At 72.3% G+C, this 201955-nt stretch carries 169 protein-coding genes and 4 pseudogenes; 74 read left to right on the top strand and 99 right to left on the bottom strand.

All coding sequences use genetic code 11. The features are described 5' to 3' along the window. The 5 genes and pseudogenes from IH25_RS37480 to IH25_RS0111585 all read left to right on the top strand — a co-directional run. A pseudogene (locus tag IH25_RS37480) lies at positions 1-802 on the top strand (elongation factor 1-alpha C-terminal domain-related protein); the annotation flags it as partial. A 236-nt stretch (positions 803-1038) separates the two neighbouring features. Continuing rightward, positions 1039-2148 carry an aliphatic sulfonate ABC transporter substrate-binding protein gene (locus tag IH25_RS0111600; protein WP_030607083.1) on the top strand — a complete coding sequence of 370 codons (1110 nt, stop codon included), beginning with the start codon at positions 1039-1041 and terminating at the stop codon, positions 2146-2148. A gap of 35 nt (positions 2149-2183) precedes the next feature. Continuing rightward, positions 2184-2963: an ABC transporter ATP-binding protein gene (locus tag IH25_RS0111595; protein ID WP_030607080.1), complete on the top strand. Its 780-nt coding sequence runs from the start codon at positions 2184-2186 to the stop codon at positions 2961-2963. Then, entirely contained in the window at positions 2950-3828 is an 879-nt protein-coding gene (locus tag IH25_RS0111590) for an ABC transporter permease (RefSeq protein ID WP_030607077.1), read from the top strand. Before IH25_RS0111595 ends, IH25_RS0111590 begins: the two co-directional genes overlap by 14 nt. A 6-nt stretch (positions 3829-3834) precedes the next feature. Next, positions 3835-4575 (top strand): sirohydrochlorin chelatase, encoded by a 741-nt coding sequence (locus IH25_RS0111585; RefSeq protein ID WP_030607074.1) that lies wholly within the window; start codon positions 3835-3837, stop codon positions 4573-4575. A gap of 63 nt (positions 4576-4638) precedes the next feature. Here the strand turns inward: IH25_RS0111585 and IH25_RS0111580 are convergent, their stop codons facing one another. From IH25_RS0111580 to IH25_RS0111560, 5 genes and pseudogenes are all read right to left on the bottom strand, one after another. Then, on the bottom strand, positions 4639-4941 hold the full coding sequence (locus IH25_RS0111580; protein WP_030607071.1) for a hypothetical protein: 303 nt from the start codon (positions 4939-4941) through the stop codon (positions 4639-4641). Positions 4942-5836: 895 nt separating this feature from the next. Beyond that, positions 5837-7094, bottom strand: a pseudogene (gene mgt, locus IH25_RS0111575) (macrolide-inactivating glycosyltransferase); the annotation flags it as partial. A 30-nt stretch (positions 7095-7124) separates the two neighbouring features. Continuing rightward, the gene (locus IH25_RS0111570; protein WP_030607066.1) at positions 7125-8405 is read right to left on the bottom strand and encodes an ABC transporter substrate-binding protein; all 1281 of its coding nucleotides are present in this window, start codon (positions 8403-8405) and stop codon (positions 7125-7127) included. Beyond that, a complete protein-coding gene (locus IH25_RS0111565; RefSeq protein WP_030607063.1) occupies positions 8405-9256 on the bottom strand; it encodes a carbohydrate ABC transporter permease in 852 nt (283 codons plus the stop codon). Before IH25_RS0111565 ends, IH25_RS0111570 begins: the two co-directional genes overlap by 1 nt. Further along, a complete protein-coding gene (locus IH25_RS0111560) occupies positions 9253-10185 on the bottom strand; it encodes a carbohydrate ABC transporter permease (protein ID WP_394298425.1) in 933 nt (310 codons plus the stop codon). Before IH25_RS0111560 ends, IH25_RS0111565 begins: the two co-directional genes overlap by 4 nt. 157 nt (positions 10186-10342) lie before the next feature. Here IH25_RS0111560 and IH25_RS0111555 point away from each other — a divergent pair, with 157 nt between their 5' ends. Next, a complete protein-coding gene (locus tag IH25_RS0111555) occupies positions 10343-11206 on the top strand; it encodes a phosphotransferase enzyme family protein (protein WP_030607058.1) in 864 nt (287 codons plus the stop codon). A 58-nt stretch (positions 11207-11264) separates the two neighbouring features. Here IH25_RS0111555 and IH25_RS0111550 read toward each other — a convergent pair whose 3' ends face one another. From IH25_RS0111550 to IH25_RS0111535, 4 genes are all read right to left on the bottom strand, one after another. Then, positions 11265-11987 carry a 3'-5' exonuclease gene (locus IH25_RS0111550; RefSeq protein ID WP_030607056.1) on the bottom strand — a complete coding sequence of 241 codons (723 nt, stop codon included), beginning with the start codon at positions 11985-11987 and terminating at the stop codon, positions 11265-11267. Positions 11988-12088: 101 nt separating this feature from the next. After that, positions 12089-13327 carry an SAV2148 family HEPN domain-containing protein gene (locus IH25_RS0111545; protein ID WP_030607054.1) on the bottom strand — a complete coding sequence of 413 codons (1239 nt, stop codon included), beginning with the start codon at positions 13325-13327 and terminating at the stop codon, positions 12089-12091. Positions 13328-13440: 113 nt separating this feature from the next. Further along, positions 13441-14787 (bottom strand): copper amine oxidase, encoded by a 1347-nt coding sequence (locus IH25_RS0111540; RefSeq protein ID WP_030607050.1) that lies wholly within the window; start codon positions 14785-14787, stop codon positions 13441-13443. A gap of 76 nt (positions 14788-14863) precedes the next feature. Next, complete coding sequence (locus IH25_RS0111535) at positions 14864-15676, bottom strand: hypothetical protein (RefSeq protein ID WP_030607047.1); 813 nt, start codon at positions 15674-15676, stop codon at positions 14864-14866. Between the two features lie 198 nt (positions 15677-15874). On the opposite strand from IH25_RS0111535, the gene glgX reads away from it, so the two are divergent. Next, positions 15875-17986, top strand: coding sequence for a glycogen debranching protein GlgX (glgX, locus tag IH25_RS0111530; RefSeq protein WP_030607044.1), 2112 nt, complete (start codon positions 15875-15877; stop codon positions 17984-17986). A 51-nt stretch (positions 17987-18037) separates the two neighbouring features. Here the strand turns inward: glgX and IH25_RS0111525 are convergent, their stop codons facing one another. Beyond that, a complete protein-coding gene (locus IH25_RS0111525) occupies positions 18038-19426 on the bottom strand; it encodes an MFS transporter (protein ID WP_051753885.1) in 1389 nt (462 codons plus the stop codon). Between the two features lie 80 nt (positions 19427-19506). Between IH25_RS0111525 and treY the strand changes: the two genes are divergently transcribed. Beyond that, complete coding sequence (gene treY, locus IH25_RS0111520) at positions 19507-21876, top strand: malto-oligosyltrehalose synthase (RefSeq protein WP_209445305.1); 2370 nt, start codon at positions 19507-19509, stop codon at positions 21874-21876. Between the two features lie 307 nt (positions 21877-22183). Next, complete coding sequence (locus IH25_RS0111515) at positions 22184-23434, top strand: M14 family zinc carboxypeptidase (protein ID WP_030607034.1); 1251 nt, start codon at positions 22184-22186, stop codon at positions 23432-23434. Between the two features lie 39 nt (positions 23435-23473). On the opposite strand, the gene IH25_RS0111510 is transcribed toward IH25_RS0111515, so the two are convergent. Beyond that, positions 23474-23887: an SSI family serine proteinase inhibitor gene (locus IH25_RS0111510; RefSeq protein ID WP_030607031.1), complete on the bottom strand. Its 414-nt coding sequence runs from the start codon at positions 23885-23887 to the stop codon at positions 23474-23476. A 105-nt stretch (positions 23888-23992) separates the two neighbouring features. Continuing rightward, entirely contained in the window at positions 23993-24544 is a 552-nt protein-coding gene (locus IH25_RS0111505) for a DUF1707 and FHA domain-containing protein (RefSeq protein WP_030607028.1), read from the bottom strand. Positions 24545-24722: 178 nt separating this feature from the next. On the opposite strand from IH25_RS0111505, the gene treZ reads away from it, so the two are divergent. Further along, a complete protein-coding gene (gene treZ / locus IH25_RS0111500; protein ID WP_030607027.1) occupies positions 24723-26468 on the top strand; it encodes a malto-oligosyltrehalose trehalohydrolase in 1746 nt (581 codons plus the stop codon). A 22-nt stretch (positions 26469-26490) separates the two neighbouring features. Here treZ and IH25_RS0111495 read toward each other — a convergent pair whose 3' ends face one another. The 5 genes from IH25_RS0111495 to cyc2 all read right to left on the bottom strand — a co-directional run bounded on the left by IH25_RS0111495 (position 26491) and on the right by cyc2 (position 32072). Continuing rightward, positions 26491-27426 (bottom strand): aminoglycoside phosphotransferase family protein, encoded by a 936-nt coding sequence (locus IH25_RS0111495; RefSeq protein ID WP_030607024.1) that lies wholly within the window; start codon positions 27424-27426, stop codon positions 26491-26493. A gap of 53 nt (positions 27427-27479) precedes the next feature. Further along, on the bottom strand, positions 27480-28607 hold the full coding sequence (locus tag IH25_RS0111490) for an aminopeptidase P family protein (RefSeq protein WP_030607021.1): 1128 nt from the start codon (positions 28605-28607) through the stop codon (positions 27480-27482). A gap of 202 nt (positions 28608-28809) precedes the next feature. Continuing rightward, the gene (locus IH25_RS0111485) at positions 28810-29355 is read right to left on the bottom strand and encodes a PDZ domain-containing protein (protein WP_030607006.1); all 546 of its coding nucleotides are present in this window, start codon (positions 29353-29355) and stop codon (positions 28810-28812) included. 187 nt (positions 29356-29542) lie between these two features. Beyond that, the gene (locus tag IH25_RS43195; RefSeq protein ID WP_030607004.1) at positions 29543-29884 is read right to left on the bottom strand and encodes a multicopper oxidase domain-containing protein; all 342 of its coding nucleotides are present in this window, start codon (positions 29882-29884) and stop codon (positions 29543-29545) included. Positions 29885-29909: 25 nt separating this feature from the next. Further along, complete coding sequence (cyc2, locus tag IH25_RS0111475) at positions 29910-32072, bottom strand: germacradienol/geosmin synthase Cyc2 (protein ID WP_030607001.1); 2163 nt, start codon at positions 32070-32072, stop codon at positions 29910-29912. A 152-nt stretch (positions 32073-32224) separates the two neighbouring features. On the opposite strand from cyc2, the gene IH25_RS0111470 reads away from it, so the two are divergent. Beyond that, the gene (locus IH25_RS0111470; protein WP_030606998.1) at positions 32225-33034 is read left to right on the top strand and encodes an alpha/beta fold hydrolase; all 810 of its coding nucleotides are present in this window, start codon (positions 32225-32227) and stop codon (positions 33032-33034) included. Continuing rightward, positions 33031-34296 (top strand): cytochrome P450, encoded by a 1266-nt coding sequence (locus tag IH25_RS0111465; RefSeq protein ID WP_030606995.1) that lies wholly within the window; start codon positions 33031-33033, stop codon positions 34294-34296. Before IH25_RS0111470 ends, IH25_RS0111465 begins: the two co-directional genes overlap by 4 nt. Positions 34297-34351: 55 nt before the next feature. Here IH25_RS0111465 and IH25_RS0111460 read toward each other — a convergent pair whose 3' ends face one another. Then, positions 34352-34999: a ScbR family autoregulator-binding transcription factor gene (locus IH25_RS0111460; RefSeq protein ID WP_030606991.1), complete on the bottom strand. Its 648-nt coding sequence runs from the start codon at positions 34997-34999 to the stop codon at positions 34352-34354. Positions 35000-35456: 457 nt separating this feature from the next. Between IH25_RS0111460 and IH25_RS0111455 the strand changes: the two genes are divergently transcribed. Continuing rightward, positions 35457-36485, top strand: a complete 1029-nt coding sequence (locus IH25_RS0111455) for a sporulation protein (protein ID WP_030606988.1) — start codon at positions 35457-35459, stop codon at positions 36483-36485. 2 nt (positions 36486-36487) lie between these two features. Here the strand turns inward: IH25_RS0111455 and tatA are convergent, their stop codons facing one another. After that, a complete protein-coding gene (tatA, locus tag IH25_RS0111450) occupies positions 36488-36667 on the bottom strand; it encodes a Sec-independent protein translocase subunit TatA (RefSeq protein ID WP_030606985.1) in 180 nt (59 codons plus the stop codon). Positions 36668-36882: 215 nt separating this feature from the next. On the opposite strand from tatA, the gene IH25_RS0111445 reads away from it, so the two are divergent. Continuing rightward, entirely contained in the window at positions 36883-37338 is a 456-nt protein-coding gene (locus IH25_RS0111445) for a tellurite resistance TerB family protein (RefSeq protein WP_030606982.1), read from the top strand. A 107-nt stretch (positions 37339-37445) separates the two neighbouring features. On the opposite strand, the gene IH25_RS0111440 is transcribed toward IH25_RS0111445, so the two are convergent. The 8 genes from IH25_RS0111440 to IH25_RS0111405 form a co-directional block, all read right to left on the bottom strand. Further along, positions 37446-38399, bottom strand: a complete 954-nt coding sequence (locus IH25_RS0111440; RefSeq protein ID WP_030606979.1) for an ABC transporter substrate-binding protein — start codon at positions 38397-38399, stop codon at positions 37446-37448. 154 nt (positions 38400-38553) lie between these two features. Continuing rightward, positions 38554-39228 carry an ABC transporter permease gene (locus IH25_RS0111435; protein ID WP_030606977.1) on the bottom strand — a complete coding sequence of 225 codons (675 nt, stop codon included), beginning with the start codon at positions 39226-39228 and terminating at the stop codon, positions 38554-38556. Continuing rightward, entirely contained in the window at positions 39225-39878 is a 654-nt protein-coding gene (locus IH25_RS0111430; protein ID WP_030606974.1) for an ABC transporter permease, read from the bottom strand. Before IH25_RS0111430 ends, IH25_RS0111435 begins: the two co-directional genes overlap by 4 nt. Continuing rightward, positions 39875-41008: an ABC transporter ATP-binding protein gene (locus IH25_RS0111425; protein WP_030606971.1), complete on the bottom strand. Its 1134-nt coding sequence runs from the start codon at positions 41006-41008 to the stop codon at positions 39875-39877. The genes IH25_RS0111430 and IH25_RS0111425 overlap by 4 nt, the downstream gene beginning before the upstream one ends. Positions 41009-41150: 142 nt before the next feature. Next, the gene (gene msrB, locus IH25_RS0111420) at positions 41151-41558 is read right to left on the bottom strand and encodes a peptide-methionine (R)-S-oxide reductase MsrB (protein ID WP_030606968.1); all 408 of its coding nucleotides are present in this window, start codon (positions 41556-41558) and stop codon (positions 41151-41153) included. A 16-nt stretch (positions 41559-41574) separates the two neighbouring features. Beyond that, positions 41575-42966: a UDP-N-acetylmuramate--L-alanine ligase gene (gene murC / locus IH25_RS0111415; protein ID WP_030606965.1), complete on the bottom strand. Its 1392-nt coding sequence runs from the start codon at positions 42964-42966 to the stop codon at positions 41575-41577. Positions 42967-43101: 135 nt separating this feature from the next. Continuing rightward, complete coding sequence (locus IH25_RS0111410) at positions 43102-43575, bottom strand: hypothetical protein (protein ID WP_030606962.1); 474 nt, start codon at positions 43573-43575, stop codon at positions 43102-43104. A 129-nt stretch (positions 43576-43704) separates the two neighbouring features. After that, complete coding sequence (locus tag IH25_RS0111405; protein WP_030606959.1) at positions 43705-44523, bottom strand: pyrimidine reductase family protein; 819 nt, start codon at positions 44521-44523, stop codon at positions 43705-43707. Between the two features lie 36 nt (positions 44524-44559). Here IH25_RS0111405 and zapE point away from each other — a divergent pair, with 36 nt between their 5' ends. The 8 genes from zapE to IH25_RS0111365 all read left to right on the top strand — a co-directional run bounded on the left by zapE (position 44560) and on the right by IH25_RS0111365 (position 52291). Further along, entirely contained in the window at positions 44560-45663 is a 1104-nt protein-coding gene (zapE, locus tag IH25_RS0111400) for a cell division protein ZapE (RefSeq protein ID WP_030606956.1), read from the top strand. A gap of 200 nt (positions 45664-45863) precedes the next feature. Continuing rightward, entirely contained in the window at positions 45864-46259 is a 396-nt protein-coding gene (locus tag IH25_RS0111395; RefSeq protein ID WP_030606943.1) for a hypothetical protein, read from the top strand. A gap of 87 nt (positions 46260-46346) precedes the next feature. After that, positions 46347-46925 (top strand): carbonic anhydrase, encoded by a 579-nt coding sequence (locus tag IH25_RS0111390; protein WP_030606940.1) that lies wholly within the window; start codon positions 46347-46349, stop codon positions 46923-46925. A gap of 8 nt (positions 46926-46933) precedes the next feature. After that, positions 46934-48415 carry a SulP family inorganic anion transporter gene (locus tag IH25_RS0111385; protein WP_030606936.1) on the top strand — a complete coding sequence of 494 codons (1482 nt, stop codon included), beginning with the start codon at positions 46934-46936 and terminating at the stop codon, positions 48413-48415. Positions 48416-48520: 105 nt separating this feature from the next. Beyond that, positions 48521-49501, top strand: a complete 981-nt coding sequence (locus tag IH25_RS0111380; protein WP_078844215.1) for a slipin family protein — start codon at positions 48521-48523, stop codon at positions 49499-49501. 104 nt (positions 49502-49605) lie between these two features. After that, on the top strand, positions 49606-51129 hold the full coding sequence (locus tag IH25_RS0111375) for an FAD-dependent oxidoreductase (RefSeq protein ID WP_030606930.1): 1524 nt from the start codon (positions 49606-49608) through the stop codon (positions 51127-51129). A gap of 113 nt (positions 51130-51242) precedes the next feature. Next, a complete protein-coding gene (locus IH25_RS0111370) occupies positions 51243-52073 on the top strand; it encodes a polysaccharide deacetylase family protein (RefSeq protein ID WP_030606927.1) in 831 nt (276 codons plus the stop codon). A gap of 35 nt (positions 52074-52108) precedes the next feature. Continuing rightward, positions 52109-52291 carry a hypothetical protein gene (locus IH25_RS0111365; protein WP_030606925.1) on the top strand — a complete coding sequence of 61 codons (183 nt, stop codon included), beginning with the start codon at positions 52109-52111 and terminating at the stop codon, positions 52289-52291. Here IH25_RS0111365 and IH25_RS41165 read toward each other — a convergent pair. Both IH25_RS41165 and IH25_RS41160 read right to left on the bottom strand, forming a co-directional pair. Then, positions 52283-52954, bottom strand: a complete 672-nt coding sequence (locus tag IH25_RS41165) for a hypothetical protein (protein ID WP_030606922.1) — start codon at positions 52952-52954, stop codon at positions 52283-52285. The genes IH25_RS0111365 and IH25_RS41165 overlap by 9 nt on opposite strands. Further along, the gene (locus IH25_RS41160; protein WP_030606919.1) at positions 52951-53835 is read right to left on the bottom strand and encodes an ABC transporter ATP-binding protein; all 885 of its coding nucleotides are present in this window, start codon (positions 53833-53835) and stop codon (positions 52951-52953) included. The genes IH25_RS41165 and IH25_RS41160 overlap by 4 nt, the downstream gene beginning before the upstream one ends. A gap of 117 nt (positions 53836-53952) precedes the next feature. Here IH25_RS41160 and IH25_RS0111350 point away from each other — a divergent pair, with 117 nt between their 5' ends. The 5 genes from IH25_RS0111350 (at position 53953) to IH25_RS0111330 (ending at position 59615) form a co-directional block, all read left to right on the top strand. Next, a complete protein-coding gene (locus IH25_RS0111350; RefSeq protein ID WP_030606916.1) occupies positions 53953-54681 on the top strand; it encodes a peptidyl-tRNA hydrolase in 729 nt (242 codons plus the stop codon). A 144-nt stretch (positions 54682-54825) separates the two neighbouring features. Continuing rightward, entirely contained in the window at positions 54826-56133 is a 1308-nt protein-coding gene (locus tag IH25_RS0111345; protein WP_030606913.1) for a DUF692 domain-containing protein, read from the top strand. 94 nt (positions 56134-56227) lie between these two features. Then, a complete protein-coding gene (locus tag IH25_RS0111340; RefSeq protein WP_030606910.1) occupies positions 56228-56953 on the top strand; it encodes a DUF4142 domain-containing protein in 726 nt (241 codons plus the stop codon). A 97-nt stretch (positions 56954-57050) separates the two neighbouring features. After that, positions 57051-57845 (top strand): TIGR04222 domain-containing membrane protein, encoded by a 795-nt coding sequence (locus IH25_RS0111335; protein WP_030606907.1) that lies wholly within the window; start codon positions 57051-57053, stop codon positions 57843-57845. A gap of 174 nt (positions 57846-58019) precedes the next feature. Further along, a complete protein-coding gene (locus IH25_RS0111330) occupies positions 58020-59615 on the top strand; it encodes an alpha/beta hydrolase (protein WP_030606903.1) in 1596 nt (531 codons plus the stop codon). 107 nt (positions 59616-59722) lie between these two features. Here IH25_RS0111330 and hemQ read toward each other — a convergent pair whose 3' ends face one another. Further along, positions 59723-60454, bottom strand: coding sequence for a hydrogen peroxide-dependent heme synthase (gene hemQ / locus IH25_RS0111325; protein WP_030606901.1), 732 nt, complete (start codon positions 60452-60454; stop codon positions 59723-59725). Positions 60455-60459: 5 nt separating this feature from the next. Next, on the bottom strand, positions 60460-61911 hold the full coding sequence (hemG, locus tag IH25_RS0111320) for a protoporphyrinogen oxidase (protein WP_030606898.1): 1452 nt from the start codon (positions 61909-61911) through the stop codon (positions 60460-60462). A 157-nt stretch (positions 61912-62068) separates the two neighbouring features. Between hemG and IH25_RS0111315 the strand changes: the two genes are divergently transcribed. Further along, complete coding sequence (locus IH25_RS0111315) at positions 62069-63454, top strand: FAD-dependent oxidoreductase (protein ID WP_030606896.1); 1386 nt, start codon at positions 62069-62071, stop codon at positions 63452-63454. Between the two features lie 70 nt (positions 63455-63524). Then, the gene (locus IH25_RS0111310; RefSeq protein WP_030606893.1) at positions 63525-64349 is read left to right on the top strand and encodes a rhomboid family intramembrane serine protease; all 825 of its coding nucleotides are present in this window, start codon (positions 63525-63527) and stop codon (positions 64347-64349) included. Between the two features lies 1 nt (position 64350). On the opposite strand, the gene hemE is transcribed toward IH25_RS0111310, so the two are convergent. Further along, entirely contained in the window at positions 64351-65418 is a 1068-nt protein-coding gene (gene hemE, locus IH25_RS0111305; protein WP_030606890.1) for a uroporphyrinogen decarboxylase, read from the bottom strand. Positions 65419-65504: 86 nt separating this feature from the next. On the opposite strand from hemE, the gene IH25_RS0111300 reads away from it, so the two are divergent. The 5 genes from IH25_RS0111300 (at position 65505) to IH25_RS0111280 (ending at position 72312) form a co-directional block, all read left to right on the top strand. Beyond that, positions 65505-66176, top strand: coding sequence for a DUF3000 domain-containing protein (locus IH25_RS0111300; protein WP_078844214.1), 672 nt, complete (start codon positions 65505-65507; stop codon positions 66174-66176). 422 nt (positions 66177-66598) lie between these two features. Continuing rightward, complete coding sequence (locus IH25_RS0111295; protein ID WP_023545949.1) at positions 66599-67255, top strand: response regulator transcription factor; 657 nt, start codon at positions 66599-66601, stop codon at positions 67253-67255. A gap of 146 nt (positions 67256-67401) precedes the next feature. Continuing rightward, positions 67402-68691: a ribonuclease D gene (locus IH25_RS0111290; RefSeq protein ID WP_078844213.1), complete on the top strand. Its 1290-nt coding sequence runs from the start codon at positions 67402-67404 to the stop codon at positions 68689-68691. A gap of 277 nt (positions 68692-68968) precedes the next feature. Then, positions 68969-70186, top strand: a complete 1218-nt coding sequence (locus IH25_RS0111285) for a thiolase family protein (RefSeq protein WP_030606876.1) — start codon at positions 68969-68971, stop codon at positions 70184-70186. Then, positions 70183-72312, top strand: a complete 2130-nt coding sequence (locus IH25_RS0111280) for a 3-hydroxyacyl-CoA dehydrogenase NAD-binding domain-containing protein (RefSeq protein ID WP_030606872.1) — start codon at positions 70183-70185, stop codon at positions 72310-72312. The genes IH25_RS0111285 and IH25_RS0111280 overlap by 4 nt, the downstream gene beginning before the upstream one ends. A 52-nt stretch (positions 72313-72364) precedes the next feature. On the opposite strand, the gene IH25_RS0111275 is transcribed toward IH25_RS0111280, so the two are convergent. Continuing rightward, positions 72365-73381 carry a PLL family lectin gene (locus IH25_RS0111275; protein WP_030606868.1) on the bottom strand — a complete coding sequence of 339 codons (1017 nt, stop codon included), beginning with the start codon at positions 73379-73381 and terminating at the stop codon, positions 72365-72367. 72 nt (positions 73382-73453) lie between these two features. Here IH25_RS0111275 and IH25_RS0111270 point away from each other — a divergent pair, with 72 nt between their 5' ends. Beyond that, the gene (locus IH25_RS0111270; RefSeq protein ID WP_030606866.1) at positions 73454-73846 is read left to right on the top strand and encodes a PIN domain-containing protein; all 393 of its coding nucleotides are present in this window, start codon (positions 73454-73456) and stop codon (positions 73844-73846) included. 10 nt (positions 73847-73856) lie between these two features. On the opposite strand, the gene IH25_RS0111265 is transcribed toward IH25_RS0111270, so the two are convergent. The 10 genes from IH25_RS0111265 to ngcE all read right to left on the bottom strand — a co-directional run bounded on the left by IH25_RS0111265 (position 73857) and on the right by ngcE (position 87428). Next, positions 73857-75332 (bottom strand): ArnT family glycosyltransferase, encoded by a 1476-nt coding sequence (locus tag IH25_RS0111265; RefSeq protein WP_030606864.1) that lies wholly within the window; start codon positions 75330-75332, stop codon positions 73857-73859. 71 nt (positions 75333-75403) lie between these two features. Then, positions 75404-76915 carry an amino acid permease gene (locus tag IH25_RS0111260; protein WP_030606862.1) on the bottom strand — a complete coding sequence of 504 codons (1512 nt, stop codon included), beginning with the start codon at positions 76913-76915 and terminating at the stop codon, positions 75404-75406. 141 nt (positions 76916-77056) lie between these two features. Beyond that, complete coding sequence (gene dxs, locus IH25_RS0111255) at positions 77057-78976, bottom strand: 1-deoxy-D-xylulose-5-phosphate synthase (RefSeq protein ID WP_030606860.1); 1920 nt, start codon at positions 78974-78976, stop codon at positions 77057-77059. Positions 78977-79133: 157 nt separating this feature from the next. Next, positions 79134-80447 carry a sugar ABC transporter permease gene (locus IH25_RS0111250; protein WP_030606858.1) on the bottom strand — a complete coding sequence of 438 codons (1314 nt, stop codon included), beginning with the start codon at positions 80445-80447 and terminating at the stop codon, positions 79134-79136. Continuing rightward, complete coding sequence (locus tag IH25_RS0111245) at positions 80444-81244, bottom strand: ATP-binding cassette domain-containing protein (protein WP_030606855.1); 801 nt, start codon at positions 81242-81244, stop codon at positions 80444-80446. Before IH25_RS0111245 ends, IH25_RS0111250 begins: the two co-directional genes overlap by 4 nt. Positions 81245-81443: 199 nt before the next feature. Beyond that, positions 81444-82553 carry a substrate-binding domain-containing protein gene (locus IH25_RS0111240; RefSeq protein WP_030606852.1) on the bottom strand — a complete coding sequence of 370 codons (1110 nt, stop codon included), beginning with the start codon at positions 82551-82553 and terminating at the stop codon, positions 81444-81446. Between the two features lie 133 nt (positions 82554-82686). Next, positions 82687-83886 (bottom strand): ROK family transcriptional regulator, encoded by a 1200-nt coding sequence (locus tag IH25_RS0111235; RefSeq protein WP_030606849.1) that lies wholly within the window; start codon positions 83884-83886, stop codon positions 82687-82689. 206 nt (positions 83887-84092) lie between these two features. Continuing rightward, on the bottom strand, positions 84093-85022 hold the full coding sequence (locus tag IH25_RS0111230; RefSeq protein ID WP_030606846.1) for a carbohydrate ABC transporter permease: 930 nt from the start codon (positions 85020-85022) through the stop codon (positions 84093-84095). Positions 85023-85026: 4 nt separating this feature from the next. Beyond that, a complete protein-coding gene (locus tag IH25_RS0111225) occupies positions 85027-85953 on the bottom strand; it encodes a carbohydrate ABC transporter permease (RefSeq protein ID WP_030606843.1) in 927 nt (308 codons plus the stop codon). Between the two features lie 29 nt (positions 85954-85982). Further along, positions 85983-87428 (bottom strand): N-acetylglucosamine/diacetylchitobiose ABC transporter substrate-binding protein, encoded by a 1446-nt coding sequence (ngcE, locus tag IH25_RS0111220; protein WP_030606841.1) that lies wholly within the window; start codon positions 87426-87428, stop codon positions 85983-85985. A gap of 340 nt (positions 87429-87768) precedes the next feature. Here ngcE and IH25_RS0111215 point away from each other — a divergent pair, with 340 nt between their 5' ends. From IH25_RS0111215 to IH25_RS0111205, 3 genes are all read left to right on the top strand, one after another. Beyond that, the gene (locus IH25_RS0111215; RefSeq protein ID WP_209445304.1) at positions 87769-91572 is read left to right on the top strand and encodes a GH92 family glycosyl hydrolase; all 3804 of its coding nucleotides are present in this window, start codon (positions 87769-87771) and stop codon (positions 91570-91572) included. 233 nt (positions 91573-91805) lie between these two features. Next, positions 91806-92792 (top strand): dTDP-glucose 4,6-dehydratase, encoded by a 987-nt coding sequence (gene rfbB / locus IH25_RS0111210; RefSeq protein WP_030606835.1) that lies wholly within the window; start codon positions 91806-91808, stop codon positions 92790-92792. An 86-nt stretch (positions 92793-92878) separates the two neighbouring features. Then, positions 92879-93889: an alpha/beta fold hydrolase gene (locus IH25_RS0111205; protein ID WP_078844212.1), complete on the top strand. Its 1011-nt coding sequence runs from the start codon at positions 92879-92881 to the stop codon at positions 93887-93889. 37 nt (positions 93890-93926) lie between these two features. Here IH25_RS0111205 and IH25_RS0111200 read toward each other — a convergent pair whose 3' ends face one another. From IH25_RS0111200 to IH25_RS0111185, 4 genes are all read right to left on the bottom strand, one after another. Further along, the gene (locus IH25_RS0111200; protein WP_030606828.1) at positions 93927-94514 is read right to left on the bottom strand and encodes an NADPH-dependent FMN reductase; all 588 of its coding nucleotides are present in this window, start codon (positions 94512-94514) and stop codon (positions 93927-93929) included. 68 nt (positions 94515-94582) lie between these two features. Further along, positions 94583-95494: an NADP-dependent oxidoreductase gene (locus IH25_RS0111195; protein WP_030606826.1), complete on the bottom strand. Its 912-nt coding sequence runs from the start codon at positions 95492-95494 to the stop codon at positions 94583-94585. 472 nt (positions 95495-95966) lie between these two features. Continuing rightward, entirely contained in the window at positions 95967-98762 is a 2796-nt protein-coding gene (locus tag IH25_RS0111190) for an aconitate hydratase (protein WP_030606824.1), read from the bottom strand. Between the two features lie 249 nt (positions 98763-99011). Then, positions 99012-101342 (bottom strand): helix-turn-helix domain-containing protein, encoded by a 2331-nt coding sequence (locus tag IH25_RS0111185; RefSeq protein WP_245172763.1) that lies wholly within the window; start codon positions 101340-101342, stop codon positions 99012-99014. Positions 101343-101657: 315 nt separating this feature from the next. Here IH25_RS0111185 and IH25_RS42800 point away from each other — a divergent pair, with 315 nt between their 5' ends. Both IH25_RS42800 and IH25_RS0111175 read left to right on the top strand, forming a co-directional pair. Beyond that, positions 101658-102392: a DUF4232 domain-containing protein gene (locus IH25_RS42800; protein WP_030606818.1), complete on the top strand. Its 735-nt coding sequence runs from the start codon at positions 101658-101660 to the stop codon at positions 102390-102392. A 246-nt stretch (positions 102393-102638) separates the two neighbouring features. Then, entirely contained in the window at positions 102639-104168 is a 1530-nt protein-coding gene (locus IH25_RS0111175) for a helix-turn-helix domain-containing protein (protein ID WP_030606815.1), read from the top strand. A gap of 381 nt (positions 104169-104549) precedes the next feature. On the opposite strand, the gene IH25_RS0111170 is transcribed toward IH25_RS0111175, so the two are convergent. After that, positions 104550-105155, bottom strand: coding sequence for a lytic polysaccharide monooxygenase auxiliary activity family 9 protein (locus tag IH25_RS0111170; protein WP_030606812.1), 606 nt, complete (start codon positions 105153-105155; stop codon positions 104550-104552). A gap of 334 nt (positions 105156-105489) precedes the next feature. Here IH25_RS0111170 and IH25_RS0111165 point away from each other — a divergent pair, with 334 nt between their 5' ends. Then, positions 105490-106872: a cellulase family glycosylhydrolase gene (locus IH25_RS0111165; protein ID WP_037654747.1), complete on the top strand. Its 1383-nt coding sequence runs from the start codon at positions 105490-105492 to the stop codon at positions 106870-106872. Between the two features lie 81 nt (positions 106873-106953). On the opposite strand, the gene IH25_RS0111160 is transcribed toward IH25_RS0111165, so the two are convergent. Next, on the bottom strand, positions 106954-107985 hold the full coding sequence (locus IH25_RS0111160; RefSeq protein ID WP_030606806.1) for a LacI family DNA-binding transcriptional regulator: 1032 nt from the start codon (positions 107983-107985) through the stop codon (positions 106954-106956). After that, positions 107982-110417, bottom strand: a complete 2436-nt coding sequence (locus IH25_RS0111155; RefSeq protein ID WP_030606802.1) for a glycoside hydrolase family 2 protein — start codon at positions 110415-110417, stop codon at positions 107982-107984. Before IH25_RS0111155 ends, IH25_RS0111160 begins: the two co-directional genes overlap by 4 nt. Before the next feature lie 267 nt (positions 110418-110684). On the opposite strand from IH25_RS0111155, the gene IH25_RS0111150 reads away from it, so the two are divergent. The 3 genes from IH25_RS0111150 to IH25_RS0111140 all read left to right on the top strand — a co-directional run bounded on the left by IH25_RS0111150 (position 110685) and on the right by IH25_RS0111140 (position 113966). Next, complete coding sequence (locus tag IH25_RS0111150; RefSeq protein ID WP_030606799.1) at positions 110685-112019, top strand: ABC transporter substrate-binding protein; 1335 nt, start codon at positions 110685-110687, stop codon at positions 112017-112019. A gap of 148 nt (positions 112020-112167) precedes the next feature. Next, positions 112168-113127 carry a carbohydrate ABC transporter permease gene (locus tag IH25_RS0111145; RefSeq protein ID WP_030606796.1) on the top strand — a complete coding sequence of 320 codons (960 nt, stop codon included), beginning with the start codon at positions 112168-112170 and terminating at the stop codon, positions 113125-113127. Continuing rightward, positions 113124-113966: a carbohydrate ABC transporter permease gene (locus IH25_RS0111140; RefSeq protein ID WP_030606793.1), complete on the top strand. Its 843-nt coding sequence runs from the start codon at positions 113124-113126 to the stop codon at positions 113964-113966. Before IH25_RS0111145 ends, IH25_RS0111140 begins: the two co-directional genes overlap by 4 nt. Positions 113967-113988: 22 nt before the next feature. On the opposite strand, the gene IH25_RS37475 is transcribed toward IH25_RS0111140, so the two are convergent. From IH25_RS37475 to IH25_RS0111125, 3 genes are read right to left on the bottom strand one after another with little or no spacing between them, the layout of a single operon-like run. Beyond that, positions 113989-114387 (bottom strand): hypothetical protein, encoded by a 399-nt coding sequence (locus IH25_RS37475; RefSeq protein WP_051753884.1) that lies wholly within the window; start codon positions 114385-114387, stop codon positions 113989-113991. Between the two features lie 45 nt (positions 114388-114432). After that, complete coding sequence (locus IH25_RS0111130) at positions 114433-115122, bottom strand: hypothetical protein (RefSeq protein ID WP_245172762.1); 690 nt, start codon at positions 115120-115122, stop codon at positions 114433-114435. After that, positions 115079-115771: a YqjF family protein gene (locus IH25_RS0111125; protein WP_037654744.1), complete on the bottom strand. Its 693-nt coding sequence runs from the start codon at positions 115769-115771 to the stop codon at positions 115079-115081. Before IH25_RS0111125 ends, IH25_RS0111130 begins: the two co-directional genes overlap by 44 nt. Positions 115772-116029: 258 nt before the next feature. Between IH25_RS0111125 and IH25_RS0111120 the strand changes: the two genes are divergently transcribed. From IH25_RS0111120 to sbnA, 7 genes are all read left to right on the top strand, one after another. After that, positions 116030-117229, top strand: a complete 1200-nt coding sequence (locus IH25_RS0111120; protein ID WP_030606783.1) for a hypothetical protein — start codon at positions 116030-116032, stop codon at positions 117227-117229. A gap of 9 nt (positions 117230-117238) precedes the next feature. Next, positions 117239-117832 (top strand): hemerythrin domain-containing protein, encoded by a 594-nt coding sequence (locus IH25_RS0111115; protein WP_030606780.1) that lies wholly within the window; start codon positions 117239-117241, stop codon positions 117830-117832. Positions 117833-118106: 274 nt separating this feature from the next. Beyond that, positions 118107-120689: a Pls/PosA family non-ribosomal peptide synthetase gene (locus IH25_RS0111110; RefSeq protein WP_051753883.1), complete on the top strand. Its 2583-nt coding sequence runs from the start codon at positions 118107-118109 to the stop codon at positions 120687-120689. Between the two features lie 12 nt (positions 120690-120701). Next, positions 120702-124019, top strand: coding sequence for a non-ribosomal peptide synthetase (locus IH25_RS0111105; protein ID WP_030606774.1), 3318 nt, complete (start codon positions 120702-120704; stop codon positions 124017-124019). Positions 124020-124062: 43 nt separating this feature from the next. Next, entirely contained in the window at positions 124063-125067 is a 1005-nt protein-coding gene (locus IH25_RS0111100) for a TauD/TfdA family dioxygenase (RefSeq protein WP_030606771.1), read from the top strand. Beyond that, positions 125064-126134, top strand: coding sequence for a 2,3-diaminopropionate biosynthesis protein SbnB (sbnB, locus tag IH25_RS0111095; RefSeq protein WP_030606768.1), 1071 nt, complete (start codon positions 125064-125066; stop codon positions 126132-126134). Before IH25_RS0111100 ends, sbnB begins: the two co-directional genes overlap by 4 nt. Before the next feature lie 38 nt (positions 126135-126172). After that, a complete protein-coding gene (sbnA, locus tag IH25_RS0111090; protein WP_030606766.1) occupies positions 126173-127198 on the top strand; it encodes a 2,3-diaminopropionate biosynthesis protein SbnA in 1026 nt (341 codons plus the stop codon). Between the two features lie 15 nt (positions 127199-127213). On the opposite strand, the gene IH25_RS0111085 is transcribed toward sbnA, so the two are convergent. The 9 genes from IH25_RS0111085 to IH25_RS0111045 all read right to left on the bottom strand — a co-directional run bounded on the left by IH25_RS0111085 (position 127214) and on the right by IH25_RS0111045 (position 137251). After that, complete coding sequence (locus IH25_RS0111085; protein WP_030606763.1) at positions 127214-128389, bottom strand: MFS transporter; 1176 nt, start codon at positions 128387-128389, stop codon at positions 127214-127216. Then, entirely contained in the window at positions 128389-128910 is a 522-nt protein-coding gene (locus IH25_RS0111080; RefSeq protein WP_030606760.1) for a GNAT family N-acetyltransferase, read from the bottom strand. Before IH25_RS0111080 ends, IH25_RS0111085 begins: the two co-directional genes overlap by 1 nt. After that, positions 128907-130085, bottom strand: coding sequence for a type III PLP-dependent enzyme (locus IH25_RS0111075; RefSeq protein ID WP_030606757.1), 1179 nt, complete (start codon positions 130083-130085; stop codon positions 128907-128909). The genes IH25_RS0111080 and IH25_RS0111075 overlap by 4 nt, the downstream gene beginning before the upstream one ends. Then, complete coding sequence (locus tag IH25_RS0111070; RefSeq protein ID WP_030606754.1) at positions 130082-131374, bottom strand: DUF6271 family protein; 1293 nt, start codon at positions 131372-131374, stop codon at positions 130082-130084. Before IH25_RS0111070 ends, IH25_RS0111075 begins: the two co-directional genes overlap by 4 nt. Next, entirely contained in the window at positions 131371-132402 is a 1032-nt protein-coding gene (locus IH25_RS0111065; protein ID WP_030606750.1) for a phytanoyl-CoA dioxygenase family protein, read from the bottom strand. The genes IH25_RS0111070 and IH25_RS0111065 overlap by 4 nt, the downstream gene beginning before the upstream one ends. Positions 132403-132568: 166 nt before the next feature. Beyond that, positions 132569-134056 carry a glycoside hydrolase family 3 protein gene (locus tag IH25_RS0111060; RefSeq protein WP_030606747.1) on the bottom strand — a complete coding sequence of 496 codons (1488 nt, stop codon included), beginning with the start codon at positions 134054-134056 and terminating at the stop codon, positions 132569-132571. A gap of 7 nt (positions 134057-134063) precedes the next feature. Beyond that, positions 134064-134894 (bottom strand): carbohydrate ABC transporter permease, encoded by an 831-nt coding sequence (locus IH25_RS0111055; RefSeq protein WP_030606744.1) that lies wholly within the window; start codon positions 134892-134894, stop codon positions 134064-134066. Then, complete coding sequence (locus IH25_RS0111050; protein WP_030606741.1) at positions 134891-135889, bottom strand: carbohydrate ABC transporter permease; 999 nt, start codon at positions 135887-135889, stop codon at positions 134891-134893. Before IH25_RS0111050 ends, IH25_RS0111055 begins: the two co-directional genes overlap by 4 nt. Before the next feature lie 105 nt (positions 135890-135994). Further along, a complete protein-coding gene (locus tag IH25_RS0111045; RefSeq protein WP_030606738.1) occupies positions 135995-137251 on the bottom strand; it encodes an extracellular solute-binding protein in 1257 nt (418 codons plus the stop codon). Positions 137252-137554: 303 nt separating this feature from the next. On the opposite strand from IH25_RS0111045, the gene IH25_RS0111040 reads away from it, so the two are divergent. After that, positions 137555-138406 (top strand): GntR family transcriptional regulator, encoded by an 852-nt coding sequence (locus tag IH25_RS0111040; protein ID WP_051753882.1) that lies wholly within the window; start codon positions 137555-137557, stop codon positions 138404-138406. A 102-nt stretch (positions 138407-138508) separates the two neighbouring features. Here IH25_RS0111040 and IH25_RS0111035 read toward each other — a convergent pair whose 3' ends face one another. The 3 genes from IH25_RS0111035 to IH25_RS0111025 form a co-directional block, all read right to left on the bottom strand. Further along, a complete protein-coding gene (locus IH25_RS0111035; protein WP_030606732.1) occupies positions 138509-138958 on the bottom strand; it encodes a DUF6299 family protein in 450 nt (149 codons plus the stop codon). Positions 138959-139090: 132 nt separating this feature from the next. Then, complete coding sequence (locus tag IH25_RS0111030; RefSeq protein WP_030606729.1) at positions 139091-139489, bottom strand: RidA family protein; 399 nt, start codon at positions 139487-139489, stop codon at positions 139091-139093. Then, entirely contained in the window at positions 139486-140616 is a 1131-nt protein-coding gene (locus IH25_RS0111025; RefSeq protein WP_030606726.1) for an acyl-CoA dehydrogenase family protein, read from the bottom strand. Before IH25_RS0111025 ends, IH25_RS0111030 begins: the two co-directional genes overlap by 4 nt. Before the next feature lie 160 nt (positions 140617-140776). Between IH25_RS0111025 and IH25_RS0111020 the strand changes: the two genes are divergently transcribed. After that, positions 140777-142369 (top strand): AMP-binding protein, encoded by a 1593-nt coding sequence (locus IH25_RS0111020; protein WP_030606723.1) that lies wholly within the window; start codon positions 140777-140779, stop codon positions 142367-142369. Positions 142370-142384: 15 nt separating this feature from the next. Then, positions 142385-143197 carry a PaaX family transcriptional regulator gene (locus IH25_RS0111015; RefSeq protein WP_030606720.1) on the top strand — a complete coding sequence of 271 codons (813 nt, stop codon included), beginning with the start codon at positions 142385-142387 and terminating at the stop codon, positions 143195-143197. 17 nt (positions 143198-143214) lie between these two features. On the opposite strand, the gene IH25_RS0111010 is transcribed toward IH25_RS0111015, so the two are convergent. Continuing rightward, positions 143215-145590 (bottom strand): bifunctional salicylyl-CoA 5-hydroxylase/oxidoreductase, encoded by a 2376-nt coding sequence (locus IH25_RS0111010; protein ID WP_245172761.1) that lies wholly within the window; start codon positions 145588-145590, stop codon positions 143215-143217. A 6-nt stretch (positions 145591-145596) separates the two neighbouring features. Beyond that, a complete protein-coding gene (locus tag IH25_RS0111005) occupies positions 145597-146424 on the bottom strand; it encodes an enoyl-CoA hydratase family protein (RefSeq protein WP_030606715.1) in 828 nt (275 codons plus the stop codon). A gap of 146 nt (positions 146425-146570) precedes the next feature. Between IH25_RS0111005 and IH25_RS0111000 the strand changes: the two genes are divergently transcribed. Continuing rightward, positions 146571-147056, top strand: coding sequence for an ATP-binding protein (locus tag IH25_RS0111000; protein WP_051753881.1), 486 nt, complete (start codon positions 146571-146573; stop codon positions 147054-147056). Here the strand turns inward: IH25_RS0111000 and IH25_RS0110995 are convergent. The 6 genes from IH25_RS0110995 to IH25_RS42795 all read right to left on the bottom strand — a co-directional run bounded on the left by IH25_RS0110995 (position 147016) and on the right by IH25_RS42795 (position 155428). Then, positions 147016-148467, bottom strand: a complete 1452-nt coding sequence (locus tag IH25_RS0110995; RefSeq protein WP_030606708.1) for an amino acid permease — start codon at positions 148465-148467, stop codon at positions 147016-147018. The genes IH25_RS0111000 and IH25_RS0110995 overlap by 41 nt on opposite strands. Before the next feature lie 110 nt (positions 148468-148577). Further along, a complete protein-coding gene (argF, locus tag IH25_RS0110990; RefSeq protein WP_030606705.1) occupies positions 148578-149600 on the bottom strand; it encodes an ornithine carbamoyltransferase in 1023 nt (340 codons plus the stop codon). A gap of 61 nt (positions 149601-149661) precedes the next feature. Beyond that, positions 149662-150885 carry an arginine deiminase gene (locus tag IH25_RS0110985; protein WP_030606702.1) on the bottom strand — a complete coding sequence of 408 codons (1224 nt, stop codon included), beginning with the start codon at positions 150883-150885 and terminating at the stop codon, positions 149662-149664. Positions 150886-151045: 160 nt separating this feature from the next. Further along, positions 151046-153589, bottom strand: a complete 2544-nt coding sequence (locus IH25_RS0110980) for a polynucleotide kinase-phosphatase (protein ID WP_030606699.1) — start codon at positions 153587-153589, stop codon at positions 151046-151048. Further along, positions 153586-155049 carry a 3' terminal RNA ribose 2'-O-methyltransferase Hen1 gene (locus IH25_RS0110975; RefSeq protein ID WP_030606696.1) on the bottom strand — a complete coding sequence of 488 codons (1464 nt, stop codon included), beginning with the start codon at positions 155047-155049 and terminating at the stop codon, positions 153586-153588. The genes IH25_RS0110980 and IH25_RS0110975 overlap by 4 nt, the downstream gene beginning before the upstream one ends. Before the next feature lie 250 nt (positions 155050-155299). Beyond that, positions 155300-155428 (bottom strand): hypothetical protein, encoded by a 129-nt coding sequence (locus tag IH25_RS42795; protein WP_280842474.1) that lies wholly within the window; start codon positions 155426-155428, stop codon positions 155300-155302. Positions 155429-155743: 315 nt separating this feature from the next. Here IH25_RS42795 and IH25_RS0110960 point away from each other — a divergent pair, with 315 nt between their 5' ends. Next, positions 155744-156721, top strand: coding sequence for a D-alanyl-D-alanine carboxypeptidase family protein (locus IH25_RS0110960; protein ID WP_030606693.1), 978 nt, complete (start codon positions 155744-155746; stop codon positions 156719-156721). A gap of 125 nt (positions 156722-156846) precedes the next feature. Here the strand turns inward: IH25_RS0110960 and IH25_RS0110955 are convergent, their stop codons facing one another. Next, positions 156847-157770: an LLM class F420-dependent oxidoreductase gene (locus tag IH25_RS0110955; protein ID WP_030606691.1), complete on the bottom strand. Its 924-nt coding sequence runs from the start codon at positions 157768-157770 to the stop codon at positions 156847-156849. A 149-nt stretch (positions 157771-157919) separates the two neighbouring features. Then, positions 157920-158780 carry a hypothetical protein gene (locus IH25_RS42240; protein WP_245172760.1) on the bottom strand — a complete coding sequence of 287 codons (861 nt, stop codon included), beginning with the start codon at positions 158778-158780 and terminating at the stop codon, positions 157920-157922. Between the two features lie 451 nt (positions 158781-159231). Between IH25_RS42240 and IH25_RS0110945 the strand changes: the two genes are divergently transcribed. Continuing rightward, on the top strand, positions 159232-159687 hold the full coding sequence (locus tag IH25_RS0110945; protein WP_030606686.1) for a VOC family protein: 456 nt from the start codon (positions 159232-159234) through the stop codon (positions 159685-159687). Between the two features lie 26 nt (positions 159688-159713). Here the strand turns inward: IH25_RS0110945 and IH25_RS0110940 are convergent, their stop codons facing one another. From IH25_RS0110940 to IH25_RS0110925, 4 genes are all read right to left on the bottom strand, one after another. Then, positions 159714-160199, bottom strand: a complete 486-nt coding sequence (locus tag IH25_RS0110940) for a DUF6099 family protein (protein ID WP_030606683.1) — start codon at positions 160197-160199, stop codon at positions 159714-159716. Positions 160200-160366: 167 nt separating this feature from the next. Then, positions 160367-160765 carry a nucleotide pyrophosphohydrolase gene (locus IH25_RS0110935; protein WP_078844209.1) on the bottom strand — a complete coding sequence of 133 codons (399 nt, stop codon included), beginning with the start codon at positions 160763-160765 and terminating at the stop codon, positions 160367-160369. After that, positions 160717-161898: an AAA family ATPase gene (locus IH25_RS0110930; RefSeq protein WP_030606679.1), complete on the bottom strand. Its 1182-nt coding sequence runs from the start codon at positions 161896-161898 to the stop codon at positions 160717-160719. Before IH25_RS0110930 ends, IH25_RS0110935 begins: the two co-directional genes overlap by 49 nt. 90 nt (positions 161899-161988) lie before the next feature. Continuing rightward, on the bottom strand, positions 161989-162378 hold the full coding sequence (locus IH25_RS0110925; RefSeq protein WP_030606675.1) for a cell division protein SepF: 390 nt from the start codon (positions 162376-162378) through the stop codon (positions 161989-161991). A gap of 204 nt (positions 162379-162582) precedes the next feature. Between IH25_RS0110925 and IH25_RS0110920 the strand changes: the two genes are divergently transcribed. From IH25_RS0110920 to lpdA, 4 genes are all read left to right on the top strand, one after another. Next, positions 162583-164397: a methylmalonyl-CoA mutase family protein gene (locus IH25_RS0110920; RefSeq protein WP_030606672.1), complete on the top strand. Its 1815-nt coding sequence runs from the start codon at positions 162583-162585 to the stop codon at positions 164395-164397. After that, positions 164397-166571 (top strand): methylmalonyl-CoA mutase, encoded by a 2175-nt coding sequence (scpA, locus tag IH25_RS0110915; RefSeq protein ID WP_030606669.1) that lies wholly within the window; start codon positions 164397-164399, stop codon positions 166569-166571. The genes IH25_RS0110920 and scpA overlap by 1 nt, the downstream gene beginning before the upstream one ends. 5 nt (positions 166572-166576) lie before the next feature. After that, a complete protein-coding gene (gene meaB, locus IH25_RS0110910) occupies positions 166577-167581 on the top strand; it encodes a methylmalonyl Co-A mutase-associated GTPase MeaB (RefSeq protein ID WP_030606666.1) in 1005 nt (334 codons plus the stop codon). A 91-nt stretch (positions 167582-167672) separates the two neighbouring features. Beyond that, positions 167673-169073: a dihydrolipoyl dehydrogenase gene (gene lpdA, locus IH25_RS0110905; protein ID WP_030606663.1), complete on the top strand. Its 1401-nt coding sequence runs from the start codon at positions 167673-167675 to the stop codon at positions 169071-169073. Between the two features lie 59 nt (positions 169074-169132). On the opposite strand, the gene IH25_RS0110900 is transcribed toward lpdA, so the two are convergent. After that, positions 169133-169690, bottom strand: coding sequence for a DUF3291 domain-containing protein (locus IH25_RS0110900; protein WP_051753880.1), 558 nt, complete (start codon positions 169688-169690; stop codon positions 169133-169135). A gap of 289 nt (positions 169691-169979) precedes the next feature. On the opposite strand from IH25_RS0110900, the gene IH25_RS0110895 reads away from it, so the two are divergent. Both IH25_RS0110895 and IH25_RS0110890 read left to right on the top strand, forming a co-directional pair. Continuing rightward, complete coding sequence (locus tag IH25_RS0110895) at positions 169980-170816, top strand: LLM class flavin-dependent oxidoreductase (protein ID WP_030606656.1); 837 nt, start codon at positions 169980-169982, stop codon at positions 170814-170816. A gap of 27 nt (positions 170817-170843) precedes the next feature. Further along, positions 170844-171392, top strand: a complete 549-nt coding sequence (locus IH25_RS0110890; RefSeq protein WP_245172759.1) for a nucleoside deaminase — start codon at positions 170844-170846, stop codon at positions 171390-171392. Positions 171393-171489: 97 nt separating this feature from the next. Here IH25_RS0110890 and IH25_RS0110885 read toward each other — a convergent pair whose 3' ends face one another. From IH25_RS0110885 to IH25_RS0110850, 8 genes and pseudogenes are all read right to left on the bottom strand, one after another. Continuing rightward, positions 171490-171942, bottom strand: coding sequence for a cupin domain-containing protein (locus IH25_RS0110885; protein ID WP_030606650.1), 453 nt, complete (start codon positions 171940-171942; stop codon positions 171490-171492). A 65-nt stretch (positions 171943-172007) separates the two neighbouring features. Continuing rightward, the gene (locus IH25_RS0110880; RefSeq protein ID WP_078844208.1) at positions 172008-173273 is read right to left on the bottom strand and encodes an MFS transporter; all 1266 of its coding nucleotides are present in this window, start codon (positions 173271-173273) and stop codon (positions 172008-172010) included. A 9-nt stretch (positions 173274-173282) separates the two neighbouring features. Continuing rightward, positions 173283-174539, bottom strand: coding sequence for an ATP-grasp domain-containing protein (locus tag IH25_RS0110875; RefSeq protein ID WP_037654740.1), 1257 nt, complete (start codon positions 174537-174539; stop codon positions 173283-173285). A gap of 79 nt (positions 174540-174618) precedes the next feature. Beyond that, the gene (locus IH25_RS0110870) at positions 174619-175893 is read right to left on the bottom strand and encodes an ATP-grasp domain-containing protein (protein ID WP_051753878.1); all 1275 of its coding nucleotides are present in this window, start codon (positions 175891-175893) and stop codon (positions 174619-174621) included. Further along, positions 175890-177188 (bottom strand): cysteine synthase, encoded by a 1299-nt coding sequence (locus IH25_RS42235; RefSeq protein ID WP_394298426.1) that lies wholly within the window; start codon positions 177186-177188, stop codon positions 175890-175892. The genes IH25_RS0110870 and IH25_RS42235 overlap by 4 nt, the downstream gene beginning before the upstream one ends. A 57-nt stretch (positions 177189-177245) precedes the next feature. Then, positions 177246-178130 (bottom strand): annotated as a pseudogene (locus IH25_RS42230) (ATP-grasp domain-containing protein); the annotation flags it as partial. Positions 178131-178213: 83 nt separating this feature from the next. Continuing rightward, complete coding sequence (gene epsC / locus IH25_RS0110855) at positions 178214-178822, bottom strand: serine O-acetyltransferase EpsC (protein ID WP_037654738.1); 609 nt, start codon at positions 178820-178822, stop codon at positions 178214-178216. 61 nt (positions 178823-178883) lie between these two features. Beyond that, the gene (locus IH25_RS0110850; RefSeq protein WP_245172758.1) at positions 178884-182918 is read right to left on the bottom strand and encodes an amino acid adenylation domain-containing protein; all 4035 of its coding nucleotides are present in this window, start codon (positions 182916-182918) and stop codon (positions 178884-178886) included. Between the two features lie 699 nt (positions 182919-183617). Here IH25_RS0110850 and IH25_RS0110845 point away from each other — a divergent pair. Continuing rightward, positions 183618-183884 carry a hypothetical protein gene (locus IH25_RS0110845; RefSeq protein ID WP_030606627.1) on the top strand — a complete coding sequence of 89 codons (267 nt, stop codon included), beginning with the start codon at positions 183618-183620 and terminating at the stop codon, positions 183882-183884. 83 nt (positions 183885-183967) lie between these two features. Here IH25_RS0110845 and IH25_RS0110840 read toward each other — a convergent pair whose 3' ends face one another. Then, positions 183968-185857 carry a rhamnogalacturonan lyase gene (locus IH25_RS0110840; RefSeq protein ID WP_030606623.1) on the bottom strand — a complete coding sequence of 630 codons (1890 nt, stop codon included), beginning with the start codon at positions 185855-185857 and terminating at the stop codon, positions 183968-183970. Between the two features lie 408 nt (positions 185858-186265). Between IH25_RS0110840 and IH25_RS0110835 the strand changes: the two genes are divergently transcribed. Then, the gene (locus IH25_RS0110835; RefSeq protein ID WP_078844206.1) at positions 186266-187312 is read left to right on the top strand and encodes a dienelactone hydrolase family protein; all 1047 of its coding nucleotides are present in this window, start codon (positions 186266-186268) and stop codon (positions 187310-187312) included. Positions 187313-187487: 175 nt separating this feature from the next. Here the strand turns inward: IH25_RS0110835 and IH25_RS39280 are convergent. Together IH25_RS39280 and IH25_RS0110830 are read right to left on the bottom strand one after the other, a co-directional pair. After that, positions 187488-187943: pseudogene (locus IH25_RS39280) on the bottom strand (hypothetical protein); the annotation flags it as partial. 84 nt (positions 187944-188027) lie between these two features. Then, positions 188028-188261: a DUF397 domain-containing protein gene (locus tag IH25_RS0110830; protein ID WP_030606620.1), complete on the bottom strand. Its 234-nt coding sequence runs from the start codon at positions 188259-188261 to the stop codon at positions 188028-188030. A 438-nt stretch (positions 188262-188699) separates the two neighbouring features. Here IH25_RS0110830 and IH25_RS0110825 point away from each other — a divergent pair, with 438 nt between their 5' ends. The 4 genes from IH25_RS0110825 to IH25_RS0110810 all read left to right on the top strand — a co-directional run bounded on the left by IH25_RS0110825 (position 188700) and on the right by IH25_RS0110810 (position 191536). Further along, positions 188700-188954, top strand: coding sequence for a hypothetical protein (locus IH25_RS0110825; RefSeq protein WP_030606617.1), 255 nt, complete (start codon positions 188700-188702; stop codon positions 188952-188954). After that, positions 188926-189441, top strand: coding sequence for a DUF6879 family protein (locus IH25_RS0110820; protein WP_030606614.1), 516 nt, complete (start codon positions 188926-188928; stop codon positions 189439-189441). The genes IH25_RS0110825 and IH25_RS0110820 overlap by 29 nt, the downstream gene beginning before the upstream one ends. A gap of 14 nt (positions 189442-189455) precedes the next feature. Then, positions 189456-190304, top strand: a complete 849-nt coding sequence (locus tag IH25_RS0110815; protein ID WP_030606611.1) for a helix-turn-helix domain-containing protein — start codon at positions 189456-189458, stop codon at positions 190302-190304. Between the two features lie 191 nt (positions 190305-190495). Beyond that, on the top strand, positions 190496-191536 hold the full coding sequence (locus IH25_RS0110810) for an SGNH/GDSL hydrolase family protein (RefSeq protein ID WP_030606609.1): 1041 nt from the start codon (positions 190496-190498) through the stop codon (positions 191534-191536). A 52-nt stretch (positions 191537-191588) separates the two neighbouring features. Here IH25_RS0110810 and IH25_RS0110805 read toward each other — a convergent pair whose 3' ends face one another. Further along, a complete protein-coding gene (locus tag IH25_RS0110805; RefSeq protein ID WP_030606606.1) occupies positions 191589-191774 on the bottom strand; it encodes a DUF397 domain-containing protein in 186 nt (61 codons plus the stop codon). Further along, the gene (locus IH25_RS0110800; RefSeq protein ID WP_030606603.1) at positions 191771-192640 is read right to left on the bottom strand and encodes a helix-turn-helix domain-containing protein; all 870 of its coding nucleotides are present in this window, start codon (positions 192638-192640) and stop codon (positions 191771-191773) included. The genes IH25_RS0110805 and IH25_RS0110800 overlap by 4 nt, the downstream gene beginning before the upstream one ends. A 168-nt stretch (positions 192641-192808) precedes the next feature. Here IH25_RS0110800 and IH25_RS0110795 point away from each other — a divergent pair, with 168 nt between their 5' ends. The 3 genes from IH25_RS0110795 to IH25_RS0110785 all read left to right on the top strand — a co-directional run bounded on the left by IH25_RS0110795 (position 192809) and on the right by IH25_RS0110785 (position 194136). Then, a complete protein-coding gene (locus IH25_RS0110795) occupies positions 192809-193255 on the top strand; it encodes an ATP-binding protein (protein WP_030606600.1) in 447 nt (148 codons plus the stop codon). Between the two features lie 102 nt (positions 193256-193357). Then, positions 193358-193786: a phage holin family protein gene (locus IH25_RS0110790; RefSeq protein ID WP_245172757.1), complete on the top strand. Its 429-nt coding sequence runs from the start codon at positions 193358-193360 to the stop codon at positions 193784-193786. Next, positions 193783-194136 (top strand): DUF3618 domain-containing protein, encoded by a 354-nt coding sequence (locus IH25_RS0110785; protein ID WP_030606595.1) that lies wholly within the window; start codon positions 193783-193785, stop codon positions 194134-194136. The genes IH25_RS0110790 and IH25_RS0110785 overlap by 4 nt, the downstream gene beginning before the upstream one ends. A 58-nt stretch (positions 194137-194194) precedes the next feature. Here IH25_RS0110785 and IH25_RS0110780 read toward each other — a convergent pair whose 3' ends face one another. Then, positions 194195-194716 carry a hypothetical protein gene (locus IH25_RS0110780; RefSeq protein ID WP_030606592.1) on the bottom strand — a complete coding sequence of 174 codons (522 nt, stop codon included), beginning with the start codon at positions 194714-194716 and terminating at the stop codon, positions 194195-194197. A gap of 272 nt (positions 194717-194988) precedes the next feature. Here IH25_RS0110780 and IH25_RS0110775 point away from each other — a divergent pair, with 272 nt between their 5' ends. Beyond that, positions 194989-196029, top strand: coding sequence for a hypothetical protein (locus tag IH25_RS0110775; RefSeq protein ID WP_030606589.1), 1041 nt, complete (start codon positions 194989-194991; stop codon positions 196027-196029). Between the two features lie 88 nt (positions 196030-196117). Here the strand turns inward: IH25_RS0110775 and IH25_RS0110770 are convergent, their stop codons facing one another. Then, positions 196118-197545, bottom strand: a complete 1428-nt coding sequence (locus IH25_RS0110770; RefSeq protein WP_030606586.1) for a non-reducing end alpha-L-arabinofuranosidase family hydrolase — start codon at positions 197543-197545, stop codon at positions 196118-196120. Positions 197546-198052: 507 nt separating this feature from the next. Next, on the bottom strand, positions 198053-198511 hold the full coding sequence (locus IH25_RS0110765) for an ATP-binding protein (RefSeq protein ID WP_051753876.1): 459 nt from the start codon (positions 198509-198511) through the stop codon (positions 198053-198055). 214 nt (positions 198512-198725) lie between these two features. Between IH25_RS0110765 and IH25_RS0110760 the strand changes: the two genes are divergently transcribed. Further along, on the top strand, positions 198726-199157 hold the full coding sequence (locus IH25_RS0110760; RefSeq protein ID WP_030606579.1) for an ATP-binding protein: 432 nt from the start codon (positions 198726-198728) through the stop codon (positions 199155-199157). A 99-nt stretch (positions 199158-199256) separates the two neighbouring features. Here IH25_RS0110760 and IH25_RS0110755 read toward each other — a convergent pair whose 3' ends face one another. Genes IH25_RS0110755 through IH25_RS0110745 form a run of 3 tightly spaced genes read right to left on the bottom strand, consistent with a single transcriptional unit; the run spans position 199257 to position 201765 of the window. Beyond that, a complete protein-coding gene (locus IH25_RS0110755; protein WP_030606575.1) occupies positions 199257-199610 on the bottom strand; it encodes an STAS domain-containing protein in 354 nt (117 codons plus the stop codon). After that, positions 199607-200962 (bottom strand): PP2C family protein-serine/threonine phosphatase, encoded by a 1356-nt coding sequence (locus IH25_RS0110750; protein ID WP_030606572.1) that lies wholly within the window; start codon positions 200960-200962, stop codon positions 199607-199609. Before IH25_RS0110750 ends, IH25_RS0110755 begins: the two co-directional genes overlap by 4 nt. Continuing rightward, a complete protein-coding gene (locus tag IH25_RS0110745) occupies positions 200962-201765 on the bottom strand; it encodes an alpha/beta fold hydrolase (protein ID WP_030606569.1) in 804 nt (267 codons plus the stop codon). The genes IH25_RS0110750 and IH25_RS0110745 overlap by 1 nt, the downstream gene beginning before the upstream one ends. Between the last annotated feature and the right edge of the window lie 190 nt (positions 201766-201955).

The following is a 201955-nucleotide window of genomic DNA, read 5'->3' as shown; positions in this document are numbered from 1 at the left end:
GCAACGGCGTGGTCGAGCAGACCCGCCGGCACGCGGCCATCGCCGCCCTGCTGCGCGTCCCGCACGTCGTGCTGGCCGTGAACAAGATGGACCTCGTCGGGTACGAGGAGCGGGTCTTCGCGCAGATCGCCGAGGAGTTCACGGCGTACGCGACCGAGCTGGGCGTCCCGGAGGTCACCGCGATACCGATCTCGGCGCTGACCGGGGACAACGTGGTGGAGCCGAGCGCCACCATGCGGCCGGCACCTTCCGGGTCGGCGAGGAGGTCACGGTGCTGCCGTCCGGGCGGACCACCCGCATCGCCGGCATCGACCTGCTGGGCGAGCCGGTCGACGTGGCCTGGACGACGCAGTCGGTGACGGTGCTGCTCCAGGACGACATCGACGTCTCGCGCGGCGATCTGATCGTGCCGACGAAGGACGCCCCGGCCACCACGCAGGACGTGGAGGCGACCGTCTGCCATGTCGCCGACGCGCCCCTGACCGTGGGCCACCGGGTGCTGCTCAAGCACGGCACCCGCACGGTCAAGGCGATCGTGAAGGACATCCCGTCCCGGCTCACGCTCGACGACCTGTCCCTGCACCCGCACCCGGGCCGGCTCGTCGCCAACGACATCGGCCGGGTGAAGATCCGTACCGCCGAGCCGCTGCCGGTCGACTCCTACGCCGACTCGCGCCGCACCGGCTCGTTCATCCTGATCGACCCCGCCGACGGCACCACGCTGACCGCGGGTATGGTCGGCGAGTCGTTCGCCGCTCCGGAGCCGGTCAAGGACGAGGCCGACGACGGCTGGGACTTCTGACATGAGGACGCCCGACGTCTACTCGACGTTCGCGAAGGAGGGCGGCCGCGTCGGCAGTGGCGCCCTCGGCAGCGGGCAGGGCGGAGTGGCGCGATGTGTGCGCTGACGTACGCGCACCGCTCGCGCGCCCGCTCCCCCCACCCGGCGTCGTCCCGGAAGCGACGAAGACCCTTGCCGAACTCCCGGCCACGACACAAGAGTCCGTGACCGCCGGGCCAACGAGAGGAAAGCCTCCCGTGCCTGCCATCAGCTCATCGCTCCTGCGCCGCGGCACCGCGGCCATCGCCGCTCTCCCCCTGCTCGCGCTGGCCGCCTGCGGCTACGGCTCCGATGCCAAGGACGACGGCACCGCCAAGATCGCCGCCGGCGCCGAGAAGACCGACGGGCTCGACTCCGTCAAGATCGGCTACTTCGGCAACCTGACCCACGCCACCGCGCTGGTCGGCGTGCAGAAGGGCTTCTTCCAGAAGGAGCTGGGCGCCACCACGGTCAAGCCCGCCATCTTCAACGCCGGCCCGTCCGAGATCGAGGCCCTCAACGCCGGCTCCATCGACATCGGCTGGATCGGCCCGTCCCCCGCCATCAACGGCTACACCAAGTCCAACGGCAAGAGCCTGAAGATCATCGGCGGTTCGGCCTCCGGCGGGGTGAAGCTGGTCGTCAACCCGGCGAAGATCAAGTCCCTGAAGGACGTCGAGGGCAAGAAGATCGCCACCCCCCAGCTCGGCAACACGCAGGACGTGGCGTTCCTCAACTGGGCCGCCGACCAGGGCTGGAAGGTCGACGCCCAGAGCGGCAAGGGCGATGTCACCGTCGTCCGCACGGACAACAAGATCACCCCGGGCGCCTACAAGTCCGGCTCGATCGACGGCGCGTGGGTGCCGGAGCCGACCGCGTCGAAGCTGGTCGCCGAGGGCGCCAAGGTGCTCCTGGACGAGTCGACGCTCTGGCCGGAGAAGAAGTTCGTGATCACGAACATCATCGTGCGGCAGGGCTTTCTGAAGGACCACCCGAAGGCGGTCGAGGCCGTCCTGAAGGCGGCGGTCGAGACCAACAAGTGGATCAACGCCCACCCGGACGAGGCGAAGGCCGCCGCGAACAAGCGGCTGGAGACGGACGCCGGCAAGGCGCTCCCGGCGGAGGTCCTCGACCCGGCCTGGAAGTCCATCCAGTTCACCGACGACCCGCTGGCCGCCACCCTCGACACCGAGGCCGAGCACGCGGTCAAGGCCGGCCTGCTGGAGAAGCCGGACCTGAAGGGAATCTACGATCTGACGCTGCTCAACAAGGTCCTCAAGGCCGAGGGCCGTCCCGCGGTCGACGCCGCCGGCCTCGGCACCAGCTGACGCCCCGACCGACGCGTCCCCAGGAGGTGACGACCATGGCCACGACCCTCGCCAAGGCCGACGAGTCCGTCGAGTTCGCGGCACGTCTTGAGCACGTCTCGAAGTCCTTCGCGACCCCGGGCGGGCAGCAGCTCGTCCTGGACGACATCAGCATCGATGTGGCGCCGGGTGAGTTCGTCACCCTCCTGGGGGCCTCGGGCTGCGGCAAGTCCACGCTGCTGAACCTGGTGGCGGGTCTGGACCGGCCGAGTGCCGGCTCCATCACCACGGACGGCCGCCCCGCCCTGATGTTCCAGGAACACGCCCTGTTCCCGTGGCTGACCGCGGGCAAGAACATCGAACTCGCCCTCAAGCTGCGGGGCGTTCCCAAGCCCGAGCGGCGCGGCAAGGCCGAGGAACTGCTCGAACTGGTGCGGCTGAAGGGCGCCCACGGCAAGCGGGTGCACGAGCTGTCCGGCGGCATGCGCCAGCGGGTGGCGATGGCCCGCGCGCTGGCGCAGGAGAGCAACATGCTGCTGATGGACGAGCCGTTCGCCGCGCTCGACGCCATCACCCGGGACGTGCTGCACGACGAGCTGACCCGTATCTGGGCGGAGACCGGGCTGTCCGTCCTGTTCGTCACCCACAACGTGCGCGAGGCGGTGCGGCTCGCGCAGCGGGTGGTCCTGCTGTCCTCCCGCCCGGGCCGGATCGCGCGCGAGTGGCGCGTGGACCTGCCGCAGCCGCGCCGCATCGAGGACGCGCCCGTGGCCGAACTGTCCCTTGAGATAACCGACGTACTGCGTGGGGAGATCCGCCGCCATGGCCAGCACTGAGACGACACCGGTCCAGGACGCCGGGAGCGTCGAGGCCGGCCTGGACGCGCTGGAGACCACCACCACCGGCCGCCCCCCGCTGCGCGAGACCCTCGTCGACAAGGTCCTGCCGCCGGTCGCCGCCATCGCGGTGGTCCTGGTGGTCTGGTACATCCTGTACCCGGTCGTGGACGACCCGTCGAAGCTGCCCTCGCCGGGCGCGGTGGGCAGCGCGTTCCGGGACGCCTGGCTGCGGGGCGAGCTGCTCGGCTACATCTGGACCAGTGTCTCGCGCGGTCTGCTGGGCTTCGCGTTCGCGCTGGTCATCGGCACTCCGCTGGGTCTGCTGGTGGCCCGGGTGAAGTTCGTGCGCGCGGCCATCGGCCCGATCCTGTCCGGGCTCCAGTCGCTGCCGTCGGTGGCGTGGGTGCCGCCGGCGGTGATCTGGCTGGGCCTGAACAACTCGATGATGTACGCGGTGATCCTGCTCGGCGCCGTGCCGTCCATCGCCAACGGCCTGGTGTCCGGCGTCGACCAGGTGCCGCCGCTGTTCCTGCGCGCGGGCCGCACCATGGGCGCCACGGGTGCCAAGGGCGTCTGGTACGTCACTCTGCCGGCCTCGCTGCCCGGTTATGTGGCGGGTCTGAAGCAGGGCTGGGCGTTCTCCTGGCGTTCGCTGATGGCCGCGGAGATCATCGCCCAGTTCCCCGACCTCGGCGTGGGCCTCGGCCAGTTGCTGGAGAACGGCCGCACCGCCAGCGACATGGCGATGGTGTTCGAGGCGATCCTGCTGATCCTGTTCGTCGGCATCGCCATCGACCTGCTGATCTTCAGTCCGCTGGAGCGGTGGGTGCTGCGCAGCCGCGGCCTGCTGGTGAAGAGCTGACGTCCCATGCGCACCAGGCCGGTTCTCCTCGTCGTCGCCCACGGCAGCCGTGACCCGCGGCACGCGGCGACCGTGCACGCCCTCGTGGAGCGGGTGCGGTCGCTGCGGCCCGGGCTGCGCGTGGAGACCGGGTTCCTGGACTTCAACGTCCCGTCGGTGCACGGGGTGCTGGAGTCGCTGGCGGCTCAGGGCGTCCGGGACGTGGTCGCCCTGCCGCTGCTGCTGACCCGGGCGTTCCACGCCAAGGCCGACATCCCGGCCGTGCTGCGGGACGCCCCGGCACGGCTGCGGATCCGGCAGGCGGAGGTGCTCGGCCCGTCGCCGCTGCTGCTGTCCGCGCTGGAACGGCGGCTGTACGAGGCGGGGCTGGCGCCCGCCGACAAGTCCTCGACCGGGGTCGTGCTGGCCTCGGCGGGGTCCTCCGACCCGGAGGCGATCGCAGTGATCGCTGATATCGCGCGGGAGTGGCGGCACACCGGTTGGTGCGCCGTGCGGCCTGCGTTCGCCTCCGCATCCCTTCCCCGTACCGAGGACGCGGTGCGGGAGCTGCGCCGGCTCGGCTGCGAGCGGGTCGCCGTGGCACCGTATGTGCTGGCCCCCGGTTTCCTGCCGGACCGCATCGCGCGCGGCGCGGCGGAGGCCGACGTGTGCGCCGAGGTGCTGGGCGCGGCACCGGAGGTCGCCCGCGTCCTGCTGGAGCGCTTCGACCAGGCGCGGCGGCCGGCGCTGACGGCACTCGGGGCGTGACGCCCGGGCCGGTCGCCACGGCCTGACACCGGCCGGCCTCGTGGGTCCGCAGGCCGTGGGCGGTCAGAGGTCGAGGGCGTGCAGGAGGTGCCGGGTGTAGTCGAGGCTGGCGGTGCCGGCCGAGGCCGCGATGGCGATGGTCTCCAGTGCGGAGCGGATCCGGCCCCGGTTGGGCGGCAGGCCGTCCTCGGCGGACTGCGCCAGTTGCTCCTGGATGGTCTCGCCGCTGCTCACCAGCCCGGGGTACTCGGCGCGCAGCGCCTCGGTGAGCCGGTCGGCGGCCTCCATCAGGGTTTCCAGGTCCGGGGTGGTGCGGTCGCCGAAGCGGGCCGGTCCGTTGACGTTTCCGAAGTTGTATGTGCTCATGTCCTGTCCTCGCTCGCGGGCCGGAGGAGCCGTCGGGCGGCCGGGGCCGCAGACGTCGCCGATGTCGTGGGTGCGTGCCGCCGGCCGTAGGGCCGTGTCGGAGGAACGGCGCCGAGGCCGCCCGACGGCGTGAACGTTGGCCTGATCTCGTCGGTGCGGTGCGGCCTGGACCACGGATTCCGGCGGCGGACGCCGTCCACCTCGGATGAGGCCATGAATCCGCGAGGGCCGGAAAGCGCCACCCGTCCGGGTGAGCGGTGTCCGTTGACCCTCCCCCGGCCGTCCCCGCCCGCGCCGGTGCGGGAGGGCGCGTGCGGGTGTCCGGGCGCCGGGTCAGGGCGCCCTGGCGGTGGCGTGGCGACGCCGGTCATGGTCTGCCCCTCACCCTGATTCCGCCCCTTCCGGCCGTCCGTGGGCTTCACCCTAGGAACAGCCTGACGGGTTTGTCGCGCGCTTCGGTGAGCGGGACCAACGGGGGGTGGGTGTGTGGTATCGGCGGCCGCGGTCCGGCGTTCCCCTGTGACGTCGGACCGCGGCGGCGTCTGGTTCTGCGTCGGCCGTGGCCCTGGTGTCACTGGAAGGCGTGCGGAGGGAAGTTTTTCAGCCAACTGACCGACGGGCGGTGCGTCTTGCCGAGGGCGGGCACACGTGTACGGCCGTCGTGCCCCGTGGGGGCGGGCACGACGGCCGTGCCCGCGCGGGGGCGGGCTGCGCGAAACTCTGGCCGATCGGCGGGGCCGGATCAAGCGCTTCACGCAGCTGTGACTTGTTCAACAAGGTTCCGTTATCACAAAGCGGATCTCTGCTGGTCGGAACGGACACGGGCCGGTCGATCGGGCGACCGCCCGAGCCGGCCGGCCGCCCGTCCGCTCGTCGGGTCTACCGCTCGTCGGGTCTACCGCTCGCGGTGCCCGGGCAGTTCGGCCTCGATGAGGTCGGCCGCCCGCCGGGTGCCGCCCTCCTGGTCCATCTCCGCCTGGATCCGCTCCAGCCGGCGCGCGACCTCGGGATCGTCCACCAGGGCGAGGGCGGTCTCGCGGAGCCGGTCGGCGGTGGCCTCCTCGGTCGCCAGCTTCCGGGCGACGCCGAGCCCCTGGAGCATGTCGGCGTTGCCGAACTGGTCGACGGCCTGCGGTACGGCGATCATGGGCGTCGCGGTGGCCAGCCCCTCCTGGCTGCCGCCGGCGCCGGCGTGGGTGACGAACAGGTCGGCCTGGCGCAGGACCGCGAGCTGCGGCACCCAGTCGTGCACCTCCACGTTGTCCGGCAGCTCGCCCAGTTCGGCGCGGGTCACCTGCCGGCCGATCTGGAGGACGAGGTGCCAGCCGGGCAGGTTCCCGAAGGCGCGCACGCACTCCCGGTAGAAGGCGGGCTGCTTGGTGAAGGCCGAGCCGAGCGACACCAGCACGACCTTCTCCGCGCCGGCGGGCCGCTGCCAGCCGCCTTCCTCGGCGCGGTCTCCCTGGCAGGCGCCGACGAAGGTGTACACGCTTTCGTCCACCCGGTCGGCGTTCGGCTGGAGCGCCTTCGGGATGAGCACCAGGGAGCGCGGCGGATGCCCGGCGAACGAATCCGGGTGCTCGGTGATCCCGTTCTCCGTCAGCCATGCCTCGAACCGGGCGTAGTAGGCCTGTCCGCGCTCGGTCTGCCGGGGCTCGCGCCACATCGGCTCGGCGACCTCCTCCTCGTAGCCCTTCCAGGCGACGAGGTTCGGGGAGAGGGAGATCGCCGGGACGCCCCAGCGGCGGGCGAGGACGCGGGCCGGGTAGGAGGCGATGTCGTGCAGCACGAGATCGGGGGTGTCGCCGGCGTAGGCCTCGGCGAGCTGCGGGAGCGCCTGGATGGCGTCGTTCAGGAACGGCTCGACGTTGTCCAGCAGGGTGCTCCCCCATGCCTCCGGGTCGGCGTCGGGGCCGGGCAGGGTGGAGCGGTACGGGACGGGCCGGGCGCCGGTGGCGGCCACCTTGTCGGCGAAGACCGGCGGAATGGCGTACGTGACCCGGTGGCCGCGGGCGACGAGTTCACGGATCACCTCCAGGCTGGGGTTCACATGGCCGTGGGCGGCGATGGAGAACATGGCGATGTGGGCGGGGGCGGTAGGAGCGGTCATGACGTCGACCGTATGCGAGACGATACGTCTCGTCTAATTCTTTTTCCGTGCGCCGGGCACGCCGGGAGGCGGGTCAGCGCTGATAGCGGGCCAGTACGAGGTTGCCGTCCCGCTCCAGGCGGTGGCGCAGCTCGGCCAGGGTGCTCGCGCCGCTGTAGTACTCCTGGTAGGCGGGGGTGGCGACCTTGTCCTTCCATTCCGGGTAGCCGCGCACGGACTGGGCGGGCGCGGGGCGGAGCCGGGCCGCGAGGGCGGTGCCGGTGGCCCAGCCGTGCCGGGCGGTGCGCAGGGCCGGGTCCTTCAGGGCCTGGGTGCCGGTGGGCAGCATCCAGTCGCCGAGGGCGAGGCGCACCATGTTCCGGGGCCGCAGCAGGAAGTCGATGAAGGCGACGGCCTCCTTCTGGTGCGGGCAGTCGGCGGAGACGGACAGCGTCTGCGGGCTGACGCCCTGGGTGAGCCCGTCGGCGCCGGCCGGGGCGGGCAGCACCTGCCAGTGGAAGCCCTCGGGAGCCTGCCGCACGATCTGCTGGCGGTAGGAGAAGCCCAGCGGAACCATCGCGTACCGGCCGCCGAAGAGGCCGGGCAGGGTGTCGGCGCCGCCGCTGCCGAGCGTCGAGGCGGGGGCGCTGCGGTCGACGGCGACCTGGTCGTGGATGGTGCGCGCCACGACCTCGTCGCCGGCCTCGAACCGCACGGTGACCTTGCCGTCCGCGCCCCGGTGGAAGAGCCGGCCGCCCGCCGACAGGGACAGGTTGAGCGTGGCGGACACGGGCTCCTTCAGCGGCCAGGCCACGCCGTACCGTCCGGGCCCGCTGAGCTTCCTGGCGACCTGCCGGAACTCCGGCCAGCTCCAGGGGTGTCCGGGGGTCGGTATGCGCACCTTCGCCGCGCGCAGCCGGTCGGCGTCGGCGATCAGCACCCGGGGTTCCTGGAGGAACGGCACGCCGTAGACACCGCGCCCGAAGGTGGCCGTCTCCCAGCTGCCGCGCGGGATGTCGGAGGCGAGCCGGGCGGGCAGCAGGCCGGACAGGTCGGCGAGGTAGCCGCCGTAGGCGAAGTCGGCGAGGTCGTCGGAGGCGTCGTGGATGACGTCCGGGGCCTCGCCGCCCTCGAAGGAGGTGAGCAGCTGGTCGTGCACGCTGTCCCAACTGCCCTGGACGTACTCGACCTTGACGTCCGGGTGGGTGGCGTTCCACTCCCGCACCAGCTCCTTGGTGGCGGCGACGGAGTCCGGCTGCCAGGCCAGGGACTGGAAGCGCAGGGTGACGGGGCCGCCGTCGGCGGGGCCGCCCGGGGAGCAGCCCGCGAGGAGGAGCAGGAGCACGGCGAGCGCCAGGGTGATCCGGGTCCGCATCAGCTCTTCACCGCCCCGGTGAGCAGGCCGCTGGTGATCCGCCGCTGGACCAGGGCGAAGAAGGCCAGGGAGGGCAGGGTGGCCAGGAACGCGGCGGCGGCCAGCGGACCGAGGTCGGCCACGCCCTCCGCGCCGATGAAGTGGGTGAGCACGACCGGGAGCGTCTGCCGGCGGGGGCTCTTGAGCAGCACCAGCGCGAAGAAGAACTCGTTCCACGCGGTGACGAACGCGAACAGGGCCGTCGCCGCGATGCCGGGCGCGAGCAGCGGCGCCGTCACCGACGCCAGCGTTCTCAGCCGTCCGGCCCCGTCGACGGCCGCCGCCTCCTCCAGTTCGGCGGGGACCGCGCGGACGTGGCCGGCGAGCATCCACAGCGCGAACGGCAGCGACCACACCACGTACACCAGCACCAGTCCGGTCGGGGAGTCGATGAGCCGCAGCCGCTTCAGCACCAGGAACAGCGGGATGATCAGCAGGACGAAGGGGAACGCCTGGCTGACCACCACCCAGCCGGTGGCCGCCCGGGCCGCCCGGGTGCGGTGCCGGGCCATGACGTAGGCCAGCGGGGTGGCGATCAGCACCGTGACGACGGCGGTGGCGAGCGCCACCAGCAGGGAGTTCAGGGCGGCGTGCGCCAGCGGCTGCTCGGCGAAGGCCTGCCGGACGTTGGCCAGGGTGGGGTGGCGCGGGATCCAGGCGGGGTGCGGGCTGCCCAGCTCGCGCGGGGACTTCAGCGCGGTGGACAGCAGCCACAGCAGCGGGAAGGCCAAAAACAGCAGGTAGGCGAGCAGTGCCGTGTACTGGCCGGCGCGGGCGGCGCGGCGGGTCCTCGGGGTGCGCGCGGCCCTCACGCGTCCTCACCGCCGCGCAGCCGGCCGGCCAGGAACACGGCGAGCAGGACGGAGACCACGGCGACGAGCACACAGCCCATGGCCGCCGCGTAGCCGAACTGGCCGTAGCGGAAGGCCTCTTCGTAGGCGAAGAGCATGGGCAGCCGGGTCTTGCCGCCGGGGCCGCCGCCGGTGAGGACGTAGACCAGTCCGAAGGAGTTGAGGTTCCAGATCAGGTTCAGCGCGGTGATGGCGAGGGCCACGGGTCTGAGCGCGGGCCAGGTGACCGTGCGGAACCGGCGCCAGGCGCCCGCGCCGTCGACCGCCGCCGCCTCGTGGAGTTCGCGGGGGACGTTCTGCAGTCCGGCGAGCAGGGCGACCGTGGTCTGCGGCAGGCCCGCCCAGACGCCGACGACGATCACCGCGGGCAGCGCGGTGGCCAGGCCGCTCAGCCAGGCCCGGCCGCTTCCGAGGCCGAGGTCGCGCAGGGTTTCGTTGAGGACGCCCGCGTCCGGGTCGTAGACGAGCCGCCACATGATGCCGACGACGACCTCGGGCATCGCCCAGGGCACGATCGCGAGGGCGCGGGCCAGGCCGCGCAGCCGTAAGTCCTGGTTCAGCAGCAGGGCCAGGCCGAGCGCCAGCAGGAACTGGGGCACGGTCACGCCCGCCGCCCAGACCAGGCCGATGCGGAACGACTCCCAGAACAGGGTGTCGTGCAGCAGGTCCCGGAAGTTGAGGGCGCCGATCCAGCGGGTGGTGGCCGTCCGGCCGGACTGGGCGTCGGTGAAGGCCAGCAGGACGCCGTAGAGCAGCGGGCCGGCGCTGAGCAGCAGGATCGGGATGAGGGCGGGCAGGACCAGGAACCAGGCACCGCGGTCGGAGGTCCGCAGTCCGGTGCCGGGGCGTGTCCCCGCCGCCGGTGTCCGCGCTTCGGCCACCTCTGTCACGGAATCAGCCCCTTTGCCTGCTCCGGTTGGCGTGTTCATGGTCGTGAAGGCCCGGTACCCCGTCAAGGGCCCGCGCACCGCCGCCGACCTGTACGGATGCGAGACTGGCCGGACAGCGGACGGACACGGCACGGGAAGACGGCACGGAGGCGGGACGATGGACGAGGCACGGGCGCGGGACGTACTGGCCGCGACGGGGGTGCTCCCGGGGCCGGCCCGGGACGCCCGGCTGGTGACCCTCGGCGAGAACGCGGTGTTCGCCGCCGGCGGCCTGGTGGTCAAGGTGGGCCGGGACGCCGAGCTGCTGCCCCGGGCCGAGCGCGAACTGGCCGTCGCCGCCTGGCTGGCCGAGGCGGGCGTGCCGGCGGTGCGGTCGGCCGAGGCGAAGCCGCTGCTGGTGGACGGCCACCCGGTGACGGTGTGGCACCGGCTGCCGGATGCCGTACGGCCCGCCGAGCCGCGGGACCTGGCCGCGCTGCTGCGCATCGTGCACGCCCTCCCCGCTCCCTCGTTCGCCCTGCCGCCCCGCGATCTGCTGGGCGGTGTGGAGCGCTGGCTGCGGCTCGCGGGTGACGCGATCGACCCGGAGGACGCGGCCTATCTCCGGGCGCGCCGCGACGGCTTCGCGGCGCGGGCGGCGGCGCTGACGCCCCAGCTGCCACCGGGGCCGATCCACGGCGACGCGCTGCCCCGCAACGTGCACGTCGGGCCGGACGGGCCGGTGCTGGTCGACCTGGAGACCTTCTCCGCGGACCTGCGCGAGCACGACCTGGTGGTCATGGCCCTCTCCCGCGACCGCTACGGGCTGCCGGCCGAGGCGTACGACTCCTTCACCACGGCCTACGGCTGGGACGTGCGCGAGTGGGACGGCTGCGGGGTGCTGCGCGGCGCCCGGGAGACGGCCAGCTGCGCGTGGGTGGCCCAGCACGCCCCGTCCAACCCGAAGGCCCTGGCCGAGTTCCGGCGCCGGGTGGCGTCCCTGCGGGACGGGGACGAGACGGTGCGGTGGTATCCGTTCTGACCGTGCGTCTCGCCCTGGAGCAGCACGGGACACCACCCCGCACCGGCGGATGAGAACGCTACGCGGGCCGGCTCTCGGACAGCTCCCGGAGCGGCCACGCGCCGTCGACCACCGCGTCCGTCTCGCCCTTGCGCCGCAGGAAGGCCTGGAAGTCCGCCGCCCATTGCGCGTACCACTGGATCTGACGGCGGTGCAGTTCGGCGGGGCCGAGGGCCGCGATCTTCGGGTGGCGCTCGGCTATCGCGGAGGCGAGCCGCGCGGCGGCGAGGGCGTCGGCGGTCGCGTCGTGGGCCGCGCCCAGGACTATGCCGTACTCGGCGCAGACCGCCTCCAGGTTCCGTTTGCCGCGGCGGTAGCGGTCGGCCCAGCGGTCGATGGTGTACGGGTCGACGACCGGGGCGGGGGCGGCGCCGAGCCGGTCGGTCAGGGACGGCAGGCCGTACCGGCGCAGTTCGGCGGAGAGCAGGGTGAGGTCGAAGGCCGCGTTGTACGCGACGACCGGGACGCCCGTCTTCCAGTAGGACACCAGGACGTCCGCGATGGCGTCGGCCACCTGGTCGGCCGGGCGGCCCTCGGCCGCCGCGCGGGCGGTGCTGATGCCGTGGACCGCGACCGCGTCGGCCGGGATCTCCACGCCCGGATCGGCCAGCCACTCCCGGCGGCCCAGGGGCTCACCGGCCCGGACCTCGATCACGGCACCGGTGACGATGCGCGCCTGACGCGGATCGGTCCCGGTCGTCTCCAGGTCGAAGCCGATCAGCAGCTCTTGGTGCCAGCCCATGGGCGGCCCCCCTTCTCGGTGGTGCTTTCCCCCAGTGCCTCCACCATCGCACGCGGCACTGACAATGCACCGGCGGCCTCGTACCGCCCGGTGCCGGTGGGTCAGGACACCGGGCGCGAATCCGCCCAAGCCAGCTCGAATTCCTCGCGGTATGTCGGGAAAAGACCGGATTCTCCGGCATCGTCGGGCGTGACCAGCCGGCTGCCGTTGCGCAGCACCAGGACCGGCGACTCCATCCCGCGCGCCCCGCGCAGATAGGACTGCACCACCGCGACCCCGTCCGCCCCGTCACCGTCCACCAGGTAGGCGGTGAAGCGGGGCGTCTCGTCGTACACCTGGATCTCGAAGGCGCCCGGGTCGCGCAGCCGGGACCGCACCCGGCGCATGTGCAGGATGTTCATCTCCACCGAGCGGCTCAGTTCGCCCCGTTTCATCCCCAGTTCGCGCTCGCGGCGCTTGACCGAGCTGGAGGCCGGGTTGAGGAAGAGCAGCCGCACCCGGCAGCCGGACTCGGCGAGCCGGAGCAGGCGGCGCCCGGAGAAGTTCTGCACCAGCAGGTTGAGGCCGATGCCGATGGCGTCGAGCCGGCGGGCGCCGCCGAAGATGTCCTCGGCCGGGAACTGGCGCAGCAGCCGCACCCGGTCGGAATGGACCGCGACGACGTCCGCGTACCGGTCGCCGACCAGGTCCTCGACCGCGTCCACGGGCAGCCGGCGCGCCGAGGGCACGTCCCCGCCCGCGCCGAGCATCTCCAGCAGCCGGGCCGAGGCCCGCTCGGCCTGGCCGAGCACCGCCTCGGACAGGGCCCGGTTGCGGGAGACGACATTGCGGGTCACCTCCAGCTCGTCCAGGGCGAGTTCGAGGTCCCGGCGCTCGTCGAAGTACGGCTCGAAGCACGGCCAGTGCTGCACCACCAGCTCGCGCAGCTGCGGCAGGGTGAGGAAGCTGAGGACGTTGTCGTCGGCCGGGTCGAGCAGGTAGCCCTTGCGGCGGCTGACCTCGCGGACGGCGACCGCCCGCTGCACCCACTCCTGTCCGGCCGGGCCGGCCGCGGCCACCACCCACTCGTCGCCGTGGACGGGTTCGTAGACGGGCCGCAGCACGGCGGCCACGACCGCGCGCAGCCGCTGTTCGACGAGGTTCAGCCAGATGTAGGCCCGGCCGGCCCGCTGGGCGCGGGTGCGCACCTCGCGCCAGGCGTCGGCGTCCCAGTCCAGCTCCGGGCCGATGGACCCCGCGTCCATCGGCCGGGCCAGGGACACCGCGCCGGGCGGGACGTCTGCGGAGTTCCCCTCGTGACCCTCGTCACCAGGAGGCAGCTCCAGCCCTCCCGAGCCCACCCGTGCACCGCCTTCCGCTCCCGGGGCTTCCCATCTCAACGATCAAGGAAGCCTACTCCGGGAGCGGTCGGCGGTGCAGCCGGATGGACAGGTCGGTTTCCCGGCCGCTCGGCTCAACTACGCCATTCCCAGTGACCGTTCTGCCATGCCAGCTCCTTGGGAGTGAGCGGATTCATAGCGGTGACGTCCCGGGGTGCGAGGGAGAAGCCCTGCCAGTGCACGGGCATGGGCTGCTGGTCCTCGTCCCGGGCTATGTGGTGGAAGCCGACGTTCACCCAGACCACGGGGTGGGTGAGGGTCTGGCCGTTCACCCACTTGTCGACGGACTTCGGGTGCCCGCTCGCGCACCTGGGGTTGTCGCTGGCGAACAGCTCGCACTTGTCGTACTGGGTGACGTACAGATCGTGCTTGGTGAAGGGACGGCCCGGGTACTTGGTGGTGGGCCCGGGGACCAGTTCGTACGAACGGGCGTGCCCGTCCTTGTTCTTGCCGGTCGCGCTGACCATCCGCCACCAGCGGTAGGTCTTGTAGTCGCCCGCGAACTCCTTGGCCGGCTTGGTGCGGGTGGTCCTGGCGGTCGGTCCCTCCTGCCGCCCGGAGGGCGCGCTGACGGTGGAGTCGTACTGCTCGACCTTCGTCCCGGAGGAGCCGTCGAGGCCGAAGTCGAGCCGCCAGAAGACGTTGTGGCTGTGGCTGGTGGCGTAGTCCCTGGCGTTCTTGCCGATGGGCCAGCCGCGCCCGTCCTGGGCGTTGTAGTCCTCCCAGGAGAGGCTGCCGGTGGCACCGACGTTCATGGCGACCGTGCCGTCGTCCTGGAAGCGCCACTCGGTGATGTACTCGTACCAGCCGACCTGGTTGACCGTGTACACCAGCAGGTCCTTGCCCTGCTGCTGGTAGGTCTTGTCCGACTGGACGACGTCGTGCATCCGGTAGGCGTGACCACGCGAACGGGTGGTCGTGCACAGGCCCTTGACGTTCGGGTTCCTCGGGTCGCCGTCCGGGACCTTGACGGTCTTGATGGTGCCGCCGGGACACTCGCTCGGCGACAGCGTCATCAGTTCCTGGGCGAAGCCCTGGCCCGTCAGGTCGTAGTACTCGTGCTTTCCGTCGTCGTAGGGGACGTGGACCTGGGCGAGTCTGGCGCTGTTGAGGACCTTGATCGGCTTGGTCTCGCCCTTGGGCTGGTAGGAGACGTTCTCCAGGACGAGGCCGGCCTTGCTGTCGTAGTGCCAGCACATCCGCCAGGTCGTGCCGGTGGTGAGCTTCTGTTCGATCGTGGCGGCGGCGCCGCAGCCGGGGGCCGCGGCGGGGGCGGTGCGCGGCCGGGCCGCGGCGGGACCGACGCCGGCCGTCGCGGCGGCGGCCAGCGCGGCCAGGGACACGCCGACGGCCGCGGTCTTGCGGGCGGCGCGGCGAAGGGCGCGCGGCCGGGCGCCGCCGGGCGGGTGCTGTTCGGGCATGACGGGACGACTCCTTGCCGAGGTCATGGACGGGAGGGCGGTCAGCCGCGGTCGAGGGCGGCGGTCGTGCGGGCGCTCAGCCGCGGTCGAGGGCCGCGGTCGTGCGGGCGCTCAGGTCGATCACCAGGTCCCTGGTGTCGATCCATGGCCCGTTCCTGACCTTGGAGAACAGCCGTACGCACCGGTGCGTCCCGCAGGCGTCGAGGACGGCGGGCTGGGCGCCGGGCGCGGCCCGGTAGATGCCGCCGCTCAGTTCCAGCTGGTCCGGGGAGGTGAGGTCCTTGCCGGTGGCGTCCTTGTAGTCCGCCTTGAGGCCCGCGCCGAGCGGGCTCGCTATCAGCAGGCGGGCCGCCTCCGCGCTCTCGGCGCGGCTCGGTGGCGGCTGCACGCCGCGCTGGGTGTCCGTCCGCTCGACCTTCCCGGTGCGCAGATCGACGGTCTTGGTGACGAGCGTGTCGTTGCTGTAGTCGTAGAAGGCCACGTCGGCCCGGCGCGGTGCGTCCGGGTCGTCCGTCTCGCCGGCCTCGGGCTCGGCGAGGTCGACGCTCAGCCGCTGCGGTCCGCGTTCCCCGGCGGCGTCCTCGCCCAGGGCGGACAGCCGCCCGGCCAGCGCGGCCTTCTCCACCCGGCCGATCTCGTCGTCGGTGAGCGGATCGCGGCCCGTGCCCCGCTCCGCCTCGGCGGGCGCCCGCTCCACGACGCCGGGCGGCGCCGCGTCCGGGCCCTGCCCGGCCTGCCACCCGGCCCGCGTACCGCCGCCGGCCCCTCGGGACTCGTCGGCGCCCGCCGTGCCCGGCAGGGTGACCGCGACCAGGGCGGCGGTCCCCGCCGCCGCCAGGGCCGCACCGGTCAGTACTTTGCCCAGATGGCGGTGCACTTTCTCGCGCACATCTTCCCCCTACTCCCCCTTGACACCCGGGAGTACGTTTCTGCCCCGCTGGTTCGGCGTATGGCGGGTACCAGAACCGCCACACGCACTGGTCACCTCACAAGAGGCCGGACGGGCCACGGGAGGTTGCCTCACTTTCGGACAACACTCGGGGCGACGCGGCCCCTGGCGGACGGCACACCTGGGAGAGTCGTATCCATGCAGGTCTGGCCTGGACAGGCGTATCCGCTCGGCGCCACCTACGACGGCGCCGGAACCAACTTCGCGGTCTTCACGGAGGCCGCGGACCGAGTAGAGCTGTGTCTGTTGCACGACGACGGCTCGGAGACGGCGGTGGAACTGCGCGAGAGCGACGCGTTCGTGCGGCACGTGTACCTGCCCGGCGTGATGCCGGGGCAGCGGTACGGGTTCCGGGTGCACGGCCCGTACGACCCCGGGCGCGGGCTGCGCTGCAACTCGGCGAAGCTGCTGCTCGACCCGTACGCGAAGGCGGTCAGCGGGTCGGTCCGGTGGGGCGAGGAGGTGTACGGCTACCACTTCGGCGCGCCGGAGCGGCGCAACGACCTGGACTCGGCGCCGCACACCATGACGTCGGTGGTGATCAACCCGTACTTCGACTGGGGCGACGACCGCCCGCCGCGCACCGAGTACCACCACACGGTGATCTACGAGGCCCATGTCAAGGGCCTGACCATGCGTCACCCGGAGCTGCCCGAGGAGCTGCGCGGCACCTACGCGGGCCTCGCCCACCCGGCGGTCATCGAGCACCTGACCAAGCTCGGGGTGACGGCGCTCGAACTGATGCCCGTCCACCAGTTCGTCAACGACCACCGGCTGGTCGACATGGGCCTGAACAACTACTGGGGCTACAACACCATCGGTTTCTTCGCCCCGCACAACGCGTACGCCTCCTGGGGCGACCGCGGCCAGCAGGTGCTGGAGTTCAAGTCGGCGGTCCGGGCGCTGCACGAGGCCGGGATCGAGGTCATCCTGGATGTGGTCTACAACCACACCGCCGAGGGCAACCATCTGGGCCCGACGCTGTCCTTCAAGGGCATCGACAACCCCTCGTACTACCGGCTCACCGACGATCCGCGCTACTACATGGACACCACGGGCACCGGGAACTCGCTGCTGATGCGGTCCCCGCACGTGCTCCAGCTGATCATGGACTCGCTGCGGTACTGGGTCACCGAGATGCACGTCGACGGCTTCCGCTTCGACCTCGCCGCCACCCTCGCCCGGCAGTTCCACGAGGTGGACCGGCTGTCGTCGTTCTTCGACCTGGTGCAGCAGGACCCGGTGGTCTCCCAGGTGAAGCTGATCGCCGAGCCGTGGGACGTGGGCGAGGGCGGCTACCAGGTGGGCAACTTCCCGCCGCTGTGGACCGAGTGGAACGGCAAGTACCGGGACACCGTCCGGGACCTGTGGCGGGGCGAGCCGCGCGCGCTGGCCGAGTTCGCCTCCCGGCTGACCGGCTCCTCCGACCTCTATCAGCACGACGGCCGCCGCCCGCTGGCCTCCATCAACTTCGTCACCTGCCACGACGGTTTCACCCTGCACGACCTGGTGGCGTACAACGACAAGCACAACGAGGCCAACGGGGAGGACAACCGGGACGGCGAGAGCCACAACCGGTCCTGGAACTGCGGGGTGGAGGGAGACACCGACGACCCCGGGGTGCTGCGGCTGCGCGCCCGGCAGATGCGGAACTTCATCGCCACGCTGATGCTGTCCCAGGGCGTGCCGATGATCAGCCACGGCGACGAGTTCGCGCGCACCCAGCGCGGCAACAACAACGCCTACTGCCAGGACAACGAGCTGTCGTGGATCGACTGGCCGGCGGAGGACGGGGAACTGCTGGAGTTCACGCGCGCGATGGTGTGGCTGCGCCGGGACCACCCCGTCCTGCGGCGGCGCCGCTTCTTCCACGGCCGTCCGGTGGAGGGCACCCACGACGAGCTGTCCGACATCGCCTGGTTCACTCCCGAGGGCGGCGAGATGACCCAGCGGGACTGGGACTCGGCGCAGGCCTCCGCGCTGACGGTGTTCCTCAACGGCAACGCCATCTCCGAGCCCGGCCCGCGCGGGGAGCGCGTCACCGACGACTCCTTCCTGCTGATGTTCAACGCCTCTCCCGAGCCGCTGGACTTCGTGGTGCCGGTCGACCACGGCCGGCAGTGGCAGGTGGTGGTGGACACGGCCCGCCCGGACGGGGTGGAGCCGGGAACGGGCGAGAAGGTCGCGGCCGGCGACCGCCTCACCCTGCCGGACCGCAGCCTGACGGTGCTGCAACGGCCCGCGGAGTAGGGCGCGGCCCCTTGGCGGGGCCGCGTGTCCGCCACGCGCGCGGGGAGCGCGTCAGTCGCGGCGCCGGTCACGGGCGGCCGGCGGGGTGTCCGGCACGCGCGCGGGGAGCGCGTTCCCGGGGTCGCCCGCGTACGTGGCCGGGCGCACCGTCAGGGCGAGGACGAAGGTGAGCCCGGCCGCCGCGCTCGCCACCGCGAAGGCCGCCGCGGGGCCGTGGGTCTCCGCGAGGCGTCCGGTGACGGCGACCGCCAGGGCCTGGCCGCCGACCAGGGCGCTGGTGGCCACGCCCATCGTCTCGGCCAGCCGGGACGGCGCGACCGCGCGCTCCAGGAGGCCGAAGACGGTGATCAGGTGCGGGGCGTAGGCGACGCCCAGGACGGTGACGACGGCGTACAGGGCGGGCAGCCCCCTCGCGCCGAGCAGCGGCAGGGACAGCGCGAGCGCGGCGCCGGTCGCCAGCCGCCAGCGCGTCCGGGCGCCGACGCGCTCCGGCACGGCGGCCATCGCGAGCCCCGCCACCGCGCTCATCACCCCCATGGCCGCGTACACCAGCCCCGCCTGGTCCGCCTGCCCGAGCCGCCCGGTGAACGCCGTGATCCCCGCCTGACAGGCCCCGAACACGGCGCCCTGAAGCGCCAGCGCGGCGAACAGGCCGGGCACGCCGGGAGGCATCGGGGGGCGGGGAGGACGCGTCCGGAGCGGGCCTGTCACACCGGGGACGGATGAGGGCGAGCCGGGCGGGACGGCCTCCACGCGCGCCTGCACGGGCGGATCAGCCGGCCGGCCGGGGTGCTCGTCGGCGGGGGTCGTCGCGTGGGACGTCGGGTGGAGGGCGAAGGCGGTGCCGCAGGTGGCCACCAGGGCCGCCGCCGCGGCCATCGCGTAGGCCGGATGGGCGAGTACCGCGGCCAGGCCGACGAGCGCCGGGCCGAGGACGAACGACAGTTCGTCCAGGGTGCTCTCGAAGGACAGCGCGGCGCCGACCGTCGCCTCGGAGGCGCCCGAGCGGCGGGCGAGCGCGACCAGGCGGGCCCGGGCCAGCGGGCCCACGAGCGGCACGGTGGCGCCCGCGACGGCCCCCAGGAGGACCAGCGTGGGCGCCGGCAGCCCGGCCAGCGCGCCGGCGACCAGCACGGCCACGGCGACGGCGTTGACGAGCGAGAACGCGAGCACCACCGTGCGCTGGCCGTGCCGGTCCGCGAGCCGCCCCACCAGTGGCCCGCACACCACCTCGCCGAGCGCGAGCGCGCCCCCGGTCAGGCCGGCCGTGGTGAGCGAGCCGTGGGTGCGGGCGACGAGCAGCACGCTGCCGAACTGGATGGTGGCCGTCGGCAGCCGCCCCAGGAACGACACGCACGGCAGCAGCGGCCCCGTCAGCCCGATCACCCGCCGGTAGGCGTCCCCCGCGCGGCCCCGCCTCGGCTTTCCCGTCGTCCCCATCGCTCGAACCTGGACACGCGGGCGTGATCCGGGCACCGGCCGATGACACGAAAGACGGCGGGCGGGGTACGTAGGTTCCCATGACTCCTGCCCGTCCCGGTCCGGGGGTGCCCACGGCCACCTACCGGCTGCAGCTTCAGCCCGCCTTCCCGTTCGCCGCCGCCGAGGCGGCCGTACCGTACGTGGCGTCGCTCGGCGTCTCGCATCTGCACCTGTCCCCGGTCCTGGAGGCCGTCCCGGGCTCCGCGCACGGCTACGACGTGGTGGACCACGCGCGCGTGCGCGAGGAACTGGGCGGCGAGGAGGGCCTGCGCGCGCTGGCCCGCACCGCGCGGGAGCACGGCCTCGGCCTGGTGGTGGACATCGTGCCCAACCACATGGCGATGGTGCCCCGGTACAACCGCGCCCTGTGGGAGGTGTTGCGCGACGGGCCCGAGTCTCCGTACGCGCGCTGGTTCGACATCGACTGGACGGCGCAGGGCGGCCGGGTGCTGCTGCCGGTGCTCGGCGGACCGGTCGGCGCGGAGCTGGAGCGGCTGCGGGTGGACGGCGACGTGCTGCGCTACCACGACCACGCCTTCCCGCTCCGTCCGGGCACCGAGGCGCTGCCGCTGCCCGAGCTGCTGGACGCCCAGTGGTACCGCCCCGTGTGGTGGCGGCTGGCCCGTACCGAGCTGAACTACCGGCGGTTCTTCAGCATCTCGGAGCTGATCGGGCTGCGGGTGGAGGACCCCGAGGTCTTCGACGCCACCCACGCCACGATCCTGCGGCTGCTGCGCGAGGGTGTGTTCGACGGCCTGCGGGTGGACCACCCCGACGGCCTCGCCGACCCCGACGGTTACTTCACCCGGCTGCACGAGGCGACCGGCGGGCGCTGGACGGTGGTGGAGAAGATCCTGGCCGACGGCGAGCAGCTGCCGGCCGCCTGGCCCGTCGCGGGCACCACGGGCTACGACGCCCTGCGGCACGTCGACGGCCTGTTCACGGACCGCACCGGGGCGTACGAACTGCTCGGCCGCTACCGGGCGTTCGCGGCCCCGCAGACGGACCGGGGCGGCAACTGGGAGGCCACGGCCCGCCGGGCCGCGTACAAGGTGCTCACCCACGAGCTGGCGACGGAGGCGGACCGGCTCACCCGGGTGGCCGCCCGGCTGTGCGCCGGCTCGCCCGACCTCTCGCTGCGCGACCGCGCCCCCTGGGCGCTGCGCACGGCCGTGGAGGAGCTGCTGGTGCGGTTGCGGGTCTACCGGCCGTACGCCTCCACCGACGCCTCCGCCGTGATCACCGAGGAGGCCGCCGAGGAGGCCCGGCTGGCGTTCGTGGTGCCGGAGGAGGCCGAGGCCGTCTCCGTGGTGCGCCGGCTGCTGGTCGAGCCGCCCGGCGACCCGTCGGCCCCGGACCACGCCGACCGGGTGGAGTTCCGTACCCGGTTCGCGCAGACCGCGTCGGCACTGCGGGCCAAGTCGGTGGAGGACACCGCCTTCTACCGCTACGTGCCGCTGCTGTCGGCGACCGAGGTGGGCGGCGACCCGGGCAGCCCGGGCGTGTCCCCGGAGGAGTTCCACGCGTACTGCGCGCGCGTGCAACGCGACCGGCCGCTGACCGGCACGGTCGTCTCCACGCACGACACCAAGCGCAGCGCGGACGTGCGCGCCGCGCTGGCCGTGCTCACCGAGTGCCCGGACCGCTGGGCGGAGCTGCTCGCCGAGGTGAGCCTGGCCGAGGAGGGCGCACCGGACGGACAGCTGGCCTGGGCGGCCTGGCAGACGGTGTTCGGGCTGGGCCCGGCCGAGGAGGACCGCATCCAGCAGGCGCTGCTGAAGCACGCGCGCGAGGCGGGCATGTACACCAGCTGGACGGAGCGGGAGCCGCCCTACGAGGACGCGGTGGCGGCCTTCGTCTCCGCCGGGCCGTGCGGTCCGCCCGGTGAGCGGGTGGCCGCGTTCCGCAAGGCGCTGGAGCCGTATGTGCGGGCCAATGTCCTGGGCACCGCGCTGGTGCATCTGACGATGCCGGGGGTGCCGGACGTGTACCAGGGCACGGAGGGCGAGTACCGGGCGCTGGTGGACCCGGACAACCGGCGGCCGGTGGCGTTCCCGCCCGAGGCGCCCGGCGAGAAGGACGCGCTGACGGCGGCGGCGCTGCGGCTGCGCGCCCGGCGTCCGGACGCGTTCGGCGCGGACGCGTCGTACGAGCCGCTGGACGCCGAGGGGCCGGCGGCCGGCCACTGCCTGGCGTTCGCGCGATCCGGTGAGGTGGTCACGGCGGTGACCCGGCTGTCGCTGCGGCTCGCGGAGGCGGGCGGCTGGCGGGAGACGCTGCTGCCGCTGCCGCCCGGCCGCTGGGCCGACGTGCTCGCCCCGGGCCGGGAATTCACCGGCCACGCGCGCCTGGCGGACCTGCTGGACCGGTCCCCGGTGGCCCTGCTGGAGCGCGTCACGGAGGACTGAGGGCAGGTTGCGTCCGGCGTACCGGCGGCGCGCCACGGGACGTCTGGCGTACCGGTGGCTCACCGATCTCCCGGCGTACCGGTGGCGCGCCACGGGGCGACCGCCCCACCCGTAGTGCGCTCACGGGTCTCCTGTCGTACCGGTGGTGCGCTCGTGGCACACAGTGGTCCGGTTTCCGTCGGCTCCGCGCCTCCGCACGCCCCCGTCCGCCTCCGCACGCCCCCGTCCGCCTCCGCCGCCGACTGCTTGACAGTTCCCCCGTCGCGTGCGGGACTGGGAGGGCGAAGCCGGGCGGACAAGTACGGGGGTGAGTCCTCTGCCGGAGCTGCGCTATCCCAGCGTTCCCCAAATGTTCGCCCGCGCCCAGGCGTTGGCGGCCCGGGAACCCGGGCTGTGCGCGCTGCGCCAGGTCGGTGTCTCGCGCGCGGGAAGACCCCTGCACCTGCTGTCGGTGGGACAGGCCCGCCGCGCCGTGCTGGTCGTCGCCGGAGCCCACGCCAACGAGCCGACGGGCGGCTCCACCCTGCTGGTGCTCGCCGAACGCGTGCTGTCCGACCGGGAGTTGCGGGCCGGCACCTCCTGGCACTTCCTGCTGTGCGCGGACCCGGACGGCGCGAGCCTGCACGTGACCCCGGCGCCGCGCAGCCTGCTCGACTACCACCTCGGCTTCTACCGGCCGACGGGCGCGGAGCAGCCGGAATGGTCCCCGTCGGTGCTGCCGCCGGACCGGCTGCCGCCCGAGACCCGGACGCTGACCAGGGTCATAGACGAGTTGCGGCCGTATCTCCAAGTGACCTTGCACGGGACCGACCTGGGCGGCAGCTGGGTGCAGCTGACCAAGGACGTGCCGGGTCTCGCCGAGCCGTTCGCGAAGTCCGCGGCGGAGCTGCACATCCCGGTGGAGACGGGGGCCTCGGACGCGGCGGGCTGGCCGGCCTCCGGACCCGGGGTGCATGTGATGCCAGGCCCGGACAGCGGCGTGCCCTATCCGAGCATGCCGGACGACGCCCGGCACAGCACCTGGTACCACGCGCACCGGTACGGCGGTCTGACGGCCGTGGTGGAGGTGCCGATGTGGGCCAGCGACCTGGTGGACGACCCGGCCCCGCACCCGGAGCCCGAGGCGGCCCTGCGCGGCCTGGCCGCCCGGCTGCTGCGGGACGCCCGGGAGGTGGAGCGGGTCCTCGCCGAGGCGCTGCCCCGGCTGGAGGGGGTGGACGGACCGCTGCTGCGGGCCGCGCGGTGGGCGCTGGAGCTGATCCCGGGCCTCGCCGAGGACTGGGCGCACACCTCTCCGGCGGGCACCACGATGGCGTACGTCGGGAGTGTGGACGCCTTCGGCCGGCGGCTGCCGCTGCGGGCCGCGGCGATGCTGCTGCGGGTGCTGCGGGAGGCGGACGACCGGGCGGCGCCGCGCCTGGAACGGCTCGTGGCCGCCTGGTGCGACGCCTTCGCGCAGCGGTTCCGGGCCCGCTGGGTGCCGCTGGAGCACCAGGTGGAGCACCAGTCGCGAACGGTGCTGGTGGCGGCCCGGCAGGCCCGGGAGCGGGTGGCGTGAGCCGGTGCGGCCGGTGCGCCGCCCGGCCGGGACCCGGCGTCAGTCGTCGAAGGCGAAGACGTGCCGGGTGCGCGCCTTCATCACGCACGCGCTGGTGTACGTCTCCCGGAAGGCGACCGTCCGGCCGTTCCACCGGCCGAGTGCCCGGGCGGTCACCGGGGCGTAGATCATCGGGCAGAAGACGTTCTCGGCCGGGATGCGTCCGATGTCACCGCCCGCGGCGGCGAGTTCGGCACAGGCCTCGGTCGCGCGGGCGTGGGGGCCGGGCGGGTCGCAGCGCAGCAGCGTGCCGCGCACCGCGCCGGTCCGGGCGCTGCCCTTGGTGACCGTCAGATAGAGCCAGGTGTCCGCGCGGGCTTCCCGGGTGGCGGCCTGCGCCGGTCCGGCGGTGAGAAGGGCGGCGACGGCCAGCAGGGCACCGGCCAACGCTGTCGCTCTGGTGTGATGAGTCATGCCGGTTGCATCGGCACGGCGGCCCGACTTCCCGAGAGCCCTCACCCGTTCGGGACGGCCCGCGCGTACACCCGTTCGCCCGTTCGAAAAGGACCGGTCGGCGTCCTAGCCCACCGCGAGCCGGAACGCCATCCGGCCGAAGGCGACCTGGTCGCCCTCGCGGACCACGACCGCGCCGGTCACCCGGCGGCCGTTGACGGTGGTGCCGTTGGTGGAGCCCAGGTCCCTGAGCACCCACAGGCCGCCCTGGCGGCGGAGTTCGGCGTGCACGCGGGAGACCGTCTCGTGGTTCAGGCGCAGCCCGCTCGCGGGATCACGGCCGATGCGCAGCAGGTGGCTGTGGTCCGGGTGCGGCAGCAGCAGCTTGGGCAGCCGCTCGGCCTGCCAGGCGCGGCGCAGCCGGACGGTGAACCCGGACACGGCCTCCACGGTGCCGAGGACCGCGCGGGAGAAGCGGTTCTCCTGGGGCAGGTCGGCGACGAGGACGGCGAGTTCGTCGGAGCGGCGCGCGGCGAGCGCCAGTTCCATCCGGCGCACGAACGTGTCGTGCGAGAGCCGGCCCAGGGCGACGCCGTCGCGCAGCACCCGCAGCGCCTTGTCCCGCTCCGCGTCGGACAGGCGCGCGGGGTAGGTGGAGAACTCGAAGGACGACGTCACGCTGGTGATTGTCGGACAGTGAACACCGGGTGTCCAGAAAACACGGAACCGGCGTCGCGGTGCCGGTACTTCCGCGACACCAGCCCGCCGGGGGCGAATTGATGAGCGGATCGATCGTCCCAGGCGGCACGATGGGGGCCGCTAAACATCACGGTGAGCAGACGAAGGGGAACCGTCCGTGCAGTTCGAGGTGTGGGCACCGCAGGCAGACCGGGTGACGCTCCATTGTGAGGGCACCACGCGCGCGTTGGCGCGCGATCCCGCGCGCGAGGGGTGGTGGACGGGTGAGGCGGAGGCGGCGGACGGCGCGCGGTACGGGTTCGCGCTGGACGACGGACCGGTGCTGCCCGACCCGCGCTCGCGCCGCCAGCCGGACGGCCCGGACGGGCTGAGCGCGGTCGTGGACCACGGGCGCCACGAGTGGCGCGCGCGGTGGGAGGGGCGCGGGCTGCCGGGCGCGGTGCTGTACGAGCTGCACGTGGGCACGTACACCCGCGAGGGCACCCTGGACGCCGCCGCGGCCCGGCTGGAGCACTTGGTGGAACTGGGTGTCACGCACGTGGAGTTGATGCCGCTGTGCCCCTTCCCGGGACGGCACGGCTGGGGCTACGAGGGGGTGTCGCTGTGGGCGGTGCACGAGCCGTACGGCGGCCCCGAGGCGCTGAAGCGGTTCGTGGACCGGGCGCACGAACTCGGGCTGGGCGTCGTCCTGGACGTCGTCCACAACCACTTGGGCCCGTCGGGCAACTATCTGCCGCGGTTCGGGCCGTACTTCACGGACACGCACACCACTCCGTGGGGCTCGGCGGTGAACCTGGACGCGCCCGGCTCGGACGAGGTGCGGGCGTTCCTCGTCGGCAGCGCGCTGGCGTGGCTGCGGGACTACCGGATCGACGGGCTCCGGCTGGACGCGGTGCACGCGTTGTACGACACGCGCGCGTGCCACTTCCTGGAGGAGCTGTCGGCGGCCGTGGACGCTCTGGCCGGGGAGGTGGACAGGCCGCTGTTCCTCATCGCCGAGTCGGACCTGAACAACCCGCGGTTCATCACCCCGCGCGCGGAGAACGGGCTCGGGCTGCACGCGCAGTGGAACGACGACTTCCACCACGCCCTGCACACCGCGCTGACCGGCGAAGCCCAGGGCTACTACGCCGACTTCGCGCGGCAGCCGTTCGCCGCGCTCGCCAAGACCCTCACCGGCGGCTACTTCCACGACGGCACGTACTCGTCCTTCCGGCGCCGGCACCACGGCCGCCCGCTGGACCGCACGCGGGTGGCCGGGCACCGGCTGCTCGGCTACAGCCAGACCCACGACCAGGTCGGCAACCGCGCCCAGGGAGACCGGCTCGCCGCGCTGCTCTCCCCCGGCCTGCTGGCCTGCGCGGCCACGCTGACCCTGACCGCGCCGTTCACTCCGATGCTGTTCATGGGCGAGGAGTGGGCGGCGGGCACGCCCTGGCAGTTCTTCACCGACCACACCGATCCGCAGCTGGCCGAGGCGGTACGGCGGGGCAGGCGGCGGGAGTTCGCGGAGCACGGCTGGGCCGAGGAGGACGTACCGGACCCGCAGGACCCGGCGACCCGGGAGCGGTCCTGCCTGGACTGGTCGGAGCCGGAACGCGAGCCGCACGCGCGCGTGCTGGCCTGGTACCGGCAACTGATCGCGCTGCGCCACACCCAGCCGGACCTCACCGCCCCCGACCTCGCCGCCACGCGGGTGGCCTACGACGAGGAGGCCCGCTGGCTGGCCTTCCGGCGCGGGGACGTACGGGTGGCGGTGAACCTCGGCAAGCAGACCGCGGCGATCCCGCTGGGCACCGGCGGTGTGGAGGTCCTGGCGGCCTGGGAGCCGGTGCCGGCGCCGGGCCCGGACGGTCTGCTCCACGTGCCCGCCGAGTCCTGCGTGGTGCTGACCCAGCCTTGAGGCGCAGGGGCCCGGGCCGCCCTCAGGGCTCCGGCTCGTTCTCCGGGAAGTCGGTGACCCGCTCCAGCAGGATCGGCTCCCAGGCGCGCCGCAGCCGGGTGCGCAGCAGGGGCGGGGAGCCGGCCGTGCGGCCCTGGAGGTGGTCGGCGAACCGGATGACGGTGTCGCAGCGGGCCAGCCACAGGCCGCGCAGGCAGGGGCGGGCGCCGTAGCCGGCGAGGGTGGCGGCGCGGACGGCCGCCGGGGAGCCGACGGCGACGGCCAGCCCGGCGATGTCCTCGGCGGGGTCGCCGAGGGCCGCCCCCGTCCAGTCCAGGACGCCCCGCACCCTGCCGTCGGCGCTGACCACCACGTGCGCGCCGGTCAGCCCGTGGTGGGTGAGGACGGCGGCACCGGGTTGCGCGGTGAGCCGGGCCGCGTTCGCCGGGGCGAGCTGGTGCAGCCGGGCGGCGTCGAACTCGTCGGCCGCGGCGAGCCGTTCGGCGGCGTGCACGGCCATCCGGCGCAGCGCCTCCAGCGAGCGCGGTGCGGCGCGGGGCACGCCGAGCGCCTCGGCCGGGCGCACGGGCACCGCGCGCAGCCCGCCGAGCAGCCCGGCCAGGTCGGCCTCGCCGACGGCGGAGACGTCGTACTCGTCGGCCGTGCCGCCGGGCACCCGCGTGTCGAGGGTGTAGGCGAGACCGGGCGCCCAGTCGCCGTGCGCGACGCTGACCGGGACGGCGACCGGCAGGTGCGGGCGGACCAGGTCGCGCAGCCGCAGTTCCCGCCGGCGGCGCGTGGAGGCCTCCCGGTCGGGTGCGAGGCGCAGCACATGGCGGTCGCCGATCCACCACGTGTACCGCCGCTCCGGCGTCACGGGCCGCACGCTGGGTCCCCCGGTGCCGTCGCGGCCCTCCTTGAGCAGCGAACGGACCAGTCTGCGGACGGTGTCCGCGGTGGGTGTCGGTGCCTGGGTCATGGGTGCGCGCGTCGCCGTTCCGGTGTCGTCGGGGTGGGGTCTCGCGGGGTGTCTCAGTCCACGGTGACCATCTCGCGGGTGGTGTTGTTCAGGCGCCGGCCGCCGTCCTCGGTGACCGTGACGATGTCCTCGATGCGCACCCCGAAGCGGCCGGGCAGGTAGATGCCGGGCTCCACGGAGAAGCACATGCCGGGCACGAGCGGCTGCTCCTCGCCCTCGATCATGTACGGCGGCTCGTGCGTGGTGACGCCGATGCCGTGTCCGGTGCGGTGGACGAAGTACGGGCCGTACCCGGCGTCGGTGATCACCGCGCGGGCGGCGCGGTCGACGTCCTGGCAGGCAGCGCCGGGGCGTACGGCCTGGTAGCCGGCCTCCTGGGCGGCGCGTACGACGTCGTGCACCCGGCGCTCCTCCTCGGTGGGTTCGCCGACGTGGACCGTGCGGGTGGTGTCGGAGCCGTAGCCGTCCTTCAGGCCGCCGAAGTCGAGGACGACCATGTCGCCGGGCCGGATCTCCCGGTCGCCGACCTCGTGGTGCGGGTTGGCGCCGTTGGGGCCGGAGCCGACGATGGTGAAGTCGACCTGTTCGTGGCCGAAGCGGCGCAGCAGGCCGGCGAGGTCCCGGCCGACGTCGGACTCGCGGCGGCCGGCGAAGGGAAGCTTCCGGATCTCCTCGAACGCCTGGTCGGCGGCGGCCGCCGCGGCGGCCAGCAGGTCCAGCTCGGCCTTGTCCTTCACCGCGCGCAGCATGGGCAGGGCGTCGGTGAGGGCGGCGTAGGAGGTGCCGGGCAGGGTCCGCTGGAGGCCCAGCAGGTGCATCGCCCAGGTGTTGTCGCTGATGCCGAACCGGCCGCGGTCGTCGAGGAGGCCGGCGGTGACGGCGTAGGGGTCCGTGCCGTCGGTCCAGTCGCGCAGGGTCAGCGCGGGGGCGCCGGGTGCCTGCTCGGCGTCCGGGGCCTCCAGGGTGGGCACGACGAGGACGGGGTCGCGGCCGGGGGCGAGGACGAGCACGGTCAGCCGTTCGGTGATCGCGGTGGGGGTGTAGCCGGTGAGCCACACGAGGTCCGGGCCCGGGGCCACGAGCAGTCCGGCGAGGCCGGCGTCGGCCGCGGAGCGCACGGCGCGGTCCATGCGGGCCCGGTAGTCGGCGGCGGTGAAGGGCGCGGGCGTGGTACCGGTCATCCGGGCCTCCGGGCACTGCTCGGGAAAGGGGGCGCTGACGTCTCGGGCAGCATCCTGCCCGCCCGGCCGGACCCACGCGACCGGATCCCCGGAACGGGCGTCCCGCGGTACGCGGCGAAGCGGCTCGGCATGGGCCCATGATGACGCGTGGGACGGCTGGTGACCAGCGGTTTCACAGGGTGCCGCACCGGTTGCGGGGGCGTCAGGTGACCAGCCCCGGGGTCACCGTCAGCTGCTGGTACGCCCCGCTGTCGTGGCGCACGGTGAGGAGCACCGCCTTGCCGGGGAGGGACCGGGTGACGGCGCGGGCGAGGTCGGCGGCGGTGTCGACGCGGGCCGCGCCGAGCTGGAGCACGAGGTCGCCGCGGACCAGGCCGGCCGTGTAGCCGGGGCCGGGCACGTGGACGGCCACCACGAGCGCGCCCGCCTTCTCGCCGTCGGCCACCTCCACGCCGAGGGTCGCGCCGGGCGGGGCGGGGGCGGCCGTGGTGTGGGCCGCGGGGACGGGCGGCGGGGCCTGGCGGGGCGGCCCGGCCGGTCCGGTGATGCCGGTCACCGCGGCGGCGACGAGGCCGATGCCGATGCCCGAGAGCAGCACCGCCGTGCCGGCGCCCAGGCCGAGCAGCAGGGTCCGCGTCCGCCGTCCGCGCCGGGGCGCGGCGTGCGGGCGGCGGACGGGGCCCTGGCCGCCCGCTTCCGGCCGGTTCTGTCCGGGCATCGGCTTGGGACGCAACGCAGTCTGTTCCATGGTTCGCTCGCCTCCGGCTGGTGCTCTACCCGGAACGGCGGGCCGTGACGAGACACGAAAGGGTGAGACTGGCCGGAGGGTGGCGGAGGGTAGTCATGCCTGATCACGGCAGACGAGGCAGCATGCCCCCTCCGTCACCCGCGTTCGGCTCCCCCGGTCGGCGATCCGGCCGGGAGGCCGCCGTCGGTCAGCCGGTGTGCCCGTGGCCGTCGTGCGCGCCGTCGTGGGAGAACTTCAGGGCCTCGGGCGGCATGACGACGAAGGGCCGCATCATGCCCATGTCCTCGTGCTCCAGCAGATGGCAGTGGTACATGAACCTGCCGTACCCGCCGTCGAAGCGGCCCATGATCCGCTGTCCGTCGTAGCCCCACATCAGGGTCGGCGGCAGCTGCGGGTGGAGCCGCACCCAGGCCGGGCGCGACGCGATCTCGGTCTCACGCAGGACGTCGTCCGTGGCGGGCCGCAGGACCGGCGGTACGGTCAACGGCGCCAGGTGCGGCGTCAGTTCCCTCGCGGTGGCCGCGGGCACGCGCCCGGTGTCCGCGGCGCGACCGTCAGCCGAGCGACAGGGCGGGCACGGCGGGCGGCCGGTCCGGCAGGAAGCCGTGGGCGCGGCGGCCCAGCCACTCGGCCTTGTACCGGTCGACGCACCGGTGCCAGTTCAGGATGCCCGCCAGCCAGTTCCGCAGGTCCTGCACATAGGCCGCCATGGCGGTCCGGGACTCCTCGGACAGGGCGAAGTCGTCGTACAGAACGGGGAGTTCGTGGGCGACGACGTGCTCGAACTGGCGCATGCGCTGGTTGATCAGGTCCTGGACGACGGTCAGCGCGGAGGGGTAGTCCACGCCGAAGAAGTTCTGGACCACGAGGACGGCGTTGTGGATCTCGCCCTCGTACTCGATCTCCTTCTGGTAGGAGAACACGTCGTTGAGGAGGCAGGCGTAGTCGATGGCGGCGTTCTCCAGGGAGCGCACCGGGCCGCTGGCGTACACCTCGGCCGGGATGGCGGGCCCCTGGCCCATCCGGCACAGGCTCAGGGTGAGGTCCGAGCCGAAGGTGGCGCGCCGCATCTCCAGGTAGTCGACCGGGTCCGGGACGCGGTTCTGGAGCTGGTTGGACAGTTCCCAGACCCAGCTCTCGGTCATCGTGTCGACGGCCGACTTCAGGGTGCGCCGCTGGTCGGTGGTCATGGTGGCCGTGGTGCGCGTCCACAGGTCGATCAGCGCGCGTTCCATGGCGTTGCCGGGGACGACGGCGGCCTCGCCCTCGACCGGCATGCACTGCGAGAGCCGGGCCGTGGTCAGGCGGGCGGCGGCCAGGTCCCTGCGGTGGCCGTACACCAGCGGGTAGTAGTCGTCGCCGTAGGTTCCCCAGGCGAGCCAGTGCGCGCTCAGGTCGAGGGCCTCGGGGGTGGCATCCGGATCCAGGCCGGCGGAGCACAGCGCGAGGTCGTAGGCGGCCAGCTTGTCCTCGTCCCAGACGCCCTCCTGGAGGATGCCCATGCGGTGGCACCAGTCGGCGAGGTGGCCGCGGGCCTGGTCCAGGTGGGGGCTGAGCTGGAGTTCGAAGGGCATGTACAGGTCGGGGATGCGGGACGGGCCGACCTTCTGGAAGGGCACGTGGGAGGAGGAGCGCAGGCGGTCCTGCGCGGCCGACGCGAGCAGTGCGCCGATGTCGGCGGCCGAGGTGCCGAGGCCGCTCGGCACCTGCCACGGCGAGCCGGTGCGCGCGCCCTTGTTCATGTAGCGGCTGGAGCGCAGGTGCCATTCGTGGCCGCCGGACTGCCAGTCCTGGAGCCCCTTGGTGTAGGCGGCTACGGCGGCCACCTCGGCGGGGGTCAGACCCTGCTCCAGGGCGACGGCGGGCACCTCGGTGAGCGCGGTGTGCTCGAACTGGTGCAGCCGGGAGGTGAGGACGTCGTTGACGATGTCGGCGGCCTCCTGGGTGGTGCACCGGAAGAACGTCTCCAGCACCAGCACGCCGTTGCTGTTCTCGCCCTCCTCCTCGACCTCGCGCTGGTAGGAGAACAGGTCGTTGCGCAGGTGGACGGCGTCGGAGAACGTCTCCATGAGGACGCGCAGCGGGCGGGTGCCGGCGACGGCGGCGGGCACCTCGGCGGTCGCGTACTCCACGAGCCCGGCCGACCAGGGGGCGCCGCCCACCTTCCGGCGCATCTCGATGTACTCGACGGGGTTGGCGATCCGCCCCTCGTTGATGTTGGACAGCTCCCACATCGACTCGTTGAGCAGGTGCTCGGTGGCGACGGAGAAGCGGCGCCGCCAGTCCGCGGACATCGCCGGCACCGTGCGCGCCCACAGGTCCTTCAGGCCCGCCTCCACCGGGTTCTCCGGCTCGGGCACGGGCGCGCCGGGGTCGAGCGGCATGAACAGCGGCAGGCGGTCCAGGTGCGCCTTGCCGGCGGCGCGGTCCTGGGTGCGCTTGAACATGTCGAGGAAGTGGTCGTCGAAGAAGAACACCCACACGTACCAGTCGGTGATCAGCGAGAGGGCGGGTCCGTCGCAGTCGGGGTGGGTGTAGGCGCACAGGAGTCCGTAGTCGTGCGCCTCCAGGTCGGCCTGGTCCCAGATCCCGGAGCCCTCCAGCATGCCCATCTCGCGCGCCCACCGGGTCGAGTGGGCGCGGGCCTCGTCCAGGTGCGGGTTGAGCCGCGCGGGGTACGGCATGTAGAAGTGCGGGAGTTCGAACGGCTGCGTCATGGCCGGGGCCCTACCCGCGCCTCCGAAACCCCATCCGCACCAAGGCACATGATCACACCATCGCGTGAACCGTCGGCGAAACCGGGAACCTGGGCGGGGGTTGTGGCGTTGGCCGCCTTGCCGTGCCCGCGCGCGGGGGCCACGGTAGGCCCATGACCTCCTTCGTGCTGCCCCATGAGGTGCACGGCGACGGCGCCCACAAGGTGTTCGCCGTGCACGGCTGGTTCGCCGACCGGTCCGCGTACGCGCCCGTGCTGCCGGACCTCGACCGCACGTCCTTCTCCTACGCGCTGGTCGACCTGCGCGGCTACGGCGAGGCCCGGGACGCCACCGGCGCGTACACCACCGCCGAGGCCGCCGCGGACCTCGTGGAGCTGGCGGACCGGCTCGGCTGGGGACGGTTCTCGGTGGTCGGGCACTCGATGGGCGGCGCGGTGGCCCAGCGGCTGCTCGCGGTGGCCCCGGACCGGCTGCGCCGGATCGTGGGCGTCTCGCCCGTGCCCGCCTCGGGCCTTCCCCTGGCCGGAGAGCAGGCGGAGCTGTTCGCCGGGGCGGCACACCGCGCGGAGAACCGGCGCGCGATCATCGACTTCACCACCGGCGGCGACCGGCCCGCCGCCTGGCTGGACCGGATGGTCGCCCGCTCGCTGGAGCGGAGCGACGCCAAGGCGTTCCGGGCCTGGCTGGAGTCCTGGTCGGGCGACGACTTCAGCGCCGAGACCGTCGGCAGCGAGGTACCCGCGCTGGCCGTGGCCGGCGCGCTCGATCCGGCGCTGTCACCGGAGGTCATGCGGCGGACCTGGCTGTCCTGGTACCCGCGCGCGCGGCTGGCGGTCCTCTCCCGCGCCGGCCACTACGCCATGGACGAGACCCCGCTGGAACTGGTGCGCGTGGTCGAGGACTTCCTGCGGGCGGACGAGGCCGGGGAGACGGACGGCGCGGGCCGGGGCGGGCGGGCGTGAGCGGGCGCGCGGCCCCGCCGGTCCCGGACGTCTTCGATCCGCGCCGGTACGCCGCCGGGGTGCCCTACGACGACTACCGCCTGCTGCGCGACCATCATCCGGTGGCCTGGCAGGAGGAGCCGGAGGTGCTCGGCTGGCCGGCCGGGCCGGGATTCTGGGCGGTGACGAGGCACGCGGACGTCGTGCGCGTACTGAAGGACGCGGGAACGTACTCCTCGTACGCGGGCGCCACCCAGATCCGGGACCCCGATCCTGAGGACCTGCCGTTCATCCGGCGGATGATGCTCAACCAGGATCCGCCGGGGCACGGGCGGCTGCGCAGGCTGGTGAGCCGCGCGTTCACGCCGGGGCGCGTGGAGCGGTTCGCGGCCGTCGCCCGTGCGCGGGCGCGGGGGCTGCTCGCGGACGCCTGCGCGCGGGCGCGGGAGGGGGACGGCACGGTCGATCTGGTGGCCGCCGTCACCGACGAGTACGCCCTGCTGAACCTGACGGACCTGCTGGGCGTCCCGGGGAGCGACCGGGGGCTGCTGCTGGACTGGACCCGGCGGGTCATCGGCTATCAGGACCCGGACGAGGCCGCCCCGCCGGTGCCGGACCGGACGGGCAGGCCGGTCGATCCCCGGTCGCCGGCGATGCTGCGGGACATGTTCGACTACGCCGGACAGCTCGCGGAACACAAACGCCGGCACCCGGCCGACGACATCATGACGACGCTCGCCCACGACGGCGGACTCGCCCGCGCCGAGCTGGAGATGTTCTTCTTCCTGCTCACCGTGGCGGGCAACGACACGGTGCGCGCCGCGGCCCCGGGCGGGCTGCTGGCACTGGCGGAGCACCCGGAGGTGTACGAGATGCTGCGCGCCGAGCCGGCCCGCCTGCCGTCCGCCGTGGACGAGTTGCTGCGCTGGCATCCGCCGGTGCTGACCTTCCGCCGGACGGCCGTGCGGGACACCGAGCTGGCGGGCCGCCGGATCCGGGCGGGCGAGAAGGTCGTGGTGTTCCACGCCTCGGCCAACCGGGACGAGCGCGTGTTCGCGGACCCGGACCGGCTCGACCCGACGCGCTCCCCCAACCCGCATGTCTCGTTCGGGGACGGCCCCCATGTCTGTCTGGGCGCCCACTTCGCCCGGCTCCAACTGCGGCTGCTGCACGAGGAGCTGACGCGCGTCCTGCCGGGCCCGCCGGTGCTCGCGGGCCCGGCCGGGCGGCTGGTGTCGAACTTCATCAACGGCATCAAGTCACTGCCGCTGCGCCTTGTCTGACGGACCATGGGTGCGATGGGGGCCGTGGGGCATGTCCGTCACCGTGTCGTGGGCGTCAGGCGGCACGGACCTCCCGTTCCAGCTGGGTGGCCAGGGTGACATAACGGGGGCGCCGGTGCACCGGGACGAGACCGCGGATCACCAGGTGCCACATCTCGGCGACCCGGCGCGGCAGCCGTCCGACGGGTTCGAGCGAACGGCCCGCGACCCGGGTGCCCACGAAGAAGCACACGAGGGAGTGGGCGACCACCCCCACGTCGATGTCCCCGTGCAGGTCGGCCTCCCTGACGGCCCCGCTGAATTTACGGGTGGCGAAGTCCAGCCACTCGGTGAACGGGTGCCGCAGCGGCGGCCGTACGGCGATGTCGGCGGTGGCCAGCCGGAGCCCGGCACGCGGCACGGGGTCCTCCACGGCGAGCCGGGCGATCCCGAACGTGGTGCGCATCAGCGCCTCCAACGACGAGCAGCCGCGGCTCTCGACATCGGCCACGAGCTGCCGGGCCGCCTTGGCCTGGAGCTCCAGGATCGCCTGGGCGAGGTCCTCCTTGGCCGCGAAGTGGAAATACAGGGCGCCCTTGGTGACCTTCGCATGTGCGACGATATCGCTCAGGCTGGTGGATTCGTAGCCGTGCCGGTCGAACAGGTCGGCGGCGGCCGTGATGATGGTTGCGCGGGTCTGTTCAGCGCGTAACTGCCTCGCCATCCCCGGACCCCTCCTCGCGCCTCAAAAGAACAGGACATGCGGTTTGTTTTCAACCCCCCGCATACGATAACTCACCGCGCGGGAATGGGAGTCCAGAGGTCCACGCACGCGCTATGACGCGTATCAGCGGTACGACAGCGCCCGACGGGCTCCGGGCGACGGGAGCCGCTCGTGTGATCCGGCACGGTACGAGGCGGACGTCCGGTCTTCAACGAGCTACCGGAGCAGCGGCAAAACAGCAGGACCGGTCGGTGCGTTCACGCCCCTGAGAGCGAAACACCCCTCGTCGCACGCCGGTTGCCCCGCCTCCCCGCCCCGGCGCACGTCACCCCGTCACGCCACGGGTCCTTCGAACGGGTGACCTGGGAACTTCTCTGCCCACGCCGTGAGTTCACCGGACAGCCGGACGGACCAAGGAGCGCCGTCCGGACGAGGCGAGGCGCAAGGGAGCTACGGCGTGGTGTTCAAGAGGCTGCTGGGTGCGATCGGGGTCGGTGGCCCCTCCGTGGACACGGTGCTGGACGGGGGCGCGGCGCTGCCCGGCGGCGCCCTGACGGGCCGGGTGCTGCTGCGGGGCGGCGGATCGGCCGTGGACATCGAGCACATCGGCCTGGAGCTGATCGCCCGGGTGGAGGCGGAGCACGCGGAGGGCGAGAGCGAGGGCTCGGTCGTCTTCGAGCACTTCACCGTGGGCGGCGGCTTCCGGCTCGGCGAGGAAGAGGAGCGCGCGCTGCCGTTCAGCGTGCCGCTGCCCTGGGAGACCCCGGTGACCGAGCTGCACGGGCAGCCGCTCGGCATCGCGCTGGGCGTGCGCACGGAGGTCGCGGTGGCCGGCGCCCGGGACAAGGGCGACCTGGACCCGCTGGCCGTCCGTCCCCTGCCCGTGCAGGAGGCGGTGCTGGAGGCCTTCGGCGGCCTGGGCTTCGGCTTCCGCTCGGCCGACCTGGAGTACGGCCACATCGGCGGTACGGGCCAGCGGCTGCCGTTCTACCAGGAGATCGAGCTGACCCCGGCCCCGCAGTACGCGCACGCGATGAACGAGCTGGAGCTGACCTTCCTCGCCTCCCCCGCGGGCGTCGAGGTCGTACTGGAGGCGGACAAGCGCGGTGGGCCGTTCTCCGCGGGGCACGACGCGCTGACCCGGTTCACGGTGCGCCACGAGGACGCGCCGGCCCTGGACTGGCGGGCCGAGGTGGACGGCTGGATCCGCCGGATGACCGAGCACCACGACGCCTACGGCAGCCACGCGGCGTACGGCCACGACAGCCACGGGATGTACGGCCACGACAGTCACACGGCGTACGGCCACGACGGCGCGCCCGGGGCCGGCCACCGCTCCGGTCCGGGCCTGGGCACGGCCGTGGCGGCGGGCGCGGCGGGTCTCGCCGTGGGCGTGGTCGGCGGCATGGTGGCCGCTGAGGCCGTGGACGAGATCGGGGACTTCTTCGAGGGAGAGGAGGAGGACGAGGGCGAGGACGAGGCCTGACCTCAGCCGGCGGAGCCGCCCGCGCCGTCCCCGCCCTTCATCGCGCGCGCCTCGCTCTTGAGGATCCGCACGGACTTGCCCAGCGCCCGCGCGGTGTCGGGCAGCTTCCGGTACCCGAACAGCACGAGGAACACGATCGCGACGACCAGCAGATGCCAGGGCTCGATGGCGTTACGGAACATGACCGCCCCTTCTTCGTCTCAGCCTGCGGCCACGAATAGTTGCCGCCTTGCGCAACTGTACAACTGGGACGGAGCGGACCGGCGCCGGCCCTGCCGTGTTCGCGGACTCGGGGCGGATGCGCGGAACTTCCCCGCCGATCCGTTAGTTTCTACAGTGCTGTAGAAATTCCGTAGGGTGCCGCGAGGGCACCCGACGGCTGTCGCAAGGAGTGGACATGGCCCTGTGGGACCGCATCAAGGAGTCGGCGTCGCAGATGCAGACCCAGTTGGTGGCGAAGAAGAACGACCTGAAGAGCGGCGCGTTCCGCGATGCGAGCATGGCGATGTGCGCGCTGGTGGCCGCCGCCGACGGGACGGTGGATCCCTCGGAGCGGCAGCGGGTGGCCCAGCTCATCGCCACGAACGAGGTGTTGCAGAACTTCCCGGCGGACGACCTGCGGCGCCGTTTCGAGGACAACCTGAACAAGCTGACGGCCGACTTCGCCTTCGGCAAGGTGAGCGTGCTCCAGGAGATCGCCAAGGCGAAGAAGAAGCCCGCGGAGGCGCGGGCCGTCGTGCAGATCGGCATCGTCATCGGCGGCGCGGACGGCGACTTCGACAAGACCGAACAGGCCGTGGTGCGCGAGGCGTGCTACGCGCTGGACCTGCCGCCGCACGAGTTCGACCTCTGAGCAGGGGTCCGGCCTCTGGGCAGGCAGGGGCCGGAAACCCGCCGCGGGTGCCCCCGGTCACGGGGACACCCGCGGCGGGCGTCCGAAGGCGGTCGGTTGCCGGTGTGTCAGGCCAGCCCGGCGGTCTTCAGCCAGGCCCGGGCGACGTCCAGCGGGTCCTTCTTCTCCGCCTGCACCTGGGTGTCCAGCTCCAGCAGGGTCTTGGTGTCGAGCTTCGCCGAGACCGCGTTGAGCGCGTCGACGCCCTTCTCGGGCAGCGCGCCCTTGCGGACGAGCGGCTGGACGTTCTGGAAGCCGAAGAGATTCTTCGGGTCCTGGAGGACGACGAACTTCTCCTTGGTGATGTGCGGGTCCGTGGTGAAGATGTCCGCGACCTGGACGGCGTTCTTCTTCAGCGCCGCCAGCGTCAGCGGGCCACCGGTGTCCAGCGCCTTGAAGGACTTGAACTCCAGGCCGTAGACGGACTTCAGGCCCTCCAGCCCCTGCTGCCGGACCTGGAACTCCGGCGAACCGCCGATGACCAGATCCCCCGCGACGTCCTTCAGGTCGGCGATGGAGGACTTGTCCGTGAGGTGGTACTTCTGCGCGGTGGCCGCGTTCACCGTGACGGAGTCCTTGGACTGCGCCGGCGCCGGGTCGAGCAGGGTCAGCTGGGAGTCCAGCTTGGCGTTGATGGCGTCCTGGGTCTCCTCGAGCGTCTTCGGCGTGGCCTTCTTGTCGAGGTGGGCCAGCAGGGCACCGTTGAACTCGGGCATCATCGTGAGCGAGCCGTTCTTCATCAGCCCGTACGTGGTCTCGCGGCTGCCGATGTTCGGCTTGTACGTGACCTTGACCCCCTTCGCCTTGAGGGCCTCGCCGTAGATGTCGGCGAGCAGGGTGCTCTCGGGAAAGTTGTTGGAGCCGACGACCACGCTGTCGCCGTCCGCCTTGCCGCCGGTGAGGGGGTTGTCGGCCTTGTCGCTGGAGGAACAGCCCGCCAGCAGAGCCGTCGCCGCCAGGGCGACCACCGCCGCGCCTCTGCTCCCCCGGATGGACCTGCTGTCATGGGTCGTTGAAGTCACCCGTCGATCCAAGCCAGCCGCTTCTCGGTCAGTCAAGTGCCACCGGCCGGAAATCGACGCCGATCCGCGTGCGGTCGTGCACACCGGATGTCCTCCTGGCGACGGTTTCCCGGTGCGGGGCCGGCCGGCCGACACGTCGTCGCGGCGGCGGCCGTCAGCCGCGGCCGCCCCGGCGCACTCCCGGTGACACGGCGAACCGGGACACCGCCCAGAACACGGCCAGGGTGACGAGGGCGAGTCCGGCGACCAGGGTGGCGCCGCCGACGACCTTCTCGTAGTCCTTCTGGTAGAGGCCGTCGATGATGTAACGGCCGAGACCGCCCAGGCCGATGTAGGCGGCGATGGTGGCGGTGGAGACGATCTGGACGGCCGCGGTGCGCAGTCCGCTCAGGATCAGCGGGAGCGCGACCGGCACCTCCACCTGGAACAGCACCCGCGCCTCGGGCATCCCCATGCCCCGGGCGGCGTCCACCGGTGAGGGGTCGACGGAGCGGACCGCCTCGTAGGTGGTGACCAGGATCGGCGGGACGGCGAGCACGACCAGCGGGATCATCGCCGGCAGCAGCCCCAGGCCGATCCAGATGACCATCAGCACCAGCAGGCCGAAGCTGGGCAGGGCCCGCCCGGCGGTGGCGAGGAACGCCAGGGCGTTGCCGCCCCGGCCGGTGTGCCCGGTGAGCAGGCCGACGGGCAGTCCGATCGCGGCGGCGATCGCCAGGGCTTCGAGGCAGTACCCGATGTGCTCGGCGAACCGGGCGGGGACGCCGTCGTAGCCGTGCCAGTGGGCGCTGTCGCTGAAGAAGGCGCGCGCGAAGTCGAGGACGTTCACCGGCCGGCCCCCTTCCGCGGCATCCAGGGGGTGAGCAGATGACGCAGGAGGACCAGCGCGGCGTCGGCGAGCATCCCCAGCACCCCGATGGTCAGCACCGCGTTCACGGCCAGGGCGGGGCGGCCGTAGGTCTGGGCGGCGTAGAGCATGTTGCCGAGGGCGCCCTGGTTGCCGATGAGCATGCCGACGCTGACCAGGGAGATGCTGGACACGGTCGCCACCCGCAGACCGGCGATGATGGCGGGCACGGCGAGGGGCAACTGGACCTGGAAGTACCGGCGTACGGCGCCGAAGCCCATGGCCTCGGCGGCGGCCAGGGTCTCCGGCGGCACCGAGCGGACGCCGTCCACGATCGCCGGTACCAGTACCACCAGGCTGTACAGGGCGAGCGGGATCATCACCGTGGTCTCGCTCTGGCCGAAGTAGTCGATGAGGACGACGAAGAAGGCGAGCGAGGGAATGGCGTAGAGGACGGTGGCGATGCCGAGGACGGGCGGGTAGATCCAGCGGAAGCGCACGCACAGCTGCGCCACGGGCAGCGAGACGAGCAGCCCGGCCAGCACCGGCAGCAGGGCCTCGCGCAGGTGCAGCCCGACGAGACCGGGCCAGCTCTGCCCGAGGTCGCTCGGGAGGTCGAAGAAGCCGCTCATCGTCCGGCCGCCTCCTCGGTCCGCTCGGCCACCCGCCCGTGGGCGGCCCGGATCGCCTCCCCGATGGCCTGCTGGGACACGACACCGATGGCGCGTCCCTCGCCGTCCACCGCGACCGCCCAGCCGGTGGGCGAGAGCACGGCCCCGTCCAGGGCGGCCCGCAGCGAGTCGGTGCCGGGCACGAACGGCCGCCCGAAGTCGAGTAGTTCATCCCGGTCGACGGCTCCGGCGGTGAGCCGGCCGGGCTCGCTCCAGCCGAGCGGCCTGCCGTCGGCGTCGGTGACGAGGAGGTAGGGGGCGGCGGTGGCCCGGGCGGCGAGCGTGCCGGCGTCGGCGTCGGCCGGCACCAGGGGCGCGGTCTGCAACTCCAGCCCGGCGGAAGGGAAGAAGGAGAGGCGGCGGATGCCGCGGTCGGCGCCGAGGAAGTCCTCCACGAAGGAGTCGGCGGGCGCGCTGAGCAGTTCGGCGGGCGGGGCGTACTGGGCGAGCCGGCCGCCGGTGCGCAGTACGGCGACCCTGGTGCCGAGCTTGATCGCCTCGTCGATGTCGTGCGTGACGAAGACGATGGTCTTGCCCAGTTCCTCCTGGATGCGCAGGAGTTCGTCCTGGAGCTGCTTGCGGACGACCGGGTCGACGGCGGAGAACGGCTCGTCCATCAGCAGGACCGGCGGGTCGGCGGCGAGCGCGCGGGCCACGCCGACGCGCTGCTGCTGGCCGCCGGAGAGCTGGTACGGGTACCGCCCCGCAAGCGCCGTGTCGAGCCCGACCCGCTCCATCAGCTCGGCGGCCCGGTCCCGGGCCTGCCGCCTGCTCCGGCCGAGCAGCCGGGGCACGGTGGCGATGTTGTCGAGGATGGTGCGGTGCGGGAAGAGACCGGCGTTCTGGATGACGTAACCCATCGAACGGCGCAGGGTGTTGACCGGCTGCTGCCGGATGTCCCGGCCGTCGAGGAGGATGCTGCCCTCGGTGGGCTCCACCATCCGGTTGATCATCCGCAGGGTCGTCGTCTTGCCGCAGCCGGAGGGCCCGACGAGGACGGTGATCGCGCGATCCGGTATCTCCAGCGACAGCCGGTCGACCGCGACCGTGCCGTCCGGGTACCGCTTGGTGACTGCATCTATCCGTATCAAAACGCCGCGTACCCTTCGGTCCGACCGCATCCGGGCTGGTGCGGGGAGAGTCTAGACCGGGAGTGTCGCGACACCTCGGAGGGCAGCGGGCGGGTCGCGGCGGGGGCGGGCTCCACCGGCCCCCGCCGGGGCCGGGCCGCCCTCAGCCCTCCGCGGGCGTCAGTCGCAGCGAGATCGAGTTGATGCAGTACCGCTGGTCGGTGGGGGTGGGGTAGCCCTCGCCCGCGAAGACGTGCCCCAGGTGGGAGCCGCAGCGGGCGCACCGGACCTCGGTGCGGACCATGCCGTGGGAGCGGTCCTCGACCAGTTCCACGGCGTCGGAGTCCTTCGGGTCGTAGAAGGACGGCCAGCCGCAGTGCGACTCGAACTTGGTGTCGGAGGTGAACAGTTCCGCGCCGCAGGCCCGGCAGGAGTACACCCCCTTGGTCTTGGTGTCCGTGTACTCACCGGTGAAGGCCGGCTCGGTGGCGGACCGGCGCAGCACGGCGTACTCGGCCTCGGTCAGCTCCGCGCGCCACTGCTCGTCCGGCTTCTCGACGTCGTACGCCATCAGCTCTCAGCCCCTCTTACTGCGCGAGTCGGTCCAGGATCAGCGGGCCCAGGTCGGTCACGTCGCCCGCGCCCATGGTGAGAACGAGATCACCGGGCTTCGCCATTCCCGTGATCACGGCCGGGACGTCCGCCTTGTCGTGGACGGCGGTCACGTCGGCGCCGGCCGCGCGCGCGGACTCGATGATCAGCTCGCTGGTCACGCCCGGGATCGGGTCCTCGCGGGCCGGGTAGATGTCCAGCACCACCGAGGCGTCGGCGAGGGCCAGCGCCTGCCCCATCTCCTTGCCCAGCTCCTGGGTGCGGGAGAACAGGTGCGGCTGGAAGACGACGAGGATGCGGCCGTCACCGGCGGCGCCGCGCATGGCCTCCAGGTCGGCGGTCATCTCGGTCGGGTGGTGGGCGTAGGAGTCGATCACCTGGACGCCGGCCGCCTCGCCCTTGAGCTGGAGGCGCCGCTTGACCCCGGTGTAGGCGGCGAGGGCGGGCGCCAGCTCGGCGGCCGGGATGCCGAGGGCGGCGCCGGCGGTGAGCGCGGCGACCGCGTTGAGCGCGTAGTGGCGGCCCGGCACGGAGACGGCGAAGGTCAGCTCCTGCCCGTCCAGCACCACCGTGACCCGGCTCTTCAGACCCTGCGGGACGATCGACAGCACGCGCACGTCGGCGTCCTCGGCCTCGCCGTAGGTCACCACCCGCACCGCGCGGCCGCGTACCCGCCGGGTCAGCTCCCGGGCGCCGTCGTGGTCGGCGGAGACGACCAGGGTGCCGCCCTCGGTGATCCGGTCCACGAAGGTCTCGAAGGACTCGTGGATCTCCTCGATGGAGGCGTAGTTGGCGTGGTGGTCCAGCTCGACGTTGAGGACGATGGCGACCTCGGGCGCGTACTTGTGGAAGCTGCGGTCCGATTCGTCCGCCTCGGCGACGAAGATGTCGCCCTCGCCGTGCAGCGCGTTGGAGCCGGGCGCGTCCAGGTCGCCGCCGATGGCGTACGACGGCTTCAGGCCCAGCTCGGTCAGGGAGACCGCCAGCATCGAGGTGGTGGTGGTCTTGCCGTGGGTGCCGGCCACGGCGATCGGCCGCAGCCCCGTCATCAGCGCGGCCAGCGCGTCGGAGCGGTGCACCACCGGGATGCCCAGCTCGGCGGCGCGGACCAGTTCCGGGTTGTCCTCGCGGATCGCCGACGACACCACGACACAGCTCGCGTCGTCGGCGAGGTGCCCGGCGGCGTGTCCGATGTGCACGGTGGCGCCCAGCGCCCGCAGCGCCCCGGCGGTCGCCGACTCCTTGGCGTCGCTGCCGGCCACCCGGGCCCCGCGCTGGGCCAGAATCTTCGCGATTCCGGACATCCCGGCGCCGCCGATGCCGATGAAGTGCGGTCGGTCCATGGCGGTAGGAAGGCCGGGTGCCATGCGTTTCTCCCCAGAGACGGTACGAGCCGGAACAGGCCTAGCCTATGCGCTGGAGCGCCGGTCGCCCCGCATGGGGCGCGGGACGGCGGGCTCGGCCACCGGGTGCCCCCGGCACGCACGCGACCGCCCGCACGCCTACGCCTTGCTGTGGGAGAACAGCTTCAGCACCGGCACCCCCACCTTGTGCCGGGCCCGCGAGGCCCAGTCCCGGTGGAAGAACTCCTCCACGTAGTGCGGATCGGTCAGCACGATCACCTCGTCCGCGTCCACCTCGGCGACCAGTGCCTTCAGCGCGTCCAGCGGGTGGTCCTCGACCAGCCGCCCGTCCGCCTCGCTCCCGGCGGAGCGCAGCGCCTGGAGCGACACGTCGAGGGCCTGCCGGCCCACGCTCCGCGCCTCGCGGCCCTCCGGGGTCTCGCCCTCCCGCACCGCCTCGTCGAGTTCGCCGAGCGCGATGTCGTCGATGGCCCGCAGCAGCCGGTCCGCCTGCTCACCGCGCGGCTGGAGCAGCACGTGGAAGGAGACGGGCTCGTCTCCGTGCAAGGTGGTGACGAACTCCACGTCGGCGGACGTCAGGGCCTTCTCGATCATCAGAACGCTTGTGAACACCAGGCGCCTCTTCTCCTTAGAGGGCCCGGCAGGGCCCCTGCGGAAACCATCCTTCCCCGTGATCGCACGGGTACTGCCGCCTTAAGTCTGCCCGGCGGAAGCCGACCGGAACGGATGATTCCGTTGATTTCAAGGCCGACGGTAGCGCCCGAAGAGGAATCCGTCCTCCTCCAGCAGGGACACGAGTGCGAACCGGTGCGGAACGGCGATCGACGGCCCTCCGGCGATGCGCTGCGCGCCGCCCGCCGTCAGCGTCGGCGAGACGGTCAGGCACAGCTCGTCCAGCACCTGCGCGGCGATCAGCTGGCCGAGCAGCCGGGGGCCGCCCTCGGTGAGCAGCCGGGTGTGCCCGAGGCCGGCGAGGGCCTCGACCGCGCGGGCGGGCTCCACGCCCATGCCCTCCCCGGCGACCAGCACCCGGGCGCCGGCCTTCTCGGCGGCGGCGACCCGGTCGGGCGCGGCGGCGGCCCCGGTGAGGACCAGCGTCGGGACCAGCGGCGAGGTGAACAGGGGCAGGGTGAAGTCCAGGTCCAGGCTCGCGCTGACGATCGCGATCGCCGGGACCGGGGCCTGTCCGGCGGCCGCGCGCGCCCCGGCGAACTCGGCGCGCACCCGGGCGGGGCGGTACCCCTCCTGCCGTACCGTTTCCGCACCGACCAGCACGACGTCCGCGAGCGCCCGCAGCGTGCCGAAGATCCGCATGTCGGCGGCGCTGGAAATGGGCTTGGAGTGGCCCTCGTGCTGGGCGGCGCCGTCGAGGGAGGAGACCATGTTGGCCCGCAGCCAGGGCCGCGGGGCGCCCGGCGCGGGGTCCGGGTAGGCGTAGGCGGCGGCCAGCTCGGCGAGTCCCCACTCCCGGTCCGCGGCCGGTCCCGGGGCGGCGGGTGCTCCCCCCTCGGCGCGGGCCTGGGCTGCTGTTTCTTCGGTCACAGGGAAGAGGCGTCGCATTCGTGCAGTGTGACACGGCGCTTAGCATGGATAACCGTGTCCTCCTCCAGCACCGCCCCCGGTTCCGGCCCCGTGACCGACGCGGGCCCCCTCTCCCTGTGCGCCCGCGAGCCGCACGTGCCCGCGGACCGGCTGGTCGCCGAGATGGTGCCGCCGCCGCGCTTCGACTCGGTCCGCTTCGCCACGTACCTCCCGGACCCGAACCAGCCAAGCCAGACGGAGGCCGTCCGGGTCCTGGAGGGCTTCGCCGCCGGTCTGGGCGGGCCGCGGGCGTCCGGCGCCGGCCGGCGCGGCTTGTTCGGCTTCGGCCGGGCGAAGGCGCCCAAGACCCCGGCCGGCCCGCGCGGGGTGTACCTGGACGGCGGTTACGGCGTCGGCAAGACCCATCTGCTGGCCTCCCTGTGGCACGCCGCCCCGGCGGAGCCGTCCCGCAAGGCGTTCGGCACCTTCGTGGAGCTGACCAACCTCGTCGGCGCGCTGGGCTTCCAGCAGACGGTGCGCACGCTGTCCGGGCACAGCCTGCTGTGCATCGACGAGTTCGAGCTGGACGACCCCGGCGACACGGTCCTGGTGTCGACGCTGCTGGGCAAGCTGGTCGAGGCGGGCGTGGCGCTCGCCGCCACCTCCAACACACTGCCCGGCAAGCTGGGCGAGGGACGCTTCGCCGCCGCCGACTTCCTGCGCGAGATCCAGGGTCTGTCGGCCCACTTCCGCACCCTGCGCATCGACGGCGAGGACTACCGCCACCGCGGCCTGCCCGAGGCGCCGGCGCCCTTCTCCGACGAGGAGGTCATGAAGACGGCGTTCGCCACCGAGGGCGCCTCGCTGGACGACTTCCCGAGCCTGCTGGAGCACCTGGCCAAGGTGCACCCGAGCCGGTACGGCGCGCTGACCGACGGGGTGCGGGCGGTGTGTCTGACCGGTGTGCGGCCGGTGCCGGACCAGTCGACGGCGCTGCGGCTGGTGGTCCTCGCCGACCGGCTCTACGACCGCGAGGTGCCGGTGCTGGCCTCGGGGCTGCCGTTCGACCGGCTGTTCAGCGAGGAGATGCTGAACGGCGGCTACCGCAAGAAGTACTTCCGCGCGATATCCCGGCTCACCGCGCTGGCCCGGGACGCCAAGGGACTGCTCGGCGCGTAGTCGACACCATCCGTCAATCCGTCAACTACCGCGGGTCAAGGGCTACTTCAAGCCACTTGACCCGCGTTTTTTACGCTCTCTCAGCCCGTTAACCTCCAGTTAACCCAGCAAAGGTCTTTGCACGGCTAAGGTGTTTCTTGACCATTCGTTGACCAAGACTTGGTCTGGACTAGAAACATGAACAGGGCGGAGGGGGGCTCATGTTCCGCAGTACAGCCGTACGCGGCCTGCTCGCCGCCCTCGCCGCGGTGCTGCTCACGCTCCAGCTGCGCGCGGGCACCGAACACTTCGCATCCGCGCACACGTTCGGCCAGACCTTGCTCAAGGCGGAGACCGGAATCGTTCCCTCCGCGCTCTCGGCGCGCGCCGGAGCGGACACCGTCCGCGTCCCCGGCAGCCCGGACGCGCCCGTGGGCACCCCGCACCTTCGCGACCGGCATCGCGGCCCGGCGGCCGGATGGCCCGAAGAGAACATCCTCGACTCCGGCCGGGGGGCCGGTCAGGCCCCGTCGGGACCGCCCGACGGAACGCGCCGCTCCTCCCCGAGAGCCACCGGAGCCCCCACCCCGGCAGCGCTTCAGGTCTTCCGCTGCTGAGATCCCGGCGCCTCGCGCTCTCACCCCCCCCACGACCATCGTTCGAGTCCGACGCGCCGGGCAGGCGCGCCAGGAGGAACCCACACAATGCAGCCCCTCATCGACAACGCCCGTACCTTCGGACAACGCCCTGAGGAGTTCGCCAAGCTCGCCGAAGGCCAGTCCCCGCAGGTCCTGTTCATCACCTGCTCCGATTCCCGGGTCGTCCCCGCCCTGATCACGGGCGCCCGCCCCGGCGAGCTGTTCGAGCTGCGCACCGCGGGCAACATCGTCCCGCCCCACGCCTCCGAGCACCCCACCAGCGAGGCGGCCACCATCGAGTACGCCGTGGAGGTGCTCGGCGTCCGCGACATCGTGGTCTGCGGCCACTCGCACTGCGGCGCCGTCGGAGCGCTGGTGCGCGGCGACGACCTCACCGCCGTACCGGCCGTGCGCGACTGGCTGGCCTCCGCCACCCCGCGCCCGGCCGGCAAGGCCGAGGACCCCGAGGTCGCCGAGGGGGTGCAGAGCCACGTCCTGACCCAGCTGCTGCGGCTGCGCTCGTACCCCTGCGTCGAGCGGAAGCTGGCCGAGGCTGAACTGAACCTGCACGCCTGGTACTACGAGGTGCACACCGGCACGGTACGGACGCACCGCCAGCAGACCGACAGTTTCGAGGCCCTGTGAGTCCGCCGATGACCGACAACCGCACCCTCATATCCCGTTTCCCGCACCTGAAGGAGGACTTCGCCGCCTCGCTGGTCGTCTTCCTGGTCGCCGTCCCGCTGTGCGTGGGCGTGTCCGTCGCCTCGGGGGCGCCGGCCGAACTCGGCCTGGTGACCGGCATCGTGGGCGGCCTCGTCACCGGAGTGATGCGCGGCAGCAGCCTCCAGGTGTCGGGACCGGCCGCCGGCATGACCGTGCTCGTCTACGAGGCGGTGCAGGAGTTCGGCCTGCCGGTGCTCGGCGTGATCGTGCTCGCCTCCGGCGCCATCCAGCTGGCCATGGGCCTGCTGCGGCTGGGCCGTTACTTCCGTGCCATCTCCGTCTCCGTCGTGGAGGGCATGCTGGCCGGCATCGGCCTGGTGATCATCGCCGGGCAGCTCTACCCGGCGATGGCCGCCAAGGCCCCCGACTCCGGTCTCGGCAAGATCGCCGAACTGCCCGGCACGCTCGTGGACTCCTTCGGCGACACCGGCGCGCTGTCCTCCCTGGCGGTGGCCGCGGGCACCATCGCGGTGCTGCTGCTGTGGAAGCACGCCCCGGAGAAGGTGCGCACGGTGCCCGGACCGCTCGCCGCGGTGGGGCTCGCCACGCTGGCCGTGTTCGCGCTGGACCTGCCCGTGGCCACGGTCGAGGTGAAGGGCCTGCTCGGCGCCGTCCAGCCGCCGCCGCTGAGCGCCTTCGGCGAACTGGCCGGCATCGGGCTGCTGGGCACGGTCGTCGCGTTCACCCTGATCGCGTCCGCCGAGTCCCTGTTCAGCGCGGCGGCCGTGGACCGGCTGCACTCCGGGCCGCGCACCGAGTACAACAAGGAGCTCATCGCCCAGGGCACCGGCAACATGGTGTGCGGGGCGCTCGGCGCGCTGCCGATGACGGCGGTGATCGTGCGCAGCGCGGCCAACGTCCAGGCGGGCGCCCGTACGAAGGCCTCCCGCGTCCTGCACGGCGCGTGGCTGCTGCTGTTCGCGGCGCTGCTGCCCGACGTGCTCGCCTACATACCGATCCCGGCCCTCGCGGGCATCCTGATCCACGCGGGCGCCAAGCTGATACCCGTCCGGTCGCTGGGCACGTTGTGGCGCGAGCACCGGGGGGAGGCGGTGGTCCTCGCCGTCACCGCCGTCTCCATCGTCGCGGTCAGCATGTTCGAGGGCGTGCTCATCGGTCTGGCGCTGGCGGTGGTGAAGTCCGCCTGGGAGGCCTCGCACGTCAAGCTGGACGTCGTGGTGGACGAGGGCGCGGGCCCGATAGAGGCGCGGCTGACGGGCAACGCCACCTTCCTGCGGCTGCCGAAGATCCTGGACAGCCTGGAGTCGCTGCCGCAGGACCGTCCGGTCCGGCTCGACCTGTCCGGGCTGCACCATCTGGACCACGCCTGCCGGCTGGCCCTGGACAACTGGGCGGCACGGCACAGCACGGCCGGGACCGACCCGGTGAAGCTGGTCACAGCCGCCTGAGGTCCCTCCCGTGGGGCCGGGACGCCGGAACCTCTCGGCATCCCGGCCCCACCGGCCTATCGTGGCAACAACAGACAAAACCGACCTCTGGACGAGGAGGTCACCATGGTCGCGGACCTTCTGGTGGCCATTGCGGCGGTGGGCTCCGCCGGTGTCGTGTACCTGGCGGCGGCGGTTCGGGTGATCAAGCAGTACGAACGCGGGGTGCTGTTCCGGCTCGGCCGGGTCAGCGGGGACGTGAGGCCGCCGGGCCTGAACCTGATCATTCCCTTCGTGGACCGGCTGCAGAAGGTCAACATGCAGATCGTGACGATGCCCGTCCCGGCTCAGGAGGGCATCACCCGGGACAACGTCACGGTCCGGGTGGACGCGGTGGTCTACTTCCGGGTGGTCGACGCGGCGAGCGCCCTGGTGAAGGTCGAGGACTACAAGTTCGCGGTGTCGCAGATGGCGCAGACGTCCCTGCGGTCGATCATCGGCAAGAGCGACCTCGACGACCTGCTCTCCGACCGCGAGAAGCTCAACCAGGGACTGGAGCTGATGATCGACAGTCCGGCGGTGGGCTGGGGCATCCAGGTCGACCGGGTGGAGATCAAGGACGTGTCCCTGCCGGACACGATGAAGCGGTCGATGGCCCGCCAGGCCGAGGCGGACCGGGAGCGCCGGGCCCGGATCATCAACGCCGACGCCGAGCTCCAGGCGTCGAAGAAGCTCGCCGAGGCGGCCCAGCAGATGGCGGAGACGCCGACCGCGCTCCAGCTGCGGCTGCTGCAGACGGTGATGGCGGTGGCGGCCGAGAAGAACTCCACGCTGGTGCTGCCGATCCCGGTGGAACTGCTGCACTTCCTGGAACGCGGCGGCCGGCCGTCCCCACCGGACCGGGACCGGGACCGGGGCCAGGACCGTGACGGGGACCGGGATCGGGACCAGGAGCAGGACCGGGGCCCCTCGCCCGGGCACACCGACGGCGGGCCGCAGCTCCCGGTGACCGGCACCGGCAGCGCACCCCAGGTCCCCGTGATCGACACCGGCGGCCCACCACGGACCCCCGTGACCGGCACCGGCAGCACCCCGCGGGTCCCGTGACCGGCCTCCGGCCTGTGCGAGGGACACCGAGCGCACTCCACGCCGGGCCGCCGGCGGGCCGACGCCACTGAGGTAAGCCGGTGCGCCCTGGGTACCCGGTCGGCATGCGTGAGCAGCGGAAGGTCACCGATTCGTACTGGTTGCAGACCGCTCCCGGGCCCGACCATCCCGCCCTGGACGCGGATATCGACGTGGGCGTGGCCGTCGTCGGCGCGGGCATCGCCGGGCTGAGCACCGCCCACGCGCTGGCCCGGGCCGGACGACGGGTGGCGGTCCTGGAGGCCGGACGGGCGGCGGCCGGGGTCACCGGCTACACCACCGCCAAGCTGACCGCCCAGCACACCCTCGTCTACGACCGGCTGCGGCGCACCCGGGGCCCGGACGGCGCCCGGCTGTACGCCCGCTCGCAGTCGGAGGCGATCGAGCACGCGGCGGAGCTGGTGGAGGAGCTGGACATCGACTGCGAGTGGGAGACGCGGGACGCCTACACCTATGTCCGGGACCCCTCGCGGGTGGCCGAGCTGCACGCGGAGGCGGACGCCGCCCGGCGGGCGGGGCTGCCCGCGTCGTTCACCACGGAAACGGGACTGCCGTTCCCGGTGGCGGGCGCGGTGCGGGTGACCGGGCAGGCGCAGTTCCATCCGGTCAGGTACCTGCGGGCGCTCACCGCCGACCTGCTGCGGCTGGGCGGCCGGGTGTACGAGCACACGCGGGTGACCGGGCTGACGGAGGGCGAGCCGTGCCGGCTGACGACCGAGGCGGGCCCCGTGGTGACCGCCCGGGACGTGGTGATCGCCACCCACTACCCGGTGTTCGACCGGGCACTGCTGTTCGCCCGGCTCTCCCCGCGCCGGGAGCTGGTCGTCGCCGGACCGCTGGGCGACGGCCCGGATCCGGACGGCATGTACATCACCCCGGAGGAGAACACCCGCTCGGTGCGCACCGCCCCCTACGGCCCGGACGGGCGGAGGCTGCTCGTGGTCACCGGGGAGCACTTCACGCCGGGCACCGGCGATCCGCAGGCCGGGTTCGACCGGCTCGCCGCCTGGGCGGAGACGCACTTCCCCGGGGTGACCCTGGACCACGCCTGGGCCACCCAGGACAACGAGTCCACCGACACCGTCCCGCTGGTCGGCCCGTTCCACCCGGCCGCCCGGCACACCTATGTCGCCACCGGCTTCGGCGGCTGGGGCCTGAGCAACGGGATCATGGCCGGGCTGCTGCTCACCGCGCTGATCACCGGCCGGGACTGCCTCTGGCGGGAGCTGTACGATCCGCGCCGGCTGAAGTCGGTGGTCCGCGAGGCGCCGTCGCTGCTGAAGACGCAGGCGGAGGTGGCCCGGCACTTCGTCGGCGACCGGCTGAAACCGCCGGGTTCGGTGGCGGACCTGGCGCCCGGCGACGGCGCGCTGGTCCGCTCCGGCGGCGAGCGGCTCGCCGTGCACCGCGACGAGGAGGGCGCCCTGCACGCGGTGTCCGCCCGCTGCACCCACCTCGGCTGCCTGGTCTCCTTCAACCGCGCCGAGCGTGCCTGGGAGTGCCCCTGCCACGGCTCGCGGTTCGCGGTGGACGGCTCGGTGCTCCAGGGGCCGGCGGTCAAGCCGCTGGAGCGGCGCGAGCTGGAGTGACCGGTGGGGAACCGGCGGAACCCGGCGGGAAGCGGCCCGCCGGGCGGGTGAGGTCACCACGACACCGGACTCATATAGTCATATAAACCGATATTCAGTCTTACCTTCGTAGGGTGATCCCACTAGCACCTCGTCTCACCGCCCTCTGTCTCCTGGGCGCGGCGCTCACCGCCTGCGGCACCGCGAGACAGGATCAGCCCGCCTCCCCCGCCTCCCCTCCCCCCTCGCCCTCCCGCACGCCGGTGCTCGCGCCGGGCCCCGGCGGGCTGACCCCCGTCTTCGAGCACGGCCCGCGCACCCGGGGCAGGACGGTCGCGTTCACCTTCGACGCCGACATGACCGCCGACCAGGGGCCCCGCGCGGCCTCCGGCGAGCACTTCGACAACCCGGGACTGATCCGGGCGCTGCGCGAACTGAAGGTGCCGGCGACCGTCTTCATGACCGGCAGCTGGGCCGAGCAGTACCCGGCCGAGGCCCGCGACCTGGGCCGCGACCCGCGCTTCGAGGTGGCCAACCACTCCTGGAGCCACTACGCCTTCACCGCCGACTGCTACGGCCTGCCGACCGTGGACTCCGGCCGGATGCGGGCGGACGTCGAGCGGGCGTACGCCTCCCTGCGCGCGGCCGGCGTGCCGCACCCGATGCCGTACTTCCGCTTTCCCGGCGGCTGTTACGACCAGCGGGCGCTGCGCGCGCTCAGCGGGCTCGGGGTGACCGCCGTGCAGTGGGACGTGGTCAGCGGTGACGCGTTCGCCACGGACGCCGACGCGGTGGCCCGGCAGGTGCTCGACGGGGTGCGGCCGGGCTCGGTGGTCGTGCTGCACTGCACCCGCAGCGCCGCCCCGACCACCGAGCAGGTGGTACGTACGGTCGTACCGGAGCTGCGCAAGCGCGGCTACCGGTTCGTGAAGGTCTCCGAGCTGATCGGCGAAACCGGCCGCTGACCCGCGCCCGAGGGCCGCCGTCCTACGCTGAGGGTATGAGCGACGAGGACTACTGCACCATCGCCGAGGCGGCCCGACCCCCCAAGGCCGACGGCCCGCCGTACGCGGACTGTGTGCTGTGCCGGGAGCCGACCGAGTACCCGGAGTCGTACAAGGGCATCACGCTGTGCCCGGTGTGCGAGTGGCAGGAGGCCCAGCGCACGGCCTGCTCAGGGTGACCGGCGGCCGGTGAGCCAGGCCGCGGCGGCGCAGGCGGCGGCCGTGAGCAGGGCCGCGCCCGCCAGCGGCAGCAGCGGTACCGGCGCCCGCCCGCTGTGCGAGCCGCCGACCAGACCGCTGACGGCGGCCCGCGCCGGGGAACCGGACGCGACCACCGCGAGCAGCGCGCCGAGCAGCATCGCGGGCACCGCCCGCCCGGTGGAACGCAGCACCGGCGGGCCGGTGAGCGCGCCGACGGCCGTGCCGAGCAGGGCGCAGACCAGCGCGGCCGGCAGCCCGGCGGCCAGCGCCCGGGCCGGCGGAACGCGCACCCGGTGACCGGTGCTCGCGGGATCGCTGACCAGCGTCACCACCACGACGGCGGCCACGCCCAGCAGCACGGCCGCGAGCAGCGCCGTCAGCAGGCAGGCGAGGTGCGCGCGAGCGGGTCCGCGCGCGGCGGCGACGCAGGCCCGGGCCGCGGGCGGCTCGCCGGTGACACAGATCCGTACCAGCCAGGCGGCCACCGGCAGCAGGGCGGCGGCGGTGTACCCGAGCGAGTCCAGCACCGGCTGTCCGCTCTGCACGCCGACGGCCAGGAAGGCGGCGTAGAGGATCACCGGGGGCAGCCAGCGCTGGGAGCGCAGCAGCAGGTCGGCCTGGTAGCGCAACAGGGCGGTCATGGGCGGCTTCCGGGGTCGGGGGGCAGGGCGCCGGCGGGTTCGACGCGCACCACGTGCCAGGGCGGACGGGCCGTGAGCAGGGCGCGCAGTACGGCGTCGGAGTGGGAGGAGGGGACGGTGAGGCGGTGACCGCCGGGTGCCGTCTCCGCCACGGCGACGGCGGCCCGTACCGCCTCCGGGGGCAGCCGCCCGTCCGGCGGCCCCTGTACGACGACGATCACGACCGGGCCGTCCACCACCGGACCGGCGCCCTCGGTACGGTGCCGCAGCGCGCCGTCGGCCACGGTGTGGACCGCGTCCGCCGCCCCGGCGAGCCGGCGCGGGTCGTGGTCCACGAACACCACCGCGCCCCCGGCGGCCGTGCGCTCGGCCACCGCCCGGTCCAGCTCGGCCCGCGCCGGGCCGTCCAGCCCGGTCCACGCCTCGTCCAGCACCAGCAGTTCCGGATCGCCGAGCAGGGCCTGGGCGACGGCGACCTTCTGGCTGCCGCCCTTGGACAGCCGCGCCATCGGGGTGCCGGCGTACGGGCCCGCGCCGAACCGCTCCAGCCAGGTGTGCGCGGCACGGGCGGCGGCCTTGCGGCCGAGGCCGTGCAGGGTGCCGAGGTGGGTCAGATAGCCGACGGCCGTGAAGGGCAGGGCGGAGGGGAACCGCTCGGGCACGTACGCCGTGCGCGGCCGGCCGGTGACGCGGCCCTCGGAGGGTACGTCGAGCCGGGCGAGCAGCCGCAGCAGCGTGGACTTCCCGCTGCCGTTCGCCCCCGTGATCCGGACGAGGGTGCCGGGGGCGACGACGAGGTCCACCCCGCGCAACACCCAGGGCCCGCGCACGCCGTAGCGACGGCCCACGCCGGTCAGGCACAGCTCACGGTCCTGGTGCATGGAGGTCATTCTGACCGGCGGGCCCGGCTCCGGTCACGGCTGCTTCGGCCAGGCCCCGCCGCCCTGACGGGACCGCGCGTTGATCGGCGCGCCGGCGGGTTCGTAGGCTGGGCTCTCGTGAGCCACGATCCCGCCCCCTCCAGCGCCCGCCCGCTTCGCGCCGGGTCCGATCCCCGTGACGAGGCGCCGCAGTACGTGCTGCCGCTCGTCGTACGCATCGAGCGCGGCGCCCCGCCCGCCCGGACCGACGCGCTCGAGACGGCCGCCCGGGCCGTGCTCGTCCTGCTTGCCGACGAGCGGGCGCACGGCGACGGGGAGTGGGCCGAGGCGGTGCGGAACTGGGAGGACGCGCGGATCCGCAAGGTGGTCCGGCGGGCCCGGGGCGCCGAGTGGCGGCGCGCCGAGGCACTGCCCGGGATCACGCTGACCGGCAAGTCGGCCGAGGTCCGCGTCTTCCCGCCGATCCCGCTGGACGGCTGGCCCAAGGACCTGGCGAAGCTCCAGGTGTCGGGCACCGAGCTGGACGACCCGGAGCCGCCCGCCGCCGCCGACCCGGCGCAGCCGGTGCTGTGGCTCAACCCGGACCTGGAGATGTCGGCGGGCAAGGCGATGGCCCAGGCCGGGCACGGCGCCCAGCTGGCCTGGTGGGCCCTGTCCGACACGGAGCGCACCACGTGGCGGGAGGCGGGCTTCCCCCTCGCCGTCCGCACCGCCACCCCCACCGCCTGGCCCCGCCTGACCACCGCCGGTCTCCCCTTGGTCCGCGACGCCGGCTACACGGAGATCGCACCGGGCTCCTGCACGGTGGCGGCGGACCATCCGGCGCTGCGGCCGGCCGGCGTCTGACCGTCGGCCCCGGCCCGCCCGGACCCCGGCCACCCGAACCTCAAATGTTGCTCTGAAGCGTCAGGACGGGGATTCGCCGACGGGTGGTGGGGCCATATCCCCCTCACTCGACGCACGAGTACGGGGCGAGGAGGGGGAGGTGTCATGCGGCTGGGGAGCGGGATCGGCTGGCGGCCGGAGATCGCGGACGCCGTGGAGGCGATGGCGGGCATCGACTGGGTGGAGGTCGTGGCGGAGAACGTCTGTCCCGGGCATCTGCCCCACTCGCTGCTGCGGCTGCGCGAGCGCGGGGTGACGGTGGTCCCGCACGGTGTCTCCCTCGGGCTCGGCGGCGCGGACCGGCCCGATCCGGGGCGGCTGGCGGCGCTCGCCGAACGCGCGGAGGCGCTCGGCTCCCCGCTGGTCACCGAGCACATCGCCTTCGTCCGGGCGGGCGGCGCGCTCACCGCGTCCCCCCGGCTGGAGGCCGGTCATCTGCTGCCCGTGCCGCGCACCCGGGACGCGCTGGACGTGCTGTGCGAGAACGTCCGCATCGCCCAGGACGCGCTGCCGGTGCCGCTGGCCCTGGAGAACATCGCCGCGCTGTTCTCCTGGCCGGGCGAGGAGCTGACGGAAGGACAGTTCCTGTCCGAGCTGGTCGAACGGACCGGGGTGCGGCTGCTGATCGACGTGGCCAACCTGCACACCAACCACGTCAACCGGGGCGAGGACCCCGCCGAGGCGCTGGCCGCGCTGCCGGTGGAGGCGATCGCCTACGTCCATGTCGCGGGCGGCTTCGAGCGCGACGGCGTCTGGCACGACAGTCACGCGCACCCCGTGCCCCGCCCGGTGCTCGACATCCTGAGCGACCTCGCCGGCCGGGTCGCACCGCCGGGAGTGCTGCTGGAGCGGGACGAGAACTTCCCCGGAGCCGCGGAGCTGGAGGGAGAGTTGGCGGCCATCCGGGAGGCGGTGGCGGCCGGGCGCGCGGGCCGGCGTGCGGTGGGGAGTACGGCGATGAGGGGAGCCGTCGGCGACAACGGGGGAGGCGTCGGTGTCCTGGCGCGGCCGGTGGCCGGTGTGCGCGAGCGGCTCGGGGTGGCGCAGACCGCCGTACTGTCGGCGCTGGTGGCGGGGACGCCGGTGCCGGAGGGGTTCGACCGCGTCCGGATGGGGGTGCAGGCGCGGGCGCTCGCCGCGAAGCGGGCGGGCGTGGTGGCCAAGGTGGCGCCCGAACTCCCGGTGATCCTCGGGGCGGGATACCGGGAGGCGTTCCTGGAGTACGCCCGCCTGCGTCCGATGCCGGGCGGCTACCGCCAGGACGCGCTGGACTTCGCCGGCCATCTGCTGAAACTGGGGCGGCCGGGGGACGCCCGTGCCCGCCGCGCCCTGCGGGAGTGGTGGCTGGACCGCGCGGGCCCGGCGCCCAGGAAGCGGGGAGTCATGGCACGGGTACTGCGGCTGGGGCTCTGAAAGCGCCTCCTCCTTGGCCGAACCGCGCCCGCGCGCGACAACCGGCCGTGCCTGCCCCGGTACGATGCCACCCCCGCTCCCATCCCGAGGCACCATGCGACCCCGACCCCCCGTCACCGGCCGAGGCATCGTCAGCGGTACCGGGCTCATCGTGACCGCTCTCGCGGCGACGGCCGTCGCCCTGCTGGTCCCGCTCTGGTCGTACGCCGACCGGCCGGACCCGGCGAACGCGACGGCGCCGAGCACCCGCACGGTGACGACACCGTACGGGCCGCTGTCCGACGCGGACCGCGACTTCGTCACCAAGGTCCGGCTGGCCGGGCTGTGGGAGCTGCCGGCCGGGGAGCTGGCGCTGCGCAAGGGGACGACCCCGGCCGTCCGCGCGGCGGGGCGGCATCTCGTGGACGGTCACACCGCCCTGGACGCCCATGTCCGCACTGTCGCCGCCCAGCTCGGCACTCCCCTGCCCAACGAGCCGGACGAGCGGCAGAAGCGGTGGCTCGCCACCCTGGAGACGGCCGAGGGCCAGGACTTCGACCGGCGGTTCGCCGCCGTGCTGCGGCTCGCGCACGGCCGGGTGTACCCGCTGGCCGCCGAGGTCCGGGCCGGCACCCGGAACACCCTGGTCCGCGACCTCGCCGACGCCACGGGCGCGACCGTCCTGGACCACATCAAGGCGCTGGAGGCGACGGGATACGTCGACTTCGCCGCGCTGGCCCGGGACTTGGCGGTCTCCCCCACCCCGGTGCCGGCCCCGCCGGAGGTCGATCCGAGCGCCGCCGTGCCGGTCACGCCGACGCCGGTGCCGAGCGGGTCCTGACCGGCGAAGGAAACGGAACGTCACATACCGGCAACAGTGCGTCCGGATAGTGAACAGAGCATGGTGCTCACCCAGACCCCTGACATACAAACAGCTCATGTTCTGGGTCCTTCTCCTCTTCCTGGCCTGGGCTTTCGCCGGTACGGCCTGCGCTCGCCTCTGCCTGGCGGCCGTACGCACGGACGCGTCGGACGCGGCGGGCGTGCCGGACGTACCCGACGCGCAGGCGGTCGCCGGGCGCGATCTGACCCTGTACGAGGCGGCGTTCCTCTCCGGCGGCCCCGCGCGGGTCGCCGATGTGGCCCTCGTCTCGATGGCCCGCGAGCGCCGGCTGCTGCTCGCGCACACCGGCTGGGCCACGGTCGTGGACCCGCGGGGCCGTGACGAGATCGAACAGTCCGTCATAGGAGCCATCGGACCCGGAGGACAGTCGCGGATCGCGCCGGTGCGGAGGCGGGCGGCCGACGCGGAGGCCGTGCGCCGCCTGGCCGACGGCCTGGTGCACGCCGGACTCGCGGTACGGGAGGGCTCGGACACGGTGGCGTCCGCCGTCCGTCAGGTGCGGGCCGCCGCGCTCGCCGTGACGGTGCTCGGCAGCACGGCCCTGCTGCTGCCCGGCGACACCGGGACACCGCGCCCGCTGGTGGGCGCGTGGTTCGCGCTGCCCCTCATACTGACGCTGAGCAGCCTGGTCATCGCCCGGTTCGAGGTGCACCCCTACTCGCCCTGGGCCTCCCCGGCCGGGCAGCGGCTGCTGCGCGCGCTGACCGGGAAGCCGGCCGGGGACGAGCGGTCGTTCCTCACCTCCGTCGCCGTACGGGGCATCCGCGCGATCGGCGAGCCGGAGCTGCGCGCGGCCTTCACCCACCGCGACCAGCCGCTGCGCGAGTGACCGGGAGCGTCCCGGGCCCGGGGGCGCGGAAGGCGCCGGGGGCGCACGGGGGGCATTGACGCCGACACCGGCCGGGCGGTCCTTGCCTTCCCCCGCGGCCGTACCACTATCCCTTGTGTGCGCGCCGGGCCGTGGCAGCCGTGCCACCGCCGCCGCGCACCGGAGGGATACGCGATGAGAGCTGCCGCCCTGTACTCGGCCGCCGGGTCCATGCTGCTGACCGCCCTGGCCGCGGCCCCGGCCGCTCCCGCCCCGGCCGCCCCCGGCGCGGCCGAGCTGCGCGGCACCGCCCTGGCCGCGGCCCGCGCCCGGGCGGCCGGCATCGACTTCGGCCCGTGCCGGGCGGCCGAGGTGCCCGGGACTCCGGCCGGTGTGCGGTGCGGCACGGTGAGCGTCCCGCTGGACTACGCCCACCCCGACGGCAAGCAGATCAAGCTGACCGTCAGCCGGGCCCGGGCCACCCAGAAGGACCCGCACAACAGCAAGCGGAAGGTCCCCCGCCAGGGCGCCCTGGTCTTCAACCCGGGCGGCCCCGGCGCCACCGGCATGTACTTCCCGCTGATCGGCACGGTCGCGGGCTGGCAGCGGATCGCCGCCGGCTACGACCTGGTCGGCTACGCCCCGCGCGGGGTGGGCCGCTCGGCGCCGCTGTCCTGCGAGGATCCCAAGCGCTTCCTCAAGGCGCCCACCGAGGCGCCGGTGCACCCGTCGGAGGCGTACAAGCGGGAGCGCATCGCGCGGGCGCGGGCGTACGCGCGCGGCTGCGCCCAGCGGTCCGGGAGCCGGCTGCGCTTCTACACCTCGCTGAACAACGCCCGGGACCTGGATGTGCTGCGGGCCGCGCTGGGCGAGGACCGGCTGACCTTCATGGGCGCCTCGTACGGCACCTACTTCGGCGCGCTGTACGCGGCGATGTTCCCCTCCCACGTGCGGCGCATGGTGCTGGACGCGGCGGTGGACCCGGACCCGGAGAAGATCTGGTACCGCAGCAACCTGGAGCAGTCGGCGGCGTTCGAGGACCGCTGGGCGGACTTCCGGGAGTGGATCGCCCGGCACGACGACGTGTACCGGCTCGGCGCCACCTCCGAGCGGGTGCAGCGCAGCTACGACACCGCGCGCGAGCGGCTGGCCGGCAAGGCGGCGGGCGGGAAGGTGGGCCCGGGCCAGCTGCAGAACGCGTTCCTGTCCGCCGGGTACTACGAGGACCACTGGCCGAGCCGGGCCGCGGCCCTGTCGGCCTATCTGCACGGCGACCCGGGGCCGCTGGTCCGGCTGGCCGCGCCGCGCCCGGAGACGGCCGCCGAGGCGGAGAACGCGTCGGCCGTGTACACCGCCGTCGAGTGCAACGACGCCCCGTGGCCGACGGACTGGGAGGTGTGGGACCGCGACAACACCCGCCTCGCCCGGGTGGCGCCCTTCGAGACCTGGGACAACGCGTGGACGAACCTGCCGTGCGCCTACTGGCCGGCGCCCCGGCAGCGGCCGCTGGACGTGCGGACCGGGCCGGGCGAGCTGCCGCCGGTGCTGATCCTGGCGGCCGAGCGGGATGCCGCCGCGCCGTACCAGGGGGCGCTGTCGATGAACCGGCGGCTGGCCGGGTCGGTGCTGGTGACGGAGCGGGACGCGGGGACGCACGGGATCGCGGGCGGGCCGAACGCCTGCGTCAACGGGCACCTGCACGCGTACCTGCTGGAGGGCCGGGTGCCGGCGCGGCACACGTCGTGCGCACCGCGTCGGCCTCCGGCGGCTCGGCCGGTCAAGGGCGCCTAGTGGGGTGTCCCGTCATGCCGTCGGGCGGGTGCGGGTCCCATGAGGCTGGTCGCGCCCACGCGGCGCAGCCGCATATCGGTACGGCCCCGCGCCCCTTCGGGGGCGTTCTACGCCAGCCCCGCCACCAGGTCGCCGATGTCCTTGCGGCGGCCCGTGAAGAACGGGACTTCCTCGCGGACGTGCATGCGGGCCTCGGAGGCGCGCAGGTGGCGCATGAGGTCGACGATGCGGTACAGCTCGTCGGCCTCGAAGGCGAGGATCCACTCGTAGTCGCCGAGGGAGAACGAGGCGACCGTGTTGGCGCGCACGTCCGGGTAGCCGCGGGCCATCTTGCCGTGGTCGGCGAGCATCCGGCGGCGGTCCTCGTCGGGCAGCAGGTACCAGTCGTAGGAGCGCACGAACGGGTAGACGCTGACGTAGTTCCGGGGCGTCTCGTCGGCGAGGAACGCCGGGATGTGCGAGCGGTTGAACTCCGCCGGGCGGTGCAGCGCCATGTTCGACCAGACCGGCTCCAGCGCGCGGCCCAGCCTGGTGCGGCGGAAGAGGTTGTACGCCTCCTGGAGCTGGTCGCTGGTCTCGGCGTGCCACCAGATCATGAGGTCGGCGTCGGCGCGCAGACCGGAGACGTCGTAGGTGCCGCGGACCGTGACGTCCTTGGCGGCGAGCTGGTCGAACAGCTCCTGGACCTCGTCGGCGTATCCCGCGCGGTCCTCCGGCAGGGCGTCCTTCAGCTTGAAGACCGACCAGAGGGTGTAGCGGATGACCTCGTTGAGGTCCTTGGCCAGCTTGCCCTTGTTCGGGATCCTGCCGGACTCGGTGGTGGGGGCGTCGTCACTCATGGTCCCTATTCTCCCGCTCCGCCGTGCAGGCTCTGCACCGGGTGGGCCGTCAGCTCGCGCACGCCTCGGTCGTCGCCCTCCAGCTGGTCCACCGCGGCGTGGGCGCTCGCGACGCACGCCGGGATGCCGACGCCGTCGTACTGGGCGCCGCACACCGCGAGCCCCGGGAGCTTGGCGATGTGCTCGCGGACGCGGGCCACGCGCGCGTGGTGCCCGACCGGGTACTGGGGCAGGCCGTCGGTCCAGCGGGTGACCCTGGTCTCCAGCGGGACGGCGTCCAGGCCGGTGGCCTCCCGCAGGTCGTGCCGGGAGACCTCCACCAGGCCGGCGTCGTCCCGGCCGAGGATCTCCGTCTCGCCGTAGCGGCCCACGGAGGTGCGCAGGACCACCACGTCCGGGTCCTCCTCGGCGATCCAGCCCCACTTGTGGGAGGCGAAGGTGGACGCCTTGATGGTCCGGCCGTCGACGGGCGGCACGAGGAAGCCGCTGCCCTCGGGCAGGCGCGCGTCGGCACGCCGGTAGGCGAGGGTGACCAGGGCCATGGAGGCGTACTCGACGGCGGCCAGCTCGGCGGCGGCCCCCGGGGCCTCGGCGCGCAGCAGCCGGGCGGCGGCCGGGGCGGGTACGGCGACCACGACCGCGTCGGCGCGCAGCACCCGCTCGCCCGCGGTGATCCGCCAGCCGTCCGGCTCCCGGCGCAGCTCGCTCGCGGGCGTGCCGGTCAGGATCTCGCCGCCCCGCGCGCGCACCGAGTCGGCGACCGCGAGCGGCAGCCGTCCGACGCCGCCGGCGATGCCCATGAAGACCGGCCCGGTCCGCTGCTGCGCGGCGGCCTTCGCCTGGATCTCGCGGACGCCCTCGGTGAGGGAGGTGTGGGCGCGGGCGGCCTCGAAGAGCTGCGGGACGGCCGAGCGCATCGAGATGCGGTAGGCGTCGCCCGCGTACACCCCGCCCAGCAGCGGTTCCACGAGGCGGTCGACGACCTCGCGGCCGAGCCGGGCCGCCACGTACTCGCCGACGGCCACGTCGTCGCCGGTCTCGGTGCGGGGCAGGTCGGCGTCCCGCTCGATGCGGGCCAGGCCCTCGGCGGAGAGGACGCCGGTCAGCGCGGCGGCGGTGCCGGGCACGCCCATCACATGGCCCTTGGGCATGGGCCGCAGGGCGCCCCGGGTCCAGATCGAGGCGGTCGCGGTGGCCGGCGGCTGGAGCGACTCGCCGAGGCCCGCCTCGCGCGCGAGGGCCACCGCCTCCGGTCGGCGGGCGAGCATGGACTCGGCGCCGAGGTCGACGCGGACGCCGGCGATCTCGCCGGGCAGCAGCTTGCCGCCGACCCGGTCGGCCGCCTCCAGCACCGTCACGCGCGCGCCGCGCCCCAGCAGCCGGTGCGCGGCGGCCAGCCCGGCGATGCCGGCCCCGATGACGACGACGTGCCCCAGGCCCCTACCCGTTGTGCTCATGTCCCCCACTCTCTCAGACCCCACCGACACTCCGTCCGGGACCCGGTGTCCGGCCGACGGGGCCGACGGGGCCGACGGGGCCGACGGGGCCGACGGGGCCGACGGGGCCGACGGGGCCGACGGGGACCGAACGGGCCGTGCCCCGTAGCGTGTTCCCATGAGCATCGCTGGTGGCAGGCAACGGCTGGTCGTGATCGGGGGTGACGCCGCGGGCATGTCCGCGGCGTCGCAGGCGCGGCGGCTGCGGGGGCCCGGGGAGCTGGAAATCGTGGCGTTCGAGCGCGGCCACTTCACCTCCTTCTCGGCGTGCGGCATCCCGTACTGGGTGGGCGGTCAGGTTCCGGAGCGGGACCGGCTGATCGCGCGGACGGCACAGGAGCACCGCGCGCGGGACATCGACCTGCGGATGCGCACGGAGGTCACCGAGATCGACGTGGCCGGGCAGCGGGTACGCGCGCGTGACGTCGATTCCGGCACCGAGTACTGGACGCCGTACGACAAGCTGGTCATCGGCACCGGTGCCCGGCCGGTCCGCCCGGATCTGCCCGGCGTGGACGCGCCCGGGGTGCACGGGGTGCAGACGCTCGACGACGGCCAGGCGCTGCTGGACACCCTGACCGGCACGCGGGGCCGCAGGGCCGTGGTCGTGGGCGCCGGCTACATCGGCGTCGAGATGGCCGAGGCGCTGATCCGCCGGGGTTTCGAGGTGACGGTCGTCAACCGGGGCCCGGAGCCGATGTCGACGCTGGATCCGGACATGGGCCGGCTGGTGCACCGGGCCATGGAGGGCCTCGGCATCACCATGGTCGGCGACGCCGAGGTGACCAAGGTGCTCACCGGTGCGGACGGCCGGGTGCGGGCGGTGGCCACGCGGGACGCCGAGTTCCCGGCGGACGTGGTGATCCTGGGCATCGGCGTCCGCCCGGAGACCGCCCTCGCCCGGGCGGCCGGGCTGCCGCTCGGCGCCCACGGCGGGCTGCTCACCGATCTGGCGATGCGGGTGCGCGGGCACGAGAACATCTGGGCGGGCGGCGACTGCGTGGAGGTGCTGAACCTGGTCTCCGGGCAGGAGCAGTACGTTCCGCTCGGCACCCACGCCAACAAGCACGGCCAGGTCATCGGCACCAACGCGGGCGGCGGTTACGCCACCTTCCCCGGTGTCGTCGGCACGGCGGTGAGCAAGGTGTGCGACCTGGAGATCGCCCGCACCGGCCTGCGGGAGAAGGACGCCCGCCGGGTGGGCCTGCGCTTCGAGACGGTCACCATCGAGTCGACCAGCCGCGCCGGCTACTACCCGGGGGCCGCCCCCATGACGGTGAAGATGCTCGCCGAGGTCCGCACGGGACGGCTGCTGGGCGTGCAGATCGTCGGCCGGGAGGGGGCGGCCAAGCGGGTGGACATCGCGGCGGTGGCGCTGACCGCGCGGATGACCGTGGAGGAGATGACGGCCCTGGACCTGGGGTACGCCCCGCCGTTCTCGCCGGTGTGGGACCCGGTGCTGGTGGCGGCGCGCAAGGCCGCCTCGAAGGTCCGGTCCGGCTGACCCGCGGCGGCCGGAGCGGCCTTGGCCGGACGCGCTGATAGCCGGGCCGGATCGCGGGCACTACTTGTGTGTGGTCATCCCCGTCCATGATCTGAACCCGGTGCGCCGCACCCCCTGGGTGACGTACGCGCTCATCGCCGCCAATGTGCTGGTGTTCGTCACCATGCCCGGCATGGCCGGTTCCGTGACCGGCGGCACCAGGCTGGCGCAGCTGTGCGACCTTCAGGCGTTCCTGGACCATTACGCGGCGGTCCCCCGGGAGCTGATCCACGACCGGGTGCCACAGCTGGTGCCGACCGGGGAGGTCGGGGTGGGCCCGCACGGGCCGGGCTGCGTGGTGGCGCCGCCCGGTTACGACAAGTCGCCGCCGCTGTCGGTGTTCACGGCGATGTTCCTGCACGGCGGCTGGCCGCACCTGCTGGGGAACATGCTGTTCCTGCTGATCTTCGGCAACAACGTCGAGGACCGGATGGGCCACATCCGCTTCTTCCTCTTCTACGTGGTGTGCGGCTACGCGGCCGGATACGGCTTCGCGCTGCTCAACCACACCTCCGCGGACCCGCTGATCGGCGCCTCCGGGGCGATCGCCGGAGTGCTGGGCGCCTATCTGGTGCTGTATCCGCGGGCCAGGGTGTGGGTGCTGGTGCCGTTCCTGGTCTTCCTGCCGCTGCGGCTGCCCGCCTGGCTGGTGCTCGGGTTCTGGTTCGGGCTCCAGGCGGTGTACTCCTCCGGGCACGGGGTGTCCGGCGCGGGCACGGTGGCGTACGCGGCGCACGTGGTCGGCTTCGTGGCGGGCATGCTGCTCGCCTGGCCGCTCAAGCCCGGCACACCACCGCCGCCGGAGCCGCCCGGCCTGCTGTTCGGCAGGCGCGCGCGGCCCCGTTCCGCCTGGTGAGTCAGCGGGCGGTCGCGGTGTGGACGTACTCCACGAGCCGGGTCAGCGCGTCCGGGTCGGTGTTCGGCATGACGCCGTGGCCGAGGTTGAAGACGTGGCCCTCCAGCCCGGCGGCGGCGTCGAGCACTTCCTGGGCCTTGGCCTGGAGGACGTCCTTGTCGGTGAACAGCACGGTCGGGTCCAGGTTGCCCTGGAGCGCCTTGCCGGGGCCGACGCGGCGGGCGGCCTCGTCCAGCGGGACCCGCCAGTCGACGCCGACGACGTCCGCGCCGGCCTCGCCCAGGAGCTTCAGCAGCTCGCCCGTGCCGACGCCGAAGTGGATGCGCGGGATGCCGTACCCGGCGACCGCGTCGAAGACCTTCGCGGAGGCCGGCATGACCGAGCGCCGGTAGTCCGCCGGGGAGAGCGCGCCGGCCCAGGAGTCGAAGAGCTGGACGGCGCTGGCGCCGGCCTCGATCTGCACCTTCAGGAAGGCGGCCGTGATGTCGGCGAGCCGGTCCAGCAGGTCGGCCCACAGCCCGGGGTCGCCGTACATCATCGCCTTGGCGTTCTCGTACGTGCGCGAGGGGCCGCCCTCGACCAGGTAGCTCGCGAGGGTGAAGGGCGCGCCCGCGAAGCCGATCAGCGGGGTGGCGCCCAGCTCGCGGGTGAGCATGCCGATGGCCTCGGTGACGTAGGGCACGTCCTCGGGGCTGAGGTCGCGCAGCCGGGCCAGGTCGGCGCGGGTGCGGATGGGCTGTTCGACGACCGGGCCGACACCGGGCTTGATGTCGAGGTCGATGCCGATGGCCTTCAGCGGGACGACGATGTCGCTGTAGTAGATCGCCGCGTCCACGTCGTGCCGGCGCACCGGCTGGAGGGTGATCTCGGTGACCAGCTCGGGCCGCGCGCAGGACTCCAGCATGGGGACGCCCTCACGGACCTTGCGGTACTCGGGCAGGGAGCGGCCGGCCTGGCGCATGAACCACACGGGGGTGTGCGGCACGGGTTCGCGCCGGCACGCCTTGAGGAACGCGCTGTCGTACGTGGCTGCGGGCCCCTGGCCCGTGAAGGTGTCGTTGGCGGTCACGGGGCAAGTCTCGCATGACAGCGGGGACCGGCGGCGCGGGGTGTCTTGCCCTGCGCGAAGGCCCGCTTCCCCTTACTCTTCCCCGCATGGCTGCGGCTCAGGGACGACTGTCGGACGGCGCTGACGGAATGGACGACGCGGAGGACACCGCTCAGGCGCGGGGGGGCGGCGGGCTGCCGCCGGCGTTCCGGGCCGCGGTCGACGCGCTGCGGGCGGCGCGGCCGCGGCCGCAGGTCGAGGTGGAGCCGACGCCCGCCCCGCAGCGGCTCGCCCCGTACGCGTACGCGCTGGAGGCGGTGGTGGTCGACGGCGAGCAGGAGCTGGCCGACGGGCGCCTGGTGCTGCTGCACGACCCGGCCGGGCACGACGCGTGGCAGGGTACGTTCCGGCTGGTGACGCTGGTGCGGGCGGAGCTGGAGCCGGAGATGGCGGCCGATCCGCTGCTGCCGGAGGTGTGCTGGTCGTGGCTGACCGGGGCGCTCCAGGCCCGGGGGCTCGGCTACGGCGAGCCGAGCGGCACGATCACGCGGGCGGCCTCGCACTACTTCGGCGGGCTGGCGGAGCGGCCCGCCGCCTCGCAGATCGAGATCCGCGCCTCGTGGACGCCCCGTGAGGGCCTGGGCGGGGTGCCGGACACCGCCGCGCACCTGATCTCCTGGTGCGATCTGCTGGCGCAGGTCGCGGGCCTGCCGCCGACCGGTCCCGGGGACGCGTCGGTGGTGACGCTGCCGCAGCGCCGGGGCCCGCAGTCCCGCTGACACGAAGCCCGCATCCCGCCGAGGCAGGGCCCGCGCCCGCTGAGACAGGGCCCGCACTCCCGCGCGCCCGCGAGACAGGACCCGCATTCCCGCCGATACAGGGCCCGCGCGCCCGCCGAGGCAGAGCCCGCGGCCCCGCCGAGGCGGGGCATTGTTCCACTGAGGGGTCGTCGTGATGTGCCGTATTGACCATCTCTTTGTCGATACGGCCACTTTCCGCACTCGAATCGCACTCGCTCGAACCGACTCGATCTTCGGTTGATCGATCGTGTGTCCGAAGCGCACGGATTGTTACTCACTAGATCGTGATCACTCCCTAAAGGCGGACGAGTTTGCTGCCGAAGACGACTGTGACCTTGAAAGCACGGTTCGTCCCGGCTTCATCCCCACAAGCCGGCCCCGTCCCCCACCCAGGAGGCCTGGTGTCCGTTCTCCTTGAGCAACCCGCAAGCCTGGTCGCCTACCGCCCGAACAAGCCGACCGCCATGGTGGTCGTGGCCGACCCGCGCGTCCGCTCCACCGTCACCCGCCATCTGTGGGCGCTCGGCGTGCGCGATGTCATCGAAGCCTCGTCCATCGCGGAGGCTCGTCCCCGCATCGGCAACCCGCGCGACATCTGCGTCGCCGACGTCCACCTCCCCGACGGCTCCGGCCTCACCCTGCTGTCCGAGACCCGGGCCGCGGGCTGGCCCAACGGACTCGCCCTCTCCGCCGCCGACGACATCGGCGCCGTCCGCAACGCACTGGCCGGCGGCGTCAAGGGCTACGTCGTCACCGGCACCCGCACCAACATCGGGCTCCCCACCCGTCCCGGCGCCGCTCCCCTCGGCGCCGCCCGTATGCACCGCCGCCCCCCGGGTGCCCCGAGCCACCCGGGCGGCTACCGGGAGCTGTCCGGACGCGAGGTCGAGGTGCTGCGGCTGGTCGCGGAGGGCCAGTCGAACAAGGCGATCGGCGTGTCCATGGGCCTGTCCGCCCTCACCGTCAAGAGCCACCTGGCCCGCATCGCCCGCAAGCTGGGCACCGGCGACCGGGCCGGCATGGTGGCCGTCGCCCTGCGCACCGGGATCATCCACTGAGCCCTCCGGATGCCCCCTTCGGCGCAATCCCCGTTCACCCCGGCGCAGCGGACCCGGCCCGCCGCTGACCGGTTTACGCCCATGCCGCGCCCGTCGACGGAACGTTCCGTCGACGGGCGCGGTGCGCGCACGGATACCCTTGACAGGTGACCGACGCCCAAGACACCGCAGCAGACAGCTCCCTGCGCACCACCGGAGGCACTCCTCCGGACGACGCCGGATCTTCTGTGACGGGGGCGCCGACTCCGTTGCTCGAACCGCGCGAGGGCATTCCACCCGTGATCGCCGACGAGGCCGGCCTCGCCCGGGTGACGGCCGCCTTCGCCGCCGGCTCCGGCCCGGTCGCCGTGGACGCCGAGCGCGCCTCCGGCTACCGCTACGGCCAGCGCGCCTACCTGGTGCAGCTGCGCCGCGAGGGCGCGGGGACCGCGCTCATCGACCCCGTCGCCTGCCCCGACCTGTCCGGCCTCGGCGCGGCCCTGTCCGACGCCGAGTGGGTACTGCACGCGGCCACCCAGGACCTGCCCTGCCTGCGCGAGATAGGCATGGTCCCGGCCCGCCTGTTCGACACCGAACTGGCCGGACGGCTGGCCGGTTTCCCCCGGGTCGGCCTCGGCGCCATGGTCGAGGGCGTCCTCGGCTACGTCCTGGAGAAGGGCCACTCCGCCGTCGACTGGTCGACCCGCCCGCTGCCCGAGCCGTGGCTGCGCTACGCCGCGCTCGACGTCGAGCTGCTCGTCGACCTGCGGGACGCCCTGGAGAAGGAGCTGGACCGGCAGGGCAAGCTGGAGTGGGCCCTCCAGGAGTTCGACGCGATCGCGACGGCGCCGCCGCCCGAGCCCCGCAAGGACCCCTGGCGCCGTACGTCCGGGATGCACAAGGTGCGCCGCCGCCGGCAGCTCGCCGTGGTCCGCGAGCTGTGGCAGACCCGGGACCGGATCGCCCAGCGCCGGGACGTCTCGCCGGGCAAGGTGCTGAGCGACGCGGCCATCGTGGAGGCCGCGCTGGCCGTGCCGGGCAATGTGCACGCCCTCGCCGCGCTGAACGGCTTCGGGCACCGGATGGGCCGGCGGCAGCTAGAGCAGTGGCAGGCCGCCGTGGACCGCGCCAAGGCGCTGCCGGAGACCGCGCTGCCGCAGCCGGGGCAGCCGGTGGCGGGACCGCCGCCGCCCCGGGCCTGGGCCGACAAGGACCCGGCCGCGGCGGCCCGGCTGTCCGCCGCGCGGGCCGGGGTGTCCTCCCTCGCCGAGCGGCTCACCATGCCGCAGGAGAACGTGATCTCCCCGGACACGGTGCGCAGGATCTGCTGGGAGCCGCCGAAGGTGGTGGACACCGCCTTCGTGGCGGCCGCGCTGGCCGGGTACGGCGCCCGCCCGTGGCAGATCGAGCTGGTGACGCCGGTGCTGGTGGACGCGCTGGTGACGAAGGGCGCCTAGGCGCCCCCGGCCCGTCCCATCCGGTCGCGCCCCGCGCCGTAGAGGCCGCGGCGGCGGAAATCGCGGAGATCGGGGGCGTCGAGATCACGCCAAGATCCTGCGACCCTGCGCGGCGGTCGCCGGCGTGCGCGCGTGCGCGCCGTTCTCCCCCGAAGGTGTGACGTTCACCGCTCCCCCGTACAGGGCTGTGCAGCTACGTTACTCATAAGTAGCATGGGGCTGAGCGCGCGCTCAGCGCAACGCAGCAGTGCCATCCCGCATCTGGAGGAGAGCCATCGTGCCTCGTACCGTCAGGGACGTCGTCTTCGTCGACGGCGTCCGCACCCCGTTCGGCAAGGCGGGCCCGAAGGGCATCTACCACGAGACCCGCGCCGACGACCTCGTCGTGAAGGCGATCCGGGAGCTGCTGCGCCGCAACCCCGGCCTGGACCCGAAGAAGATCGACGAGGTCGCCATCGCGGCGACCACGCAGATCGGCGACCAGGGCCTCACCCTCGGCCGCACGGCCGGCATCCTCGCGGGCCTGCCGCAGTCCGTGCCCGGATACTCGATCGACCGCATGTGCGCCGGCGCGCTGACCGCCGTGACCACCACCGCCGGGTCGATCGCGTTCGGCGCCTACGACGCCGTCATCGCCGGTGGTGTCGAGCACATGGGCCGGCACCCGATGGGCGAGGGCGTGGACCCCAACCCGCGCTTCGTCTCCGAGAAGCTGGTCGACGAGTCCGCCCTGTTCATGGGCATGACCGCGGAGAACCTGCACGACCGGTACCCGTCGATCACCAAGCAGCGCGCCGACGAGTACGCGGTGCGCTCGCAGGAGAAGGCCGCCAAGGCGTACGCCGACGGCAAGATCCAGGCCGACCTGGTGCCGATCTCGGTGCGCCGCACCAACCCGGAGGGCGGCGAGACCGGCTGGGGCCTGGTCACCGCCGACGAGCCGATGCGCCCGGGCACCACGCTGGAGAACCTGGCGAACCTGAAGACGCCGTTCCGCGTGCACGGCCGGGTCACCGCGGGCAACGCGGCCGGTCTGAACGACGGCGCCACCGCGTCCATCATCGCGAGCGAGGACTTCGCCCGCGAGAACGGCCTGCCGGTCAAGATGCGCCTGGTGTCGTACGCCTTCGCGGGCGTCGAGCCGGAGGTCATGGGCTACGGCCCGATCCCGGCCACGGAGAAGGCCCTCGCCAAGGCGGGCCTGTCCATCTCCGACATCGGCCTGTTCGAGATCAACGAGGCCTTCGCCGTCCAGGTCCTGGCCTTCCTGGAGCACTACGGCATCGCCGACGACGACGCGCGCGTCAACCAGTACGGTGGCGCCATCGCCTTCGGCCACCCGCTGGCCTCCTCCGGCGTCCGGCTGATGACGCAGCTGGCCCGCCAGTTCGAGGAGCAGCCGCACGTCCGCTACGGCCTGACCACCATGTGCGTCGGCTTCGGCATGGGCGCGACGGTCATCTGGGAGAACCCGCACTTCGAGGGGGACAAGTGAGCACCACCGCCGAGCTTTTGAAGCAGGCCTCGGACCTGTTCCCCGACGAGGTCGTCACCAGCGCGCACGTGCGCCACTTCGACCTGCCCTTCGGCGCGGGCCGGTTCGCGCTGATCACGCTGGACAACGGCCTGGACCACACCAAGCCGACCACCTTCGGCCCGGCCTCGCTGGCGAACCTGAACACCGCCGTCGACCAGGTCGAGAAGGAGGCGGCCGAGGGCGCGATCGTCGGTGTCGGCATCACCGGCAAGCCGTTCATCTTCGCCGTCGGCGCCGACCTCAAGGGCGTCGAGCTGCTGAAGGAGCACGAGCACGCGCTCGCCATCGGCAAGGGCGGCCACGAGGTCTTCAAGCGGCTGTCGAAGCTGGCCGTGCCGACCTTCGCGTACTACAACGGCGCGGCCATGGGCGGCGGCGTCGAGGTCGGTCTGCACTGCTCCTACCGGACCGTCTCCAAGGCGATCCCGGCGTTCTCGCTGCCCGAGGTCTTCCTCGGTCTGGTCCCCGGCTGGGGCGGCTGCACCCTGCTGCCGAACCTGATCGGCGCCGACAAGGCCGTCTCGGTCATCATCGAGAACTCGCTGAACCAGAACAAGCAGCTCAAGGGCCAGCAGGTCTTCGACCTCGGGATCGCCGACGCGATCTTCGAGGGCGCCGACTTCCTGGAGCAGTCCCTGAACTGGACGGCGCGGGTCCTCACGGGCGACATCACCGTGGAGCGCCCGGTGATCGACCGCGGCGAGGCCTGGGACCAGGCCGTCGCCAAGGGCCGGTTCATCGCCGACGGCAAGGTGCACGGCGCGGCCCCGGCCGCCTACCGGGCCCTGGACATCATCGCCGCCGCCAAGGACGAGGACCTCCAGAAGGGCTTCGACGCCGAGGACCAGGCCCTCGCCGACCTGATCATGGGCGGCGAACTGCGCGCCGGCATCTACGCGTTCAACCTCGTCCAGAAGCGCGGCAAGCGTCCCGCCGGCGCCCCGGACAAGAACCTGGCCCGCCCGGTCACCAAGGTCGGTGTCGTCGGCGCCGGTCTGATGGCCTCTCAGCTCGCCCTGCTGTTCCTGCGCCGCCTGGAGGTGCCGGTCGTGCTGACCGACATCGACCAGGAGCGCGTCGACAAGGGTGTGGGCTACGTCCACGCCGAGATCGACAAGCTGCTCGGCAAGGGCCGGATCAACCAGGACAAGGCCAACCGCCTCAAGGCGCTGGTCACCGGTGTCCTGGACAAGGCCGAGGGCTTCGCGGACGCGGACTTCGTCATCGAGGCCGTGTTCGAGGAGATCGGCGTCAAGCAGCAGGTGTTCGCGGAGGTCGAGGCGGTCGCCCCGGCGCACGCGATCCTCGCCACCAACACCTCCTCGCTGTCGGTGACCGAGATGGCGTCGAAGCTGAAGCACCCCGAGCGGGTCGTCGGCTTCCACTTCTTCAACCCGGTCGCGATCCTGCCGCTGCTGGAGATCGTCCGCGGCGAGCAGACCGACGACGCCTCCCTCGCGACCGCGTTCGCCGTCGCCAAGAAGCTGAAGAAGACCGCGGTGCTGGTCAAGGACGCCCCGGCGTTCGTCGTGAACCGCATCCTGACCCGCTTCATGGGCGAGATCCAGAACGTCATCGACGAGGGCACCCCGGTCGAGGTCGCCGAGAAGGCCGTCGAGCCGCTCGGTCTGCCGATGTCCCCGCTGGTGCTGCTGGAGCTGGTCGGCCCGGCGATCGGCCTGCACGTCTCCGAGACGCTGCACGGCGCGTTCCCGGACCGCTTCAAGGTCTCCCCGAACCTCAAGGCGGTCGTGGAGGCGGGCAAGCGCGGCTTCTACGTCTACGACAGCGGCAAGCCGGAGCTGGACCCGGAGGTCGCCGCGCTGCTCAAGCAGGGCGACGCGGTGCTGACCGAGGAGCAGGTGCGGGCGCGGGTGCTGGACGCGGTGGCGCAGGAGATCGGGCTCATGCTCGACGAGGGCGTCGTCGCCGAGGCCCAGGACATCGACCTGTGCCTGATCACGGGCGCCGGCTGGCCCTTCCACCTGGGCGGCATCACGCCGTACCTGGACCGCGAGGGCGTCTCCGAGCGCGTGAACGGCAAGAAGTTCCTGGCCCCGGGCGTGGCGAGCGTCCCGGCGTAACCCCGTACGACGTGTGAAGGGCCCCCGCCGAGGCGGGGGCCCTTCCGCGTGTTCAGGATGCCCGCCACGCCTCCAGCGCCAGTCCCGGCTCGTCCTTGCGGCGGGTCAGCAGGAGCTGCCCCGTCGAGGGGGACAGCGTGGCCGCCACCACCCGGTCCGTCTCGTCCGTCGCGAGGGACACCAGCGCGTCCAGCGGCAGTTCGGGGCCCGACTCGGCCCACCAGGCCCCCGCCGGCTCCTGCTCGGTCGGATAGGCGGCGAAGGCGACCCGGCGGCTCGCCGTGCGCTGTGCCAGCAGCGTGCAGTCGTGCCCGTCCAGGTCGCAGCGGACCGCCGAGACCGGGCCGGGGCCCGCGGCGGGCAGCAGCGTGGCCGGCTTGCCGCCGGGCCGCCAGGCGCACAGGGTGTCGTCGGTGTCGGTGTAGAAGACCGTCGTGCTGTCCGGGGAGGTGGCCAGGGCGCGCAGGGTGCCCGGACGGACCGGGGTACGGAGGGTCTCCTGGAGCACGGGCACGGCACCCGGCGACTCCTGACGCCAGTACAGCAGGCCGTCGGGTACGGCCGCGTACAGCTCGACCGTGCCGGACGCGGCGGTGACCGCGGCCAGTCGGTCGTGCACCTCGCCGCCCCCGAGGTCCCGCCAGGGGCCCCAGCCGCCCTTCTCCTTCTGGCCGAGCATGCTCACGCCGCCGCCCTTGTTCCGGACGAACACATGGGCGCGGCCCTGAGCGTCGACCGTGACCGCGGGGGTGCCGGTGCGCTCGCCGGTCTTGTCCGGGTGGCCGATCGGCTGCCAGTCCAGGGCGGCCAGGTGCGGGCGGAAGTGCGTGGAGTGCACCAGTCCGGATTCGCCCTTGACGGTGGGCCGCCAGGAGACCAGATGGGCATAGCGGTCGGCGCCCTGACCGATCGCCAGGACGGGGTGCAGTTTCTGCTCGCCGCCCATCCTGCGGGGGGCGGACCAGGGGCCGCCGGGGCCGCGCTCCGCCCGGCACAGGACGGCGTCGCCCGACAGCTGGTACACACTGAGCCGGCCGTCGCGGCCGCGGAGGAGCCAGTCGCCGTTCACCGGTTCACTTTAAGCCGCCGCGTACCGGACACGGGGCACGGCCCCCGGCTCGGGCCGTGGGACCCTTGCGGTATGACCGATCCCTTCGACGCCCCGCCCTCCCCCGCCCCGCCGCTCGTCATCGTGGACGGCGCGAACGTGGTCGGATCGCGGCCCGACGGCTGGTGGAAGGACCGCAAGGGGGCGGCCGAGCGGCTGCGGGACCGGCTGGCCGGCGAGGGCCTGCCCGGGCACCCGGGCCCGGTGGAGATCGTGCTCGTGGTCGAGGGCGCGGCCCGGGGCGTGGCCTCGGTGCCGGGCGTGCGGGTGGAGTCGGCACCGGGCAGCGGGGACGACCACATCGTGGAACTGGCCGCCGCCGATCCCGGCCGCCCCCGCCTGGTGGTGACCGCCGACCGCGAGCTGCGCCGCCGGGTGACGGAACTGGGCGCGCGGGTGGCGGGACCGCGTACGGTCCTGGGCTGAGCCGGGCCCGCTACGGCGCCGCGCCGGGCGGTCCCGGTGCGCGGGCGTACAGGACCGCGCCGTCCACCCGGGCGGCCTCCGTGTAGCCGCTCGCGAGCAGGGCGCGCAGGGTGGGCAGGCGGGCGGGGGCGTACGGCTTGCCGCGGGAGTCGTCGACGATCAGGGCGGGCGCGTGCGTGGCCAGCTCGCGGCGGAAGACGGGCCAGGCGCCGGGGACGGCGTACGCCTCGCCGACCCGGGAGCCGTCCCGGCCGCCGCTGTAGTTGGTGAGCAGCCCCGCGGTGAGGTAGCGGGTGGCGGGGGTGCGGCCGGCCAGCCAGTACGTCTCGGGGTGTATCCCCCACACCAGGACCCGGTCGCCGGGTGCCGTGCGGTGGGCGACGGCCGCCGCCAGCCGTTCGGCGTGCGCGAGTTCGGGGCGCGGGGCGAGAAGGCCCCAGCCGACGAAGAGGGCGCAGGCGCAGCCGGAGGTGAGGACGGCGGTCAGGTGCCGCCGTGGCCGTCCCGGCCGGGCGTGCAGCGCGGCGGTGGCCAGCAGGGCGAGCGGCGGGAGGAGTTGCAGGTAGTAGTGGCCGAAGAAGTGGCAGCCGGCGGCCACGGCGACGGCCGAGGAGGCGAGCCACATCCACAGCCACCCCTCGGCCACCCGGGCACGGCCGTCGCGCAGGGCCCGCGCGAGGGGCGAAAGGAGCCCCGCCGAGGCCGCCGCGAGGAGCGCGGTGTTGGCCAGCGCGCGGCCGAGGATGTGGCGCGCGGAGCCGGACAGACCGGCGTAGGCGGCGGAGCCGGTCACCGTCCAGAACAGGAAGCCGGCCGGGTCCGTCAGCAGCGCCGCGCCGAGCACGGGGGCGGCGAAGGCGGCCGTGAGCCGGGGCAGGCTTGCCCGGACGGCACCGCGCCGGTGCAGCAGCCAGAGCACCGGCAGCAGGACGGCGCCGCCGGTCTGCTTGGTCAGGAAGGCGGCCGCGACGGCGGCTCCGGCCGCGCCCCAGCGCCCCCGGTCCGCGCACCACACGGCGGCGGCCGTCCAGGGCAGTATGAACACCTCGAAGCCGGCGGCCTGCGCGTCCTCCGGGTTCAGCCCCACCGACACCAGCAGATACAGCACCCCGGCGGTGCGGCCCGCCCTGTCGCCCCAGTGGCGGCGGGCCAGGGAGGCCAGTGTCACGGCGGTGAGCAGCTGGGCGAGGACGGCGAGGATCCGCAGCGGGGTCAGGGAGCCGGAACCGCACAGCGCGAACGCGGCCTCGTACAGCCAGGGCAGCAGCGGCGGTTTGCGGTCCACCACCGTGTCGTAGAGCTGCCCGCCCTGGGCGAGCAGCCGGGCCTCGACGGCGAGGTAGCCCTCGTCGGGGTTCCACAGCGGGCGGACGAAGGAGGGGAGCCGGGTGGCGCAGGCCAGCGCGGCCAGCAGGGGCAGCAGCCGGGTCCAGTACGCCGTCCGGGTGATCGCGGTCCGGGCGGGGGCGAGTGGGGCGGCGGACATGATCCGCACGCTATCCGGAGTCCTGGCGCCGGACGGCGAAGGACATACGGGACCGGGAGCGGCGACCGGGGTCAGGCGGGCGGGCGCGGGGGCTGGCCGGCCGGGGTGTGCCCGCGCGGGGCGAGCCGGCTGTGCGAGCGGCCGTAGAGGAAGTAGACGACGAAACCGATCAGCATCCAGATCGCGAACCGCAGCCAGGTCTCCGCGGGCAGGTTCAGCATCAGCCACAGGGAGGCGAGCACGGACAGCACCGGGACCAGCGGGACCAGCGGGGTGCGGAAGGCGCGGGGCAGGTCGGGGCGGGTGCGACGCAGGATGATCACGCTGAGCGCGACCACGGCGAAGGCGAAGAGGGTGCCGATGTTGACCAGTTCGGCCAGTTCGCTGAGGCTGGTGAAGCCCGCCACGACCGCGATGACGACGCCGAGCAGGATGGTGGACCGGTAGGGGGTGCGGAATTTCGGGTGGGTCTGGGAGAAGAACCGGGGCAGCAGCCCGTCGCGGCTCATCGCGAAGAACACCCGGGACTGGCCGAGCAGCAGGATCATGCACACGGTGGTCAGTCCGACCGCGGCGCCGAAGCTGATCAGGCCCGCGAACCAGGGGTGCCCGGTGGTCTTGAACGCGTCGGCGAGGGGCGCCTCCACGGACAGCGAGCTGTACTTCTGCATGCCGGTGACGACGATCGACACGGCGACGTACAGGGCGGTGCAGATGACGAGGGAGCCCAGGATGCCGCGCGGGACGTCGCGCTGCGGATTGCGGGTCTCCTCGGCGGCGGTGGCGACGACGTCGAAGCCGATGAAGGCGAAGAAGACCACGGAGGCGGCGGTGAAGATGCCCATGACCCCGAAGTGCGAGGGGGCCCACCCGAACATCAGCTGGACGAGCGGCGCCTTGAGGCTGCCGCCGGCCGTGGCGGGCTGCTCCTTGGGGATGAACGGGTCGTAGTTGGCGCCCTTGACGAAGAAGGCGCCCGCGATGATCACGATGAGGACGACGGCCACCTTGATCCCGACGACCACCGAGGTGACCCGCGCGGACACCTTCATGCCGACGACGAGGATGGCGGTGAGCAGCAGGACGAGGGCGGCGGCGAGGATGTCGAAGCCGAAGCCGGTGGCGCCGTCCCGTCCGCCGAGCGCCTCGGGCAGGTGCCAGCCCCAGTTGTCGAGCAGCGAGTGGATGTAGCCGGACCAGCCGACGGCGACCACCGCCGTGCCGAGCGCCAGCTCCAGCACCAGGTCCCAGCCGATGGTCCAGGCGGGGAGTTCGCCGAGCGAGGCGTAGGAGAAGGTGTAGGCGGAGCCGGCGACCGGGACCGTGGAGGCGAACTCGGCGTAGCAGAGGGCGGCGAGCGCGCAGACGGCGCCGGCCATGACGAAGGACAGGGAGACCGCGGGGCCGGCGGTGTTCTTGGCCGCCGTACCGGTGAGGACGAAGATGCCGGTGCCGATGATCACGCCGACGCCGAAGACCGTCAGGTCCAGGGCGGACAGTGACTTCTTGAGCGCGTGCTCGGGTTCCTCGGTGTCCTGGATGGACTGCTCGACGTTCTTCGTCCGGAACAGCGTGCTGCTCACGAACCCACCTCCCACGCTTGCCGGCCTCGACATGATCGAGAGGGCCGGTGGTACGGGTTTGACCCGCACAGGCAGGTTCACGCAAACAGGCCGGTTCCGCCACCGGGGGAAGAGGCGGGACCGGCCTGTCGGGGGCGCTCGCTAGTCGCGCGCGGGCTCCACGGCGTCGGCCGGGCGTTCGAACCGGCCGTCGAGCTTGGCGACCAGGCCGGTGACCTGGCGGGCGATGTCCGGCGCGGTCAGGCCGATCTCGGTCATGACCTCGGCGCGGGAGGCGTGGTCGAGGAAGCGCGGCGGGATCCCGAAGTCGCGCAGCGGCACGTCCACGCCCGCGTCCCGCAGGGCCTGGGCGATCGCGGAGCCGACACCGCCGACCCGGCTGTTGTCCTCGACGGTGACGACGACCCGGTGCCGTTCGGCCAGCGGGGCCATGGCCTCGTCGACGGGCTTGACCCAGCGCGGGTCGACCACGGTGGTGGAGATGCCCTGCTGGTCGAGCAGGCCGGCGATCTCCAGGCACATCGGGGCGAGGGCGCCCACGGACACCAGCAGCACGTCGGGGCGGTCGGTGCCGGGCTCGCGCAGTACGTCCATGCCGCCGACCCGGCCCACGGCGGGCACGGCGGGGCCGACGGCGCCCTTGGAGAAGCGCACCACGGTCGGCGCGTCCTCGACGGCGACGGCCTCGCGCAGCTGGGCCCGCACCTGGTCGGCGTCGCGCGGCGCGGCCAGCCGCAGCCCGGGCACCACCTGGAGGATCGACATGTCCCACATGCCGTTGTGCGAGGCGCCGTCGGTGCCGGTGATCCCGGCCCGGTCCAGTACGAAGGTCACCCCGCACTTGTGCAGGGCCACGTCCATGAGGACCTGGTCGAAGGCGCGGTTGAGGAAGGTGGCGTACACGGCGAAGACCGGGTGCAGCCCGCCGTAGGCGAGGCCCGCCGCGGAGACGGCGCCGTGCTGCTCGGCGATCCCGACGTCGTAGACCCGGTCGGGGAAGCGCTTGGCGAACTTGTCCAGGCCGACCGGCTGGAGCATGGCGGCGGTGATCGCGACGATGTCCTCGCGCTCCTCGCCGAGCCGGACCATCTCCTCGCCGAAGACCGAGGTCCAGTCGGCGCCGGAGGAGCTGATCGGCAGCCCGGTGTCCGGGTGGATCTTGCCGACGGCGTGGAAGCGGTCGGCCTCGTCCTGGAGGGCGGGCTGGTAGCCGCGGCCCTTCTCGGTCAGGCAGTGCACGATCACCGGGCCGCCGAACCGCTTGGCGCGGGCCAGCGCGGACTCCAGCGCCTCGATGTCGTGGCCGTCGATCGGGCCGACGTACTTCAGGCCCAGGTCCTCGAACATGCCCTGCGGGGCGATGAAGTCCTTCAGCCCCTTCTTGGCGCCGTGCAGGGTCTCGTACAGCGGCTTGCCGACGACCGGGGTGCGGTCGAGGATGTCCTTGGTGCGGGCGAGGAAGCGCTCGTAGCCGTCGGTGGTGCGCAGGGTCGCCAGGTGGTTGGCGAGGCCGCCGATGGTCGGGGCGTAGGAGCGCTCGTTGTCGTTGACGACGATGACGAGCGGGCGGTCCTTGGCCTCGGCGATGTTGTTCAGCGCCTCCCAGGCCATGCCGCCGGTGAGCGCGCCGTCACCGATGACGGCGACGACGTGGTCATCCCGCCGGCGCAGCTGGTTGGCCTTGGCGATGCCGTCGGCCCAGCCGAGCACGGTCGAGGCGTGGCTGTTCTCGATGACGTCGTGCTCGGACTCGGCCTGCGCCGGGTAGCCCGACAGGCCGCCCTTCATCTTCAGCCGGGAGAAGTCCTGCCGGCCGGTGAGCAGCTTGTGCACGTAGGACTGGTGGCCGGTGTCCCACAGCACCTTGTCCTCGGGTGAGTGGAAGACCCGGTGCAGGGCGATGGTCAGCTCCACCACACCGAGGTTCGGACCGAGGTGGCCGCCGGTCTTGGAGACAGCGTCGACGAGGAAGGTACGGATCTCCTCTGCCAGCTGGTCCAGCTCCTCCAGGCTGAGCCGGTCCAGATCGCGCGGTCCCCTGATGCGGGTCAGCAGCGGCACCCGTGCCTCCTTGAACTAGAGCTGATCGAGCTGTTGCCGGGCTCGCCCGAGTCTAATGCCGGGCCCGGCGGGCACCCCGAAGGGGCGCGGTAGGCCGCGCGACCGGCCACGACGGGCCGGTACGCGGTCCTTCCGCGCCCCTGGGGCAGGCGTGACCTCAGGCGCGGCCCGCGGTCTTCTGCGTCTTGCGCGTGATGGAGTCGATCACGACGGTGGTCAGCAGAACGGCGGCGGTGATCATGTACTTCACCGGCTCCGCGATGGACTGGAGCTGGAGACCGTACTGGATGGACACGATCACCAGCACGCCGAGCAGCGCGTTCCAGGTCCGGCCGCGCCCGCCGAAGAGCGAGGTGCCGCCGATGACGGCCGCGGCGATGGCGTTCATCAGCAGGTCGCCGGTGCCGGCGCTCTGGTTGGCCGAGGCGATCTTCGAGGCCAGGAACAGGCCGCCGATCGCGGCGAAGCCGCCGGAGATCGCGAAGACGGAGATCCGCACCGCCGTGACGTTGATGCCCGCGCGCCGGGAGGCCTCGACGCTGCCGCCGAGCGCGAAGATCTTGCGCCCGTAGGTGGTGCGCCGCAGCAGGAAGTCGGTGGCGACCAGGAACACCAGGAAGACCACCGTGGCCAGCGGCAGGCCCTTGTACTGGTTGTACATGTAGGCGGCGGCGAAGGCGACCACGGCCAGCAGCACCGTGCGCAGCACCGTGTCGCTCAGCGGCCGGGCCGGGATGCCGGCGGCCTCGCGGCGCCGGTTGCCGAGGAAGGAGGTGAGGAAGAACACGGCGACCACGAGCACGGCGAGCCCGTAGGCCGCGGCGATGTCGGAGAAGTAGTACGTGGTCAGCTTGGCGACCAGTCCCTCGCCGTCCAGGTTGATCGTGCCGTCCTCGCCCAGCACCTTCAGCATGAAGCCGAGCCAGAACAGCAGGCCGGCCAGCGTGACGGCGAAGGCGGGGGCGCCGAGCACCGCGAAGAAGAAGCCGTGCAGCGCGCCGATGGCGAGACCGGCGACGACGGCGAGGAGGACGGCCGCCCACTCGGGCCAGCCCTGGTTGACCGCGAGGACGGCCATCAGGGCGCTGGCCGCGCCGCTGACCGAGCCCACCGACAGGTCGATCTCGCCGAGCAGCAGCACGAAGACGATGCCGACGGAGATCATGCCCGTGCCGACCATCGTGATCGTCACGTCGTTGATGTTCTGCGCGGACAGGAAGTTGGAGTTCAGCACCTGGAAGATCACGCAGATGATCGCCAGGCCCACGATGACCGGCAGGGAGCCCAGCTCGCCGGCCTTCATCTTGCGCTTGAACTCGTTCCAGTAACCGAGCAGGCCCTCTTCCTGCACCAGCAGGCGCGGGTCGACGGCGGTGACCGCCGCGGCGGCGGCCTCGGGGTTCTCGACCGGGGTCGCGTCCTGCGCGGACGTCGTGCCGGAGTCGGTGGCGGAGGTCTTGTCGATGCTCACTGGGAAGCCTCCCCGTTCGCGCTGGACGTGCGGGCGGCACGGCGGGTGACGGCATTGTCGGTGGCGCCGGTGATGGCGGAGATGATCTCCTCCTGCGAGGTCGTCTTGACCTCGAAGACGCCGTTGTTGCGGCCGAGGCGCAGGACGGCGACCTTGTCGGCCACCGCCTTCACGTCCGCCATGTTGTGACTGATGAGGATGACGGCGTGGCCGCGCTCGCGCAGCCGCTCGACCAGGTCGAGCACCTGGGCGGTCTGCTCGACGCCGAGGGCGGCGGTGGGCTCGTCCAGGATGACCAGCTTGGGGTCGCCGAGCATGGAACGGGCGATGGCCACGGTCTGGCGCTGACCGCCGGAGAGCGAGGCGATCGGGATACGGACGCTGGGGATGCGGATCGACAGCGTGGTGAGCAGCTCGCGGGCGCGGCGCTCCATCTCGACCTCGTCCAGCACGCCCCACTTCCTCAGCTCACGGCCGAGGAAGAGGTTGCCGACGACATCGATGTTGTCGCACAGCGCGAGGTCCTGGTAGACCGTCGCGATGCCCAGCGCCTGGGCGTCGTGCGGCTTGCTGATCGACACGGGCTTGCCATCCCATTCGATGACACCCTCGTCGATGGGGTGGACGCCGGCGATCGTCTTGACCAGCGTGGACTTTCCGGCGCCGTTGTCGCCGACCAGGGCGACCACCTCACCGGCGTGGATCTCGAGCTCTACGTCGGTGAGCGCCTGAACGGCACCGAACCGCTTGGAGACCCCGCGCAACGCCAGCACGGGCGTAGCGGACACGTGAACCATCTCCTTCGCCGCCTGACCCGGCGGGAGGTTGTGCAGAAGTTTGGGGGGAAAGAGTTCCGTCCGGCGCCCCGGGCCGAGCTCGCGGGGCTGGATGAAATGCGCCGGGGCGCCGGAGGAGAGGGGGTGCGGCCGGTCGTCGTCCGCGCCGCGGGCGTTCAGGGATCGAACGCCCGGCGGCCGGGAAGGGACCGGGTGCCGCCTACTTGTTCAGGCCGAGCTTGTCGCAGGCGGCCTTGTACTTGCCGGAGCAGATCTCGTCGACGGTGTAGATGCCGTCCTTGATCACGGTGTCCTTGATGTTCTCCTGCGTCAGGGACACGACCGGGACCAGCACGGACGGGACGTCCTTGGCGCTGGCGCTGGAGACCTTGTCCTTGGCGATGGAGTCCAGGCTCTCGCCCTTGGCGAGCGCGACGGCCATCTTGGCGGCGGTCTCCGCCTCCTGCGGGTACGACTTGTACACGCTCATGTACTGGTCGCCGGTGACGATGCGCTGCACACCGGCCAGCTCGGCGTCCTGGCCGGTGACCGGCACCTTCAGACCGGCGGCCTTCAGGGCGGTGATGATGGCGCCGGCCATGCCGTCGTTGGCGGAGTAGACGCCCGCGATGTCCTTCTTGCCGACGGCGGAGATCGCCGCCTCCATCTCGGAGTTGGCGTTGTCCGGCGCCCACTCCTTGGTGTCGTACTCCTTGGCGATGGTGACCTTGCCGTCCAGGACGGAGTGCGCGCCGTCCTTGAACTGCTTGGCGTTGGGGTCGGTCACCGAGCCGTTGATCATGACGATCTTGGAGGACTTGGTGGCCTTGCCGCCCAGCGCCTTCAGCAGGGCCTCGCCCTGGGTCTTGCCGACCTGGACGTTGTCGAAGGAGGTGTAGGCGCTGATCGGGCCCTCGGCCAGGCGGTCGTAGGCGACGACCTTGATGCCCTGGTCCACGGCCTTCTTGACGGAGTTCTGGATGGCCTTGGCGTCCACCGCGTCCACGATCAGGACGTCCACCTTGTTGGTGATCATGGTGTCGACCTGCTGCGCCTGCAGGTTCGCGTCCTGGCGGGCGTTGTTGTACTCGACCTTGGCCTTGCCGTTCGTCAGCTCGCCGATCGTCTTCTCGATCAGCGGCCGGTCGAACTTCTCGTACCGCGCGGTCTTGTTCTCCGGAAGGAGCAGACCGACCGTGATGTCGTCGCCCTTCTTGGGGGCCGACGCGGAGGAAGAGTCGTCGTTGCCCTTCGACTCCTTGGCGCTGCCACAGGCGGCCAGCGAGACGGCCATCGCGCCGGCGGCGACGACAACGGCGGCACGACGCATACGTGCGTTCACTTGAGAAACCTCCCTGACGAGGCCGCGTCGTTGCGGCCGAGGTGGCTGGAAGTCAACTCGGCCACACGTGCGACGTCAAGAAGTAAATCCTTAACGAGATGGCAACGGTGCCATCCGTTCTCTAAGTGAAGGCAGGCGCCGTGACCTGCAGGGCGCCGTCCAAAAGGGTGGAATCACCCATCTCGCTGAGAGCGAGGGCGAGCGCGCCCAGCACCTCGGCCCGGCCGCCAAGTGCCCCGGGGAGAACGGACAGTTGACGGGCGGCGCTGGGGATGGCGTAGCGGCCGACGGACTCCCTGATCGGCCCCAGCACCAGCTCGCCGGCCTCGGCCAGGTCGCCGCCGAGGACCACCCGGCTCGGGTTCAGCAAGTTGCAGAGATTGGCCACTCCGCTGCCGATGTGGCGGCCGACGTCGGCGATCACCCGGCGGCAGCCCGGGTCCCCGTCCCTGGCCAGCCGGACGATGCCCTCCATGGTCAGGTCGGGGCCGTGGCTGGGCTGGAGCAGCGGGAGCACATAGCGCGCCGCCGCGAAGGTCTCCAGGCAGCCGCGGTTGCCGCAGCGGCAGACCGGGCCGGACTCGTCCAGGGTGATGTGCCCGATCTCGCCGGCCGTGCCGCCCGGGCCCCGGTAGATCTTGCCGTCGATCACCAGACCGGCGCCGACACCGCTGGCGACCTTGATGTAGGCCAGGTCGCGCACGCCCTTGCCGCTGCCCCAGACCAGCTCGCCGAGGGCGCCGAGGTTGGCGTCGTTGTCCACGTGCACGGGTACGCCGAGCCGCTCGCGCAGCTCCTCGGCGGGCTTGGTGCCGCCCCAGCCGGGCAGGATCGCGGTGGAGCCGAGGGTGCCGGACTCCACGTCGATCGGGCCGGGCACGCCGAGGCCGACGCCGGCCACCTTGGTCCGGTCCACGCCGGTCGCCGCGACGAGGCGGTTGACCAGCTGTTCGGCCCGGTCGAAGCCCTGGTCGGCGGAGGCGTCGACGTCCAGCGGCTCGGCCTCCTCGGCGAGTACCTGGTGGGCGAGGTTGCCGACCGCGACGCGCAGATGGGTGTGCCCGAAGTCGACGCCGATCACGATGCCGGCGTCCCCGCTCAGGCTGACGCTGCGGGCCCGCCGCCCGCCCGCCGACGTGGGGGTGACCTCGACGGTTCCGCCGTCCTTCAGCTCCCGCACGATGTTGGAGACGGTGGCTGCGGACAGCCCGGTCGTCCGCGCGATCTCCGCCTGGGTGAGGGACCCGGCCAGTCGTACGGCCCGGACCACCCGCTCCAGGTTGGCTCGGTGCAGTGACGACTGCGACCCTGGAGTCTCCACGACGACCTCCTGAGCGCGGGGCCGCTTCGGCGAGGCCCCGTGTATGTCCAACTAGTGAACTCTAAGCTGAGCCGTTCGGGGCGACTCACGTCAAGAGGTTGAACCGTTTCCGGGCAGCCCGGCACGGCGGCGCACACCGCCCCGAAGCCGCCGGGACGGTGTGCGCACGCGCAATCACGGGGTGTGGCCCCGCCCACCGCCGGGGGTTACTTCAGCGCCCCCGCGGTCAGCCCCTGCACCACCTGCCGCTGGAAGACGATGTACGCCGCGAGGACCGGCAGCATCGCCATGACCAGGCCCGCGAACAGACCGGACCAGTCGCCCTTGTAGCCCTGGCTGACCGCGAGCTGGACGAGTCCCTGGGTGAGCACCTTCTTGTCCGGGTCGGTGTTCAGGACCGTGGGCAGCATGTACTGGTTCCACTGGCCGAGGAAGTTGAAGATGCCCACGCTGATCAGGCCGGGCTTGGCCATCGGCAGCATGACCTGGAAGAACGTACGCGTGTGCGAAGCACCATCCACGAAGGCCGCCTCCGCCACCGAGGTGGGCAAAGTGCGGAAGAACGCCGTGAGGAAGAACACTGTGAACGGCAGCGAGTAGGCGATGTAGACCAGGATCAGGCCGTGGATGCTGTTCAGCAGGCCCATGTTGTTCACGACGTAGAACAGCGGGACCAGCGCGAGCATGACCGGAAAGCTCATGCCGCCGACGAACAGGTAGTAGATGAAGCGGTTGCCCGGGAAGTCGAACCGGGCCAGGACGTAGGCCGCCATCGAGCCGAGCACCAGGGTGCCCACGAGCGAGCCGCCGACCACCAGGACGGTGTTCAGGAAGTAGTCGCTCATGTGGGCGTCGGTCCAGGCCCTCGACCAGTTGTCGAAGTGCAGCCGGTCCGGCAGGGACCAGGGCGAGCCGAAGATGGAGCCGTCGTCCTTGAAGGACGTCATCACCGCCCACACCAGCGGCATGACCACCATGATCGCCCAGATCACGAGGACGCCGTGGGAGAAGACGTTGAGGACGGTCCCCTCCCGCTGCCGCCCGGAGGGCCGGCGCGCGGCCGGGGGCCGGTCCGTCTTGTCCACGGTGGCGCCGGACTCGGCCGGCGGCGGGGCGGGGGTCTCGGTCGTCTTCATCGGTTCAGAACTCCAGCCGCTCGCGACGGCCCAGCCGCATCACGATCGCCGCGAACGCGAGCGTGACGATCAGCAGGGCGACGCCGATGGTGGTGGCGTACGCGGCCTGACCGTCCCGGAACGCCTTCTGGTACACGTAGAGGACCATCACGGTGGTCGAGTAGTCCGGCCCGCCCGGTCCGGTCGTCATGATCTGCACGACCGCGAACGACTCCGCGCCGAGGGCGAGGATGCCCATGTACACCCAGCCGGACTGCACGGTGCCCCACAGCAGCGGCAGGGTGACGCGGAAGAACGTGGTGGCGCGGTTCGCGCCGTCCAGCAGCGCCGCCTCGTACAGCTCGGCCGGGATCGAGGCCATGCCCGCGGAGAACAGGACCACGAAGAAGCCGACCGTGGACCACACGAGCACCGCCATCACACACCACAGGGCGAGGTTCGGATCGCCCAGCCACAGCGGCTGCACGCCGTCGAGGCCGATGCCGCGCAGCAGCGAGTTGACCGCTCCGCTGTCCGGGTTGTACGCGAAGGCGAACAGCAGCGAGACGATCGCGATCGACAGCACCTGCGGGAAGAAGTAGACGATTTTGTAGAAGGCCGAGCCCCGCACCCCGGAAATGGCGGGGCCGCCCCTCCTCCGCCGGCCGCCCACATTGATCATGAAGGCGAAGAACAGCGCCAGGGCGAGTGTCACCACCGGCAGCACCAGAGCGAACAGGAGACTGTGCCGCAACGACTTCCAGAAGATGCCGTCGTCGAGCATCCTTTCGTAGTTGTCGAACCCGACCATCCTGAAATCGGGGCTGAGGCCCGTCCAGTCCGTGAACGAGTAGTAGATGGACTGGATGAACGGCCACACCACGAAGAGCGCGTACAGTCCCAGGGGCAGTGCCAGGAACCCCACGATGAACCGGTATTTGCCGTGCCGCATCGCCACTCCGGTGCTGTCAGGGTGCCGGATTACTGGTGCTTGTAGTGCTTGATGGAGGAGTCCTTGGCCGCCTCGTCGGCGAATGCCTGGATCTTCTTGATCGCCTCGGCCGGGGTGAGCCGGCCGGCCATCATCTCGCCGAGGCCGGACACCCCGATCTTCTCCTTCTGCAACTGCACGTACCAGTCCTGCAGCCGGGGGTTGACCACGTTGCTCCCGGCCTTCTCCAGCGCGGCCACACCCGACTTCAGGCCGGGGGTGAGGGTGATGCCGGAGGTGCCGCCGTTGAACGCGGTCAGCGACTTCACCTTGGCGGTGAAGTTCTTCGAGGACGCCTCGGAGAGCATGATGCGCAGCTGCTCCATGCCGCCCTCGGCGTTCTTCGCCTTGGCCGGGACGATGAAGGGCTCGCCGCCGGAGGCCCAGATGGTGCCGAACGGCAGCTTGTCGGAGGAGTCGAGGCCGGAGGGCGCGGAGACGGCGAGGCCGAAGTCGGACGGGATGACGTTGGCCGACTCGTTCTCCACCCAGGAGCCGTTCGGCAGGAACAGCGCCTTGCCCTTGGCCCACGCGGTCTGCGACTGGATGTGGTCCAGGCCCGGGGTGCCCTGGAGGATGTAGCCCTTCTTGTACAGCTCGTAGTAGGCCTCGAAGCACGCCTTGACCGCGGGGTGCTTCCAGGCGTTCGGCTCCAGGTTGTCAATGGCGTCGAGCACCTCGCGCCCGCCGACCTTGCCGATCATCGGGTACAGCGAGAAGGGGATGTAGTACGGGTACTTGCCCGCGTAGGTCCAGCCCGCGATGCCCTTCTTCTTGGCCTTGGCGCACAGCGCGAGCATGTCGTCCCAGGTCTCCGGGTAGGCCGCGTCCAGCGAGTCCAGGGCCTTCTGCGAGTACCAGACGCCGTAGACCGTGTAGGCGTAGTACAGGATCCAGACCGGGTCGCCGTCGAACTGGCCCATCTCCACGATGCCGGGGCGCAGGGTGTCGCGGACCTTCTTCTTCGGGTCGTCGTACGAGGGCGCGTCCAGCAGCGCGGTGAGGTCGGTGAGCTGGTTCTTGCCGACGAGGACGCCCATGTCCATCTGCTCGGCGCCGGAGTTGTCGATGAGATCCGGCGGGGTGCCCTGGTTGAAGCGGGGCTGGAGGGTGGACTGGATCTTCTGGGTGGCCGCGAACTTCACCTTGGCCTTGGGGAAGTCGTGTTCGTAGATCTTCACCGCGTCCTCGGCGTACTCCTTGCCGAAGCCGCCGTCGAAGAGGACGAATTCCAGCCCGGCGGTGTCGTTGACCCCGAGCGGGTTCTTGGCGGTCTTCTTGCCCTGCTCGGCCTTCTCCTGTCCGTCGCCGCCGCTGCTCGCGCAGGCGGACAGCAGGCCCATCCCCGGCGTGGCGACCAGACCGAGCGCCGCCGAGCGCTTGATCAGATCGCGGCGGCCGACACCTTCGGCACGGTGGTGCGCAGTGGATCCCATGCTCAAGTCCTCGCCTTCTCCAGGACTCAGGCGGTGAACCGGATCCTTGCCGGCACCGCAGGTCGGGTCGTGCAGGGTCGTGCGGGAAATGCCGACAGGTATAGTCCACTTGACCCCGGCGGACAAGATCGAGTGCAGGGTTCCCCCTGGGTCTTTTCCGAGTTGAGACCTGCCGGAAATATGCGCCCGCGACACGTGCCACGCAGGAAGAATTCGCGGCATTACTCCCTGAATGCCACAGCCAACACCCTTGACATCACGGGCCACTTGACCACCTACTGGTTCCTGCGCCCGTAGCTGACAACGTTGTCCGAAGGGGTGCAGGAGGGGAAATCCGTAGATGCAGCGGAGAACTCGGCACAGATGGGGTCCGGCGGCCGTCCTCACGGCCGCCTTTGTCATGGCCGTCGGCGCGCAGGGCGCGGCGGTCGCCCTGCCGGCCGGGCCTGCGGCGCCCGACCGGGAGTTCGCGTCCTCGTTCGAGGCGGGCGAGCCGGCGCCGGACTGGCTGAACACGGTGGACACCGGCCCGGACGGCGGCAAGCGGGCGTCGGGTGTGGACGGCGGTTACAGCACCGGCATCCCGGGCAATGTGACCGACCATGTCACCGAGGTCCGGGCCGGCGGCGAGAACGCGGGCGCCGGTGAGGTCAAGGAGAACCTGGCCGACGGCGAGCCCGGCACCAAGTGGCTGACCTTCGAGCCGTCCGGCTGGGCGGAGTTCGACCTGGACAAGCCGGTCGGGCTGCGGACGTACGCGCTCACCTCGGCCAACGACTACGCCGAGCGCGACCCGAGGGACTGGACCCTGAAGGGCTCGGCCGACGGCACGCACTGGACGACGCTCGACACCCGCTCGGGCGAGACCTTCTCCGAGCGGTACCTGACCAAGTCGTACGACCTGGCGGAACCGGCCGTCTACCAGCACTTCCGGCTGGAGGTGACGCGCAACAACGGCGCCCCGGACATCCTCCAGCTCGCCGATGTGCAGTTCTCCACCGGAGGCGGCGGCGGGCCGGTGCCGCAGGACATGCTGACCCTGGTGGACAAGGGGCCCAGCGGCTCCCCGACCGCCAAGGCGCGGGCCGGGTTCACCGGCAAGCGCGCCCTGCGCTACGCCGGCCGGCACACGGCGGACGGCCGCGCGTACTCGTCCAACAAGGTCTTCGACGTGAACGTGCGGGTCGGCCGGGACACCGAACTGGCCTACCGGATCTTCCCCTCGATGGCCGACGGCGACCGCGACTACGACGCCACCCACGTCTCCGTCGACCTGGCCTTCACCGACGGCACCCACCTCAGCGACCTGGGCGCCCTGGACCAGCACGGCTTCCCGCTCTCCCCGCGCGGGCAGGGCGCGGCGAAGGCGCTGTACGTCAACCAGTGGAACAACGTGGCCGCGCGGATCGGCTCGGTGGCGGCCGGGAAGACCGTCGACCGGATCCTGGTGGCCTACGACTCCCCGGACGGCCCGGCCAAGTTCCGCGGCTGGCTGGACGACGTGTCCCTGAAGCCGGTCGCGCCCGCCAAGCCGAGGGCACACCTGGCGGACTACGCGCTGACCACCCGCGGCACCCACTCCAGCGGCAGCTTCTCGCGCGGCAACACCTTCCCGGCGACCGCCGTGCCGCACGGCTTCAACTTCTGGACGCCGGTGACCAACGCGTCGTCGCTGAGCTGGCTGTACGAGTACGCGCGCGCGAACAACGCGGACAACCTGCCGACGATCCAGGCGTTCAGCGCCAGTCACGAGCCGAGCCCCTGGATGGGCGACCGGCAGACCTTCCAGGTGATGCCGTCGGCCGCGGCCGGCACCCCGGACACCGGCCGCGAGGCGCGCGAACTGGCCTTCCGGCACGAGAACGAGACCGCGCGGCCCTACTACTACGGCGTCCGGTTCGAAAACGGCCTCAAGGCCGAGATGACCCCGGCCGACCACGCGGCCGTGCTGCGCTTCACCTACCCCGGCGACGACGCGAGCGTGCTGTTCGACAACGTCACCGAGCAGGCCGGGCTGACGCTGGACGAGGAGCACGGGAGGGTCACCGGCTACTCGGACGTGAAGTCGGGCCTGTCCACGGGCGCCACCCGGCTGTTCGTGTACGGCGAGTTCGACAAGCCGGTGACGGACGGCGCGGCGAGCGGGGTGAAGGGCTACCTGCGCTTCGCCGCGGGCGCCGACCGCACCGTCACCCTGCGCCTGGCGACCTCGCTGATCGGCGTCGACCAGGCGCGGGAGAACCTGCGCCGGGAGATCCCCGCGGGCACGTCCTTCGACACCGTGAAGGCGCGCGCCCGGCACGCCTGGGACGAACTGCTCGGCAAGGTCGAGGTGGAGGGCGCGAGCGAGGACCAGCTGACCACGCTCTACTCCGGCCTGTACCGGCTGTACCTGTACCCCAACTCCGGCTTCGAGAAGGTGGACGGCAAGGACCGCTACGCTTCCCCGTTCTCCCCCATGCCGGGCCCGGACACCCCCACGCACACCGGCGCGAAGATCGTCGACGGCAAGGTGTACGTCAACAACGGTTTCTGGGACACCTATCGCACCACCTGGCCCGCCTACTCGTTCCTGACGCCCACCCGGGCCGGGGAGCTGGTCGACGGGTTCGTGCAGCAGTACAAGGACGGCGGCTGGACCTCCCGCTGGTCCTCCCCCGGCTACGCCGACCTGATGACCGGCACCTCCTCGGACGTGGCCTTCGCCGACGCCTACGTCAAGGGCGTGAAGTTCGACGCGAAGGCGGCGTACGACGCGGCCGTGAAGAACGCCACCGTCGTCCCGCCCGCACCGGGCGTGGGCCGCAAGGGCATGGCCACCGCCCCGTTCCTCGGCTACACCCCGACCGACACCCACGAGGGCCTGTCCTGGGCGATGGAGGGCTACGTCAACGACTACGGCATCGCGAAGATGGGCGAGGCGCTGTACGAGAAGACGGGCGAGAGGCGCTATCGGGAGGAGTCGCGGTACTTCCTCGACCGCGCCCGCGACTACGTGAGGCTGTTCGACACCAGGGCGGGCTTCTTCCAGGGCCGGGACGCCAAGGGCGGCTGGCGGGTGGACTCCGCGACGTACGACCCCCGGGTGTGGGGCTACGACTACACCGAGACCAACGGCTGGGGCTACGCCTTCACCGTCCCGCAGGACAGCCGGGGCCTGGCCAACCTGTACGGCGGCCGGCAGGGCCTCGCCGACAAGCTCGACGCCTACTTCGCCACCCCGGAGACCGCCTCCCCCGACTACGTGGGCTCCTACGGCGGTGTCATCCACGAGATGACCGAGGCCCGGGACGTCCGGATGGGCATGTACGGCCACTCCAACCAGGTCGCGCACCACGTGTTGTACATGTACGACGCGGCCGGCCAGCCGTGGAAGACGCAGGCGTACGTGCGCGAGGCGCTGTCCCGGCTGTACACCGGCAGCGAGATCGGGCAGGGCTACCACGGCGACGAGGACAACGGCGAGCAGTCCGCCTGGTACCTGTTCTCCGCGCTCGGCTTCTACCCGCTGGTGATGGGCGGCGGCGAGTACGCCGTCGGCTCCCCGCTGTTCAAGAAGGCGACCGTGCACCTGGAGAACGGCCGGGACCTGGTGGTGCGGGCACCCCGGAACAGCGCGAAGAACGTCTATGTGCAGGGCCTCAAGGTCAACGGCCGCCCCTGGACGTCGACTTCGCTCCCCCACTCGCTGCTGGCCAAGGGCGGGGTGCTGGACTTCGCCATGGGCCCGGAGCCGTCGGCCTGGGGCACGGGCGAGAACGCGGCGCCGGTCTCGATCACCCGGGACGACAAGGTGCCCGAGCCGCGCGCGGACGTCCTGAAGGGCGCCGGGGCGCTCTTCGACGACACCTCGGCGACGAGCGCGACGCTCACCTCCGCCGACCTGCCGGTGCAGGGCGCCGTACATCCCGTCCAGTACACGCTGACCTCGGGGGCCGACCACACCACCGCGCCGACCGGCTGGACCCTCCAGGGCTCCGCCGACGGCACGACGTGGCGGACCCTGGACCACCGCACCGGTGAGACGTTCGCCTGGGACCGCCAGACCCGCCCCTTCACCATCGCCACGCCGGGCACGTACGCCCGCTACCGCCTCGTCCTGGACCGCGAGTCCACCCTGGCGGAGGTGGAACTGCGGGCCTGAGCGCACACCGGGCACGGCGGCCGGCCCGCCGGAGGAGCCGCGGGGCTCTTCCGGCGGGCCGGTCTCGCGCGCGGGCGGGGGGGCGCGCGAGCGGGGCCGGTGCCGGGTAGGTGGCGGGGGCCGGTCGGCGGGGTGAACGGTCTCCCGCCCATACTGCCTTCGAGGACCCGACAGGCCACAGGAGCACCGATGACACCACGCACCCCCGCCCGCACCGCACGGGAGGCGACGGCATGAGACTGCTGGTCACCGGCGGAGCCGGGTTCATCGGCTCCCACTTCGTGCGCACGCTGCTCGACGGCGGCTACCCGGGCCACGAGACGTCCCGGGTGACCGTCCTGGACAAGCTCACCTACGCCGGGCACCGGGACAACCTGCCCGCGGCGCACCCCCGGCTGGAGTTCGTGCGCGGTGACATCTGCGACCCGGAGTTGCTGGACCGGATCCTGCCCGGGCACGACGCGGTGGTGCACTTCGCCGCGGAGTCGCACGTGGACCGGTCGGTCCGGTCGGCGTCGGAGTTCGTCCGCACCAACGTGGCCGGCACCCAGGCGCTGCTGGACGCCTGTCTCGCGGCCGGCACCGAGCGGTTCGTCCACGTCTCCACCGACGAGGTCTACGGCTCCATAGCCGAGGGCTCCTGGACGGAGGACCACCCGCTGCTGCCCAACTCGCCCTACGCCGCCTCCAAGGCGTCCTCGGACCTCCTCGTCCGCGCCTTCCACCGCACGCACGGCCTGAACGTGTCGATCACCCGCTGCTCGAACAACTACGGCCCCTACCAGCACCCCGAGAAGCTGATACCGCTGTTCGTGACCAACCTGCTGGAGGGCCTGCCGGTGCCGCTCTACGGCGACGGGCGCAACGTGCGCGAGTGGCTGCACGTCGACGACCACTGCCGGGCCGTCGCGCTGGTGCTCGACCGGGGCCGGCCGGGCGAAATCTACAACGTCGGCGGCGGCGACGAACGCACCAACCGCGAGGTCACCGAACGGCTGCTCGCGCTGTGCGGCGCCGACTGGTCGCGGGTACGGCACGTGCCCGACCGCAAGGGACACGATCTGCGCTATGCCTTGGACGACGGCAAGATCCGCGCGGAGCTGGGCTACGCCCCGCGGATCCCGTTCGAGCGGGGGCTCGCCGACGTCGTCGCCTGGTACCGGGACCACCCCGGCTGGTGGAAGGCCGTCCGGCACGCGGCGGAGGGCGCCGCCCGCTGAGCCGCCGGGCGTGCCCGCGTACGACCGGCCGCGCCGCACCGGCGCCCGAAGCGGCGGCGATCGCGGGGACGGCTTGGTAGAAAGGCATGTCCGCACCCTTCGTCACCGCACCGCTCGTCACCCCGCCGCCCACCACAGGAGGTACCCCGGTGCAGGCCGTATCGTCGCCAGGGCTCACCCGTCCGGACTCCCCCGCTCCCGCCCCGCCGGACCCGCCCGGCTCCCGGGAGCTGACACTCGACGGCGGCGACGGAGTACGGCTGTCGGCGCTGCTGGCCGAACCCGGGGCGGGGCAGGCGCCCAGGGCCGTGGTGATCGCCCTGCACGGCAGCGGCATGCGGGCCGGCTACTTCGACAACCGGGCGAAGCCGGGCCTGTCGCTGCTGGAGCTGGGCAGCCGGCTCGGCTACACCGTGCTGGCGGTCGACCGGCCGGGCTACGGCGCCTCGGCCGCCGCGCTGCCGGACGGGCAGGATCTGGCCGGGCAGACCGCCACGCTCGGCTCGGCCCTGGCCGACTTCGCCGGACGCCGGCCCGTCGGCGCCGGGTTCTTCCTGCTCGCCCACTCCGGCGGCGGCCGGCTCGCGTTGTCCACCGCGGCGGCCGACGCCCTGCCGGCCCCGCTGATCGGGCTGGACCTGTCCGGGCTGGGCAGCGCCTTCGCCGTGACGCCCGACCAGTTGCCCGGCGCCGGCGCGCCCGGGGCCTGGCGGCGGCACTGGGGACAGCTGCGGCTGTACCCGCCGGAGGCCTTCCGGGAGGGGCAGCGGCTGGTGGCCCCGGTGCCGGCCACGGAGGCCGGCGAGACCCTGGAGTGGCCCCGGATGTACCCGGAGCTGGCGGGGCGGGTGCGGGTGCCGGTCCGGTTCACCTTCGCCGAGCAGGAGCAGTGGTGGCGCACCGACGAGGAGGCGGAGCGCGCCCTGCTGGCGCCGCTCGCCGCGCCGCGCGCGGTGGTGGACCGGCTGCCCGACGCCGGGCACAACATCAGCCTCGGCTGGGCCGCCCGCACCTACCACCTGCGGGCCCTGGCCTTCCTGGAGGAGTGCCTGCTGGCCCACGCGGCGGCGCCGCCCACCCGTCCGCCCGCCGGCTGAGCAGCCGTCCGGCCCGCCCGGTGCGGCGGGCCCGGCATCAGCCGTCGTAGGGGCGGGCGGCGCGGCCCTCGCGCAGGGTCAGGCCCCACCAGGCGAGCTGGTCGAGCAGCACGGAGGCGGCCTTGCCGGCGCCGTCGGCGTCCCGGGGGCGGCCCTGCTCGTCGAACTGGTCCCAGGCCATGTGGAAGCCGACGGTGTCGCGCAGGGTGACGGCGTGCAGTTCGGCGAAGACCTGGCGCAGCTGCTCCACGGCCCGCTGGCCGCCGGCCATGCCGCCGTAGGAGACGAAGCCGACGGGCTTGGCCCGCCACTCGCGGTAGACGTAGTCGATGGCGAGCTTCAGCGAGGCCGGGTAGCCGTGGTTGTACTCGGGCGTGAGGACGACGTACCCGTCCATTCCGCCGATGCGCTGGGCCAGGGTGAGGGTGCCCTCCCGTGGCTCGGTGGCGTCCAGGGTGAGTTTCAGCTCCGCCACGAGCGCCGGCTCGGAGAGGTCGATGACGTGGACCTCCATGTCCTCGCGCCGGCCGATCTCGGAGAGGAACCACTGGGCGACCTTGTCGGCGAACCGTCCGGTGCGCACGCTGCCGATGATGACGCCGATCTTGAGGGGGGTCGTGGACATGGGAGATCTCCTCGCAGGAGTGGAAGGAATGAACGAAAGGAATGAAAGAGGGGTGAAGCAGGTGGCGCTCAGCCGACCAGCAGGACGATCTTTCCGCGGCCGTGGCCGGTCTCCAGCTCGCGGTGCGCGTCGGCGGCCCGGGCCAGCGGCAGGGTCTTGCGGATGTGCACGGTGAGCTCGCCGCCGGCGACCAGTGCGGCCAGTTCGGCGAGCCGCCGCGCCGAGCGCATGCTGCGAATCCAGCGCACGCCCAGCTCCTCGTAGACCTCGTGGGCGAAGATGGTGCCGACCCGGTCCTTGTCCTTGACGAGTTCGGCCGCGACCCGCAGGCCCTCGACGCTCGCCGTGTCCAGGGCGGCGTCCACGCCCTCGGGCGCCGCCGCGCGGACCCGGTCGATCAGGCCCGCGCCGTAGGCGACCGGGACGGCGCCCAGCTCGCGCAGGTAGGCGTGGTTCTCCTCGCGGCCGGTGGCGATCACCTTGGCGCCCCGGGCCACCGCGAGCTGCACGGCGATGGTGCCGACCCCGCCGGCTCCGCCGTTGATCAGCACGGTCTCGCCCTCGCCGACGCCCAGGGTCTCGATCGCGGTGTGGGCGGTCTGGCCGGAGGCGGACAGGCAGCCGGCGACCTCCCAGGACAGCGCGGCGGGCTTGGGCACGATCTGGTCCGCGGGGACGACGAGGTACTCGGCGTAGGTGAGCTGGGTGCGGAAGCCCAGGACCTCGTCACCGGCCGAGAATCCGGTGACGCCCTCGCCGAGCGCGTCCACGACGCCGGCGAAGTCGCCACCGGGGATGTGCGGCAAGGTGACGGTGAAGCCCGGCGGGACCCAGCCGGTGCGCACCGCGCAGTCGACGGGCTGGGTGCCGGCCGCCTTCACCCGCACCCGCACCTCGCCCGGCCCCGGCTCGGGCGTCGGCACCTCCATCAGCTCCAGGACCTCGGGCCCTCCGAACGCGCGGAACGCGGCAGCCTTCATTGTTCAACCCCTCTTGACAGCACGGCACTTCGGCTGATCGGCGGCCTGCGGCTCGCCGTCGCCGGCAACAGGACGAACGTAGAAGCTCAAGTCCGCTTGAGGTCAAGCGCCGGCCGAGGCCACACCGGCCCCAGGGGCAACAGCGGGGGCCACCCGTACCACAGAGGCCCGCGTGCGCTCCGGCAGGCGCGCGCCGATATCACCCGGTCGGGCTACGGAAGCGGGTTGACCGGGCCGGAGGGGGCGGCGGTAGAGTCGAGGAAAGCTCGATGACAACGATGTCGTGGGTCGGCGGTCACGTCGGCCGCGCGCCTGCGACCCCCCTCTCCGGGCAGGTACCCGCCCCCCTCGCCTGCCCGGCTCGCGGACCCGGTGCACTCGGCCACCGGGTCCGCCCGGAGCAGGACGAAGGGCCGCGCCCCCGGGTGCCGGGGACGCGGCCCTTCGCCGCCGAACCGCTGTGCCCTGCCGCTTACTTGCGGATCAGGTTGCGCAGCACGTACTGCATGATGCCGCCGTTGCGGTAGTAGTCCGCCTCACCGGGGGTGTCGATGCGGACGACCGCGTCGAACTCCACACCGGTGTCGGTGGTGACCTTCACCGTGCGCGGGGTGCGGCCCTCGTTCAGCTCCGTGACGCCGGAGATGGAGAAGGTCTCCTCGCCGGTCAGGCCGAGGGAGTCGGCGGAGGCGCCCTCCGGGAACTGGAGCGGCAGCACGCCCATGCCGATGAGGTTGGAGCGGTGGATGCGCTCGTAGGACTCGGCGATGACGGCCTTCACGCCGAGCAGCGCGGTGCCCTTGGCCGCCCAGTCGCGGGACGAGCCGGAGCCGTACTCCTTGCCGGCCAGGACGACCAGCGGGATGCCGGCGGCCTGGTAGTTCTGCGAGGCGTCGTAGATGAAGGAGACCGGCCCGCCGTCCTGCGTGAAGTCGCGGGTGTAGCCGCCCTCGGTGCCCGGCGCGATCTGGTTGCGCAGGCGGATGTTGGCGAACGTGCCGCGGATCATGACCTCGTGGTTGCCCCGGCGGGAACCGTAGGAGTTGAAGTCACGCCGCTCGACGCCGTGCTCGGTGAGGTACTTGCCGGCGGGGGTGTCGGCCTTGATGGCACCGGCCGGGGAGATGTGGTCGGTGGTGACCGAGTCGCCCAGCTTGGCCAGGACGCGGGCGCCGGCGATGTCCTCGACCGGGGCCGGGTCCATGGTCATGCCCTCGAAGTACGGGGGCTTGCGGACGTAGGTGGACTCCGCGTCCCACTCGAAGGTGTCGCCGGTCGGGATCGGCAGCGACTGCCACTGGGCGTCGCCGGCGAAGACGTCGCTGTAGGACTTGGAGAACATGTCCTCGCCGATGGCGTTGGCGACGACCTCGTTCACCTCGGCCTCGGAGGGCCAGACGTCCTTCAGGTAGACCGGGTTGCCGTCCTGGTCGGTGCCCAGGGCCTCGCGGGTGATGTCCAGCTTCATGGAGCCGGCGATGGCGTAGGCGACGACCAGCGGCGGGGACGCCAGGTAGTTCATCTTGACGTCGGGGTTGATCCGGCCCTCGAAGTTGCGGTTGCCGGACAGGACCGAGGTGACGGCGAGGTCGTGGTCGTTGACGGCCTTGGAGACCTCCTCCGGCAGCGGGCCGGAGTTGCCGATGCAGGTGGTGCAGCCGTAACCGACCAGGTTGAAGCCGAGCTTGTCCAGGTACGGCGTGAGGCCGGCCTTGTCGAAGTAGTCGGTGACGACCTTGGAGCCCGGGGCGAGGGTGGACTTCACCCACGGCTTGCGGGTCAGGCCCTTCTCGACCGCCTTCTTGGCCACCAGGGCGGCGGCGACCATGACGTACGGGTTGGAGGTGTTGGTGCAGGAGGTGATGGCCGCGACCGTCACCGCGCCGTGGTCCAGCTCGTAGCTGGTGCCGTCGGGGGCGGTCACCCGGACCGGGTTGGACGGGAGGGCACCGGTGCCCTGGCCGTGCTGCGGGGCGCCCGCGCCGTTGTCCTGGTGGCCGTAGGCCGGGGCGTCGGAGGCCGGGAAGGACTCGGCGCTGGCCTCGTCCACCGGGGAGGCGGCGGCGTCCGCGGTCTGCGCGACCGGCGCCTCGACGTAGTTGAGGACGTCCTTGGCGAACTGCTGGGCGGCCTCGGCGAGGACGATGCGGTCCTGCGGGCGCTTCGGGCCGGCGATGGAGGGGACGACCGTGGAGAGGTCCAGCTCCAGCTTCTCGGAGAAGTCCGGCTCGGCGGCCGGGTCCAGCCACAGGCCCTGCTCCTTGGCGTACGCCTCGACCAGGGCGACCTGCTGCTCGGAACGGCCGGTCAGGCGCAGGTAGTTCAGGGTCTCGCCGTCGATCGGGAAGATGGCGGCGGTGGAGCCGAACTCCGGCGACATGTTGCCGATGGTGGCGCGGTTGGCCAGCGAGGTGGCGGCCACGCCCTCGCCGTAGAACTCGACGAACTTGCCGACCACACCGTGCTTGCGGAGCATCTCGGTGATGGTGAGCACGAGGTCGGTGGCGGTGGTGCCGGGGCTCAGCTCGCCGGTGAGCTTGAAGCCGACAACGCGCGGGATCAGCATGGACACCGGCTGGCCGAGCATGGCGGCCTCGGCCTCGATGCCGCCGACGCCCCAGCCGAGGACGCCGAGGCCGTTGACCATGGTGGTGTGCGAGTCGGTGCCGACCAGGGTGTCGGGGTAGGCCTTGCCGTCGCGGACCATGACGACACGGGCCAGGTGCTCGATGTTCACCTGGTGGACGATGCCGGTGCCCGGCGGGACGACCTTGAACTCGTCGAAGGCGGTCTGGCCCCAGCGCAGGAACTGGTAGCGCTCCTTGTTGCGGCCGTACTCCAGCTCGACGTTCTGCTTGAAGGCGTCGGTGGTGCCGAACTTGTCGGCGATGACGGAGTGGTCGATGACCAGCTCGGCCGGCGCCAGCGGGTTGATCTTCGCCGGGTCGCCGCCCAGCTCCTTCACGGCCTCGCGCATCGTGGCGAGGTCCACGACGCAGGGGACACCGGTGAAGTCCTGCATGATCACGCGGGCCGGCGTGAACTGGATCTCCTGGCTGGGCTGGGCCTGGGAGTCCCAGGTGCCGAGGGCGCGGATGTGATCGGCGGTGATGTTCGCGCCGTCCTCCGTGCGGAGCAGGTTCTCCAGCAGGACCTTGAGGCTGTACGGCAGCCGGGCCGAGCCCTCCACCTTGTCCAGCCGGAAGATCTCGTACGACTCGCCGCCCACCTGCAGCGTGCTGCGGGCGTCGAAGCTGTTCGCCGACACGACAGTCTCCTTCATTGATGTGCGCGTACCACCGTCAATCGTGCCGCCACGCCGGCTTGGCCGAACCAGTAAGGTCAGGCTAAGTTAGGCATGCCTTACCAGTGTGGCGACCGCGGTGCGCCTCGGCAGATATCTCGATGTCGAGATAACACTAGTACATGGGCGCGGCTGGGTCATGTCCGCACGCGCTCTCCGGTGACGAGGGCCGGGTCTTCCGGTGCGTACGCGCCCCCGCCCGGCGGCGGGACCTCAGGTGTCCGCGGCGGTCCGGTCGAGCGCGGCGAGCGCGGCGTCGGCCTCGGCCTGGCGCGGGCTCCTCAGCGCCCCCAGGGCGGCGCGGGCGGCGACCAGCGTCTCCCTGGCCTCGGGATGTCCCACGGCGCCGAGCGCCCGGCCGAGGTCGAGCCGGGCCTGTTCGGCCCAGGCCGGCATCTGCGCCGCCTCGAAGGCGGCGAGGGCCTGCCGCAGCGGCGCCTCGGCCTCCTGCCAGCGTTCCAGGGCCGCCAGATCGTTGCCGATCTGCAGCCGGGTGAACGCGTGGTACAACCCGATCAGTTCCTTGGTCCGGCCCGGAACCCCCGCGCGGCAGATCCGTTCGCTGCGCCGGTGGATGGCCAGGGCCTCGGCCGCCCGGCCGGTCCCGCGCAGCAGGGCGCCGAGGGAGTTGAGGACCGTCAGCTCGGCCAGCCGGCCCTGCGGGGACTCCTGTGCGGCGAGGCGGCGGGCCGCACGGCGCAGGCGCTCCTCGGCCTCTTCCGTACGGCCCAGCCGGCTGAGCGCGCCCGCGCCGTAGCCGAGCGCCCAGCCCTCCTGCAGCGCGTCCCCGCAGTCGCGGGCCGCCACGAGCGCGGCGTCGGCGCTCGTCAGGGCGGCGCGGGGGTCGTGGACGCAGAGGTTGTAGGCCCAGGCGAGGTAGTTGAGGTGCACCGCCTCCTCACGTCTGCTGCCCAGGGCACGGGCGGAGCCGGCGGAACGCCGGAACACCTCCACCCACTGCTCCCAGTGCTGGTTGAGGTCGGAGAACCAGTGCATCGCCTGCGCCGCGTCCAGGACCTGCCGGTGCCGGCCGGCCGCGTGGGCCCGGCGCAGCGCGGCGAGCCACTGGGCCCGCTCGGCCTCCAGCCAGGCCCGTGCCTCGTCCCGGCCGGTGGGCGCCGTGTCCGGGTCCGGGTCCGCCGCCGACCCGGACTGTTCGTGGTCGACGTCGAAGTGCAGCGCGGCGGCGGTGGCCCGGCGCAGCATCCAGTCCGCGGTCCGGTCGAGGGCGGCGTCCTTGGCCTCGGGTCCGTCCTCGGCGTCGGCCAGTTCGGCCGCGTAGAGCCTGAGCAGGTCGTGGAAGCGGTACCGCTCGGCGTCGGGGTCGCTGCGCAGCAGACCGGCGTCGGTCAGTTCCTCGGCGCGGGCGACCGCCTCGTCGTAGGGCAGGCCGGCCAGGAGCGCGCCGGTCTCCGGGCTGAAGTCCGCCCCGGCGGCCAGCGCGGCGCGGCGCAGCAGGGTCCGCGTGTCCGCGGGGAGTTGACGGTAGGAGAGCGCGAAGGCGGCGCGTACCCGCAGGCTTCCGGCCTGGAGGCCGTCCAGCCGCCGGCCCTCGGCGGCGAGGCGGGCGACGAGCTTGGCGAGGCGTTCGTGCGGACGGCTGAGGAGCCGCTGGCCGGCGATCCGGACGGCCAGCGGGAGGTGTCCGCACAGGTCGGCGAGGTCGCGGGCGGCCTGTGCCTCCGCCCGTACCCGGTCCGGGCCGATGATGCGGGTCACCAGCTCCACCGCTTCCTCGCGCCGCAGCAGGGCCAGCTCGGTGCGGTGCACGGATTCCAGCCCCGCCAGGGCGTGACGGCTGGTGACGAGGGTCAGGGAGGGGCCGGTGCCGGGCAGCAGCGGGGCTACCTGGGCCTCGTCGGCGGCGTTGTCCAGCAGCAGGAGCAGGCGCCGTTCGCCGGCCAGGGAGCGCCACAGTCCGGCCCGGTCGTCGGTGCCGGCCGGCAGCGTGGCGTCGGGAACCCCCAGCGCGCCCAGCAGCCGGGCCAGCGCGTCCCGGGGGGTGGTCGGCTCCGGGTCCATGCCGTGCAGGTCCAGGGCGAACTGCCCGTCGGGGAAGTGCGGGGCCAGGCGGTGCGCGGCGTGCACCGCGAACGCGGTCTTGCCCAGGCCGGGCTGCCCGGCGATCACGCTGACCGCCGGCCGGCCCTCGGCGGTGTCCCGCGCCAGGTCCAGCAGCCGGGCGAGGGCCGGGCCGCGCGCGGTGAAGTCCCGGATGTCGCGCGGCAGGGCCAGCGGGCCGGGACCGGCCGGGCCGACGGCCGCCCGGGGGCGCGGACGGCCGAGGGCGGCGGACTCCTCCAGCCCCGCCGCCTCGTCGTCGTCCAGCCCCAGCGCTTCGGCCAGCGCCCGCACGGTACGGCGCTGCGGCCCCCGGGTACGCCCGCGTTCCATGTCCGCCAGCGCCCTGACACTCACCTGCGCGGCGTGCGAGAGGGCCTCCTGGCTCAGTCCGGCTCGGGCCCGCAGATGACGCAGCCGCTGCCCGAAGTCCCCGGTGGACGACGTGCCGTGGTCCTCGCTGGATGGCGTGCCGTCGCGCACCGTGAATGTCCCCGATCGTCCGGCTCGTCCGGTCGCGAGCGCCCGGCAGAAGTATGGCCGACGGTACTTCTGCCGGGGGAACCGCATGGGCGACGGAGACCGGAAGTGATCGACTGAAGGCCGACGCGGAACGGGCGGCACTTCCGGGGCGCACGCGCTCCCGGCCGGCCCGGACCACCCGCCGTCGACGGAACACAGCGAACCGGTTGGCGGAAACACAGCGAACCGGTTGGCGGAGACACCGCACACCACCGGCAGCACGACCTCGGCCGACGGCACCGCGCCGCGGCCCCGCACACTCCAGGGGGAACCTCCATGAACATTCCGCGTCACCGCTCCGCGCTGCTCGCCGTCGCGGGCACGGCTCTCGTCCTCTCCCTCACCGCCTGCCAGAGCGACGGGGACAGCGCGTCCTCGGCCACTCCCGAGGCCACCGTGGCGGCGACCGCGGTGTCCGCCCAGCCGGCCGGCGGCAAGGGCACCGGCGCGTCCGGGGCGACGGGTCCGGCCGAGGCGGCGCGCTCGACGGGATCGAAGGACTCCGCGGGCTCGACCGGCTCGACCGGTTCCAGCGGCTCTTCCGGTACCACGGGTACCACCGGCTCCACCGGTGAGCGAGCCTCCGCCTCCGCCCCGCTCTGCACCGCGGGGGACGTCACCGTCCGCGCCGCCACGCAGGACGGCCCGCCCTACACCCACCTCGTCCTCACGGCGAGGAACACCTCCCACCACGCCTGCCGGCTGACGGGCTTCCCGCACATCCAGTTCCTGGAGAGCCACAAGCAGGACGTTCCGGCCGTCGGCAAGAGCAAGCCGGCCACACCGGTCGTGCTCACGGCGGGAGCCCCGGCCTACGCCCCGGTGAAGCTGTCGGACGGCGGAATCGACGAGGACACCGAGCCCGTGTCGGCGTTCTCCGTCATGCTGGAGGGCGACCCCACGGTCATCGCCGTGACCGCGCCCGGCAGCGAAGGCATCGCCGTCGACCCGGCCAAGGCGCTCACCGGCTACTGGACCCCCGAACTGCGCAACGGCGCGGACGATTTCTGAGCCTGACACCGACGTTCGCCCTTCGCCACGAGAGCTCACGAAAGCTCACGAGAGATACGGCACACGGCCGGCCCTCGCGGCGGAGGGCGAGCGCCCACCACCCCTGCGTACGGGCTCGCGTACGGGCGCTCCCCGCTCGGCGTGGCGGCGTCCCGTACGGCCGACCGGCTGACGAATCGTCACTTCCGTCACCCGAACGGACCCCCTTGGCGAGCGCCATCTCATATCTGAGATAGCCTCAAGGTCATGTCAGACGACTACCTCGTACGCATCGGCAAGCTCATCCGTGACGCCCGGCAGCACCGGGGCTGGACGCAGACGCAGCTCGCGGAGGCGCTCGGCACCAGCCAGAGCGCGGTCAACCGCATCGAGCGCGGCAACCAGAACATCAGCCTTGAGATGATCGCCCGAATCGGTGAAGCCCTGGACAGCGAGATCGTGTCCCTGGGTTACGCGGGTCCGATGCATCTGCGCGTGGTCGGCGGTCGCCGTCTGTCCGGCGCCATCGACGTCAAGACCAGCAAGAACGCGTGTGTGGCCCTGCTGTGCGCCTCGCTGCTGAACAAGGGACGCACGGTGCTGCGCCGGGTGGCGCGCATCGAGGAGGTGTACCGCCTGCTGGAGGTACTGAACTCCATCGGCGTGCGGACCCGCTGGATCAACGACGGCGTCGACCTGGAGATCGTCCCGCCCGCCGAGCTGGAGATGGCGGCGATCGACGCGGAGGCCGCCGTGCGCACCCGCTCGATCATCATGTTCTTCGGCCCGCTGCTGCACCGCATGGACCGCTTCAAGCTGCCGTACGCCGGCGGCTGCGACCTGGGCACGCGGACCATCGAGCCGCACATGATCGCGCTGCGCCGGTTCGGTCTGGACATCGCGGCCACCGAGGGCCAGTACCACGCGCAGGTGGACCGCTCGGTCCGCCCGGACCGGCCGATCGTGCTGACCGAGCGCGGCGACACCGTGACCGAGAACGCGCTGCTGGCCGCCGCCCGGCACGACGGTGTCACGGTCATCCGCAACGCCTCCTCCAACTACATGGTCCAGGACCTGTGCTTCTTCCTGGAGGCGCTGGGCGTGAAGGTGGAGGGCATCGGCACCACCACGCTCACCGTGCACGGTGTGCCGAACATCGACGTCGACGTCGACTACTCCCCCTCCGAGGACCCGGTCGAGGCGATGAGCCTGCTGGCCGCCGCCGTGGTCACCGAGTCGGAGCTGACGGTGCGCCGGGTCCCGATCGAGTTCCTGGAGATCGAGCTGGCGGTCCTGGAGGAGATGGGGCTCGACCACGACCGCAGCCCCGAGTACTGCGCGGACAACGGCCGTACCCGCCTGGTCGACCTCACGGTCCGCCCCTCCAAGCTGGAGGCGCCGATCGACAAGATCCACCCCATGCCGTTCCCCGGCCTGAACATCGACAACGTCCCGTTCTTCGCGGCCATCGCGGCCACCGCGCAGGGCAAGACCCTCATCCACGACTGGGTCTACGACAACCGCGCCATCTACCTGACCGACCTCAACCGCCTCGGCGGCCGGCTCCAGCTGCTGGACCCGCACCGGGTCCTGGTCGAGGGCCCGACCCGCTGGCGCGCGGCCGAGATGATGTGCCCGCCGGCCCTGCGCCCGGCGGTGGTCGTCCTGCTGGCGATGATGGCGGCGGAGGGCACGTCCGTGCTCCGCAACGTCTACGTCATCAACCGCGGTTACGAGGACCTGGCCGAGCGCCTGAACTCGATCGGGGCGCAGATCGAGATCTTCCGCGACATCTGAGACACCGCTGCGGGTGGCCTGCCGCGTCGGCGTGCCAGGTGCGACTGTGGACCAGGTCCGCGCCGGGCGAGTCGGCCGCGATCCGTACGTCGCTGCGCAGGGACCGCAGCGCGGGGCTGGCGTGCCGCGGGGTGTCCGGCACCCCGTACCCCGTGGCGTGCGGCTCGGTGACCGGGTTTCCGGACGCCCGGACCCGCACCTCCGCGAAGCGGCGCGACGCGCGGGTGAGTTCCGCCGCGTGGACACCCGGTCCCCAGACGTACGTCGGTGATCACCGGCCCCGCTCCCCGCCCGGACCTCCGTCGAGAGGCCAGGCAAGGAGCGGGGTTTTCGGCGTGGTCGGTCCGGGGCTTCGCGCCCCGGACGGGAGCCGGAGGTCCGTCAGAACGTCACGTCCGAGCAGGCGTAGAACGCGTTGCCCGTGTCGGCGATGGTCCAGACGCCGAGGATGACGTGGTGGCCGCTCAGCCCGGTCGGCAGGGTGCCGCTGTGGCTGAGGGTGGCCGGCGGCTGCTTGCCGCCGTACGGGACCGTCAGGAACGGCGTCGTGTTCAGGTCGGCGCGGGTCAGGGCGTGGCCCTGGTTCCAGCCCTGCCTGGTGACGTAGTACCGGAAGTCGGTCGTCGCGTGCCGGGCCTCGAACTGCCAGCGGAAGGTGTAGCTCTGACCACCGGTGACCTTGGTGGTGGGCCACTCCGCGCCCCTGGGGGTGCGGGCGCCGTCGAGCTGGCCGAACCGGGTCTCGCCGCCGGAGCAGAGCTGCCCGTCGGCCGGTCCGCCCGCCGGGAAGCCCTTGGGGCCCTCGACGCTCTGCGGCTCCCACTGGATCTCGCCGCAGCCCCGTACCGTGCCGTCGGCGCAGAGCAGTTGCCTGCTGATGGGGAGGTCGGTGTAGCCGTGACCGCTGGCGCCGCCGGTGGACAGTACGAAGGCGCCGGCGGTGGCGAGGCCTAATACGGCCGCGTACAACTTGCCCTTGGTGCGCATGGAGCCGCTCCTCGAAGGGTGTGGGGAGTTGATCGAGCCGAACCGTGCGTTGGTCTAGACCAAGGATCAGGCTAGGGCGACCGCCGGGACATGTCCATACCAATGCCGTCGCCCGAGTCGCCGGGGGCCGCCCTCCCGCGCCCCTCCCGGAGGCTCGCCCGGCGGTACGTCAACTGAACTCCAACTAAACTTAACCGGTTTCGTTCGCATGGTTGTCTCTCTCAATTTCTGCCCCTAGCCTCGCCGCGGTACGACATTCGGCCAACGGAATTCCGGACCGGTTCGCGCACGACCTCGCGTACCGGCCGTACGCGCCACCATTTGGGGAGCAGAGATGAGAAAGAGACTGGCCACCGCGGCGGGAGCGCTGCTGGCCTTCGCCGCCTCGCTACTGGCCGCACCGTCCGCCGCGCAGGCACAGCCGCAGACGCGCGCGCAGGCACCCTCGCCGGCGCCGGCCGGGGCGCAGGCGGCCCCGGGGTTCCACGTCGCCGGGGGCCGGCTGCTGGACGCGAACGGCGAGGACTTCGTCCTGCGGGGCGTCAACCACGCGCACGCCTGGTACCCCACCAGGACGGCGCAGGCGCTGAAGGACATCAAGGCCCTCGGTGCCAACTCGGTGCGCGTGGTGCTCGCCACGGGTGACCGGTGGACGAAGAACGACACCGCGGACGTCGCCGCCGTCGTCGCGCAGTGCAAGCAGAACCGGCTCGTCTGCGTCCTGGAGGCCCACGACACCACCGGCTACGGCGAGCAGGCCGGGGCGACCACCCTCGCCCGCGCCGTCGACTACTGGATCGGCGTCAAGAGCGCGGTGCAGGGCCAGGAGAAGTACGTCATCCTCAACATCGGGAACGAGCCGTACGGCAACTCCGGCTACGCGGCGTGGACTTCCGACACCGCGAGCGCCCTCGCCCGGATGCGGGCGGCCGGGTTCCGGCACACGCTCATGGTGGACGCCCCGAACTGGGGCCAGGACTGGTCCTTCACCATGCGCGACCACGCCGCCGAGGTATTCGCCGCGGATCCCGAGCGCAACACCGTGTTCTCGATCCACATGTACGGCGTCTTCAACACCGCCGACAAGGTCAGAAGCTACCTTGACCGGTTCATCTCGCAGCGGCTTCCCATCGTCGTCGGGGAATTCGGCGGCATGCACTCGGACGGCGATCCGGACGAGGACGCCATCATGTCCAGCGCGCGGCAGCTCGGTGTGGGCTACCTCGGCTGGTCCTGGAGCGGCAACGGCGGCGGTGTCGAGTACCTGGACATGGCCACCGGCTTCGACGCCGCGCGCCTCACCGCCTGGGGGCAGCGCGTCTTCTCCGGCGCCGACGGCATCAAGCAGACGGCGAAGGAGGCCGGGATCTTCGGGGACGGCGGCACCACCCCCGCGCCCGCGGGCTGCTCGGTCGACTACCGGCTCAGCGACTGGGGCACCTCGTTCAACGCGGACGTCACGATCCGCAACACCGGCACGACGGCCGTCAAGGGCTGGCAGCTCGCCTTCGCCTTCCCCGGGAACCAGAAGCTCGGCTCGGTCTGGAACGCCAAGGCCGTCCAGCAGGGCAGCGAGGTGAAGGCCACCCACGAGACCTGGACGGAGACGATCCCGGCCGGCGGCTCCGTGAGCTTCGGCTTCAACGGCTCCTCCAGCGGCTCCAACGGCGTCCCGGCCGCCTTCAGTCTCAACGGCGCCGCCTGCGCGAAGGGCTGACCCGGCGTCCCGGCCACCCTGCGTACGGAAGGGCCGCGTCCCCAGTGGACGCGGCCCTTCCGTACGCGCGGTGGCCCCGGCCTACACCCCCGGCGCCGGTGCCGTGGAGCCGCGTGGCGTCAGCGACGGGGTCGGCACCTGGTGGCCGCCGGTGTGCACGCCGTTGAGCACGTCGAAGAGCACGCGCGCCACCTCTGCGCCGAAGTGGTGCACGTCGTGGCTCATGGCCGACAGGGTCGGATGGGTGATCCGGCACAGCTGCGAGTCGTCCCACGCCAGCAGCGACAAGTCGTCGGGGACGGTGAAGCCCATCTCCGCGGCGACGCCCGCCCCCGCGACCGCCATGATGTCGTTGTCGTAGACGATCGCGGTCGGCCGGTCGGCGGCGAGCAGCAGGGTGCGGGTGGCCCGGGCACCCTCCTTCTCGTCGAAGCCGGTGGCGATCTGCCGCGCCTCCTCCAGGCCCAGTTCCCGGACGGTGTCGGCGAAGGCACGGGTGCGGATGGCGCTGTGTCCCAGGTCGGCCGGGCCGCCGACCCGGGCGATGCGCCGGTGACCCAGGGCCGCCAGATAGCGGACGGCCTCGGCGGTCGCCGACGCGTCGTCCGTCCACACCGCCGGGAACGTGCCGGTGAGACGGGGATGGCCGACGGCGACCGCCGGCATGCCGAGCCGGTGCAGGGCCGGCACCCGGGGATCGTCCTCGCGGAAGTCCACCAGGATCGCGCCGGCGATCATCCGGCCGCGCCACCACTCCTGGTAGAGCGCGATCTCCTCGTCCAGATCCCGCACCAGCCGCAGCAGCAGGGAGCAGGACCGCTCCGCCAGGACGCTCTCGATGCCCGAGATGAAGTCCATGTAGAACGGCTCCAGGCCGAGCAGCCGGGCGGGCCGGCACAGGGCCAGCCCGACGATGTCGACCCGCTGGCTGGACAGGCTGCGCGCGGTGGCGCTGGGGGCCCAGCCCAGCTCCCGGGCCACCGCGAAGATCCGTTCCCGGGTGGCCTCGGAGACGCCGGGCTTGTGGTTGAAGGCGAGCGAGACCGCCCCCTTGGACACCCCGGCCCGCGCCGCGACGTCCTTGATGGTGACGCGTTCTCCGGTACCGCTCACCCGAGGTCCACGCAGAACAGGGCGGCCTCCACGGCGGCCACGGTGACCTGGCCGCAGCCCTCGACCCGGATCCGGGTGCGCTCACCGGGCAGCAGGGTCTGCCGGCCGCGGTCGCAGACGGCGGCCGGGTTCAGCCGGTCGGGCTGGAGCAGAAGGTCTCTGACGAGGGTCTGGGCGCTCACCACGACGTCGACTCTATCCCCCGGCCCGGGCACGGGCTCCAGCGTGACCTCGTACCGGGGGCTGGGGTAGGCGAAGTCCTTGTCGGGGACGGGGAAGTGCAGGGCGCGCAGCCCTTCGCCGCTCTCGGCCCCGTCCGCACGGGGTGCCGCGGGGGCGTCCGCGACGAGGAACTCCTTGCCGGTCCGCGCATCCGGTACGAGGTGCTCGGGGACCGGGATCCGGGCGACGGAACGGGGCTCCGCCACCGGCTCGACCACGGCTTCGGCGAGCGTGGTGCCGTCGGCCCGGACCCGGCGCAGGGTCACCGCCGGCCGCCAGGGCGTGGCGGCCTGGTTGACCGCGGCGAGCACCGGGCCGTCGGGGTCCGGGCACAGGGTGAGCAGCCGGTCGGCGTAGACGCGGCGCAGCTCGTGGTAGAGCGGCTTGGGGCGGCCGTCGCCGTCGATGGCGGCCCAGGAGGTCACCGGCCAGCAGTCGTTGAGCTGCCAGACAACCGTGCCGGCGCACACCGGCCAGTGGGAGCGCCAGTGTTCGATGCCGGCGGCGACGGCACGGGCCTGCACGAGCTGGGTCAGATAGTGCCAGCGGTCGAAGTCGCCCTCGGGCAGCGGGAAGTGGCGGGCGACGCCGCGGTTCAGCTTGCCGTTGCCGTCCTCGGCCTTCTGGTGGTGCAGCATGCCCGGGGAGTCGGGCCCGAGCGGCTCGCCGGGCAGCGCGCGGCGCAGGGTGGCCAGGGCCGGCGGTGCCTGCCAGCCGAACTCGGCGACGAAGCGGGGCACGCTCGCCCGGTACTCGGCGTAGTCCTGGCGGTTCCACACCTCCCAGGAGTGGTGGGTGCCGTGGGCGGGGTCGTTGGGGTGGTGGTCCCAGGAGCCGGACCAGGGGCTGCCCGCGGCGTAGGGGCGGGTGGGGTCGAGTTCGGCGACGATACGGGGCAGCAGGCCCAGGTAGTAGCCCTCGCCCCAGGAGTTTCCGGCGAGCGGGCCCTCCCAGTCCCAGTCGCGGAAGCCCCACAGGTTCTCGTTGTTGCCGTTCCACAGCACCAGCGAGGGGTGCGGCATCAGCCGGACAACGTTGTCGCGTGCCTCGGCCTCGATCTCCCCGCGCAGCGGCTGTTCCTCCGGGTAGGCGGCGCAGGCGAAGAGGAAGTCCTGCCAGACCATCAGGCCGAGTTCGTCGCAGGCGTCGTAGAAGGCGTGGTCCTCGTAGATGCCGCCGCCCCAGATCCGGACCAGGTCGACTCCCGCGTCCGCGGCCTGGGTGAGGCGGGTGCGGTAGCGCTCGGGAGTGATCCGGGAGGGGAAGGCGTCGTCGGGGATCCAGTTGACGCCCCGGGCGAAGACCCGTACGCCGTTGACGACCAGGGTGAAGCCGGTGCCGTGCGCGTCGGCGGAGCGGTCCAGCTCGATCGTGCGGAAGCCGATCCGGCGGTGCCAGGTGTCGAGCGGGCCGCTGTCGTCGCTCAGGGTGAGGTCCAGGTCGTACAGGGGCTGTTCGCCGTAGCCGCGCGGCCACCACAGGCGCGGGTCGGGGACCTCCAGGACGAGGACCGCCTCGTCGCCGGTCAGTTCGGCCTCGGCCCGGACGCCGGCCGCCTGGGCCGTGACGCGCAGGCGCCGCTTTCGCCCCCGCTCGGTGCGCTCGGCGCGCAGCCGTACCTCGACGCGGCCGGTGCCCTCGGCCACGGTGACCAGGGGCCGCACCTCGGCCAGGCGGGCGGTGGACCAGTGCTCCAGCCGGACCGGCCGCCAGATGCCCGCGGTCACCAGGGTGGGTCCCCAGTCCCAGCCGAAGTTGCACGCCATCTTCCGGATGTACTGGAAGGGTTCGGGATAGACGTTGGGCCGCTCCCCCGTCACCGCGCGGACGGCCGCCGCCTCGTCGTAGGCGGAGGCGAAGCGGACCTGAAGTTCGCCGGTGCGTCCGGTGACGTCGAAGCGGTAGGTGCGGTGCATGTTGCGGGTGGTGCCCAGGGGGCGGCCCGCGAGGGTGAGGGAGGCGGCCGTGTCGAGGCCGTCGAAGACCAGGTCGGTGCGCTCGTGGCCGCTGTCGTGGGTGAGCTCGCGGACATAGGTCCAGGCGCGGCGGCCCACCCAGGCGACGTCCGTCTCGTTGCGGGCGAGGAAGGGGTCCTCGATGGCCCCGGCGGCGAGGAGATCGGTGTGGACGCAACCGGGCACCCGGGCTTCCAGCAGTTCCTCCCCGTGGCGCAGGCTCCAGCCCTCGGTGAGCTGGGTGACGTCCTTCATGGTGCGGCTCCAATCGCCTGACTCAGGCCGGTGGACGGGCAACGGCGCACAACCTAACGCGCGGACCGGGCGCTGTCTATAAACCGGTCTAGCTACGGGACCGTAATGGGTCGCGACGGAAACCGCACGTCAGCGCCTCACCCCGCAATGGTCGGTAACGATTGCGCATCGCGGTGGAAATTACAGCTTTACCGGTTAACAGGGGGCTGACATAGTGCCGACATCCCACTCGCAGAGCTGAGCCGCAATCCTGGAGGAGCTGGGCACATGGGGAAGAACACGACGTTCGCGGGGCGTCGGTGGCGCGGTGGGCTGCTGGCCGCCGCGGTGCTGACCGTCGCGGGATGCAGCGGCGGGGGCACGGTCTCCGGTGAGACGGCGAAGGCACCGGCCGACCCGGCCGACGCCTCGGGCACGATCAAGGTCCTCACCCACCGCACCGACCTCGTCCAGAACGGGACGATGGACCGGTACGCCGAGGAGTTCCGCAAGGTCTACCCCAAGGTGAAGGTGAAGTTCGAGGCCCTCACCGACTACGAGGGGGAGGTCAAGATCCGGATGAACACCGACGACTACGGTGACGTCCTGATGATCCCGGCCGCCGTGGCCAAGAACGACTACCCGAAGTTCTTCGCCCCGCTGGGCACCGCCGCCGAACTGGGCGGCACCTACCGGTTCAGCGACAAGACCGAGGTCGGCGGCAAGGTCTACGGCATCGCCCAGTTCGGCACGGCCAACGGCTTCCTCTACAACAAGGCCGTCTGGAAGAAGGCCGGCATCCGCGCCTGGCCGGCCACCCCGGACGAGTTCCTGGCCGACCTGAAGGCCGTCAAGGCGAAGACGGACGCCGTGCCGTACTACACGAACTTCAAGGACGGCTGGCCGCTGACCGCCTGGAGCAACAGCATCGGCTCCGTCACCTGCGACGCCAAGGCCATGGACAAGCTCGCCGGCGCCGTCTCGCCCTGGCGCGAGGGCGGCGAGCTGCACACGATCGACTCCCTGCTCTACGACATCGTCAAGGGCGGCCTGTCGGAGAAGGATCCCAACACCACCAACTGGGAAGCCTCCAAGGGCATGATCGCCCAGGGCAGGATCGCCACCATGCAGCTGGGTTCCTGGGCCATCACCCAGATGCGCGACGCGGCGAAGAAGGCCGGCGCCGACCCCGACGACATCGGCTTCATGCCGTTCCCCGTGCGGAAGGACGGCACGTACTGCGCCGTGCTCGCCTCCGACTACCAGCAGGCCGTCAACGCCCACTCGTCGCACAAGGCGGCGGCCCGCGCCTGGATCGACTGGTTCACCCAGAAGTCCGGCTACGCGGCCACGGAAGGCGCCGTCCCGGCCCTGAAGTCCGCCGCGATGCCGGGCACGCTGAAGGACTTTGTTGACAACGATGTCACCTTCCAGGAGCGTTCCGAGGCGAAGACCGGTGAGGTCAACGCGATCGACAACGCGGCCGAGATCGGGCTGAACAAGCCCGACTACCGCCAGAAGCTGGTCGACCTCGCCCGCGGCGCGCAGCACGGCAGCCTCGACGACTACTTCGCGGACCTGGACAAGCGCTGGAACGAGGCGGCGGGGACCGCCGGGTCCTGAACGGCGCGGGCCCTGAACAGCGCGGGCCCTGAAGACACCGCGGGCCCCGAACGGCACCGGCGCCTTGGCGCGACCCGTGCCGGACGGGGCCCCCGCCGCCGTACCACCCGCGAAGACGGAAGGCCGAGATGGAAGACGGAAGGCCGAGATGACCGAGACGACCCGTACGGCACCCGCCAAGGTGCCCCGCGCCTCCGCGGCACGCGGCGGCGCGCCCACGCCGGACGGCGGCCGCCGGGGCGGCCGGATGCTGCGCCGGCTGACTCCCTGGCTGTTCCTGGCCGTTCCCCTGGCCCTGCTGGTGACGTTCACCTATGTGCCGGTCGGGAACATGATCTACTACAGCTTCACCGACTGGGACGGCGTCAGTCCCGACCGCCACTTCACCGGCGTCGACAACTACGAGCAGATCTTCACCCGGCCCGAGCTGTTCCGGGTGTTCTTCGTCAGCTTCTACTACCTCGCCGCCTCGGCCGTGCAGATCGTGATCGCCCTGTACTTCGCGACCGTGCTCAGCTTCGATCTGCGCCTGCGCAACCTGTTCAAGGGGATCCTGTTCTTCCCCTACCTGGTCAACGGCGTGGCCATCGGCTTCGTCTTCCTGTACTTCTTCCAGGACGGCGGCACGCTGGACTCGGTGCTGTCCTGGTTCGGCGCCGGCTCCGACCACGCCTGGCTCGGCGACCCCGAGTCGGCGAACACCTCCCTGGCGGGGGTGTCCGTCTGGCGGTTCACCGGGCTGAACTTCGTGCTGTTCCTGGGCGCGATCCAGTCGATCCCGGCGGAACTGTACGAGGCCGCCCAGCTCGACGGGGCCTCGCGCTGGCAGCAGTTCCGGCACATCATCGCCCCGAGCATCCGGCCGGTGGTCAGCCTGAGCGTCATCCTGGCGGTCTCCGGCTCGCTGTCGGTGTTCGAGATCCCCTACATCATGACCGGCGGCGCGACCGGCACGACGACGTTCGTCATCCAGACGGTCAAGCTCGCCTTCCAGTTCAACAAGACCGGTCTGGCCTCGGCCGCCGCCGTCGTCCTGCTCCTGATCATCCTGCTGATCACCTGGATCCAGCGCCGCCTCGTGCCCGACGAGAAGGTGGACCTCGTATGACCACGCCCCTGCCCGCCCGCCGCCGGATCGGCCCCGCGCTGACCTACCTGTCGCTGATCGTCGCCTCGTTGGTGGTGCTGGTCCCGCTCGCCGTCGTCTTCCTGACCTCCCTGAAGACCTCCGAGGAGGTCGCGGACGGCGGTGCGCTGTCGCTGCCGGGCGACTGGCTGAACTTCGGCAACTACGTGACGGCGTTCAACGACGGCAAGATGCTGTCCGCCTTCGTCAACACGGCCGTCATCCTGCTGTTCTCCATCACCGGTACGGTGCTCATCGGGTCGATGACCGCGTACGCCATCGACCGCTTCCACTTCCGGCTGAAGAAGCCGGTGATGGCGCTGTTCCTGATCGCCACCCTGGTGCCCGGGGTCACCACCCAGGTCGCGACCTTCCAAGTGGTCAACAGCTTCGGGCTGTTCAACACCATCTGGGCGCCAGTCCTGCTCTACATGGGCACGGACATCGTCTCGATCTACATCTTCCTGCAGTTCATCCGCGGCATCCCGGTGTCGCTGGACGAGGCCGCGCGCCTGGACGGGGCCAACTCCCTCACCATCTACTGGAAGATCATCCTGCCCCTGCTGAAACCGGCGATCGCCACGGTCGTCATCATCAAGGGGATCACCGTGTACAACGACTTCTACATCCCCTTCCTGTACATGCCGTCCGAGGACCTCGGCACCATCTCCACCGCCCTGTTCCGCTTCAAGGGCCCGTTCGGCGCGCACTGGGAGAACATCTCGGCCGGCACGATCCTCGTCATCGTGCCGACCCTCGTCGTCTTCCTGTTCCTCCAGCGCTACATCTACAACGGCTTCGCCCAGGGCGCGACGAAGTGACCGGGTCCCGGCCCGGGAGGGCTCACCGGCCGGGCTGTGCCGTGCGGCGGGGTTCCGTCGGCGTGCGCAGCCAGCCGGTGATCCACCCCGTCTGCATCGCGGCGTCGAGGAGGTAGGTCGGGCGGATGCGTCCCCGGGGCACGTAGACGAGGTCGACGGCCAGCAGGGTCAGCGCCGTGCCCAGGCCGATGCGGCGGGCGTGGGCCGGGCCGCCGGGGCCGGCCGCCGCCGCCAGCTGGGCGAGGCCACAGGAGGCCAGCAGGCCGCCCGTCGTCATCTGGAGCCACGCATCGGTCTTCGGCCCGAAGACCCACTCGAAGCTGTGCGGGTGCACCAGCGGCCACAGCCCGCCCACCACGTTGAAGGCGCCGTGCGCCACCGCCATACCGCGCCCGGGCTCCAGATCCGGTGTCCTGTCCATGTGAGCCTCCCTCCGCGCCGGGTGGGCGGGTACCGCGGCCTGCGCTCACCCGGCCCCCAGCCGCACCGTCGTGATGACCCGGGTGAGCGACGGCCGTCTCGGCACCGAGCCGAAACCGAAGCGGACGGGCGGATCGACCGGGGCGAGGGCGCCGAGGCCGGTGCCGTCGAAGGACGCGGTGAGGGCGCGGACCGCGCGCAGGTCCCGCGCGCCGTACCACTCGCGGCGGCCCGCCCCGGCGCTGCCCCGGGTGCGGACGCCGGGCAGCAGCAGCCGGGCCGGGCCGTCGATGAGCGCGCTCCACGCGGGGCGGCGGGCGAGCGCGGCGGGCACGGCGCGCAGCAGCAGGCCCAGCGGCCCGCGCCGGCCGGTGACGAAGCGCAGCCGCAGCGGCCCCGCGGCGACGGTCCAGGCGCCGTCCGCCACCCCGACCCGCACCGGTACGACGCGTACGGTGTCGAAGACATAGGTGCCGGCGATGAAGCCGGCCGTCTCCCGGGTGGGCGCGAGCAGCAGCCGTTCGCCGTCCGGGTGCTCCAGCATCACGTCGCTGAACGGGCCGAACGGCGACCGCTGCCAGTGGCCGAGCACGATCCGGGTGCCGGAGGTCGTGCCCAGGCCCGCGATCCAGCCCTCGAAGCGGAGCGTCCGCCGGCGCCGGGCGGCTTCCCCGGCACCGGTTCGCGCGGGCTCAGGGCGTCCGCGAGCAGGGCACCGGGACGCCCATCCGGACATGCCTGACTCCGTCCGAGAAGTGCACGACGGGCTCGCCGGCGGGGGCCGGCAGACCCGCCTCGGCGGTGAGGGTCTCCTCCAGTTCCTCGACGGCGGCGCCGGCCAGCGGCCAGGGCTCGTGTGCCACGGGCGTCTCCCACAGCAGGCCGGGACTCCGGGTGTACGCGCGCCAGCGGGAGGTCAGCCAGACGTCCCGCGCGGTGGGCCGTTCGACGCGGGCGCCGGGGCGGACGGCCAGGCGGTAGGAGGCGCGGCCCCGCCGTCTGCGGCCGGAGTAGCGGACGGTCTCCCCGCTCCGGGTGACCTCCAGGACACCGGGGTGGTACGGGGCGCCGATCGCCCGCGCCCCCAGCATGACCGGGCAGGCAACCTCCAGGGAGAAGAACCACAGCCCGTCCCGGCCGTTCGGGTGCCGGACGTAGGTCCGCAGGTTGGTCTCCGCGAAGGTGGGGAGTCCGGGCAGCGCGGACGGTACGCCGGGCGGGCGTACGTCCGTCATCACGAACGGGGTGAACCCCACCCAGGCGCTGCCGCCGTACTCCTCCACCACCAACGGCTGCGGCACCAGCGCCCGCACGGCCTCGGCCGGGTACGCCCAGTGGACGAACGTCTGCGTCATCCAGCCCGCGCACAGCGCGGGCAGCCGCACCCGATGTTCCGCTCCGTACGCCGCCACAGGGCACGGGTCCCCTCGCCGACGCGGCGGAAACGGAACGGGGCGGGCCGGACACGGCCGGGACGAACAGCCCAGTGACGCGCACGAAGGGAGGAAGCCTCCGGCCGTCCGGGCGTGGGCGGTGGCCGGGCGGGTGGCGTGACCGAAGCATGAGCGGTGTGCCCCGGCGCTCGCACGCGGTGCGGCGACAGGGGTACCTCACCGCCCCGAATCGTCACAGGAGTGGCCTCCATGACCTTCAACCCCCTGGAGCAGCGGGGCATCCCGCTGGACCGTCAGCTGCGCAACTGGCGCGAGCTCGACGTGCGGCCGATCGACCCCGACCGCTGTGACCCGTACACCCGGTGCCGCGTCATCACCATGAACGGCATCGAGGTGGAGGCGATCCTCTTCAGCCACCAGCTCGCCCGCAACACCGTCGACCCCGAGGTGAAGCGGCAGCTGGCCCGGACCCGCTACATCGAGGCCCAGCAGCAGAAGGTCGTCAACTGGCTGCTGCCCGGCGTGTCCTCGGTGCTGGAGACGACCATCGCCTACGAGCAGGTCGCGGTGGACCTGACGGCGTGGGTGGCGCGGATGGAGCCGGATCCGTATCTGAAGCAGGCGTACGAGTTCGGGGTCCTGGAGGACTTCGACCACCTGTACCGGTACGCCAACCTGTACGAGATGATCGAGCACCGCAAGGCCGAGTCGATCGTCGACAGCCTCACCGAGGTCATGCCGGGCCGGCCCACGAAGTTCCATCACCGCGACCCGTACGACAACGTCCGCGACCCCTACGACAAGGCGGCCACGAGCCCGCTGTCGAAGCTGCACGCGCTGACGGTCATGTCGGCCGAGCAGCAGACCATGAACTTCTACATGAACACCGGCCCCACCTACATGGAGCCGATCGCGCGGCAGCTGTACCAGGAGATCGGGCTGATCGAGGAGGAGCACGTCACCCACTACGAGTCCCTGGTGGACCCCGGGGAGACCTGGTGGGAGCAGCTGGTCAACCACGAGTACAACGAGTGCTACCTCTACTACTCCTTCATGGAGCAGGAGAGCGATCCCCAGGTCAAGGCGGTCTGGGAGCTGCACCTGAACATGGAGCTGGAGCACCTGCACACGGCCTGCGACCTGATGCGCCGCTACGACGGCCGGGAGCCGCAGGAGGTCCTCGCGCCCGAGCTGCCGAACGTGCTCACCTTCGAGCCGAACAAGCAGTACCTGCGGCACCTGCTCGACACCCAGATGGACCTGACCACGCTCGGCGCCGGTTATGTGCGCGAGGCGCACGAGCGTTTCGAGAAGATGCAGGAGCGGATCCACGGCGGCGAGGAGCCGCCGAGCGAGCGGGTGATGGCGGAGCACGACCGGATGTTCGGCCGCGAGTACCGCGTCGAGTCCGAGGGCGAGCACCCCGACCCCCGTATGCGCGAGAAGTGAGGAGCCGAGATGTCCGAGCTGCGCACTCCGCAGGCCGGTGACGACGGGGCGAAGGACACGGACGTGGTGGCGCTGCTGATGCGCCAGCACGGTGACATCCGGAACCTCTTCGACGAGGTCGAGGCGGCGACCGGGGACGAGCGGCGCGACGCGTTCCGGCGGCTGGTGCGGCTGCTGGCCGTGCACGAGACCGCCGAGGAGGAGGTCGTCCATCCGTTCGTGCGGCACGGGGTGCCCGGCGGCGAGGACGTCGTCCGGGACCGGCTCGCGGAGGAGCGGGCCGCCAAGGAGGCGCTGGCCGCGCTGGACGAGATGGACACCGACGACCCGGAGTTCCTGCCCCGGCTGGCGCGGCTGCGCACGGACGTCCAGGAGCACGCGCGGGCCGAGGAGCGCTACGAGTTCACGCACATCCGGCGCAGCACCGACGTCACCAACCTCGCCGCCATGGCCAAGGCCGTGAAGGCCGCCGAGGCCATGGCGCCCACGCATCCGCACCCGGGCGTGGAGTCCGGGGCGAAGAACGTGGCGCTCGGGCCGGTGGCCGCGCTGATGGACCGCACCAAGGACCTGGTGCGCCGGACCATGGGCAAGGACGGCTGACGGCCGTCCCGCCCGGGTGCGCGAGCCGGGGCCGGTCCCGTCGGGGGCCGGCCCCGGCCGTCGTTACTGCGTCCGGGGCCCGCCGATCGGGTGAATGGTGGGGCTCGGGAGGCATGGGGGGCCGGAGTGCGCGGTGCCGGACCGGCTTTTCCGGGGGCACGGCGGTCTTCGTTGAGTGGCAGGGTCCCGTCCGGCTCGCCAGACTGAAAACGGCGGTTCGTGATCGAAATGGATCCGGACGGCAAGGGCCATCCATACGTCCTCAGGAGATCGAATGGTGGAGCAGTCCTCCGAGGTCCCCATATCCGGGCCGGACGAAACCGCCGTCACCGTGAGCGACGCCGGGCCGGCCAGGGCGGAGACCGAGAGGAAACTCGCGGCGGCACTGGCGGAACTCGTGGAGGCCGACCACGTTCCGGCCGACAGCCACTTCTTCACCGATCTGGGCGCCAATTCCCTGGTGATGGCCCAGTTCTGCGCACGGCTGCGGAAAATACCGGACCTGCCCTCCCCCTCCATCCGGGACATCTACCGGCACCCGACGATCCGTGGCCTGGCCGAGGCCCTCGCGCCGGCCTCGCCGGACGGCGACGCCCCGGCGGCCCCCGCACCCGAGGCGCGGCCGGAACCGGCCGCGGTGACCCGGGTGAACCCGCTCCACCACCGGTTGTGCGGGACGTTCCAGCTGCTCGTCTTCCTCGTCTACTCCCTCGTTTACGGATACATAACCGCCGGCGGGTACGAATGGATCTCCGAGGCTTCCGACCCGGGCGGCGTCTATCTGCGCGCGCTGGTGTTCGGGAGCATCGCGTTCGTCGCGCTGTGCGCCTTTCCGGTGCTGGCGAAATGGATTCTCGTCGGCCGGTGGAAACCGGGTGAGTTTCCCGTCTGGGGACTGGCGTACGCGCGCTTGTGGTTCGTGAAGGTGCTGCTGCACGCGAATCCCATGGTGTTCCTCGTCGGCACCCCGCTGTACGTGCTGTATCTGCGGGCTCTCGGCGCGCGGATCGGAAAAGGCGTCACGATCCTCTCCCGCTCGGTCCCGGTCTGCACCGACCTGCTGACCATCGGTGCCGGGACGCTGATCCGCAAGGACTCGTACTTCCTGGGCTACCGGGCGTACGCGGGCCGGATCCAGACCGGCCGGGTCACGATCGGCCGGGACGCGTTCGTCGGCGAGAAGACCGTCCTGGACATCGACACCTCGCTCGGCGACGGCGCCCAGCTCGGCCACTCCTCCGCCCTGCACCGCGGCCAGGCGGTCCCGGACGGCGAGCGCTGGCACGGCTCCCCGGCGGAGCCCACCGACGTGGACCACATACGGGTCCCGCCGGCCCGGTGCGGCACCCTGCGCCGGGCCTGGTTCGGCACCGTGACGCTGCTGCAGCTGGTGTTCGTCTACCTCCCGGTCGCCCTCGGCGGGGTGTACATGGTGTTCACCGGGCTGCCGGCGATCGGCAAGCGGCTCGACCCGCAGACGGCCACGCTGAGCCGGCCGGAGCTGATACCCGACGCGCTGGCCGTCTCGCTCGCCCTGTTCTTCGGCTTCGTCGGGGTGGGGCTGGTCGCGCTGTACACGGTGCCGCGGCTGCTGAGGCTGATGGTCCGGCCCGACCGGGTCTACCCGCTGTACGGGATGCACTACACGCTGCACCGGGTGGCCGCCCGCATCACGAACATCAAGTTCTTCACGTGGCTGTTCGGCGACAGCTCGTACATCGTGTATTACCTCCGCAGACTCGGTTACGACCTGTCACGCGTCGAGCAGACCGGGTCCAACTTCGGTACCGAGGTGCAGCACGAGTCGCCGTTCCTGGTCACCGTGGGCACCGGGACGATGGTGGCCGACGGGCTGTCGGTGGTGAACGCCGAGTATTCGGGCACGTCCTTCCGGCTCTCCCGGGTGTCGATCGGGCCGCGCAACTTCCTGGGCAACAACATCGCCTATCCGGCCGGCGGGCGGACCGGCGAGAACTGCCTGCTCGCGACCAAGGTGCTGGTGCCGCTGGACGGCGAGGTGCGCACGAACGTCGGGCTGCTCGGCTCGCCGCCGTTCGAGATTCCCCGCTCGGTGGACCGCGACGCCCGGTTCGACCATCTGCGCACGGGCGAGGAGCTGCGCCGCCACCTCCACGCGAAGAACCGCTACAACCTGCTGTCGATGGCGCTGATGCTGTTCGCGCGCTGGCTGCACGTCTTCCTGCTGACGCTGTTCGGCCTGGTCTCGGTCGACCTGTACGGCGCGGCCGGCCATGTGGTGATCGCCCTGTACCTGGCGCTGACCCTGCTGCTGTCCACCGCGTACTACGTCCTGGTGGAGCGCTGGATGACCAGGTTCCGCGCGCTGCGGCCCCAGCTGTGCTCCATCTACGACCGGAACTTCTGGCTGCACGAGCGCCTGTGGAAGGTCCCGGTGCAGTACCTGAACATCTTCAACGGGACCCCCTACAAGAGCCTCGTGTGGCGGCTGCTGGGGGTGCGCATGGGCAAGCGGGTGTTCGACGACGGCTGCTTCATGACCGAGCGGACCCTCGCCGCCGTCGGCGACGAGTGCACCCTCAACGTCGCCAGCAAGATCCAGTGCCACTCGCAGGAGGACGGCACCTTCAAGTCCGACGGCATCACGCTCGGCGCCCGCTGCACGCTGGGCGTCTCCGCCCATGTGCACTACGGCGTAACCATGGGCGAGGGCTCGGTGCTGGCCCCCGACTCCTTCCTCATGAAGGGCGAGGAGGTTCCCCCGGGCGCCCACTGGGGCGGCAACCCGGCCGTGGACATGCCGGAGCCGTCCGGCGGGTCCCTGCCGCCGGACCTCGCCGCGAAGAAGACCGACGCCGCCGCTGCCGCCACCAGGTGAGGAAGGCCATCGATGGAAACGCGTGGGGAAGCCGACCGGGACTACTGGAGCCGGGTGCTGGGCGCCGGCGGCGCGACCGCCGTGCCGCGCTGGGCGGCGGAGCCGGTGCCGGGCGTGCCGGAGCAGGAGACGGTGGTCCCGGAGGAGGTGACGGGCGCGGTGCGCGCCCTGGTGCGGCGCTCCGGGCTCCCGCTGAGCGCGGTGCTGCTGGCGGCGCACGCCAAGGTGCTGGCCGCGCTGTCCGGCGAGCCGGAGGTGGTGACGGGGTACACCGCCGGGGTGCGTGGCGAGCCGCTGCCGTGCCGGCTGACCGTCCCACCGGGGTCCTGGCGGGCGTTGGTGACGGCCGCCGAGCGTGCCGAGGCGGAGCTGCTGGCGCACCGCGAGTTCCCGGTGGCCGGGCTGCGCCGGGAGCTGGGCCTGACCGAGCCGCCGTACGAGGTGGTGTTCGGTCCCGAAGGTTCCGAGGGTCACGACGGCAGCGAGGGCGCCGACGAGGCGGTGCTGCACGTCCGCTGGTACGACCGGGGCGGGCACCTGGTGCTGCGCCTGCGCCACCGCTCCGACGTGCTGGACGCCGGTGCCGCCGCCCGGATCGGCGGCTACCACCTGAAGGCCCTGGCCCTGCTGGCGGCCACCCCGGACGCCGACCACGGGCAGCAGAGCCTGCTGTCGGCCGAGGAGGTCCGCGAGCAGCTCCAGGGGCTGGCGGGGCCGTACCGGGAGCTGCCGGACGCCCGCGCGCACGAGCTGTTCGAGCGGCGGGCACGGGAGCACCCGGACCGGGTGGCCGCCGTGCACGGCGAGCGGACGTGGACGTACGGGGAGCTGAACGCGCGTGCCAACCGGCTGGCGCACGCGCTGCTGGAGCGCGGGCTGGGCCCGGAGGACGTGGTCGCCGTCGTCACCGAGCGCGATCTGGACTGGCTGGCGGCGACGCTGGCGGTGTTCAAGGCGGGCGGTGTCTATCTGCCCGTCGAGCCGCACTTCCCGGCCGGCCGGATCGCGGCCATGCTGACCCGGGCGGACTGCCGGCTGGTGCTCACCGAGTCCGGCAGCACCGAAAACCTCGACGAGGCGCTGGCCACCGTGCCGGGGGCACGGAAGCTGCCGGTGGAGACGGCGTACGCGGGGCCGTACCCCGACACCGACCCCGGGCTGCCGATCGAGCCGGGCCGGCTGGCGTACATCTACTTCACCTCCGGCTCCACGGGGGAGCCGAAGGGGGCGATGTGCGAGCACGCGGGCCTGCTCAACCACCTGTACGCCAAGATCGACGACCTGGGCATCGGCGAGGGGTCGGTGGTGGCGCAGACGGCGCCGCAGTGCTTCGACATCTCGCTGTGGCAGCTGCTGTCCGCGCTGCTGACGGGCGGGCGGACGCTGCTGGTCGGCCAGGACGTGATCACGGACGTGGAGCGGTTCGTGGACACGCTGGTGCGCGGCCGGGTGGCCGTGGCCCAGCTCGTGCCCTCGTACCTGGAGGTCGTGGTCTCGTACCTGGAGCGGCGTCCGCGCGCGCTGCCGGACCTGCGGTGCGTGTCGGTGACCGGGGAGGCGCTGAAGCGGGAGCTGACGCAGCGCTGGTTCGCGCTCCAGCCGGGGATCCGGCTGCTCAACGCCTACGGGCTGACCGAGACCTCGGACGACACCAACCACGAGGTGCTGGACGGCGTGCCGGACCGGGTGCTGCTGGGCCGCGCGGTGCACAACGTCCGCGTCTACGTCGTGGACGAGCACCTGTCGCTGGTGCCGCTGGGGGCCCCGGGGCTGATCGCGTTCTCCGGCGTGTGCGTGGGCCGGGGGTACGTGAACGATCCCGAGCGGACCCGGGAGGCGTACCGGACGGACCCGTACCGGCCCGGTGAGCGGCTGTACCTGGGTGGTGACCTGGGCCGCTGGCACCCGGGCGGCAAGCTGGAGTTCCTCGGCCGCCGGGACAACCAGGTCAAGATCCGCGGCTTCCGCATCGAGATCGGCGAGATCGAGAACACCCTGCTGCGGGTGGCCGGGGTGCGCGACGGCGCGGTGGTCGTCGCGGAGCGGGGCGGCGGGAACAAGCATCTGATCGCCTTCCACACCGGACGGCGCGTTCCGCCCGAGACGCTGCGCGAGGCGCTCGCGGCGGCGCTGCCCGCCTACATGGTGCCCTCGGCCTTCCACTGGCGCGAGAGCCTTCCGCTGACCGCCAACGGCAAGACCGACCGCAAGGCGCTGACCGCGCTGGCCGAGCGGACCGGGCCGGCCGAGCAGGCCGAGCAGGCCGAGGGGGCCGTGGGAGCCGTGGGGGCCGCCCCGCCGGACCGCGCCGCCGGGGACGGGCAGGGGCTCGGCCCGACCGAGCGGCGGCTGGCGGCGGTGTGGTCGGAGCTGCTGGGCGTGCCCGAGGAGCGGATCGGCCGCACGGACCACTTCTTCGACTCCGGGGGCACCTCCCTGACGGCCGTCAAGCTCAGCGTGGCCCTGGACCGGGCGGTGTCGCTGAAGGACATCACCCGTCATCCGGTTCTCGCCGACCTGGCCGCCGTGCTCGACGGGGCCGGCCGGTCCCGCCCGGAGCTGCTGCAACCCCTGTCGGAGCCGGACGGCGCCCCGGAGAGCGCGCTGGTGTGCTTCCCCTACGCGGGCGGCAACGCGGTCAACTACCGCCCGATGGCGGCGGCGCTGGCCGGCAGCGGCCTGGCGGTGTTCGCCGTCGACCTGCCCGGACACGACCCGGTCGGCCGGCGGGAGCCGTTCGCGCCGATCGCGGAGGTGGCCGAGCGGGTCGCCGCCGAGATCACCGCGCGCGGCCTGACCCGGGTCATGCTGTGGGGGCACTCCTCGGGCGCCGCCCCGGCCCTGGAGACGGCCCGCAGGCTTCAGGAACGGGGCGTACGGGTCACCCGGGTGTTCCTCGGCGCGCAGCTGCTGGGCACCGCCGCCGAGCGCGGTGCCGCCGTCGGCGAACTGACCCGCAGCAGTGACGCGGAGACCGCGGCACGGCTGGCCGCGGACGGCGGCCACACCGAACTCGCCGAACTGAACGAGCGGCACGCCGAACACATCGGCGCCGCCTACCGGCACGACTGTGTGGCCGCGCACCGCTACCTGCTGGCGGCGCTCACCGCCCCGCCGCCGGTCAAGCTGTCCGCGCCGGTGACGGTGGTCGTGGCCGCCGACGACCCGCACACGGCCGGCTACGCCGAACGCCACCGGGACTGGCGGCTGCTGGCCGACCACGTCGACCTGCACGAGCTGCCCGACGGCGGCCACTACTTCCCGCGCACGCGCCCGGACGGGGCGGCGCGGGCCGTCCTGACCGCGGCCGTGCCCCTGGCCTCCACCTGAGGGCCCGTCCCCCACCCGACGGGCGACCGGAAAGGAAACCGAGATGCCGTCCTCATCCCTGGCAGCACCGCTCGATGTGGAGCTGCGGCCGGACAGACCGGCGATGCTGCGCGTCGCTCCGCCGGACGACCCCGTCGGCTGGGCGGCCGAGCACCGCGAGGCGCTGCGCGCACAGGTCACCGAGCACGGGGCGCTGCTGGTGCGCGGACTCGGCCTGGCGGACCCGGAACAGGTCGGTGCCGTCCTCACCCGGCTGGCGGGTGAGCCGATGGCGGAGGCCGAGGCGTTCGCGCCGCGCGAGACCGCCGGCCCGGGGCTGTACGCCTCCACGCCGTGGCCGGCCAACCAGCCGATGTGCATGCACCACGAGCTGAGCTACCGGCTGCGGGTGCCCGGCCTGATGCTGTTCGCGTGCCTGACCGCGCCCGAGTCGGGCGGGGCGACCGCGGTGGCCGACGCCGAGGAGGTCCTCAAGGCGCTGCCCGCCGACCTGGCGCGACGGTTCGAGCAGGAGGGCTGGCTGCTGACCCGCAGCTACAACGACGAGATCGGGGCGTCCCTGGCGGAGTCCTTCGGCACCGCCGACCGCGCCGCGATCGAGGACTACTGCCGGGCCAACGGCATCGACTTCACCTGGCTCGCCGACGGCTCGCTGCGCACCCGGCAGCGGCGTGCCGCCGTCGTCCGGCACCCGCTGACGGGCCGCCGCTGCTGGTTCAACCAGATCGCCTTCCTCAACGAGTGGACGCTCGCCCCGGAGGTCCGCGAGTACCTGGTGGACGAGTACGGCCCGGACGGTCTGCCGTTCAACACCCGCTACGGCGACGGCGGTGCGATCGGCGCGGACGTCGTCGAGTGCCTGAACACCACGTACGAGGAGCACACCCGGCGCGAGCCCTGGCAGGACGGTGACCTGCTGCTGGTGGACAACATCCGTACCGCGCACAGCAGGGAGCCGTTCACCGGCGAGCGGCGGGTCCTGGTCGGTATGGCCGAGCCCCGGCAGGTGGCCGACGGCTCCTTCACCCCGGAGGCGAGCGGACGATGACCGACGTACTGCCCCACACCGCCCGCGCGGCCGAGTCCGGCCCGCCGTCCGTGCCGACGTTCGCCGTGATCTCCGGCGAGCAGGTGAAGAAGGCCCTGGAAGGGGCCGAGCGACAGGTGGTGGAGCTGGTCGAGACCACCTACCGGCTGCACGGCGCCGGGGATTCGGTGAACCCGCCGTCGTACTTCCTGCGCTTCCCCGACCGCCCCAGCTCGCGGATCATCGCGCTGCCGGCGTCCATCGGCGGGTCCGTCCACGTGGACGGTCTGAAGTGGATCTCCAGCTTCCCGGAGAACGTGGACGCCGGGTTGCCCCGGGCGTCGGCCGTGCTCATCCTCAACGACCACGACACCGGCTACCCGTTCGCCTGTCTGGAGAGCTCCATCATCAGCGCGACCCGGACCGCCGCGTCCGCCGCGCTGGCCGCCGACTGGCTGAGCCGGGAGCGGCCCCGGCCGGCCCGGGTCGGTTTCTGCGGCACCGGTCTGATCGCCCGGTACATCCACACCTTCCTGGCCCGCACCGGCTGGTCCTTCGAGGCGATCGGCGTGCACGACGTGTCCGCCGCCAGCACCGAGGGCTTCTGCGGCTATCTGCGGCAGAGCGGGGCCACCGAGCCGGTCACCGTCCACGACAGCGCGGAGGGCCTGATCCGCTCCAGCGACCTGGTGGTCTTTGCCACCGTCGCCGGCCGGCCGCATGTCACGACCCCGGCCTGGTTCGACCACAACCCGCTGGTGCTGCACATCTCGCTGCGCGACCTCGCCCCCGAGGTCCTGCTCGCCTCGGCCAACTTCGTGGACGACGTGGAGCACTGCCTGAAGGCGGACACCTCCCCGCACCTGGTCGAGCAGCGCACCGGCAACCGCGACTTCCTCAACGGCACCCTCAACGACGTGCTGCTGGGCCGGGCCGCGCCGCCGCGCGACCAGCCGGTGATCTTCTCCCCCTTCGGTCTCGGCGTCCTCGACCTGGCCGTGGGCAAGTTCGTGTACGACCAGGTCGCCCGGGCGGGCCGGCTCCGCCTCGTCGACGACTTCTTCCACGACCTGCGCCGGTACGGCTGAGGCCGTCTTCCCCCAGCCCTGGCAACAGGAGGCCCGCCGTGCCCGTGATCTCCGCACCCCACGCGTTCAACGAAGGGAGCCTCTTCGTCGATCTGGAGTCGATATTCGGATACCGCCTCTACCTCAAGTGCGAGGGCTTCAATTTCGCCGGCTCCATCAAGCTGAAGGCCGCGAACGAGATGGTGGAGAGCGCCGAGCGGGACGGCACCCTGAAGCCGGATTCCGTGCTCGTCGAGTCCTCGTCCGGCAATCTGGGCGTCGCGCTCAGCATGATCGCCGCGAGCAAGGGTTACCGGTTCCTGTGCGTGACGGACCCCCGGTGCAACCTGTCGACCAAGCTGCTGATGGAGGCCCTCGGCAGTCAGGTGCACGTGGTGACCGACCTGGACGAGAACGGCGGCTTCCTGGGCACCCGGCTGGAGTACCTGCGGGCGCTGTGCGCGTCGGACGACCGGTACGTGTGGCTGAGCCAGTACACCAACGCGGGCAACTGGCGGGCGCACTACCGCACCACCGCGCCCGAGATCGCCGGTCACTTCCCGCGTCTGGACGTGCTGTTCGTCGGGACGGGCACGGCCGGGACCCTGATGGGCTGCGCGCGCTGGTTCCGCGAGTGGCACCGGCCGGTGCGGATCGTCGCCGTGGACAGCGCGGGGTCGGTGGCGTTCGGCGGCCCGCCCGGCCGCCGGATGATCCCCGGCCTGGGCATGAGCATGCGCCCGCCGCTGCTGGACGAGTCCTACGTCGACGAGGTGATCCGGGTGGAGGAGGCGGACACCATCCGCACCTGCCACCGGCTGGCCCGGCGGGGCTTCCTGTTCGGCGGCTCCACGGGGACGGTGGTCAGCGCGGCGACCGAGTGGCTGGCCCGGCAGGACGCCCGGGAGCTGACCGCCGTGGCCATCGCCCCCGACCTCGGCGAGCGCTATCTGGACACCGTGTACCAGACCAACTGGCTCCAGGACCTGTACGGCGAGCAGCTGCTGGACTCGGCCGGGATGCCGGACCCGGGCTGGGACGAGGGCCCGGCACCCCGGGCACCGGGCCGTCGCCACAGACCGTAGGGACCGCCGTCGCGCTCAGGTCGTCCCGGCGAGCGCGCCGGCCCGGGCCCGCCACGGGATCCGGAAGGCGGTCGCCGTGACGATCAGGGCGCAGACCACCACCGTGGCCATGCCCAGGGTGAGGTTCGCCGCGCTCGCCACGAAGCCGATCAGGGCCGGGCCGCCCAGCAGCCCGGTGGTCCCCATCGCGGCGACCAGGGCGAGGGCGTCCGGGCCGTGTCCGGCCGCCGCCACGTACACGCACGGGGTGACGGCGGCGGCGCCGAGGCCGACGCAGGCGAAGCCGAGCAGCGTGGGGACCACTCCCCCGGCGAGCAGGGCGAGGGCCAGGCCGACGGCGGCCACCGCGCTGCCGGCGCGCACCACCGCCCCGTCGCCCCAGCGGGTGCGCCAGCGGTCCGCGCACACCCGGGCCAGCAGCATCATCACGGAGACGACCGCGATGCCGAGCGGCGCGACGCTCGCCGACGCGTGGACGACGTCCTTCATGTAGAGCGTCGACCAGTCGTTCATCGCGCCCTCGGTGATGGTGCCGAACGCCATGGCGCAGCCCATGAGCAGGGTCGTGCCGGACGGCAGCCCGCGCCGGGCCCTGGGCTTGGTCCCGCCCTCGGCGGCCGGGGCCGGCTCCTCGTGCGCGAGCAGGCCCGGCCGGGCACCGCCGAGCAGGAGCAGCAGCAGCGCGCCGGCGCCGGCGAAGTGGGCCGGGACGGACCCGGTCAGTGCGGTGGCGCCGGAGGCCAGCAGCGCGGCGGCGAGCAGCCCGGCGCTGAAGGTGGCGTGCAGCTGGGACATCGCGGTGCGGTCGTACGCCTTCTCCAGCGCGGCCCCCTGGGCGTTCATGGCCACGTTGAGACAGCCGACGGCGACCCCGTCGGCGGCCACGGCGAGCAGGGCCAGCGGGTAGTTCGGCACGGCGGACAGGGCGGCCAGTACGGCGATCAGGGCGACGGCGGACACCAGGGACAGCCGCCGGGAGCCGAGCCGCCGCATCAGCACGGCGACCAGCGGGAAGGAGACCGCGGCGCCCGCCCCGCAGGCCATCAGCAAGAGCCCCACCTCGCCGGCGCCCAGGTCCAGCCGGCTCTTCAGCGCGGGCAGGCGGGCGATCCAGGTGCCGTACTGGAAGCCGAGGAAGCAGAACAGCGCGGCGATCGACCACTTGGCGCGCGCGAAGGACCCGGCGGGCATCACACCGCCTCCCGGTACGGCCGGGCCAGGGAGGTGACCGGCGCCGACATGTAGACCGCGCCCCGGCCGTACTCCGGCGGGACCGGGGCCGACGGATGGGTGCGGTAGCCGCGGGCGCGCCAGAACGTCTCCTTGTCGCCGACGGCGACCAGCGAGACGGTGGCGAAGCCGCGCGCCCGGGCCGTCTCGGTCAGGTGGCGCACCAGCCGGGTGCCGAGCCCCCGGCGGCGCAGCGGGGCGCTGACGACGATGTCGTGCAGGTGCAGGTTGGCGGTGTCGTGGACGGCCGGTTCCGGGCTGCCCAGCGCGGGGCAGCAAAACCGGGGGTAGGGCAGGGCGAGGACGTAGCCGGCGGGCCGGCCGTCGCGTTCCAGGACGAAGCAGGTGCCGGCCGAGGCGCGGGCCCGGGAGCGCAGCGCCTCCTCGCCCTCGGCGAGGGAGAGGTCCGCGTACGCCTCGCTCTCCAGGGCCGCCAGCCGGGGCCAGTCGGCCTCGGTGACGCCCCGTATCAGGTCGTTCATGTCGGTGGGAGTCCTTCCGGGCCGCGTACGCACACGCACGGCAGCGGGCGGATGCCGTTGAAGCCCTGGGTCGTGTAACTGGGGGCGTAGGCGCCGGCGGAGAGGACCCACACCGGGTCGCCGGAGGCGAGGGTCCGGGGGACGGGCACCGGGTGCCGGCCGCCGCCGTAGGCGTCGTCGCCGTCGCAGGTGGGGCCCGCGACGACGGCGGGCACGTGCTCCTCGCCCTCCCGTCCGGGGAAGAGCAGCGGGTGGGTCACCTGGTCCATCTCGTACAGGCCGTTGAACTTGCCCGCGCTCAGGTACAGCCAGCGGACGGTCCGGCCGTCCGGCCCGGTCCGCTCGGTGAGCCGCACCACGTGCGCCCGGACCGCGCCGTGGTCGGCGACCAGGTGCCGGCCCGGCTCCAGGACGAACCGCAGCGGGGCGGCGGCCAGCCCGTTCAGGTGCTCCATGCCCTCGCGGAGCACGGTGAGGATCTTGTCCAGCGGCGGGTCGAGCGGTCTGCCGCGCCGGTCCAGGTAACCGAGCGCGGGCAGCCCGCCGCCGAGGTTGACGTGGTCGGGTACGATCCCCCGCCCGGCCAGCGCGAGCAGTGTCCCGGCGAGGGTGTCCAGGGCCTGCTGCCAGGCCTCGCCGGTCATCTGCTGGGAGCCGACGTGCACGGACAGTCCGGCCGGGACGAGGCCGGCCGCGCGGGCGGCGGCCATGATCCGTACGGCGTCGTCCGGGTCGCAGCCGAACTTGCGGTTCAGGCCCCACAGGGCGCCCTGGCCGCTGGTGGCCAGCCGGCAGAACACGCGGGCGCCGGGGGCGTGCCGGGCGATCGCGGTGACGTCTTCGAGGCTGTCGGTGGCGAAGGTGCCGACGCCCAGCCGGTGGGCTTCGGCGATGTCGTGGTCGGACTTGATGGTGTTGCCGTAGTGCACGCGGTGGGGCGGTGCCCCGGCCTTCAGTGCCTGCCGGATCTCGGCGGGGCTCGCGGTGTCGAAGCCGGCGCCGCGGTCCGCCAGGCAGCGGAGGACTTCGTCGACCGGGCAGGCCTTGAGGGCGAAGCGGATGTCCGCGCCGGGCAGCTCGCTGAGCAGGGTGTCGTATTGGCGCTCTATGCCGGTGAGGTGGTAGCGGATGTGGTCGCTTGCGTGTGGCTGGTCCCGCGGGTTCGGGGCACTCATGTGCGGGCCGCCTCAGTCAGTGACGGCCATGCCTCGGTCAGGAAAGCGAAGTCCTCCATGTCCCTTGCCGCCTGGTCGAGCAACTCCTCGCGCTCCGAGACCAGTTGATCGGCGAACCGCGCGTATCTGCCGCCCAGTTTGCGGTACGCCGTGTCGACCCGGTCCAGGCGCCAGATGTTCTCGGTGCGGTCCAGGGTGGTGCTCTCGCGCACGAGCCGTGCCACCCGGTCGGGGCGGACGCGGTGGTCGGGGCCGAGCAGTCCGGCGGCGCCCTCCGCGGCCATGCGGTCGTAGACGTGGTGGAAGTGGAGCATCGACAGCAGGAACTTCACGAACCGCCGCTGGTAGGCGGGGAAGCCGGTGTCGGTGCGGCGTTCGGGGGTGTGGAAGTTCTCGATGTGGCGGTTGTGCAGGATGCCGGGCAGACCGGCGTCGTGCACGAGGTGGAGGAGGAAGTAGTCGCTGCCGATGGTGTCGGTGGCGGGTGGCAGCGGGACCCGCTCGTACACCGCCCGGTCGAAGGCGATGTTGCACATGTCGACGCGCATGGGGTCGACCACGGTGAGGGTCGAGTGGTCGCCGGTGAAGGGGTCGGTGCCCGCTCCCGTGAAGGACTCCTCGACCAGTGCGCGGCGCCGGTCCTCGGGCCAGTCGCCGGGCGCCCAGAGGCCGACGACGTCGTGGTAGACGGCCTCGTCCAGGCGTCGTATCTCCGCGATGTCGACGGAGAGTTCGCCGATGAAGGACGCGCCGGCCAGGGCGACCGGGCGGTGGGCCAGGGCCGGGTCGAGGTCGGTGCGGGTGACCGTCGCCGTGGCGTCGGCGGCGGGGCGGCCGAGCCAGGGCAGCTCGTGGTGGACGGGGAACACCGGTTCGCCGTGGTGGACTTGATAGGTGCTGTCGGAGTCCCTGCGGTGCACGGAGTGGCAGCCCAGGGAGGCGGCCAGCAGGAAGGCGCGGTTGGTGCAGGCGCCGTAGGACACGCCGGGCGGGAGCATGAGGCCGAGCAGCCGGTCCGGGTGGGGCAGGCCGGAGCGGACGATCGTCCGGCGCAGCCAGGCGCGTTGGCGTTCCTCGTCCAGGTGGTGGAGGGTCACGCCCGGCTCGGTGGGCAGGGCGGCGACGGTGTCCGCGTGGGCGGCCCGGGTGCGGGCGTCGGCGGAGTCCAGGATCAGCAGCTGGACGTCGGCGCCGAAGTTCCGTACGGCGTAGGCGGCTTCGGCGTGCAGGGCGGTGATGGTGGCGGGGCAGGCGCGGTTGGTGGGCAGGGCGAGGCAGACGCGGTTCACCGGTCGCCGTCCCCGGCGGTCCAGGAGTCCAGGCCCAGCAGCCTGCGTCCCAGGCCGTTCAGTTCGGCGGGGCCGTAGCGGAGGGCTTCCGGGGTGCGGGCGTCGCCGAGCAGGGTGGCGTTCCAGTCCGGGGTCTCAAGGGTGCGCCAGGAGTGCACGCGGGAGTCGCGCAGGGCGGTGTGCTCCTCCAGGGCGGGCATCATCGACAGGTACTGGACGGCCCGGACAGCGTTGTCAGAGAGGTTGGGCGCCACTCCGTGGGCGAGCATCCCGTTGAAGATCAGCAGGTCGCCGGGCTGGAGGTCGGGGCGGACCACCGGGAACTCGGCGCGGTCGATCGCGGGGCGGACCGGGTCGCGGCCGGGTGGCTGGGCGAGCCGCCACTCCTCGAAGCGGCGGAAGAGTTCCGGCGCGCACTGGAAGCCGCCGAGTTCGGGCCGGGTGCCGGTGAGCGCGATGATGCCCTGGACGCGCTGCGGCAGCACGGCGCGGGTGGAGTCGACGTCCCAGTGCAGCTCGATGTCGAAGCCCTCGTCGGTGGGTTCGATCAGGGAGCGCGAACGGGTGCGGATGTTGGGCGGGTTGAGGTTGAGCCGGTCCAGGGTGACCCACAGTTCGGGGCTGTCCCAGACGTCCACGAAGGCGTCGTAGACCCGCCGGTTCTGCCGGCTGTCCCAGAGCAGCTGGTGGTGGTAGGCCTCGACGAAGCCGTAGATGTACAGGTGGCGGTCGAGTTCGGAGCGGAACTCGGGTTCCTCGTACCAGGTGTCGGGGCGGTCGGGGTCGAGTCCCTGGAACTCCCAGGCGAAGTCGAGCAGCGCCTTGGCCTCGCCGGGGGTGATGGCCTCGCGGACGACGACGTAGCCGTAGGTCTGCCAGAACGCGAAGTCGTCCTCGGACAGGACGCGCAGCGGCTCGGTCTTCTCCAGGTCGCGCAGCGGGGTCGGGGCGAGGTAGGTCTCGCCGTCGGCGCTGAAGTAGGGGCGGCCGGTCGCCGCTCGGTGGAGGTAGGGGGTGGGGTCGTGCATGTGTGCACACTCCGGGGTGATCGGGACGACAACACCTGCGGTTCGGACGTGAGACATGTGCCGGTGGCATGTGTCAGGGCGTGAAAAGGCCACCGGTTCACGGAAAGGGAGCACGGGGAGGCTGGCCGCCCGCCGGGGAGGGCGGGCGGCCGGGGGTGAAAGGAGGTCAGCCGGCGAGGACGGCCTCGGCGGCGGCCACTCCGCAGACGCGGGCGGCGCCGTAGGTGGCGACGTGCAGGGCGCCGCGCGGCGGGGCCTGCGGCAGGCCCATCTCGACCACGACGGTGTCGGGCCGGGCGGCGAGCAGGGTGTCGAGCGCGGAACGCATCCAGGGGTGCCGGTGTTCGTCGCGGACCACGGCGACGATCCGGCGTCCGCCGGCCGCGGCGAGGGCGGCGGCTCCGGCGTCGTCGCCGGTGAAGGTTCCGAAGGCGCTGCCGGGCAGCAGCCGCTCCAGCTCGGCGGCGACACCCCAGGGGGTCTCGTGGCCGACGGCGATGTTCGGGGCCGGGCTGAACCGGGCGATGTACACGGGCCCGGTGACCGGTGCGGCGGCGCCGGCGCGGGTCACGGTCAGCGCGCGGCGGGCCGCGACCAGGCCGATCTCCGGGTCGGGCGTGGTCCGCGCGGCGTCCCCGCGGTGCGCGGCGGTCCAGGCGGCCAGGTCGCGTACCCGGGCGGCGGCGTCGGCGAGCCGTTCCTCGGGCAGTTCCCCGGAGCGGACGGCCGCGACGAGCGCGTCCCGCATGCCGAGCACGGTGCCCTCGTCGCACAGTCCGCCGCCCACGCAGATGGCGTCGGCGCCGGCCGCGATCGCGAGGACGACCCCCTGGTTGAGGCCGTAGGTGGCGGAGATGGCGCGCATCTCGATGCCGTCGGTGACGATCAGGCCCTGGTAGCCGAGTTCGCCGCGCAGCAGCTCGGTGAGGATGCGCGGGGACAGGGTGCCGGGGCGGTCGGGGTCGAGGGCCGGCACCAGGATGTGGGCGCTCATGATCGCCCGGGTGCCGGCGGCGATGGCCGCGCGGAACGGGGGCAGTTCGCGCTCGTAGAGGGTGTCGGCGTCGACGTCGATGCGGGGCACGGCGTGGTGGGAGTCGACGTTGGTGTCGCCGTGGCCGGGGAAGTGCTTGGTGCAGGCGGCGACGCCGGAGGACTGCAGGCCCTCGACCCAGGCGGCGGTGTGCCGGGCGACCAGGTCGGGGCTCGCGCCGAAGGAGCGGACGCCGATGACCGGGTTGTCGGCGTTGGCGTTGACGTCGGCGGAGGGTGCCCAGTCGAAGGTGACGCCGCAGGCGGCCAGGCGGCGGCCCAGCTCGCGGGCGACGGACCGGGTCAGGCCGGGGTCGTCGACGGCGCCGAGGGCGTGGTTGCCGGGGAAGGCGGAGCCGGTGCGCACGTCGAGGCGGGTGACGTCGCCGCTCTCCTCGTCGATGGCGACGAGCAGGTCGTCCCGTCCGGCGCGCAGTTGCGCGGTGAGCGCGGTGACCTGTTCCTCGCTGACGACGTTGCGGCCGAACAGGGCGACGGAGGCCAGGCCCTCGTCGATGCGGCGGCGCACCCAGTCGGGGGCGGTGGTGCCGTCGAAGCCGGGCTGGAGCACGGCGAGGGCGTCGCGGGTGAGGGTGTCGGTGCCGGGGGCGATGGTGGTCATCGGGGCGTCATCCCTTCACGGCGCCGTCGGTCAGACCGCTGACAGCCTTGCGTTGCAGGAAGATGAAGAGGATCAGGATGGGCAGCGCGAAGAGGGACGAGGCGGCCATGGTGGCGCCCCAGTCGTCGCCGAAGGCGGTCTGGAACTGCGACAGCCACAGCGGCAGGGTCTGCTTCTCCGCGGACTTGTTGAGGATCAGGACGAGCGGGAACTCGTTCCAGGCGGTGATGAAGCCGAACAGCGAGGTCGCCATCAGGCCGGGCGCGAGCAGCGGGAAGATCACCTTCACGAAGGCCTGCGGGCGGGTGCACCCGTCGACCATCGCCGACTCCTCCAGCTCCTTGGGCACGGCGGCGATGTAGCCGCGCAGCGTCAGGATGGTCAGCGGCAGCACCATCATGGTGTAGAAGGCGGTGAGCGGGACCAGGCTGTCGAGCATGTCGTTGTCCCGGACGATCATGTACATGGCGATGATGAGGACTTCCCAGGGAGCCATCTGCGCCAGCATGAACGTCACGATGAGACCGCGCCGGCCCTTGAACCGCATCCGGGTCAGGGCGAAGGCCGCGAACAGGGCGATGACGAGCGAGAAGACGACCGACAGCACCGTGACGGTGACCGAGTTGAGGACCAGGGTCCAGAAGTGGTCGGCGTCGACGGCCGTCTTGAAGTGCTCCAGGGTGGCGTCGGTCGGGAACCACACCGGGTCGTCGGAGATGATGTCGCCGGTCGGTTTGAAGGCCGTGGCGAACATCCAGTACACGGGGAACGCGAAGCCGACGAAGAGGACGACGGCGGTCGCGTTGGGCCAGATACGGCCGAAGAGCGAGCGCTTCACAGCTCGTCCTCCTCTTGCTTGAGCACCATGCGCAGGTAGTACGAGGTGATGACGAGCAGGACCACGATGGTCAGGAAGGAGATCGCCGCGCCGAGTCCGAAGTGCTGGTTGCCGACGCCCTCCACATAGGCGTAGATCGGCAGGGTCTCGGTGAGGTGGTCCGGGCCGCCCTCGTTCATCGCGAAGATCTGCGGGAACGCCTTGAAGATCCAGATGACTTCGAGGAACGTCGTGGCGTACAGGAACGGCCGCAGGAAGGGCAGGGTCACGGAGGTGAAGTTCTTCCAGGCGCCGGCGCCGTCCAGGGAGGCGGCCTCGTACAGCTCCCGGGGGATGGTGGTGGTGGCGGCGTAGAGGTTGATCGCCACGAACGGGATGGACTGCCACACGAGCAGCAGGGTGACCACGGCGAAGGTGGAGAACTGGGTCTGCAGCCAGTTGTGGTCGGCCATGGAGTGCCAGCCGAGCTTGTCCAGCACCCAGTTGACGACGCCGAAACGCTGGGCGAACAGCCACTTGTAGACGGTGGTGGCCGCGATGATCGGCATGGCCCAGGCGAGCACGAGGCCGAACAGGAGCAGCAGCCGCATCCGCTTGCCGAGCCGGGCCAGCAGCAGCCCGATCAGGGTGCCGAGCACCATGATCAGCACGACATTGACGGCGGTGAAGATCACCGAGCGTTCGACGACGCGCCAGAACTCCCCGGCGGACAGCACCTCCTGGTAGTTGTCGACGCCGTTCCACTCGGTGAGGTGCTGGATGAGCTGGCGCGGGTTGAGGTTCTGGAACGACAGCAAGCCGTTCTTCAGCAGCGGCCAGCCGAGCAGCACCAGGGTGGCCAGCAGCGCGGGCAGCAGGAGCAGGTAGGGGGCGGCGGCGCGGCGCCGGGACGGGGCCCCGAAGGTGCGGTCGTCACCTCGCGGCGAGGCCGGCACCCGGGCCTTGCGGACAGCGGGCTCCCCGGCCGTGTCCGTGCCTTCGGTCTGCACTGACATGAGTTGCCATCTCTTCCGTGGCCGTACGAAACGCCGTGACCGCACCCGTGGCACGGCCAAGGCGTGGGCCGGGGGTGCCGTCTGGTGGCACCCCCGGCGCGGTGATCAGTTCTGCTGGGCCAGGCGCTTGTTGATCTCGTCCTCGACCTGCTTGGCGGCATCCGCCGGGGACTTACCGTTCAGCACGGAGGTCATGTAGGACTTGATCGGGTTGGGGTTGTTCTCCACCGCGCCCCACTCGGGGATCAGCGGGGTGGTGCCGCCCACCGCGGCGCCGGGGGCGATGGCCTCCGCGATCACGTTGCCCTTGAGGTTGGACTCCAGCGCCTTCTTGTTCGGGATGACGCCGTTGAGCTTGGCCAGCTGGCCCTCGTACTGGTCGGACAGCGCGATCTTCAGGAACTCCTTGGCCAGGTCCTGCTTCTTGCTGCCCGCGGCGACGGCGAGGTTGGAGCCGCCGAGGAAGACGCTCTCGGGCTTGTCCGCGGTCTCACCGGGGATGGGGAAGTAGCCGAGGTCCTTCTCGATGGCCTTGTTGGCGTTGATCGCGGTGGCGGCCTCCCAGCCCATGCCGATGAACGCGCCGGTCTTGCCCTTGGCGAACACCTCGGCCTGCTGCGGGGTGGCCTCGTCCTTGTCCCTGGGGGCCTTGGAGTAGGAGGCGTACTTCTTGTAGACCTCCATGGCCTTGGAGACCTTGGGGTCACCGAGGTTGGAGACGTACTTGTCGCCCTGCTTCTTCACCAGGTCGGCGCCCTGGCCGATGGTCAGGCCGTCGAAGAAGTACCAGTTCTGGCCGGGCAGGTAGATCGGCTCGGCGTCGGTCTTCTTGTCGATGGCCTCGAGGTCCTTGAAGAACTCGTCCCGGGTCTTGGGGACGTCCTTGATGCCGGCCTGGGCCCAGACCTTCTTGTTGTAGATGACCACGCGGCTGGTGAAGTACCAGGGCGCGGCATACTGCTTGCCGTCGTAGACGGAGGACTGCGAGACCGACGGCGTCCAGTCGGCGCCGATCTCCTTCTTCAGGTCGTCCAGTTCGGCGAGGCCGCCGGTGGCCGCGTAGGCCGGGGTCTGGGTGTTGCCGACCTCGATGACGTCCGGCGGGGTGGACTCGGAGAGGGCGGTGGTGATCTTCTGCTGGATCCCGTCCCACTTCTGGGTCTCGAACTTCACCTTGGCGCCGGTCTTCTTCTCGAAGGCGGCCGACACGTCCTTGACCCACTGGTCCGGGGTGGAGCCGTCCATCGCCCAGACGGTGAGCGTCTGGCCCGCGTCGCCCTCGTCGCCGTCGTCCCCGCCGCACGCCGACACGGAGACCATCATGCCCGCGATCACGATCGCGGCCGCAAGCTTGCGCTTCACGCCACCCTCCTCAGGGATGCCACTAACCCCCCACGCCCTCGGCGGTGACCTGCGGTACGACGCTGTTGCACGTAGGGCTCGGGACCTGGTCACTAATGGTGTAGACCAGTACGGTGGAGCTTGGCCTAGACCTTTTGGAGTGTCAAGGGTGGTTCGGGAAGCCGGTCCCGGCCGTTACGAGAAAGTCACCGGAGCGCATCCCTCCACGTTCCGTCCCTTTCGCCCGGAGCGTTCAGTTGGACTAGACCATAAGGGAGTTGGTCGCTATAACGGGAGCCCATCGACACAGCCGGGAAGGCAGGCATGACCACCGACGTCAGCAGCGCCCATCCGCACCGGGGGGCGTCCGGCCGCACCGCGCGCGTGCCGAAGTACTACCGGATCAAGCAGCAGCTCCTGACGATGGCCGAAGCGCTGCAACCCGGTTCGGCCATGCCCGCCGAACGGCTGCTCGCGGTCCGGTTCGACACCTCCCGGACCACCGTGCGCCAGGCCTTGCAGGAACTCGTCGGCGAGGGCCGGCTCGACCGGATCCAGGGCAAGGGCACCTTCGTGGCCCAGCCCAAGCTGTACCGCACGCTCCAGCTCACCTCGCACACCGAGGACATGCGGGCCCAGGGCCTCACTCCGGCCTCGCAGGTGCTGGACATCGGGGAGGTGCCGGCCGACGAGCAGCTCGCGGGCCTGCTCGGCATCGGGATCGGCGAACGGGTGCTGCGCATCGAGCGGCTGCGGCTGGCCAGCGGCGACCCGATGGCGATCGAGACGACCCACCTGTCCGTACGGCGCTTCCCCGGCCTGCGCCGCTCGCTGGCCACGTACCCGTCGCTGTACACGGCGCTCGCCGAGGTCTACGGCGTCCATCTGGCCGAGGCGGACGAGACCATCGAGACCTCGCTGTCCACCCCGCGCGAGGCGCAGTTGCTGGCCACCGACGTGGGGCTGCCGATGCTGCTGCTGTCCCGGCACTCGCGGGACGCCGAGGGCACCCCGGTGGAGTGGGTGCGCTCGGTCTACCGCGGCTCCCGCTACAAGTTCGTCGCCGCCCTGCGCCGCCCGGGCGGCGGCGCGGTGGTCCGGCGCGTGACGACCCCGCCGGCCCCGGACGGACCGGGGACCGACGGGGAACGGGCCACGGCCCTGGACCGGCGGTGAACCGGCGGGAAGCCGACGCCGGCCCGGACGGCCCGGACGGCCCGGGAACCGGCGCAAGCCCGCGACGGCCCGGACGCGCCGCCGGCCGGCAGGGCGCGGGGGTCAGCTCTGGACGAGGGTGATGTCCCGGTCCGTCTGCGCGTGGAAGACCGGCACCAGGATGATGCCCGAGCGCCGCAGCTCCACGACGGTGGCCTGCACGTGCGCCGCCCCCGGCCGCAGCGTCTGCCCGTAGGGCTTGCCGGAGTTCTGCCAGCGGTGTTCGACGCCGTCGCAGCGGGCGCCGCTGCCGCCGATGCCCTGCTGGCGGACGGTGCCCTGGCTGATCGAGGACCCGATGAACGCCGGTCCGGTGGCGCCGGTGCAGCGGTAGGTGCCGGAGAGCGTGACCGTGCCGTCGGCCGCGATCCGGCCGGTCGGGTCGACGGTGATGTACTCGCCGGGCGCGGCGGCGGCCCGAGCGCCGGGCGCGGCGGCGGCCGGCGCGGCGGTCGCGCCCAGCAGGGCCGTGGCGCCGAGGGCGGCGGCGAGGAGGGAACGGCGGACGGGCATGGGATACCTCCCGGTGTACAGGGGTTCGAGGCCTCCACTGGTACCGGGCGGCCGGGCCCGCGGGCGTGACCGTCACCCCTACGGTGGCGCGTCCGTGCTCCTGTCGGTTGTGCGGGGCGCCCCCGGCCGGGGTCAGGGCAGGACCGCGAACCCGTCCAGCTCCACCAGCGCCCGCTCGTCCCACAGCCGGACCACCTGCACGACGGCCATCGCCGGATAGTCCCGGCCCGCCGACCGGCGCCAGATCCGGCCCAGTTCGGCGGCGTGCGCGCGGTACGCGGCGAGGTCCGTGGCGTAGACGGTGACCCGGGCGAGGTCGGCGGGGGTGCCGCCGGCCGCGCGCAGGGCGCCGAGCAGGTTGCCGAGGGCCCTGCCGAACTGCTCGGGCAGCGTGTCCCCGGTGATCTCGCCGCCGGTGTCGAGGGCGGTCTGGCCGGCCAGGAACACCACGCGGGTGCCGGTCGCGACGACGGCGTGGCTGAAGCCGGTGGGCGGGGACAGCGCGGGCGGGTTGACGCGCTCGGTCGTCACCGGGCCTCCTTGGCGGCCGTGGCGTACAACTCCTTGGCGATGATGCTGCGTTGCACCTCGCTGGCGCCCTCGTAGATGCGCGGCGCGCGCACCTCGCGGTAGAGGTGCTCCAGCAGGTGGCCGCGGCGCAGGGCGCACGCGCCGTGCAGCTGGACGGCGGTGTCGACGACGTACTGCGCGGTCTCGGTGGCCAGCAGCTTGGCCATCGCGGCCCGCCGGGGCACGTCGGCGGCGCCCGCGTCGTACGCCGAGGCCGCCGCGTACACCATCAGCCGGGCCGCCTCGGTGCGCAGGGCCATCTCGGCGACCTGGTGGGACACGGCCTGGAGGTCGCGCAGGGTGCCGCCGAACGCCTCCCGCCGGCCGGTGTGGGCGAGGGTGGCGTCCAGCGCGGCCTGGGCCATGCCGACCGCGAAGGCGCCGACGCTGGGCCGGAAGAGGTTGAGGGTGCCCATGGCGACGGCGAAGCCCCGGTCGGGCGCGCCGAGCAGGTCGGCGCCGGTGACGGGCACGGCGTCGAAGTCGAGGGCGCCGATGGGATGCGGCGCGAGCATCTCCAGCGGGCGGCCGGTGAGTCCGGGCCGGTCGGCGGGAACGAGGAAGGCGGTCACCCCGCGCGCCCCGGCGCCGGGCGTGGTGCGGGCGAAGACGGTGTAGAAGTCGGCGTCGGGGGCGTTGGAGATCCAGCACTTGGCGCCGGTGAGCCGCCAGCCGTCGCCGTCGGGCTCGGCGGCGAGGGACAGCGCCGCCGCGTCCGACCCGGCGCCGGGCTCGCTGAGCGCGAACGCGGCGACCGCGCTGCCGTCGGCGATCCGGGGCAGCCAGCGCCCCCGCTGGGCCGGGGTGCCGTGGGCGTGCACCGGATGGGCGCCGAGGCCCTGGAGGGCGAGGGCGGTCTCGGCCTCGGTGCAGCCTTGGGCGAGGGACTCCCGCAGCAGGCACAGCTCCAGCGCCCCGGAGTCGAACAGCCGGGACAGCAGGCCCAGTCGGCCCAGGTCGGCGAGCAGCGGCCGGTTGACGCGGCCGGGAGCGCCCGCCTCGGCGAGCGGGCGCAGCCGCCCGGCGGCCAGCGCGCGCAGCTCGGCGCACCAGGCGGCCTGCTCCGGCGCGAGTGCGAATGCGGACACGGCCGTTCCTCCCTCCCGGGCGGGACTGCCCGCCCGTCCCCCGACGGTATCGCGGACTGTTGACTGCCGTCACCAACACGCTACGCTCGAAACGCGAGCCCACCAGGAAGCCCGTTCGGGCGGCCGGCCCGGACGTCCGTCACGGCAAGGGGGCCCCGTCATGCACCTCTCGGCCCACGTCGACACGTTCACGCGCGACCATCTGCCCCCGCCGCACGAGTGGCCCGAGCTGCGGTTCGACCTGCCGGAACTGCGCTACCCCGCCCGGCTGAACTGCGCCGTGGAGCTGCTGGACCACACCGACGCGGGCCGCCCGGCGTTCCACACCCCGGCCGGCCCCACCTGGACCTACGGCGAACTGCGCGCCCGCGTCGACCGGATCGCGCACGTGCTCACCGGCACGCTGGGCGTGGTCCCGGGCAACCGGGTGCTGCTGCGCGGCCCCACCACGCCGTGGCTGGCCGCCTGCTGGCTGGCCGTGCTGAAGGCGGGCGCTGTCGCGGTCACCGTCCTGGCCCGGCAGCGCCCGCAGGAGCTGGCCGCCATGTGCGCGATCGCCCGGATCGGGCACGCGCTGTGCGACGTCCGGGCGGTGGACGACCTGCTGCGGGCGGCCGTACCGGGGCTGCGCGTCACGACGTACGGCGGGGACGGCCCCGACGACCTGCTGCGCCGCCCGGCCCCCACCGCCCCGTACCCCGCGGTGGACACCGCCTCCGACGACGTCGCCCTGATCGCGTTCACCTCCGGCACCACGGGCCGCCCGAAGGGATGCGCGCACTTCCACCGGGATGTGCTGGCGATAGCCGACACGTTCTCCCGGCACGTGGTGCGCCCCCGTGCGGACGACGTCTTCGCCGGCAGTCCCCCGCTCGGTTTCACCTTCGGCCTCGGCGGGCTGGTGATCTTCCCGCTGCGGGCCGGGGCCAGCAGCCTGCTGCTCGAACAGGCGGGCCCCCGCCAGCTGCTGCCCGCCATCGCCGCGCACCGCGTCTCCGTGCTGTTCACCGCGCCGACCGCCTACCGGGCGATGCTCGGCGACCTGGCCGGCCACGACCTGTCGTCCCTCAGACGCTGTGTCTCGGCCGGCGAGAACCTGCCCGCGGCCACCTGGCGGGCCTGGCACGAGCGCACGGGGCTGCGCCTGATCAACGGCATCGGCGCCACCGAACTGCTGCACATCTTCGTGTCCGCCGCCGACGAGCACATCCGGCCCGGCACCACGGGCCTGCCGGTGCCGGGCTGGCAGGCGCGGGTCCAGGACGCCGACGGCCGCCCGGTGCCCGACGGCGCACCCGGACTGCTGGCCGTGCGCGGCCCGGTCGGCTGCCGCTATCTGGCCGACCCGCGGCAGCGGGAGTACGTGCGCGACGGCTGGAACATCACCGGCGACACCTATGTCCGTGAGGCCGACGGCTACTTCCGGTACGTGGCCCGCGCCGACGACATGATCGTCTCCGCCGGGTACAACATAGCCGGGCCGGAGGTGGAGGACGCGCTGCTGCGCCATCCCGACGTGGCCGAGACGGCGGTCGTCGGCCGCCCCGACGAGGCCCGCGGCCAGGTGGCCGTCGCCTACACCGTGCTGCGCCCCGGCGCCCGCCCGGACCCCGAGGCACTGCGCGCGTTCGTCACCGCGGAGCTCGCGCCCTACAAGTGCCCGCGCGAGTTCGTCTTCCTCGACGCCCTGCCCCGCACGGCCACCGGCAAGGTGCAGCGGTTCCGCTTGCGCACCGGAGGTGACCAGCAGTGATGCCGACGACCTAAAATGATCAACGTGTCCGAGCAGCACGCCCCCAGGTCCCTCATCGTCACGCTCTACGGCGCGTACGGCCGCTCACTGCCCGGCCCGGTGCCCGTCGCCGAGCTGATCCGGCTCCTGGCCGCGGTCGGCGTGGACGCGCCCTCCGTACGCTCCTCGGTGTCCCGGCTCAAGCGGCGCGGTCTGCTGCTGCCGGCCCGCACGGAGTCCGGCGCGGCCGGCTACGAACTGTCCGACGAGGCCCGTCAGTTGCTGGACGACGGCGACCGGCGCGTCTACGCGGCCGCGCCCGTGGCGGACGAGGGCTGGGTGCTCGCGGTGTTCTCGGTACCGGAGTCGGAGCGGCAGAAGCGGCACGTGCTGCGCTCCCGGCTGGCCGGTCTGGGCTTCGGCACCGCCGCGCCGGGGGTGTGGATCGCCCCGGCCCGGCTGTACGAGGAGACGGAGCACACCCTGCGCCGGCTGCGGCTGGACCCGTACGTGGACTTCTTCCGCGGCGAGCATCTGGGGTTCGCGCCCACGGCCGAGGCGGTGGCCCGCTGGTGGGACCTGGCCGCGATCGCCAAGGAGCACGAGCGCTTCCTGGACACCCACGCGCCGGTGCTGCGGGCCTGGTCGCGCCGCTCGGACACCCCGCCCGAGGAGGCGTACCGCGACTACCTCCTCGCCCTCGACTCCTGGCGCCACCTCCCCTACACCGACCCGGGCCTGCCCACCGGCCTGCTGCCGCCCGACTGGCCCGGCGTCCGCTCGGCGGAGGTCTTCCGGGGCCTGCACGAACGCCTGCGGGACGCGGGGGCCCGGTTCGTGGGGCTGTGAAGTCCCCTGAAACCCCCTCAACCTCCCAGTGACAGGCGGGGCTTGGGCGCGTCGGTGCGGCCGGTGCGGGGCGGGCGGCTGCCGGCACGGTAGGGGGCGGGCCAGGGGGCGCCGGGACCCTCGTAGCCCTGCTCGGCCGCCGCGTGCAGGGTCCAGTGCGGGTCGTACAGGTGCGGGCGGGCCAGGGCGCACAGGTCGGTACGGCCCGCCAGGATCAGCGAGTTGACGTCGTCCCAGGAGGAGATCGCGCCGACCGCGACCACCGGGACGCGGACCTCCTGCCGGATGCGGTCGGCGAACGGCGTCTGGTACGACCGCCCGAACTCCGGGCGCTCCTCGGCCACCACCTGTCCGGTGGACACGTCGATGGCGTCGGCGCCGTGCGCGGCGAAGGCGCGGGCGATCTCCACGGCGTCCTCGGCGGCCGTCCCGCCGTCGGCCCAGTCGGTGGCCGAGATCCGGACGGTCATCGGCCGCTCGGCCGGCCACACCCCGCGTACGGCGTCGAAGACCTCCAGCGGGAAGCGCAGGCGCCGCTCCAGCGGACCGCCGTAGGCGTCGGTGCGGTGGTTGGTGAGGGGGGAGAGGAAACCGGAGAGCAGATAGCCGTGGCCGCAGTGCAGTTCGAGCAGGTCGAAACCGGCCCGCGCGGCACGCCAGGCGGCCGCGGTGAACTGCTCGCGGATGTCGGTGAGCCGGGCCCGGGACAGCTCGCGCGGTATCTGGCTCCCCGGCTTGTACGGCAGCGGGGACGCGGCCACGAGCGGCCAGTTGCCGGTGCGCAGCGGCTCGTCGATGCCCTCCCACATCAGTTTCGTGGACCCCTTGCGGCCGGAGTGCCCGAGCTGGACGCCGATCGCGGTGCCCGGGGACTGCCGGTGCACGAAGTCGGTGACGCGCCGCCACGCCTCGGCCTGCCGGCCGGTGTACAGGCCGGCGCAGCCGGGGGTGATCCGGCCCTCCGGGCTGACGCACACCATCTCGGTCATCACCAGCCCGGCCCCGCCGAGCGCGCGGGCGCCCAGGTGGACGAGGTGGAAGTCGCCGGGTACGCCGTCGGCGGCCGAGTACATGTCCATCGGTGACACCACGACCCGGTTGCGCAGGGTCAGGCCGCGCAGCCGGAAGGGCGTGAACATCGGGGGTGTGCCGGGCGGGCAGCCGAACTCGCGCTCGACGGACCCGGTGAAGCGGGCGTCGCGCAGCCGGAGGTTGTCGTGGGTGACGCGGCGGGAGCGGGTGAGCAGGTTGAAGGCGAACTGGCGGGGCGGCTGGCGCAGGTAAAGCCGCACGTTCTCGAACCATTCCAGGCTGGCCCGGGCGGCCCGCTGGGTGGAGGCGACGACGGGCCTGCGCTCCTCCTCGTAGGCCGCGAGCGCGGTGGGCACGTCCGGTTGTTCCTCCAGGCAGGCGGCCAGGGCGAGGGCGTCCTCGACGGCGAGCTTGGTGCCGGAGCCGATGGAGAAGTGCGCGGTGTGCGCGGCGTCGCCGAGGAGGACGACGTTGCCGTGCGACCAGCGGTCGTTGACGACCGTACGGAAGCTGGTCCAGGTGGAGTTGCCGGAGCGCAGCGGGCGTCCGCGCAGGGCGTCGGCGAAGAGCTTGGCGCAGCGCTCGACGGATGCGCGCGGGTCGAGTCGGTCGTAGCCGGCGGCCCGCCAGACCTCCTCGCGCATCTCCACGATCACGGTGGAGGAGTCGGCCGCGTAGGGGTAGCCGTGCAGCTGGATCACGCCGTGTTCGGTCTCGGCGATCTCGAAGCGGAAGGCGTCGAAGGGGAAGTCGGCGGCGAGCCAGATGTAGCGGCAGCGGTGTTCGGTCACCTGTGGGCGGAACACCTGGGCGTAGGTGTCGCGGGTGGCGCTGTGCACACCGTCGGCGGCGATGACGAGGTCGTACTCGGCGCGCAGGGCGTCCGGGTGGGGGGCCTCGGTGCGGAAGCGGATCCGTACGCCGAGGGAGCGGCAGCGCTCGTGCAGGATCGCGAGGAGCCGGTGGCGGCCGAGCGCGGCGAAGCCGTGGCCGCCGGAGCGGTGGCGGGTCCCCCGGTGCACGATGTCGATGTCGTCCCAGCGCACGAAGTCCCGCCGTAAGGCTGCGTGGACGACCGGGTCGGCGTGTTCGATGCCGCCGAGGGTCTCGTCGGAGAGGACCACGCCGAAGCCGAAGGTCTGGTCGGGGGCGTTGCGTTCCCAGACGGTGATGTCACGGGCGGGGTCGAGGCGTTTGAGGAGGGCCGCGGCGTACAGCCCGCCGGGACCGCCGCCGATGATCGCGACGCGGAGGGGGCGGCTTGTCGTCGTCGGCGGGTGCGCGTCGTCCGTGGCCGGTCGCGCGGTTCCCCGCGCCCCTGAGGCAGGCGTGCCCGAGGTGGGTGTTCCCGTGCCCGGCATCCACGCTCACCTCCCCCGCCACTTCGGCGTGCGCTTCGCCGTGAAAGCCGCGTGGAACTCCGCGTAGTCCTCGCCGGTCATCAGCAGGGACTGGGTGGCGGCGTCCAGTTCGACCGAGGCGGCCAGGGGCATGTCCAGCTCGGCCGTGAGCAGGGCCTTGGTCTGGGCGTGGGCCAGGGCCGGGCCGTCGGCCAGGCGGCGGGCCAGCGCGGCGGCCGCCTCGTCCGCCCGGCCCTCCTCGGCCAGCTCGCTGATCAGGCCGATGCGCTCGGCCTCGGGGGCGCGCACCGGGTCGCCCAGCATCAGCAGGCGGGTGGCGTGGCCGAGGCCGACGACCCGGGGCAGCAGATAGGCCGCGCCCATGTCGCCGCCGGACAGGCCGACCCGGGTGAAGAGGAACGCGAACCGGGCCGAGGGGTCGGCGACCCGGAAGTCCGCCGCGAGGGCGAGGACCGCGCCGGCGCCGGCCGCCACGCCGTGCACCGCGGCGATCACCGGGAACGGGCACTCCCGGACGGCCCGCACCACCTGTCCGGTCATCCGGTTGAAGTCGAGCAGCCGGGCGGTGTCCATGGCGAGGGTGGCGCCGATGATCTCGTCCACATCGCCGCCGGAGCAGAAGCCGCGGCCCTCGCCGGCCAGCACCAGGGCCCGTACCGAACGCTCCCGGGACAGCTCGGCGAGCAGGTCGCGCAGATCGGCGTAGGCGCCGAAGGTGAGGGCGTTGAGTTTCTCGGGGCGGGCGAGGGTGACGGTGGCGACCTGGTCGGTGATCCGCACCCGCAAGTGCTCCCAGTCGGCCGTGCGGGCGGCCGAGCCGGTGAAGGGACTCATGACGTGCGGCCTCCTCGGGCGACGGTGCCGTACGGTGCGCTCCCCCATGAAGTTATCACCGCTTTGTGACTGTCGTCACGGTGGCGCGACACAAAACGGGGCGACCGACCGGCCCGGCGGCGGGCGCGGGCCGCCGGGCCCGTACCATGCCTGGAGTCGGACAGCAGGACAGCCTGCTCCATGAAGGACTCGCCGTGCACGAACCCTCCGCCGAATCGGCCTCCTGGCGCATCGCGCTGCCGCACACCGCCGCGGCGGTGCCCGTGGCGCGCGCCCTGGTGCGCACGGCCCTCACCGAGGTCGAGCACGTGACCGACTGCGACACGGCCGAGCTGCTGACCGCCGAGCTGGTGGCCAACGCGGTGGAGCACACCGCCGGGCGCGGCCCGATAGAGCTGGTGGTGGAGCTGCGGCCGACCGGCTGCCAGGTCGAGGTGCACGACCCGGACCCGGCGCCGCCCGGCCGGCTGACCGCGCCGGTGGTCGAGGAGCCCGATGTGTGGCAGGAGGGCGGGCGCGGGCTGCTGCTGATCCGCGCCCTGAGCTCGTCCTGCGGTCATCGCCCCACCCCGTCGGGCAAGGCGGTGTGGTTCAGACTGCCTGTGGTTCCCGCTCGGCCGCGGCCGGCGTGACCTCGCCGGCCGGGGCGGCGCCGGCCAGCGTGGAGTGCCGGCGGCCGTAGAGGCCGTAGACCGCGAGGCCCACCGCGAGGAACACGGCGAACTGGATCCAGGTGTGCCAGCCGGTCTCCCACATCAGGTACAGGCAGAAGCCGATGCCGAGCAGCGGGGCCACCGGGTACAGCGGCACCCGGAAGCTGCGGTCGAGGCCCGGTTCGCGGCGGCGCAGGGCCAGCACGGTGATGTTGACGACGGCCATGATGGCGAGGGTGCCGATGGTGCACAGGTTCATCACGGCGTCCAGCGAGGCGAAGGCCGCCGGGAGCGCGAAGACGACGGCGACGATCAGGGTGCCGGCGACCGGCGTGGAGGTCTTCGGGCTGACCTTCTCGAAGACGCGCGGGATCAGTCCGTCCCGGGACATCGACATCAGGATGCGGGTCTGGCCGTACATCACGGCGAGGACCACGGAGGCGATGGCGACGACGGCGCCGAAGGCGATGACACCGCCGCCGACGGCGGAGCCGGTGACCTCGTTGACGACGTAGGAGAGGGCGGCGGGGCGGCCGGCGACCTGGTCGCCGCCGATGGCGCCGATCGCGGCGAGCGCGACCGCGCAGTACAGCAGGGTCACGATGCCCATGCAGACGAGGATCGCGACGGGGATGTGCCGGCGCGGGTTCTTCGCCTCCTCGCCGGCCGTGGTGATCGCGTCGAAGCCGATGTACGAGAAGAAGGCCGCGGTGGTGCCCGCGCCGATGCCGCCGAGGCCGGCCGGGGAGAACGGGGTGAGGTTGCCGTCCTTGAAGGCGCTGTAGCCGATGGCGCAGAACGCGAGCAGGATCGCGAGCTTGACCGCGGCCATGGCGGCGGTCGCCCGGGCGCTCTCCCGCACCCCGCGCACCAGCAGCGCCGAGGCCATGGCGATGACGATCACGGCCGGCAGGTTGATCACGCCGCCGTCGCCGGGGCCCGCGGACAGGGCGGCCGGGAGCTGGAGGCCGGTGAGGCTGTGCAGCAGTTCGTTGACGTACTGGCTCCAGCCGACCGCGACGGCCGAGATGGAGACGCCGTACTCCAGCAGCAGGCACCAGCCGACGAGGAAGGCGGTGGACTCGCCGAGGCCGGCGTAGGCGAAGGAGTACGAGGAGCCGGAGACCGGGATCGCGCCGCCCAGCTCGGCGAAGGAGAAGGCGGTGAAGACGCAGGTGAGGGCCGCGAGGGCGAAGGAGACGACGACGGCCGGGCCGGCCTGGGCGACCGAGTCGGACAGTCCGACGAAGATGCCGGTGCCGACGATGGCGCCGACGCCGAAGCAGATGAGCTGGAAGAGGCCCATGGTGCGCTTCAGGCCGTGTCCCTCGCGGTCGGCGCCGGATTCGGCGACGAGCAGGTGCGGGGACTTGATGCGGGGAGCGGGCATGCCGGTGGTGCTCGATTCTGGTGGTGCGGGCGGCCGTGGTGGGGCCGCGGCGACGGCCACGGAAGGGGTGGTTCCGGGCCGCCGGTCAGGATAAGGCCTGGTGAGGAGGGTCAGGCAAGGGTTTCCCGGGCGAGTGTGGCCACCAGCACCGCCTTGATGGTGTGCAGCCGGTTCTCCGCCTCGTCGAAGACCACCGAGTGGGCGGACTCGAAGACCTCGTCCGTCACCTCCAGCGAGGTCAGGCCGTACGCGTCGTGGATCTGCCGCCCGACCTCGGTACCGAGGTCGTGGAAGGCCGGCAGGCAGTGCAGGAACCGCACGTCCGGGTTGCCGGTGGCGCGCAGCACGTCCATCGTGACCGCGTACGGCGCGAGGGCCGTGATCCGCTCGGCCCACACCTCCTTGGGCTCGCCCATGGACACCCAGACGTCGGTGGCGACGAAGTCGGCGCCCCGCACTCCCTCGGTGATGTCCTCGGTGAGGGTGATCCGGGCGCCGCTGGAGCCGGCGAGCGCGCGGGCGCGGTCGAGGATCTCCGGGGCGGGCCAGTAGGACTTCGGGGCGACGATGCGTACGTCCATGCCGAGCAGGGCGCCGGTGACGAGGTAGGAGTTGCCCATGTTGAAGCGGGCGTCCCCGAGGTAGGCGAAGGCGATGTCGCCGAGCGGCTTGGCGCAGTGCTCGGTCATGGTGAGCACGTCGGCGAGCATCTGGGTGGGGTGCCAGTCGTCGGTGAGGCCGTTGTAGACGGGCACGCCGGCGTACGCGGCCAGCTCCTCGACCTTGGCCTGGCTGTCGCCCCGGTACTCGATGGCGTCGTACATCCGGCCCAGCACCCGGGCGGTGTCCCGGACGGACTCCTTGTGCCCGATCTGCGACCCGGAGGGCTCCAGGTAGGTGGTGTGGGCGCCCTGGTCGGCGGCGGCGACCTCGAACGCGCAGCGGGTGCGCGTCGAGGTCTTCTCGAAGATCAGCGCGATGTTCCGCCCGCGCAGGTACGGGGTCTCGGTCCCGGCCTTCTTGGCCGCCTTCAGCTCGGCGGCCAGCTCGACCAGGCCGCGGAACTCCGCCTCGGTGAAGTCCAGCTCCTTGAGGAAGTGGCGGCCGGCGAGGGCGGTCGGGACTGTCGCCATGGGGGCGCTCCAGGTGTATGACTACAGGGGACTATGTAAGTCTATACGACACTCCACATTTCTATACGGCGTCTCGCTGCACGGGACAGCTCATGCACCGGGGGCCGCCGCGGCCCCGGCCCAGCTCGCTGCCCGGGATCTCGATCACCTCGATGCCCTGTTTGCGCAGGTAAGTGTTTGTGGTGGCGTTCCGCTCGTAGGCGACGACGACACCCGGCTCGACGGCGAGGACGTTGCAGCCGTCGTCCCACTGCTCGCGTTCGGCGGCGTGCACGTCCTGGGTCGCGGTCAGCACCCGGATCTCGCCGAGGCCGAGCGCGGCGGCGATCGCCCGGTGCATGTGCTCCGGCGGGTGGTCGGTGACCTTCAGCTCCCGTCCCCCGTCGCCCGGCTCGATGGTGTACGAGCGGAGCATGCCGAGCCCGGCGTACTGGGTGAAGGTGTCGCCGTCGACCATGGTCATCACCGTGTCCAGGTGCATGAAGGCGCGCCGCTTGGGCATGTCGAGCGCGACGATCGTACGCGCCGAGCCGGCCGCGAACAGCTTGTGCGCCAGCATCTCCACGGCCTGCGGGGTGGTGCGCTCGCTCATCCCGATCAGCACGGCGCCGTTGCCGATCACCAGCACGTCACCGCCCTCGATGGTGGACGGGTAGTCCGCCTGCCCCCGGGACCAGATGTGGAACGCCTCGTCACGGAAGAGCGGGTGGTGGCGGTAGATCGCCTCGAAGTGCACGGTCTCGCGCTGCCGGGCGGGCCAGCGCATGGCGTTGATGGAGACACCGTCGTAGATCCACGCCGAGGTGTCGCGGGTGAACAGGTGGTTGGGCAGCGGGCGCAGCAGGAAGTCGTCCAGCTCCATGACGTGGAAGCGCACGGAGACCGGTTCCTCGTGGCCGGCCAGGTACTCCCGCTTGGTCATCCCGCCGACCAGGGCCTCGGCCAGCTCGCCCGGGGGCATCCGGTCGAAGGAGGCGCGCAGGTGGGCGGTGGCGAGCGGGCCGTACTCCTTCTCGTCGAAGACCCGGTCCAAGACCAGGGCGCGGGCCTCGTCCAGCGCCAGCGTCTCGGTGAGCAGGTCCCCGAACAGGTGCACCTCGACCCCGCGGTCCCGCAGGACATCGGCGAACCCGTCGTGCTCGGCACGCGCCCGGCGCACCCACAGCACGTCGTCGAAGAGCAGGGCGTCCTTGTTGCTGGGGGTAAGCCTTTTCAGCTCGAGGTCGGGCCGGTGCAGGATGACCCGGCGCAGCCGCCCGGCCTCGGAGTCGACATGGAATCCCATGCCTCCATCCTGACCGCCGGGAGCGCCCTTCATCCCCTTGGCGGGGGTTTCCGGGCGAGGGCGATTTCAGGGGTCCGCGGGGCGGTCCGGGGCGGTGCGCCCGATGGTACCGGGCGCCCGCCGGTCCGGACGGTGCCGGATGAAGCCGCCGGGATGCGGACTACAGCCGTGGGTCCACCGGCTCCGACTCCAGGGACAGTACGCCGAAGACCGCCTCGTGGACCCGCCACAGCGGTTCTCCGTCGGCCAGGCGGTCCAGGGCCTCCAGGCCGAGGGCGTACTCGCGCAGGGCCAGCGAGCGCTTGTGGTTCAGGAACCGCTGCCGGAGCCGGGTGAGGTGGTCGGGGCGGGTGTACTCGGGGCCGTAGATGATCCGCAGGTACTCCCGGCCCCGGCACTTGATGCCGGGCTGCACCAGCCGTCCGTCGCCGTCGCGCACCAGCGCGCCGAGCGGCTTGACGACCATGCCCTCGCCGCCCCGGCCGGTCATCTCCAGCCACCAGTCCACACCCGCGCGCACCGACTCCGGGTCGCCGGTGTCGACGTACAGCCGCCGGGTGGTGTGCAGCAGCCCGGTGCCGTCGTGCTCCACCAGCCGGTCGATGAGGGCGAGTTGCTCGTCGTGCGGCAGCGCGGCGAGGCTGCGGCCCTGGACCGCGAGCAGCTGGAAGGGGGCCAGCCGGACCCCGTCCAGGCCCTCGGTGGGCCAGCAGTAGCGGCGGTAGGCGTCGGTGAACGCGGCGGCGTCGGCGGCGCGTTCCCGCTGCCGGCCGAGCAGCGCGCCCACGTCGGTACCGCGCCCGGCCGCCGCCTCCAGGGCGGCGAGCGCGCCCGGGAACACCGCGCCGGCGGCGGCGCCCACGGCCGCGTACTGGCCGCGCAGCAACCCGGTGGCCTTCAGCGACCACGGCATCAGCTCCGCGTCCAGCAGCAGCCAGTCCGTGCCCAGTTCCTCCCACAGTCCGGCGTCGGTGACCGCCGCGCGCAGCCGACCGAGGATCTCCTCGGTCGTCCGCTCGTCGTCGAAGAACGGCCGTCCGGTACGGGTGTAGAGGGACCCGGTGGGTCCTTCCGCGCCGAACCGCCGCCGTGCCGTCTCCGCGTCCCGGCACACCAGGGCCACGGCCCGGGAGCCCATGTGCTTCTCCTCGCACACCACCCGCGCGACCCCGTCCCGCGCGTACTGCGCGAACGCCTCCTCGGGATGCTCCAGGTAGCCGTCGATCCGCGAGGTGGCCGTCGGTGCCATGGTCGGCGGGAGGTACGGCAGCAGGCGCGGGTCGATCGCGAAGCGGCTCATGACCTCCAGGGCCGCCGCCGCGTTCTCCTCGCGGACGGCCACCCGGCCCGCGTGCCGGGTCTCGACGGCCCGCCGGCCGTGCACGTCCGCCAGGTCCAGCGGGCGGCCGTCCTGTCCGCCGGGAGCGTCGGTGCGCAGCGGCCGGGCCGGCTCGTACCAGACCCGCTCGGCCGGTACGTCGACCAGTTCGCGCTCCGGCCAGCGCAGCGCGGTGAGCTTGCCGCCGAAGACGGCGCCGGTGTCCAGGCAGATGGTGTTGTTGAGCCATGTGGCCTCGGGCACGGGTGTGTGGCCGTAGACCACCGCCGCCCGGCCCCGGTAGTCCTCCGCCCACGGGTAGCGCACCGGCAGCCCGAACTCGTCGGTCTCGCCGGTGGTGTCGCCGTACAGGGCGTGCGAGCGGACCCGGCCGGAGGTGCGGCCGTGGTACTTCTCGGGCAGACCGGCGTGGCAGACCACCAGCCGGCCGCCGTCCAGGACGTAGTGGCTGACCAGTCCGTCCAGGAACCGCCGGACCTCGGCCTTGAACTCCTCGCTCTCGCCCTCCATCTGGGCGATGGTCTCGGCGAGCCCGTGGGTGTGCTGGACCTTGCGGCCCTTGAGGTAACGGCCGTACTTGTTCTCGTGGTTGCCGGGGACGCACAGGGCGTTGCCCGAGTTCACCATCCCCATCACGCGGCGCAGCACGCCGGGGCTGTCCGGGCCGCGGTCGACCAGGTCGCCGACGAACACGGCGGTCCGGCCCTCGGGGTGCGCCCCGTCGGTGTAGCCCAGCTTGGCGAGCAGTGCCTCGAGTTCGGCGGAGCAGCCGTGGACGTCGCCGATGATGTCGAACGGGCCGGTGAGGTGGGTGAGGTCGTTGTAGCGCTTCTCGGTGACGACGGTGGCGTGCTCGACCTCCTCGGCGCCGCGCAGCACGTGCACCTTGCGGAAGCCCTCGCGCTCCAGGTGCCGGAGCGAGCGCCGCAGTTCGCGGATGTGCCGCTGGATGACCCGGCGGGGCATGTCCGCCCGGTCGGCGCGGGCCGCGTTCCGCTCGGCGCACACCTCCTCCGGCACGTCCAGCACGATGGCGATGGGCAGCACGTCGTGCTTCTTCGCCAGTTCGATCAGCTGCCGCCGGCTGTCCTGCTGCACGCTGGTGGCGTCCACGACGGTGCGGCGGCCGGCGGCCAGCCGCTTGCCGGCGATGTAGTGCAGGACGTCGAAGGCGTCCCGGGTCGCGCCCTGGTCGTTCTCGTCGTCGGAGACCAGACCGCGGCAGAAGTCGGAGGAGATCACCTCGGTGGGCTTGAAGTGCCGCCGGGCGAACGTGGACTTGCCGGAACCGGAGGCGCCGACGAGCACCACGAGGGAGAGGTCGGTGACGGGGAGCTCCCGCCCCTTGTGCTGTGTCTCGGTCATGCCGCCTTCGCCTCCCTCTCGCTCGATATCGTGAAGGTCGCCATCTGGGTGGGCGGGCCCACCTCGGGGTCGTCCGGGCCGACGGACGTGAACGCCGCCTCGTAGCCGTACCGTTCCGCCACGGCCGCCGCCCAGGCGCGGAACTCCTCGCGGGTCCACTCGAAACGGTGGTCGCCGTGCCGGACGTGTCCGGCGGGCAGGCTCTCCCAGCGGACGTTGTACTCGGCGTTCGGGGTGGTCACGACGACCGTGCGGGGGCGCGCGTGTCCGAACACCGCGTACTCCAGGGCGGGCAGCCGGGGCAGGTCGACGTGCTCGACGACCTCGCTGAGCACGGCGGCGTCGTAGCCCCGCAGCCGCTGGTCGGTGTAGACGAGGGAGCCCTGGACGAGCTTGACGCGGGCGGCCTGCCGTTCGCCCATGCGGTCCAGCTTCAGCCGGCGGGAGGCGATGGCCAGGGCCCGCTGCGAGACGTCGACGCCGACGATCTCGGTGTACCGGGCGTCCTTGAGCAGCGCCTGCGTCAACTGGCCCTGGCCGCAGCCGAGATCGAGGACGCGGGCGGCGCCGGAGGTGCCCAGCGCGGCGAGTATGGCCTCCCGCCGGAGCACGGCGAGCGGGGTCGGCTTCTCCTCGGTCTCGGTCTCGTCGGCGACCGCGTTGTCGATGTCCTCGACCTCGCTGTCGTCGGCCTCCGCGAGCCGCACCAGCTCCAGCCGCTCCCGCGCCTGGCGGGTCAGCGACCAGCGGCGCGAGAGGTAGCGGCTGGTGATCAGCTGCTGCTCCGGGTGCCCGGCCAGCCAGCCCTCGCCGGCCCGCAGCAGCTTGTCGACCTCGTCGGCGGAGACCCAGTAGTGCTTGGCGTCGTCGAGCACCGGCAGCAGGACGTACAGGTGCCGCAACGCCTCGGCGAGGGTGAGCCGTTCGGACTCCAGCAGCAGCCGGACGTACCGCGAGTCGCCCCACTCCGGGAACGCGGTGTCGAGCGGGACCGGGTCCGCGGTGACGGTCCAGCCGAGCGGTGCGAAGAGGCGTCGTACGAGCTCGGGGCCGCCGCGGGCGGGCAGCGCGGGGACCTCGACGCGCAGCGGCAGCGGGGCGGCGGCCCGCTCCGGCCGGGCGGCACACACCCCGCGCAGGGCGCTGGAGAAGACGTTGCTCAACGCGACGGCCAGCAGCGAGGAGGCCGCGTACGGGCGGTCGTTGACGTACTGGGCGAGGGCCGCGTCGGGTGCGCCGCCCCGGCCCTTGCCCCGGCCTCGCCGGACCAGCGCGACGGGGTCGATCTCCAGCAGCAGCGCGGCCGTGCAGCGTTCGGCGTCCGCCTCGGGGTAGAACACGTGGGCCGTGCCGTGGGAGGTGGAGAACGCCTGTGCCTTGTCGGGGTGCTTGTGCAGCAGGTACCCGAGGTCGGTGGCCGGCCGCGCGGCCGTGCCGGTGGTCGAGATCGTCAGGAACATGCGGTCGAGTCTCCCCGGCCGGGGTCCGCGCCCACCACCGGTTTTCGGCTCGCGCCGGCCGGGGCGGTACCGTCCGGCACGGGGGCGAGGAGCCGTGGGTTCGGCCCCGGGGGCGCGGGTCTGGCCCGAGGGCGTGGGTCCGACGAGAGCAGGCGCGGGGTCCGGGCAAGACGGCGCGGGGCCGGCCAGGGCAGCACGAGTACGGCTGGGGCAGCGCCGGGTACGGCCAGGGCGGTACCGCAGCCGGAAGTCAGGAGGCTCCGGCGATGACCTTGCGGGCGTTCGTGATCGGCCGCTCGTGGGCGGCCTGCCGGTCTTTCAGCACCTTCTTGGTCTTGTCGAAGGCGGCCTTCTGCGCGCGGACCTCGACCGCGTGCACGGCCTTGACGTACCCGGTGTCGAGCTTGCAGCCGGCGGCGGTCTCGTGCCCTTGGCCGACAGCTTGTCGGTGCGGAACCAGGCGGGGCCCTTCCCGGCCTGGGTGTGCGCGCCGGCCCACAGCTTCATGGCGACCGTGTAGGGGCCGGTGAGCCGCACCCCGCCGATCTCGGCCGGCCCGACGGAACCCGTGATTCCGGCACACGGCGTTCACAGGGCCGGCATGTGACATCCGTTATGGCCCCCCGGCCCCGGACCTGATGGAGTGATCCCTCGTCAACTGACCACTGACACACACGAAAAGAGGGGGAACCCCATGACCATCGACCAGGCAGTCCAAGGCCGGAGACTCGGGCGGGCGGCCCGGGCCCGCAGGAGCGCCGCCGTCGCGGTGACCGCCGGTGCCGTGCTGAGCGCCGGAGTCCTCGCGTCCGCACCCGCCCAGGCCGTCCAGGCGGCGCCGACGGCACCCACGGCCCGCGCCGCCGCCGCGGCCCCGCAGGTGTCGGCACAGGGCGCCTACGCCATGAACCCGGTCAACGGCAAGCAGTTGTTCGGCAAGGCGCCGGACTCGCAGCTGCGGACCGGCTCCACCACGAAGATCATGACGGCCCTCGTGGTGCTGTCGCAGCGGAACGTGGACCTCGGGAAGAAGGTGAAGATCAAGAAGGAGTACACCGACTACGTCATCGACCCGGCGACGCACACCCAGCGCTACTCCAGCGCGAACCTGCTCCTCGGCGACTCGATGTCGGTGGGCGACCTGCTGTACGGACTGATGCTGCCGTCGGGCTGCGACGCGGCCTACGCGCTGGCGGACACCTACGGCACGGGCTCCACGACGGCCCAGCGGACCAAGTCGTTCATCGCCAAGATGAACAGCAAGGCGCGCGAACTGGGCCTGAAGAACACCCACTTCGACTCCTTCGACGGGATCTCCAACGGCAAGAACTACTCCTCGCCGCGCGATCTGGCCAAGCTGGCCGGGACCGCGCTGAAGAACAAGACGTTCAAGAAGGTCGTCGGCACCAAGGTCTACAGCGACATGAAGTCGTACCGGCCCGGTGGCGGAACGCACGCCATGCAGCCGTGGAAGAACTCCAACACGCTCCTGAGCTCCTACCGGGGCGCGTTCGGCGTGAAGACCGGCTCCGGGCCGGAGGCGAAGTTCTGCCTGGTGTTCGCGGCCACCCGCGGCTCCAAGACGGTCGTGGGCACGGTCCTCGCGGCGAGCACGGCGGACCAGCGGTTCAAGGACGCGGCGAAGATCCTGGACTACGGCTTCACGCGTTAGCGCGGATTCCGGGAGCCGGGTCCGCGGACCAGTGTCCGCGGACCCGGCGACGGCGGCGGGGCCGCTCCCCCCGTAGTGGCAGGGCCCGCTCCCCCGTGGCGGCAAGGGCCGCCGCTACGCCGTGGTTACGACAGCTGGGACTGGACCTGGGAGGAGATCAGTTCCAGGTGGTCCAGGTCGCCGAGGTCCAGCACCTGGAGGTAGATCCGGCGGGAGCCGATCTCGGCGTAGCGGCCGATCTTGTCGACGACCTCGGCCGGGGAGCCGGCCAGCCCGTTGGCCTTCAGCTCGTCCACCTCACGGCCGATCGCGGCGGCACGCCGGGCCACCTCCTGGTCGTCCTTGCCGACGCACACCACGAGCGCGTTGGAGTACACGAGGTCGTCCGCGTCCCGGCCCGCCTCCGCGGCGGCGGCCCGCACCCGGCCGAACTGCCGCTCACTGTCCTCCACCGAGGCGAACGGGATGTTGAACTCGTCGGCGTACCGCGCGGCCAGCCGCGGCGTACGGGTCGCCCCATGGCCGCCGATCAGCACGGGGATCTTCCTCTGCGCGGGCTTGGGCAGCGCCGGCGAGCCGGTGAGGTCGTAGTACGTCCCGTGGAAGTCGAACGTCTTGCCGACCTCGGTCGCCCACAGCCCGGTGACGATCGCCAGCTGCTCCTCCAGCCGGGCGAACTTCTCCTTCGGGAACGGGATGCCGTACGCCTTGTGCTCCTCCTCGAACCAGCCCGCGCCGAGGCCGAGTTCGATCCGGCCGCCGGACATCTGGTCGACCTGGGCGACCTGGATGGCGAGCACGCCGGGCAGCCGGAAGGTGCCGGCCGTCATCAGCGTGCCGAGGCGGATGCGCTTGGTCTCGCGGGCCAGACCGGCCAGCGTGATCCAGGCGTCCGTGGGACCGGGCAGGCCGTCCACGTTGCCCATGCGCAGATAGTGGTCCGAGCGGAAGAAGGCGTCGAAGCCGAGGTCCTCGGTGGCCTTGGCCACGGTGAGCAGGGTGTCGTAGGTGGCCCCTTGCTGGGGCTCGGTGAAGATTCGCAGGTCCATACACCTATCCTGCACGGCGCCGCCCGCGTCGACCGCCCGGGTACCGCCCGGCGAGGCCGGGCCCGGTCGGGTGAAACGCGCCCACCGGGACCCGGCGCGCGGAACCCCCGCCGGATCGGCGGAGGTTCCGGTGACCGAGACGCACTCGGCTACTCGGCGGGCTGGTTCGGAGTGTTCGGGGTGTTCGGGGTGTTTGGCTGAGCGGGCTCGTTCGGCGTATTCGGAGTGTTCGGCGTGTTCGGCTGAGCCGGCTCGTTCGGGGTGTTCGGCGTATTCGGCTCGTTCGGGGTGTTCGGCGTATTTGGCTTGCCCGGTTCGTTCGGCGTATTCGGTGTGTTGGGCTTGCCCGGTTCGTTCGGCGTGTTGGGCTCGTTCGGCGTATTCGGCTCGTTCGGCTTTGTCGGCGTTTCCGGCTTGGTCGGCGTTTCCGGCTTGGTCGGCGTTTCCGGCTTGGTCGGTGTGTTCGGCGCGTTCGGCTTTTCACCCTGAGTCGTACCGGCCTCCTGATTCACCGGCCCGTTGATGGTCGAATTGATGATTTGGTTGACGTTGTTGGTGATCTGCTGCTGGATCTGCGTCAGGATCGTCGTCGGCACACCGAGGCTCTGCGCCTTCGCCCGTGCCGCCGCGACGCCCTGCGCCTTCGCCTGCTGCGGGGACGCGCCCCGCTTGACGGCCGCTTGGGCCGCACTCGTCGCGGCCGCCACGACGGCGGAGGTCTGCGCCCCGCCGGCCGAGTTCCCTGTGCAGGTCACGGTACCCACACGGAAGGTCCCTGTCCCGGTGACCGCCATCGGCCCGATACGGCCGTCGGAGGAAGAGCGCGCCGTCTCCCCGCCGGGTGTGACGGTGAATTTCTGGCCGGGAGCGAATCCACTGCCGGTCAGGCTTCCCCCCGCCACCCGGCACGTCGGATTCGGGGCCGCGGAGGCCGGTCCCACCGCACCGGCGACCGTGCCACTGACCAGCGCGGCCACCGCGGCGGCGCTCAATACCGTTTTCCCTCGCATGAGGCTCTCCTCTGCTGGCGTTTCCAATCGGCGACAGGGACGTTCCTGCGAACACCAGCACGCTAACCCCGCGCCCCCGACGACGCATCTAGAGTTGCAGGCACGGGCGAGGGGTCAGTATTATTCAAACCCTTTCCGAGTAGCCGCGCGCATTCGGGCGGATTCGGAGAGTAAGACCACACCGATAATTCGCCGTCTCCGAAACCCTCGATAAACTCCCGACGACCTGATATCGACGCGTTCCGCATATCGGTGTCTTCCGCGGTCGAGGAGACCTGTTAGAGTCGCTCCTGTGACTGCCGGGTCGGCCATGGGCCATACACGAGTGAGGCGCCCGGCCTCGGCGTGAGCGCGAGGCGGGCGAGAGGCCCGCCGTTTCTCCGTGACCCACTTCCCGCCGCCCCACGCGCGGCGCTCCCAGCGGATCCAGTACTCGGAGACACATCCCGTCATGTCACATGACCACCAGCGCGCCCAGCAGCACGCCCATCGGCCCGCATCACCGGCCACCGTCCGACCGCCGGCCACCGTCCAGCTGAACCACACCGCCGTCTACGCCTCGGACCGTCACCTGTCGGCCGAGTTCATCGCGGCGATCCTGGGCCTTGAGGTCGGCGCGCCCTTCGGGCCGTTCCTGCCCGTCGACCTGGGCAACGGCGTCACGCTCGACTACTACGAGAAGCGCGACGAGCCGATCCAGTCGCAGCACTACGCGTTCCTCGTGCCCGACGAGGAGTTCGACACCATGATCGCCCGGCTGGAGGCGGTCGGGGTCACCTACTACGCCGATCCCCGCCGCACCGAGCCCGGCCGGATCAACCACCTCTTCGGCGGTCGCGGTGCCTACTTCGACGACCCGGACGGCCACAATATGGAGATCATGACCCGCCCGTACATACGGCCGTAGCCGGCGTCACGGCAAACGGGCGGCGGTCATACGCCGGACGGGCTGTCCTGGACGTCCTCCGGCACCATCGCCGCCCGTGCCGCCAGTTTGCGCAGCATCTCCAGCACGCGGTCACGGGACTCGTCGGCCGCGTCGATCGCCTCCATGCACTGCCAGTACGTCGTCTCGTCCGCGGCGGCGCTGGCCATGCCCACCAGGGCTATGCCGACCTCGCCGAGCAGGCCACCGAGGAACAGCAGGGTCTCGCGGGCGTCGTCCAGCTCGGTGAGCTGGGCGGCGCGCAGGTCGCCCGGGTCGAGTTCGGGCGGATCCAGGACACCGCAGCCCCGGCCCGCCAGCTCCGTCAGCCCCAGCGCCTCGCCGCGCAGTTCCGGCGGGCCGGAGACCGCGAGACGGCTCCCGATCGCCTGGGCCAGGGCCTGCGCCTGCCACACCTCCGCCATCATCTCGCCCGCGTCGGCGCCGGCCGCCAGGGCCCGCCTGCTCGCGAGGATGAGCCGTACCGCATCCATAGGATGCCCCCGTCCGTCCGCCGCACCCCGTCGGCACGGCTCCTGAACTCTCTTGTCCACTACCCAGAGTGAGGGTCGTTGAGGCGAAAAGCCAGAGGAAGACGGAAATTAGTGGACAACAATTCGGATCCGTCACGCGCCTTGACTGCGGAGAGTAATAACGGAACTCAAGAGTCCGGCTGTTGGTCCCCGCTGCCCGGCACCGGGAAGCGGTGTTCGTTGCGGTCGATCTTGGCGGCCAGCGCGGCCAGCGGATCGATGCCGAGGACCTCGCAGAACTGGAGCAGGTAGGCCAGCACATCCGCGACCTCGTCGGTGACCCGGTGCGCCGTGCCGGGCTCGTCCATCACCCGGGCGGACTCCTCCGGGGTGAGCCACTGGAAGATCTCGACCAGTTCGGACGCCTCCACCGAGAGAGCGGCGACGAGGTTCTTGGGCGTGTGGTACGGCTGCCAGTTCCGCGCGGCGGCGAACTCGGCCAGTCTGCGCTGGAGGGCGGCCAGGTCGGGGTGTTCGGTCACGCGTTCAGGTGTACCACTGTGACCCCTGGGGTTCCGGCGGCCCATGAGGCGTCGTGCACCGCGGCCACGCACCGGATGTGTCCGCGCCGGCCCATCCGGGCGGCCGTCAGCAGCAGTTCCCGGCGCTGGACGGGGTCCAGGCCGCGGTCGAAGCCGTCGGCGAGGACGGTGAGGGTGCGCAGCGCGTCGGGCACCTCGCCCGGTGCGTCCATGTCGAGCACGCCCGGCCCGGTCAGCAGCACCAGGGCCAGCGCCAGATAGCGCAGTTCGCCGTCACCGAGCCGGGCGAGGGCGGTGCGGATGCCGTCGCCGCGGTCGAGCAGCGCCCGTACCGTGCCGTCGGCCAGCAGCTCGGCCACCAGGTCGGTCACCGGGCCGGCGCACCCCGCGCGCACCGCCTCGACCAGGTGTCCGTGCCGACGGGAGCACTCGGCGCGGGTGCGCCACAGGACGTCGGCGAGGTTGTCGCAGCCGGGCAGCAGCCGGCCGGTGCCGGTGGGGACGGGCAGCCGCATGTACTCGGGGCGCGGATCGCAGGGGAAGACGGAGCGCAGGGCGACGACCATCTGCTCGGCGGCGGCGAGTACATGGCGCTGTCCGTCGGTCTTGCCGGCCACGCGCAGCGGCAGCAGGGCGGTGCCCAGGCGGTCGTCGGGGAGCGGGGCGCGGGTCACCGGGGCGGCGCCCGCGGTGTGCCAGGCGGCCTGGACGGTACGGCGCCCGGGGTCGCGCAGCGCCGTCTCCAGCAGGACGACACCGCGCGCGGTCAGCCGCTCCCCCACGATCCGCAGGTCCGGTTCGGCCTGCACGGCGATGTCGAGCCGGACCGGGCCCTCGGCGCCTTCGGCCGTACACCCGATGCGGAAGCCCCGGCGCCCTCCGGCGTCGGGCCGGGCCCGCTCGGGTACGCAGGCGACCGGGTCCACGAACGCCTCCGCGAGCGGGGCGCCGCCGCCGAGCCGGGCCAGCGCCCCGAAGGCGGCGAGCGCGGTGGTCTTGCCGGCCCCGCTGGGCCCCGCGAACAGGGTGACCGGCCCGAGCGGGAACCCGGCGCCCCGGTGCCCGGCGAAGGCGGAGAGCCGCAACTCGGTGATCCGGGACCGGATGTCGGGGTGGTCGCCGGGGAGCGCGGGCACGTCGGGCGCCGGCGACTCAGCGAACACGAAGGGCACGGCCATACGCGGACCGTAGAGCCCCGCTTCCCCGGCGAACCGTTTTCCCGTCGGAACTTTCACTCGGTCGGGGGGCGGGCACGGCGCTCGGCGCCGTCACGTGCCCGCCAGTCCCGCCCCCTCCATCAGGCCGCTGACCTCCGTGCCGGGCGGGGTGAGCAGGAAGACGTTGCGGTCCACCCGGTGCATCCCGCTGCCCAGGCCGAAAACGACGCCGGTGCTGAAGTCGAGGACGCGCTTGGCCACATCCCCCTCCGCGCCGGACAGGTCCAGCAGCACCGGTACCCCGGCCATCAGGGTCTCGGCGACTTCCCGGGCGTCCGCGAAGACGTTGACGCGCAGGACCACGAACCGGCGCCGGGTCTCGGTCTCGGCGTCGGGCAGCGAGCGGTGGTTCACCGCCGACGGCCAGGAGTCCCGGCCCCGCAGCGGCACGACCTGGGCGAGCCCTTCCCACTGTTCATCGGTGACGTCGTAACGGCTCACCGGCTCCCCCTGACCTGACTCGCGACCAATTGCACCAGCCAATTCTTACGCCAAGTCACCCGTTCGGCCCAACACCGACACGAAGCCCCCCTCGGGGACCACCTCCCGCGACCCCCTGGATGGCACGGATCACAAGCGCAAGAAGAGAAACCTCACAGCCTGTGCCTCACCCCCGTTCGAGCGCCCTGCCCTAGCATCCGAGCCATGACGGTCCTGCCTGACGACGGGCTCTCACTGGCCGCCGAGTTCCCTGACGCGACACACGAGCAGTGGCAACGCCTGGTGGAGGGCGTACTGCGCAGGTCAGGCAGGGAATTGTCCGGCGAGGCAGCGGAAGACGCCCTGTCCACGACGCTGGAAGACGGGCTGCGCACCCGGCCCCTGTACACCGCGCGCGACGGCGCGCCCGACCCCGGCCTGCCGGGTTTCGCCCCCTTCGTGCGGGGCGGTCGCCCGCAGGGCAGCGGCCCGAGCGGCTGGGACGTGCGCCAGCGGCACACGGTACTCGGCGACGGCCCGGCGGACGCGGTGCTCGCCGACCTGGAGAACGGCGGCACCTCGCTCTGGCTGGTGCTCGGCGAGGGCGGCTTCCCGGTCCCGGAGCTGGGCCGCGCTCTGGACGGGGTGTACCTCGACCTGGCCCCCGTCGTGCTGGACGCGGGCCGGGACACCGCCCGGGCCGCCGAGGCCCTGCTGCGGCTGTACGCGGACAAGGGCGTGGACGCCGGGGCGGTGCGCGGCAACCTGGGCGGCGACCCGCTCGGGTACGAGGCCCGTACCGGCACCGCGCAGCCCTTCGCGCCGTACGCCGAACTGGCCGTGCGCTGCGCCGAGGGGTACCCGGGGCTGCGCGCGCTGACCGTGGACGCGCTGCCGTACCACGAGGCGGGCGGTTCGGCCGCGCAGGAGCTGGGCGCCTCGCTGGCCACGGGTGTGGCCTATCTGCGGGAGCTGACCGAGGCCGGGCTCGGCGTCGAACAGGCCCTGGCTCAGCTGGAGTTCCGTTACGCGGCGACCGCCGACCAGTTCCTGACCATCGCCAAGCTGCGCGCGGCGCGCCGGCTGTGGGCGCGGGTCGCCGAGGTGTGCGGGGCGCCGGCGGCGGGCGCGCAGACGCAGCACGTGGTGACGTCGTCGGTGATGATGACCCGCCGCGACCCCTGGGTGAACATGCTCCGCACCACGGTGGCGGCGCTGGCCGCCGGGGTGGGCGGCGCGGACGCGGTGACGGTGCTGCCGTTCGACCACGCGCTGGGGCTGCCCGACGCGTTCGCCCGGCGCATCGCCCGCAACACCTCCTCCATCCTGATCGAGGAGTCCCATCTGGCCCGGGTCGTCGACCCGGCGGGCGGCTCCTGGTACGTGGAACGGCTGACCGCCGACCTGGCGGAGGCCGCCTGGCGGTTCTTCCGGTCCGTCGAGCGCGACGGCGGCCAGGCGGCCGTGCTGCGCTCCGGCCGGCTGCGCACCGATCTCGCCACGACCTGGGCCGAGCGCTCCAAGCGGCTCGCCCGGCGGCGCGAGCCCATCACCGGGGTCAGCGAGTTCCCACTGCTGGCCGAGAAGCCGGTCGAGCGCCCGTCCGCGCCCGAGCCGCCCTCGGGCGGCCTGCCCCGGGTGCGCCGGGACGAGGCGTACGAGGAGCTGCGTGCCCGCTCCGACGCCCATCTGGCGAAGACCGGCGCCCGGCCCCGGATCCACCTGACCACGATCGGCTCGCCGGCCGAGTACACCGCGCGCGCGTCCTTCGCCGCCAACCTCTTCCAGGCCGGTGGCATCGAGCCGGTCACCGGGGGCGACTTCGCCGACAGCGGCGCCACCGAGGCCGTGGTGTGCTCCAGCGACGCGCTCTACGCCGAGCAGGCCGGGCAGGTGGCCGAGTCGCTGCGCGCGGCCGGGGCCCGGCATGTGTTCCTGGCGGGCCGGGGCGAGTACCCCGGCATCGACTCGTACGTCTTCGCGGGCTGTGACGCCGTGGATGTGCTGTCCGCGACCCTCGACCGCATGGGAGTGTCCTGATGGGAATCCCCGACTTCTCCGGCATCGAGCTGGGCGCCCCGGTCACGGGCGGCACCGAGGACGAGTGGCGCGCGGCGCTGCGGCGGGCCGCCGGGGACGCGGAGCCGGTGTGGGAGACCCCGGAGGGCATCGGGGTCAAGCCGCTGTACACCGGACGTGACCTGGAGGGCCTGGACTTCCTGGGCACCTACCCGGGCATCGCGCCGTACCTGCGCGGCCCGTACCCGACGATGTACGTCAACCAGCCCTGGACGATCCGGCAGTACGCGGGCTTCTCCACCGCCGAGGAGTCCAACGCGTTCTACCGGCGCAACCTGGCGGCCGGCCAGAAGGGCCTGTCGGTCGCCTTCGACCTGCCCACGCACCGGGGTTACGACAGCGACCACCCGCGGGTGACGGGTGACGTCGGCATGGCGGGCGTGGCCATCGACTCCATCTACGACATGCGGCAGCTGTTCGACGGCATCCCGCTGGACAGGATGACCGTGTCGATGACGATGAACGGCGCCGTGCTGCCGGTGCTGGCGCTGTACATCGTGGCGGCGGAGGAGCAGGGCGTACCGCCCGAGAAGCTGGCCGGAACCATTCAGAACGACATTCTGAAGGAGTTCATGGTCCGCAACACCTACATCTATCCGCCGAAGCCGTCGATGCGGATCATCTCCGACATCTTCGCGTACACCTCGCAGAAGATGCCCCGCTACAACTCCATCTCCATCTCCGGCTACCACATCCAGGAGGCGGGCGCGACGGCCGACCTGGAGCTGGCGTACACCCTCGCGGACGGTGTGGAGTACCTGCGCGCGGGGCGCGAGGCCGGTCTGGACGTGGACGCGTTCGCGCCCCGGCTGTCGTTCTTCTGGGCGATCGGCATGAACTTCTTCATGGAGGTCGCCAAGCTGCGGGCGGCCCGGTTGCTGTGGGCGAAGCTCGTGAGGCAGTTCGACCCGCAGAACCCCAAGTCCCTCTCGCTGCGCACGCATTCGCAGACCTCGGGCTGGTCGCTGACCGCGCAGGACGTCTTCAACAACGTCACCCGCACCTGTGTGGAGGCGATGGCGGCCACCCAGGGCCACACCCAGTCGCTGCACACTAACGCGCTCGACGAGGCGCTGGCGCTGCCGACCGACTTCTCGGCGCGCATCGCCCGCAACACCCAGCTGCTGATCCAGCAGGAGTCGGGCACCACCCGGGTCATCGACCCGTGGGGCGGCAGCGCGTACGTGGAGCGGCTGACGTACGACCTGGCCCGCAAGGCGTGGGCGCACATCCAGGAGGTCGAGCGGGCGGGCGGCATGGCGCAGGCCATCGACGCGGGCATCCCGAAGCTGCGCGTGGAGGAGGCGGCGGCCCGCACCCAGGCCCGGATCGACTCCGGCCGGCAGCCGGTGATCGGCGTGAACAAGTACCGGGTGGACAGCGACGAGCAGATCGAGGTGCTGAAGGTCGACAACTCGTCCGTGCGCGCCCAGCAGATCGAGAAGCTGCGGCGGCTGCGGGCGGAGCGGGACGAGACCGCCTGCCGGGACGCGCTGGACGCGCTGACCCGGGCGGCGGACGGCACGGACAACCTGCTGGAGCTGGCGGTGCGCGCGGCCCGCGCCAAGGCGACGGTCGGCGAGATCTCCGACGCCCTGGAGAAGGTGTACGGGCGGCACGCCGGGCAGATCCGTACGATCTCCGGTGTGTACCGCAACGAGGCAGGGCAGTCGGCGTCGGTGGACCGCACCCGGGCGCTGGTGGACGCGTTCGAGGAGGCCGAGGGGCGCCGGCCGCGCATCCTGGTCGCGAAGATGGGCCAGGACGGCCACGACCGCGGCCAGAAGGTGATCGCGACGGCCTTCGCCGACCTCGGTTTCGACGTGGACGTCGGCCCGCTGTTCCAGACGCCGGAGGAGGTCGCCCGGCAGGCGGTCGAGGCGGATGTGCACGTGGTCGGGGTGTCCTCGCTGGCCGCCGGGCACCTCACGCTGGTGCCGGCGCTGCGCGAGAAGCTCGCCGAGGAGGGCCGCGAGGACATCATGATCGTGGTCGGCGGGGTGATCCCGCCGCAGGACGTGCCGGCGCTCAGGGAGATGGGCGCGGCGGAGGTGTTCCTGCCCGGGACGGTGATCCCGGACGCGGCCCACGACCTGGTCGAGCGGCTGGCGGCCGACCTCGGTCACGAGCTGTAGCGGCGATGGCAGCGATCGATCTCGACACGTATGTGAAGGGTGTGCTCGACGGGAAGCGGGCCCTGGTGGCCCGCGCCATCACGCTCGTGGAGTCCACCCGGCCACAGCACCGGGAGCTGGCGCAGCGGCTGCTGACCGAGCTGCTGCCGTACAGCGGCCGGGCGCGGCGGATCGGTGTGAGCGGGGTCCCCGGTGTCGGCAAGTCGACGTTCATCGACGCGTTCGGCACGATGCTGACCTCGCTGGGGCACCGGGTGGCGGTGCTCGCCGTCGATCCGTCCTCGACCCGCACGGGCGGCTCCATCCTCGGTGACAAGACGCGGATGGAACGTCTCGCGGTCGACCCGGCGGCCTTCGTCCGGCCCTCCCCCAGCGCGGGCACGCTGGGCGGGGTCGCCAAGGCCACCCGGGAGTCGATGGTGGTGATGGAGGCGGCCGGCTACGACGTGGTCCTGGTGGAGACCGTCGGGGTGGGCCAGTCGGAGACGGCGGTCGCCGACATGGTCGACTCCTTCCTGCTGCTCACCCTGGCCCGCACGGGCGATCAGTTGCAGGGCATCAAGAAGGGTGTCCTGGAGCTGGCCGACGTGATCGCCGTGAACAAGGCGGACGGCCCGCACGAGCGGGACGCGCGGGCCGCGGCCCGGGAACTGGCGGGCGCGCTCAGGCTGATGCACGGCAAGGACGCCTTCTGGACGCCGCCGGTGCTGCACTGCAGCGCGCGCGAGGGGGCCGGTCTGGACACGGTGTGGGAGCGGCTGGAGCAGCACCGCCGGCTGCTGGAGAGCACCGGGCGGCTGGCGGACAGGCGCCTAGAGCAGCAGGTCGGCTGGGTGTGGACGATGGTCCGGGACGAGCTGCTGGGCCGGCTGCACGCCGACCCGGCGGTCCGCGCGGCCGCCCCGGACCTGGAACGGCGGGTCAGGGAGGGCGAGTTGACGGCGACCTTGGCGGCTGAGCGGATCCTGGCCGCCTTCGAGGGCCGTACGGAGCGTGCGGCCGGGAACTGACCGGGGGTGGTCCCGGGGGCGTGCCTCCGGGACCACCCGGTACCCGAAGAGGTTGCGCGGGAAGCCGCAGCCGGACGAGGATCGACTTCTTGTGAGCCAACATTTCGATGTCGTTGTTCTAGGAGCGGGCCCCGGCGGCTACACCGCGGCGGTTCGCAGCGCTCAACTCGGCCTGTCCACCGCGGTGGTGGAGGAACGTTACTGGGGAGGTGTCTGCCTCAACGTCGGCTGCATCCCCTCCAAGGCACTGCTGCGCAACGCCGAGATGGTGCAGTTCGTCACGAACGAAGCCAAGGCGTACGGGATCTCCGTGGGCGACCACGTGTCCGCGGACTACCGGGTCGCCCACGAGCGCAGCCGCAAGGTCGCCGACGGCCGGGTCAAGGGCGTTCACTATCTGATGAAGAAGAACGCCATCACCCAGTTCGAGGGGCGGGGTGTCTTCACCGACGACCACACCCTGACGGTGACCCACGCCGACGGGCACTCGGAGACGGTGACCTTCGGCCACTGCATCATCGCCGCCGGCGCCACGCCCCGGCTGCTGCCCGGCACCTCTCTGTCGGACCGGGTGGTCACCTACGAGAGCCAGATCCTCAGCGAGACGCTGCCGGACAGCATCGTCATCGCGGGCGCCGGTGCCATCGGTGTGGAGTTCGCCTATGTGCTGCGCAGCTACGGCGTGGACGTCACCATCGTGGAGTTCCTCGACCGGATGGTCCCGCTGGAGGACGAGGAGATCTCCAAGGAGCTGGCGAAGCACTACCGCAGGCTCGGCATCGAGGTGCTGACCGGCACGGCCGTGGAGAGCATCGACGATGCGGGCCCGAAGGTCCGGGTGACCGTCGACAAGAACGGCGAGCGCCGGGTCCTGGAGACCGACAAGGTGCTCCAGGCCATCGGCTTCGCGCCGAACGTACGGGGCTACGGCCTGGAGAACACCGGGGTCCGCCTCACCGAGCGCGGCGCCATCGACGTCGACGGCCGGTGCCGGACCAGCGTGCCGCACATCTTCGCGATCGGTGACGTCACCGCCAAGCTGATGCTGGCGCACGCCGCCGAGTCCATGGGCGTGGTGGCCGCGGAGACCATCGCGGACGCGGAGACCATGGAGCTGGACTACACCATGATTCCGCGGGCGACCTACTGTCAGCCCCAGGTGGCCAGCTTCGGCTGGACGGAGGCCCAGGCCCGCGAGCGGGGCTTCGACGTCCAGGTGGCCAAGTTCCCCTTCACCGCCAACGGCAAGGCGCACGGCCTGGGTCACCCCGTCGGCTTCGTGAAGATCATCAGCGATGGCACGCACGGCGAGCTGCTCGGCGCCCACCTCATCGGCCCCGAGGTCACCGAACTCCTTCCGGAGCTGACCCTGGCCCAGCAGTGGGATCTGACGGTCCACGAGGTCGCCCGCAACGTGCACGCGCACCCGACGCTCGGCGAAGCGGTCAAGGAGGCCATCCACGGCCTGGCCGGCCACATGATCAACATGTAGCCCCGTGGCACCCCGGCGGACGCCCCCGCACACCCCGGCGGGCGTCCGCCACCCGTCTGTCACCCGCCTGTCCGCTGCCCGCTCCCCGCGCCGCCCTGCGCGGCCTGCGTTCCGTCCGGGGCGAACGCGTGGCGGAACGTGAAGGCGTGGGGCGCGGAACCGTGCAGGTGGAGGTGCTCCAGCCTGGCGACCCCGTCCTGCCAGGTGGGTATCACGCCGTCGGAGACCCACCAGAACACGTGATTCGGGTGTGCTGTCCGCTCGAACCAGTCGTATCGCCTGTTCAGGGCCTTGCGGTGGAGGCCGGTGTAGACGGCGTCGCAGGCGGGGCGCAGGCCGGTCCACAGGGAGAGGGTCGCGGCCAGGGCGGTGGTCTCGGGCGTACGGCCCTTGTCGTACCAGGCCGGTACGGCGAACTCCCCCCACGCGCCCCAGTCCGCACCGAAGAGCACTCCCCGGTCGGCGTGCGCCGGTTCGGCGTGCCCGAGGTATCCGGGGTGCCGGCCGATCTCCGGGTAGACGGCCGCACCGATCTCGTAGAACTCGTGCGTGAGAGGTGTGGGGTCGGCGAGCGGTGCCTTCAGGACGCCGAATGTGTACAGGGCAAGGTGGGGCATGCGTCTCTCCCTGGTCGGGGGGTGCCGGCAAGCGCCGGAGACCAGGTGAAGGTAGCCGCCTCCGCGAACGCTGTCGAAGTTGCGTTTTTCCTGTGCAAGTGGCCTGTCGAACCGGCCCTGACGGACTGTGGTCTCGCGGTCCTGGGGTGTGTCCCGCACGGCACGTCAGCCGGAATCCGGGAAATCCTCTTCCCCGGTGAGTGAAGTGCTCCGATTTTCCGTGAATTCCGCTGCCATGAGATTGCCCGGCAACTGCCCGTAGGCGGCGCCTAGTTGCTAGTGTGAGCCCATGCGGATAGGCGTGAATGTTCCCAACTTCGGTCCGGGTGCCACCCCCGACAACCTGGCCCGCTGGGCCAAGACATCGGAGGGGCTGGGTTTCGACCTGTTGATGCTCTCCGACCATGTGGCGATCACATCGGATGTGGCGAAACAATATCCGGCGCCATTTTACGAACCTGTCACAACACTCGCCTGGCTGGCCGGGATCACGACCCGGATCCACCTGGGCACGACGGTTCTCATCGCGCCCTACCGGCACCCCCTGCTGGTCGCTCGCATGGCGGCCAACCTGCACCAACTCAGCGGCGGGCGTCTGATCCTCGGTGTCGGCGTCGGCTGGGCGCGTGAGGAGTTCGCGGCGCTGGACGTCCCGTTCGAACGGCGCGGCGCGCTGACCGACGAACTTTTGCGCACCCTGCACACCGCATGGGACGACGAGGCCGACTACGGCAGCGGAAAAATCCCGATCTGGGTCGGCGGAAACAGCGATGCCGCCATACGGCGCGCCGTTCGTTGGGGTTATCCCTGGCATCCCCTGCGGTTCACCATGTCCTGGTTCCGCGAGGCCCTGCCGCGGATCAGGGAAATCACGGCGGAACTCGATCGGCCGGCTCTGGAGTTGGCCCCGCGCATCTATCTCCAGCTGACCGAAAAACCGATCGACGACCCCGATCGTCGGGCGGGTACGGGAACCCTTGAGCAGGTTCTCGAGGACATCGAGGAACTGCGCCGGGCCGGCTCCGAAACCGTGCTGGTCGACCCGTACCTCGGTGACCCGAACGAGACCCTGCACCCCGAAGAGGCATGGCAGGCCCTGGCCACCCTGGCCGCGCACCGGCCGTAACCGCACCCCCACAGAGACGGAGTCACAGTGGCCACCAACGACCACGACCTTCCCCTGAGCGGCACCGGCCGGGCCGGCACCGTCGACGAGGCCGAACTGCCCTATCTGCGCCGCTGCATCGAGCTGGCCGCGGAGGCGGTGGACGCCGGCGACTGGCCGTTCGGATCGGTGCTCGTCGGCGCCGACGGCAAGATCCTCGCCGAGGACCGCAACCGCGAGTCCACCACGGGCGACCCGACCCGGCACCCCGAGTTCGAGCTCGTCCGCTGGGCGGTGACCCACCTGAGCCCCGAGGAGCGGGCCACGGCGACCGTGTACACCTCGGGTGAGCACTGCCCGATGTGCGCGGCCGCCCACGCCTGGGCCGGACTGGGCCGCATCGTGTACGCGAGCTCCGCCCAGCAGGCCCGGGACTGGAAGGCCGAGTGGGGCGTGCCCGTCACCTCGCCCCTGGCCCCGCTGTCCGTCCGGGACGTCGTCCCCGGGCAGGAGGTGGCGGGCCCGGTGCCGGAACTCGCCGAGGAGGTACGGGAGTTGCAGTGGCGCTTCCGGGTGCGGAACACCACGGGCGACTGACGACGGGACGCACACCGGGGCCTGGCGGCGGACACGCTGCCAGGCCCCGTTCCGTTGCGGCCGGCCGGCGGGGCGGACCCTGCCGCCCGTCGGCGGGTCAGACCATGAACTGGTCGTACTTCGCCATGTGCTCCTGCAGCTCCTCCAGGCTGGGGTTGCGCCCGTTGGCCGTCAGGCGTCCCAGGCCGCGGAAGTAGTCCTCGCGGTTGTAGATCGGGTAGAACATGATCAGCAGCGTGGCGTCCTCGTTGCCCCGGTTGGTGAAGCCGTGCGGCTCGCCCTTGGGCACGAAGGCGAACGCGCCCGGCTCACCCACCACCTTGCGGTCACCGATGGTGAACTCGATCTCGCCCTTGACCACGTAGAACATCTCGGTGGACTTCTTGTGGATGTGCGGGCTGGCACCGCGCGCCTCCGGCGCCATGTGGTGCTCGAAGAAGCCGAACTCGCCGTCGGAGTCCGCCGTGGTGAGCTTGAGGTACGTCCTCTTGGTGTCGCGGATGTCGACGAACTCGCCTTCGCCCGACGGAACGTACAGCGGAACGGACATGTCTCTCCTTAGATGGTGATCACACAGTGCCGACACGGTCGAGCGGCCGGCGGTTCAAGGGGTGGTTACGCGGCCTCGGCCGGGGTCGGGTCCGGCTGGGGCCTGCTGTCGGCCCGTGCCTGCGCCCAGCGGCCGATGGCCGGGGCGGCGAGGCCGCAGACGGCGAACAGCGCGGCCAGCACGACCCAGCCCGCGGTGCCGGTCGTGACGACCAGGCTGACCAGGACCGGTGCGGCGATCTGCTGGATGGCCACGCCGAGCCAGAACACCGACAGGTAGACGCCTTCCTGGCCGGGCGCGGCGAGCAGGTAGGAGCCGCCCCAGCCGCCGGCGGACTGGAACAGCTCGCCGCCGGTCAGCGCGACCATGGCCAGCAGCAGCACGACGACGGCGAGGACCACCGGCAGTTTCGGTGCCGTGAGGAGCAGCAGGCAGCACAGCGCGAGGGAGATGCCGGCCCGGACCAGGGCCCGGGCGGCGCCCGCGATGGTGTCGGTGTCGCGGCTGGCCCGCACCTGGAGGGCGACCGCGAGCACGGTGTTGACCGCCACCAGGGGGGAGATGAGCGCCGAGGAGACGTCGGTGTGCTTCACGATCCACAGCGGGACGCCGATGCTCAGCAGGGTCATGTGCATGGTGAGCACGGCGTTGATCCCGGTGAACGACAGGAACGAGCCGTCCCGCAGCACACTGGCCGAGAAGCGCCGGCGCAGGCTCTTCGCCGGGGCGCTGAGTACCGGCAGCCGCGCGGCCAGGCTCCCGAGCACGGCGAACGAGGCGGCGTTGACCAGCAGGATCGCGGTGTATCCGGTCCGGGTGTCGATCAGCAGGCCGACGCCGCCGAGCAGGGCGCCCACGGTGAAGCCGACGTTGCGCAGCGACCGCAGGATCGCGACGACCCTGACCCGGTCCTCGGTCGCCGTGACCTGCCCGACCAGGGCCTGTTCCATCGGTGCCGCCGCCTTGTCGACCAGGCCGAGCAGGCACACCACGGTCAGGAACTGCCACAGGTTCTGTACGAGCGGGTAGACCACGAAGCCGGCGCAGCGCCACAGGCTCACCCCGACCAGCACCTTCTTCGGCCCGATCCGGTCGGCCAGGACGCCGATCGGGATGGCCGTGGCGAGGGCGACGGCGGCGGAGAGGGTCAGGCCGAGTCCGAGGTTGCCCTCCGACAGGTGGACCGACCGGGTGATGAACGGCACGGACACGGCCAGGAAGGCTCCCGTGCCCACCGCGTCGATCATCGCCATCACGGCCAGCCGCAGACCGACCGCCCCTCCGGGCATGGAGGTGCGCCAGCCGCGGACGCGTTGCCACACAGCAGACATGCTCTTTCCTCAATCGGTAGCGATGCGGATGGCGGCGTCCGCGTCCAGGACGCGCCGGAGGGTGGTGTCCGCGTCCGGTCCGGTCGCGATGACATGCCCGGCCCGGTCCCAGGACGACGCCCAGACCCGCACCTGCTGACCGGCCTCGACGTCCACCTCCGCGACGTGCACGCCGGGCAGCCGCTGTGCCTCGTCCAGGCCGGTGATCGCGGTGACGGTGCCCGGCTCGGCGGCCAGGAACCGGATGGCCGACGTCTGCTGTGCGGACCGGGGCAGGGTGACCGGACGGCCCGCGAGCAGGTCGATCAGGGTCAGTCTGACGCGGGTGCCGTAGGCCAGGTCGATGAGGTCGATCAGGTAGTCACCGGGGCAGCGGCCGGCGCATTCGACCAGCGTGGGCCCCTCCTCGGTGAGGATCCACTCGGCGTGCAGGATGCCCGTGCCGAAGCCGGTCGCGGCGACCAGCTTCCGCAGGGCCGACCCGAACGCGCCCCGCGTGCCGGGGTCGAGCGGAGCGGGCAGCAGGTGGCCCTGTTCCACCGGGTAGGGCCCGGGGACGACGGTCTTGGCGGTGACGTTCTCGAAGACGACCTCGCCCTCGCGCACCAGCGCCTCGACGCTGTACTCGGGCCCGCGCAGGCGTTCCTCGGCGAGGAAGCGCCACGTCAGTTCCCGGTCGGGCACCTGCTCGTACTCGGCGGCGGACGAGGTCCGCTCCCACGCCTGTGCCGCGGTCGCCGCGTCGACGGAGTCCAGCAGTTGCACGCCCACGCTCGCCTGCCGGTTCGCCGGCTTGACGACCACGGGTCCGCCGTCGGCGAACTCCAGGATGTCCGCGGGCCCGTGCACCTCGCGCCAGCGCGGATTGCGGACGCCGCCGGCACCGGAGACCTCGCGCAGCCGCACCTTGTCGCGCAGCGCCTGCGCGGCCGCCTCGGTCGCTCCCGGCAGCCCCAGCTTCTCGGCCAGCGCGGCCGTCGCGGGCACCGCGTACTCCAGACCGGGGACGACGGCGGCCACCGGGCGGGTGGCCGTCAGCTCGGCGGCCAGGTCGAGGGCCTCGGCCGACTGCTGGTAGCTCGCGGGGACGATCCGGTCGAGGCAGTCGAACCGGTCCGCGGCGTCCCGCAGTTCGCGCTTGCGGATGATGTCGGGTTCCTCGATCACCACGACGGACCCACTGGGGACGTGCCCGTCGATCGCGCGCAGGTAGGCCGCGTTGTAGCCGACGAACACCACCTGTGCGTCGGCGGCCTGGGTGGTCATGGCGACCTCCTGGTGGGTGTGGGCCAGTGCATGGTCACTGCCTTTCTTCGAACGTGGGGGGACTCGTGACCGGCGGCGCTCATACGGGCGTCCCGAGCACTCCGGTGCGGCCGTCCGCCCGGACGGGCGTGCCGTCGACCACGGCTTCGAGGGTGGCGAGCACCTCCGCGGACCGTGCCCGGGCCTCCTCGGGGGTGGCGCCGGAGACGATGACGTGGCCGTGCCGGCTCTTGGAGTCGCGGACCTCCGGCACCGTGTCGCCCGTGCTCAGCCGGAGGCTCAGTTCGTCGACGTACGGCAGGCCGGCGACCGTCTCCAGGCCCCGGATCTCGCCGACGCGGCCGGGCGGGAAGGTGAAGAACCGCACGATCGCCGTCGCCGTCGCCCCGGAGACCTCGGCCGGCCGGTCCGCGAGGGCGGCGAAGATCGCCTGCTCGATGTCCAGGCCGGTGGCCAGCTCGACCAGCCGCGGGATGCGGTCACCGCCGAGGCGGGCCTGCGACTCCACGACGCGCGGCCCGCGCTCCGTCCAGATGACCTCGGTGTGGGCGGGGCCGAACCGGTAGCCGCACGCCGTCAGGAACTCCGTGGTGAGCTCCTCGATCGCCCGCCGGCGGTCCTCGGGGAGGGGCGCCGGATGGACGTGTCCCACCTCCACGAACAGCGGCGGCGGTCCCAGCAGCTTCTCGGTGATGCCGACGACCTGGTGGCGGCCGTCCCGGCTCAGCGTCTCCACGCTGTACTCGGGGCCCCGCAGGTACTCCTCCACCAGGAACGGGCCGTCGTAGTCGTACGCGTCGACGAGCGCCGTCCAGGCCGCGCGGTCCTGCGGCTCCTGCCACAGGAACACGCCCCGGCTGCCGGCGAGCGCGGCCGGTTTGACGACGGCCGGGCAGCCGATCCGCCCGACCGCGCCCGGCACCTCCCGGCGGGTGGGCGCCGCCTCGAAGGACACCGGGGACAGCCCGCGCCGGGCGAGCAGGTCGCGCATCGCGTGCTTGTCGGCGAGGAAGCGGATCGCGGCGGCCGGGTTGAGCTCGGCGTGCAGTTCCTCGGCCACCTCGTGGGCGGTGACCATCGTCTCCTCACGGCCGATGTGGTAGATCACCGTGGCCCGGTGCTCCCGGGCCGTCTCGCGCAGGGTGCGGCGCAGCAGGTCCGGGTCCCGGAAGTCGGTCTCGACGTACAGGTCGGCCCGTGCGCGGACGTCGGCGAGGTACTCCGGCGACTCCAGCCGCGGGTCCCAGACCGCGCCGACCCAGAACCCCTCGGCCTGGGCCTTGCGCACGAACTGGCGGTACGGCATCACCATCAGCAGGCGGGGCCGGCCGTCGGTGGGAGCGGGTGTCGTCACCGGACACCGCCCGCGCCCACGGCCCCGGCGGGGACGGCCGCGGCCTCGTGGCCGAGCAGACTGAGGTAGCGCTCGCCGGTGTCGGGCAGCAGGGTCACGATGCGCCGGCCCCGGTATTCCGGGCGTGCCGCGAGGACGCCGGCCGCGTGGACGACGGCCCCGGCCGAGACCCCGACCATGAGACCGGCGCGGGCGGCGAGCCGCCGGGTGGTGTCCAGGGCGTCCGCGTCGGAGACCGCGATCACCTCGTCGATGAGGTTGCGTTCCGTGGTGGGCGCGATGAAGCCGCCGTTGAAGCCGGGGATGGTGTGCGTGCCGGGCTCGCCGCCGGACAGCAGCGGTGAACCGGCTGGCTCCACCGCGACGATGCGCACCGCGGGGTGGGCCTCGCGCAGGTAGCGTCCCGCGCCGCTGAGGGTGCCGCCGGTGCCCACTCCGCAGACGAACACGTCGATCCGGCCGTCGGCGTCGGTCCAGATCTCCGGGCCGGTCGTCTCGTAGTGGGCGCGGGTGTTGTCCGGGTTGTCGTGCTGGCAGCAGAACCACGAGCCGGGGGTCTGCCGGTGCAGTTCCCCGGCCTTGTCGACGGCCGCCTGGTAGCCGTCGGTGTGCGGGGTCGTGACGACCTCGGCGCCGAGCGACCGCAGGATGGCGACCCGCTCCTGGGTGGCGTTGTCCGGCAGCACGATGACGCAGCGGTAGCCGCGTGCCGCCGCCAGCGCGGCCAGCGAGATGCCGGTGTTGCCGGAGGTCGCCTCGATCACCGTGCCGTCGCCCGGGGTGAGCAGCCCGCGCTGCTCGGCGCCGCGCAGCATCGACAGCGCGGCCCGGTCCTTGCTGCTGGACCAGGGGTTGAACAGCTCCAGTTTGGCCAGCACCTCGGCGTCGTCCGGGACCCCGTCCACGACGCGTTGGACCGGCAGCCTCAGCAGCGGCGTACCACCGATCAGCTCGGCCAGGGAGTCCGCGACGGGACGCCGCAGCACCGGTTCGGTGCGGATGCCGATCTCCTGGGCGGCGGCCTCCGCGGTGCGCGCCGCGGACTCGGCGGTGTCGGCCACCACGAGCACATGGCCGGCGCGGTCGCCGTTGCGGCGCAGCTCCCGCACGACGGACCCCGGTTTCGGCTTGACGACCACCTCTTCGACGCCGGGGAGCGCGGCGGCCCGCTCGCGGCCGACGACCGACACGACGCGACCGGGTGGCGCGGTCAGGTAGCGGATGGCGGCGCCGCCGACCGGCCGCTCGGGCAGGATCCGGGCGGGCAGGGGCTGTCCCAGGTACTGCCGGGCCACCAGCTCCAGGGACTTGATGCCGAGGGCGCGGTCGACCAGGTAGGTGATCTTGCCGCCGGCGGGCCGGGGGTTGATCTCGATGAGCTGGGGTCCGGACGGGGTCACCTTGATCTCGACGTGTGCCATGCCCAGGTCGAAGCCGACCGCGCGCAGCGCTTGGACGGCCAGGTCACCGCAGGCGCGCACCACCGGCTCGGGCAGGCTGGAGGGGAAGGTGTGGGCCAGTTCGACGAAGTAGCCCTGGCCCACGACCGACTTGTCGGTGACGCCGAAGACCTCGTAGCGATCGCCGTCGGCCAGCACCTCGACGCTGACCTCGGGGCCGCTCAGGTACTCCTCGACCATCAGCTCGTGGTAGCGCGCCTGGCCGCGGGTGTTCTCCTTGCGGGACTGGATCAGCGCGACGTGTTCGGCGGCCTGCTCCGCGGTCTCCACCAGCCGCACGTCGGCGCTGCTGGTCTCGTCGGCCGGCTTGACCACGCAGGGCAGGCCGAGCTCCGTCGCGGCCGCCGCCGCCTCGGCGGGGCCGGTCACGGTGCGGAACGCCGGTATCGGGACGCCGAGTTCGGCGCAGCGGCGGCGCATCAGCGCCTTGTTGCGCGCGGTCGCGACGCCGTCGACGCTGACCGTGGGCAGCCCGAGGTGGACCGCCACTTGGGCGGCCACGACCACGTCGTACTCGGCGAGGGTGAGGAAGGCGTCGAAGGGGTGCTTGGCCCCGGCCTCCTGCACGTGCGGCAGGAGTTCCTCGTAGAGGTTCGTCTCGCAGTGGACGATCTCGTCGACGTACTGCTCGAAGTAGGCCGGTCCGCCCGGCACCGCCAGGTAGCGGTCCAGGTCGCGGGTGAAGAAGGTGACGCGGCAGTCGAGTTCCTTGATGATCTGCAGGCCCTCGAAGCCGGATCCGGAGAGATTGCTCTCCACGACACCGACGTGAATCATGTGTGCCTCCGATGGCTGCCGACGCGTGGTCGGGGGGGCGGGGAACGGCGGGCGACGTGCGGGGCGGGGGACGGGGCCGGACGTCACCAGCACCCGGAGGTGGCCAGGGCGCGCAACAGCGCGTCCGCCTCCTCGCGGTCCGCGGCCGTCAGGCGCGGCGCTATCTCGCCGACGGGGGCCAGCACACGGGCGCCCGGGGGCACGTCGCCCAGGACGAGCGAGCCCGCGCCGATCAGCGCGTCGTCGCCGACGGTGACCGGGCCCAGCACGATCGCGTTGGTGCCGAGCACCACCCGGTCGCCCACGACCGGGTGCCGGCGCGCACCGGCCGCCCGGCGCCCGTCCCGCCACCAGCCGACCGAACCCAGTGTGACCTGGTGGAAGATCGTGACGTCGTCGCCGACCTCGGCCGTCTCCCCGATGACCACCGCGGCCCCGTGGTCGATGAACACGCGCCGGCCCAGCCGCGCGCCCGGGTGGATCTCGATGCCGCCGGTCACCGCGCGGGCCGCGTAGGCCAGGAGGCGGGCGAGGTGACGGTGCCCGCGGACGTGGAGGGCGTGCGCCAGCCGGTGGGTCCACAGCGCCGGCAGGGCCGGGTGCAGCAGCGCCTCCGCGCGGGTGCGGACCGACGGGTCCCGCGCGACGATCACGGAGAGGTCCTCCCTCGCCCTGACGATCAGCCTACGCATGCGATGCTCCGTAATGTCGTGTCTGGTCTTTCCGGTGGCACGTTGAACTCCGCGGTGGACGTCAGTAGTTGGGGGCCTTCACCAGGTTGGCGGTGCCTTGGACGATCTCGGGTATGTACACCCGCTCGGTCCAGGCATCCTGGGCGACCGGTTCGAGGGCGATCGAGACGGCGCCCTCGTCCACCGAGAAGGCGGTGCCCACCGCGCTGGTGATCGCGTCGACGAGCGCGGAGATCCGGTCGGCGGCGAGGGTGCTCGGGAAGTGCTTGATGCTGACGTGGGGCACTCCGATGGCCTTTCTGGGGAGGCGGGCGGCCTGGAGCGCGGAGACGAGTTCGTCGATGCCCCGCGCGCGCAGCAGTTCGTAGTGGTCCGCCCGGAGTTGGCTGATCCGCAGGGACGTCCGCGACAGCGCGGGGGTGGAGTCGATGAAGGAGTCCTGGTCGCCCCGGGCCCGGAGCACTGTGATCGGCGCGTCGAGGCCGCGCCGGGCCAGTTCGCCCGGGGCGTACTCGAAGGGGAAGGTGCGGCGCACCACGCCGGTGATCCGGCGCACCAGGTCACGGTCCAGGTGCTCGAACCGGCCGCGGACGAAGTCGACGAAGGAGTCCTCGTCCCGGGTCGCGGCCAGGCACGCCTCGACCGCCGACGGCTCCAGGTTCCCGGCGAACACCGAGTAGAGGATCGGGACGAAGGCGGGGTCCGAGAAGCCCGCCGGCGCCCCGGCCGGCCGTTCGCCGCGGACCTCCACGGGCGGCTTGCCGGGCGCGATCAGGATCAGCTCGTCCACCTGTTCGCCGGCGCGCTCCAGCTGGTGGGCGACCTCGAAGGCGACCCGGGCCCCGAAGGAGTAGCCCCACAGGGTGTACGGGCCGGCCGGCTGGGCCTTGCGGACGAGTTCGATGTCGTGGGCGACCATCTCCTCGAACGTCGGGTACGGCACCTCGCCGGCGTTGATGCCGTGGGCCTGCACCCCGAGGAACGGGCGGTCCAGGTCCAGCCGGCCCGCCAGCAGCCGCAGGCTCATGGGGTAGCCGCCGAGCCCGGGCCAGCAGAAGACGGGCCGGGCGCCGTCCCCGGCGCGCAGCCGCACCAGCCGGGGCAGCGCGGTCGCGGGCTCGCGGTCGACACGCCGGGCCAGTTCGGCGATGGTCGGCGCGTCGAACAGCACCTGGAGCGGCAGCGAGCTGCCGAGTTCCCGGTTGATCCGCCCGACGAGGTTCACCGCGGTCAGCGAATGTCCTCCGGCGGCGAAGAAGTTGTCCCGGATCGAGACGCGCTCCTGCCGGAGCACCGTGGCCCACAGCGCGGCGATGGCCTCCTCGGTGGGGGTGCGCGGCGGGACGACCGGTGCCTGCGTGTCGTCGACGGCCGCCTTGTCCAGCTCGCGCAGGGCCTGGTGGTCGACCTTGCCGTTCGGGGTGAGCGGGAAGGCGTCCAGCACGGTGACCCGGTTGGGCACCATGTACGGGGGCAGGTTCTCGGCGAGGTTGTCCTTGACGATCTCGGCCGGGCCCCGCATGTGGACGGAGTCCTCCTTCATGCCCTCGCTGAGCCGCTGTCCGGTGCTGATGCGGCCGCCGACGGCGAAGTAGGAGGCCGTGCCGGGGCCCAGGCCGACGAGGTCCGCGATGCGCCGGGCGGACGGCAGCGGGTTGCCGGTCTCGGAGCTGTACCCGGACGACATCAGCCCCACGTCGAGGCCGTTCATCTGCAGGCGCTGGAGTTCCCGGCCGAGGTCGACGTAGCGCTGCCAGGGTTCGGGGGCGTGGCCGATGAGGCTGATCCCGAAGCTCGCCCGGTCGTACACCTCCTGGTTGATGGCGATGACGTCCTGCTTGCGGACCAGGTCGTCGGACACGTGCGTCAACTCGGCGCCGTCGTACCGGTACTGGCCGCCGGGCAGGTCCGCGACCCGGTCGGGGTGGGCCTGCACGTACAGCTCGACCGGGCTGGTGACGGCCGGGGCCGCCGCCGACTCCACGACGTACGTCGCGAGGTGGTGGTCCTCGTCCGGGCAGCGCAGGACGTCCTTGATGCCGGGCGTGACCGGGCCGGGGTTGACGCGCAGCCCGTACTCGGGGAGGACGTGGTCGAACAGGCCGACCATGTGGCCGGCTTCGAACTGGAGGACTTCCCGGATGTTGTTGCGGTAGACGGGCTCGATGGCCGAGTGGCGTCCGACGAAGTGGGCCCGCAGCCGGGGCTCGCCGGCCGTGGCGGGGCTGATCAGTACGAGGCGGTGCTCGACCGGGTGGTAGTAGTAGAAGCCCGGTTCGAGGCCCGCGACGCCGGACAGCTCCAGGTAGAGCTGGGTGGCGTACAGCGAGCCCGGGGAGGCGTACCCGTACTTGGGCAGCAGCCGTTCGCCGCTGGAGAACTGCCCGAAGTAGCGCAGCAGGGTGCCCAGTTCGGGCAGGCTCAGGGTGGCCGGGTCCCGGTGCGCGGCAGGTTGCCCGGCCGGCCGGGCGAGCAGGGCCAGCAGGTCGGCGCGGGTGATCTCGCCGCCCTCGAAGAACCGGTAGGTCTTGCGGGCGAACACCGTGCGCCGCTGGCCGGCCGTGGCCGCGCGCCCCGGCAGCTCGACGGCCGCCGCGCCCTCGTCCTGACGCACCCCCAGGTTGGCGAGCTGGGCCTTGAGTTGCAGCCTGCTGCGCTTCGACTGGTGGTGAGCGCCGTGGTTGCCCTGGTCCATCAGCGCGGCGCGCCGCGGGTCGAGCTCCACGAAGGCGATGAGGTTGGCGCCGACCCGGGTGTCGTCCCGGACCAGGACGGCGGCCCGCTTCACCCACTCGTGCTTCTCGATGGACACCTTGATCTCGTCCAGTTCGACCCGGAAGCCGCGCAGCTTGACCTGGCTGTCGGTGCGGCCGAGGAACTGCACGGTGCCGTCGCCGTTCCAGCGGGCCAGGTCGCCGGTGCGGTACAGCCGGGCGGACGCCGGGTCCGTGGCGAACGGGTTGGCGATGAACCGCTCCGCCGTCAGCCGGGGATTGTTGAGGTAGCCGCGGGCCAACTGGACGCCCGAGATGTGGAGTTCACCGGTTTCACCGGGAGCCACGGGGCGGCGCGCCGCGTCGAGGATGTGGAAGCTCATGCCCCGGACGGGCCGGCCGATGGAGATGTGGTCGGGGCCCTCGTGGACGGTACGGCGGTCCACGGTGTGGGCCGACGCGTTGATGGTGCACTCGCTCGGACCGTAGAGGTTCACCAGGTCGATCCGCGGCAAGGCGTCGAGCAGTTCGACCGCCAGGGTCCGGGTGAGCGCCTCGCCGCCGCTGAAGACGTGGGTGAGCGAGGCGCAGTCGGACAGCCGGCCGGTGTCGACCAGCGCCTGGAGCAGCGTCGGCACGCCCTGCAGGGTGGTGACCCGGTGCGCCACGATCAGGTCGATGAGCCCGTCGGGGTCGGCGTAGCGGCCCGGCTCGCTCATCACCACGCTGCTGCCGCAGGCCGGCGCGAGGATCTCCCACTGGGCGGCGTCGAAGCTCAGCGGCGTCTTCTGCAGCACGGTCCTGCGCTCGTCCAGGCCCTGTTCCTCGGACAGCCACCGCATCTGGCTGACGATGCTGTGGTGTTCGATGCCGATGCCCTTCGGGTTGCCGGTGCTGCCCGAGGTGTAGATCACGTACGCGAGGGTGTCGCCCCGCGCGGGCGGGGACGCCGACGGTACGGGGGTCCCGGGGGCGGCCGGCTGTTCCGGTTGGACCAGGCTGTCGGCGACGGTGACGATCCGCGTCCCCGGCGGTGTCATCGCGGCCAGCCGGGACACCAGGGACTCCGCGGTCAGGACGACCCTGGTCCGCGAGTCCGCGATCATGTAGCGCACCCGCTCGTCCGGGTACTCCGGCGACAGCGGCAGGTACGCGGCGCCCGCGTGCAGGACGCCCCAGACGCTCGCCATGAGGTCGACGGACGGCTCCATGAAGATGCCGACGGGGTCGTTCGCCCCCACACCGAGCTGCCGCAGGTGGGCGGCCATGTGCTCGCTGCGCTCGCTGAGCTGCTGAAAGGAGAGCCGCTCCGTGCCACAGGAGACGGCAGTCCGGTCGGGCTGGGCGGCGGTGGCCGCGCGCAGCATTTCTGACAGGGACAATTCTCCGGACCCCGCTGGTTTCGCCATCATCCTTCGAACCTGGAATTCGTCAAGTTGAGAGCCTTGAAATAGGGCAGGTGGAATCGACGCGCGTAACACGTCCACGACATCGGGCATGCGGAATGCGCGTTGAGTGGCGGGCTCGGCCGCCTTCGGGCAGCCGTGAAAAGATCGGAAACGGCGCTCGTTCAGTGAATCGGTCGCCGGAAAGAACCGCTGGGACCGTACGGTGCGGAGCCGGGCCTCAGAGCGTCGCCGGCATCGCCGTACATCGGTCACAGGGATTCTGCACGTACTCAAGACATCGTGCAGACATGCGTGTACGCCTCCCCCTATACCGAACCGTTTGCCCGCGCCACCGTGCAACTCCCCCCGGAGGGCGCCGCGCAGGCCAAATCCGGCCAGTATTCTGCGTGATCGATTGAAACGTACACGAGGGAGATACTCCCGGGCAACGGTTGAACTGTTTCTGGATCACTTCAAGTACCGGAACCACGGAGGGTCACGAAAAAAGATCATGAACGGCCGCGGGGTCGACGCATTCCCCCAGGACCCGCCACCCACCTCCCGCACACCTGCGGCACCCCGGTCACCACCGCGGTGACGTTCAGCGACGAAGACAAATCTCCCATATGGGATGAATAGGACGGCCTGATGAGGGTTACTCCAGCAGGGACCCTCAAGGAACGGAGTCGCCTGATGATCGTCAAGAAGATGCATGACATGGGCGTCAAGAGCGAACACGCCTACCTGGCCGCCTTCGCCTCCATCGGTCTCACCGTCGCCAGCTGGGCCGGCTCCCTCAAGCTGGAACCCGGCACCGGCCTGGCCCGCGCCGACCGCTGGGGCCTCTTCGTCGGCGAATGGGCGCCCACGTTCTTCGGTCTCGGCCTCGCCCTCTCCCACTACGAGCAGAACGACGGCTCCCTCACCGGCGCCGTCCACCCCCTGCGCGAGGCCGGCTGACCGGGTACCGCGAGCACGCCCGCCTCGTCGGATGACGAGGCGGGCGCCGCGAGCGGGAAGTCTCCCCTGGTTCCCCTCTGCCCTCAGGGCGTGTAGACGCTGGGGCGCGGTGCGACGGGCATGTCGGCGCCGAGGAAGAAGCTGGGGTGCGGCGGCTGGTTGTACGCCGTATTCTGCCAGGCCAGCGCCGTCCGGTACTGGGTGTCGTGAAGCAGGGTGGTGATCCTGGTGCCGGTCTGGTACGGCGTCGAGTAGATCCGCAGGGCGCGGTTGTCGGCGGTCCGCCAGACGACCTCCTCGCGCCAGTCGCCGAGGATGTCCCCGGACAGCGCGGGCGTGGACTTGGTGCCGTTGTTGGAGGCGACACCGGAGCCGGTCAGCAGCCGGGTGTCGCCGGAGGTGCCGTACTTGTCGATGTGGGTGCCGTCGAGGAGTTCGCGGACGGTGTCGCCGTCCCACCAGGACAGGAAGTTGATGCTGGAGGGTTCCCGGCCGAGGGAGGCGCCGGCCGCCGAGCGCAGGGTGGTGTCGGAGGCCGACCACGCCTCGGCGCCCGGGCTGCCGGCGTAGATGTCACCGGCGACACCCCGGCCGTTGTCGGAGCCGGAGGCCGTCTGCCACAGGATCTGCCCGGTGCGGGCGTCGGCCATCCAGGAGCCCGGCTTGCCCGACTCCTCGTCGACCTTGAAGTACTCCAGGCCCGGCCGGGAGGGGTCGAGGTCGCCGAGGTGTGCCGCGTCGCCGTGGCCCATGCGGGTGGTCCACAGCCCGGCGCCGTTGTCGTCCACGGTCATCGCGCCGTAGACGATCTCGTCCTTGCCGTCGGCGTCCACGTCGGCGACGGACAGCGCGTGGTTGCCCTGACCGTCGTACCCCTTGCCGGAGTTGGTGGAGGAGTTGGTGTCGAAGGTCCAGCGGCGGGTGAACTGCCCCCCCCGCCAGTCCCAGGCGGCGATGACGGTACGGGTGTAGTAGCCGCGCGCCATGATCAGGGAGGGGCGGGCACCGTCCAGGTAGGCGGTGCCGGCGAGGAAGCGGTCGACGCGGTTGCCGTAGGAGTCGCCCCAGGAGGAGACCGTGCCCCGGGCGGGGACGTAGTCGACGGTCTGCATCGCCTTGCCGGTCTGCCCGTTGAACATCGTCAGGTACTCGGGGCCGGACAGGATGTAGCCGCTGGAGTTGCGGTGGTCGGCGGAGGCGTCGCCGATGACCGCGCCGGTGCCGTCCCGGGTGCCGTCGGCGGTCTTCATCGCCACCTCGGCCTTGCCGTCGCCGTCGTAGTCGTACACCTGGAACTGTGTGTAGTGCGCGCCGGAGCGGATGTTGCGGCCCAGGTCGATCCGCCACAGGCGGGTGCCGTCCAGCCGTATGCCGTCGACGTAGGTGTTGCCGGTGTAGCCGGACTGGGAGTTGTCCTTGGCGTTGGTCGGCTGCCACTTCAGGACCAGGTCGAGCCGGCCGTCCCCGTCGAGGTCGCCCGCACTGGCGTCATTGGCCTCGTAGGTGTACGCCACTCCGTCCGGGGTGGTGCCGCCGGCCGGCGGGGAGATCGGTACGTCGAGATAGCCGGGCCGGAACTGGAGGGCGTGCTCAGAGGCGGGCTGCTCGGTGCCGCCCACCACGGCGCGGACCGTGTAGTCGGCGGAGTCGGGGGCCCCGGAGTCGAAGTAGTTCGTAGAGGCGGTCACGGGCGAGGAGTTGAGCTTGGTGCCGCCTCGGTAGACGTTGAACGCCACGTCGCCGGGGTCGGTGGCGAGCCAGCGCCAGGACACCAGGTTGCCACTGCTGGTGTGGACGCTGGTGAGGCCCCGGTCCAGGCGTTCCACCTGCCGCGCGGTGGCCGCGTGCGCGGTCCGCGGGAGTCCGGCGAGCGCGGTGGCGGCCAGTGCGGCGGCGAAGAGGCCGACGGTCAGCCGGTGTCTCGTGCTCCGGGACCGCCGGGGGGTGGGGGCAGGCGGGTGTGCGTCGGTCACGATGACCTCCGTGGGTGGGGGGCGCGCGGTCGGCAATGCGCGTTCACGCGGGAATGGGAACGCTCCCACGGCGTGTGAGGTTAGGGACGGTCCGATGCCCGGTCAAGGATTCCGACGGGGTTCATGTTCGGCAATGTTCGGATCCGTTTCTTTCTTTTGCATCCTGATTGACAGCCGGGAGGGGCGTAGGGACACTGCGGGAAGCGCCGGGGATTTTCCGCGCGGGAGCGCTCCCCGTGGGTCCAGAACGCGACCCCCGGGCTCCCGTACGCCGGCTCGCGCCCGCTCGCCCCCCACCACCCCTCACCCCCGCCTTCCGGGAGCGTTCACACAGCACCTTCGGGCCACACCCCGTGCGCATGCCTCGCCCACCAGATGCTCCCGTGTCGGTCAAGGAGGCTCGCCTTCATGCCCGTTGCACACGCACATCACCACGCGTCAGGCGAATCCGGGGCCGCCGCCCGGCCGGCCCGCGGGCCGTGGCGGCGGACCGCCGTCCTGTCGGCGGCGCTCCTCGGACTGCTCGCCTCCGCCCTGACGACGACGGCGTCGGCCGCCGGAACCCCGCACCCCACGCCGCCGGCGACGGCCGCCCGCGTCCAGGCGCCGGCACCGGCCGGCAGCCCGTACCAGCGGGGCCCGGACCCCACGCTCGCCAGCGTCTCGGCCAGCCGGGGAACGTTCGCCACCGCACAGCTGAGCGTGCCGCCCGGCAACGGCTTCAACGGCGGCACGATCTACTACCCGACCGACACCGGCCTGGGCACCTGGGGTGCGGTCGCGATCGTGCCCGGCTACACCGCGCGCTTCGCCGACGAGGAGGCGTGGATGGGGCACTGGCTGGCCTCGTTCGGCTTCGTCGTGATCGGCGTCGAGACCAACAGCCGCACCGACTACGACACCGCCCGGGGCGCGCAGCTGCTGGCCGCGCTGGACTACCTCACCCAGAAGAGCCCGGTGCGCGACCGCGTGGACCCCGCCCGGCTGTCGGTGGTGGGCCACTCCATGGGCGGGGGCGGGGCGCTGGTGGCGGCCGAGCGGCGGCCGTCGCTGAAGGCCGCCGTCGGTCTGGCGCCGTTCAAGCCCTCCGGCAGCCCGACGGCCGACCGGGTACCGACCATGATCATGGGCGGCACTGCGGACACCACGGTCACCCCCTCGTACCTGGACGGCCTGGCCGCCGCCCTGCCGGCCACGACCGAGAGCGCCTACCTCCAGCTCACCGGGGCGAACCACCTCTTCGCCACCCGGCCCAACACGCTGGAGATGCGGATCCTCATCCCCTGGCTGAAGACGTTCGTGGACCAGGACAGCCGCTACACCCCGTTCCTGTGCCCGGCGTTGGCCGACCCGTCCGGCGTCTCGAAGTACCGCGCGACATGCCCGCTGCTGCCGGCCGGTACGGCGGCCGGCGACCGGAGCACGGAAACGGCGCCGCACTCCGCCCGCCCCTGACCCGTCACCGAGCCCGCCCCCACCCACTGCCCGCCGGCCGCGAGGCCCCGGCGCCGACGCGGCCGGCGGTGCGAAAGGAGCGACCATGTCCCCCACCCCCACGCCCGGTTTCGGGCGGATCAGCCGCCGGACCCTGCTGAGGGCCACCACCGCGACGCCATGCGCAGGACGTCCGGGCGCGGTTCGGGGAACACGCCACAACCGCCAGGGACAGGTAGGTAGGGCGTTCGAGGTAGAAGCCCAGTGACACATCTGTGCCGGACTCCAGCCGCTCGGCGGTGGCGTTGGCCACTTGGGCCAGGCGGGTGGTGTCCCGGTCGCGCTCGGAGGCGAACCGGGGCGCGTACTCGGCCAGCCGTTCCCCGATCCATGCCGCCGCTTCCTTGGCCTCATCCCAGCTACCACGGACCAGGGAACGGGGCTTGATGAGCCAGTACGCCGTCTCGATCGGTGGCAGATCGGATGTCGGGAACTCGGCCGCCACTTCCCGGTAGCGCTTGAGCAGTTGCTCCGTCTTCACGTCCTCATGGGCCACGGGAGCCGGTGGCGGCTCGGGGTGTGGGGGACGCCGTAGGGCCTCGTTGTCGAAGCGCTCCTTCGGTCCGACCCATAGGTAGCCGTGGTGGTGCACCAGTCGTTCCTGTTCGCAAGGTGTCGGCCGGGCCGGACCCGGGGACGGGGCATGGACCCGGCCCGGCTGACGGGAGGGGGAGGATCAGACGCTCAGGCCGAAGCGCGCCGGGTCGATCCCGGCCGCGTCCAGCTCCTCCGTGGTGAACCGCAGCGGCTGCGCGTCCGGCCGCTTGCTGTCGCCCAGGGCCCAGGTGTCCTCACCGATCCGGGCCAGGGTCACGCACGCCTCGCCGTCCGGGTGAGTACTGCCCCCGCACGCCTTCACGAAGGAGGCCCCGCTGATGTCGAGCGCGTACAGGTCGCTTCCGTTCTGCATCACTGCACCTTCCTGCTCAACTGAACGCGGCCATGACTGACCGCCGCCGCCCGTTCGGGCGGGAGTTCAAGGGAATGGAGCACGCTTCAGGTCCTGGAGCGTTCACCGGAATGGGTACAGCGCCGACACTCGCAAGGAGGCCACGCGTCCGTCATCGCAGGCGGGAGATCGTCGGTGTCAATACGGCCTGCTCGGAACTCCAGGTGTTCCCCGAGTCGTGATACCCGGAGCGGGTAGCCCTGCGACTTCTGCGACATTGCTTCCTCCCTGGCTCATCTGCTCGAGGCAGGACGTTAGGAGGCGATGCGTCCAGGGTTCTACGAACTTGCATGAGCTTGCACGCCAATTTTTCCAGCAGGCCCCGGTATTGACGGCATCTCCGCAGTTCAACCAAGCTGGTGCGAGCCCGAGCAAGCACCTACTGCAGGGAGGCCCGATATGGCCGTAGAGTTCATTGGGATCGACCCCGACACAGACCGGGACCACTGCCCCACCGTGTGGGCGGACGCGGAAAGCCAGGAAATCTTGTTGCAGGGGTGGAAGACGGGCACTGAAATTCAGGCGGAGTGCGAGGCAAGCAGTCCCGCGAACGGTCCGGTGCCTGACAGTGAAGCAATCGTCAGGATTCCGGCCCGGATGATCCCGATGATCAGGGAGGCGTGTGATGTCGTCGAGCGTGCCCGGCTTCGCTGAGCTGCTTGGCCAGTGTGACCGCTCTGCCGTCCATCTGGAACTGCGTGACTGTTACGCCCCGACGGACCGGTTCGAGGCGTGGAAGCGGGGTGAGCGCATCAACTGGGTGGACCGCGAGTCCTGGTGGCATCCCTATGACCAGTTGATCGCAGATACGGTGGCCAGGGGTGTATCCATCCGCCGGGCCCGGGTCGTCTCCGAGCCCGTATCGGAGTACATCCGCTGGGAGCACTACGTCACCCACGCCAACATCACGGCGGGCGAGGAGGTTCGATGGATGCCACGGCGACGGGCCACAGATATCCCCCTGCCGGGTAATGACTTCTGGCTGTTCGACGGCGCGTTGCTCAGAGTGCACCACTTCTCTGGTGACGGCGTGGTGGTCGAGGACGAAATCACGGCGGACCCGGCAACCGTGAAGCTGTGTTCCACTGCCTTCGAAGCAGTCTGGGAGCGAGCGACGCCGCACCACCTGTACAAGATCTGACGAAAGCCAGCTCCATGCCTCCTCATCCCTCCTCAAGCGTCCAAAAGGCCCGCGAACTCCTCGCCGGCCGCCTCCGGGAGATTCGGAAGGATGCCGGGATCAGCGGGCGGGAGCTGGCCGTCAGGTGTGGTTGGTCGGAGTCGAAGTCGTCAAGGATCGAGAACGCCAGGACACCTCCCTCTGACTCCGACATCACAGCGTGGTGCCAAGCCTGTGCCGCTGAAGCTCAAATCCCAGACTTGATCGCCGCCAACAGGCAGTCCGCCGACGCTTACGTGCAGTGGAAGCGACTCCAGCGGAGCGGTCTCCGTCGCCTGCAAGAGTCAGTGGTCGACCTGTACCAGCAGACGAAGATGTTCCGTGTCTACGTTTCTGACGTGATCCCCGGATTCCTCCAGACACCCGGATACGCCACCGCCCTTTTGTCCTCCATCGCAGGCTTCCGGGGAACACCGGACGACGTGAGTGATGCGGTCGCCGCCCGCATGAGGCGTAACCAGGTGCTGAACAACGCCGCCCGGCGGTTCTCGTTCGTACTGGAGGAGTCGGTGTTGCGGTACCGGCTGTGCAGCGCCGAGACCATGGCGGCGCAACTTGGCCACCTGCTCGGCGTCATGGATCTTCAGAACGTCGCCGTAGGCATCGTGCCGTTCTCCGAGCAACGGACTGTGTGGCCCATGCCGACCTTCACGATCTTCGACGACACCAGGGTGCACGCGGACACGCTGGATGCCGCTTCCGCCCTCACACAGCCCAGCCAGGTCGAACTGTATGCCCGAGCCTTTGACCGGCTTGCGCAAGGGGCCGCACGGGGAGCGGCAGCACGTGCCCTGATAGCCGGCGCGTTGGCCACCCTGGACTGAGTGAACATCAACCTCACACACTCGGGTGGTTTACGCAGCGCCCCCATCCGTCCATCGCGTGCACCCCCCTACCTTTGACTTGTAGCTGCGTGACTACTCTATGTGAACGGAGATCGTGCATGCGTTCGGCACCTTTGGGTCGACTGGCCGCCCTCGCCTCGGCAGTCCGGTCGGCCCATTCCGGAAAAGCCATGCGGCGCCCCGTATCCCGCCTGCGGACAGGCGCGCTGGCCGTGGGGCTCACGCTGGCGGTGTCCGCGCTCGCGCCCTCGGGCTCCGCCGGCGCGGCCGATCAGTACGAGTGGGCCGCGCTGGGTGACTCGTACACCGCCGGCGTGTTCGTCGGAACCCCGCAGCCCCCGCTCGGCGGTGCGTCGCGGGACGGCTGTGACCGCACCAGCGACGCCTACCCCGGCCTGGTCGAGCGGGAGCTCGAGGAGTTCCCGCCGGGCAAGTTCGTCCACCTGACCAACGTGAGCTGCGGCGCCGCCGTCATCACCGACATCGCCGACACCAAGCAGACGCCGATCAGCCCGGTCCAGCCCCCCGCCGCCGGCTGGAAAGAAGTGGACCCGCAGATCAAGCGGGCGAAGCTCAACGACGACACCGACATCGTCACCATCGGCGTCGGCGGCAACAGCCTGCCCTTCGGCGGCATGCTCCTCAAGTGCCTCGAACTGGGCGCGACGCTCGGCAAGACCTGCCGGGAGTACTACACGAGCCCTCCCGAGGGGGAGGAAAGCATCGAGGAGAAGCTCGCCAGGGTCCAGGACGAGTACGTCGAAATGCTGGCCAAGGTGCACGAGGCAGCGCCCAACGCCAAGGTGATCACCGTCGGCTATCCGGCCGTCCTGCCGGAGGAGGGCAGTGCCTGCAACCGGCTCCTGCTCACCGAACTGAGCGCGATCAAGCACGCCGACATCGACTGGCTGCGGGAGAGCGTCCTCAAGCCGTTGAACAGCACGATCCAGCGCGTTACGTCGTTCTTCGGTGACCGCTACGCCGACGTCTACTCCTCCAGCGTGGGCCACGACGCCTGCCAGCCCGCGGGCACCAAGTGGGTCGAGGGAATCTGCGGCGACGCCGAGGACTACTGGCCCGCAAAGGTCGGCAAACTGAACTGCGGTGCCATCAGCAAGCGCGTCACCCTGGTCCACCCCAACGCCGCGGGCCACGCCAACACCGCCGCGCACGTCGAACGAGCCATCCGCATCGCTCTCCTCGAACGCTGACCAGCCAGCCGGCGGAGGCGTACCGTCACGGACGGCACGCCTCCCCCACGCTTCAGTCCCCGGCCGCGTACCGCACGAACCGCGCCCAGCCGTCCCGGCCGACGGCGAAGTCCGAGCGCGTGACGTCCTTGGAGTCACGTACATGCACGGCCTGCTCCGTGACGGCAACTTCAACGCAGTCATCGCCCTGACTACCGCTGTGGCTGGACTTGAACCAGGCGAGTTCCGTCGTGCTCATAGCTCTCCTCGCAGTTGCTCCAACAGACCCCGTGAGAGTGTGGGGTTCAGGGCCTGCGACCGCAGTGTGTCATAACGCTGGTAGAGGAGTCTCACCTCTTTCGCGTCCGAGATCAGCCGACCATTCTGCTGTCCTTCGGAGTAGGCGAACCGCTGCCCCTTCGAAGTCTCCAGAAGCCGCACAGGCCCGTCCAGACAGGCATGCAACTCGGCCTCCAACGGGACGACCTGCAGAGTTACGTTCCGCGGCGCGCTCAACTCCAGCACATGGTCGAGAAGCTCCCGCATCTGCGCGGTCTCCCCGAACTTCCGTCGGAACACGTGCTCCTCGACAATGAAGTGGAACGGCGTCGTCGGCCGCTCGAACAGCATCCGCTGCCGCTCCATCCGCGTGGCCATGAATTCTTCCAACTGATCGTCCGGCGCCACGGGAACGGTTCCCTCGAACACCGCCCGCGCATACCCCTCCGACTGCAACAGCCCCGGCACCAACCGGCACTCATACGTGCTCAGGCTCACCGCGACCTTCTCCAGCTTGGCCCAGCGTCGGAACCACGCCGCCAGTCCCGCCTCTCCCCGCGTCAGATACTTCGCGGCCTTGCGGAGCGCGCCCGTGTTGCCCGTCGCCTCCTCCGCCCGTTCCACGAAGGAGTCGTCGGGCATGCGCCTGCCCAACTCCACGGACTCCACGGTGTGTTTCGAGAACTGGACCTGTCGTCCGAACTCCTCCCTGCCCAGTCCCGCGTGCTCGCGCAGGGCCTGGACGACCGCCCCGAACGTCCGCAGGCTGTCGGAGGGATCGGGTTCCCGCTCCACCTCGCAGGCCGTCAGGTCGTCGTCGTTCTCGCTCGCGCCGCCGTGTGTCATCCGCGGCCACCTCCAGGTGCGTACGTTCCGTGCTGCGTCCCCCGCGCTCGACAGCACCCAGCGTGACGGCAGGGATCGCGTACTGTCCACAGAAAGTGCCCGTACGCTGACACAGCGTACGGGGCGGGCCTCTGGAACAACGTCGCGCGCGCCCGCCACGGTGGTCCCATGACCCCCACGACACCACCCCAACTCCCCGGCACCACCGTACATTCGTTCTCCCAGCTGCTGTCCTCCACGCGCCGGGGCGCCCGCCTGGCCCGGCTGCTCGCCGTCGGAGAGTTGCACGCGTGGGGACTGTCACCGAACGTCATCGACCGCGCGGAGCACATCGTCGCCGAACTCGCGGCCAACGCCGCCGTGCACGGCCGGGTGCGGGGACGCAGCTTCCGGCTCGTCCTCGGCCTCGATGTCACCGCCGGAACCCTCCGCGTCGCCGTCAGTGACGCGCGCGGCGACCGGCTCCCCGCACCCGCCTCGACGGACCGGCCGGAGGAGGCGGAGTCGGGCCGTGGTCTGCTCCTCGTGGCCGCGCTCGCCGACCGGTGGGACACGGAGCCGTATCCGCCGTCCGGCAAGACGGTGTGGGCCGAGCTGGACGTCGTAGCCCCCTGACCGGCGCCGATGAAGGGATGGTGAACCGCGCGGACCTGGGTACCCGCGTGGCACGACGGAAGTTCCGCATGCCACGCACATCAGGTCTGGAAGGTGATCGCCGTGTCCCGTACGCAGCCCCACTACGAGGCAGGCCGTCAGGCGCACGGAACCGAACCGGTGGGCGAGCTGGTCCAGCGTGCCTCGCAGCAGCTGACGGAGCTGGTGCGGGGCGAGCTGCGGCTGGCGCAGGCGGAGATGAAGGAGAAAGGCAGGCGTTACGGCAAGGGCGGCGGACTGTTCGGCGGCGCCGGGCTGTTCGGGTTCCTGACACTCCAGGCCCTGGTCGCCACCGTGATCGCGGCGCTGGCCGTAACGCTGCCGGTGTGGGCGGCGGCCCTGATCGTCACCGCCGTGCTCGGTGTGATCGCCGGGGTGATGGCGCTGACCGGGAAGAAGGAGTTCGCCGAGGCGGCGCCGCCCACACCGGAGCAGACGATTCGGAACGTCAAGGCCGATGTGGCCGAGATCAAGGAGAGTGCGCACCGATGACCCAGCCGCCCCACGACGAGCCCACCGCGTCCGGCCCGGAGGAACTGCGCGAGCAGGTCGAGCAGACCCGCCAGGAACTGGGTGAGACGGTCGAGGCGCTCGCGGCGAAGACGGACGTCAAGGCCCGCGCCAAGGAGAAGGCCGCCGAGGTGCGGGAGCAGGCCGCCGAAGTGAAGGAACAGGCCGCCATCAAGGCCGAGTTGGCGGGCCGGCTGTTGCAGGAGAAGGCCCCCGAGCCGGTACGGCAGACCGCCGCCGTCGCCGCACGCTTGACCCGCGACAACCGCACGCTGCTGCTCGCGGGCGGCGCGACGCTGCTGCTGTGGCTGGTCTGCCGCCGCAAGAAGTAGCGGGAGGGATGCGAGAGGGGGCCGGCGCCCGTGGGTGCCGGCCCCCTCTACGCGTTGGTCACTTGCGCTTGACCGGGGGGCACGTGCCCGTCTCCTCGCCGATGGAGTTGATCTCGGCGTTGGAACGCACGTCGCCCGCGTAGTTGATCTTGTCCGTGCACTTCTTGTCGTCGGACGCCGGCTTCTGCACCGGCGGACACGTGCCGGTCTGCTCGCCGATGGAGTTGATCTCGGCGTTGGAACGCGGGTCACCGGCGTAGTTGATCTTGTCCGTGCACTTCATCGCGGCCTTGGCGGGCGCCCCCGACGACTTGCCTTCCGCGGTGCCGGACGCGCCGGACGTGCCCGACGACTTGCTGCCGGCCGTGTCGGGCTTGGCGGACGTGTCCGACGACGTGCCTTCCGTGCTGCCGGACCCCGGGGTGCTCGTGGGCGTGGCCGACGAGTCGTTCGCCGAAGCGGAAGCAGAAGCGGAAGCGGAAGGGGTCGTCTTGGCGTCGTCGTCGTTGCCGCATGCCGTCAGGGCCAGGCCGAGGGCGACGGCGGTGAGGGTCAGTGCCGAGATCTTCCGAGTGCGCATGCTGGTGTCCGTCCTCTGCTGGCGAGTGATCCGGGCGGCTGTTCGCCCGTGTGGCCTTCTGCCCTCATTGATAGGCGGTCGGGTCGCCCCCGTTGCCTCGCGCTCGCGCTCAAGACACGTTCGTGACATGACGCGGACGACGCCGCGACGTACCCCCGGCCGCGGCACCCCGACCGAGGCGCCTCCGGCCGAGGTGAAGGGGCCGAGGCGATGGCCGGACCCTGCAGGGCCCGATACGCTGCGCGGGAGCTGACCTGGCAAAGGAGCGGTGTATGTACGCCCAGGGACATCGAGCACAGCAACGCGCACGGGACGCCGAGCGGCAGGCGCCCGCGCACGGACCGCGGCCGGGCTCCCTCCCGCCGGGCCCCGGGGGGCTGCTCCATCTCCAGCGCACCGCGGGCAACGCCGCGGCCGTCCGGGCCCGCTCCCTCATGGTGCAGCGGACCGCCGTGACCGACCCGCGCACCAAGCAGTCCGTGGAGAGCGGCGGCCTCTCCCCCGACGAACGTGTGGCGCTCGCGGCCCAGTTGCTGCGGGCCAAGAAGACCAAGGAACTGGACCGCCTGCGCGCCGCGCACCCCGACGAGCAGGACAGGCTGTCCGAGCGGGCGCTGCGCGCCATCATGCCCCGCTACCGGGACGTCCACCCGGAGTCCGAGGGCGAGTCGGAGAGCGAGGACCCCAGCGTCTTCTACCGCACGCTCCGCCCCGAGGAGCTGCCCCTGCGCAACGGCCTGCGCCCGCCGGTCGGCCACGACCCCGAGAAGTCCGCCGCCGACCACATCCGCGCCGGCAGCAGGGCGAAGGTCAAGTCGTCCTGGGTCTCCTTCACCCGCAGCCTCAAGACGGCCGCTGCCTGGGCCGCGGAGAACGAGTCGCGCATCGCCAAGGTGAAGCTGCCCGACGGGGTCAGGGTCGAGGAGGGCAGGGTCTACGACACCACCGACCCGGAGCAGCTCGCGGCCGTCTTCAACGGGGGCGGCGGCAGCGCGGAGAACTTCGCCAAGGCGTCCCAGGAGGTCGTGGTGAAGGGCGGGCTCGACGCGCAGGCCGTGCTCGAGGTCTTCAAGGCCAAGTACCTCACCCCCGAGCAGTACGAGCAGTACAAGACGGGCGCCGCCACGGACGCCGGCCTGTACGCCGTGGTGCGCACCCGCGCGAAGGTGACCGAGAACAAGCAGAAGCTGGTGCCGAAGCCCATCGGCATCTACCAGCACCAGGAGCCGCCGGTCGGCGTCCCCAAGCGGAAGGACCGGGAGCGCACCCCGGAGAACGACGACCGCAGCAACCGCCCCCGGATGACCACCTGATGAGAGGAACCCCGGCCGTGCTGGACGGCCGGGGTTCCTCGAAGCGGGGAGAGCCGGTCAGCGGGCTGTGCCGCCCGTGCCGGGAGGGTCAGCGCTGGAGGGTGAGGACACCCGGGCGCCACGGCAGCTGGTCGTAGGGGCCGCTCGCGCTGGGGGACTTGCCCTGGTAGAGCAGCTGCAGGTTGCAGGGGTCGATGGTCATGGTCTGGTCGGGGTTGTCGCGGACCAGGTCGCCGTGGCTGATGTCGTTGGTCCATCCGGCGCCGCTGTTGGCCTTGCCCGCGAAGGGGTTGCTCTCGGTGGCGGCCTGCGGGGTCCAGGACCCGTTCAGGCTGGTGGCGGTGAAGGAGCGGAAGTAACGCTGCTCGTTCGCACCCCGGGCTTCGACGATCATCAGGTACTGGTTCTGGCCCTTGACCTTGTACACCTGCGGCGCCTCGAAGAGGTTCTTCGTGGTGTCGCTCATGACGGTCGTGTAGGACGAGCCGAAGTTGCCGGGGAAGTTGCCGATCGGCATGCTCGCCCGGTAGATCTTGCCGTTGTCACCGGCGAAGAACAGGTACATGTTCTGGTCGTCGGCGATCAGGGTCTGGTCGATCGGGCCGGTGCCGGACTCGGGCAGGCTTCCGGTGAACAGCGGCTGCGGGGCGGACCAGCCGTTGGGGTTGGTGGGGTCGCTCGACGTCCGGTAGATGAAGGGCCACGCACCCCACTGGTACGCCAGCACCCAGATGTTCTTGGGCGCGAAGTAGAACAGCGTGGGCGCCACCGCGGACTGGCTCATCCCGGTCTGGCGGGCCGACGCCATGTCCGACCAGTTCGTGAAGGGGCTGAACGCCATCGAGCCGTAGGACGATCCCGACACGTTCGACGCGTAGACCAGGTGCTTGCCGTTGTACGTCACGTTGGTGAAGTCCTTCAGCGCCGCCCAGCCGTTCGCCGGCTGCGCCAGGGCGCCCGTGGACGACCACCGGTACGTCGACGGAAGCGCGCACGATCCGTCCGTCGGCGGGGTCCCGGTCAGCCCGGTCCACTTCTGGTTGCTGCCGCCGTTGCACGTACCGATCTGCACCGCCGTGCCGTTGGCCGTACCGGCGCCCGCGGCCTCCAGGCACAGTCCGGACTCCGTGCCGACGACCGTGCCGTCGGACTTCACCTGCCACTGCTGGTTGGCGCCGCCGGCACAGGTCCATATCTGCACCCGGGTACCGGAGGTGGTGGCGTGGCCCGGGACGTCCAGGCACTTGTTGCCGTATACGGTCAGCTGCTTGGCGTCCGTCAGCGTCCACTGCTGGTTGGTCCCGCCCCAGCAGTCGTAGAGCTGCAAGGCCGTACCGTCGGTCTGGCTCGCGCCCGGCACGTCCAGACACCGGTTCGAACCGACACCGCGCAGGGCGCCGCTGCTCGCCGCCTGGGCCGGGGTGGCCACGAGCAGCGCCGCCAACGCGGTCAGGGCGGCGACCACGGCGGCGAGCACCGCGGAGGGGTGCCTGCGGCTGAAACTTCCTCTGTTCATGGGGACTTCCTCAACCTTGGGGAGGCCGTTGGGCGTGCTGCGCTTGGCGTGCGCATGACATATGGGTTGTTCGTGATATCGAACATCGGCCGCAATGTCGGCCACCTGAAGAATTAAGGAAGCGGTGAACGGCGTCAATACTTCTCGCACGAGTCGCTTTGGCCGTCGAAACATTCGTACGGGGCCGCACGCGACGGCGTCGGCCGTGAAGAGCCGACGGGCGGGGCCGGTTCGAGGAAGAGCCGACGGCGGAGGCCGGTTCGGGCGGGCAGGCGGAGGCCGGCTCGGGCGAGCAGGCGCGGGCAGGCGGAGGCCGGTCCGGGCGGGCCAGGCGGAGGCCGGCTGACGCGAGCAGGCGCCGGCCGGTTCGGGCGAGCAGGCGCCGGCCGGTTCGGGCGAGCGGGCGCAGGCCGGTTGGCGCGGGCAGGCGGCTGGAGCCGCGGCCCGGTTACGGCGAGGTGGCGGCTTACGGTGCGCGGGTGAGCGCCGGTCGAGTTCGCCGGTCGCTCACCTGCCGGTCCAGGCGCCGGCGCCGTCGCCGAGTGGGTGGTCCGTCAGGGCCAGGCGGACGGTGATGCGCTTGCCGACCGGCTCCCGCATCGCTTCGAAGCTCTGGCAGAGGGCCATGACGATCTCCAGGCCGTGCTGCCCCACCCGGCCCACATCGGCGGCGCGGGCCACCGGCAGCACCGGGTCGGAGTCCCACACCTGGAGCTCCAGCAGATCGCCGACGATCCGCAGATTCATCAGGATCGGCCCGGCGGCGTACTTCCGCGCGTTGGTGACCAGCTCGCTCACCACCAACTGCGTGACCTCCACGGCCCGCTGGGACACCGCGACACCGTGCTCGGAGCGCATGCGGGTCAGGAACCCGGCAGCCGTGTGGCGGGCCCTGGCGATGCAGGCACCCTGCCCGTCCAGAGCCACCGCGGCACTGAGCACCGCGTCATCCGAGTGGGCCGTCATTCCGTCCTCGCCCACCAAAGCCCGTACCATCCGCACCGCCTCCGCTACGTCACGCCTCACGCGCATACCCCTGATCGGGCCGGGCAATCCAGGGCGGGCCGAGTGTCGGCCACGCCACACGACGGCCTACGGAGCATCACCGCCGCATCACGTTGGGTTGCCGCGTACCGGGGCAGACGGGACAGGGAACTGTCGGTCGGCTGAAGGAGGAACCATGGCGGACGAATCGTCCATGAGGGCTGTCGGGTGGGCGCGCTCGTTGCCGCTGAGCGCCGGAGTGAAGGAAGCCAGGGACTGGACCCGTGCGCACATGGCCGCGCTCGGCTGGGAACGGACGGCTCCGACGCTGGTGGACTCGGTCGTACTGGCCGTCTCGGAACTGGTCACCAACGCCCATGTCCACGCCCACAGCGCCGCACAGCTCATCCTGACCTGGGACGAGCACTGCCTGCACGTGACGGTGCACGACGCCTCGCCTCGGCTGCCCGAGCAACGCCACGCGGATCACGGCGCCCTCGGGGGGCGCGGGCTGCTCCTGGTCGACGCCCTCGCCGACGACTGGCAGGTCCGCCGCTGTCCCCGCGGCAAGGACGTCACCATGTGCTTTCAACCGCCCCTCGCCTCGGAGGGAGCACAAGGGGGATGAGTACGGGACGAGGAGTACGGAACCAGGAGTACGGAACGAGTACGGATCACGACGGTGGGGCCGGCACCGCCGAGGACGGGCGCGAACGCCGTCGCCCGGTCATCCCGCGCCGTCCTCGGAGGGGGAAAGGCTGTCACCGCCGGGGTGAAGGGCGAAAATTTGGTCGAGGCCGACGATGCGCAGGGTGCGCAGGACACGGGGCGGCACGGCGGCGAGAGCCACGTCCGCCCGGGCGGCTCGCGCGTGATGGTGGGCGGCGATGAGGGCCGTGATGCCGCTGGAGTCGCAGAACTCCACGCCGCCCAGGTCCAGGACGAGGCGCTGGCCCGGCCGGAGGGTGAGGGTGGCGAGCAGCGCCTGGAGTCGCGGGGCGGTGTCGTAGTCGAGCGCGCCGGACATCTCCACAACGGGACCGGCGGCGGCGTCTCGGGTGGTGATCTTCAGTGCGCTCATCGGATGCTTCTCGTCTGGGGGTCGGGCGCCGGGACGCCGAGGGCGAGCAGCGCGGTGTCGTCGTCGAGGCCGTCGCCGAAGCCGTGCAGCACGCCGGTCAGGGCCTCGACCACGGCTTGCGGGGGCTTACCGGCATGGCCGGCGACGCAGGCGAGCAGCGCCTCGTCCCCGTACAGGCTGGTGCGGTCCTCGCCGGTACGGGCCTCGGTGATGCCGTCGGTGTAGAGCAGGAGCACGTCGCCGGGGCCGAGCACGGTCGTGGCGGCGGTGAAGCGCGCGGAGGGCAGGATGCCGACGAGGAGGCCACCGGGGGTGGGCAGGAAGCCGGCGGTGCCGTCGGCCCGCACGGTGATGACCGGGGGGTGCCCGCCGGAGGCCAGATGGACGGCGACCTGCCCGGTACCGGGTCCGGGCTCCAGGGTGCCGAAGACGGCGGTGCAGTAACGCGGGTCGCCGCTGCCCGCGTAGCGTTCGTGGAGCACCTTGTTGAGGGTGGTCAGCACGGAGACGGGGTCGGGGTCGTGCAGCGCGGCGGCGCGCAGGGTGTAGCGGGTCAGCGAGGTGAGCGCGGCGGCCTGGGGGCCCTTGCCGCACACATCGCCGAGGAAGAAGCCGAAGCGTTCGCCGTCGATGCGGAAGACGTCGTAGAAGTCGCCGCCGAGCCGGTCGGGATGGGCGGTGTGGTAGTAGGCGGCCGTCTCCAGCCCGGGTACCTCCGGGAGGGTGTCGGGCAGCAGCGACTGCTGGAGCACGGCGAGGGCGTCCTGCAACCGGGCGCGGTCGGCCTCGGCCTGCCTGCGCGCCTCCTCCGCCTGCTTGCGTGCCTCCTCGGCCTGCCTACGCGTCTCCTCCGCCTGCCTGCGTGCCTTCTCGGCCGCTTGACGGCGGCGTAGCAGCTCTTCCTCGTAGGCGCGGCGGTCCCGGGCGTCGAAGACGGTGGTGCGGATCAGCAGCGGCTCGCCGGTGTCGCCGCGTTTGATCACGGAGGAGACCAGCACCGGTATCCGGCCGCCGTCTGCCTGTTTGAGCTCCAGCGCGATGCCGCTGATCTCGCCCTGCATCCGCAGCAGCGGTGCGAAGTGCGTCTCGTGATAGAGCTTGCCGCCCACGGTCAGCAGGTCGGTGAATCGTTTCCGCCCCACCACCGCCTCCCGCTCGGTACCGAGCCAGCCCAGCAGCGTGGCGTTGATCTTCGCGATGGTGCCGTCCATCAGTGTGGACAGGTACCCGCACGGTGCGCTCTCGTACAGTTCCTCGGCGCTGTCCTCCAGCAGCGCGGCGAAGGCGGCGTTGCTGGAGGATTTCTCGTCGCCGGCCTCGTAGGGATCGGGTTGCCGGCCGGTGCGGCACATCATCGCAGCGCCGCCAGGAACTCCATGATCGCCTGGTTGGTGGCCTCGGGCGCGGACAGATGCGGGCAGTGCCCGGTGGCGTCCAGCGTGACCAGCGTCGAGCCGGGGATCGCCCGGTGGACGAAGGCGCCCACCTCCCGGGGAGCGATCACGTCCTCGGTGCACTCCAGGATCAGGGTCGGCACCCGCACACGCTTCAGGTCGTCCCGGGAGTCCGACAGGAACGTCGTCCGGGCGAAGACGCGCGCCATGTCCGGATCGGTGGCGCAGAAGCTGTTCTTCAGTTCCTCGCCCAGTTCCGGCCGGTCGGCGTTGCCCATGATCAGCGGAGCCATCGCCGCCGACCAGCCCAGATAGTTCGCCTCCAGCGAGGCCAGCAGTTCGTCGATGTCGTCGGCGCTGAAGCCACCGTGGTAGCCCTCGTCGTCGATGTACCGCGGGGACGGGGCGACCATCACCTGCGCCCCGATCCGCTCCGGCGCCATGTCGGCCGCCAGCACGCCGATCATCGCGCTGACGGAGTGGCCCACGAACACCGCGTCGCGCAGCTCGAGCGCCTCGCACACCTCGACCACGTCCTGGGCGTAACCGGCCAGCGAGGCGTAACGCTCCTCCGAGAACGCGGTCGCGTCCGAGCGGCCCGAGCCGACGTAGTCGAACAGCACCACTCGGTAGTCATCGACCAGGGCGGGCAGTGTCAGCCGCCACATGTTCTGATCGCAGCCGAACCCGTGAGCCAGCATCACCGTCCGCCCCTGCGGGTTGCCGGTGACGGTCACGTTGTTCCTGCGGGCGATGTCCATACCCGCCAGTCTCGCAGGCCTCCCCCGCTGCTCCGGTCCCGGTCCTGGGGCCCTGCCCGGCCCATGAGCCAGGAGAGGTGGGTCCGGGTCGGGGGTCGGGGTCGCGGATCCGGGTCGGCGTCTCGCCGCCGACTCCGAGCAGCGCATGGCTGTGTTCGGCGGGGGCGGGGGGCGGGGGTAAGGACGGACG

Origin of the sequence: Streptomyces achromogenes subsp. achromogenes, from assembly GCF_000720835.1 — a bacterium.
In the GTDB taxonomy this organism is placed as follows: domain Bacteria; phylum Actinomycetota; class Actinomycetes; order Streptomycetales; family Streptomycetaceae; genus Streptomyces; species Streptomyces achromogenes.
The sequence above is the reverse complement of the archived record's forward strand: the minus strand, read 5'-3'. Positions and strand labels throughout refer to the sequence as shown.

Coding starts and splice junctions, on each gene's coding strand:
- hemQ (WP_030606901.1), bottom strand. CDS start 60,454: ATGAGTGACGACGCCCCCACCACCGAGTCCGGCAGGATCCCGAACAAG.
- sbnB (WP_030606768.1), top strand. CDS start 125,064: ATGACCGACGTACTGCCCCACACCGCCCGCGCGGCCGAGTCCGGCCCG.
- IH25_RS0111100 (WP_030606771.1), top strand. CDS start 124,063: ATGCCGTCCTCATCCCTGGCAGCACCGCTCGATGTGGAGCTGCGGCCG.
- IH25_RS0111590 (WP_030607077.1), top strand. CDS start 2,950: ATGGCCAGCACTGAGACGACACCGGTCCAGGACGCCGGGAGCGTCGAG.
- IH25_RS0111110 (WP_051753883.1), top strand. CDS start 118,107: ATGGTGGAGCAGTCCTCCGAGGTCCCCATATCCGGGCCGGACGAAACC.
- IH25_RS0111495 (WP_030607024.1), bottom strand. CDS start 27,426: ATGACCCAGGCACCGACACCCACCGCGGACACCGTCCGCAGACTGGTC.
- IH25_RS0111050 (WP_030606741.1), bottom strand. CDS start 135,889: ATGTCAGTGCAGACCGAAGGCACGGACACGGCCGGGGAGCCCGCTGTC.
- IH25_RS0110830 (WP_030606620.1), bottom strand. CDS start 188,261: ATGCAGAACGGAAGCGACCTGTACGCGCTCGACATCAGCGGGGCCTCC.
- hemG (WP_030606898.1), bottom strand. CDS start 61,911: ATGAGCACAACGGGTAGGGGCCTGGGGCACGTCGTCGTCATCGGGGCC.
- rfbB (WP_030606835.1), top strand. CDS start 91,806: ATGAGACTGCTGGTCACCGGCGGAGCCGGGTTCATCGGCTCCCACTTC.
- IH25_RS42800 (WP_030606818.1), top strand. CDS start 101,658: ATGAACATTCCGCGTCACCGCTCCGCGCTGCTCGCCGTCGCGGGCACG.
- IH25_RS0111140 (WP_030606793.1), top strand. CDS start 113,124: ATGACCACGCCCCTGCCCGCCCGCCGCCGGATCGGCCCCGCGCTGACC.
- scpA (WP_030606669.1), top strand. CDS start 164,397: ATGGGAATCCCCGACTTCTCCGGCATCGAGCTGGGCGCCCCGGTCACG.
- IH25_RS0110930 (WP_030606679.1), bottom strand. CDS start 161,898: ATGGCCGTGCCCTTCGTGTTCGCTGAGTCGCCGGCGCCCGACGTGCCC.
- IH25_RS0111065 (WP_030606750.1), bottom strand. CDS start 132,402: ATGCACGACCCCACCCCCTACCTCCACCGAGCGGCGACCGGCCGCCCC.
- IH25_RS0111405 (WP_030606959.1), bottom strand. CDS start 44,523: ATGCGACGCCTCTTCCCTGTGACCGAAGAAACAGCAGCCCAGGCCCGC.
- IH25_RS0110895 (WP_030606656.1), top strand. CDS start 169,980: ATGCGGATAGGCGTGAATGTTCCCAACTTCGGTCCGGGTGCCACCCCC.
- IH25_RS0111315 (WP_030606896.1), top strand. CDS start 62,069: ATGAGCATCGCTGGTGGCAGGCAACGGCTGGTCGTGATCGGGGGTGAC.
- IH25_RS0110995 (WP_030606708.1), bottom strand. CDS start 148,467: ATGCCCGCTCCCCGCATCAAGTCCCCGCACCTGCTCGTCGCCGAATCC.
- IH25_RS0111270 (WP_030606866.1), top strand. CDS start 73,454: ATGACCGATCCCTTCGACGCCCCGCCCTCCCCCGCCCCGCCGCTCGTC.
- IH25_RS0110750 (WP_030606572.1), bottom strand. CDS start 200,962: ATGTGCCGCACCGGCCGGCAACCCGATCCCTACGAGGCCGGCGACGAG.
- IH25_RS0111395 (WP_030606943.1), top strand. CDS start 45,864: ATGTTCCGCAGTACAGCCGTACGCGGCCTGCTCGCCGCCCTCGCCGCG.
- IH25_RS0110770 (WP_030606586.1), bottom strand. CDS start 197,545: ATGAACAGAGGAAGTTTCAGCCGCAGGCACCCCTCCGCGGTGCTCGCC.
- IH25_RS0110825 (WP_030606617.1), top strand. CDS start 188,700: ATGGCCGTAGAGTTCATTGGGATCGACCCCGACACAGACCGGGACCAC.
- argF (WP_030606705.1), bottom strand. CDS start 149,600: ATGGCGACAGTCCCGACCGCCCTCGCCGGCCGCCACTTCCTCAAGGAG.
- IH25_RS0111205 (WP_078844212.1), top strand. CDS start 92,879: ATGTCCGCACCCTTCGTCACCGCACCGCTCGTCACCCCGCCGCCCACC.
- IH25_RS0111150 (WP_030606799.1), top strand. CDS start 110,685: ATGGGGAAGAACACGACGTTCGCGGGGCGTCGGTGGCGCGGTGGGCTG.
- IH25_RS0110785 (WP_030606595.1), top strand. CDS start 193,783: ATGACCCAGCCGCCCCACGACGAGCCCACCGCGTCCGGCCCGGAGGAA.
- IH25_RS0111365 (WP_030606925.1), top strand. CDS start 52,109: ATGAGCGACGAGGACTACTGCACCATCGCCGAGGCGGCCCGACCCCCC.
- meaB (WP_030606666.1), top strand. CDS start 166,577: ATGGCAGCGATCGATCTCGACACGTATGTGAAGGGTGTGCTCGACGGG.
- IH25_RS0110985 (WP_030606702.1), bottom strand. CDS start 150,885: ATGGGATTCCATGTCGACTCCGAGGCCGGGCGGCTGCGCCGGGTCATC.
- IH25_RS0111330 (WP_030606903.1), top strand. CDS start 58,020: ATGAGAGCTGCCGCCCTGTACTCGGCCGCCGGGTCCATGCTGCTGACC.
- IH25_RS42240 (WP_245172760.1), bottom strand. CDS start 158,780: ATGCGAGGGAAAACGGTATTGAGCGCCGCCGCGGTGGCCGCGCTGGTC.
- IH25_RS0111585 (WP_030607074.1), top strand. CDS start 3,835: ATGCGCACCAGGCCGGTTCTCCTCGTCGTCGCCCACGGCAGCCGTGAC.
- IH25_RS0111225 (WP_030606843.1), bottom strand. CDS start 85,953: ATGCGGCACGGCAAATACCGGTTCATCGTGGGGTTCCTGGCACTGCCC.
- IH25_RS0111120 (WP_030606783.1), top strand. CDS start 116,030: ATGACCTTCAACCCCCTGGAGCAGCGGGGCATCCCGCTGGACCGTCAG.
- IH25_RS0111015 (WP_030606720.1), top strand. CDS start 142,385: ATGATCAACGTGTCCGAGCAGCACGCCCCCAGGTCCCTCATCGTCACG.
- IH25_RS0110845 (WP_030606627.1), top strand. CDS start 183,618: ATGATCGTCAAGAAGATGCATGACATGGGCGTCAAGAGCGAACACGCC.
- IH25_RS0111510 (WP_030607031.1), bottom strand. CDS start 23,887: ATGACTCATCACACCAGAGCGACAGCGTTGGCCGGTGCCCTGCTGGCC.
- IH25_RS0111385 (WP_030606936.1), top strand. CDS start 46,934: ATGACCGACAACCGCACCCTCATATCCCGTTTCCCGCACCTGAAGGAG.
- IH25_RS0111485 (WP_030607006.1), bottom strand. CDS start 29,355: ATGGAACAGACTGCGTTGCGTCCCAAGCCGATGCCCGGACAGAACCGG.
- IH25_RS0111550 (WP_030607056.1), bottom strand. CDS start 11,987: ATGGGCTGGCACCAAGAGCTGCTGATCGGCTTCGACCTGGAGACGACC.
- IH25_RS0111195 (WP_030606826.1), bottom strand. CDS start 95,494: ATGAAGGCTGCCGCGTTCCGCGCGTTCGGAGGGCCCGAGGTCCTGGAG.
- IH25_RS0111215 (WP_209445304.1), top strand. CDS start 87,769: ATGCAGCGGAGAACTCGGCACAGATGGGGTCCGGCGGCCGTCCTCACG.
- IH25_RS0111165 (WP_037654747.1), top strand. CDS start 105,490: ATGAGAAAGAGACTGGCCACCGCGGCGGGAGCGCTGCTGGCCTTCGCC.
- IH25_RS0111540 (WP_030607050.1), bottom strand. CDS start 14,787: ATGCCCGAACAGCACCCGCCCGGCGGCGCCCGGCCGCGCGCCCTTCGC.
- IH25_RS0111020 (WP_030606723.1), top strand. CDS start 140,777: ATGCACCTCTCGGCCCACGTCGACACGTTCACGCGCGACCATCTGCCC.
- IH25_RS0111460 (WP_030606991.1), bottom strand. CDS start 34,999: ATGGCGAGGCAGTTACGCGCTGAACAGACCCGCGCAACCATCATCACG.
- IH25_RS0111105 (WP_030606774.1), top strand. CDS start 120,702: ATGGAAACGCGTGGGGAAGCCGACCGGGACTACTGGAGCCGGGTGCTG.
- IH25_RS0110945 (WP_030606686.1), top strand. CDS start 159,232: ATGTCACATGACCACCAGCGCGCCCAGCAGCACGCCCATCGGCCCGCA.
- IH25_RS0111085 (WP_030606763.1), bottom strand. CDS start 128,389: ATGCCCGCCGGGTCCTTCGCGCGCGCCAAGTGGTCGATCGCCGCGCTG.
- IH25_RS0111080 (WP_030606760.1), bottom strand. CDS start 128,910: ATGAACGACCTGATACGGGGCGTCACCGAGGCCGACTGGCCCCGGCTG.
- IH25_RS0111380 (WP_078844215.1), top strand. CDS start 48,521: ATGGTCGCGGACCTTCTGGTGGCCATTGCGGCGGTGGGCTCCGCCGGT.
- IH25_RS0110935 (WP_078844209.1), bottom strand. CDS start 160,765: ATGGGCCGCCGGAACCCCAGGGGTCACAGTGGTACACCTGAACGCGTG.
- epsC (WP_037654738.1), bottom strand. CDS start 178,822: ATGCGTAGGCTGATCGTCAGGGCGAGGGAGGACCTCTCCGTGATCGTC.
- IH25_RS0110940 (WP_030606683.1), bottom strand. CDS start 160,199: ATGGATGCGGTACGGCTCATCCTCGCGAGCAGGCGGGCCCTGGCGGCC.
- IH25_RS0110960 (WP_030606693.1), top strand. CDS start 155,744: ATGACCATCGACCAGGCAGTCCAAGGCCGGAGACTCGGGCGGGCGGCC.
- IH25_RS0111345 (WP_030606913.1), top strand. CDS start 54,826: ATGCGGCTGGGGAGCGGGATCGGCTGGCGGCCGGAGATCGCGGACGCC.
- IH25_RS0111555 (WP_030607058.1), top strand. CDS start 10,343: ATGGACGAGGCACGGGCGCGGGACGTACTGGCCGCGACGGGGGTGCTC.
- IH25_RS0111075 (WP_030606757.1), bottom strand. CDS start 130,085: ATGAGTGCCCCGAACCCGCGGGACCAGCCACACGCAAGCGACCACATC.
- IH25_RS0111230 (WP_030606846.1), bottom strand. CDS start 85,022: ATGAAGACGACCGAGACCCCCGCCCCGCCGCCGGCCGAGTCCGGCGCC.
- IH25_RS0111155 (WP_030606802.1), bottom strand. CDS start 110,417: ATGAAGGACGTCACCCAGCTCACCGAGGGCTGGAGCCTGCGCCACGGG.
- IH25_RS0110760 (WP_030606579.1), top strand. CDS start 198,726: ATGGCGGACGAATCGTCCATGAGGGCTGTCGGGTGGGCGCGCTCGTTG.
- IH25_RS0111265 (WP_030606864.1), bottom strand. CDS start 75,332: ATGTCCGCCGCCCCACTCGCCCCCGCCCGGACCGCGATCACCCGGACG.
- IH25_RS0111595 (WP_030607080.1), top strand. CDS start 2,184: ATGGCCACGACCCTCGCCAAGGCCGACGAGTCCGTCGAGTTCGCGGCA.
- IH25_RS0111040 (WP_051753882.1), top strand. CDS start 137,555: ATGACCACCGACGTCAGCAGCGCCCATCCGCACCGGGGGGCGTCCGGC.
- IH25_RS0111525 (WP_051753885.1), bottom strand. CDS start 19,426: ATGGGGACGACGGGAAAGCCGAGGCGGGGCCGCGCGGGGGACGCCTAC.
- IH25_RS0110975 (WP_030606696.1), bottom strand. CDS start 155,049: ATGTTCCTGACGATCTCGACCACCGGCACGGCCGCGCGGCCGGCCACC.
- IH25_RS0110980 (WP_030606699.1), bottom strand. CDS start 153,589: ATGACCGAGACACAGCACAAGGGGCGGGAGCTCCCCGTCACCGACCTC.
- tatA (WP_030606985.1), bottom strand. CDS start 36,667: ATGTTCCGTAACGCCATCGAGCCCTGGCATCTGCTGGTCGTCGCGATC.
- IH25_RS0110835 (WP_078844206.1), top strand. CDS start 186,266: ATGCCCGTTGCACACGCACATCACCACGCGTCAGGCGAATCCGGGGCC.
- IH25_RS0111335 (WP_030606907.1), top strand. CDS start 57,051: ATGTTCTGGGTCCTTCTCCTCTTCCTGGCCTGGGCTTTCGCCGGTACG.
- IH25_RS0110875 (WP_037654740.1), bottom strand. CDS start 174,539: ATGACCACCCAGGCCGCCGACGCACAGGTGGTGTTCGTCGGCTACAAC.
- IH25_RS0111115 (WP_030606780.1), top strand. CDS start 117,239: ATGTCCGAGCTGCGCACTCCGCAGGCCGGTGACGACGGGGCGAAGGAC.
- IH25_RS0111175 (WP_030606815.1), top strand. CDS start 102,639: ATGTCAGACGACTACCTCGTACGCATCGGCAAGCTCATCCGTGACGCC.
- IH25_RS41160 (WP_030606919.1), bottom strand. CDS start 53,835: ATGCACCAGGACCGTGAGCTGTGCCTGACCGGCGTGGGCCGTCGCTAC.
- IH25_RS0111490 (WP_030607021.1), bottom strand. CDS start 28,607: ATGACCGGTACCACGCCCGCGCCCTTCACCGCCGCCGACTACCGGGCC.
- IH25_RS0111580 (WP_030607071.1), bottom strand. CDS start 4,941: ATGAGCACATACAACTTCGGAAACGTCAACGGACCGGCCCGCTTCGGC.
- IH25_RS0111060 (WP_030606747.1), bottom strand. CDS start 134,056: ATGACCACCATCGCCCCCGGCACCGACACCCTCACCCGCGACGCCCTC.
- IH25_RS0111130 (WP_245172762.1), bottom strand. CDS start 115,122: ATGTCCGGATGGGCGTCCCGGTGCCCTGCTCGCGGACGCCCTGAGCCC.
- IH25_RS0111005 (WP_030606715.1), bottom strand. CDS start 146,424: ATGAGTCCCTTCACCGGCTCGGCCGCCCGCACGGCCGACTGGGAGCAC.
- IH25_RS41165 (WP_030606922.1), bottom strand. CDS start 52,954: ATGACCGCCCTGTTGCGCTACCAGGCCGACCTGCTGCTGCGCTCCCAG.
- cyc2 (WP_030607001.1), bottom strand. CDS start 32,072: ATGACGCAGCCGTTCGAACTCCCGCACTTCTACATGCCGTACCCCGCG.
- IH25_RS0110900 (WP_051753880.1), bottom strand. CDS start 169,690: ATGCCCCACCTTGCCCTGTACACATTCGGCGTCCTGAAGGCACCGCTC.
- IH25_RS0111445 (WP_030606982.1), top strand. CDS start 36,883: ATGGCCCTGTGGGACCGCATCAAGGAGTCGGCGTCGCAGATGCAGACC.
- murC (WP_030606965.1), bottom strand. CDS start 42,966: ATGGCACCCGGCCTTCCTACCGCCATGGACCGACCGCACTTCATCGGC.
- IH25_RS0111470 (WP_030606998.1), top strand. CDS start 32,225: ATGACCTCCTTCGTGCTGCCCCATGAGGTGCACGGCGACGGCGCCCAC.
- ngcE (WP_030606841.1), bottom strand. CDS start 87,428: ATGGGATCCACTGCGCACCACCGTGCCGAAGGTGTCGGCCGCCGCGAT.
- IH25_RS0111245 (WP_030606855.1), bottom strand. CDS start 81,244: ATGGTTCACGTGTCCGCTACGCCCGTGCTGGCGTTGCGCGGGGTCTCC.
- IH25_RS0111240 (WP_030606852.1), bottom strand. CDS start 82,553: ATGCGTCGTGCCGCCGTTGTCGTCGCCGCCGGCGCGATGGCCGTCTCG.
- IH25_RS0111430 (WP_030606974.1), bottom strand. CDS start 39,878: ATGAGCGGCTTCTTCGACCTCCCGAGCGACCTCGGGCAGAGCTGGCCC.
- IH25_RS0110810 (WP_030606609.1), top strand. CDS start 190,496: ATGCGGCGCCCCGTATCCCGCCTGCGGACAGGCGCGCTGGCCGTGGGG.
- IH25_RS0111145 (WP_030606796.1), top strand. CDS start 112,168: ATGACCGAGACGACCCGTACGGCACCCGCCAAGGTGCCCCGCGCCTCC.
- IH25_RS0110755 (WP_030606575.1), bottom strand. CDS start 199,610: ATGAGCGCACTGAAGATCACCACCCGAGACGCCGCCGCCGGTCCCGTT.
- IH25_RS0111035 (WP_030606732.1), bottom strand. CDS start 138,958: ATGCCCGTCCGCCGTTCCCTCCTCGCCGCCGCCCTCGGCGCCACGGCC.
- IH25_RS0110800 (WP_030606603.1), bottom strand. CDS start 192,640: ATGACACACGGCGGCGCGAGCGAGAACGACGACGACCTGACGGCCTGC.
- IH25_RS0110795 (WP_030606600.1), top strand. CDS start 192,809: ATGACCCCCACGACACCACCCCAACTCCCCGGCACCACCGTACATTCG.
- IH25_RS0110815 (WP_030606611.1), top strand. CDS start 189,456: ATGCCTCCTCATCCCTCCTCAAGCGTCCAAAAGGCCCGCGAACTCCTC.
- IH25_RS0110780 (WP_030606592.1), bottom strand. CDS start 194,716: ATGCGCACTCGGAAGATCTCGGCACTGACCCTCACCGCCGTCGCCCTC.
- IH25_RS0111570 (WP_030607066.1), bottom strand. CDS start 8,405: ATGCGGACCCGGATCACCCTGGCGCTCGCCGTGCTCCTGCTCCTCCTC.
- IH25_RS0111340 (WP_030606910.1), top strand. CDS start 56,228: ATGCGACCCCGACCCCCCGTCACCGGCCGAGGCATCGTCAGCGGTACC.
- IH25_RS0110805 (WP_030606606.1), bottom strand. CDS start 191,774: ATGAGCACGACGGAACTCGCCTGGTTCAAGTCCAGCCACAGCGGTAGT.
- IH25_RS0111390 (WP_030606940.1), top strand. CDS start 46,347: ATGCAGCCCCTCATCGACAACGCCCGTACCTTCGGACAACGCCCTGAG.
- IH25_RS0111375 (WP_030606930.1), top strand. CDS start 49,606: ATGCGTGAGCAGCGGAAGGTCACCGATTCGTACTGGTTGCAGACCGCT.
- IH25_RS0111200 (WP_030606828.1), bottom strand. CDS start 94,514: ATGTCCACGACCCCCCTCAAGATCGGCGTCATCATCGGCAGCGTGCGC.
- IH25_RS0111010 (WP_245172761.1), bottom strand. CDS start 145,590: ATGCCGGGCACGGGAACACCCACCTCGGGCACGCCTGCCTCAGGGGCG.
- IH25_RS0110880 (WP_078844208.1), bottom strand. CDS start 173,273: ATGTCTGCTGTGTGGCAACGCGTCCGCGGCTGGCGCACCTCCATGCCC.
- IH25_RS37475 (WP_051753884.1), bottom strand. CDS start 114,387: ATGGACAGGACACCGGATCTGGAGCCCGGGCGCGGTATGGCGGTGGCG.
- treY (WP_209445305.1), top strand. CDS start 19,507: ATGACTCCTGCCCGTCCCGGTCCGGGGGTGCCCACGGCCACCTACCGG.
- IH25_RS0110820 (WP_030606614.1), top strand. CDS start 188,926: ATGTCGTCGAGCGTGCCCGGCTTCGCTGAGCTGCTTGGCCAGTGTGAC.
- IH25_RS0110745 (WP_030606569.1), bottom strand. CDS start 201,765: ATGGACATCGCCCGCAGGAACAACGTGACCGTCACCGGCAACCCGCAG.
- IH25_RS0111300 (WP_078844214.1), top strand. CDS start 65,505: ATGGCTGCGGCTCAGGGACGACTGTCGGACGGCGCTGACGGAATGGAC.
- IH25_RS0110765 (WP_051753876.1), bottom strand. CDS start 198,511: ATGACGGCCCACTCGGATGACGCGGTGCTCAGTGCCGCGGTGGCTCTG.
- IH25_RS0110920 (WP_030606672.1), top strand. CDS start 162,583: ATGACGGTCCTGCCTGACGACGGGCTCTCACTGGCCGCCGAGTTCCCT.
- IH25_RS0111000 (WP_051753881.1), top strand. CDS start 146,571: ATGCCTGGAGTCGGACAGCAGGACAGCCTGCTCCATGAAGGACTCGCC.
- IH25_RS0111170 (WP_030606812.1), bottom strand. CDS start 105,155: ATGCGCACCAAGGGCAAGTTGTACGCGGCCGTATTAGGCCTCGCCACC.
- msrB (WP_030606968.1), bottom strand. CDS start 41,558: ATGGCGTACGACGTCGAGAAGCCGGACGAGCAGTGGCGCGCGGAGCTG.
- glgX (WP_030607044.1), top strand. CDS start 15,875: ATGCAGGTCTGGCCTGGACAGGCGTATCCGCTCGGCGCCACCTACGAC.
- IH25_RS0110885 (WP_030606650.1), bottom strand. CDS start 171,942: ATGTCCGTTCCGCTGTACGTTCCGTCGGGCGAAGGCGAGTTCGTCGAC.
- IH25_RS0110955 (WP_030606691.1), bottom strand. CDS start 157,770: ATGGACCTGCGAATCTTCACCGAGCCCCAGCAAGGGGCCACCTACGAC.
- IH25_RS0110775 (WP_030606589.1), top strand. CDS start 194,989: ATGTACGCCCAGGGACATCGAGCACAGCAACGCGCACGGGACGCCGAG.